The organism is Paraburkholderia xenovorans (assembly GCF_046030735.1).
GTDB lineage: Bacteria > Pseudomonadota > Gammaproteobacteria > Burkholderiales > Burkholderiaceae > Paraburkholderia > Paraburkholderia xenovorans_A.
Genome location: NZ_JAQQBV010000015.1, coordinates 1 through 178,340, shown reverse-complemented (window position 1 = coordinate 178,340; position 178,340 = coordinate 1). Strand labels below are relative to the sequence as shown.

Genomic DNA, 178,340 nt, shown 5'->3' with positions numbered 1-178,340 from the left:
CTGGGATTTATTCAACGCGTCTTTTCAATCCGGCCCGGGTCGTCGACAACCGGCGGCGACAACTCCGGGGCCGCCGCGCGAGCCGCTGACGCGCCGATCGTCCAGTCATGCAGGACGGTATAGGCAACCGCCAGTAAAGTGGGGCCGATGAAAACGCCGAGGAAACCGAAAGCAAACGCACCGCCCAGGATGCCAAGCATCACTAGGATCAGCGGCATGTCGCTGCTTTTGCCAATCAGGATCGGCTTGATGACGTTGTCAGCCATGCCCACCACCAGCACACCCCACACGATCAGGAAAATCGCCCAGCCGGTCGAGCCGCTGTGGTAAAGCCAGATCGCCGCGGGCAACCACACGAGCACCGGACCACCCGGCACGACAGACAGAAAAAAGGTCGCCAGCCCGAGCAGCGCAGGAGCCGGAACGCCTGCAATCCAGCAGCCGATCCCCTCAAGAACGCCTTGGACGAGTGCCGTGCCGAGAATCCCGTAAACCACGCCTTTTACAGTGCTGCCAGCCAGCGTCAGCAGATAATCGGCACGCTCGCCGGCAATACGACGCATACCCGCGTTCAGCCAGGCGGCCGCGCCCTCGCCCCCCGTATAAAAGAAGAACGCGAGCACGATACTCAGCGCGAGCAAGCCTAGCCCGTGCGTGACGGCAATGGCGGCCGCCAGAATCCATTTGCCCGCCGGCGCCGCCAGCGTGCGTAATTGCGCGATCAACTCCGAATTACTACTCGTGAGGCGCTCCCAGAACGCTTCAATGTTCGAACCCACCAGCGGGATTCGAGCGACCCAAGGCGGCAAGTCCGGCAAGCCGGCGTCGAATAGACGCTGCACCAGCGCCACGATCTCATGCACGTGCGCACCGAACGCGAACCCGGCATACACGAAAGGCCCGAGCACGACGATCAGAATGATGATCACGATCAACGTCGCGGCCCATTTGCGCCGACCACCGACGAACGCGGTCAGCCGTCGATACAAGCCCCACGAGCTGTAGCTGAGAATCGCTCCCCACAGCAACGCGGTCGTGAACGGCGCCAACACCAGCAAAGATCCGCCCACGAGGATGATCAACGCGAAAACGGCAGCGAGACGTTCAATGAGTTGGTCCGATTTCACAATCTTTCTCCTTTGTGCCATGCGAGACCACGGTGACGGATAGACCCACGCTTACCGGGCGCTGCCAGTATAAAAGCAGGACTCGACGCCGGAGTCGTCTTATATCATCCGGCCAGGGCGTCACGCAACGCGCCCTGAGCGCCGTTAAACGGCTGATTTTTCATGCGGAAACGTCCTAATCCATCCGGCATTGCCGGCCAAATAATATGGCGGCATAGAAAAGACTAGAATATAAGGTTCTGTGCACCCCAACTTCCGGATTTATGCGCTCGCGAATCGCCAAACGTCTCCCCCCCGATGCCGACAAACTTGTCGGTCTCTCGCTCGCGCTTTTCGCGTCGGGCAGCCGCACCGAGGATCGCTTCTGGGAAGCGAAACTCGACGCGCTGCTGACCAGAATCGTCCGCAATGCCAACCAGACTACGCTGGACGCCGCGCTCGATCATCTCCAGCAGAATCATCCCGACGCCTACGGCGCGCTCGCCGACATGGCGGAAACGCACAGCGAGTCGTTCATCGTCGAGCATGAGGGCGTGCCTTATGAAGCGCTGCTGATCGCCGCGCCGGTGCTGGCCTGGACGCGATACATGATCCCTTCGGGCCCGCTCAAAGGCGACGCGGCGGACGCGCTGCGCGCCCATCTGCAAGCGCACGTGCTCGCGGCCAATACGCGTGTGGCCATGGCGCCGTTCCTGTACAGCATCGACCAACTGCCGCGTCATCACGTCGAAACATGGCGTATCGCGCAGCAACTCGCGCAGGCGGCATTGGCCGCTGGCAACGTCAAACTCAATTTCGGCGAACTGCCTGAAACCTCGCCGATTCTGGCCGACCCGCGCTTCCTGCTGGCGGTCGTTGCCGCTCCCGTGGGCGAGCCGGTGTTTCGCTGGCAGGAAGAGGAGCACGGCAGCCGGATCGAGCGTGGCCAATGCCTCGAACAATGGGCGACCCAAGGGGGCGCCAATCTGTCGCTGGTGCTGCCCGGCTGCGAATTCGAGTGCCTCCTGCCGGATGCCTACTATTCGGCCTGCCGCGATGCCGACGAACGCGTGCGTCCCCACACGGTGCGCACCGCAGTCCGTTATCTATTCGACACAATCGGCGCGGCGCCGCAAGAGTTGCGCGCGGTCGTCGCCGGTTTTGGCGAACGCCGGATCGACGAATATCGCGTCGGCTTCACCCGTCGCGGCAGCAATGATGTGATCTACGGCGTAGTGTGGCCGCTCTACGGTCGCGAAAACGGCGAACCCGGCATCGACGAAGAGCCGCAAGAAACCGCCGCATCGGACGACCCGCTCGAAGAAATCGTCGCGTTGCTCAAGGAAAGCGGCGTGACGGACGTGCGCCGCCACGCGGGCCGCTTCGAACCGGAATATTGCGATGACTGCGGTGTGCCGCTTTATGCGGACCCGCTCGGCGAAATCGTCCACGCCGAAATGCCGGAAGACGCGGAGCCCGCCCAACCGCACTTCCACTAAGTCGTGGCACCGGCTGCCCACGGCCGCCGGCGTATCCCGAAATACCAACCCCGCCTCGCGCGGGGTTTTTTTATGGCTTTTGTCCTATGCCTTCTGGACAGGCCGTCAAATCGAAGGGAATTTGTCATCATACGGCCGGTGACGCATCGCAGCGTCCGGCACCCGCCGGTTCGTTCTGCCTCGCGCCGCCTCGCCCGATTCATCTGGAGACATGGCATGCGATTCTCAATACTCAACTCAGACGCGGAACGACGTGATGGACTCAAAGCGCTGTTGCGGCAAATCGACCGACTGGCACGCTTCAACGAGGCACTAGACTGGCGGCAGGTCGAACGCACGCTCAAGCGCCAGCGCCCCGATCTGCTGGTAATCGATTGGCAGAACTGGATGTCGATGGCAGATGTACGGCGCCTGCTCAGCCATTACCCCGATCTGCGCGTAGCGGTAATGACAGACCAGGTCTCGCCGGTCGTCGTACGAGATCTGATAGACGAAGGTGTCCTCGGCGTAGTGCCGCGCGAGACCGATCCTTGCCTGATCGTTCGCGCATTCGAGATGGTGCTGCTGGGTGGTCACTATGTGCCCGCCGGCGCGTTAGCGATCAATCCGCCGCTACCGCCGGATACCGCCATCCGGCAGTTCGACGAGAAGAACCCGCCGCCGCGCCGAGCCAGACTCACCAGCGGCCTATCGCCTCGCCAGGAGCAGATCATGCGCTGCGTGCACATGGGCAGCACCAACAAGATGATCGCGCGCACGCTCGGCATCAGCGAGGGCACGGTCAAGATCCATCTAACCAGCATATTTCAGCAACTCGGCGCAGCGAACCGCGCGGCCGCGGTCGCGCTGTACAACGGCTGGCTGTCGGCCCATTTGCAAGTGCTCTACAACGACCGTGAGGGTCCTGCCCGTCCAGTCATGGGACAAGCGAACGTGGTGCCGTTGCGACGGCGCACGCAGCAGCGCTTTCAATACCCGTTGCCTCCAAACGACACGACCGACACGTTGCCGATGGCGGCTGAATCGCAGGCGTCCTATGGCGACTCCGCGTCCGCCGATCCGGTGACGGAGCCAGCAGAAGAAGAGGACGCGTAACGTCAGCCGACGCATCCGTCGCCTATGACATGCGCATGTCCCGGCGACGTTTGCACTGGCTGGCACGGAATCCGCTCACACCTTTTCTCGTCCAACGAGTAATATGAGATACATGGGTTTCCTCTACACACCGCTTCCGTTCTGGGTCGCTGTCGGTGGCTGGACCGCCACTGCGATCGTGGTCGCGCTCGCACTGTGGAAAAATCCTTTCAAACGACTTCAGGACGGCACCCTTCAACACGTATGGCTCGCGATCATCGTCGCGGTGTCCGTGTTGTGGGCCAGCAATGCATGGCTCGACGACGGCACGGTCATGCATCTGCTCGGCGCCACGCTTGTCGTCACGCTATTCGACTGGGCACTCGCAGTCATTGCGATGGCAGTGGTGACAGGATTAGCGGCCGTTGTCTTCGACGCACCCTGGCAGGGCATCGCGCTAACGTTCCTGGTGTTCGGTGCGTTGCCTGTCGGCATCTCGACCCTGATCCAGCGCGCCAGCATCGCCTGGTTGCCGCGCAATCTTTTCATGTTCATCTTCGGGCAGGGTTTCATCTCGCCGGCCATAGCCGTATCGCTGACGGCCGCGGCGGCGCTCGGCATTCACGTCGCGCTCGCCAACGGATCCATGACCGTGGTGCCGGTCGGCTACGCGTTTAGCGTGCTTCTGCTCGCTACCGGCGAGGCCTGGTTCACGGGCATGTCGACGGCATTGATTGCGGTCTATCGTCCTGCGTGGGTCACCACTTACGACGTGCGCCGCTATCGCCTGGGCGGTCCACGTACCTGAAACGCGCACCGGTCTCGAATCCGTATCGGCCGCAATCGGTCGTCGCGATACCCAGCGTCCGAGTCCGCACACCACGACAGGACAAAATATTTGTGTCAGGATTGAACTCACCCCGCCTGTCAGGCATCTTACGTGCCTCATGTCTCATTAGCGTCTAACGAACTAGATGGATCGCACCAACGTACCGCGCCGATTGCTGCGGTTAGTCGGCCGGTTAGCAACACTCACGGCGAGTCTCTCGCTGATGTGCACTGCTCCCGCTTTCGCCGATCAACTCGAACAGCACAACGATCTCGTCAACAAATTTGTCAATGACCTGCATGCAGACCCGCTCGTCGCGGATTGCGCAGCGCATGGCAATTTTGTCGCCAGCACGTCCTCCGCCTTCGATCACGTCGAATTCCCACCCAGCTCTTTCGATAGCGCGCACGCTGCCGTCACGCCTTGGAACGATTCGTTCGATCAAGCCAAGCAACGCATCAAGGTCGATAACATCGTCACTGTCGAAGGGCTAGGTATCCGGCAAAGCGGCGACGGCGATCCTGCGGATCTCAAGTTCCGCTGCGGTTATGTCGGCGCGCAGATGCTGGCGTTCAGCTGGAACGATCCGGTGCCGCCGGCCCGGGCGCAGAGCAGCCGGTCGGCAGGCTCAAGAACGGCATCGGGCAAGCATAAGAACGTGAAGGGCAAGCATTCGGCAAGCGGCAAGAGCACCAACAAGGCAAGCGCCAAGTCTTCGAAATCGGCGTCGAATAGCAAGTCGAGTACGAAGAAAGCGCCCGCGAAAAAGACGCATTAGGCCGGCCCCGGCGGGAAGGCATAACCGCACGCATTACCGCCTGCCGCTCAAGCAGAAAAAAGAGGCGCCACCTGAAAAGTGGCGCCTCTTTTTTTAAGTGCCGCGTCTGCCGTCTGCCTTCGCTCAGCGCGTGCGGATCGATCCCCGCACGCGTTACGCAAACGTCTCCACGTGCCGCAAAATCGCCTGCAGCATCGCGGCGCCCAACGAAGCGCTGCGCTCGCCGTTCCAGCCCACGCGTTCATCCGGCAGATTGGCGTTGTCCTTGAACGGCATTTCCAGCGTCAGCGAAAGGCAACCGAACTCGTTGCCGATGTACTTCGACGCCAGCTTGAGTGCATCCTCGCGATACTTGCTCGCGGCGTAGCCAAACTTGTCCTGGAAGTCCGGACTCGCCTGCTTGAACGCCTCGATAAACGCCTTCTGCTCTTCACGTTGACGATCGGTGAAACCCGGCAGCATTTCAGAGCCGGCCACGAAAACATAAGGCAACGCCTCGTCGCCGTGAATATCGAAAAAGAGGTCGCAGCCAATGGCGTGAATGGCATCGCGCACGACCAGCACTTCGGGGCTGCGCGCGGCGTCCGGCTCCATCCACTCGCGGTTCAGGTTCGCACCCGCCGCGTTGGTCCGCAGGTTGCCGTGCATGCTGCCGTCAGGATTCATGTTCGGCACGATGTAGAACACTGCGTGATCGTAAAGCTTGCGCGCGACCGGATCACCCGCCCAGTCGCCCCAACCCGCCAGCCGTTTGACCAGACCCTCGATAAACCACTCGGCCATCGTCTCGCCCGGATGCTGGCGCGCGATCAGCCACACTTTCTTTTTAGGCGTGTCGCCGTCCTGCGGCGTACCGAGCGTCAGCAGCGACACCGGCCGTCCTTCGACCGTTGTACCCAACTCGGTCAACGTGGCCTGCGGCAACTGTTGCACCGCGCCGAGAAACTCCGCGTGGCGTTCCTCGCTATACGGTTCGAAATACGCGTAGTAAATGCGCTCGAAATCCGGCGTGTGATCGATGGTCAACACGCGACCGTCGTACGAGGTCGGCACGCGAAACCAGTTCACGCGGTCGTAGCTCGCCACCGCCTGGTAATCGCGCCAGCCCTCGGCAAACGCGCACGCGGCGGCGTTTTCGAAGGTCATCACGCAACGCTCGCCCGCCGCGCCGGACAAGCGGAAATAAAACCACTGCGCGAACTCGGCGTGAGTGTCGGGCCGCACGCGCAGCCGGATATGGCCCGCCTCTTCGCAGGACAGAACGTCGATCGCGCCCGCGTCGAAGTTGCTCGTAATCGATAACGTCATGGTGTTTGTCCGGGCTCGTGTGCGCGGCGCCTCGCTCAATCGGCGATGCGGCGGCGGAATACGTAGGTGGAATCGTTCGAGGCTTCGGCGTCGAACGCATAGCCTTCGGAGTCGAACTCCTTCAGTTGCTCAGGCGTATTGAGGCGATTTTCCACCGCATAGCGCGCCATCAGACCGCGTGCGCGTTTCGCGTGGAAGCTGATGATCTTGTAGCGGCCGCCCTTCCAGTCTTCGAATACGGGTGTGAGGACAGGCGCGTCGAGCAACTTCGGCTTGACCGACTTGAAGTACTCGCCGGACGCGCAATTGACGAGCACGCGCGAGGCCGCCGCGTTCTTCTTCAACTGCGCGTTCAATGCCTGCGTGATGCGCTCGCCCCAGAACGCGTACAGATCCTTGCCGCGCGTATTGGCGAAGCGCGTACCCATTTCGAGCCGGTACGGTTGCAGCAGATCGAGCGGACGCAGCAAGCCGTACAAGCCGGACAACACACGCACGTGATTCTGCGCATAGTCCAGATCGGCCGACGACAAGGTCTTCGCGTTGAAACCCTCATACACGTCGCCGTTGAACGCGAGCACCGCCTGCTTGGCATTGTGCGTGCCGAATTCCGGCGACCACTGCGCATAGCGTTCGAAATTGAGGTGCGCGAGCTGATCCGAAATGCTCATCAACGAGCCGATCTGCTGCGGCGACAAACGGCGCAAGCCGCCGATCAATTCGGCTGCGTCGTCGACGAAATCGGGGATCGTGTGCTTCTTGACGTGCGGCGGGGTTTCATAGTCGAGAGATTTCGCCGGCGACAGAACGATTATCATAGAGGCTTGCAGGCACGCCGTGCCTGGCGGTCAAAGACGAAAGCCAGATTGTAACGAATGCCCGGTTCCCATGCCTCACGCGGCGCTTTGCGCGTCGTTCTCGATTCCAATGTGTGGATCGATATTCTCGTGTTCGACGACCCGCACACGCGGCCGATCCGCGCCGCGCTCGAAAACGGCGCGCTCGTCGCACTGATCGACGCGCGCTGTTTCGCCGAACTCGCCTACGTGCTCGACTATCCGCAATTCGCGCATCGCCATGTCGACAAAGCGGCGGCGCTGGCCGTGGTCGAACGCCTTGCGCAACGGGTCGAACCCGCTGCTTTAGCCGAAGATGCGAGGCCTTTGCCGAAATGCAAAGACCGTGACGACCAGAAGTTTCTCGAGCTTGCGCACGGCGCCGAGGCCGACTGGCTCGTGTCGAAAGACCGCGCGGTGTTGAAGCTTGCCAAACGGATTGCGCGCGACTTCGGCTTTCAGATCGCGCAACCGGCGCCGTTTGTCGCGGCTTTCAGCACGTCGTCAGCGACAGCCACCGACGAGCCCGCGCCCGCATGATCCTGGCCGAATGGCCAACGTGGGGCCAACGGCGCGCACGCAACGCCGCGATTCCCTACAATCAGGCTTCGTCTGTTTCATCCAAAACACCTTCGCCGATTTCGCCCACTCACTCGCTCACGCTCCGGACAGCGCCATGAATGCACCGCACGACACGCCCACGAGTCCCTCGTTCCCGTCTCGCCTGCCGAACGTCGGCACGACGATTTTCACCGTGATGAGTGCGCTCGCCGCCGAAAAAGGCGCGGTGAATCTAGGCCAGGGCTTCCCCGACTTCGGCTGCGATCCGCGCATCGTCGAGTCGGTTTCGAACGCGATGCGCGACGGCCACAACCAGTACCCGCCCATGGCCGGTGCCGCGCCGCTGCGCCAGGCGATCGCGGACAAGATCGCGAACCTGTACGGCCGCCGCTACGACGCCACCACGGAAATCACGGTGACTGCGGGCGCCACGCAAGCGTTGCTGACCGCGATTCTCTGCACCGTGCACCCCGGCGACGAAGTGATCGTGATCGAGCCGACTTACGACAGCTACCTGCCGTCGATCGAACTGGCCGGCGGCAAGCCGGTCTTCGTGACGCTCGACGCGCCCGACTACAAGATTCCATTCGACAAACTCGCCGCCGCGATTACGCCGAAAACACGGCTGCTGCTGATCAACACCCCGCACAATCCGACCGGCACGGTCTGGCGCGCGGAAGACATGCGCAAGCTCGAAGACATCGTGCGCGGCACCAACGTATTGATCCTGTCTGACGAGGTGTACGAGCACATGGTGTTCGACGGTGCGCCGCACGAGAGCGTCGCGCGTTATCCGGAACTGGCGCAGCGCAGCTTCGTGGTGTCGAGTTTCGGCAAGACGTATCACGTCACGGGCTGGAAAGTCGGCTACGTGGCGGCACCGGCGGCGCTCACCGCCGAGTTTCGCAAGGTGCATCAGTTCAACGTGTTTACCGTCAACACGCCGATGCAGATCGGCATCGCGGACTACATGCAGGACCCGGCGCCGTATCTGGATCTGCCGGCGTTCTATCAGAAGAAGCGCGATTTCTTCCGCGCCGGCCTCGCAAATTCGCGCTTCAAGCTGCTGCCCTGCACCGGCACCTACTTCCAGTGCGTGGATTACTCGGCGATCAGCGATCTGCCGGAGGCGGAGTTTGCACAATGGCTGACCGGCGAGATCGGTGTGGCGGCGATCCCGGTGTCGGCCTTCTATCACGAAGCCCATGAATCCGGTGTGGTGCGCTTCTGCTTTGCCAAGCAGGAAGCCACATTGGCCCACGCGCTCGAACGCTTGGCGCGGCTTTAAGATGCCACGCGCGATGCTGCGAACGAACCCATGTTCCTCGCCATCGCGCGCAGCGGCCAAAGCGTGCGCCGCCGCTTCCAATCGGTATTTACGCCGGCAGTCGCGTCGACATCTGCATTCAGGCAGCACGCGTCGACGCGACATACGCCTTGCGATCCGCGGTGACGCGCTGCGCGGCCGGGCGGTCGTTGATCTTCTTCACGTAGCTTTTCCAGTCGATACCTGCATCGAGCAGGAAGTCGCGGCCGTAGATCGCCTGCGTTGCCATGCCCACCAGCGGCAAATTCACGTAACCCGCCGTATCGGCGACGCTAAAGCGCTCGCCGCACAAATACGGCGCGAATTTTGCGAGCCGTTTGAAGCCGGCGACGTGATGCGCCAGCAGCTTCTCGATGCGCCCTCTGGTAGCCTCGGTAATCTTGCCGCCGAAGAACGCTTCCTTGTAGAGATTGCGGGCGGTCAGTTCGAGATGCACGTCGACGAACATGATCATTTCGCGTTCTTTGGCGGCTGCCCAAGGGTCGGCCGAAAAGATCGCCTTGTCGGGATAGCGCGCCGCCAGATACTCCACAATGCATTGCGATTCACACAGATCGCCGTCTTCGGTCTGCAGAAACGGCACCTTGCCGAGCGGCGAATGCTCGAGCACGGCCTCTTCCTGGCTCGGCAGCACCGGCACTTCCTCGAACGGAATGTCGTGTTCGAGCAGCACGAACTTCACCTTGTTGTAGTAGTTGGACAGCGCGAAACCGCACAGCTTGATCATCGGGTGTCTCCTTCTTTTGGGTTGTATGAGACCGCTCGTCATCGTCAGAATGGATGCGGCGGCATTCGATCAATCATCCGGTAAATTGCACGATCGTGCTATTCTAAAAAAACCATGGAGTCGAGCATAGCAATGACCTCTCGCAATCACCGTACCGAGACTGTTGGCATTGTAGGAATGGAGACACGACAATGAGCGCCGAACTATTGACCTCGCGCCCCACCGGCAGCGAATCGACGCTGGTGCTCACGCTGTCGAACCCCGGCGCGCGTAACGCGCTGCATCCCGACATGTACGCAGCAGGCATCGAAGCGCTCGACTCGGTCGAGCGCGATCCGTCGATCCGTGCAGTCGTGATCACCGGCGCGGACAACTTCTTCTGCGCCGGCGGCAATCTGAACCGGCTGCTGGAAAACCGCGCGAAAGATCCGTCGGTGCAGGCACAGAGCATCGACCTGCTCGGCGAATGGATTTCGGCGCTGCGCCTGTCGTCGAAACCGGTGATCGCCGCTGTCGACGGCGCCGCCGCCGGTGCGGGCTTCTCGCTTGCGCTTGCCTGCGACCTGATCGTCGCCGCGGAAGACGCAAAATTCGTGATGTCGTACGCGCGTGTAGGCCTCACGCCCGATGGCGGCGGCTCGTGGTTTCTCGCGCAGGCATTGCCGCGTCAATTGACCACTGAAGTATTGATCGAAGGCAAACCGATCGGCGCGGCCCGGCTGCACGATCTCGGTGTCGTCAACAAGCTCGCAAAAACCGGCACCGTCCTCGATATCGCGGTTGCGTGGGCCGACGAACTCGGCAAGATTTCGCCGAATTCGCTGGCACGTATCAAGTCGTTGATCGGCGCGGCCGGCGCGCAACCGCTCGCCGAACATCTGGTTGCCGAGCGCGATAGCTTTGTCGCGTCGCTGCATCACCGCGACGGGCTCGAAGGCATTTCCGCATTCCTGGAAAAGCGCACGCCGGACTACAAGTAACGAAGGGTTCATGCCTCAATACCAACTCCCGAAACGCCGCCGCATTTTCCTGATGCGTCACGGCGACGTCACCTACTTCGACGATTCCGGCCGCGCGATCGATCCGGAAACCGTGCCGTTGAACGCCAACGGCCGTGAGCAGGCGAGCGCGGCGGGTCGAGTGTTTGCGGAGCAGCAGGTGCATTTCGACCGGGTAATCGTCAGCGGTTTGCCGCGCACGATCGAAACCGCACAGCGGGTGCTGGCCGAGACGCATCAACACGTCGAACTCGAAGTCGAGCCGGCATGGGAAGAAATCCGCGGCGGCAAGCTGAGCAACATTCCGCCTCGGGATATCGAAGCCGCTTTTCTCGGCGTGTTCGACGGGATCGTGCCGGAGAACACGCGCTTTCTCGATGGCGAAACAATCGGCGAGTTGTTCGACCGGGTGCTGCCCGCAATCGCAGCACTGCGTGAAGACACGTCATGGGACACCGTGCTGCTGGTACTACACGGCGGAGTGAATCGCGCGATTCTGTCGCACGCGCTAACCGCCGGTGGCCGCACTTTCTTCGGTCACCTGGCCCAGGCAACCGGCTGCATCAACGCGCTCGATGTCGGCGCCGAACCACGCGACTGGGTGCTGCGCGCGATCAACTACTCACCGCCGTCGCCATTACATCGCGACGTCCGCAACACCACGATGGAAATGCTCTACGCACAATTCATTCAATACAAGCGTAGCTGAACCGAACTGGAGGAGACACATGGTGCAAAGCACACAGAGCGGCGGAACAGACCATCAACAGGACTATTCGGCGTTCGAAGGCACGCGCCCGGTCAGCGAGCGGCAACGCTTCAACAGCGATGCGCTGGCCGCGTGGCTGACGCAACACATCGACGGATTTTCGGGACCGCTCACTCTCGAACAATTCGCCGGCGGCCAGTCCAATCCCACCTTCAAACTCGTCACGCCGTCCCGCTCGTATGTGATGCGCGCGAAGCCCGGGCCGGCGGCCAAACTGCTGCCTTCCGCGCACGCTGTCGAACGCGAATACCGTGTGATGCACGCACTTGCCGACACCGAGGTGCCCGTCGCAAAAATGCTCGCGCTGTGCGAAGACGAAAGCGTGATCGGCCGCGCGTTTTACGTGATGGAGTTTGTCGAAGGCCGCGTGCTGTGGGACCAATCGCTGCCCGGCATGTCGGGTGCGGAACGCGCGGCAATTTACGACGAAATGAATCGCGTGATCGCCGCGCTGCATAGCGTCGATGTCGCGGCTGCGGGTCTCGCCGATTACGGCAAGCCCGGCAACTATTTCACGCGCCAGATCGGCCGCTGGAGCAAGCAGTACGTTGCGTCGGAAACAGAATCGATCGAAGCGATGCATCGTCTGATCGAATGGCTGCCGCAACATATCCCCGACGAAACCGGCGCGCGCGTGTCGATCGTGCATGGCGACTACCGGCTCGACAATCTGATCTTTCACCCGAGCGAACCGCGCGTGCTCGCGGTGCTCGACTGGGAACTGTCGACGCTCGGCGATCCGCTCGCGGACTTCGCGTATCACTGCATGGCGTGGCACGTCGATCCGGCGCAATTCCGCGGCATCGCAGGTCTCGATTGGGCGGCCCTCGGCATTCCCGACGAAGCAGAATACGTCCAGCGTTATCGCAAGCGCACTGGCTTCGAGATACACGGCGACTGGAATTTCTACCTCGCCTACAACATGTTCCGCATCGCCGCGATTCTGCAAGGGATCATGAAGCGCGTCGTCGACGGCACCGCGGCCAGCGCGCAGGCGCTCGACGCCGGCAGCCGTGCGAAGCCGATGGCCGAACTCGCGTGGCGCTACGCGCAAAAGGTCAAAAAGGTCAGCTAACCGAAGCGGCGTACTGAGCTGCGCCTTCGATCAAACGTCATTCGTCATCCGCGAGGTCTTACATGAATTTCGATTACACCCCGAAGGTTCAGGCGCTGCGCGAGAAACTGCTCGCTTTCTTCGACGAACACATCTATCCGAACGAGCACGCGTTCTACGCGGAAATCGCGCGCAATCGTCAGAACGGCAATGCCTGGCTGCCGACAGAACTGATCGAGCAACTGAAACAGAAAGCGCGCGAAGCCGGCCTCTGGAATCTATTCCTGCCCGAATCCGTGCGCGGCGCCGGTTTGACGAATCTCGAATACGCGCCATTGTGCGAAATCATGGGCCGCGTACCTTGGGCGCCGGAAGTGTTCAACTGCAACGCGCCCGACACCGGCAACATGGAAACGATCGAGCGCTACGGCAGCGACGACAACAAACGCGAATGGCTCGAACCGCTGCTGCAAGGGCAGATCCGCTCCGCGTTCCTGATGACCGAGCCGGAAGTGGCTTCGTCGGATGCCACCAATATTCAGACGAGTATCGTGCGCGATGGCGATTACTACGTGATCAACGGCCACAAGTGGTGGTCGTCGGGCGCCGGCGATCCGCGTTGCAAGATCTATATCGTGATGGGCAAGACCGATCCGGATGCGCCGCGCCATCAGCAGCAATCGATGATTCTGGTGCCCGCCGACGCAACCGGCATCACCGTGCACCGCCCGCTCACCGTATTCGGTTACGACGACGCACCGCACGGCCACATGGAGATCACGCTCGAGAACGTGCGCGTGCCGGTCACCAACATGCTGCTCGGCGAGGGTCGCGGTTTCGAGATCGCGCAAGGTCGTCTTGGACCTGGCCGCATCCACCATTGCATGCGTCTGATCGGGCTCGCCGAACGCGCGCTCGAACTGATGGCGAAGCGCTCGCTACAACGCATCGCCTTCGGCAAACCCGTGGCCGCGCAAGGGGTCACGCAAGAGCGTATGGCGGAGGCCCGCTGCATGATCGAGCAGGCACGTCTGCTGACATTGAAAACCGCGTACATGATGGATACGGTCGGCAATAAGGGGGCGCGCGGAGAAATCGCGATGATCAAGGTGGTCGCGCCGAACATGGCGTGCCAGGTGATCGACTGGGCGATTCAGGCGCACGGCGGCGGCGGCGTCAGCGACGACTTCCCGCTGGCCTACGCGTATGCGTCAGCTCGCACGCTGCGTTTCGCCGACGGTCCGGATGAAGTACACCGCAATGCGATCGCCAAGCTCGAACTCGCCCGTTATCTGGATGCGGGTGCGGCGGCTCGTGTGGAAACACCCATTACGCGAGTCTGAAGCTGAACCGTGGGCTGGCTCCTGCTTGCTGGTGCATTTGGACAGCACGGACGCCAGCTCACGCTGGGCGTTAAAAAAAAGCGCGAGTTTTTCGGCTCGCGCTTTTTCTTTGCCATGCCTCTGGCTTGAACCGCTAGAAGTAGTGCCGCGTGATGAACTCCGCAACACACGCCGGACGCTCGCTGCCCTGCTGCTCCAGCGTCACATGCCACACGACCTGCGCACCTGCGTTGTCGACGTCTTCCACGAAGATCACCGCAAAACGGGCACGCAATTGCGAACCCACTAGCACCGGTGACGTGAAGCGCACGCGATTCAGTCCGTAGTTCAAACCCATGCGCTGTTCGAGCAACACCGTTTTGCCCAGCAGCGCCGGTATCAACGACAACGTCATGAACCCATGTGCGACCGGCCCACCGAACGGCGACTCGCGTCGCGCCCGTTCAGGGTCGACATGAATCCATTGGTGGTCGCCGGTTGCTTCGGCGAAACGATCGACACTCGCCTGATCTACCGTGAGCCAGTCGCTCACGAGCGGTTCGGCTCCCACCAATGCTCGCAACGCCGCTGCATCGCCGATAGTGACAGTACGCGCCGCGTTGCCCGTCATGACGCGGCTCCAGGGTTGCGCAATCCGAACAACGCCTTCGAGCGAACGGTAATCACCGTTTCACCATGCTGATTGATGCCTTCCCATTGCGTCGACACAATGCCGCGATCCGGCTTGCTCGCCGATACGCGCTTGTCGAGTACGAGGTTCATCATCGTGATCGTGTCGCCGACGCGCACCGGTTTCAACCACCGGATTTCGTCGATGCCGGGCGAGCCCATCGACGTGGAACCCGCGATCACGTTGCGCACCAGCATACCCATCATGATCGAGCAGGTATGCCAGCCGCTTGCAACGAGGCCGCCGAACGGCGATTCGGCAGCCGCCGCTTCGTCCAGATGAAACGGCTGCGGATCGTATTTTCCGGCGAACTCGACGATCTCTTCACGCGTGAATGTGTGCTTGCCGACTTCGGTACTCACGCCGACCGCCATGTCTTCGAAACTCAAACCCATCGTGACACCTCGTATGCGTGCGAAAAACTGATCAGACTTCGGCAACGACGAATCCAGGCAGCGCGGCAAAACGCGCGAGATGGTGATCGACATCGCCCAAAGTTGTTTCGATGATAGCGAGGCGCTTGAACAGATGCGCGGCCGCGACCTCGTTGGTCACGCCCATGCCGCCGTGCAATTGCACCGCCTGCTGGCCGACGAAGCGCGCGGCCTGGCCGACCCGCGCCTTTGCGGCCGACACCGCGCGACGACGTTCGTCAGCGTTTTCGCTGCCGTAGCGCATCGCCGCCAGATAGGTGACCGAGCGCGCCTGCTCCGCGTGAATCAGCATCTCGACCATGCGGTGTTGCAGTGCCTGAAAGCGTGCGATCGGCTGGCCGAATTGCTGGCGTGTTTTGGTGTAGTCGACCGTGGAGTGGTTCAGTGCGTCGAGCGCGCCGACCGCTTCCGCGCACAGCAACACCGTGCCGTAGTCGGCAATGTGTTCGAGCGCGGCCGCGCCGGAATGCTCGCCCGTCAGCCGACGCGCCGGCGTGCCGTTGAATTCGAGGGTCGCCGCGCGCTGGCCGTCGATCGTGCGGTAGTCGGTAACCTTGACGCCCACCGAATCGCGCGCGACGACAAACAGCGCGATCTCGCCTTTCAACCGGGCAGGGACGATCCAGTAATCCGCCTGCGCGCCGTACAGCACGACAGTCTTCGTGCCTGTCAGCGTCTGCTCGCCTTCACCGCTTGCGGTTGTCTCGACTTCGAACAGATCATAGCGCGCGTGCGGTTCGTGAAATGCGACCGCCAGCCTGAGTTCGCCTTGGGCGGCACGTTCGAGCAACGCCGCATCGTCGCCTTGAGCAGCGCCGGCCAGTCGCAGCGCCTCGATACCAACCGCGGTTGCCCAATACGGCTCGACCACCAACGCGCGGCCCAACTCCTGCATGACCACCAGCATGTCGATCGGGCTGCCGTTGAAACCGCCTTGCGCTTCCGGCACCGGCAATGCGGTCAGGCCGAGTTCGGTAAACGCGGCCCAGTGTGTGTCGGACACGCCCGCGTCCGATTTCACGATCGCCTGGCGCGCCTCGAAGCCGTAACTCTTGTCCAGATAGCGGCGCAGTGCGTCGGCGAATTGCTGTTGTTCGTCGTTGAAAGTGAAGTCCATGCGCCGCTCCTCAAAGACCCAGAATCATCTGCGCGATGATGTTCTTTTGAATTTCGTTCGAGCCGCCGTAAATCGACGTCTTGCGGAAGTTGAAGTAATACGCGGCCAGCGGCGCGGCGTCATCGTCGCCCGCGACGCTATGTTCGCGTTCTCCTTCGAGGAACGGCACGTCGAACGGCGCAGCCAGCGGGCCGACTGCTTCGACCATCAGCTCGGTCAACCATTGCTGCACCTCGGTGCCCTTGATCTTGAGCATCGACGCTTCCGGCCCCGGACCGCGCCCGCCCGTTTCGTTCGCGACCACGCGCTGCACGGTGACTTCTAGCGCCATCAACTCGATCTCGAGACTCGCGACTTTTGCGGCAAACACAGGATCCTGCAACAGCGGCTTGCCGTTCTTCTTCTGATTCAGCGCGAGGCGCTTGAGAAAGACCAGTTCGCGCTTGGACTGCCCGACGCGCGCAATGCCCGTACGCTCATGTCCGAGCAGATACTTCGCATAAGTCCAACCGCGATTTTCGTCACCGACCAGGTTTTCGACCGGCACCTTCACGTCTTCGAAAAAGACTTCGTTAACCTCATGATCTTCGTCTAGCGTAATGATCGGGCGCACGGTGATGCCCGGCGTTTTCATGTCGATCAGAAGAAACGAAATGCCCTCCTGTTTCTTCGCGCCGCTATCGGTACGCACGAGGCAGAACATCATGTCGGCGTATTGGCCGAGCGTGGTCCACGTTTTCTGCCCGTTGACCACGTAGTGATCGCCGACGCGCTCCGCGCGCGTGCGCAGCGAAGCCAGATCGGAACCCGAGCCAGGTTCGGAATAACCTTGGCACCACCAGTCCGTGCCGTCGAGAATGCGCGGCAGATAGTGGCGTTTCTGCGCCTCATTGCCATATTTCATCAGCACGGGCGCCACCATCGAAACGCCGAACGGCAGCACGGACGGCGCACCGACCCGCGCGCATTCTTCGTCCCAGATGTGCCGTTGCGTCGCGTCCCAACCCGGGCCGCCATATTCTTGCGGCCACGCGACCACCGACCAGCCGCGCGTGCCGAGCAGCCTGTGCCAGCTTGCGAAGTCGTCGCGATTCAGACGTTTGTGGTTGAGTACCTTGTTGCTCAGCTCGCGAGGCAGATTTGCTTCGAGCCAGATGCGGATGTCGGCGCGGAATGCGTCGTCAGCGGGGGAATAGTCCAGATTCATGCGTCGTGTCTCCTGGCCGCAACCGCCTGCTGCCAGTGAGCCACTGCGCTATTGCAGCGGTTCCTTCAGGGCAGCCGGGATCGGCAGCGGCATCACTTCGATGCCTTCTTCGACCAAGGCTCGCGCATCTTCAGGTGTCGTGACACCACGAATATTGCGTGCCGGCGCTTCGTTGTAATGAATGCGCCGTGCTTCCTCGGCGAAGCGGTCGCCCACGTTCTCGGTCTTTTCCAGCACCTCACGCAACGCACGCATGACGCGCGCCTGCATATTTCCCGCGTCCGCCGGGACTTTTGTCTCGGTTGCCCCCGAGAGATTCAAGCGGGGCGCCGACGGCAACCGGCTCACTTCATTCGCACCGCAAATCGGGCATTCGACAAGCTTGCGGGACTGCTGCGACTCAAAGTCATCAGCCGAAGCGAACCAGCCTTCGAACCGATGGCCATGCGGACACTGTAAATCGAGGACCTTCATGTGGAATCAGGGCTTGCGTGCCAGTTTAGCGCAAAACATAAATTTGTGAACGGTCGTTCGTAAATTTTTACGGACAGCGCGTTGACGCGAGCCGCAGCCGACAAATCGAACGCGGTGGGCGATTTTAACGCGTTGCCCGGCCGCCTGCCGAAGGTGAAAAAACGAGGCCGCGAGCAAGCGAAACTGACGACACGACTCGTCGCCGCGCGTGTTCCGGCCGCTCGCATCCGCACGAATACTCTGCCGCTATGCCACCAGATATTGAAGTTGACGATCGAGCCGCGGCTCGAGTTCACGCGCGTGTTTAGCCAGGTTGATCTGCTTGGTCGATTCCGCGATGTCGAGAACGCCGGGCTTGATGTCATAGCCGCCGCGTGCGGTAAGCCACGCGAGGATATCGGACAAATGCCACACTGACGCACTGCCCTCGTGTACCGGCGGTGGAAAATCGATTGCGTGGCTCAGCATCAGCTTGCGCATGTTCTGACGCGACACGCCGGCGACTTCAGCGACATCCGTGAGCCCGACAAAATCGGGCCCGGCTTCGACAAGCCGCGCGGACGGTACCGCCTGTTTAATACCTTCGAGCGCGCTGACCAGTGCTTCGAATGCAGACGCGCCTTCGCGCGTGAAAACCAGTGCAATGCGCCCCGGCTGACCGATACCGATAGTTGCGTCATCGCACCCTGCTTCTCCCAGGCGCTCCACGATCGCGTCAAGATCGCTATCTTCCGCTGCGAGGCGGTACTTCAACGTGAATACATATTCCATAGCTACTCCTGCCTTTATTCAGCTACGTTCACTACCGGCGAGCGGTGCAGTTGTCGACAATGCGCCGCAGATGCTTCGCATGGTTGCCGGGATTCTTCGGCGTACTCCAGATGCTCGATATACAGAACTCACCGCAACGACACTCAGTATCGTTATACGGACAGTACATTTTTCCCCAGGCGTGGCCTTTGCCCCCGCTTAGGATCCGCCAGCCGCGGCTTTGCGCGTATGACAGCGCGTCTTCGACTTCCTTCTTCGCATGGGTTGCGCGCACCATCGATGGCCTCCAATTTAGTACGCTCGCATTAGGTTGTCAAGTGACAACCTAATGCGAGCGATTCACGATCAAACCACCGTCGATACTAGAGTCGGCGTGCGCGTGAGGCGAGACTGTCGAATGGCATAGGACAAAAGCCCGTTTTTAGGAAGACACCCGGGCTTGGTTCACCAGTGTCGTTCCAAAGCCCAAATGCAAAAAACCCCCGTCGGTCGACGACCAACTGGGGTTTTAAGGATTTTCGACGGCGCGCAAAGGAAGCACGCCGGCATTCACGCAGCGATAACTATTGCGGCGCCGCGGTCGGCCACGCGCCCGACAAAACCTTCTCGAGCCAGAACGTGCCGATAACCGTTTTCACGTCCGTGATCTTGCCGGTACGCACCCATTCGGACACGTCGGCAACACTGGCCGTGAACAGTTCGAGGAATTCGCCTTCGTCGAGTTTGCGCTCGCCCGCGGTCAGCCCACGCGCAAGATAGATATCGATGAATTCGGTCGAGTAGGAAATGATCGGGTGAATGCGCGTCAGATAAACATACTCTCGCGCCGTATAACCCGTTTCCTCGCGCAGCTCGCGTTTTGCACAGGCGAGCGCGCCTTCATTGGCGTCGAGCTTGCCTGCCGGATATTCGACCATTACCTTACCCATCGGATAGCGGTACTGGCTTTCCAGCAGCACGCGACCGTCGTCGAATAGCGGAATCACCATCACCGCACCTGGGTGCTGAACGTATTCGCGGGTGGCGTGCTTACCGTCCGGCAAGCGGACGGTATCGCACTTGAGCGTCAGGAACGGCCCCTGGTGGATCGTCTTGCTTTCGAGACAGGTCTCGGTGAGTGCGGCGTCGTGATCGGGAAGTTCAGCCATTTGCGACCTCAGCACAGCATGGTGCGCGACGGCGAAAAGCCGTCAGCGGCGTTTGACGAGATACTGGAAAGTGAAACCGGGAAACGCGAACACGATGAACAGCGCGAACGTAATCGCGTAGAACTGCCAGCCTTGTTCGAAGCGATTACCCGCGCGTGCTTCGAGCAGGAATCCGAGCGCGCCGACCACGAAATACAACACGATCAATTCGGCGATCCGGATCCACGCACTCTTCTTCACCGCTTTCAACGGCACGGCGGCGAAGAGGCGCTGATTCAGAAACGGCAGGTTGGCGCCCACGAGCGCCAACAACACGATAAACCAACCCGCTGCGGACATCAGAGCAGCAGCGTGTGCTGGATCGCCTGCAGACAGGCTTTCAACAGCGGATCGGGCACGATACCGAGCACCAGAACCGCGACACCGTTCACTGCGAGCAATGCACGCGTGCTGGTGTCGGCGAGGATCGGCGACTTGTCTTGCGGCTCGTCGAAGTACATCAGCTTGACGATACGCAGGTAGTAGAACGCGCCGAACAGCGACGTGATCACGGCCAGCACGGTCAGCCAGGTCAGGCCCGCGTTCATCGTGGCCTGCAGCACGGCAAGCTTCGCGTAGAAGCCCACTGCCGGCGGAATGCCCGCGAGCGAGAACATCATGACCATCATCACGAACGCGAACACCGGGCTGCGTTGATTCAGCCCCTTGAAGTCTTCGAGCGTGTCAGCTTCGAAATCGCGGCGCGCCAGCAGCATGATGACGCCGAACGTGCCCATCGTCGTGATCAGGTAGACGATGCTGTAGAACATCGCCGAGCCGTACGCGTTGGCCGCGCCGGTCGTCTTGCTGTCGACCACGCCGGCCAGCAGACCCAGCAACACGAAGCCCATGTTCGAGATGGCCGAATACGCGAGCACCCGCTTGACGTTGCGTTGCACGATACCGGTGATGTTGCCGACGATCAGCGACAACGCCGCGAGGATCACCAGCATTTGCTGCCATTCGACCGCCAGCGGCAGCAGACCCATCACGAGGAAGCGCAGGCCCCACGCGAAAGCCGCGACCTTCGGGCCGCCGCCGACGATCAGCGTCATCGCCGTCGGAGCGCCCTGATACACATCAGGCACCCACATGTGGAACGGCACCGCGCCCATCTTGAACGCCACGCCCGCCACGATGAAGATCACGCCGAACAGCAGCACGCTCGGATCGTAGTGGCTCGTGCCGATCGCCTTGAACACTTCGTTCAGGTCGAGCGAACCGGTCGCGCCGTACAGCATCGAGATCCCGTACAGCAGGAAGCCGGAAGCCAGCGCGCCGAGCACGTAGTACTTCATGGCCGCTTCGTTCGACTGCGGCACTTCGCGGCGCAGCGCGATCACCGCGTACAGCGACAACGACATCAGTTCCAGACCGAGATACAGCGTCAGGAAGTTGTTGCCGGAGATCATCACGAGCTGACCGAGCAGCGAGAACATGCCGAGCAGGAAGAATTCGCCGCGGAACAGACCGCGATCTTCGAGGTAACGGCGCGAATACACGATCGACACCGCGTAACCGAGCGTCACCACCGCTTTCATCACGCTGGCGAACGAATCGACCACGTACATGTGGCCGAAGTAGTAGCGCACTTGCGGGTCGAACGCGTTCACCGCGAACCAGATGCCGGCGACGAGCGTCGACGCGAACGCGATGAAATACGTGGTGCGGCGACCGGCCTGGCCGACGAACGTGTCGTTGAGCCACGCGACGACAACGGCGAGCATCACCAGCGCGTCAGGTAACAGGGCAGTCATAGGGGCGTTTTGCATGATCTTTAAATTCCTCCGCTCTGCATTACTGTGGCAACGGCAGCTTCGACTGCGCAACGTGGGAGAGGAGGTTTTCCACGGATACGTGCATCACATCGGTAAAGGGCTTCGGATACAGGCCCATGAACAGCGTCAGTGCGGCAAGCACTGCCAGCATGAAAAATTCGCGGCGGTTGATGTCCACGAGGCTCTTCACGTGATCGTTGGTGATCGCGCCGAAGTACACCCGCTTGTACATCCACAGCGTGTAAGCGGCGCCGAGAATCAGCGTGACGGCCGCGCCGCCCGCAATCCAGAAGTTGTACTGGACCGCCGCCAGAATCACCATGAACTCGCCGACGAACCCGGAGGTACCCGGCAAGCCGCAATTGGCCATCGAGAACAGCATCACGAATGCAGCGAACTTCGGCATCACGTTGACGACACCGCCGTAATCGGCAATCTGACGCGAGTGCATGCGGTCGTACAGCACGCCGATGCTCAGGAACATCGCGCCCGACACGAAACCGTGCGAGATCATCTGCACGATCGCGCCTTCCATACCGAGCTGGTTGAAGATGAAGAAGCCGAGCGTCACGAAGCCCATGTGCGCGATCGACGAATACGCGACCAGCTTCTTCATGTCGGCCTGCACCATCGCGACCAGACCAATATAGATAACCGCGACCAGCGACAGCGTGATGACGACCGGTGCGAGGAAATGACTTGCGTCCGGCGTGATGGGCAGCGAGAAGCGCAGGAAACCGTACGCGCCGAGCTTCAGCATGATCGCCGCCAGCACCACCGAGCCGCCGGTCGGCGCTTCCACGTGGGCGTCAGGCAGCCACGTGTGAACCGGCCACATCGGCACTTTCACCGCGAAGGCCATAAAGAACGCAATGAATAGCAACACCTGTGGCGTCATGCCGATTTGCGCGTTCTGCCACGTCGCCAGATCGAACGTGCCGGTCTGGACGTACAGATAAATCAACGCGACCAGCATCAGCAGCGAACCCATCAGCGTGTACAGGAAGAACTTGAACGCCGCATACACGCGGTTCGCTCCGCCCCACACGCCGATGATGATGTACATCGGAATCAGCGTCGCTTCGAAGAACACGTAGAACAGCATGCCGTCCGCGGAACTGAACACGCCGACCATGATGCCGGAGAGAATCAGGAACGCAGCAAGGTACTGCGCGACGTTCTTCGTAATCACTTCCCACGCGGCGATCACGACGATCACCGTGATCAATGCAGTCAACACGACGAACCACATCGAAATGCCGTCCACACCGAGGTGATACGCAATGTGGAAGCGCTCGATCCAGTTCGCCTTTTCGACGAACTGGAGATCGGCCGTGCTCGAGTCAAAGCCGGTAATCAGCGGGATCGTCACGATGAAGCTGACGACCGAGCCGATCAGCGCGACCCAGCGCACCGGAGTGGGATTCTTGTCCGAACCGATAGCAAGAACCAGCAGACCTACGAGGATCGGTAACCAGATCGCGATACTGAGAATCGGATAAGCGTGCATTAGTGTCCCTCGCCTTATTTGCCGCCGAGCGTTACAAACAGGGTCAGGAGCCCCAGCATGCCGATAATCATGGCAAACGCGTAGTGGTAGATATAGCCCGACTGGAGGAAACGGATCACGCCGGCGAACCAGCCGATAAAGCGCGCGCTGCCGTTGACGATACCGTCGATCACCACGACGTCGCCTTCCTTCCAGAGACCACGGCCGATTGCCACCGCGCCTCGCGCAAACACCACCTCGTTGATCTTGTCCATGTAGTACTTGTTATCGAGCAACGTGTAGATCGGGCCGGCTGCGCGCTTGATGACAGCAGGCAGATCGGGACGAACCAGATACAGGAACCATGCGACCACGACACCGGCGAGCGCGAGCCACACCGGCAAGCCCGACACCGAGTGGAAGCCCATCGACGCCCAGCCCTGGAATTCATCGGCCATCTCATGCAGCGCCGGATGGTTTTCGCCGATGAAGATCACCTTGTCGAACGCCACGCCATGCTGGAAGAAGTCGCCGAACAACATCGGACCGATGCCGATCGCGCCGATCACGATCGACGGAATCGCCAGCAGAACCAGCGGCACCCACACCACCCACGGCGTTTCGTGCGGCTCGTGCGCGTGGTCGTCGTGACCGTGGCCGTGTGCGTCGTGGCCGTGTGCGTCATGTGCGTGCGCGGCGGCTTCGATACCCATCGGCGATTCCGGATGCTTCGGATCGCGGAAGCGCTCCTTGCCGTGGAACACCATGAAGTACATACGGAACGAATACAGCGCGGTAACGAACACGCTCGCCACCACCGCGAAGTACGCGAAACCCGAACCCGGCAGATGCGACAGCTTCACCGCGTCGATGATCGAGTCTTTCGAGTAGAAGCCCGAGAAGAACGGCGTGCCGATCAGCGCCAGTGAACCGATCAGCGACGTGATCCACGTGATCGGCATGTACTTGCGCAGGCCGCCCATGTTGCGCATGTCCTGATCGTGATGCATGCCCATGATCACGGAACCCGCGCCGAGGAACAGCAACGCCTTGAAGAACGCGTGCGTGGTGAGGTGGAACACGGCAACCGGATAAGCGGACACGCCGAGCGCGACCGTCATGTAACCGAGCTGCGACAGCGTGGAGTATGCGACCACCCGTTTGATGTCGTTCTGGACGATCCCGAGGAAGCCCATGAACAACGCGGTGATGGCGCCGATGATCGTGATGAACGACAGCGCCGTGTCCGACAGTTCGAACAGCGGCGACATGCGCGTGACCATGAAAATGCCGGCCGTCACCATGGTTGCCGCGTGAATCAGCGCAGAGATCGGCGTCGGGCCTTCCATCGAATCCGGCAGCCACACGTGCAGCGGGAATTGCGCCGACTTACCCATCGCGCCGATGAACAGGCAGATGCACGACACCGTCAGCAGACCCCAGTCCGTGCCCGGGAAGGTCAGCGCCGCGAGTTCGGTGCGCTTCGCGAACACGTCGCCGTAGTTCATCGAACCGGCGAACGCGAACAGCAGGCCGATACCGAGCAGGAACCCGAAATCGCCGATGCGGTTCACGATGAACGCCTTCATGTTCGCGTAGATCGCCGTGGGACGCGTGAAGTAGAAGCCGATCAGCAGGTACGACACCAGACCCACCGCTTCCCAGCCGAAGAACAGTTGCAGGAAGTTGTTGCTCATCACGAGCATCAACATCGAGAACGTGAACAGCGAGATGTACGAGAAGAAGCGCTGGTAGCCGTCGTCGTCGGCCATGTAGCCGATCGTGTAGACGTGCACCATCAGCGACACGAAGGTCACCACGCACATCATCATCGCCGTCAGCGAGTCGACCAGAAAGCCGATCTCGAACTTGGTCTTGCCGATCGCCATCCATTCATACACGGTCGCGTTGAAGCTCGCGCCGTTCAGCACGTCGAAAAAGACGATGGCCGAAAGAATGAAGGAAATCGCGACGCCGAGGATCGTGACCGAATGCGCGCCCGCTCGCCCTACCGCTTTTCCGAACAGCCCCGCAATCAGGGAGCCGGCCAGCGGTGCCAGCGGGATCGCCAGCAGCAGGTTTTCATTGAGTGTCGTTGACATAACCGATTTACCTGAAATTAACCTTTGAGCTGATCGAGGTCCTCGACATTGATCGTGTCGAGGCTACGGAACAGGGTCACCAGAATTGCGAGGCCGATCGCCGCTTCAGCCGCCGCTACCGTCAGCACGAAGAAAACGAAGATCTGTCCATGCACGTCGCCGAGGTAATGCGAGAACGCGACGAAATTGGTGTTCACCGCGAGCAACATCAGTTCGATCGCCATCAGGATGATGATGACGTTGCGACGGTTCAGGAAAATGCCGACGATGCTGATCGCAAACAGGATCGCACCGAGGACGAGGTAATGGGCTAGGGTCAACATGATTTCTATCTCCTGTCCGCTCAGCTGTTTTTAGCAGGTGCCGAGTCGGCCGCCGCTGCCGCCGCGGCAGCTTCTTCTGCCGCGACGGTTGCCGCGGTCTTTTCCGACGCCATCTTCACGACGCGCACACGGTCCTGAGCGCGCACCTTGACCTGGTCGCTGACCTTTTGCCGTTTGCTGTCTTTCTTGTGGCTCGTGGTCAGCGCGATCGCCGCGATGATCGCGACCAGCAGCACGAGGCCGGCCACTTCGAACGCGAAGATGTAATCCGTGTAGATGATCTTGCCGATCAGGCGCGTGTTCGACCAGTCGGCCATGCCGTTCGCGGCCGCCGTGGTGTCGCGCAGCGCCGTGGCCGTCGCGCCGTAGCCGTGCCACAGAATCAGCGCGGTTTCGATCACGATGATCGCGCCGACTACGGTAGCCATCGGCACGAAGCGTTTGAAGTCCTTGCGCAGCACGTCGATATTGATGTCCAGCATCATCACGACGAACAGGAACAGCACCATCACCGCGCCGACGTACACCAGCACCAGCAGGATCGCGAGGAACTCGGCCTGCAGCAGCATCCAGATCGCGGCCGCATTGAAGAACGCCAGCACCAGAAACAGTGCCGACGACACCGGGTTGCGCGAAGTGATCACCTTCAGCCCTGAAACCACCAGGAGCAGCGCGAAGATGTAGAACAGTACGGTCGTGAATTCCATGATTACCGGTTCATCGTTAGGCCATCGTCAGGCATTGTTCTTTGGCACGTGCGTCCGTCAAAACCGCCACACAGGTGCGCCGTGCCGCGGCGGTCAGGCCGCGGCGTCCGGCCCGACAACAGGCCGTATTTCTGCTGCATTTACCGCTTTAACGATACGGTGCGTCTGCTGCCTTGCTGGCGGCGATCTGCGGTTCGTAACGATCGCCGACGGCCAGCAACATCTCTTTCGTGAAGTACAGATCGCCACGCTTCTCGCCGTGATACTCGAGAATGTGCGTTTCCACGATCGAATCGACCGGACAGCTTTCTTCGCAGAAACCGCAGAAGATGCACTTGGTCAGGTCGATGTCGTAACGCGTGGTGCGGCGCGTATTGTCCGCGCGCGTTTCCGATTCGATCGTGATCGCGAGCGCCGGGCAGACCGCTTCGCACAGCTTGCAGGCGATGCAGCGTTCCTCGCCGTTTTCATAGCGGCGCAGCGCGTGCAGACCGCGGAAACGCGGCGAGATCGGGGTCTTCTCTTCCGGGAACTGCACGGTCACCTTGCGCTGGAACGTGTAACGTCCGGTCAGCGCGAGGCCTTTGAGCAGCTCCGTCAGGAAGAAGGTCTTGAAAAAGTTTTGGATTGCGGTCATGGGTTCATCCGCCCTTTATTTCCAGATATTCAACGGCGACATGATCCAGAAGCCGACCACCACCAGCCACACCACGCAGACCGGAATGAAAACCTTCCAGCCCAGACGCATGATCTGGTCATAGCGATAGCGCGGGAACGTGGCACGCGCCCAGATGAACACCGACAACAGGAAGAAAACCTTCAGCACGAGCCAGAAGATGCCCGGGATAAACGACAGGAAGCCGAACGGTGCGCTCCAGCCGCCGAGGAACAGCGTTGCAGCCAATGCCGAGATCACGATCATGTTGATGTACTCGGCGAGGAAGAACAGCGCGAACGCCATCCCCGAGTAATCGATCATGTGGCCCGCGACGATTTCCGACTCGCCTTCCACCACGTCGAACGGGTGACGGTTCGTTTCGGCGATGCCAGAAATGAAGTACACGACGAACATCGGCAGCAGCGGCAGCCAGTTCCACGACAGGAAGTTCAAGCCGTAGGACGCGAAGATGCCATGTTCCTGCGAATTGACGATGCCCGACAGGTTCAGCGTACCGGCGGTCATCAGCACGACGACGAGCGCGAAGCCCATCGAGATTTCGTACGAGACCATTTGCGCGGCAGCGCGCATTGCGCCAAGGAACGCGTACTTCGAGTTCGACGCCCAACCGGCCAGAATCACGCCATATACGCCGATCGACGAAATCGCCATTGCGTACAGCAGACCCGCGTTGATGTCGCCGAGCACCGCGCCCGCCTGGAACGGAATCACCGCCCAAACTGCGAAGGCCGGCACCACCACCATGATCGGCGCGATCAGGTAAATCCAGCGACTTGCCTGCGCCGGCTGAATCACTTCTTTCAGCAACAGCTTCAGCACGTCGGCGATAGGCTGCAGCAAACCTGCGGGGCCGACGCGGTTCGGACCGAGACGCACGTGCATCCAGCCGATCAGCTTACGTTCCCACAGAATCAGGTACGCCACGCACAGCAGGATCACGACGGCTACCACCAGGATGCGCACGAGCGCCCACACCGTGGGCCATGCCACACCGAGAAGCTGGGTGCCGCCCGAGTTGATCGTATCGAACAAGCTCATTTACGCCTTCTCCACCACCAGTTCACCGAACAGGCTGCCCAGCGCTGCACCGGCAGGCGTAGCCGCCGATACGCGGACGACCGTCTCCGCAAGATTTGCGTCGCGCACGGCCGGCAACTGCACCGATTGCTCGCCCTGGCGCACGCGCACTGCGTCGCCCACCTTCAACCCCAGCTTGTCGAACAGCGCGGCCGGCAGACCGACCGAGTTCGCCGCGCGCGCCGCTGCCGTCAGATGCAGCGATTCGGCGCGACGCACCAGCGCATCGGCGTGGTAGATCGGCACGTCGGCGATACGCTCGAACTTGCCTTCCGCCGCCTTCACCGACTTGCCGCGCGCCACCGTCACGCTCGTGCGGTTCGACAGACGCGACTTCAGTTCGCCGTCGCCCAACGCCGCGGTACGCACTTCTTCGGACGTATCGAATTCGAAGCCCGGCAGACCGAGCAGGCTGCCCAGCACGCGCAACACCTTCCATGCCGGACGCGTGTCGCCCAGCGGACGCACGACGCCGTTGAACGTCTGCACCGTACCTTCGGCGTTGACGAACGTGCCGGCCGTTTCCGTGAACGGCGCGATCGGCAACAGAACGTCGGCGTAGTCGGCGCCCGTCTGGAACGGCGACAGCACGACAACCATTTCTGCCTGGTTCAGTGCGGCCAAAGCCTGTGCCGGATTGGCGGTATCGAACTCGGGTTCGACGTTCAGCAGCACATAACCCTTGCGCGGTTGCTCGAACACTTCGCGAGCGTTCAGACCGCCTTCACCCGGCAATGCGTTGACCAGATGCGCGCCGACCGTATTCGCGGCTTCGGTGAGGAAGCCCAGGGTCGCGCCGGTCGCTTCGGCAATCCACTGCGCAGCGGCGTGAATCGCGGCAAAGTCCGGATGACGCACCGCGCCGTTGCCGAGCAACACCACGCGGTGTTCGCCCGTGCCGAGCGTCCGGGCGACCTGCTTGTCGGAGTCCGTAGGCTGCGTGCCCGCGAAAGCTTCCGGCAATGCAACGCCCTTCGCTTCCGAGACTGCGCCGGCGATGCCGGCCAGCGCGTCGAGCCATGCCGACGGCGCTGCAACCACACGTTGCGCTTGCGGGATCAGTGCGTCGTCGTTGGTGGCTTGCACGAGCGTGAGCTTCGTGCCGCTCTTGGCCGCCTGACGCAGACGCGCGGCGAACAGCGGATGATCGCGGCGCAGATCCGAGCCTATCACCAGCGCCGAATCGAGGTTCGACAGATCGGCGATCGACGTGCCCAGCCACGGCGCGCCTTCGACGGACGCGGAGAAATCGGACTGACGCAGACGGAAGTCGACGTTCGGCGTACCGACCGCTTGCGCCAGTTGCTTCAGCAGGAACAGTTCTTCGACGGTGCTGTGGGCGCTGCCCAGCGCGGCCAGCGCGTTCGCGCCGTGGTCGCCCTTGATGCCCTTCAGACCCTTGACCACGTATTCCAGCGCGCTTTGCCAGTCGGTCTCGACCCACTTGCCGCCTTGCTTGAGCATCGGCTGCGTCAGACGTTCCGGGCTGTTCAGGCTTTCGTACGAGAAGCGGTCCTTGTCCGAAATCCAGCATTCGTTGATGGATTCGTTTTCGAACGGCAAAACCCGCATCACGCGGTTGTTCTTCACTTGCACCACAAGGTTCGCGCCGACGGAGTCGTGCGGGCTCACCGACTTGCGGCGCGACAGTTCCCACGTGCGGGCGCTGTAGCGGAACGGCTTGCTGGTCAGCGCGCCGACCGGGCACAGATCGATCATGTTGCCCGACAGTTCCGAATCCACAGTCTTGCCGACGAACGACGTGATTTCCGAATGCTCGCCGCGGCCCAGCATGCCCAGTTCCATCACGCCGGCCACTTCCTGGCCGAAACGGACGCAACGCGTGCAGTGAATGCAACGCGACATTTCTTCCATCGAGATCAGCGGGCCGACGTTCTTGTGGAACACCACGCGCTTTTCTTCGCTATAGCGCGATGCCGACTTGCCGTAGCCCACGGCCAGATCCTGCAACTGGCACTCGCCGCCCTGGTCGCAGATCGGGCAATCCAGCGGGTGGTTGATCAGCAGGAATTCCATCACGGCTTGCTGGCCCTTCACCGCCTTCTCGGACTTGGTGCGCACGATCATGCCGGCCGACACCGGTGTCGCGCATGCGGGCACGGCCTTCGGCATCTTCTCGACATCGACCAGACACATCCGGCAGTTGGCCGCAATCGACAGCTTCTTGTGATAGCAGAAGTGAGGAATGTACGTGTCGACCTTATGCGCAGCCTGGATCACCATGCTGCCTTCAGGCACCTCTACTTTCTTGCCGTCTATTTCAAGTTCAACCATGATGGTCAATCTTCCTTAACCTGTTACCGCTCAATCGTTCGCCGGTTCATCGCCCGTTTGAGCCGATGAATCCCGCGGATGACGTGTTCTGGTGCGCGCTGCTTCGCGCGCCTCGTCGCGTACCGGTTGCTGACTTCAGGCAGCCACTGTTTCCGACGCCGCCGCCGCGCCGGCGTGACCGCCGACGAGACAATGCTTGTGTGCGACGTGATATTCGAATTCGTCCCAGTAGTGCTTGAGCATGCCGCGAACCGGCATGGCCGCCGCATCGCCGAGCGCGCAAATGGTGCGGCCCATGATGTTTTCGGCGACCGAGTTCAGCAGATCCAGATCTTCCGGACGGCCGAGCCCGTGCTCGATACGATGCACGACGCGGTACAGCCAGCCAGTACCTTCGCGACACGGCGTGCATTGACCGCACGACTCTTCGTAATAGAAATAGGACAGCCGCAGCAGCGAGCGCACCATGCAGCGCGTCTCGTCCATCACGATGACCGCGCCCGAGCCCAGCATCGAACCGGCCTTGGCGATCGAATCGTAGTCCATGTCCGTATGCATCATCATCTCGCCCGGGATCACCGGCGCGGACGAGCCGCCAGGAATCACGGCCTTGATCTTCTTGCCGCCGCGGATGCCACCGGCGAGTTCCATCAGCGTCGCGAACGGCGTGCCGAGCGGAATTTCGTAGTTGCCCGGACGCTCGACGTCGCCGGAGACCGAGAAGATCTTCGTGCCGCCGTTGTTCGGCTTGCCGATTTCGAGGTAATTCTGCGGACCGACGGCGAGCAGGAACGGCACTGCGGCGAACGTCTCGGTGTTGTTGATCGTGGTGGGCTTGCCGTACACGCCGAAGCTCGCCGGGAACGGCGGCTTGAAGCGCGGCTGGCCTTTCTTGCCTTCCAGCGATTCGAGCAACGCGGTTTCTTCGCCGCAGATATAGGCGCCGTAACCGTGGTGCGCATGCAGTTCGAACGAGAAGCCCGAACCCATGATGTTGTCGCCGAGGAACCCGGCGCGGCGAGCTTCCTCTAATGCTGCTTCAAAGCGCTTGTAGACTTCCCAGATTTCGCCGTGAATATAGTTGTAGCCGACCGTGATGCCCATCGCGTACGCACCGATCACCATGCCTTCGATCAGCGCATGCGGATTGAAACGCAGGATGTCGCGGTCTTTGAACGTGCCCGGCTCGCCTTCGTCCGAATTGCAGACCAGGTACTTCTGGCCCGGGAACTGACGCGGCATGAAGCTCCACTTCAGACCGGTCGGAAAGCCCGCACCGCCCCGGCCGCGCAGACCCGACGCCTTGACGTCGGCGATCACCTGCTCGGGAGGAATTTTCTCTTCCAGAATCCGGCGCAGTTGCGCGTAACCGCCGCGCGACACATAGTCTTCGAGATGCCAGTTGTCGCCGTTCAGGCCGGCAAGAATCAGCGGTTTGATGTGACGATCGTGTAAAGACGTCATTTCGAAAGTTCCTCGAGCAGCTGGTCGATCTTCGCGCGGCTCATGAAGCTGCACATGCGATGGTTGTTCACCAGCATCACCGGCGCATCGCCGCACGAGCCCATGCACTCACCTTCTTTCAAGGTGAATTTGCCGTCGGGCGTGGTTTCGCCGAAGTCGATGCCGAGCTTCTGCTTCAGATATTCGGCGGCGCTCTCCGAGCCGCCGTCCGGGCCGAGCTGGCAAGGCAGGTTCGTGCAGAGCGTGATCTTGTGTTTGCCGACCGGCGACGTCTCGTACATCGTGTAGAAGGTCGCAACCTCCTGCACAGCGACCGCCGGCATGCCGAGATAGTCCGCGACGAACTGCATGAGTTCGGGCGACAGCCAGCCATGCTCTTCCTGAGCAGTGGCCAACGCCGACATCACGGCGGACTGTTTCTGATCGGCGGGATACTTCGCGATCGCACGATCGATTTCTTTCAGGCCTTCAGCTGAGATCATTTTCAGACACGACTCTTTCAATTCCTACCGAACGAAAACCCGTCGCTCACATCTTGCTGCGACAGACCCGGCGTTCCTTTGCTTGACGCGCGCTTCGGTGCAGGCTGAAGACACGCGGCGATGAATACGTCCTAGCGATCTACTTCGCCGAACACGATGTCCTGCGTACCGATGATCGTCACGGCGTCGGCGATCATGTGACCGCGCGCCATTTCATCGAGCGTGGACAGGTGTGCATAGCCCGGCGCGCGAATCTTCAGGCGGTACGGTTTGTTCGCGCCGTCCGAGATCAGATAGATGCCGAACTCGCCCTTCGGATGCTCGACTGCCGCGTACGCCTCGCCTTCCGGCACGTGGAAGCCTTCGGTGAAAAGCTTGAAGTGGTGAATCAGCTCTTCCATGTTCGACTTCATGCCGACGCGCGACGGCGGCGCGACTTTGTGATTGTCGACCATGACAGGGCCCGGATTCTTACGAAGCCATTCAATGCACTGTTTCACAATCCGCGTGGATTGGCGCATTTCTTCGACGCGAACTAGATATCGGTCATAACAATCGCCATTAACGCCGACTGGAATGTCGAAATCGAGCTTGTCGTAGACTTCATACGGCTGCTTCTTGCGCAGATCCCACTCGATACCCGAGCCGCGCAGCATCGCGCCGGTCATACCGAGGTTCAACGCGCGTTCCGGGCTGACCACGCCGATGCCGACCAGACGCTGCTTCCAGATCCGGTTGTCGGTGAGCAGCGTTTCGTATTCGTCGACGCAGTTCGGAAAGCGCGTAAAGAAATCGTCGATGAAATCGAGCAGCGAACCCTGGCGGTTTTCGTTCATCCGCGACAACGCTTTCGCGTTGCGGATCTTCGAAGCCTTGTATTGCGGCATTGCATCTGGCAGATCGCGATACACGCCACCCGGACGGTAATACGCCGCGTGCATCCGTGCGCCGGACACCGCTTCATACACGTCCATCAGATCTTCGCGTTCGCGGAACGCGTAAAGAAACACCGCCATCGCGCCGACGTCGAGCGCGTGAGCGCCGATCCACATCAAGTGGTTCAGCACGCGCGTGACTTCGTCGAACATCACGCGGATGTATTGCGCGCGGATCGGCACTTCGATACCGAGCAGCTTTTCGATCGCCATCACGTAGCCGTGCTCGTTGACCATCATCGACACGTAGTCGAGACGGTCCATGTACGGCACGGACTGGATGAAGGTTTTGGTTTCCGCGAGTTTCTCGGTCGCGCGATGCAGCAGACCGATGTGCGGATCGGCGCGCTGGATGACTTCGCCGTCGAGTTCGAGCACGAGGCGCAGCACACCGTGCGCGGCCGGATGCTGAGGGCCGAAGTTGAGCGTGTAGTTTTTGATCTCTGCCATGGCGTTCTCTTAGTGTTTCAGACCGCCATAGCGATCCTCGCGGATCACGCGCGGCGTGATTTCCCGCGGCTCGATCGTCACAGGCTGATAGACGACGCGCTTCTCTTCCGGGTCGTAGCGCATTTCGACGTAACCGGAGACAGGGAAATCCTTGCGGAACGGGTGACCGATGAAACCATAATCGGTCAGGATGCGGCGCAGGTCGGGATGGCCTTCGAAGACGATGCCATAAAGGTCGAACGCTTCGCGCTCGTACCAGTTGGCCGAATTCCAGATATCGACGACCGACGGAATGATCGGCACTTCGTCGTCCGGAGCGAACACGCGCAGACGCAAACGCCAGTTGTTCTGCACCGACAACAAATGCAGAACAGCCGCAAAGCGCGGGCCGTCGTACGCGCCGTCGGCGTAGGTTTGATAGTCGACGCCGCACAGGTCGACCAACTGCTCGAAACCGAGCGAGCGATCGTCGCGCAGACGCGTTGCCACATTCAGGTAGTCGCCGGCCTTCACGACAATCGTCAGTTCACCGATTGCTTCAGTGGAACTCAGCAGGAGGCCGCCGAAGGCCGCCTCGAGGTTCGCTTTCAGGGTCTCGAGTTTGCTTGCCATATTGTGGGGGTGGCGTTGGCCTTATTGACGGGCGATAGTATTGGTGCGGCGGATCTTGGCCTGTAACTGGATCACGCCGTACACCAGCGCTTCAGCCGTTGGCGGGCAACCCGGCACGTAGACGTCGACCGGAACGATCCGATCGCAGCCGCGCACCACCGAATACGAATAGTGGTAGTAGCCACCGCCGTTCGCGCACGAGCCCATCGAAATTACCCAGCGCGGCTCGGCCATCTGATCGTAGACCTTGCGCAAAGCAGGCGCCATTTTGTTGCACAGCGTGCCGGCGACGATCATCACATCCGACTGACGCGGACTCGGACGGAACACCACGCCGAAGCGGTCGAGGTCATAACGGGCAGCGCCCGCATGCATCATCTCGACCGCGCAGCACGCAAGACCGAACGTCATCGGCCACAAAGAGCCGGTGCGCGTCCAGTTGATCAGTTTGTCTGCCGTCGTGGTGACAAACCCTTCCTTCAAGACCCCTTCGATACTCATTTGCTTTCCACTCCAGACGGGGCGGCAAGCCTTGGCCACCCACGCAAACCGGCGATTAATCCATCATTCCCAGTCGAGGCCGCCCTTCTTCCAGATGTAGGCGAAGCCCAGCAGGAATTCGAGCAGGAAAATCATCATCGCCATGAAGCCCGGCCAGCCGATGTCGCGCAGGGCCACACCCCACGGGAACAGGAACGCGGTCTCAAGGTCGAAAATGATGAAGAGAATGGCGACGAGGTAATAGCGCACGTCGAACTTCATGCGCGCATCTTCGAAAGCTTCGAAGCCGCACTCATACGGTGCGTTTTTCTCGGTATCGGGCTTATTGGGACCGAGGATCTTGCCGATACTGACCAGTGCTACGCCTAAACCGGTGCCCACAATGAGGAACAACAAGACGGGGAAGTAGGCTGCGAGGTTCAAGACTATCCTCAATCGGTTGGTTCTGAGTGCCGCCAAGAGCATAGCACTCCTGACGCGAATTCACTTCGGAACACGCATCGCAATGTAAGCGACGCAGCAGCGATCCAGAAGTGAAAATGCCAGCCGAAGCGAAGCAAGCGGCTGGCATTTAGATAACATTTGGTGCCGACGGCGAGACTCGAACTCGCACAGCTTTCGCCACTACCCCCTCAAGATAGCGTGTCTACCAATTTCACCACGTCGGCACTAATTGCAATCCGGGAAAACAACTTGTAAAACCCGCGAATCGCTTCAAGACTTAGATTGTAACTGGTTTAAACAGTTTGTTCAACGCACCAAAGGCAGTTTGAACGAAAATTTATTTCGGCACGTCAGTAGCCGGGACGGACGCAGCCGAAGCAGCCAATGCAGCCGAACCACCAGCAGGCGCCGAAGCGGCCGAGGCAGCGACCGGTGCCGTCACAGCCGTACCCAGCAAGCCTGCGGACGGTTTCGAACGATACGCGCCGAGGTACGTGAGCGTCAATGTGGTGACAAAAAACACGGCGGCGAGGACCGCCGTTGTACGTGACAAAAAGTTCGCCGAACCAGTCGCGCCGAACAGACTGCCGGACGCTCCGCTACCGAAAGCCGCGCCCATATCGGCGCCTTTGCCGTGTTGCAACAGAACGAGGCCAATGACCCCGAGTGCCGACAACAGCTGAACGACGATAATCAATGTTTTTAAATACAGCATCACACTCACCTGAGTCTTTATTTAACCGCGCCACACAAAAAGTGCCGCGCGGGATGGAGTCATCCTCGCCGAGACGCGCTGCTTAACCGGCGACGCTCGCTGCGCCCGCCGCCTTGCAGATCGCCAGAAAATCCTGGGCTTTCAACGACGCGCCGCCGATCAGGCCGCCGTCGATATCCGGTTGACGGAACAATTCTTCCGCGTTTTCCGGCTTCACACTCCCGCCATACAACAGCGGTACATCCGCGACTGCCGCACCCTTGGCCGCGAGACGCGAACGCAGGAACGCGTGCACTGCCTGCGCCTGCTCCGACGTAGCGCTCTTGCCGGTGCCGATTGCCCAGACCGGCTCATAAGCGACCACGATGCGCGCCGCTTCCACGTCCGACAATTTGACCAGCACGGCATCCAGCTGATCGCCGACTACCTGTTCGGTCGAACCCGCTTCGCGCTCTTCAAGCGTTTCACCGACGCACACAACCGGCGTCAATCCGGCTTCGAGCACACGCTGCGCCTTGACCGCCACCAGCTCAGAGCTTTCGCGATGATAGGCGCGGCGCTCGGAGTGTCCGACGATCACGAGCGATGCACCGAAGTCCACCACCATCGACGCAGCGACTTCGCCGGTATAGGCACCTTGCGTGAAAGCCGAAACGTCCTGCGCGCCCCATACCACCCGGCTACCGCTCAACAACGATTGCGCCTGAGCGAGATAGGGACCCGGCACACACACACCGACACGCACATCCGCCGACAATTCGCCCGCGCCTTGCGCCACCGCTTGCAACAGCACGGCGTTCTCCGCGAGGCGGCCGTGCATCTTCCAGTTCCCGACTACCAGTTTGGTTCGTTGTTTCGACATCGTCTCGTCTAGTCTTGGCGGCGAACCTTAGCGGCAGACGCTTGTTTGCGCCTTATTGCGCTTACAGCCCGCCTTTCGGATTCATGCGGCGTGCGCAAAACGCGCAATTTTACTGCGTGGGGTGGATCGGGTCAAACCGGCTGTGTCAAGCGTCCTGACCCCAGCTCAGTACGATCTTGCCGACGTGCGTGCTGCTTTCCATCAGCGTATGCGCGTCTGCCGCCTGCGCGGCCGGGAACACACGATGCACGACCGGCTTGATACGACCGTCTTCGAGATGCGGCCACACGCGCTCTTTGAGTTGCGCGGCAATCTTCGCCTTGAATTCGATCGGCCGCGGACGCAGCGTCGAGCCAGTCACCGTCAAACGGCGGCGCAGCACTTCGTTTAGATTCAGCTCCGCTTTCGCGCCGCCCAGCAATGCGATCAGCACGATCCGGCCGCCGTCGGCCAAAGCCGTCAATTCGCGCGGCACGTAACTGCCCGCCACCATGTCCAGAATCACGTCGACGCCGCGATCGTTCGTCAGCGATTTGATGACTTCGACGAAATCTTCGGTCTTGTAGTTAATCGCACGCTCGGCGCCGAGCGCCTCGCACGCGCGGCACTTTTCGTCCGAACCGGCGGTCGCGAACACGCGAAAACCTAAAGCGTGCGCAATCTGGATCGCCGTCACGCCGATTCCGCTCGAGCCACCTTGCACCAGCAGCGTTTCGTTCGGACTGCCCTCTCCCTTGCCGAGTTGCGCGCGGTCGAACACATTGCTCCAGACCGTGAAGAAAGTCTCCGGCAGCGAAGCCGCCTCGACATCCGACCAGCCCACCGGCGCCGGCAGGCATTGCAGCAACGGCACGGCTGCGTATTCCGCGTAACCGCCGCCCGCCAGCAACGCGCACACGCGATCGCCGATTTTCAGCCCAAATGGATTGTTCTTTTCGTCGATCGTACCGCCGACGATTTCCCCCGCCACCTCCAGCCCCGGCAGATCCGAAGCGCCCGGCGGCGGCGCATAACCGCCCTTGCGCTGGAACACGTCCGGACGATTGATGCCCGAAGCCGCCACTTTGATCAGCACCTCGCCGGCCTTCGGCTGCGGCGTGGGCCGCTCCGCCAGTTTCAGGACGTCCGGCGCTCCGAATTCGGTGATTTCGATCGCTTTCATGTGCGTCAACTCCAAGATTGGATTGGGTTGCCTACGGCTCGGAACCAGCAGAGTACCCGTTTGCAACACAATCCACCCTGCGCCCTTCATGAAAAACGGCCGGCGCGCATTCGCGCTGCCGGCCGTCGTACTGCTACGCCATTACTGCGGCGTCGGCTCGCCTTGCGGCGCGCCGTTCGCGCCTTCGTTCAGCAACGCCTTGGCCGACAAACGCACGCGGCCCTTTTCGTCCGTCTGGATGACCTTGACCTTCACTTGCTGGCCGTCCTTCAGATAGTCGTTGATGTCCTTGATACGCTCGTTGGCGATTTCGGAGATGTGCAGCAGACCATCCTTGCCCGGCAGGATATTCACGATCGCGCCGAAATCGAGCAGCTTGAGCACGGTACCTTCGTAGACCTGGCCCACTTCGACTTCCAGCGTGATGTTCTCGATACGCTTCTTCGCTTCGGCCATCCCTTCGCTGCTCGTGCTGGCGATGGTGACGACGCCGTCGTCCGAAATATCGATCGTCGTGCCGGTTTCTTCGGTCAGCGCCCGGATCACCGAACCACCCTTGCCGATCACGTCGCGGATCTTTTCCGGATTGATCTTGATGGTGATCATGCGCGGTGCGTAGTCCGACAGCACCGTGTTCGCGCCCGACACCGCCGAGGTCATCTTGCCGAGGATATGGATACGGCCTTCCTTCGCTTGCGCGAGGGCGACCTGCATGATTTCCTTCGTGATGCCCTGGATCTTGATGTCCATCTGCAGCGCGGTCACGCCGTTTTCGGTACCCGCCACCTTGAAGTCCATGTCGCCGAGGTGATCTTCGTCGCCGAGGATGTCGGTCAGCACGGCAAATTTGTTGCCTTCGAGGATCAGGCCCATCGCGATGCCGGCGACGTGCGCCTTCATCGGCACGCCGGCGTCCATCAGTGCGAGGCAGCCGCCGCACACCGAAGCCATCGACGACGAACCGTTCGATTCGGTGATTTCCGACACGACGCGAATCGAGTAGCCGAATTCGTCGGCGCTCGGCAGGCATGCAGCCAGTGCACGCTTGGCCAGACGGCCGTGACCGATTTCACGGCGCTTCGGCGAACCGACGCGGCCCGTTTCGCCGGTTGCGAACGGAGGCATGTTGTAGTGGAGCATGAAGCGCTCGCGGTACTCGCCTTCGAGCGCGTCGATGTTCTGCTCGTCGCCCTTCGTGCCCAACGTGGCGACAACCAGCGCCTGCGTTTCGCCACGCGTGAACAGTGCCGAACCGTGCGTACGCGGCAGCACGCCGGTACGGATTTCGATCGGACGCACGGTGCGCGTGTCGCGGCCGTCGATACGCGGCTCGCCGTTCAGGATCTGCGTGCGGACGATCTTCGCTTCGATGTCGAACAGCACGTTGCCGACGCTGGCCTTGTCCGCCGCCACCGTACCGGCTGCCGAGGCTTCTTCTTCCAGCTTTGCCGACGTCGCTGCGTAGACTTCCTTCAGCTTGGTCGAACGGGCTTGCTTGTCGCGAATCTGATAAGCGGCGAGCAGATCGGCTTGCGCCAGTTCCGTCACACGTGCGATCAGCGGTTCGTTCTTCGCTGCCGGCTGCCAATCCCATTCCGGCTTGCCGCCTTCGCTGACCAGGTCGTGAATCGCGTTGATCGCGATCTGCATCTGGTCATGACCGTACACGACGGCGCCGAGCATCACTTCTTCGCTCAGTTGTTGCGCTTCGGATTCGACCATCAGCACCGCGCGTTCCGTACCGGCCACGATCAGGTCGAGCGCCGATTCCTTCATTTGCGGACGCGTCGGGTTCAACACGTATTCGTTGTTGATGTAGGCCACGCGTGCTGCGCCGACCGGGCCATTGAACGGCAGACCGGAGACGGCGAGCGCCGCCGACGCGCCGATCAGCGCGGGGATGTCGGCGGGAATTTCAGGATTCAGCGACAGGACGTGGATCACGACCTGGACTTCGTTGTAGAAGCCTTCCGGGAACAGCGGGCGCAGCGGACGGTCGATCAGGCGCGAAATCAGCGTTTCGCCTTCCGACGGACGGCCTTCGCGGCGGAAGAAGCCACCCGGGATCTTGCCGGCGGCGTAGGTCTTTTCGAGGTAATCGACGGTCAGCGGGAAGAAGTCCTGACCCGGCTTCGCGGTCTTGGCGCCGACCACGGTGGCCAGCACGACGGTGTCTTCGACGTCGACGATCACCGCGCCGCTTGCCTGACGAGCGATTTCGCCCGTTTCGAGACGAACCTTATGTTGTCCCCACTGAAATTCTTTGACGATCTTATTGAACAGAGTCATTGCTTTTCCTCATCGTAATGCCGCGCGGACCAGAAGCGGCGCGGCAACGCCAGGACCGGCACTGCATGGGGAGAGTAGTGTTATGCCATTCCAGAGAACCACGCTCGACTGATGTCCGCGCGCGAACCGCTGGAATGACACAAAGCTCTGCCCTGAAGCCCGGCCCTCTTTCTCTTTTTTGCTGCGTTCCTGCTGCTTTTTTCTACTGCTGCTTTTACTGCTGTCCCGCCGGCCGCCGCATGAACCATCACGCTACCGCGGCCGCCAGGCAATGCGCATCACATGAAGCGCACCGTGCAAAAACAAAATGCCTGTATCAGTGGAACTGACACAGGCATCTTGCTGAACGACTGGCCGATTACTTACGCAGACCCAGCTTCTCGATCAGTGCGCGGTAACGATCCGCGTCCTTACCCTTCAGGTAGTCGAGCAGCTTACGACGGCGGCTCACCATGCGCAGCAGACCGCGGCGGCTGTGGTGGTCCTTCGAGTGTGCCTTGAAGTGAACGGTCAGTTCGTTGATGCGGGTCGTGAGCAGCGCGACCTGAACTTCGGGGGAGCCGGTGTCGTTAGCTGCGCGTGCGAATTGCGCAACGACTTCGGACTTGGTGCTTGTTTCAACTGCGGACATGTCGATTTCCTTGAGAACTAGACAGGCGGTCACGGAAGAAAGGCCGTGCCGTGGGTTACCCGTTGTGCGACCAGTTTATGCATATATGGCTAGCACTATGCATAGATGGCTAACAACGGGACGCGTATTGTAGCACAGCGTAATCTGGCCGCGAACCCAGCTGCGCCAAGCCGGATCCTGCGCGCCTCGCGGCACTCCCGAGCGCCTTCAGGGCCGTTTCATCTTGCAAACGGTCGGCGGCACGGTACGCTCGGACGGCAGCGCCAGCACCGTGCGGAAGCCGTAACCGGAGCCTTCGTTATCGAACTTGACGCCCGGCGTGCCGCCCTTGTCCATCTCCATCACGTAAAGGGGCTGAATCAGCTGGTGGTCGTCGGCGCGCATCCACGATGCGTGGAATCCGTTGTCGAACCTGATCGCTTCCAGCGCGCGGGCGACCGCCGTCGGGTCCGCGCTGCCGGCGCGGTTCATCGCCGCGGCGAGGGTTTCGATCATCAGCGGCATGCGCAGCACCGGGTAATCGTCCTGTGCGGCCGGGAAACGGGCGCGATAGGCGGCGTACCAGGCATCGGACGCCGCGCCGCCCGCGTTCGGGTGCCATTCCGCTACCGCCACCACGTGTTTGACGCCGGCGTCGCCCAATGCGGCCGGCGCGCCCAGACTATTGCCGTAGAACGTGTAGAAGCGTGTATCCAGTCCCTGCTCGCGGGCCGCCTTGACCAGCAGCGTCAAGTCATTGCCCCAATTGCCGGTGATCACCGCATCTGCGCCGCTCGCGCGAATCTTGGCGATGTACGGCGCAAAATCCTTCACGCGGCCGATCGGATGAAATTCATCGCCGACCACCGCGATGTCCGGCCGCTTCACCGCCAGCGCCGAGCGCGCGAGGCTGCTGACGTCGTGACCGAAGCTGTAGTCCTGATTCAGCAAATAGACCTTCTTCACCGCCTTGTCGCGTTGGATCACGTCGGCCAGCGCATCCATCCGCATGCCCGCGTGCGCGTCGAAGCGAAAGTGCCAGAAGCTGCAAGCGGCGTTGGTCAGCGCGGGATCGTCGGCGGAATAGTTGAGGAACAGTTCGCGATTGCCCGGCTCGCGGCTGTTCTGCTTGTCGATCGCGCCGAGCAGCGCCGCGGCGACCGCCGAACTGTTGCCCTGCATGATGTAGCCGATATGGCGGTCGGCGGCCGCGCGCAGTTGCACCAGCGCTTCTTCGCTGCTGCCCTTGCTGTCCAGCACGACCAGCTCCAGTGGATGCGTGCCGTCGGCGAGCTTCACGCCGCCGTGCGCGTTCACCTGCTCGATCCCGTAGCGCAGATTGCGTTCGACCATCGCGCCCGCGTTGGCGAATGGCCCGGACATGCCTTCGATCAGCGCCAGTTGGATCGGCGTGCCGGCCGGCGCCGCAGTCTGCGCGGACGCTTGCGCCGCTACCGCCACTGCCATCGCCGTCGTCATCAGCGCGGTTATCGCCGCGCGTTGCCAGTTCGCCATCGCCATCGTCATGCCCGCCTGAATCGTTCGAAGCGCGGATCATAGGCGGTGCGCAATGGAATAAGCAAGCCGACCCGGCCGTTATTCTGCTTGAGTGGGCGCGCTGCACGACGCGCGCTTCTTTTATCGCAGCGCATGTCAAAATAATGCGTCTCGATGATAAAAACCGTCATTCAAATGCCATCGGAGGAATACATGTTCAACCGCCACCACCTCACGGCGGCCTCGATCGGCGCGCCGTCCGCCGGGCGCCTGCGCCGCGCCGTCGCCGTCTGTCTGAGCGCGCTCGCGCTGGCCGGCTGCGCGCAGCCGTGGCAGCAATTCCAGCAAGGCGCGGACGAATCGACCATCGTCGCGAAACTGGGCGCGCCGCGCGAATCCTACGATCTGCCCAACGGCGGCAAACGGCTGATGTGGCCGACCCAGCCGATGGGCGAGACCACTACCGCCGCCGACATCGACGCATCCGGCAAGATCGTCAACGTGCGCCAGGTGCTCCAGCCCAACGAGTTTTACCGCGCGGAAATCGGCAAATGGACCAAGAGCGACGTGCTGGTCAATTTCGGCCGCCCGGTCGAGACCATGTATTTCCCGCTGATGAAGCGCGAGGTCTGGACCTACCGCTATCTGGAAGACAACGTCTGGTACATGATGTACAGCTTTTATTTCGACGACCAGGGCATCGTGCGGCTCACGCAAAAAACGCCGGATCCGTTACACGACCCCGATCGCCGCAGTGTGTTCTGAGCGCCCGAGCGCCTCTCGACACTCAGCACGCATAGCACCGCCAGGCCACCCCTCATCGGGTGGCTTTTTTATTTATGGTGCATAAATTTATTTACCATCCAACGTATCGGATGGATTTATTTTTCGTTAATTCCGAAGACGGTGGATTTATTTTTTGATAGAAAGTCTTTAGTAATATTTCACCGGCACCGCCATCTGCCGGGCTTGCCTACTTCCGGAGCCGCTATCGATGAACCGTCCCAAACGCCTGCTGGTCGCCAATGTTGCCTGGGCGCATGAAACCGCCGCGCGCAACCCCGAATTCTTCCGCGAACTGGCGCGCGGCCAGAATCCGCACGTGCTGTGGCTCGGCTGCTCGGACAGCCGCGTGCCCGCTGAAACGATCACCCACTGCGAGCCCGGCGATCTGTTCGTTCACCGCAACATCGCCAACCTGTTCGATCCTGACGACGACAACTCCGGCAGCGTCCTCGAATACGCGGTGCGCGTGCTGAAGGTCGGCCATGTGATCGTCTGCGGACATTACGGCTGCGGCGGCGTGCGCGCCGCGCTGCTGCCGTCGGACCCGCAACTCAAGCATGTGAATCGGCGGATCGCGCCGCTCTGCGCGCTCGCCGGGAATCATCGCGCCGAACTCGACGGGCACGCCGACGAACGCTCGCGCGTGAATCGCCTCGCCGAGTTGAACGTGCTCGAACAGGTTCGCCAGCTACGCGCGAGTCCGATCGTGCGGGACGCCGAGACGCCGCCGCTCGTGCACGGCTGGATCTTCGCGCTCGAAGACGGCCGGCTCAAGGTGCTCACGTCCGGCTACGAAGCCGACGATGCGATGACCTGCGCAGCGAGTGCGCATAGCGCGGCTTAGCCCTCCTAACGCCCGAGTGGCAAGCGTCTGTTGCCCCCATCCCCACGGCTTCGCCCCCGGCAAGCCAACCCCAACTCCCTGCACTGACACCATGAACCTTCGAGCTTTCTTCACTACGTTCCAGCGCGATCTGTTCGCGGGCACGGTCGTTTTTCTCGTGGCGCTGCCGCTATGTCTCGGCATTGCCAACGCTTCCGGCGTCGAGCCGTTTGCCGGGCTGGTGTCCGGTATCGTCGGCGGACTCGTGGTGGCCGTGCTGAGCGGCTCGCGACTGAGCGTCAGCGGTCCGGCCGCGGGTCTCGTCGTGATCGTCGTCGACGGTATCGCGCAACTAGGCAGCTTCTCCGCGTTCCTGCTTGCCGTGCTGCTGTCGGGCGCGATCCAGTTCGGCTTCGGCATGCTCAAGGCAGGGCGCTTCGCGGCCTATGTGCCGTCGCCGGTCATCAAAGGCATGCTGGCCGCGATCGGCGTGCTGCTGATCGTCAAGCAGTTCCCGCTTGCGCTCGGCATCTCCGGTTCGCCCGCGACGCAAACCGCCGCGTCGCTCACGACCCCGCTCGGCTCCATTTCACTCGCCGCCTGCGTGATCACGTTGCTGTCGCTGGCGATTCTGTTCGCGTGGGAAACGCGCGCGATGCGCCGCTTCTTCATCGTGCGTCTGGTGCCGGCGCCGCTCGCCGTGGTGCTGGTGGGCATCGGCGCGACGCTGCTGCTCGGCGTGCTGACGCCGGGCATCGCGCTGCCCGCCGAACATCGCGTCGCGCTGCCGTCGCTCGAATCGTTCGCGGCCTTGCAACTCGCGCTGGCGTGGGCCGACTTCGGGCCGCACTTCGCGCAACTGGTGAACCCCAATGTGTGGCGCGTGGCGATCACGCTGGCGATCGTCGCGAGTCTCGAGACGCTGCTCAGCCTCGAAGCGGTCGAACAGATCGACCCGCAACGCCGTGCCGCGCCAGCCGATCGCGAGTTGAAAGCGCAAGGCGTCGGCAATCTGATCGCCGGCGCGATCGGCGGACTGCCGATCACCTCCGTGATCGTGCGAAGCTCGGCGAATGTGCATGCGGGTGCGCAAAGTCGGCTGTCGGCGGTGATTCATGGCGTGCTGCTGCTCGTCAGCGTGTTCGCGCTCACCAGCGTGATCAACCTGATTCCGCTCGCCTGCCTCGCGGCGATTCTGATCTTCACCGGCTTCAAGCTCGCCAAACCGTCGTTGTTCGTCGCGCTCGCGAAGCAGGGATTCGCGCCGTTTGCGCCGTTTATCGTGACGCTGGTGGGCGTGCTCGCGACCGATCTGCTGATCGGCATCGTGCTCGGTATTCTGTGCAGCGTGTTGCTCGCGCTGTATGCGAATCTGCGCAGCCCGATCGTGCTTGCGCAGCACGGCGATCACTATCTGCTGTCGTTTCGCAAGGACGTGTCGTTTCTCGCGAAGGTGCAACTGAAGCACTATCTGCAGCAGATCCCGGACGGCGCGACGTTGATCGTCGACGCGACACGCGCCGATTTCGTCGACCACGACGTGCGTGACCTGCTCGACACGTTCGTCGACGAGGCGCCGCGCCGCGGCATCGTCGTCGAGGTCAGGCATCAGGTCGAGACGCAGACACGCGCGGCGCGGGGGTGGTCGATGCGGCGCGCGGCGGCGGAATAACGCGCGGCGGGTGGGAGCGGGCGCTGGCGCGCTCGCAAACCGCTTGCGCGAAAAAAAGCCCCGTGCATTTCGCTGCACGGGGCTTTTTTACTCGGATCGACTGGATCAGGCTTGAGAACCGCGCCTATTTACGTTCACTCCGAACGTTGCGGATTCAACTTGTCGACGTTCGAATACAGCCGGTTGAGCGCCGAGATATACGCTTTCGCGGAAGCCGCAACGATATCCGGATCCGTGCCCACGCCGTTGACGATGCGCCCGCTCTTCGACAACCGCACGGTGACTTCGCCTTGCGCCTGCGTGCCGGTGGTGATCGCGTTCACCGAATACAACAGCAACTCCGAGCCGCTGCCGACTTCCGTTTCGATCGCGTTCAGCGTGGCGTCCACCGGACCGTTGCCGCGCGCTTCGCCGGTCACTTCCTTGCCTTCGACCGAGAACACGATCTTCGCGTGCGGCTGCTCACCGGTTTCCGAATGCTGCGACAGCGACAGAAACTTGTAGTGCTCCTTCTCCTGCGCCTCGGCGGATTCTTCGGAAACGATCGAGATGATGTCTTCGTCGAAGATTTCCGACTTGCGGTCGGCCAGTTCCTTGAAGCGCGCGAATGCCGCATTCAGCTCGGCTTCGCTATCGAGCGAAACACCGAGTTCCTGCAAACGCTGTTTGAACGCATTGCGGCCCGACAGCTTGCCGAGCACGATCTTGTTCGCGCTCCAGCCCACGTCTTCGGCGCGCATGATTTCGTAGGTGTCGCGCGCTTTCAGCACGCCGTCCTGGTGAATGCCCGACGCGTGAGCGAACGCATTCGCGCCGACCACGGCCTTGTTCGGCTGCACGACGAAACCGGTGATCTGCGACACCAGCTTCGACGCCGGCACGATCTGCGTGGTATCGAGACCGAGTTCGAGGCCGAAGTAATCCTTGCGCGTTTTCACGGCCATCACGATTTCTTCGAGCGACGTATTGCCCGCGCGCTCGCCGAGACCGTTGATCGTGCATTCCACCTGACGCGCGCCGCCGATCTGCACGCCGGCGAGCGAATTCGCGACCGCCATGCCGAGGTCGTTATGGCAATGCACCGAGAACACCGCCTTGTGCGAGTTCGGAATGCGCTCGCGCAATGTTTTCACGAGCTGGCCATACAGTTCCGGCACGCCGTAACCGACCGTGTCCGCGATGTTGATGGTGGTCGCGCCTTCCGCAATCACCGCTTCCAGCACGCGGCACAGGAAATCCATGTCCGAACGGCTGCCGTCTTCGGGCGAGAACTCGACGTCGTCTGTGAATTTGCGTGCGAAGCGCACCGCCAGTTTCGCCTGCTCGAACACCTGATCCGGCGTCATGCGCAGCTTCTTTTCCATATGCAGCGGCGACGTTGCGATGAACGTGTGGATGCGGAAATGATCGGCGGGCTTGAGCGCGTCGGCAGCGCGCTGGATGTCTTTGTCGTTTGCGCGGGCGAGCGAGCAGATCGTGCTGTCCTTGATCAGGCCGGCGATCGTCTGGATCGAATCGAAGTCGCCGTTCGAGCTGGCCGCAAAGCCCGCTTCGATCACGTCTACTTTCATCCGTTCGAGTTGCTTCGCGATGCGGATTTTCTCTTCTTTCGTCATCGATGCGCCCGGCGATTGTTCGCCGTCACGCAACGTGGTGTCGAATATGATCAGTTTGTCGGACATGTCGGAGCTCCTGAGGAGTCGGTCGATTATGGGGAAGCGAATTTTTTGAATGTGGGCGTTCGCATCGCCGCGCTTGTCAGCGCTTACCTCTCCCGCTGCACCGAACGGGCCGGATTCGCCCTGCCGCGCAACGCCTGGTAGCCCCAGAACACATAGCCCGACAGACCGTACAGCACGAACAGACCGAACAGCATCAGCGGCGGATCGGACGACACCAGCACGAACGCCACCACCACCAGCAGAATCACGCCGAACGGCACACGATGCCGCACGTCGAGCGCTTTGCCGCTATAAAACGGCGCGTTCGACACCATCGTCACGCCGGCATAAATGGTGAGCACAAACGCGACCCACGGCAGCCATACGAGCTTGAGCGGCACGCGGTTGTCGGTGGCGAGCCACACGAAACCGGCGATCAATGCCGCCGCGGCCGGACTCGGCATACCCTGGAAAAAACGCTTGTCGACCACGCCGATGTTCGTGTTGAAGCGCGCGAGACGCAACGCCGCACCCGAACAGTAGACGAACGCCGCGAGCCAGCCCCAGCGGCCGAGGTCTTTCAGGATCCACTCGTACATCACGAGCGCCGGCGCCACACCGAACGACACCATGTCCGACAGACTGTCGAACTGCTCGCCGAACGCGCTCTGCGTATGCGTCATGCGGGCGACGCGGCCGTCCATGCCGTCGAGCACCATCGCCACGAAGATCGCGATCGCGGCGATCTCGAAGCGCACGTTCATGGCCTGCACGACAGCGAAGAAGCCGCAGAACAGTGCCGCGGTGGTGAACGCATTGGGCAGCAGGTAAATGCCGCGCTTTCTCAGGAACTGCTGACGCTGCGCGCGCCGGCTGTCGACTGCGGACGACTCCGCCACCATCGGCTTGTTACGGCGGAACGGACGCGGCAGCGGTCCACTGTTGCGGGGTCGACGCGGTTTGAATGCGGCCATTCGGAAAACCTCCTTGGTGCCGCTTTATAGTTCAGCGAGGATCGTGGACGATGCGGAAACCTTCTCGCCGATCGACACACGCGGACGGCTGCCGACCGGCAGATACACGTCGACGCGCGAGCCAAAACGGATGAATCCATAACGTTGACCCCGCGTGAGCGGCTCACCCGCACGAACGTAGCAAAGAATGCGCCGCGCGATCAGACCGGCAATCTGCACCGAGGTCACCGTCTGGCCGCCGGCTGTTTCGATCACCACCGCATTGCGTTCGTTCTCGGTCGAAGCCTTGTCCACCGCGGCGTTCAGATACGCGCCCGGGAAATATTCGACCTTGGAGATCGCGCCATCTACCGGCGAGCGTTGCGAGTGGACATTGAACACGTTCATGAACACGCTGATTTTCAGCGCTTCACGATTGGCATACGGATCGTGCGCGGTTTCGACCGCGACGATGCGGCCGTCGGCCGGACACAGCACCGCATTCGCCTGAGTGGGAATCGGGCGCGCCGGATCGCGGAAGAACTGTACGACGAAGATCAGGATCAGCCAGAACAGCCATGAAATGCCGAATCCCGCGAAGAAGTGAATCAGCAAAGCAACGACGGCCGCGATGGCGATGAACGGCCAGCCTTCTCGCGCGATGATCGGATGAGGGTAATTCATGGATGGCTTCTGTTTTTTTGTAAAACCGTAGGATAGCAAAAGCCGCCCAGGGTTCAGCACCCTTGGGCGGCTTTTTGCATTACCGGCGCCTGCGACGAGGCAGCGCGCCGGTCAGGATGCCGTAAAGCTGGCTTCTTAGTTCTTCGACTGATCGACCAGCTTGTTCTTCGCGATCCACGGCATCATCGCGCGCAGCTTCGAACCGACCTGTTCGATCTGGTGCTCGGCCGTCAGACGGCGGCGCGATTGCAGCGTCGGTGCGCCGGCCTTGTTTTCGATGATGAAGCTCTTCGCGTACTCACCGGTTTGAATGTCGGTCAGCACCTGCTTCATCGCCTTCTTCGTTTCAGCCGTCACGATACGCGGACCCGTCACGTACTCGCCGTATTCGGCGTTGTTCGAGATCGAGTAGTTCATGTTCGCGATGCCGCCTTCGTAGATCAGGTCGACGATCAGCTTCAGTTCGTGCAGGCATTCGAAGTACGCCATTTCCGGCGCGTAGCCCGCTTCCACCAGCGTTTCGAAGCCGGCCTTGATCAGGTCGACCGTACCGCCGCACAGCACGGCTTGCTCGCCGAACAGGTCGGTTTCCGTTTCTTCGCGGAAGTTCGTTTCGATGATGCCGGCACGGCCGCCGCCGTTCGCTGCCGCGTACGACAGCGCGATGTCACGTGCTGCGCCCGACTTGTCTTGCGCAACCGCGATCAGGTGGGGCACGCCGCCGCCTTGCGAGTACGTGCCGCGAACCGTGTGGCCCGGTGCCTTCGGCGCGATCATGATCACGTCGAGGTCGGCACGCGGAATCACTTGACCGTAGTGCACGTTGAAGCCGTGCGCGAAGGCCAGCGCCGCGCCTTGCTTGGCGTTCGCGTGAACTTCCTTCGCATAGACTTCGGCGATCTGCTCGTCCGGCAGCAGCATCATGACGACGTCCGCGCCCTTGACGGCTTCCGCCACTTCCTTGACTTGCAGGCCGGCGTTTTCAGCCTTGCTCCACGATGCGCCGCCCTTACGCAGACCGACCGTGATGTTCACGCCGCTTTCCTTCAGGTTCAGCGCGTGTGCATGGCCTTGCGAGCCATAGCCGATGATGGTGACCTGCTTACCCTTGATGAGCGAGAGGTCGGCGTCCTTGTCGTAGAAAACTTTCATGTCGGTTCCTTGGCTAAATCCGATGGGATCTGTGAGATTCAAATACTGCGAATGTTGTGTTGCTGGCCGGGCGCATGGTGCACAGCCCGGCCCTGACATAAAACAGCGGGTGACGCAGAAATATTCCTTCCAGCGTCACACTTTCAGAATCCGCTCGCCGCGACCGATGCCCGAACCGCCGGTACGGACGGTTTCGAGAATCGCGGTGGAGTCGATTCCTTCGATGAAGGCATCGAGCTTTTCGCTCGCGCCCGTCAGTTCGATCGTATAGGTCTTTTCGGTGACGTCGATGATGCGGCCGCGGAAAATATCCGACATCCGCTTCATCTCTTCACGTTCCTTACCGACCGCCCTTACCTTGATCAGCATCAGCTCTCGTTCGATGTGGGCGCCCTCGGTAAGGTCGACCACTTTCACCACCTCGATCAGGCGGTTCAGATGCTTCGTGATCTGTTCGATCACGTCGTCCGAGCCAATGGAGACGATGGTCATGCGCGACAGCGAACGGTCTTCGGTCGGAGCCACCGTCAAGGTTTCAATGTTGTAGCCGCGTGCGGAGAACAGACCCACCACGCGTGATAACGCGCCCGGTTCGTTTTCCAGCAGGACAGAAATAATGTGTCTCATGTTTCGCTTCTTCCAGATGTTTTGTCGATGTATGCGAGCGGGTTCTCGCCGCTTCGTCCGCCCGCGCCTTTTTTGAAGGCGTGCATGACGAAGCCGGCGTCAGAAGCCGTCGTTATAGATCTTCCGAACCCATGAGCATCTCGGTGATGCCCTTGCCGGCCTGGACCATCGGCCAGACGTTTTCGGTCGGATCGGTCTGGAAATCGAGAAACACCGTTCGATCTTTCAGGCGCAGCGCTTCTTTCAACGCCGGCTCGACATCGGCCGTGCGTTCGATACGCATGCCGACGTGGCCGTACGCTTCGGCGAGCTTCACGAAATCCGGCAGCGCATCCATGTACGAATGCGAATAGCGCTTGCTGTATTCGATCTGCTGCCACTGGCGCACCATGCCCAGATAGCGGTTGTTCAGCGAAATGATCTTCACCGGAGTCTCGTACTGCTTGCAGGTCGAGAGTTCCTGGATGCACATCTGGATCGAGCCTTCGCCGGTGATGCAGAGCACGTCGTCGTCCGGGTGCGCCATCTTCACGCCCATCGCCGCCGGCAGGCCGAAGCCCATCGTGCCGAGACCGCCGGAGTTGATCCAGCGACGCGGCTTGTTGAAGCGATAGAACTGCGCCGCCCACATCTGGTGCTGGCCGACGTCGGAACACACGAAGGCATTGCCGTCGGTCAGTTCCCACGCCTTTTCCACCACGTACTGCGGCTTGATGATGTCGCTCTTGCGGTCGAACTTCAGGCAGTCTTTCGCGCGCCAGGCTTCGATGTCCTTCCACCAGTCGGCGAGCGCCGCGGTGTCCGGACCGTGCTCGGCCGTTTGCAACTGTTCGATCAGCTCCTTCAGCACTTCCTTCACGTCGCCGACGATCGGAATGTCGACCTTGACGCGCTTGGAGATGGAGGACGGATCGATATCGATATGAATGATCTTGCGCGGACGCGACGCGAAGTGCACCGGGTCGCCGATCACACGGTCGTCGAAGCGCGCGCCGATCGCGATCAGCACGTCACAGTGCTGCATCGCCATGTTGGCTTCGTACGTACCGTGCATGCCGAGCATGCCGAGGAATTTCTTGTCGCTCGCGCGGTAGCCGCCCAGACCCATCAACGTGTTGGTGATCGGGTAGCCGAGCAGATCGGCGAACTGGTTCAGCTCGCGCGACGCATCCGCGAGAATGATGCCGCCGCCGGTATAGATGTAAGGACGCTTGGCCGACAGCAGCAAGGACACGGCCTTGCGGATCTGGCCGGAGTGACCTTTCGTAACCGGGTTATACGAGCGCAGCGACACCGTCTTGAGCGGTTCGTACTGGCAAGGCGTTTTCGACACGTCTTTCGGAATGTCGATCAACACCGGGCCGGGACGGCCGGTACGGGCGATATAGAACGCTTTCTTGACGGTAGCGGCGAGATCGCGCACATCTTTCACGAGGAAGTTGTGCTTCACGCAAGGACGCGTGATGCCGACCGTATCGCACTCCTGGAACGCGTCCTGGCCGATCGCGGCAGTCGGCACCTGGCCGCTGATCACAACCAGAGGGATCGAATCCATGTAGGCAGTGGCGATGCCGGTCACCGCATTGGTGACGCCGGGGCCGGAGGTCACGAGGCACACACCGACCTTGCCGGTGGAACGCGCATAAGCGTCGGCGGCGTGGACCGCAGCCTGCTCGTGACGCACGAGGACGTGCTGGAATTTGTCCTGCTTGTACAGCTCGTCGTAAATGTAGAGTACCGAGCCGCCGGGATAGCCCCACACGAACTCGACGTCTTCGTCGGCCAGTGCTTTCATGAGCACGGTGGCGCCGATAGAGTCAGCTTCGGTATGAGGAGTCGTATCCGACGTGGAGAATTCCGCGCTGGGCATATTCATTTATTCACCTTTCGAATTTTCGGCAAAAAATTGATCGGGTGCTCTCTGCCGGGCTTGTGGCTCGGGTTCAAGCGGCGCGTCCAGTTGACAGGTGAGCTTCTTGGGCCACACCTCAATTGAGACAAGTCACTTATGTTGCGAACCAGCGAAGATATCTGCAACCCTTCACGCGGTCAAGCAAATATTGCCTTCGCGCCCTGCCCCCGAATCCCTTTATTGACCGAAAGCGCGCTTTCAGAACGGAAGATGGCCGAGGTTTCGCCCCAGCGACGCAAAAGTTTGTTAGCATCCGCGAGTTTTACGACATTTTTCGACCGATTACGCGCACGCTCGCTGCGCCGACCCCCAAACGGATGGCATCAGACAAGGAACTCGCCGACTTTCTGGCGGGCGTCGAAAGGCGCGCATTCAAGCAGACGGTCTACGCCGTGCGGGACGACGACGCCTCGCTCGACATCGTGCAAGACGCGATGATCAAGCTCGCCGAAAAATACGGTGATCGTCCGGCCGCCGAACTTCCCCTCCTGTTTCAGCGTATTCTCCAGAATGCGATGCACGACTATTTCCGTCGTGCGAAAGTGCGCAATACTTGGGTCAGCCTGTTTTCGTCGCTCGGCAACGCAGACGACGACGAATTCGACCCGCTCGAAACATTCGAGGCCCAGCAAGGGTCGGCGGGCGCCGAGAGCAACGAACAGAAACTCGAACGCGAACAGGTGCTGCAGCTAATCGACGACGAAATCCAAAAGTTGCCGGCACGTCAACGGGAGGCGTTTCTCATGCGTTATTGGGAAGATATGGATGTCGCCGAGACTGCCGCCGCAATGGGCTGCTCCGAGGGTAGCGTGAAGACGCACTGCTCGCGGGCCACCCACACGCTGGCGCAAGCGCTCAAGGCTAAAGGAATCACGCTATGAGCTCCCTGGAAACCAAAGAACTCGAGTTCGCCCGCCAAGTCCGGCGCGCGCTCGACGAAAACGCCGCCAGCATTGCACCCGCCACCGTCGATCGACTCGCTGTGGCGCGCCGCGCCGCGCTGGCGCGCAAGAAACCCGAAGCGGTCAGCGCGCCGGTGCTCGTGCCGGCCTTCGCCGGCGCCGGCATGCCGCCGGTCCAGTTGCCGCGCCGCCGTTCGCCGCTGAGCCGGTTCGCGCTCGCGTGGCCGCTCGCCGCGCTGGTCGTGAGTCTCGTGGCGATCGCCTACTGGGAAGACCATCAACGCACGGCGGAACTCGCCGACATCGATGCCGCCATGCTAAGCGACGATCTGCCGCTCAATGCCTATCTCGACCACGGTTTCAACGCGTATCTTTCACGCGCCCACTGAGCGGGAGATTCTTCGGGTGAGTTACAAGCGGGGCCTCGCCGTTGTATTCGGATGCGCAATTGCGGCCCTGGTGTCGTTCGCCGCGACGTATCCGCGCTTTTACCCGAGTCCGTCGACGACCAGCGCGCCTGTCACGAATGCCACCGCGACCGCGAAAGCTCCGGCCCCGACTCTCGCCGTCGAATTACCCAGCCTGCCCGGCAGCAACAGCCCGCTCGCGTGGTCGCGCCTGAGCGCGGCCGATCACGCCGCGCTCGCGCCGTTCGCCGCGCAGTGGGATTCGTTCAGCGACGAACGCAAGCGCAAATGGCTGAAAATCGCGTCGCGTTATCCGAAGTTGTCGCCGGATGCGCAAAAGCGTCTGCATGACCGAATGGCCGAATGGGCGCACATGACGCCCGAGCAGCGCCGCGTCGCGCGCGAAAACTATCAGGTTTCGAAGGAGTTGCCGCGCGAAGCCCGTCAGAACGCGTGGAAGACCTACCAGCAATTGCCGGAAGAACAGAAAGAGCGGCTCGCCGCCAGCGAACGCAAGCGCCGGCCCAGCGTGGTCAGCGCGCCGCCGTCAGGCAAGACCGAGATCAAGGGGCTCGACCGCATCGTCAATGCGCGCGAACGTGGCGGTGCAAGCGGTGCCGCCGTGGCGAGCGCCGCAGCGGCGGCCTCGTTGCCGAGTCCGGTCGTCACGCCCGCGATTCCCGCTGCGGGCAGCTTCGTACCGGCCACGCCGGTGCCGGTTTCGCCGGCCGAGGCACCGTCGATCTTCAACGGCTCGTGATCCGGGCCCGCCTGTGTCCCAGCCGCTGAGCACCGCCACTTCCCCCGCCGCGCCATCCGGCACCGCACCCACGGTGCGCCGGCGCCTCGCCACGCTGCTTTACGAAGCGCTGATCCTGTTCGGCGTCGTATTCGTCGCCGGTTATCTGTTCAGCACGTTGACGCAGCAGCGCAACGGCCTCACCCATCACAATCTCCTCGCCGCGTGGATCGGCCTCGTGGTCGGCGTGTACTTCGTCTGGTTCTGGACCCACAGCGGCCAGACGCTGCCGATGAAAACCTGGCACCTGCGCGTCGTCGCCGCCGATGGCGCGCCGCTCTCGACCACCCGCGCGATCGTCCGCTACGTGCTCGCGTGGCTGTGGTTCCTGCCGCCGCTCGCGCTGCATCCGTTGCTGCATCTCGCGCTGCCGCAAACGCTCACGATCGCCGCGCTCTGGTTCATGCTGTGGGCCGCGACCGGCCGTTTCGATCCGCAGCGGCAATTCCTGCACGATCGCCTCGCCGGCACACGCGTGATCAGCGTCGCGCGGTAATGCGCGGCGGCGTCATCCAACGCTCTCTTCGATAAAGACGCAGTAATAAGAACTTCTCGTGACTGTCACGGCACGGTCACGCACAACTGGCGCAATACGGGCACCGCAACTCGACGCGTGAGCCATGGACCCGAAAACGTCCGCGACTTCCCTGTTCCGCCAGACCGGCCCGAGCGTCGACCCCGTCGCGTTCCGCCCGGAACCCAACTCCAGTCACGGATTCCCGTTGCCTGTGCCGCCGCTTCCGCTCGACACGCGCGCCGCCCAGCACGACGACGACCACGCCGAACCGCACCGTTATCGCACGATCTGGCTGTCCGACATCCATCTCGGTTCGAGCGGCTGTCAGGCGCCCTATCTGCTCGACTTCCTGCGTCACAACGAGTCGGAATATCTGTACCTCGTCGGCGACATCATCGACGGGTGGCAGTTGAAAAAAGGCTGGTACTGGCCGCAGGCGCACAACGATGTCGTGCAGAAAATCCTGCGCAAGGCGAGGAAAGGCACGCAGGTGGTCTACGTGCCGGGCAATCACGACGAAGCCGCGCGCCAGTTCTGCGACCTCGCATTCGGCGACATCCACGTGCGCGGCGAAGCGTTCCACACCACGCTCGCCGGCAAGCGCCTGTGGATCGTGCACGGCGATCTGTTCGACGGCGTGATCCAGCACGCGAAATGGCTCGCGTACCTCGGCGACACGCTCTATACGATGATCCTGATCCTGAACCGCTGGTTCAACCGGATCCGCAGCCGGCTCGGCTTTCCGTACTGGTCGCTGTCGCAATACCTGAAGCATCAGGTGAAGAACGCGGTGAATTTCATCTCGTCGTTCGAACGCGTGATGACCGACGAAGCGCGCCGCCGCGGCTGCGACGGCGTGGTGTGCGGGCACATCCACAAAGCCGAGATCCGCGACATCGACGGCGTGCTGTATTGCAACGACGGCGACTGGGTCGAAAGCCTCTCCGCACTCGTCGAGACCTACGAAGGCGAACTCAAAGTGATCTACTGGACCGTGATGCGCGCCCCGGAAGTCGGCGTGCAAAAGGCCCGGGCGACCGCGTAGTCCCTCCTCACTTCTATTGGGCCGAAATCGATGAAGATCATGATCGTCACCGACGCATGGGAACCGCAGGTCAACGGCGTCGTGCGTACGCTGAAAAACACCACGCGCGAGCTCGGCGTGCTCGGCCATCAAGTCGATCTGCTGACGCCGCTCGAATTCAAGACGATTCCGTGCCCGACCTATCCTGAGATTCGCCTGTCGCTGCTGCCGCGCCGCAAGCTGCACGAGCGGATCGACGCGTTCGCGCCCGATGCGCTGCATATCGCCACCGAAGGTCCGCTCGGCATGGCCGCGCGCGCTTACGCGATCAAGCACAAGCTGCCGTTCACGACCGCCTATCACACGCGCTTTCCGGAATACGTGCAGGCGCGCTTCGGCATTCCGCTCGCCGCGACGTACAAGTTTCTGCACTGGTTCCACAAGCCGTCGCTGGCTGTGATGGCGCCGACGCCGGTCGTCAAGACCGACCTCGAGAAATTCGGCTTCACGAACGTGGTGCTGTGGACGCGCGGCGTCGATCTGGACATCTTTCACCAGATGGACTCGAAAGTGCTCAACACCGCACGGCCGATCTTCCTGTACGTCGGCCGCGTGGCGGTCGAGAAAAACGTCGAGGCGTTCCTGAAGCTCGATCTGCCGGGCTCGAAGTGGGTGGCCGGCGAAGGCCCGGCGCTCGCCGAACTGAAGTCGCGCTATCCGCAGGCGAATTATCTCGGTGTGCTCACGCAGGCCGAACTCGCGAAGGTCTACGCAGCCGCCGATGTCTTCGTGTTCCCGAGCCGTACGGACACTTTCGGCCTCGTGCTGCTCGAAGCGCTCGCGTGCGGCACGCCGGTCGCCGCCTATCCGGTGACGGGCCCGATCGACGTGCTGGGCGACGGCGGTGCCGGCGCGATGCACGAGGACCTGCGCGAAGCCTGCCTCGAAGCGCTGAAGATCGATCGCGACCACGCGCGCGCGTGGGCCGAGCGCTTCTCGTGGGCGGCGGCATCCGCGCAATTTGCCGCGCATCTGAAACCGTTGCCGCGCACGTCGTATCGTGAGGAAAGCGCCGCCGCGTGACGCGGCGCGCCGAGTCGTCCATGCCAGAAAGAAACGCTAACGTGATCCGCGCGTCGAACGGCGCGCTGCGCGCCGTGAAAACGGTCGATGCCGCCGATGCGGCCAAAACCGCCGGCATCGATCCGTTCGACGACGTGGCCGAACACGTCGCGCTGAAACATGCAGATCACAGGAATGGTTTGAACAATCCGAACGCCGCGCGCGACACCCGCGGCACCCATCACGCGCACGACGCCCACGGCCCGGACGCGCACGAACCGCTCGGCCCCGACGATCCGCTCGCGCCGCTGCCGTTCAATCCGTACAAGGGCAATCGCGGCCTGACTCGCGCGTGGCACGCGATGAAAAATTCGCTGGCCGGCTTTCGCGTCGCGATCCGCGAAGAAAGCGCGTTCCGCCAGGAGCTCACGCTCGCGGCGATCCTGATTCCGTGCGGCGTGCTGGTGCCGGTCGAGCCGGTGTCGCGCGTGCTGCTGCTCGGCTCGGTGCTGCTGGTGCTGATCGTCGAGTTGCTGAATTCGAGCGTGGAAGCGGCCATCGACCGCATTTCGCTCGAACGCCACGAACTGTCGCGGCGCGCGAAGGATCTCGGCAGCGCGGCAGTGATGGTCGCGCTCGGCATGTGTCTGATGACGTGGATCCTGATTGTCGGGCCGCTCGTCGTGCAGTGGGTGAAAGCGTGGCTATGACGGGCCATAACAAACAATAAAACCGTCTGAACAATGAAAACCCTGAGTATCGGTTTGGTATAAGAACGCTCGGTTTATAATCGTCCGACAGTCTCACGGGAAAACGCTGGCGCTCCCACGTTTTTCTCCTTTCCGGGGCCTGTCGCACAACGGCAGGTAGAGAGGCGCTCAAACTATACCAACCGCGTTCGGATGGATCACGCAACAGCGGCACGCCGCCGAGTGTCCCAGCCGGGCGTCACCAGGGCCCGACGACATGGAAGCCAAACCTCCCCGCCGCACGCGCGAACGGATTCTCGAACTGTCGTTGAAACTGTTCAACGAAATCGGCGAGCCGAACGTCACGACGACGACGATCGCCGAGGAAATGGAAATCAGTCCAGGCAACCTGTACTACCACTTCCGCAACAAAGACGACATCATCAACAGCATCTTCAGCCAGTTCGAGCAGGAGATCGAAAAGCGTCTGCGTTTCCCCGACGACCACCGCGCGACCATCGACGAAATGTGGTCGTATCTGCAATACATGGTCGATTTCACGTGGCGCTATCGTTTCCTGTATCGCGATCTGAACGACCTGCTGGCGCGCAACCGCACGCTCGAAACGCACTTCAAGCAGATCATCAGCCACAAGGTGCGTTTTGCGAGCCAGTTCTGCGAGCAACTCGTGGCCGACGGCGAAATGGTCGCGACACCCGAGGAACTGCATGTGATCGCCACCAACGTCGGCGTGATCGGCACGTACTGGCTGTCGTATCAGTTCGTGATGAACCCGCGCAAATACAACGAGCAGGAAGCGATTCGCGCGGAACTGCATCAGGTGAGCGTGCAGATCGTGTCGTTGATGGCGCCTTATCTGCGCGGCCGCTCGCGGCAGATTTTCGACGACCTCGTGTCGGGCAAGCTGCCCAAGCGCGAGTTCTACGACTATCTGCCGCCCAAGGAAGGCGCCGCGCCCCGTAACGAACCCAAGGATGTTTGAGCATGAAGGCGGTGTGTGTGTATTGCGGCTCCTCTTACGGAGCCAAACCGTTGTACGCGGAAGCCGCGCGCGCTTTCGGCCGCGCGCTGGTGCAGGCCGATCTCGCGCTGGTCTACGGCGGCGGCAAGGTCGGGCTGATGGGGGTGATCGCCGACACGGTGATGGCCGAAGGCGGCCGCGCGATCGGCGTGATTCCCGAATTGCTCGTCAACAAGGAAGTCGGCCATGACGGCTTGACCGAACTGCATGTCGTGCCCGACATGCATCATCGCAAGAAAATGATGGCCGACCTGTCCGACGCGTTCGTCGCGATGCCCGGCGGCGCCGGCACGCTCGAGGAGTTGTTCGAGGTCTACACGTGGGCGCAACTCGGGTATCACCAGAAGGCGGTCGCGTTGCTGAACATCGACGGCTTTTACGATCCGTTGATCAACATGCTGCAGCACACCGTCGACGAAGGCTTCATGCGCCAGACCTATTTCGACATCCTGCAGATCGAAGCCGAACCCGTCGCATTGATCGACAAGCTGCAGCGCTATCGGCCGCCCGTCGCCGACAAGTGGGTTATCAACCGCGACGCTGTCTGATTGTTGTCGGCGGCTCGCGCTTTCAGCGCGAGCCGCACCGAAAGCGCGAGAACACCTTGACGAAAACCGTTCTGATCACCGGCGGCAGCCGCGGCATCGGCCGCGCCACCGCGCGTTTGCTCGGCGCACGCGGCTGGGCAGTCGGCGTGAACCATGCGCGCAACCTCGCGGCCGCGCAGGAAACCGCGGCCGAAGTGGAACGCGCGGGCGGTCAGGCGCTGACGATCTCCGGCGACGTGGCCAGCGAAGCCGATGTGCTCGCGATGTTCGACGCGCTCCAGCAGAAGTTCGGCCGGCTCGACGCGCTCGTCAACAATGCCGGCATCGTCGCGCCGTCGAGCCAGCTTGCCGATATGGACCTCGCGCGCCTCAAGCGCATGTTCGACGTCAACGTGCTCGGCGCGTATCTGTGCGCGCGCGAAGCCGCGCGGCGCATGTCGACGCAGCGCGGCGGCAGCGGCGGCGTGATCGTGAACGTGTCGTCGGCGGCGGCGCGGCTCGGCTCGCCGAACGAATACGTCGACTACGCGGGCTCCAAAGGCGCCGTCGATACGATGACGATCGGGCTCGCGAAGGAACTCGGTCCGCAAGGCGTGCGCGTCAATGCGGTGCGCCCCGGCCTGATCGACACCGACATCCATGCGAGCGGCGGCAAGCCGGAGCGCGCCGCCCAACTCGGCGCCACAACGCCGCTCGGGCGTCCCGGCCACGCCGATGAAGTCGCCGAATCGATCGTCTGGTTACTGAGCGATGCGGCCTCGTATGTGACCGGCGCGCTACTCGACGTCAGCGGCGGACGCTAAGGTTTCTTTCTTCTTTCCATGACGAATGCTTGCCGCCGCGACGCGGCCAGGCGCAATGCGTCTATTTGCGGGCCGCACAGCCCACATTTTTGTAACTAACCGTAATAATCCCGGGCTACAATCGCGCCGATCGCGTGCAAATGCATGCGGCGTAGCCAAAGCATCCGTCCACGGTCGATGTCGCCGCGCATGGTTGCCCCGAGATTTTCATGCAAGAACATCCTGCCGCCACGGCAACATCCGCCCGACCTGCGTCCCCGACCGCTCCATCCGAGCACGCCGCGCGCGGCGCACAGCGCCTGCGCGCGCTCGCGGCTTCCCGGCCAATCATGTGGCTGATCGCGCTGGCGATCCTGTGCGCGTGGCTCCTGCCCGGCACGTTAGGCCATGAGCCGTGGAAGCAGGACGAGACCTACACCTTCGGCATCGTCCAGCACATGCTCGACACCGGCGATCTGGTCGTGCCGACCAATGCCGGGCAGCCCTTCGTCGAAAAACCGCCGCTCTACGACTGGGTCGCCGCCGGCCTCGCATGGATGTTCGGCCGCTACCTGCCGCTGCACGACGCGGCACGCCTCGCGAGCGCGCTGTTCGCCGGCTTGACCGTCTACTACACCGCCCGGGTCACGCGCCGTGCGCTCGCTGCGTCCAGTTGGTTCGACGTGCGCGTGATCGGCACGCTCGCACTGTTCGGCGGCACGCTCGTGGTCGTCAAACACGTGCACGACATGATGACCGACGTCGCGCTGATGGCCGGCGCCGCGCTCGGTTTCTGCGGGTTGTTCGAATTGGTGCTGGTGCATCTGCGCGACGAAGCCTGCCTGCTTCCCGTCGACCAGCGCCGGCGACGCCACGCGATAGGGAGCGCGGCCGCGATGTTCGGCGCGGGCGTCGGCGTGTCGCTGCTCACGAAGGGACTGTTCGTGCCACTGGTGTTCGGCGCGACCACTGTCGCGGTCGTCGCGCTCTATCCGGCCTGCCGCAACCGCAGCTTTGCGGGCGCACTGGCGATTGCAGCACTCGTCTGCGCGCCGTTCGCGCTGATCTGGCCGATCTGTTTTTATCTGCGCTCGGAAGCGCTCTTCAAAGTCTGGCTGTGGGACAACAACATCGGGCGCTTTTTCGGCTTTTCGGTGGCCCAACTCGGCTCGGAAAACGAAAGTCGCCTGTTCGTGTTGCGCACCGTGTTGAGCGTCGGCTTTCCCGTCGTGCCGCTCGCGTTGGCCGCGCTCGCTGGCGGCGCTTGGCGTCGCTGGCGCGATCCGCGCGTCGCGTTGCCGCTGATTTTTGCCGGCACGGGTTTCGTCGTGCTGCAAAGCTCGGCGACGGTGCGCGAACTGTATATCCTGCCGTTCATCGCCCCGCTCGCGCTGCTGGCCGCGCAAGGCGTCTGGCGACTGCCGCAACGGCTGCACGTCGTGTGGGACATCGCGAGCCGCGTGCTGTTCGGCAGCGCGGTCGCGCTCGCGTGGATCATCTGGTCGATCATGAGCGATCCGGCGAACACGCATGCGTCGCTGCATCGGCTCGGCCGCTGGTTGCCGCTCGATTGGGTGATGCCGGTCAAACCCGTGCTGATCGCCGCAGCGTTGGCGATGACGCTTGCGTGGTTATGGCTGCTGCCGCTCTTCAAGCACGCCGGCAAATGGCGCGGCGCGCTGAGCTGGTGCGCGGGCGCAATCGTCGCGTGGGGATTGGTGAGCACGTTGCTGCTACCGTGGCTCGACTACGCGAAGAGCTACCGCTCCGTATTCGAAAACCTCGGCGCGCGAATGAATATCGAGTGGAACGATGGGGACTGCATGGCAAGTTCGGGCCTTGGCGAATCCGAAGCGCCGATGCTCTACTACTACACAGGCATCGAGCATCAGCCGACCGCGAACCCCGCCGCGACCGGATGCACGTGGCTGATCACGCAGAGCCGGCGCAGCAACGCACGCGCGCCGGCTGGCGATTGGCGACTGTTCTGGTCGGGCGCGCGTCCGGGCGACAACGACGAGTTGTTGCGCGTGTTCGTGCGAACGCCGGCCACGAACTCCAACGACGACTAGAAACCCGCGCGCTTAAAACGACGAACCGGGTTCTTTCAGGAAAGCGGTTTCTTCGGCGGTGGACGTCCGTCCGAGAATCGCATTGCGATGCGGAAAGCGCCCGAAGCGCTCGATAACCCTCGCATGCCGAAGCGCCGACGAGTAATACGACGCGCCGCCCGGTTCAGCCTTCATCTGTCCGAACAGCCGCACCGATTCCTGCTGACTCGCGAGCGTTTCGTCGTGCTCGAACGGCAGATACGCGAACGCACGGTGATGCACGCCCGGCAATGCCAGATCGGCGCCGCTTGCCACCATCTGCCGCGCCGCGTGCAACGCTTTCCGATCGGCGGCGTAAGCACGCGGCGTATTGCGGTGGCAATTGCGCGAGAACTGATCCAGCACGACGATGAGCGCCAACGCACCCAACGGCGTGCGCGCCCATTCGTCGAGATCGCCTTCACGCGCGGTGTCGATGAGCATACCGAAGCGTTCCCGCAACGCCGTGTCGAACAGCGCGTCGCGGGAAAACCAGAACTTGCGCGCGTGACCGTATTCGAACGAACCCGGTTCGCCGAACCAGCAGTCGAGTACTGCGAGAGCACGCGAATCGAGCATGTCAACGCGCCGCGACATTGTCGTCGTGCTGATCGAATCGAGGCGCGGCTTCACCCGTATGTTGGACTCGCGCATGTATTTCCTTATTTTGCGCAATCGCCCTCGCACTGAGCGGATAGTTGATGGGCTTGCCGATCGGAACAATTCCGTCATGGCGCGCCTGCTTAAGTTCCTGCGTCACTTGCGCTCGCGTCTTGCCGGTCGCGGGCGTGTTCTGCGCGAATACGGACGTCCAGACGCACATCGCGACAAACACAGCTAAAAGTTTGCTGATACTCATGATCGTCTCTCCTGGCGGATAGCTGCAACGGCAAGCAGGACCCCGGTTCGCGCCCGGCCTACCGCGTAAGAATGATGAACGGATCGCAACGACGCCGCCGATCAACGCGCCGCAGCCGTGTCGTGATGATCCATCGCGGGCGATTTCTCGTTGCCGTGCGTGGTGATCGCGTGTAACTCCTGATTACGCTGGATGGTCTGGTCGTCGGCTGGGTAGCGGGTTTTGGGCGTGGGAATCACGCCGTCATGCTGCGCCTGCACCAGTTCCTGGCGTACGTCGGCACGTGACTTGCCGGTTGCGGGCGCTTGCTGCGCCAATGCGGAAGCGGACAGCGATACGGCAACGATCATAAGCGAATAGCGAACAAAGGCGTGCATGGTGAACTCTCCGTTGACGGATTCGCCGGAAGGGCGAAACCACGGACTCCAGCATGCCTGGCCGACGGCATACCACCATGATCAGGACATGATAAAAATCTCATGAACGCGCGCTGCGAAATCACCTTGGCTTTCGCTCATGTGATTCGTCATCCGAATCATTCCGGGCGGATTGTCGATTGACGAGTAGGTGAAGCGCCCGGCATGCGCGCCTCATTCCGGAAACACAATGCGCTCGTACGACGGCGTACGCTCAACCGGGCCGGTTGCGCATCCAGTCCGCAGTCTCGAAGAACGAGGTGAGCAGACGCTCCCTCAACGGCTCGGACAAGCCGACCTCTTCCATCGCCCACGCCATACAGCGCAGCCATTGATCCCGCTCGCTGGACGCGATCGGAAACGGCATATGCCGCGCTCTCAGGCGCGGATGACCGAACCGGCTGATGTAGTGATCCGGGCCGCCCATCCAGCCGCACAGAAACCAGAAGAATTTATCGCGCGAGCCGTCGAGCGACTCCGGATGCAAGGCCCGAATCCCGGCAAACTCCGCTTCGAGATCCATCAGGTCGTAAAAACGGTCGACCAGTTCGCGCACGCGCGCTTCGCCGCCCACCAGTTCGAAGGCTGTCGGCTGTGCCGCGGACACTTCGTTGTCGATATCGTTCATACCCAGTCACGCAGAACAGAAAAGAAGAAGGCCGCCGGCATCGCTCGTCACGCGCATTCGTCACGCATCACGCAGCGACTGCAAGGCCGGCCGTGCCAGCACGTGCCGCAAGCTCAGCCAGCCGCCGACGCCCGCGCACGCCACACCGGCCGCGATGCCCGCCGGCAGCAGCCACGGATTGAAGCCCAGATAAAACTCGAACACCCGCGTGGCCAGCACCCAGCCGATCACTTGCGCGCCCACGGCAGCCATCAAACCAGCCAGCGCGCCGACCGCGACGAACTCGGCCACCTGCACCGCCCGCACCTGTCGATGCGACGCCCCCAGCGCGCGCAGCAGCGCGGATTCTCGCATACGCTCATCGCGGGTGCCGGCCAGCGCCGCGTACAGCACCAGCACGCCGGCCGCGAGCGTGAACGCAAACAGGAACTGCACCGCACCGATCACCTGCTGCAACACGCGCTGCACCTGCGCGAGAATCGGCCCGGTATCGATCGCGGTGAGATTCGGATAAGCGGAGATCAAACCGTCGATCGTCGACTGTTTTTCCTGCGGCAAATGGAAGCTCGTGATGAAGGTTGCCGGGAAATCCTGCAACGCGGCCGGCGGCATCAGCACGAAAAAGTTGACCTTGAACGACCCCCAGTCGAGCTTGCGCACACTCGTGACCGGCGCGTCGATCTGCATGCCGGTCACGTCGAAGCGCAGCGTGTCGCCGGGCTTCACGTTGATCAGCTTCGCGAGCCCCTGCTCGATCGAGATCTGCGGCGTTGTCGATTCGCCGTACCAGCTACCGGCGGAAAGGCGATTGTCGTCGGGCAGTTCGGTCGTGTACGACAGATTGAATTCGCGGTCGACGAGACGCTTGGCGTCGTCGCCCTTGAACGAGTCCGGGTTGACTGGCTTGCCGTTGATCGCGATCAGCCGGCCTCGCACCATCGGCGCGAGCACCGTGTCGGGCACGCCGTGCGTGTTCAGATACTGCGTGACCGCCTCGCGCTGGTCAGGCTGGATATCGATGATGAATTCGTTCGGCGCATCGGGCGGCGTCGATTTGCGCCAGCCGGCCACGAGGTCGTTACGCGTCATCGCGATCAGCAGCAGGCACATCAGGCCGATGCCGAGCGCGGTGATCTGCAACGCACTCGCGCTGCTGCGCCGTTCGAGCGACGCCAGCGCATAACGCCAGCCGATCCCCGCGTTCACGCGCTCACTGCGCACGAAGCGCGCCGCGCCCCATAGCGCGAGCCGCGCGATGCACGCGAACACCAGCAAGCCACCGGCAAATCCGCCCGCGACGATACCGCCGAGCTTCCACTCGCCCGCCGCCAGAATCAGCAACGCGGCGAACAGCACGATCCCGAGCGCGTACGCCGCCCACGCGGTTCTGCCCGCCTCGCCCCATTCGCGCCGCAACACACGGACCGGCGGCACGCGCGTCAACGGCAACAGCGGCGGCAGCGCGAAACCGAGCAGCAGCACGAGGCCCGCAGCAATCCCTTGAAGCGCCGGCCATGCCGTCGGGTACGGCAGCACGACGTCGATCAGACTGCCGAGCCATGTCAGTAACGCAAGATGTCCGAGGTAGCCGAGCGCCACGCCGAACGCGCCGCCGATCAAACCCAGCCCGACGAATTCGAGCGTGAACAGCGCGCGCAACGTGGTCTGGCTGACGCCGAGGCAGCGCATCGCCGCGCAGCCATCGAGGTGCCGGCGCATGTAGCGATGCGCGGCCATCGCGATCGCCACCGCGGCGAGCAGCGCGGTCAGCAGAGACACGAGCGTGAGGAAGTGGCTCGCGCGGTCGAGCGTCTGACGCACTTGCGGCTGGCCGTCCTGCAAAGATTCGAGCGCGACGCCGCGCATCTTGCCGCCGTCGACCTTGTCGTGTGCGAACTGCGCGAAGCGCGCGACGGCTGCGTCCGTGCCGGCCACCAGCAAGCGGTACGTCACGCGGCTACCGAAAGTGATGAGGCCGGTCGACTGGAGTTCGTCGGCGCGCAACATCAGGCGCGGCGAAAAATTGACGAACGAGAAGCCGCGATCCAGTTCGCGCGTGATCACCGCGCCGATTCTGAAATTGCGATTGCCGACCTTCACGCTATCGCCGACATGCAGCTTCAAAGCATCGAGCAACGCCTGGTCGACCCATACGGTGCCAGGCGGCGGAATCGCCTGCGTCGCATGATCCGGTGCGCCCGGCGCCGCGGCGATCTGCAACGCGCCGCGCAGCGGATAACCGGGCGACACGGCCTTGACCGCGGCAAGCCGCGACACGGGCTGCGCGCCGGTCGAATTGATCATGCTGGGGAAGATCGCCGTGCTGGCCGTATTCAGGCCGAGGGCTTGCGCTTGCTGCGCGAACTGCGGATCGACGGGATGATCGGCGCGGACGATGAAGTCGGCGGCGATCATCCGCCGCGCGTCGCGCTCGAGTCCTTGATGCAAGCGATCGGCGAGAAAGCCGACACTCGACAACGCCGCGACGGCCAGCACCAGCGCCAGCAACAGCATCGTCAACTCGCCCGCGCGCCAGTCGCGCGCCGTCATGCGGATGGCCTGGCGCAGCACGCCGATGCCGCCCAGGCCGCGCGTCGACTTTGCGTCAGTGCGCGCCGTGGAACTCCTTACCGTATCGCTCAATCGTGCCTGCTCCTGGCAAAGCGCGACACCATATGGGTCGCCATCCCGCGAAAACCGCCCTGCACGCCGCGCCAAAGCCGCGGCAACGCCCAGCCGGCCAGCATCAGGAAACCCACCATCAGCACCAGAAACAACAGCGGCACGAACAGCGCCAGCAACATGCCGCCGAACACGAGACCATCCTCGGCAGTGGACGTGACGACGTTCGACACCGGTTCCGGCGACAGGTTGATCAAGGCCCGCGTGCCCGCTTTCGCGAGATGCGCGGTGCCGGCCAGCGTGCCGCCCGCCAGCGCGGCAACGGTCAGCAGCGCCGGATCGGCATGGCCGAGCGCGCCGGCGGCCAGCACGGCGCCGGCCGGAATGCGGATGAAGGTATGAATGGCGTCCCACAGCGAATCGAACGCGGGGATCTTGTCGGCGAGAAATTCGGTGAGCGTCAGCACGGCCGCGACGCCGATGACCCACGGCGACGACAGCGCGGACAGCGTATCGGGAAGATGGATGAAGCCGAGGCGTTCGAACACGCCGGCCAGCAGGACCGTCAGATAGAGGCGCAGGCCGCTGCCCCATGAGAGGCCCGCAGCGAGCGAAAGTGATTCAAGCATGGCCGCCTCCAGGCGCGCTGTGCGTGCCGGGCGCTTCGACGGGCAAGACGGCGGAAGCCACCGCATCGAAGTCGTCAGACCCGCGCCAAGCCGGCCGCGCCGAGTAGGCCGCGGGCAATGTCAGGTTGGATTCCATCTCATTATAGCCACGTTAATTCGCAGAACGCAGAGTGGCTGACAAATGGCGGACTCTAACAGGTACGGGCCGAAGGCGGCGGAATGGGCGAAGCGCCCCGGCATCGCGCGGCGATCAGTGCCCCGACGACAACTTCAGCCCGATCAGACCGATCACGATCAGCGCCGCACTGGCCACGCGAGCCACCGTCAACGCCTCGCCCATCATGACAATGCCGAAGATGAACGCGCCGACCGCGCCGATCCCCGTCCACACCGCGTACGCGGTGCCGAGCGGCAGCTGGCGCATTGCCATGGCGAGCAACACGAAGCTGCCGAGCGCGGTCACGACCGTGAAAACGGACGGCCACAAGCGGGTGAAACCTTCGGAGGTTTTGAGGCCGGCCGCCCACGCGACTTCGAGCAAACCGGCAATCAGCAGAAGAATCCAGGACATGAGACAGCTCCATGGTCAGATGGGGCCGTCCCCGTTCGTAGCAGATGCGTAAGGCCGTCCTTACGATTCGTAATTATATCAAGACAGGCGGCGAGTCCGTTGTGGCGGGGCACCACGAGCGTCTCCGCACTCGTTCAACAGCGGCTCATGACGTTGTCAAACCGCCCCGACCAGCCGATAACCGACGCCCGTTTCCGTGATGATGTGCTCCGGCTGCGCCGGGTCGCGCTCCAGCTTGCCGCGTAGATGCGCCATATAGATGCGCAGGTAGTGATGGCTCTCGACGTGCGACGGCCCCCACACATCCTTCAGCAATTGCCGGTGGGTAAGCACCCGGCCGGCGTGACGCACCAGCGTGGCGAGCAGGCGGTACTCGATCGGCGTCAGATGGATCGCGACGCCGTCGCGACTCACCTGCCGCAGCGCCAGATCCACCGCCACAGCGCCGAAGCGCACCAGCGGCGATTCGCTCGCGCCGCCCTGATTGCGTCGCCGCATATGCGCGCGAATCCGCGCCAGCAATTCGGATACGCCGAACGGCTTGGTCAGGTAATCGTCCGCGCCGGCATCGAGTGCGGCGACTTTCTCGCTTTCCTGGGTGCGCGCCGACAGCACGATCACCGGCAGCTCGCTCCAGCCGCGCAATTCGCGGATCACGTCGAGGCCGTCGGTGTCCGGCAGGCCGAGATCGACGATCACCAGATCGGGCTTGCGCGTCGCGGCTTCGACGAGACCCTGCTTACCGGTTTCAGCGTCGTGCACGACGATGCCTTCGCCTTCCAGCGCGGTGCGCACGAAGCGGCGGATCTGCTTTTCGTCTTCGATCAGAACGACGGTGATGCTTGGGTCACTCATGGGCAGGCTTCGTCAGCAGGTTAGGCGGTGATGGGAGTTCGAGCGGTGTTCCGGACAGCGGATCGGGCGGCAAATCGGGCTGCAAATCGGGCTGCAACGCGTCCAGTCCTTCTTCTTCCAGCGCTTCGGGCGCTTCCGGCGGCGTTTCCACCGGCAGCGTGAACCAGAAGCGCGCGCCTTCGATGCGGCCGTCCGACGCCGTCCGGTTGAGCGCGCCGATTGTACCGCCGTGCGCTTCCACGATCGCGCGGCAGATCGCGAGGCCGAGACCGATACCGGGCTTAGCCGACTCTTTCTCGCCGCGCGTGAACTTCTCGAACACGCGCGCTTCCATGCCGACCGGCAGGCCCGGACCGGTATCGTCGACGGCCACGCGTACGAACGACTTGCCGTCCGCGTCGAGCGGTTGCGCGCTGATTGTCAGCGGCGTGTCGGGCGCCGTGTATTTGGCTGCGTTCTCGAACAGGTTCGAGAACAGCCGCTCCATCAGTACCGCGTCGAGTTGCAACAGCGGCAGATCGGCAGGCAGCTTCACCTGCACCGGATGCCTGGCCAGCACGCGCCGGCACGCGCGCAGCGCAGCGCCCACGGTTTCTTCGAGCAACGTCCATTGCCGATTCAATTGCAGACTGCCCGCCTGCAAGCGCGCCATGTCGAGCAGATTCGTGACGATGCCGGTCATGCGCAACGCCTCTTCATGGATCGCTTCGACGAGATCGTCGCCGGGTTGAGCCTCGGCGTGCGCATCGCGCGATTGAGCGAGCATCGACGAGAAGCCGACGATCGTCGTCAACGGTGTGCGCAAGTCGTGCGAGATCGCCGACAGCAATGAATTGCGCAAGCGCTCCGATTCCATATTGACGAGCGCATCGCGAGCGATGTCGACGTAATGCACGCGCTCCAGCGCAAGCGCGATCTGCGCAGCAAACGCATCGAGCATGCGCTGCTGCTCGGGCACGTCGAGTTCACGCTCGTCGCGCATCACCACCGCGAGCACGCCGCGCGTGCGCATCGGCGCCTTCAGCGGCAGATAAAGCGCGGCGGCGGCCGGCAGCGTATCGGTGCCGTGGCCGGCCGGCTTCTGCTGATCGTAAACCCATTGGCCGACGTCGCTGTCGAGCATCTCGCCTTCGAGCGTGATCGCCGCGTCCGGGTCTTCGATTTTCTGCTTCACCTGATCGACGCTGTCCGGCAACAGAATCGCGACGCGCGCGCCGAACACTTCGCTCACGTGGCGACTGCCGATGCCGACGATCTGCTCGGTGGTGAGCGCCGCGGCCAGCTCGCGCGCCATCGCGTACATCGCACCGGTGCGCTGCTCGCGGCGGCGCGCGACACTTGCTTCGCGGCGCAGGCTCGACGTCAGGTGACTGATCACGAGCGAGGTCAGCAGCATGCCGATAAAGGTCAGCAAATACTGCGTATCGGACACCGACAACGACATGCGTGGCGGCACGAAGAAGAAATCGAACGCGGCCACGCTGAGAAACGACAGCACGACACCCGGCCCGCGCCCCAGCTTCACCGCGGTGAAAATCACGCCGAGCAGATACAGCATCACGAGATTGGCCAGATCGATATGGTCGATCAACTGGCTCGCGAGCGCGGTGATCGCCGCGCAGATCGCCACGGCCAACCCATAGGCGCGCGGCGGCGAGCGGCGCTCGCGCGCCGTGCTCAATGCGTCGCGCCACGCGTTCGCGGTGGTGTTCAACAAGTGCCGATGCTCGCCGCCGTCGCGTTCGGCCGACGCGCGGATCAGCGTGAGATCGAGGTCGCCCGCGCTTTCGGCGATGCGCTCACCGAGCGGCCGGCGCAACCAGCGCTTGAGGCCGGTGCGCGCCGAAGCGCCCGCCACCAGCTTCGACACGTTGCGCGCCTGCGCATAGCCGACCAACGCGGCGACCGCATCGGCGCCGGCCAGCGTCGCGGTTTCGGCGCCGAGTTCGGCGGCCAGCTTCAACGCGTTCAGCGTGCGTTCGCGGCGTGCATCGGGCAAGCGCTGCAACGCGGGCGTTTCCACATACACCGCAATCCAGTCGGCCTTCAGGCTGGCGGCGAGCCGCGCCGCCGCGCGCACCAGCATCGGCGCTTCCGGGCCCGGCCCGACGCACACCAGCAGGCGTTCGCGTGCCTGCCAGATGCGCTGGATCGAACGGTCGGCGCGGTACTCGCGCATCTGCGCATCGACGCGATCGGCGGTGCGGCGCAACGCCAGCTCGCGCAGCGCGATCAGATTGCCCTTGCGAAAGAAGTTGCGCACCGCGCGCTCGGCCTGCTGCGCCATGTACACCTTGCCGTCGCGCATCCGGTCGAGCAGTTCCTCGGCCGGCAGATCGACCAGCGTGACTTCGTCGGCGCGGTCGAACACGCGGTCCGGCACCGTCTCCCACACGCGAATGCCGGTGATCTGGCCGATCACGTCGTTCAGGCTTTCAAGGTGCTGGACGTTGACCGTTGTATAGACGTCGATGCCCGCGTCGAGCAGTTCGTAGACGTCCTGCCAGCGTTTCAGATGCCGCGCGCCCTGCACGTTCGAATGCGCGAGTTCGTCGACGAGGATCAGTTGCGGCTTGCGCGTCAATGCGGCGTCGAGATCGAATTCGCCGAGCTTGCGGCCGCGATACTCGATATGCGCGAGCGGCAGCACGTCGAGATCGGCGAGCAGCGCGGCGGTTTCACTACGGCCATGCGTTTCGACGATGCCGACCAGCACGTCCGTGCCTTCATCGTGACGGCGGCGCGCGGCCTGCAGCATCGCGAAGGTCTTGCCGACGCCTGCCGACGCGCCGAAAAAAATCTTCAGCCTGCCGCGCTGACGCTTTTCTTCGTCGCGTTGCAGCTTGTCGAGCAACTGGTCAGGATCGGGGCGGTTCATGCTCATTGGTTTTCATAGTGAGGCGAGCGGCGGTGTGCGCATGGTGGCACGGCGGCGGCCGGTCCGCAAATCGCGGACATGGGCGATGACGCAATCGCGAAGCGTCGCCGCGGCAACGACAGCCGCGCAAAAGGCAAAGGCGGCGTCCCACGGACGCCGCCTTTGCCGACCAGCGCGTTCAACCCTGTTTCAGTTGATCCAGTGCGAGATTCAATTGCAGCACGTTCACACGCGGTTCACCGAGAACGCCGAACTGGCGGCCGGTCGTATAACGATCGACCAGCGCCTGCACGTCGTTTGCCGCGAGCTTGCGCGCTTTAGCGACACGCTCGATCTGATACGCGGCCGCTGCCGGGCTGATCTCCGGATCGAGACCGCTACCCGACGAAGTGACCAGATCGACCGGCACCGGCTTCGACATATCGGTACCGGCCGCCTTCAACGCGTCGATGCGGCCTTTGACTTCATCGAGCAACGCCGAGTTGGTCGGGCCGAGGTTCGAACCACCCGACGACTGCGGGTTGTACGGCATCGGGCTGGTTGCCGACAGACGGCCCCAGAAATACTGCGGCGCGTCGAACTGCTGGCCGATCAGTTTCGAACCGACCGCCTTGCCGTTCTGCTCGAGCATGCTGCCGTTGGCCTGATCGTGGAAGGCCGCCTGACCGACCGCGGTCATCACGGCGGGATAAGCGAGACCGGTGACCGCGGTCAACACCGCGAAGATCACGATCAGCGGACGGAACAGATTTTTCATGATGAGTGATTCCTCTTCTTAACTTCCGTAACTTGCGTTACTTCCGGACCGGCGGCTCAAACCCAGCCGAACGCGGCCAGCACCATATCGATCAGCTTGATGCCGATGAACGGCACGATGATCCCGCCCAACCCGTAGATCAACAGATTGCGGCGCAGCAGGACCGCGGCACCGAGCGCCCGATAACGCACGCCCTTGAGCGCCAGCGGAATCAGCAGCACGATGATCAGTGCGTTGAAGATCACCGCGGACATGATCGCGGACGCCGGCGTGGCCAGATGCATCACGTTCAATGCGTTCAGCGCCGGATAGGTGGTGGCGAACGCGGCCGGGATGATCGCGAAGTACTTGGCCACGTCGTTCGCAATCGAGAACGTGGTGAGCGAGCCGCGCGTCATCAGCATCTGCTTGCCGATCTCGACGATCTCGATCAGCTTGGTCGGGTTCGAATCGAGGTCGACCATGTTGCCGGCTTCCTTCGCCGCCTGCGTGCCGGTGTTCATCGCCACCGCGACGTCGGCCTGCGCGAGCGCCGGGGCGTCGTTGGTGCCGTCGCCGGTCATCGCGACCAGACGGCCTTCGGACTGATGCGCGCGGATCGTCGCGAGCTTGGCTTCCGGCGTGGCTTCGGCGAGGAAGTCGTCGACGCCTGCTTCGGCCGCGATCGCTGCTGCGGTCAAACGATTATCGCCCGTCACCATGATGGTCTTGATGCCCATCTTGCGCAGTTCGGCGAAGCGTTCCTTGATGCCGCCCTTCACCACGTCCTTCAGTTCGATCACGCCGAGCACGCGCGCGCCCTGCTCGCCCTTCTCGGCGACCACCAGCGGCGTGCTGCCGCGGCGTGCGACTTCCGCGACCGCGTTGCTGACTTCGTTCGGGAAACGACCGCCGTGCGCTTCGACATAGTTCTTCACTGCGTCGGCCGCGCCCTTGCGAATTTCGCGGCCCGGCAGATCGACGCCGCTCATCCGCGTTTGTGCGGTGAACGCGAGGAACACTGCGTGCAGCGACGCCATATCGCGCTGACGGATGTTGAAACGTTGCTTGGCCAGCACGACGATGCTGCGGCCTTCCGGCGTTTCGTCGGCGAGCGACGAAAGTTGGGCGGCGTCCGCAAGCGCTTCTTCGTTCACACCGGGAGCCGGCACGAACTGCGATGCCTGACGATTACCGAGCGTGATCGTGCCGGTCTTGTCGAGCAGCAGCACGTCGACGTCGCCGGCGGCTTCCACTGCACGGCCCGACGTGGCGATCACGTTGGCCTGCATCATGCGGCTCATCCCGGCCACACCGATCGCGGACAACAAGCCGCCGATGGTGGTCGGAATCAGACACACCAGCAGCGCGACCAGCGCCGTGATCGTGACCACGTGACCCGCTTTCGCGGCTTCGACGGAGAAGATCGAGAACGGCAGCAGCGTGGCCGTAGCCAGCAGCATCACGATCGTCAATGCGACCAGCAGAATCGTCAGCGCGATTTCATTCGGCGTCTTTTGACGCTTCGCGCCTTCCACCATCGCAATCATGCGGTCGAGGAACGCCTCGCCCGGATTGGCCGTCACCCGCACGACGATCCAGTCCGACAGCACGCGCGTGCCGCCCGTCACCGACGAAAAGTCGCCGCCCGACTCGCGGATCACCGGCGCGGATTCGCCCGTAATCGCCGATTCGTCGACCGACGCGACACCGTCGATCACTTCGCCGTCGGCCGGAATCACGTCGCCGGTTTCCACCAGCACGACGTCGCCTTTACGCAGATCGGACGCCGTCAGAATGCGGATCGGCGACTTCGGATGCGGCTCGTTGAGCTTCTTCGCCATCACGTCTTTCTTCGCGCTGCGCAGCGACGCGGCCTGGGCCTTCGAGCGGCCCTCGGCGAGCGCCTCGGCGAAGTTGGCGAACAGCACCGTGAACCACAGCCACAAGGTGACCGCGAGAATGAAACCCGCGGGCGCCTCGGCCTGGCCGCCGAGTGCGGCGATCCAGAGAATGGTCGTCAGAATGCTGCCGACGTACACGCAGAACATCACCGGATTGCGGAACTGCGTGCGCGGCGTGAGCTTTTTGAAGGAGTCCACGATCGCCGGGCGCAGCAGCGCCGGATCGAACATGGACCTCGTTGCATTATGTTCAGTCATTGAAACCTCGAATATCCCGTTATCGCGTGACTTGAGTCAGTTCGGTCGCTGGTTTGACGAGCGGCCTCAATGGGCGCCCATCATGATCAGATGTTCGACACCAGGACCCAGCGCGAGCGCAGGCACATAAGTCAGCGCGCCGACCAGCAGCACCGTGCCGAGCAGCAGCACGACGAACAGCGGGCCATGCGTGGGCAGCGTGCCGCCGGTCACACCGATACGCTTTTTCGCAGCGAGCGAGCCGGCAATCGCGAGCACCGGAATGATCGTGCCGAAGCGGCCGAACCACATTGCGATACCCGTGAGCCAGTTGTAGAACGGCGTGCTCACTGTCAGGCCGGCAAAGGCGCTACCGTTGTTGTTGGCCGCCGAGCTGAACGCGTACAGGATTTCGGAGAAGCCGTGCGCGCCGGGGTTGGCGATGCCGGCTTTGCCCGCATCGGTCAGCACCGCGATCGACGTACCCACCAGCACCAGCAGCGGCGTGAGCAGCACGACGATCGACACCATCTTCATTTCGTACGCTTCGATCTTCTTGCCGACATATTCAGGCGTACGACCGATCATCAGGCCCGCCACGAACACAGCCAGCAACGCGAACACGAGCATCCCGTACATACCGGAACCCACGCCGCCGAAGATCACTTCGCCCAGTTGAATCAACAGCATCGGATAGAGGCCGCCGATCGGCGTCAGCGAATCGTGCGTATTGTTCACCGCGCCGCACGAGGCCGCCGTGGTCGCTATCGTGAAGATGCCCGACTGTGCGATACCGAAGCGCGTTTCCTTGCCTTCCGCGTTGCCGCCCGATTGCAATGCATTTGCCGATTGATCGATATTCAATGCGGTAAACGCCGGGTTGCCCGATTGCTCCGCACTGATTTCGCCGAACACGCAGACGCCGAACGCGATCGTCATTGCCGCGAGCACGGCCACGCCCTGCTTGCGATCCATGATCATCCGGCCGAACACCAAAGCCAGCGACGCCGGAATGAGCAGCATCGCGAAGATCTGCAGGAAGTTCGAGAACGGTGTCGGGTTTTCGTACGGATGCGCCGAGTTGCCGTTAAAGAAGCCGCCGCCGTTGGTGCCGAGCATCTTGATCGCTTCCTGCGAGGCGACCGGACCCATCGCGAGGGTCTGCGTCTTGACCGGCGTATCGACCGTCACCGGATTGCCCTTCGCGTCCTTCACCGGATTGCCTTGTGCGTCGAGCTTAGGCGCGGCATAGGTGGTGGTTTGCAGCGTCGGTACGTCTTCGTACGCCTTGAAGTTCTGGATCACGCCCTGGCTCATCAGCAGCGCAGCGAGGATCACCGACAGCGGCAGCAACACGTACAGCGTCACGCGTGTCAGGTCGACCCAGAAGTTGCCGATGGTTTGTGCCGTGTGACGCGCGAAACCGCGAATCAGCGCGATCACCACCACGATACCGGTGGCGGCCGACAGGAAGTTCTGCACGGTCAGGCCGAGCATCTGCGTCAGATAGCCGACGGTCGATTCAGGCGTGTAGTCTTGCCAGTTCGTGTTCGTCACGAAGCTGACGGCCGTATTGAACGCGCCGTCGACCGTCATCGGGCCGAACTGCTGCGGATTGCCGGGCAGCCAGCCTTGCACGCGCAACAACACGTACAGGAACAGCGTACCGAGCGCGTTGAACGCGATCGTGGCGATGGCGTAGTGCTTCCAGCTCATTTCCGCCGACGAATCGACACCCGCGATGCGATACAACAGGCGCTCCACGGGACCGCCGAAACGGACCACGCGAGAGGTGCCGTCCATCACGCCGCTGATATAGCGAGCCATCGGCACCGCGCCAATCAGCAGTACGACGATGAAAAGTCCCGCTTGAAGGACATTGTTCGAGTTCATTCAATGTCCTCCGCGCGCAGCAGCGCATAGACCAGGTACACGAACAGCAGCGCGGTAGCCGCGCCCGACAACCAGAGGATCCAGTTCATGAGCGCGCTCCCTGACCGCGACGGAACTGCATCAACTTCTCGCAGCCCGCAATCAAACCAAAGGTCAGCGCGAAAAACAGCACCAGCCCCCCGACATACAGCACATCCATTTTTGTTCTCCATACACGGACTTTGGATAGGTCGAACGTTATGCCGATCCGCGTAAAGGGCTGGTCAAAGATGGAGAGGGGGGTGTAAAAATCGCGTAAACGGAAAAGGCCGTTTCCTTGTCTGAAGAAACGGCCTTTGACTGTGAGGCTTGGGCTTGCGCCCCTGGCGACGCGCTGCGCGTTACGGTATCAGAATCGTCGAACCGGTGGTGCGGCGCGCTTCGAGTTCGGTGTGCGCGTTGCTGACGTCGGCGAGCGCGTAACGCTGATTGATGCTCGTCTTCACCTTGCCCGACACCAGCACGTCGAACAGCTCCGCCGACATCGCCTCGTAATCGGCGCGTTTGCCGATATAGGTGAAAAGTGTGGGGCGCGTAAAGAACAGCGAACCGCGTCCGGCGAATTCCGACGAATCGATCGGCGGCAACGGGCCCGATGCATTGCCGAAGCTCACGAACATGCCGAGCGGCGCGAGACAATCGAGCGAAGCCGCAAACGTGTCTTTGCCGATCGAGTCGTACACCACCGGCACACCCGCGCCATTCGTGATCTCGCGCACGCGCTTCGTGAAGTTCTCACGCGTGTAGACGATCGCGTGGTCGCAGCCGTGCGCCTTTGCGATCTCGGCTTTTTCGTCGGAGCCGACCGTGCCGATCACCGTCGCGCCCAACGCCTTCGCCCATTGGCACACCAGCAAACCGACGCCGCCTGCCGCCGCCTGGATCAAAATCGTGTCGCCGGCCTTCACCGGATACGTGCGGCGTAGCAGATATTGCGCGGTCAGGCCTTGCAGCATCACCGAGGCCGCCTGCTCGTCGCTCAGCGCGTCCGGCACCTTGACCGCCTGCGCGGCCGGCAGCACCCGCTCCTGCGTGTAGGCGCCAGGCGGACGCGCCACATACGCCACGCGGTCGCCGGCCTTCAGATCCGCGACGCCCGAACCCACTGCGGTCACGACGCCTGCTGCTTCCATCCCAAGACCGCCGGGCAACGGCAGCGGATACAGGCCCGTGCGGAAATACACGTCGATGTAGTTGAGTCCGACTGCCGTCTGCCGGATGCGGATTTCGCCCGCGCCCGGATCGCCTACTTCGACGTCGACCCATTTCATCACTTCCGGGCCACCGGTTTTATCGAATCGGATTGCTTTGACCATCATGCCTCCTTGATGTGTGATCCTGCTTGATCGTAAAGCGCGCTTGCGCTTGCGTTCGCCTTCATTCAGACCTGTTGCGTCAGGCGCAAGGTCAGCACGTCCAGAATCATGCGCGCGGTCGAGATGTTGGTCGCGCACGGAATGTTGTGCACGTCGCACGCGCGCACCAGCGCGTTGATGTCCGGTTCGTGCGGCTGCGGCGTCATCGGGTCGCGCAGAAAAATCACCATGTCCACGCGCCCTTCCGCGAGTTGCGCGCCGATCTGCAAGTCGCCGCCATGCGGGCCCGACAACATGCGCTCGACCGTAAGACCATGCGCGTCGCCGATCCGCGTGCCGGTCGTGCCGGTCGCGACGATTTCGCAGCGCCGCAGCGTCTCGACGTATTCGCCGGCCAGTTTGACGATGTCGTCTTTCTTGTGATCGTGCGCGATCAGCGCAATGCGGGTGGTCATGACGTTAAGACTCCTGAAACCGTTGTGATTGTCGTTGTTGTGGTGCTTGTGGTGCCTGCGGTGCCTGCGGTGCCGATCACGCGTTCGCTGTCGACGAACCGACGGGAAAAGCGCCCGCTCAGAAAGTGCCCGGATAGGCGCCGCCGTCGATCAGCCAGTTCTGCCCCGTGATGTAGCCGGCATGCACGCTGCACAGGAACGCGCACGCGCGGCCGAATTCGTCGCGATTGCCGAAGCGGCCCGCGGGGATGGTTTTCATGCGCTGCTTGCGTGCTTCGTCGACGGAGATGTTTTGCGCTTTGGCTTGCGCGTTGAAGGTGGTGGCGATGCGATCGGTGTCGAACAGGCCGGGCAGCAGATTGTTGACCGTGACGCCAGTGGACGCGACATTGCGCGCGAGCCCCGCCACGAAGCCGGTCAGCCCCGAGCGCGCGCCGTTCGACAAGCCCAGCACGTCGATCGGCGCCTTGACCGCCGAGCTCGTGATATTGACGATGCGGCCGTAGCCGCGTGCGCTCATCGAATCGATGGTCGCGCGAATCAGTTCGATCGGCGTGAGCATGTTGCTTTCGAGCGCGCGGATCCAGTCTTCGTGCGTGAAGTTGCGGAAGTCGCCCGGCGGCGGACCGCCCGCATTGTTCACGAGGATGTCCGGCTGCGGGCAGGCCGCGAGTGCGGCTGCGCGGCCTGCCGGCGTGGTGATGTCGCAGGCGACCGTTTTCACTTCCACGCCGCTCTGCTTGCGAATCTCGGCGGCGGTCGCCTCCAGCGTTTCGGCGGTGCGCGCGACGATTGTCAGGTTGACGCCTTCGGCCGCGAGCGCTTCCGCGCAACCGCGCCCCAAGCCTTTGCTGGCTGCGCAAACCAGCGCAGTGCGTCCTGCGATTCCCATGTCCATGTTTGCATTTCCCTGGCCGGATGCGGCCTGAAGGTGGTTCGAATCGGGTCCGAATGCGCGCGGCAGCGGCGCTTGCCGGCTACCCGAGCGTCCTTGAGTTTCCCCCGATTCTAGAAGAATCGGGGGCGGACTGCCCTGGGCTGCTGCAATCTCCGGTATCTTCCGGCGGCACTCTTTCGGTAAACTTGCGCCGTGGCGCGCCGCGCCGGCTTTTTTCCAGCCGGCTCCGGCCGCCGATCCGATACCGGAGCCGATCCCTTTTTCCGCCGCTTGCGCCCTCGCCATGACTCAGGACAGCCGTTTTCCCAATCTCTTCATCCTCGATCACCCGCTGATCCAGCACAAGCTGTCGCATATGCGCGACCGGGACACGTCGACCCGCACGTTCCGCGAACTGCTGCGCGAAATCACGCTGCTGATGGGCTACGAAATCACCCGCAACCTGCCGATGACCACGCGCCGCATCACCACGCCGCTCGTCGACATCGACGCGCCGGTGATCGCCGGCAAGAAGCTCGCGATCGTGCCGGTGCTGCGCGCCGGCATCGGCATGTCGGACGGCTTGCTGGAGCTGGTGCCGTCGGCGCGCGTGGGCCACATCGGCGTGTATCGCGCCGACGACCACCGCCCGGTCGAATACCTGGTACGCCTGCCGGATCTGGAAGACCGCGTGTTCATCCTGTGCGACCCGATGGTCGCGACCGGCTATTCGGCAGTGCACGCGGTCGACGTGCTGAAGCGCCGCAACGTGGCGGGCGAGAACATCCTGTTCCTCGCGCTGGTGGCCGCGCCCGAAGGCGTGCAGGTGTTCCAGGATGCGCATCCGGACGTCAAGCTGTACGTGGCGTCGCTCGATTCGCATCTGAACGAGCACGCGTACATCGTGCCGGGTCTCGGCGACGCGGGCGACCGGTTGTTTGGGACGAAGAATTGATGAGGGGATAGAAACCGCTGCGGCAGCGCGCCGGAAAGGCGGCCGCCGGGCGAGTTTTTTCGAATTACGCCGGCACGATTGACAGCTCGAGCCGCATGCCGAGCGCGGCCAGCGCGCTTGCGATCGTGTCGATCTTGGTCGCGTGACCGAGGTTGATCACCCGCTGGATATCCTGCGCACGCGTATGCAGGCGCCGCGCCAATTCGGAAGGCGTCACCTTTTGCGCGAGCATCTCGTTGAGCAGCAGCACCTTGGCCGCGAGGCTCGCCGGCAGCTCGATCAACGCTTCGCCGCGGCGCGGCTTTGACGGCAACGGCACCGGCCGTTTGTCCTCAAAGTAGAAATCCATCGCCGTGGCCAGTGCGTCGGCCGCCATTTCGCGTGCTTCTTCAAGCGTCTCGCCGGAAGTCAGCGCCTCCGGGATATCGCGAAAGAAAACAGTAAAGCCGGCTTCATCAGGTTCGATGCGGGCGGGATAGCGAAACATAAGTAACTCTCCGTGGTCCCTTGCAGGGAAAAACGGGGGCGCTGGTGAAGCCCCTTGCGGGGCTTGCCCCTCTATTTGCAGTTCAGTTGTTTAAGAATTGCTTTGCGAAGCGGCTCCGAAATCTCGTGAGCGGGATGCCTCGGCAGTGTGGTCTGCCGACCGTTCAGATACACCTTCAAATGTTTGCTGCCCTGTTCGAAAGTCGCTCCCTGGTCAGCGAGCCAACGTCTGAACTCGCTTTGCTTCACCGGCCCTCCTGTGTTCATGAACACAAGCGAAAATATAAACAAAAATGTTTACATTCGCAAGAGACGCAACGATACGCATAAGCATGCGTCTGGGTCGGAAAGCGGCCCGAAATAAGCGCCCACCGCCCATTTTCGCGTTATCCGGTGTCTGCCGCCCCCCTGCGGCATGATAAAATTCGAATCCGCTCAAAGAGCGGCTCAACTTGCACAACCGTCCGGCGCATCGCGCCTTCGCGCGGGGCCTGCCGGGACCGGCGCCGTGTTGGCGGTCACGCTGGCCGCATCGCCCGCCCTAACCGCGCTGCCGACCTTCGGTCCCGCTAGCCGGGACGGCCGGGCGTGATCAAGCTGAAAACGCTCTGACACCGAGCTGTTTGACATCGAGGCGCAAGCGCCCGACATCGCAACGACAATTGCACTATGCGTGCGCCCCGCTGGCGCGCGCGACGGAGAAAGGTATGGCGGGTCATTCGAAATGGGCCAACATCAAGCATAAGAAAGCAGCGGCCGATGCCAAGCGCGGCAAGGTCTGGACGCGGCTCATCAAGGAAATCCAGGTCGCGGCCCGCATGGGCGGCGGCGACATCGACTCGAATCCGCGTCTGCGGCTCGCCGTCGAAAAGGCGTACGACGCCAACATGCCGAAAGATAACGTCAACCGCGCGATCCAACGCGGCGTGGGCGGCGTGGACGGCGCAAACTACGAAGAAATCCGCTACGAAGGCTACGGCATCGGCGGCGCGGCGGTGATCGTCGACACGATGACCGACAACCGCACCCGTACGGTGGCGGACGTGCGTCACGCGTTCTCGAAGAACGGCGGCAACATGGGCACGGACGGCTCGGTGTCGTTCATGTTCGATCACGTCGGCCAGTTCCTGTTCGCGCCCGGCACGGCGGAAGACAAGCTGATGGAAGCCGCGCTCGAAGCCGGCGCCGACGACGTCGTCACGAATGACGACGGCAGTATCGAAGTGTTGTGCCCGCCGAACGATTTCCCGAAGGTGAAAACCGCGCTCGAAGCTGCGGGCTTCAAGGCCGAGCTGGCCGAGGTCACGATGAAACCTCAGACGGAAGTCGAATTCACCGGCGAGGACGCCGTGAAGATGCAAAAGCTGCTCGACGCGCTGGAAAGTCTGGACGACGTGCAGGAAGTCTATACAAACGCCGCGATCGCCGACGAATGAGCGTGCCCCGGCGGGCAGGGCATGGCGGGCAGCGACCCGTCCTCATGCCCGACCGCCGGCGCGGCCCTCGCGTCGCTGCTGAGCCGGCTGTTTGCGATCTTTCGGCATCGCCGTCCGTAGCGCCCATTGGGTGTGCATGCGGGCTCGCAAGGTGGTTTGCACCACCGCCGGTGTACTCGCCCGGCGGCGCCACGGCTGGCGGACCTTGCTGCAATTTTCACGGCTGAGCGTGCTGCTTCAGCCGTTTATGGTTTTTAAGTCTCGGGGATTCACATGAAGTTACTCGTCGTCGGTTCCGGCGGTCGCGAACATGCGCTCGCATGGAAGCTCGCGCAATCGCCGCGGGTCCAGCTCGTCTACGTGGCTCCTGGCAACGGCGGCACCGCCCAGGACGAGCGTCTGCGCAACATCGACATCACCGATCCGGCCGCGCTCGCCGATTTCGTCGAGAAAGAGCAGATCGCGTTCACGCTGGTCGGTCCGGAAGGCCCGCTCGCGGCCGGTATCGTCAACCTGTTCCGCTCGCGCGGTCTGAAGATTTTTGGGCCGAGCAAGGAAGCCGCGCAGCTCGAAAGCTCGAAGGATTTCGCCAAGGCGTTCATGAAGCGCCACGCGATCCCGACGGCCGAATACGAAACCTTCGCCGACGTCGCCGCCGCGCATGCGTATCTCGACGCGAAGGGCGCGCCGATCGTCATCAAGGCCGACGGTCTCGCGGCGGGCAAGGGTGTCGTGGTCGCGCAAACGCTGGAAGAAGCGCACGCCGCGGTCGACATGATGCTGTCGGATAACAAGCTCGGCGATGCCGGCGCGCGTGTCGTGATCGAGGAATTCCTCTCCGGCGAAGAAGCGAGCTTCATCGTGATGGTGGACGGCAAACACGTGTTGCCGCTCGCGTCGAGCCAGGACCACAAGCGTCTGCTCGACGACGACCAGGGTCCGAACACGGGCGGCATGGGCGCCTACTCGCCCGCGCCGATCGTCACACCGCAACTGCACGCTCGGGTGATGCGCGAAATCATCCTGCCGACGGTGCGCGGCATGGAAAAAGAAGGTGTCCGCTTCACCGGCTTCCTGTACGCCGGCCTGATGATCGACGCACAAAGCAACCCGAAAACGCTCGAATTCAATTGCCGCATGGGCGATCCGGAAACGCAGCCGATCATGGCGCGTCTGAAGGGCGACTTCTCGAAGGTGGTCGAGCAGGCCATTGCCGGCACGCTGGATACGATCGAGCTGGAATGGGACCGCCGTACCGCGCTCGGCGTAGTGCTGGCCGCGCACAACTATCCGGACACGCCGAGAAAGGGCGACCGGATCAGCGACATCCCGGCGGAAACCGCGGACTCGGTCACGTTCCACGCGGGCACCACGCTCAAGGACGGCAAGCTGACCACCTCGGGCGGCCGCGTGCTGTGCGTGGTCGGTCTGGCGGATTCGGTGCGCAGCGCGCAATCGGTCGCGTACGAAACGATCAACCAGATCTCGTTCGACGGCATGCAATATCGCCGTGACATCGGCTTCCGCGCGTTGAACCGCAAGCACGACCCCAAGACCGAAGGCAAGCATTAAGCCGCCTTCGCTGCCCGCAGTGTCGCGCCATCGGCGCTACACTGCGGGTTTTCGCAGCCGATCCGGCATCGGCCGCAGGCAGCGCGCCACGCAAGGTTTGCGGCGCGAACCACCGTACCACGGGCCATCGCGGCAACGCTGCCGAAGGTCCGGTCGTCCTCCTTACATAGAACTGGCGGCACCGCGCACGTGCCGCTCCCGGCATCCGCATTCATGACTGATTCGAGCTACGACGCACAGGCCGTGCGCAGCTGGCTGCAAGGCCTGCAAACGCAGATCGCGGACACGCTCGGCGCGTTCGACGGCAAACCCTTCGCGACCGACGCATGGCAGCGCGCGCCCGGCGAAAAGCTGCGCGGCGGCGGCTGCACGCGGATTCTCGAAGGCGGCAACTTTTTCGAGCGCGCCGGCATCGGCTTCTCCGACGTAGCCGGCGACACGCTGCCGGGCTCGGCGAGCGCGGCGCGCCCGCAACTGGCCGGCCGCGGTTTCGAGGCGATGGGTGTGTCGCTCGTGCTGCACCCGCACAATCCGCACTGCCCGACCGTGCACATGAACGTGCGCTTGCTGATCGCGACCAAGGCGAATGAAGAGCCGGTGTTCTGGTTCGGCGGCGGCATGGATCTGACGCCGATCTACGGCTACGAGGAAGATGCGCAGCACTTCCACCGCACCTGCCGCGACGCGCTGCAACCTTATGGCGCGGAGCTCTACCCCGCGTTCAAGCGCTGGTGCGACGAGTATTTCTACATCCCGCATCGTGACGAACCGCGCGGCGTCGGCGGCATTTTCTTCGACGATTTTTCGGCGCCGGGCTTCGAGCGTTCGTTCTCGATGATCCGCGACGTCGGCGAGGCGTTCCTCAAAGCGTATCTGCCGATCATCGAAAAGCGCCGCAACATTCCGTACGGCGAGGCGGAGCGCGATTTCCAGGCTTACCGGCGCGGACGCTACGTCGAGTTCAATCTGGTCTGCGACCGTGGCACACTGTTCGGGCTGCAGAGCGGCGGACGCACGGAGTCGATCCTGATGTCGATGCCGCCTCGCGCGAACTGGCGCTACGACTGGCAGCCCGAGCCGGGCACGCCGGAAGCGCGTCTTTACAGCGATTTTCTCGTGCAGCGCGAGTGGCTGTGAGGCTTCGGCCCACACGCCGCGCGCGACCGTCACGACAAAGGATCTTCACCTGAAGCCGAACGCTCACCCTGTCGCCCTGCCTCGCCGGATCGGTTTGCTCGGCGGCACTTTCGATCCGATCCACGACGGCCACCTCGCGCTCGCGCGGCGTTTCGCCGATGTGTTGCAACTGACCGAACTGGTGTTGCTGCCGGCCGGCCAGCCCTGGCAGAAAGCGGACGTGTCGCCGGCCGTGCATCGGCTTGCAATGACACGCGCGGCGGCCAGCGAACTGGTGTTGCCGGGCGTCAAGGTCAGCGTCGCGACCGACGAGATCGATCACGACGGCCCCACGTACACGGTCGACACGCTGCAACGCTGGCGTGAACGCGAAGGTCAGGATGCGTCGATCGCGCTTCTGATGGGCGCGGATCAACTGGTGCATCTCGACACGTGGCGCGACTGGCGGCGTCTGTTCGAGTTTGCGCATATTGCCGCGGCCACGCGGCCCGGTTTCGACCTTGCGTCGATTCCGCCTGTGGTCGCAAAAGAAATCGACGCGCGCCGTGCCCGCGCCGACGTTCTGCAAGCCACCCCCTGCGGCCACTTGCTGATCGATACGACGCTTGCGTTCAACGTCTCGGCCACCGACATTCGCGCGCATCTGCGCGAACAGGTGAGCCGGCGACTCGCCCACGTGGGCGACGAACCGCAAGACCAGGCCGCGAGCCATGTCCCCGCTGCGGTGTGGGACTATATTCTTCAACATCATCTGTACCACCGGTAACCCCATGGATATTCGCAAACTGCAACGCGTGATCGTCGACGCTCTCGAAGACGTCAAGGCGCAAGACATCAAGGTGTTCAACACCAGCCACCTGACCGCGCTGTTCGACCGCGTGATCGTCGCGAGCGGCACCTCTAACCGCCAGACCAAGGCGCTCGCGTCGAGCGTGCGCGAGAGCGTCAAGGAAAACGGCGGCGACGTGATCAGCACCGAAGGCGAGGACATCGGCGAATGGGTGCTGGTCGATTGCGGCGACGCGATCGTGCACATCCTGCAACCGGCGCTGCGCCAGTACTACAACCTCGAAGAGATCTGGGGCGACAAGCCGGTGCGCATCAAACTGTCGACGCCCGATCCGTTCGGCGGCGCGCGCTCGAGCGAGCCCGACGAAGAGGAAGAAGACGAAGAAGCGCCGGTCGCGAAACCCGCGCGCAAGACGCCGGCACGCCGCAAGTAAGCGCGCCTTGTCCGCTTTACCCGCGTTGCCGCCCAGTCCACGATTGCTTGCGCGCGTGTTTGTCTGCCTGAATCCGCGCCGCCACCCGTCATGAAACTGCACATCCTCGCCGTCGGCCACAAGATGCCGGACTGGATCGCCACCGGCTTCGACGAATACGCGAAGCGCATGCCGCCCGAGTTGCGCATCGAACTGCGCGAGATCAAACCCGAGCAGCGTTCGTCGGGACGGCCTGCGGAAAGCGTGATGGCCGCCGAGCGGCAAAAGATCGAAGCCGCGTTGCCGAAGAACGCGCGCATCGTCGCGCTCGACGAACGCGGCAAGGACTGGACCACGATGCAGCTTGCCGGCGCGCTGCCCGGCTGGCAGCAGGACGGCCGCGACGTGGCGTTTCTGATCGGCGGCGCCGACGGGCTCGATCCCGATCTGAAGGCGCGCGCCGACATGCTGTTGCGCGTGTCGAGCCTGACCCTGCCGCACGCGATGGTCCGCGTGCTGCTCGCCGAACAGCTTTACCGCGCGTGGACCATCACGCAAAATCACCCCTACCACCGCGTATGAGCGGACGAGGCCGGCGGCAGTTCGCGCGCCGATAGTCTCCGTTCCCGCTGCGCTCATCGAAGCGCGCACGATGTCTGATCGAAGGCACGGCGCGCGCTCATGCAATCCGCTTCGTCGAGATCTGTTCATGCCAACGCCCGTTGCTTCGCTGCATCCGTTCGTCTACCTCGCTTCTCAAAGTCCGCGCCGCCAGGAGTTGCTTCAACAGCTCGGCGTGCGCTTCGAACTGCTGCTGCCGCGCCCCGATGAAGACGCCGAAGCGCTCGAAGTCGAACTGCCCGGCGAGCGCGCGCGCGACTACGTGCAGCGCGTGTGCATCGCCAAGGCGCAGGCCGCGCACGCGCGGCTCGTTGCGGGCGCGCATAGCGCGCGGCCGATCCTGGTGGCCGACACCACCGTCACGATCGACGACGCGATTCTCGGCAAACCCATCGACGCCGACGATGCCGTCGCGATGCTCACGCGCCTCGCCGGCCGTGCGCATGAAGTGCTGACCGCCGTGGCCGTGGTCGACGCAGAGGGCGCGTTGCTGCCTGCTGCTTTATCGGTGTCGAAGGTGCGTTTTGCTGCACTGCACGCCGACGCGATCCGCGCTTACGTGTCGAGCGGCGAGCCGCTCGGCAAGGCGGGCGCCTACGGCGTGCAGGGACGCGCCGCGGAGTTTATCGAGCATATCGACGGGTCCTATTCAGGTATCATGGGTTTGCCGCTTTTTGAAACCGCTGCCCTCCTGCGTGCAGCGCGCATCGACTTCTAAAACAACACTATGAATGAAGAAATCCTGATCAATGTCACGCCGCAGGAAACGCGAGTTGCGCTCGTCCAGCAAGGCGCCGTCCAGGAACTTCACGTCGAACGAACGCTGTCGCGCGGGCGCGTCGGGAATGTGTATCTCGGCAAGGTCGTCCGCGTGTTGCCGGGCATGCAATCCGCCTTCATCGACATCGGTCTGGAACGCGCCGCGTTTCTGCACGTAGCCGACATCTGGCATCCGCGCATTGCGGGCGAACCGCAGCATCAAACACCGCATCAGCCGATCGAGAAGATCGTGTTCGAAGGCCAGACGCTGATGGTGCAGGTCGTGAAGGATCCGATCGGCACCAAGGGCGCGCGGCTTTCCACGCAAGTGAGCATCGCCGGGCGCACGCTGGTGTATCTGCCGCAGGAGCCGCATATCGGCATCTCGCAGAAGATCGAGAGCGAAGCCGAACGCGAGGCCGTGCGCGCCCGTTTGACCGCCGTGTTGCCTGCCGATGAAAAAGGCGGCTACATCGTGCGCACGATCGCGGAAGATGCAACCAGTGAAGAGCTGGCGGGCGACGTCGCGTATCTGCGCAAGACGTGGGCGACGATCATTTCGCAAAGCCAGCGCATGCCGCCCACGAGCCTGCTTTATCAGGATCTGAATCTTGCGCAACGTGTGCTGCGCGATTTCGTCAACGACGAAACCTCGCGCATCCAGGTCGACTCGCGCGAGACGCATCAGATGCTGGCCGATTTCGCGGCGGAGTTCACGCCGGCGGTGTCGTCGAAGCTGCATCACTACACCGGCGAACGGCCGCTCTTCGATCTGTACAACATCGAGGCGGAGATTCAACGCGCGTTGTCGCGCCGGGTCGATCTGAAGTCGGGCGGCTATCTGGTGATCGACCAGACCGAAGCGATGACCACCATCGACGTGAACACCGGCGGCTATGTCGGCGCGCGCAACTTCGACGATACGATCTTCAAGACCAACCTCGAGGCCGCGCATACGATTGCGCGGCAGTTGCGTCTGCGTAATCTGGGCGGCGTGATCATCATCGACTTCATCGATATGGAAAATCTCGAGCACCGCGATCAGGTGCTGGGCGAGTTGAAGAAGGCGTTGTCGAGGGATCGCACGCGCGTGACGGTGAATGGGTTCTCGCAGCTTGGGCTAGTTGAGATGACGCGCAAGCGTACGCGTGAGTCTCTGGCGCATGTGCTTTGCGAGCCTTGCCCGGTGTGTCAGGGGAAGGGTCAGGTCAAGACGTCGCGCACGGTGTGCTACGACGTGCTGCGCGAGATTCTGCGCGAGTCGCGGCAGTTCAATCCGCGCGAGTTCCGGGTGGTGGCGTCGCAGCAGGTCATTGATCTGTTTCTCGAGGAAGAGTCGCAACACCTGGCGATGTTGATTGATTTTATTGGGAAGCCGGTGTCGCTGCAGGTGGAGTCGAATTTGAGTCAGGAGCAGTACGATATTGTGCTGATGTAGTCCATCACCCTCTTATCGCATAAGGCTTTCAAAGTTTCACCCTCACAGAAAACCATCTAGCTACTCATCTAACGCTTTCATACAAAACAAGGCCCGCTCGGAATACTCCGGCGGGCCTTGTTTTGTATGCAGCGAAGTCCGCCAGGAAAGCATTGCGTTCCTGAAATGAGGCTCAACCTGCGGCCCCGTAAAGCACCGCTGGGCAATAGACATGAGCGCATACAACGAGCCCATACCCACGCATTCCCCCATAAGCACTGCAGCACGCCCGTTCTAACCATAGCGAAATTCGTTAGTTTCACGCACGGGACGTTGTTCATTAAAGTCGCCGGGATCGCCCCTGTTGCCCTTCCCATTCTTTCGACGACATGACACGTCTCAATCAAACTCTTCGAACGCTAACAGCAGCGTTACTGACGATTTCCGCTACCGCCTTTTTCTCCGCAGCTCACGCACAGAGCGATGCGACAACTGGCGACACCGCAGTGCCGTCGTTGAAAGGCAAGCGCATCGGCATCACCGCGATCGGCACCGATCACTATTGGGATCTGAAAGCGTACCAGGGGGCCGTTGATGAAGTGAAGCGTTTGGGCGGCACGCCGATCGCGCTCGACGCCGGACGCAACGACAACCGGCAAATTGCGCAGATCCAGACGCTGATCGCGCAAAAGCCGGATGCCATCATCGAACAGTTAGGCACCGTGACGGTGCTGGAGCCGTGGTTGCAGAAAATCCGCCAGGCTGGCATCCCCCTCTTCACGATCGACACCGCGTCGCCATCTAGCCTCAACGACACGACCTCGGATAACTTCTTTATCGGTGAACAGCTCGCGCTAAAGCTCGTCAACGACATTCACGGCGAAGGCAATATTCTCGTTTTCAACGGCTTTTATGGTGTGCCGGTCTGCGCAATACGTTACGACCAGTTGAAGGCCGTGCTGAAGTACTACCCGAAGGTGCACATCATCCAGCCGGAACTGCGCGATGTCTCTTCAAACACCGTGCAAAGCGCGTATGCGCAGATTAGCCAATTGCTTTCGAAATATCCGAAGGGGCAGATTGCCGCGATCTGGTCGGCCTGGGACGTGCCGCAAGTCGGCGCGACGCAGGCAGTCGATGCCGCCAATCGCACTGAGATCGGCACCTATGCGGTGGACGGCAGTCCGGACATCGTCAACCTCATCAAGGACCCCAAATCGAGCGCGGCGGCAGTCGTGGCGCAGCAGCCTGCGCTGATCGGCAAGACCGCAGTCGACAATGCCGCGCGTTATCTGGCGGGCGACCACACGCTGTCGCCGTACACCTACGTACCGTCGATCCTGGTCACCAAGAAGAACGCCGGCACGATCCAGCAGACGCTCGGTCAGGTCAACACAAAATGAGCACGGCGGGCCGCCCCGCCGCGCTCGAGCTGCGCGATATCGTCAAACAGTTCGACGGGGTGCCGGCACTGCGGCGCGCGTCGCTTGAAGTCGCCCGCGGCAGCGTGCACGGCCTGATCGGACAGAACGGAGCCGGCAAGTCCACGCTCATCAAGATTCTCGCCGGCATCTACGCAGCCGACAGCGGCACGATCGCCATTAACGGCGTCGCGCAAACACTGTCGGCCGCGTCAAGCCGCGCTCCCGCCGGACTCGAATTCATCCATCAGGAGCGCTTGCTGCCGCCGACGTTCACGGTCGCCGAGGCGCTGCTGCTCGGCAACGAACCGGCGCTCGGCGCGCGTGCTGCCGGCCCGCTGCGGCTGCTGAACGGGCGTCGCATGCAGCGGGAGGCGCGCGAAGCGCTGCTGACTCATTTCGACATCGAACTGCCCCCTAACCGGTTGATCGCCGAACTCAGCGTCGCCGAGCAGCAGATCGTGCAGATCACGCGTGCGCTCATTCGCGAACCCGCCATTCTCGTCTTCGACGAACCCACCGCCGCACTCGTGAGCCGCGAAGTCGACCGCCTGTTGCAGACCATCGACCGCCTCCGGCAACGCGGACTGACGATCCTCTACGTGTCCCACTACCTGAACGAGATCAGCGCAATCTGCGATCGCGTGACCGTTTTGCGCGACGGCGCCGATGTCGCGCATGTCGATGCGCGCGGCACGCCCACGGAAACGCTCGTCGCCGCGATGATCGGCACGGACGCGGCATCGCGAACGCCGCTCTCGACGCGCGCGCCTGGCAAGCCGATTCTGAAGGTCCGCAACCTGACCGCGCACGGGCGCTTCGACGACGTTTCGTTCGACCTGCGTCGAGGCGAGATAGTCGGCGTGACGGGATTGCTCGGCTCGGGGGGCAAACAGGTCGTGCGCAGCCTGTTCGGTCTGGAACGCGGCGTGCAGGGCGACATCGAAATCGACGGCAACGCGCTACGCGTGCGCCGCCCGGTTGACGCGGTGCGTCGCGGCATCGCGTTCGTGCCGGAAGATCGTCGCGCGCACGGCGTCGCACTTTCGTTGTCCGTGCGGGAGAACATGACGCTCGCCAGCCTGACGCGCTTCAGCCGTTTGGGCCTGCTCGCGCGCCACCGCGAGCGCGATGCTGTGCAAAGGCTGATCGAAACACTGGGCATCCGCACGCCGGGGATGGAGGCGCCGGTGCGGCATCTGTCCGGCGGCAATCAGCAGAAGGTGGTGCTGGCGAAATGGTTGAGCCGTGGACCCGCTCAAGCGTCGCCGGTTTATCTGCTCGATGAGCCCACCGTTGGCGTCGATATCGGAGCGAAGACTGAAATCTATCGGCTGCTCGACCAACTCGCGCATGACGGCGCCGCTATTCTGCTGTTTTCCAGCGATCTGATCGAGTTGCTGGACGTGACGGACCGCGTGCTCGTGATGGCGCGCGGCAGGATCGTTCAGGAACTCGTGTCACGCGAAGCTGATCGTCAGGATCTGCTCGCGTGGGCAACCGGCGCACGCGGACTCGCTCAGCAGCAGGAGTTCGTCGCATGAGCAAAGTCATCCGTGGCAGCACACGGCGCTGGGCGAGAATCGAATTGCCGCAGAACGGGTTCGGGGCGCAGTACGGATTGCGTTACGGCGCGGGGTTCGCTTTTGCGGCGGTGTTTGTGGTGTTTGCCGTCAGCTCTCCGCTATTCCTCACCGTCGCGAATCTCGCGAACGTCCTGCAGCAATCCGTCGTGGTCGGGATTCTCGGCTTTGGCTTGACGCTGGTGTTGATCGGCGGCGGGCCGGATCCGATCAAGGGTGGTCTCGATCTATCGATCGCTGCCAACATGGGCCTTTGCGCAGCGGTCTACGCAGTCGTACTCGGCCGAGGCGCGCCGCAAAGCGTGGCGATCGCGCTGACGATCGCCTCGGGGGCCGCCGTCGGTGCGCTCAATGCTTTTGCCGTGATCGGGTTGCGCATTTTTCCACTGCTCGCCACGTTGACGACCATGAACATCTGCGGCGGACTTGAACTCGTCCTCACGCAGAATACGTCGGTCCCGGTATCGGCGCCGGTACTCACTTTCCTGCTCGATAGCGGGCCGTTCGGCGTGCCCCACCTCGCGTACGCGTTGCTGATCGTCGCGGCGTTCTTCTCCGTGCTGATTCACTGCACACCGTTCGGTTTGCGGCTGCGTGCGGCCGGCGCGCACCGCGACGCGGCGCGAGCGGCCGGTGTGCGCGTCAATGCCTATGCCGCGGCCGGTTATATCCTGAGTGGCGTCACAGCGGCGCTCGCCGCCTTCGCGTCTACCGCGCTATTGAGCGGAAGCTCGCCAGGCGCCGGGGACAATCTGCTTGCCGTCGTCGCCACGGCGTTGCTGGGCGTGGTGTTTTCACGGCGCCTCGTGCCGACCATTTTTGGCACGCTGCTAGCGGTGCTTTTCATCGGCATCGTCACCAATGGTTTTCAGCTCGACAACGTGTCGAGCTACTGGGTCAATGGCGTCGAAGGCGCGTTGATCCTGTTCGTGGTCGCGACAACGGCCGTGATTCGTCGCCGGTATTCAGGAAACCACGCCCATGATTGAATGGATTGCAGGCCTGCAGCGCTTTGCGCTGGTGGGCGCGTTGCTTGCCGTGATCGCGTTCTTCGCGGTATTCGCGCCCGGCTTCGCCCGTCCCGCCAATCTTGCCGACGTCCTGCTGAACAACTTTGCGTTGCTCGCCATCGCGGCGCTCGGCATGACGCTCGCTTTATCGATTGGGGCCATCGACTTGTCGCTCGCCACCTCAGTCGATCTGGCGAGCCTCGTATTCGTGCTGCTGAGCGCACATCACGTCGGGGTGTTGCCCGCGTTGCTCGGGGGGCTTGGCGCGGCACTGCTGGTCGGCGCGTTCAACAGCGCGCTGATTGCCGGGCTTGGCATCGCGCCGTTTCTCGCGACGCTCGGCACGCTGTTCATCGGCCAGACCGTCCAGCAACTCGCCACGGATGGCGGACAGCCGGTTTATCTGCTCAATATCGCGTTGCCCCCGCTATTCAGCCAATTGGCTCATGGCACACTGGCCGGCTTACCCGTGCCGCTGTGGATTGTTGCCGTGCTGGCCTGTGCCGTGCACGTGACGCTCGCGCGGTCGGTATTCGGACGGCACAGCGTCGCGCTCGGCGCGCAACCCGGCGTAGCACGCTACTCGGGGCTGCCTGTCGCCGCAATCACAACCATCACGTTGATCGCCAGTGCGCTGATTTATGGCGTGGTGGGTCTGTTGCTGTCGTCGACGGTCAAAGCCTTTGTGCCTCAGGCCGGCAACGGCTATTTGCTGAATGCGATCGGCGCGACCTTCATCGGCACGACGCTGTCGCCCGCGCGCCGGCCCGGCGTGATCGGCACGCTGCTCGGCGTGTTGCTGATGAGCCTCGTCGCAAACGGCTTGCTGTTGATCGGCTGGAATTTCTACTGGCAGCAAGTCGCAACCGGCGTGCTGATTTTTGCCGTGCTCGCGCTCAGCTTCGTGCAGCGACGAGGACGCTACGCGTGAACGGACTCCGGTGCCAACCGGAAGCACCATACCCATATCGCGGCTCGTCATACCCTGATCTCGAGCCGTAGCTACGCGACGTCCGTCAAAGTCTTAGCCGTCGCGCCGTCATTCCGCCCTCAATTTCCTCGTTGACCCTTCCCCATCCGAAAGCGTATAACCATCCCATTGGATGTTATTTGGATGGCTAACGGATGTCCTCCGGAAGGTAAAACAGCGAAATGCCCAAACTCAACCTGATCGACACCTCGCGCCCCAAAGGCGGCGAAACCGAAAAAATCACCATCAATCTGGGTCCGGTCGACCTCGGCCAGATCGATTTACTCGTCGAAGAAGGCTTTTACTCGAACCGCACCGACCTGATCCGCACCGCGATCCGCAACCAGCTCGCGACGCATGCACAGATCGTCACGGAAACGGTAACGCGCCGCGCGATGGTGCTCGGCCTGCAGCACTTCTCGCGACGCGATCTCGAAGCGGCGCAAGCCGCCAACGAGCAGCTCGACATTCACGTGCTCGGCCTCGCCAGCATCGCCGCCGATGTGCCGCCGGAACTCGCGGCGGCCACGATCGCATCGGTGGTGGTGCTGGGCGCGTTTCACGCGTCGCCGCAGGTCAAGGCGGCGCTCGCCGGCCGCATCAGCTAGACACTTCCGCGTGATGGCCCAGCGACTTGTCGCCCGGGTCAATCACAGCTAACGCATGTCAACGCAACCGACTACGATCATGAAGATGAACGAAGACTTCCTGAAGTCCATGAAAGACGCTTTCGAACTCCTGCAAACCAAGGGGCCGAAGGAAGCGACAGAAGCAGTGCAACGCGCACTCGCCGGCGGCATGGCAAAAGCGGCCAACACGCAGACGCCGCCCGCATCGCCGCACAGTGCGCTCGACTGGGTACAAGCATGGGACAACGTCCGAACCCACGGCGCCGCATCCACCCCGCACACCGTCGACGCCGACTCGCCCGGCACCTTCAGCACGCACAGCTTCAGCAATAGCGCAGGTCAACGCCAGTACAAGCTCTACGTGCCGGCCGTCTACCAGAACAAACCCGTGCCGCTGATCGTGATGCTGCACGGTTGCACGCAAAACGCCGACGATTTCGCCGCCGGTACACGCATGAATGAAATGGCCGAGCGGCACGGCTTCATCGTCGTGTATCCGAATCAGTCGCAGACGGCCAATCATTCGACATGCTGGAACTGGTTCAATCCGGCCGATCAGCAACGCGACCACGGCGAGCCGTCGTTGATCGCGGGTATCACGCGCGACGTGATGGCGCGCTATTGCATCGATCCGGCGCGGGTTTATGTGGCGGGTCTTTCGGCAGGCGGCGCGATGGCGGACATCATGCTCAAGACTTCGCCTGATCTGTACGCAGCAGCGGGTGTGCACTCGGGACTTGCGTACGGCAGCGCGAAAGATCTGCCTTCGGCGCTCGCCGCGATGAAGGGCGGCAAGGGGCAGCGCAACCGGTCAAACGTTGCAACGCAGAGACCGCTGATCGTGTTTCAGGGCGATGCGGACAAAACCGTGCATCCGTCGAATGCAGCCGCGTTACTGCAAGGCTTCGAAGTCGACGCGACGACGGCACGCACGGCAAACGCCGCAAGCAGCCAGCGCAACAGCACCGTACAGCGACTGCGAGCTCCGAATGGCGCCGAAGCCGAATCCTGGTCGATCCACGGTGCGGGCCACGCGTGGGCCGGTGGCAATCAGCGCGGTTCGTACACCGACCCAGCGGGGCCCGACGCAAGCGCCGAAATGTTGCGCTTCTTTCTCGCCCATCCGATGCCGCACGCGGCCTGAGCGACGATCACGCGTCAGCCACACGCCCGCCAAACTACGCGGCGACCGGGCAGCCTGCCTGTTCGAGCGCGGATTGCGCGTGGTCGTGCAGGTCGTCGCTTGCGAGCGCCGCGTCCGGCGAGCGCACCCACGCGGCGATACGCAGCGTCGCGCCGCCGTGCTCCGGATAGTCCGCCACGGTGATCACCGGCGCGAGCGTCGTGCCGCTCAGCACGCGCGGTTCGTCGGCGACCACTTTCTTCAGTTCGCCGATCGCCGCATCCACATCCTTGCGCTGCGCGAGTCCCACTTCGACCTCGATACGCTGCGTGCCGCCGCTGCTGTAGTTGATGACCGGATTGCTCCAGATCTGGCTATTCGGCACGAACACCGCGTTGCCGTCGCCACGTTCGATGCGTGTGGTGAACAGTCCCACTTCGCGCACGATGCCCGCGGCCGCGCCGCTGCCCTCGATCACGTCGCCGACGCGAAACGGCCGCAGCATCAAGAGCATCATGCCGGCGGCGATATTCTGCAGCGTGCCTTGCAGCGCGAGGCCAATGGCAAGGCCCGCCGCGCCGAGCACCGCGAGCACGCTCGCGGTCGCAATGCCGACTTCGCTCAAAGCCGCGACGAAGACCAACACGCGCACGGCCCACGTGCCCATCGCGGCGAGCATCGGTGCGAGCGTGGGGTCCGCGTGCGTGCGCGCGAGCCCTCTCGCGAACAGCGCACCCACCCGGTTCGACAACCACCAGCCAGCCATGAGAATCAGGACGGCCAGCACGATATGAAGGACGTCGTGCGTCAGCGTGACGAGCAGCGACGGCTGGAAATGCAGTAGACGGGCAAGCAGATCGTTCATCGTTCGTATCCGTTCCGTTGCGGTTCATGTTCTGTCGATGCGATAAAGCAGGATACGTTCCCGCCTTTTGCGTCGATGGGAGGAAGGCACGCCGCTTGCTGCTCCTTCAGATCACGGCTCGATGCAATCGCGCAGAGTGCCGCCAGCAAACACTGGGCGCGCCGTTTCAGGCGCGTGTCGAAATCGGAGCCACGCGTATGAGCACGTCATTCAAAACCGGCGATCGCGTCAGTTGGAACACGCCGCAAGGACTCACGCATGGCAAGGTGGTGCGTGTCATTTCTACGAATACGACGGTGGACGGTAGAACGGTCGATGCATCGAAATCGGAACCGCACTACGAAGTGGCAAGCGAGAAAAGCGGCAAGCACGCGGTTCATCGCGGCGACGCGCTGCATGTGTTGAAGGATTGAAGCGCGCTTGTTAGAACACGCGTTAGCACACGCGTCAACCAGCGCCCAAAGGCTTCAGCAGATTTCGCAACGCCGCCGCGGTAACCGGCCGCGAGAACCAGAATCCCTGTGCTTCGTCGCAGCCGAGCGCTTCCAGTTGTGCGGCCTGTTCGGCCGTTTCCACGCCTTCGGCGGTCACGCGCAACTTCAACGCATGGGCCATCGCGATGATCGCGCCGACGAGCGCCGCGCATTGCGGATCGGTGCTCATACGCATCACAAACGAGCGATCGATTTTCAGGCGATTCAACGGAAAACGCGTGAGATAAGCGAGGCTCGAATAGCCGGTGCCGAAGTCGTCTACCGCGACTTCCACGCCGAGATCACGCAACGCGTGCAGCGTTTGCAATGCCTGTTCCGTGTCGCCGAGCAGCACACCTTCGGTGATTTCGACTTCGAGGTAAGAAGGGTCGAGCGCGGCGTCTTCAAGCGCGCTGCGTATCGTGTCGAACAGGTTGTGCCGCTGGAACTGCTGCGGCGATACGTTTACCGCCACGCGCGGCAAGTTGCCGGTAAGCCGCAGCAGCTTGCCGGCGTCGCGACACGCGGTACGAATCACCCACTCGCCGATCTGTTCGATCAGACCCGCTTCCTCCGCGACCGGCACGAACTCCACCGGACTGATCAGCCCGCGCTGCGGATGATTCCAGCGCAGCAGCGTCTCCACCTGCGCGATGCGTCCATTGGCGAGCGTCACCTGCGGTTGATACACGAGATGCAACTGCTGGCGTTCGAGCGCTTCGCGCAGCATCGTCTCGAGTTCGAAGCGCCGCGCGGCCTGCCCTTCGAGCGCGGTGGAAAAGCGCCGCACCGCGTTGCCGCTCACTGCCGACGCCGCCGACAACGCCACGCCCGCACGGCGCATCAACGTCGGCGCGTCGGCGCCGTCCGCCGGATACGTGACGATGCCGATACTCGCCGTGATGGTCAGCGCAGTGCCCGCAAGGTCGATCGATTCGGCGATGCGAGCCAGCGCTTCGGCCGCGAACGCGTCGGCGGCCGCCCCGCTTTCGTTGATCAGCAGCGCGAACTGTGTGCCGCCGATCGACGCGATCGTACCGTCGTTGGGAAACAGGCCGCGCAGCCGTTCGCCGACGATCTGCAGAACCAGTTCGGCCGCGTGCAGACCGAGCGCATCGCGCAATTTGCGCAAGTGATCGAGCTCGGCGATCAGCACGGTAAAACCTGTGCCGCTGCGCTGGCAGCGCGCGATCGTCAGTTCGAGTCGTTCGGTGAAGAGTGTCTGATTAGGCAGACGCGTGATGCCGTCGTGATGCGACACGTACCAGAGACGGGCCTCGGATTGCGCATAGCGCGTCATGTCGATCACGATGCCGACATAGCGCGGGCTGTCGGCCTTCGCGCTGCCGGTTTGCAACGACTCGGGCGCGAGCGGAGCCAACGCGAACAAGATGCGAATCGGCGTGTTGTTGCGCCTCACATACGTCCATTCGCCTTCGTAACGCGACGTGACCTCGGCCAGCACCGGCAAGTCGCCGCGACGCTTGGCCAGTTCAGCCGGATCGATCAGCGATTCGAAGCTGCGCTGGCCGACCAGTTCGTCAGCGGTGAAGCCGGTCAGTTTCTCGAACGTGACGTTGACGACGTCGAACTTGCCGTCCGCGTTGCAGATGAACATGCCGTACGGCGCCGCGGCCAGTGCGGCGTCCGGGACTTGCGCGTCGGCGTAGGAGAAATCGTGCATCGCGCCGGCCTTTTTTTGCTGGATGTCGAGGTGAGCGGTGGTGGGTGGCGGTGGGCGTTTTATTGTGTTCCTGACGCGAACGACCCAAACCCCAAGCCGACAGGTTCGTCCGATGTTTGGAGCGACCGTCCGTATGATAGCGGCTTTCCCGCGCGCGCCAAATCGTCGCGACGACGCGCTGGGGAAATCCTTATTGACGATGGTTGAGTAGCGCTTATTGCAGCGCTAAAGCGTGCTCAGGACGCGGACGCCGCGCGCGGCAACGCCGCCTCGATGAACACCGCGCACAGCGCTTCCATGCCCTTCGCGTCTTCCGCGTCGAAACGCGCGACGACCGGGCTGTCGACATCCCACACGCCGATCAGCGTGCCGTCGGGCGCGACGAGCGGCACAACGATTTCCGATTGCGAGGCCGAGTCGCAGGCGATATGGCCGGGGAATTCGTGCACGTCGTGCACCACTTGCGTTTGCCGGGTTTGCGCGGCCGTCCCGCAGACACCCTTGCCGAGCGGAATGCGCACGCACGCGGGTTTGCCCTGGAACGGTCCGACCACCAGTTCCTGGCCGTCGTGAAAGTAGAAGCCGGCCCAGTTCAGATCGCTCAGCGAATGAAAGACGAACGAGGAAAAATTCGCGGCGTTGGCGATCCAGTCGGTTTCGCCGGCGAGCAGCGAACGCGCCTGGGCGACCAGTTCTTCGTAGTGCGCGGCCTTGGGGAGATGCGAGGCGGAGGAAACTTCGAACATGACGGCGTCCGTGGATGAAAAAGAGAGCAACGAGGCGAGCAGTTTAAAGCAAGCGGCCGATTCGCTCAGCGCACCGGCCGGTGCCGTACATGCTGTCTGCTTTCCACGCTTTCCTTGCTTTCCCTGATTTCGCCGCCCGACCCGATGCCGTGGCCGAGCCAGCGGCGAACGCCGCGCATCGATCAGTCCACGCCGATGATCACGCTCGATGCCTTGAAGATCGCCGTCGCCGCTTTGCCGCTCGCGAGGCCCAGTCGATCGACGCTTTCGTTGGTGATGATCGCGGCGATCTGCGCGCCGCCCGCGTCGATGGTGACTTCCGAATTCACTGCGCCCTTCGTCACCGCCGACACGCTGCCCGCGATGCAATTGCGCGCCGACACCTGGCTCTTCGCCACGTCGACCATCACGATCACCGACGAAGCCTTGACCAGCGCGAAGGCCTTCTTGCCCGCAGCGAGACCGAGCGAGGTCGCGCTGCCGTGTGTGATGACCGCGACGATCTCGAGGCCGTTCTGGGTGCGCAGCGTGACTTCGTCGTTGACGGCGCCGTGTTTGACTTCGGTCACTTCGCCGGAAAAATGATTGCGTGCGCTGGTTTTCATGGGTTCTCCTTTTGCAACGATTGAGGATTCGAACCGCCATCAAAACATAAAAGCGCTGTGTATATGCATGCATAACGTTGCAGTCACACCACCGCCCTCCCGGTTGCACGACCACGTATCATCGTGCCCTTGGCACTTTCACCGTCGAACTCCATGCCTGTCGCCGTCCTGTCACGCTTCGCAATCGCATCGTCCACCGCCCGTCGCGCCGCCGCGCTGTGCATCGCCGTGTCGGCTGTCGCCACGCTCGCGGCCTGCGGCAATCCGACGCCGCCGCGCGACAATCGTCCGAACGTCGACACGGTCTCGCTGTTCCCGATCGCCAATTACGACCAGAATGTCGACCACTGGCTCGAACCGGACAGTCGCGGCTACGACCAGCCGTTCCTGAGCCCCGCCGACCAGCAGGCACACTTCCGGGCCTTGTATGCGCGCTACTTCGGCACCGGCACGAACGCGCCTTCGCCATGGAATCCGGCGTATGTGACGATGCGCGTCTATCGGCAGCAAGGCGCGGATATTGCCGCGTTGCAGCAGCGCCGCATCGCGCGGTTCGACAACACCGGCAAGAGCGGCAGCGCGATCGGCTACGGCGAGAACTTCCGGCCGCACGACAAGACGTGGATCGACACGATCGCGCAAAACATGAACGCCGGTCAGTTCCAGCAGACGAGCGCCTACCGGCCCGAGCGTCGCGCGATCGCCACCGGCAATCTGCTGGTGCGCGAGCTGCCGACCATGGATCCGTCGTACTTCGATCATCGTCTGGCTGGCGAAGGCTATCCGTTCGACAACCTGCAGATCTCGGCTGTACGGCCGGGCACGCCGCTGTATGTGCTGGGCACGAGCGTCGACGGCGCGTGGCGTTATGTGCAGACGCCCGACGTGCAAGGCTGGGTGCGCAGCGAAGGCGTCGGCACGACCGATGAGCGCTTTATCGACAACTGGCGCGCCGCGGCCGCGAAGTCGCTCGGCGCGGTGACGGTGGCGTCGGCGCCGGTACGCGACAGCCGCGGCGTGTTCCGCTTCGAGGCGCCGGCCGGCACGTTGCTGCCGCTGGTTGGTGGAACGCCTTCCGGGCCTGCGACGGTTCCTGCCGCCGCCAGCGAGGCGCACGCCGATTCCGCGCTCCGTGAACTGCTGATCCCCGCTCGCGATATCGACGGCCAGGCGCTCATCCGCACCGCCCGACTCGACGACGCGCAAATCGCGCCGATGCCGCTCGCGGCCACCCCGCGCCATCTGGCGATGCTGCTGAAGACGCTGATCGGCCGGCCGTACGGCTGGGGCAATAGCGGCTTCTACAACGACTGTTCGTCGGAATTGCAGAGCATCTTCGCGACCTTCGGCGTGTGGCTGCCGCGCCATTCGTCGACGCAGATGAGCGCCGGGCGCACGGTCGATCTGTCCGCGTCCACGCCGGCGCAGCGGCTCGACTATCTCGCGCAGCACGGCGAAGCGTTCCGCACGCTGATCTATATCGGCGGCCACGTGATGCTGTATATCGGCAACACGACCCGCAACGGCGTCGCGGTGCCCGTCGTCTATCAGGACGTGTGGGGCTTGCGGCCCGCCGACAACAGCCGTCGCGCGGTGATCGGCGGCTCGGTGATCCTGCCGCTTTTCGAACACATTCCTGAAGATGCCGCGCTGCAATCGCTCGCGGGCACGCCGACGTTCCAGATCAGCATCCTCGGGGGAACGGCCGCGGACACCGCAACGCCGACGGACGACGACAGCCCGGCCGGCTGAAGCGCGGCTCACCACGCTCTGCGTGCAGGAACCCGAAGCCGCACGTCTGTGCGGAAAAATATTTTTTACGGAGTGTCGATATCACGCCGACCCGGTCGTCGTAACGTTGAAGGCCTGGCTGATGAAACCACTCAGCGGCACAGGGTGCAGCGCGTCATGCAGCCGGTCTTCCAACTCACGAACCTGTTACTTCAAGGAGTCGCCGTCATGTCCAGCCCCGCTGTCAAACCGATCCCGGACGGGATGCATTCGCTGACGCCGTATCTGATCTGCGCCAACGCCGCCGAAGCGATCGCGTTCTACGCCAAAGCCTTCAACGCCGTCGAACAGTTCCGCCTGCCCGGCCCCGGCGGCAAGGTGATGCACGCGTGCCTGAAGATCGGCGACTCGATGCTGATGCTGACCGACGAGTGGCCCGAGCATCAGGCGCTCAGCCCCAATTCGCTGAAGGGCACGCCGGTCACGATCCATCACTACGTCGAAGATGTCGACGCCAGTTTCAAGCAGGCCGTCGACGCGGGCGCCACCGTCGCGATGCCCGTCACCGACATGTTCTGGGGCGACCGCTACGGCCAGTTGAAGGACCCGTTCGGCCATAGCTGGTCGCTGGCCACGCACAAGCGCGACTTGAGCGTCGAAGAGATCCAGCAAAACATGCGTGACATGGAGTGCGGCGGCTAATGACGGACCGCTGACACACCGCTTCGATCGGTCAGAAACAAGGAGGCTCTATGCAAAGGATTGCGCCATGCCTGTGGTTCGACGGTAACGCGGAAGAAGCCGCCCGCTTCTATACGGGCGTTTTCAGCGGCTCGCGCATCGCCACGACGATGCACTACTCCGACGCCGGACCGGGACCGAAAGGCAACGTGCTGGCCATCACGTTCGAGCTCGAGGGCCAGGAATTCATGGCGTTGAACGGCGGCCCGGATTTCCCGTTTACGCCGGCTATTTCGCTGTTCGTGCATTGCAGCTCGCAACGCGAGATCGACGACTACTGGGCGAAGTTTTCCGACGGCGGCACACCGTGGCAATGCGGCTGGATCAAGGACCGGTTCGGCGTGTGCTGGCAGATCGTGCCCGATACGCTGGGCGACATGCTGCGCGACCCCGACGATGCGAAAGCCAGCCGCGTGATGCGAGCAATGATGAAGATGGTCAAGCTCGATGTCGCGCAACTCGAGCAGGCTTATCGGGGTGAATAAACCGGGCGGCTAATACAAAGGCCGACGCATTGCGTTCGATGCGTCGGGACCTTTCATCGCCTTAAACCGTCGCTTTACGCAGGCGGATTCGAATTTGACTCGCTCAAGTGAATTGGCACTGAAAATATCAATTCAATCTGCATAATAAGATTGCTCAATACTCTTAAGTGATGATCCGAGCAATTCGCAGAATTAGGAAAAAATACCTGAATTAGGTAGTTTCCCCGATCTTTCGGCCAGAACAAAATTCACGAATTACCGTTTCAAACACAGTCACGACACGGCTGACCGGCCAGTCTGCACAACTTTTCAATCGCCCCCATTTGTAGGATCGAGAAACTCTGGTGTAGACTCGTTTCAACAAAAAACGCGACGGTCCGGCGAATAATTCCATTGGCATAAATAGCCAAAGCGAAATAGCCGGCGAATGGATTTTCGTCATCGGGCGAAAGCGAATCGACAATCCGCGCAATCTGAAAATCCGCGAGCCGTCGGACTGAGAGGGTTTCATGATGAAACGAAAACTGCTGTCGTCGAGTCTTATTGTCGCAATGATGTTCGGTGCGCCTTTGCAACTCGCGCATGCCGCTGTTTATTCGAACGGGACGGCCACCAACACGTTCACCGTCACTCTCACGCTTACCGCCAACTGCTCGATCAGCGCCAACCCGCTGAACTTCGGCAGCAACGGCGTGCTGGCCACCGCGGTCAACCAGCAGACCACGGTCGCCGTCACCTGCACCAACACCACGCCGTACAACGTCGGGCTCGACGCCGGCTCGGTCAGCGGCTCCACGGTGACGAACCGTCTGATGGCCGGTACGGCCACCGGCAATACCAGCACTACCGTCGGCTTCAATCTGTATCAGGATGCCGGCCATACCGTTACGTGGGGCAATACGCAGGGCACCAATACCGTCAGCGGCACCGGCACCGGTTCGTCGCAGTCGATCGTCGTGTACGGTCAGGTGCCGACGCAAACCACGCCTCGACCCGATACCTATCAGACCACCATCACCGCCACGGTCTACTTTTGATCCGGCGGGGATACGTCGGGCGTGCCTTGGCCCGGCATGCACACGTGCTGCGTGACAGCGTGGCGTCTGCATCGCAGCGATACGCGAGCGCCACACGCGCTGCCAGGCGGTTACTAGCTGCCGCCTGCATGGCGAGCGCTTTGCTCGCGCCGCACGCTCACGCGGCGACGTTGCAGATCTCGCCAGTGATGGTCGACATGCAGGCCGACGCCAACGCCACCGGCATCACGCTGAAGAACCCCGGCGAGAAGCCGCTGTTCGGTCAGGTGCGTGTGTTTCGCTGGGACCAGGCCAACGACGACGATACGCTCACGCCCACCCAGGACCTCGTTGCGAGTCCGCCGCTGATCCAGATCGCCGGACACGCCGAACAACTGGTGCGGCTGGTACGCACGAATCCCGCGCCGTCCGCTGCCGAGCAGGGCTATCGCGTGCTGATCGACGAGTTGCCCGAGCCGGATGCCGCCCCCACCAGCGGCGTGACGATCCGTTTGCGTTACTCGGTGCCGGTGTTCGTCGAACCGGCTAGCGACATCGGTCAGCCGAAGCTAGCGTGGCATCTGTCGCGCAGTGAGCAAAGCTGGCTGCTGCGGGTCGTCAACACCGGCAAGAAGCGCGCGCAGATCGCCGCGGTGGAATTGGTCGACAAGGCCGGCAACACCTACCTGATCAACAAGGGACTGCTCGGCTACGCGCTGGCCGGCCGCGAGCGGCACTGGCCGGTCACGCTGCCGGATAGCGCCGCCCAGAACGGTCCGCTGAAAGTGCGCGCCGCGGTCAATTCGCTGCCGGCCGAAGCCGTGGTGAGCGTCGACTAGCGCCGCACGATGCTCGCAGCCAGACCGACCGTGAGCGCAAGCGGGTCACCGGGAACAGACACGATGCACCGCCACGCAATCAATGAGAATGACACGACGGCGAATACGTCATGGATGGAATCCGCATGCCATCGCGCTCGCGGCCACGCTGGCCATGTTGACTCTGAATGTCGCTGCGAGCGCCGACGCCAATGCTGCTGCAAGCGCTCCCTCCGGTGCCGCCGCAGCGCGCGACCTGTATCTGGAAGTGATGCTCAACGGCCAGCGCACGTCGCTGATCGTGCGCTTTCGCGAAATAGGCGGCCGTCTCAGCGCACTCGGCGAGGATCTGGGCGAGATCGGCGTAGCCATCGACAGACTCGGCGCCACCGGCACCACGTTGCTCGAACTCGACCGCATCCCCGGCCTGCACTACCACTACGACGCGGCGCGCCAGAGCATCGACCTGCAAGTCCCCGACGCGATCCGCAAGCCCTACACGTTCGACACGCGCGAACTGACGCAAACGCCGAACGCGGCGGCGTCGCGCGGCTTTCTGATCAACTACGACGCGTTCGCGCAAACCGACACCAACGCGCAGCTCGCGCTGTGGACTGAAGAGCGCTACTTCGACCCGAACGGCGTGCTGAGCAATACCGGCATCGCGTACCTGTATCGCGACCTGCATCGCTACGTGCGCTACGACACGTCGTGGAGCAAGTCGAATCCCGCGACGCTCACCACCACGCAGTTCGGCGACACGATTTCGTCGTCGCTCGACTGGAGCCGCTCGATCCGCCTCGGCGGCTTCCAGTGGCGCAGCAACTTCGCGCTGCGTCCGGATCTCGTGACGTTTCCGGTGCCGGCGTTGTCGGGCACGGCGGTGGTGCCGTCGGCGGTGGATCTGTACATCAACAACGTGCGGCAATTCAGCGGCAACGTGCCAAGCGGGCCGTTCATCGTCAACAACGTGCCGGGCATCACCGGCGCGGGCCAGGCGACGCTGATCACGCACGACGCGCTCGGCCGCTCGATCTCGACTTCGCTGCCGCTCTATGTCGATACGCGGATGCTCGCGGCCGGCCTGTCGAGCTATTCGTTCGAAGCCGGTTTCCTGCGACGCGCCTACGGGATCGATTCGTTTTCCTACGATTCGCGGCCCGCGCTCAGCGCTTCCGCGCGCCGTGGCGTGAGCGATGCGCTGACGCTCGAAGCCCATACTGAAGCGACACCCGGCCTCGCCAACGCAGGCGCCGGCGCGCTGCTGCGCATGGGCATGGCGGGCGTGGTCAACGGCTCGCTGTCGGCGAGCGTCGGCAAGCTGAGCGGCACGCAACTCGGCGCCGGTTATCAACTGATCGAACCGCGCTTTTCGATCGACGCGCAAACGCTGCGCGCGTACGGCAACTATGGCGACCTCGCTGCGCGCGACGGCACGCCCGTACCCACCGCCACCGATCGCGTCACGCTCGCATTCCCGTTCTTCAGCCGCCAGACGTTGTCGCTCAGCTATATCGGTTATCGCTTCCCGAGTGTGCCCGCATCGCGGATCGGCTCGCTGTCGTACACGCTGAACCTGGGCAACCTCGCATCGCTGACGGTCAGCGGCTACAAGGACTTCCTGCAGCACGACACGCAAGGCGTGTTCGTGAGCGCGAGCTTCGGGCTCGGCAACAACACGTCGGTCAGCGCGAGCGTCGGCCGGCAGAACGGCCAGTCCACCTACAACGTCAACGCGCAGCGCGCGCCCGATTACGCGGGCGGTTGGGGCTGGGGCGTGCAGGCCGGCGGTTCGGGCGCCGTGCCGTACCGGCAGGCGCAGGCGCAATATCTGGGCAAATATGGCGAGGTGACGGCGGTCGCGCAGGACATCGACCGGCGCGCGAGCGGCTCGCTCGACGTCACCGGCTCAATCGTGCTGATGGACCGCAGCGTGCTGCCGGCGCGCCGCATCGACGACGGCTTCGCGCTGGTGTCTACCGACGGCGTCGCGGGCGTGCCGGTGCTGCACGAGAACCGCGTGATCGGCACGACCGATCGCAACGGCCACCTGCTGATCCCCGATCTGAACGCGTACCAGCACAACCAGGTCGCGATCGACAGCATGAGGCTGCCTGCCGACGCGCGCATCGCGACCACCTCGATGGATCTGGTGCCGAAGTCGCATTCAGGTGTGCTGGCGAGCTTTCGCGTGACGCGCTACAGCGCCGCATCGCTGATTCTGAAAAGCGCCGACGGCAAGCTGCTGCCGCCGGGCACGCGAGTGCACCACGTCGAGAGCGGCGGCGACACGATCGTCGGGTATGACGGCCTGACCTTCATCGAAAATCTGCAACGCGACAACCATCTGGAGATCGAGAACGGCGCGCAGCGTTGCAGCGTCGAGTTCAGCTACGAGCGCCCGGCCGACGGCTCTTTGCCGACGCTCGGCCCGCTGACCTGCGGCAACTCCGCCGCAAACCCGACGGCGGCGCGATGAGACGGCCGCGCGTGCTCCTGTTGCTGATTCTGCTGTGCGTGCTGCTCGGCGCGTTGCCACAGCGCGCGAGCGCGCAGACCTGCACGGCGACACCGTCTGCGCTGAACTTCGGCAACGTCAGTCCGATCGCCCTCGGCGCGGTGGGAGCAACCGGCACGATCGCCGTTTCCTGCACGTGGACGTTGATCTCGCTCGCGCCGAACGCGCAGGTCTGCCTGAACATGGGCGGCACGACACCGCGCTATCTGACGAGCGGCACCAACCAGATGCAATACGGCCTGTACCAGGACGCCGCGTATTCGGTGCCGTGGGGTTCGACCGCGCTCGGTGGCACGCCGATCTCGGTCATACTCAGCAAGCCTTTGTTGGGAACGACCGCATCGGCATCAGTGACGTTCTACGGCCAGATCGCCGCCAACCAGCCGACCGTGCCGACCACCGGCAACGAGAGCACGGTGTATTCGCAGCTCCTGAGCCAGACCTCGCTCAACTACGGTTATTACCTGCTGGGTCCGCCGGGTTGCGCCGCGTTGACGACGAGCGACGGCAGCTTCGGCTTCACGGCGAGCGCGACCGTGGTGAACAACTGCCTGATCAGCGCAACCAATATCGCGTTCGCGGCAACGGGCGTGCTGAACTCCGCACTGACCGCGAGCGGTGCGATCACCGCGCGCTGCACCAACGGCGACGCGTACCGTATCGCGCTGAACGGCGGCACGAGCGGCAACGTCGCGGCGCGCCAGATGCAGCGCACGGGCGGCGGCGGCGCGGTGAACTATCAGTTGTACCTGGACTCGGGCTACGCGAGCGCATGGGGCGACGGCACGTCGGGCACGACGATGGTCACAGGCACGGGCACCGGCAACGCGACGTCGATCAACGTGTATGGACGCGTGCCGGCACAGACCACGCCGATGCCCGGCAACTACATCGACACGATTACCGCGACGATCAGCTTCTGATTTTCCGATCGCGGCGGGTGTGATTACGTGGCGACGAATGTCGCGTTAGAAGTTGACGGTCCAGACGGTGGTTTGCTTGCCGGTGGGCACAAACGTCAATTCCAGCGGCGCGCTGGGGGTCTCGTCGGCCCGCGCGACGGGGTCGAGGCCGGCCTGACTGATCTGGAACGGTGCGCCATGCAGACAGGAAACGGCCGGCTGATTGGCCACGGTGATAGCGGCTTCAGTGGATTGAATGATGCAGGTTTCCTGCACGGTCAGGCTGACGGAGATCGAGGCCAGCTCGGTCGGCTTCGCCTGCGATCCCGACGACGCAAACAAAACAGCCACAACCGTGGCGAAGGTGACGCAGCGCATATGACTTGATCCTGGAGATTTTTGCGCGGTCGGCGCGAGGTGACTCTTTTTTCGGCATCGGCAGTCAAAACTTTAGGCCATTTTTGCTTCCGCCGAAGGGGCAAAACCCCTATATCGCCTCGCATACTACGTCGAATTTCACCAGTTCAGTCGGCCCGAATGCATTGCTGATCGCGACATCGGCCGCGTCGCGGCCTCGCGCCATCAAGACCCGGCCGGTACGTGGCACGTTGTTGCGCGGATCGAAGGTCTGCCAGCAACCGCCGACGTACGCCTCGAACCACGCTGCGAAATCCATCGTCGCATAGGGCGGCGGCGTGCCGACGTCGCTGATATAGCCGGTGCAATAGCGCGCCGGGATATTCATCGCGCGGCACAACGCAACCGCCAGATGCGCGAAATCGCGGCACACGCCCTTGCTTTCCTGCCACGCCTGCCACGCGGTCTTGGTGGGCCGCGCGAAGTCGTAGCCGAACACGATGTGGCCGTGCACGTAGTCGCAAATCGCGTCGACACGCCCACGTCCTAACGGCAGCTTGCCGAACATCTGCCACGCGAATTCGGATAGCAGATCGGTTTCGCAATAACGGCTGCCGAGCAGAAACACCAGCGTATCGTCGGGCAACGCCTCGACCGGATGCTGTTCGAAGAACGGCGGGCGCCGCTCCGGCTCCGACGACACCTCGAGCACCGCGCTCGTCGACAGCGACAGCCGGCCCTGCGGCGCGACGATCCGGCTGCACAGATTGCCGAAACCATCGCGATACTGACTGATCGGCACCCGCGGATCGACCTTCAGCAGATCCGGACTCAGCACCTCCTTTGCGTGGGTATAGTGCGTGTTCAGCATCAACATCATCGGCGTCGGTTGCACGCACTCATAGACCAGCTCGTAGCCAACGCGCAATTTCATCGCAGCGCCCTCTTCAGTTGAAACGTTCAGTCGACGCGCGTGGGCGAGGCGTCTGATCGACGCCATCCGTTTGACACGCTCTTGATTTGAGCAAGCGGCGCACCCGCTGCGTTACTTGCCTTCAGTCACGCTCACATCGACCTGCAGGCCGCGAAACGAATGCGGCGCGCCATGCCATGTGCCCCACAACGGCAATGCCTGGTAGTAATTCCACGCGACCGCCACGCGAATCAGATGACGATTGCCGACGATGCTATTGGTCGGATCAAAGTCAACCCAGCCGGCGCCCGGCAGGTAAATCTGCAGCCATGCATGGGTCGAGCCCCCGCCTTGCGTGGCATCGTGCTCCGGCACGAAGATGTAGCCGCTCACGAAACGCGCGGCGAGACCGAGCGAGCGCACCGCGTCCATCATCAGCACCGCAAAATCGCGGCAACTGCCGCTGCGGCTGCGCAACGTGTCGCCGGGACGGTTCACGCCTTTTTCCGTGCGACGCACGTAGAAAAACGTGCTTTTGATGTCGAGCGTCATCGCGCGCAGGAGCGCCATCGTGCCGCTTTTTGCGCCTGCGCTGCTGCCCGGCGTCGGGATGAAGGCGCGCGCCCAGGTGTCCACGTCGCCGTCGGGATACTGGCGGCTGCGCGCGTTCACCAGATCGGACGCCTCCTCATTCGTGTACGCAAACGGCCAGCTCATCGCATAGGGTTCGAGCGCGTAATCGGGCAATGGTGTTTCGACATGTTCGAGCGTGACCTCGCTGTCGAAGCGCAACTCGCTGGCCTTGCCGTTAAAACTCGCGACCGCTACCGAGTTGTCGAACACGTCGTGCAGCCAGTGCAGTCGCTCCGGTGTTGGCGTAATCACCAGACGATCCGTGACGAGACGCAAATCGTGGCTGGCGCGCGGGCGGAACATCATCCGGTGTTCGCCGAAGCGCACCGGCTCCGAATAGCGGTAGACACTGACGTGGCGCACCGTGAAGCGTTGCGGCTCAGTCATCGGCCAGCCCGATGGAGTCGTGGGGATTCGAACGGGCCATCGCTTGCACGCCGGTAAAGCTGCTTCCGCGGCAGGCGCTACGCGCCCGGCACGGTTTGATCCTGAATGAGCCGCGCAAGGGGGCGGCGCGGTTGGAGGGCCTCAAGGGCTTAATGCCTCAATGGCGAGGTTTGGCGTCGAGCATACACCCGCCATATTGATTTAGAGGGCATTTGATGAGATGCCGTTTAGAGCAGACTTGAAATGAGGCTGCATCCGCAGGCGGAGCGATGGCCGTGTCGTGCGATCGGAGTGCCCTGGTCTTTCAACTTCGGGTCGCCCTCGATGATGACGTTTGGGCTAGTGTCTGGATGACGCTCGCATTTCACGTGGTCCCCTACGCGAGCGACGGCAATTCCCCGAAACTTCATCCGCTGCGAAGCTGTTACTACCTCGCCGCCGCTTTTTGTGGTCCGTCAACTTCCTTGCCGTTTTTTTCTTACCGTGATCACATCGATACATCACTTCCGAATATCTCGCACAGCGAAATACAAAAATTTCGTTGTTGTATCCAATAGATACCCGCCGTGTACACTTTGAAAATCTCCACTTCGCCCCACTCCGTCAAAATTGAAACTCACGCAGAGGTACCTCTTATAATACTCCCTCACAATACTCCAATTTGCCAGCATTGGATTAAATCCGCCAGATTTTATTCCATGATTGTCTCCCAGAGGTATAGCCCTGGATAACCGGTATAACTTCCCCGAATAGATCAATGCCTGATCATTTTCACTTTCGGCATAACCTATTTCGGAACCACGATACTCAAACATATAAGTTGCATCGAAACCATCGGCGTATTTTTCCTCTTGCGAAATCTCATCTGCGTCAAAATTTTTAATAGAAACGAAGGGGACTACAGCTTCCACTTGCAGGCAACTTTTCACTAGATTTTCATCTGGCTGAGCAGCACAGGCCATGCAAGACGCGGCGAGACTCGCCAACAAAACGAGGGCGAGTTTTTTCATTTATATTCCTTCGCACGTGTGGTTTCCAAGTATTGCCGGTCGAATTTCCAGAAAATCGTTCCGCCTATTCCCGCTGTTGAGTCATACACGTGATCGTAGCGCCCAATTTCGTCTTTCTTTATCGTAACCTTCCCCGTTTTCCTGTTTTTTATTTTCGTAGTCTTATACAAAATTACGAGGTGAGTCGAACTTTTTATATCGTAGATGTTGTGACCAGAATCTGTAATCTGAATGCCCAGTCTTACCTTAGGATGCTTCGTATAATTTGTTTTGATGTCCGCGCCGTCCCAGAAATAAGCGCCATTCGATTTGTCCGGACCACCAGCCAGCGCGTTGCGTGCCGCACTGATCGCAGCCAGCATCGCCGGATTCCTGGCGATTCTGTCATTCGTCGATCTCATCAGCGCGCCGTAGCGCGCGTTACCATCACTGACCACGAACGAAAATGACGGCTCGTTATCTACAAACGTAGCCATGTCGGAATAACCACGGGCGTCACGTTGTCGCACAAGCACACTGGCAATTGCCATCATTTCATCGGCATTGTCTTGCAGAGAAGCTTCTCCATAAGCCATCGCTGCAAGTTGCCTTGTCTCGGCATCGATTGGTTGTGCCGCAGCGGACCCCGTTGCGGGCGTCGCAGAAACCGCTGGTTGTGGCGTACTCGATTGATTGGAATCGTTCATGCATCTTTCCCCGCCGAGTCTCGCGCGATCCACGTCACAAGCTTCAGCGGCGATTGCCCCAGAAATTTAACCGTTTCACCATCAGAAAATTTCCCTTTGTGTGTATGGAGATCATCCCCATCGCTGTAAAGGTCGTAATGGTATCCATCCACGGGCGTCACCCCGTCTCGCAGTAAGCTGAAGCTTTGTTCGATAACCTCCTCATCAGAACGAGGCAAAAATGGCATGGGCGCCAGCTTGGCATCAGGTCCCGGCGCATCCCATGACGCGCCCTTCTCCAGAATCGGCCCCGGCGAACCGTTGGTGATGCCGCCGCCGTTGATCTGGATATATGAGCCACCCGCACCGATCCATACTTCCTTCGATGCCGTGATGAAGATTTTTCCGTCCGTGCTGCTGATCGTAAGATCCTTCAGCGCCGCCAGCGCCATCTCGTCGCCTTGCGCCTGAATCTCAACCCGGCCTCTCGCCGCGTAGAACTTCATGCCATCCTGATACGCAAACAACGAGATCGAGCCTCGCACCGAGGCGTGGTAGGAGCGCCCTGCCGACAGGCTATAGTCCCGGCCTACCGTCACCGCATGATCGTTCAGACTCGCTTGATGCGTGCTATCAGTGGCACTCGTCGCAATGCCCGCCGCGCTTGCCAGCAAAAGGTCCGGGCGCGTCATCTCGGGCGACGGATCGTCATGGGCTTTCACGCTCCCCCTAACGGCATCATTCTGCGTCTTGATGGCCTGCGTGGCCTCGCGCTGACTCGCCCGCGCATCCTGGGCCCGGTGCTGCCGCGCAAGTTGCGCCAGGTCCTCATGCTGCTCGCACGCCTGCGTCAGCCGCAGCAGCGTTTCGTCCATATCCTTCACCGGGGCCATGGCGCCGGCTCGCGTCTCAGTAGTAACCAGCACGCCCTTATTGGCCCGCACTACGCCCCACGCGTCTGTCGCCAGTTCGAAACCCTCGCCCCTTGGCGTGCTGCGCCCCGCGTGCCCGTCGATGCGAGTGTTGTACCCGAGCACGAGTCGCGACTGCGCCTGGTCGCTTGCCACCTGCACCTGAAGCTTGCCCGGCGTGTCGTCAGTCATCACGCTGTTGGCTGCGTTGCTCCGGCCGCCGAGGTCCTGGCTGCGCCAACCCGACAGTGCCTGGTTATCGGGTAACTTCCACGGCGGCTCGTGGAACTCATTGGTCAACCGGCCCACAACAAATGGTTTGTCAGGATCGTTATCGTGATAACCGATTTCAACCTCATGCCCTACGCGCGGAATCCAGATCGCGCCGTAACCGGCTCCCTGCCACGGCGAGGACACCCGCAGCCAGCAACTGGTGTAGTGCTCTTTCCTATCCTTCGTGCGTTCCCAGACAAAGCGCACCAGTACCCGGCCATATCTGTCCGTCCACAGCGGATATTTTTCAGGCGCGGTGACCACCGCAATCTCGCCATACGAGCGCGGCTTCTTCGCTTTCTGCGGCGTACGGAAAAAGGTGTTCGCGGGCTGCGCCGTGAACCTCGTCTCCACGCTGTACTGTGGGTTCAGCACACCTCGGTTTGTCACCGTATCGTTGTTGACGATCTCAATCTTCGTTGAAGTGACCAGATATTCGCCGTCGCCTGGCACGAGCGGATAACCTTCCAGGTGAAACGTATAGCCCGTCATCAGCCCGCGCAGGTTGCCCTTGCCTCGCGCGCGCAGGCTCTTCGCGCGGTGTGCTTCAAGCCGCACGCGCGCCAGGTGTTCGGCCTCGAACCGCACATCGTTCGGATCACCCGACAGACCCATCGACCCGGCCAGCGGCTGTGCGTAATCGCCCCAGCCGTATTCCTCCGCGTTGTCATTGGCCCGCTCGCGGCGATCGCTGTCGTTCACAGCGAGCTTCGCCAGTGAGCGCGTGTAGTCGTAATCGGTGAGCGTGACCTTGCCCGTCGTCAGCGAGCGCGCCACCTCGAACTGGTGGACGTGTTCCTCGTCGATACGCTGGCCGCCGCGCTCCAGGTAGCGCAGCCTCTCGTAGGCCGGCCCGTGCTTTCTGTGCGCACCCGGCGAATCACACAGAATCAATCTGCCGCTTTCGTAGTAAAACGTAATGCCCCATTCCTGCCAGAGTCTGTCCAGAAACTGCCAGTCGGATTCCCAGAACTGCCGCTGGTAATCGCGTCGGGGATACTGCCGTCCGAAGCCGGGCCCCGCGAGGCGTGTCTCATAGACGTATGGGTACGCGTTCAGAATTGTTTCGGAAATCTCGACCACCGTGCAGTCCTGGAAGATACGGCTGTCACGGGTGAGGGTCGCCAGCCATAACCACGGGCGCAGCCTCAGACGATAGAACGCACGGCGCTCATCCGCGCCCACACACTGCGCCTCGCTCACGACCGACGTCAGCTTGCGGACGCCCGCGCCCTGGTTCGATGCACTGGCAATGCCCGCCATACCCGCAGCGTAGGTGCCGCTCCCTTCGATCGCTATGCTGAGCGTCACTTCCGTGCCGACGAGATGGTCGATCTGCACAAGCGCTTGCACTTCACGGACGTACAACCCGGGAATCTCGACGGTGGCCAGCTCCACGGTGTAGTCATACAGCCTGCCGAGCTTCTCCACTCCCGACAGACGCGAGACGGTGAACAACGGCATGCCCCGCCATGCCGGCAGCGCTGCACCGGCGATATCGAGCGTGCGGGGCTGTGTGAGCCATGACATAAAAAACTCCGTGATCAGGAAAGTGTGCCGAGGCTCAGGCCACACCGCGTGTGCCGGATCGCGGCGGCCAGCTCGCGATGCGTCCCCGCTGCTTCGAATGCAGTACGGTTGTGGTGAACGAATGCATCGAGACATGCCGCGCGACGTAATGCTCCAGCACGACCGCAAGGGTGTAAGGACTCAGGCCATCGAAGCCGTCTTCATCGAAAGTCAGCTCGCATTCGATGCCGCGGCCGAACGGGATCGGCCCGTTACCCGGCAGCTTGCGGTGGACCGGCGTGGCCGTTGCCCCGACGAGACTTTCGACCTGCCGCTCAAACGCACGCGCTTCGGACGTGACGAACAGGCGCAGCAGGCGACGCAGCCCCTCGCCGGCTGAAGGCGCGTTGTGGCGGTCGTCGAAGATCCGGTAGTCGAGAGTCAGTTGGCCGGCCAGTTGCCAGGCCAGATCGCCATGTGCGAGTGGCGCTATCGGTATGCCAGGCGCGCGTACGAATCCGACGCCCGCTACTGGCACGGAGTCCATCACGTCCAGATCATCGATCCCGTTATGCACGATCGTGCACGGCAGGTCCCGATTGGTCAGCCATGCGTCGAGCGTCAAGTGGCGGATACCACCGCTATACGGCCGTCGTTCGGCGTCCATCAGCGAGATATACGTCTGCGTTTCAGTGAAGAGACGGCGCGTGCCGTACTGCCGTTGCCGATTCGCCGGGTGGTTCGGTTGTCGCCGCAGGGTGAAATAGCGGGCATGCGGGTTAAGGTCGTCGACGAGTGTCCGGTACATAGGCTCGAACCGCACCTCGGCTGCGCCTTCGGCGACTTGCCCCTGTGCGAGGTCGACAGAATGCACCTCGAAGTCAAACGGCGCATCGGCCACCGGCACGAGTCGATGCTCGGAACGCTCCGGCTCGACTTCGAGCCGCCTCGTGCGCTGCGGAAACAAATTGACGACAGGCGTGCAAAACAGTGCGAAATCCGAGGCATCTACCGCATCTATGAGCCCACCTGGCGGTCGGTCGAGCAGAACGATAATCTCAACCTCATTGCCGGGAATAGCGGCGAGCCCCTTCCGAAGTCCCGTCAGCGCGAAAAACCAGAAACGCGCCGGACACGCGAAATACTCGTGCACCAGGTTGTGCCCATGGAACTTGCCCGGTACGGCCGGAAGCACGCTTTGGCTGGGCTCCAGTCCCTCGTGAACCACCGCATCGCACGTGACCGCATGAAGCCGCCCATGCGCGAAACGGTCAGGTTCCGCCACGACCGACGCCACGCCTGCGGAGAGGATCAACTCAAACAGATGCGACGCAGTGCGTTCGTCGCCCGCAAGATACACCGGTAGCCGGTCCAGTCCCTCGAGGCTCGCGATAGAAGCGCCATTGGTGGTGCGCAGCCTCAAACGCAACGCGCCGCGTACCGTCTGACCGTGCGAAACATACCGGCCCAGCGACGGAATGTCAGGTGGAATGCCGGTGAGCCTCGCCTGCATGATTTCGAGCGGATAGACAGTCACGTCCTGGCTGCTGCGAAATTCGCAAGTGGTGTTCTCGCCCACCTGCGCTCGCGAACTGAATGCACAACCTCGCGGCATCAGGAAGCCCTTGCCGAGGTGTCCGCTTGCATGACCGGGATATACACGGGCGACAGCGATCGACGGCGTCGGGCGGACATAATTCGGGTAAAGCGTTTCCAGCAGCGGCTGCATCAATTGCGGGAACGCGTCTTGGATACGCATCTCCATATGTGCGGTCACCAGGGCCGACGACTGGAGCAGACGTTCTACGTAGGGATCGCCAATTTCACCCGCCTGCATGCCGAGCCGGCGCGCAATTTTTGGATGAGCACCGGCGAATTCCATTGCAAGCTCACGGATGTAGAGCAGTTCGCGGCTATAGTAATCGAGCAGTCGTGGGTCCATTCGGCGCAGCGCGTTCCATTCCTGTTCCTAAAACAGCAACTCAAACGCGTATTTCCATTGCGCCGCGGCTAGCGCTGTCTCCTAGCCGACTCGCATGATTATTAAAAATGCCGCTGGATGTTGTCTATCAGACAGCTGTCATTTTTTGTCAAGATTGACACATTGATTCAACTAGCATTGCGAATCAATATCGAGATAGTCGAATCGGATTTTCAGGGGATAAGTGGGAAGCCGCAAGCGGCGGAATCCAGAAAGAACGGAGGTTGACAGGACTTATCCATCGCCCGCTAACTTTTATCCACAGAAATTGTTTGCAAGCCTGTGGACAACCTTCCAACAAGCGCGCCAAGTGCTTGATGTATTTATATTTACGCGCGCTGCATTTCGGCGCAACCGGCTTCGCGGTTGCGCCAAGGTGCATCAGAGATAAGCCGACTTCACCGCCGGACGCTTCGCGGCCCCCAGCAATTGACTGCGTTCCACCATCCCACCGAACAGCAGCCCGATGGTCGTCCACATGATCACCTGCATGCCGAGCGCCGAAATCCGGAACTTCCACAACAGCACAGCCGGGAACGCGGCCGGCACTTCGTTGATCGTCGGCATCGACAGTTGCACGGCCGCAATGATCGCGACAAACACCCCCCCCGCCACGATCGACCCGTTCCACGCGCCCAGCTTCAGCGCCGCACGCCGGCGCACCTTCAGCGAAAACACCAACGCGGCGAGCGAAATCGCGATCATCAGAAAGAACAGGCCGGTGCGCATCCCGATCGTCTCGGGATCTCCCACCGACGGTGGATTCGCCGGATACTTGATGTTCGGCACGATCACCAGCGCGATGAACGCACCGAGCGCCAGCCACGCCGACAAAGCACGCACGCTCAGCGAACCGGCCCGGCCATACGCATACGCAAACACCAGCGAGAACAATCCGCCGAACGCGGCGCCATACGTCACGACCCCGGTCAACAATCCCAAACCGGCTTGCGTCTCGCGGCTCACCAGTTCGGGCTCGGGCGCTTCACCTTTGGCCGCGTCCGCTTTTTCTTCGAAGGAAATCGCCTGATCCACCTGCGGCTCGCCCACTACCCGCGCGAAGCCGAACGTGAGCAATCCCGCGGCGATGCCGGCGAGCATCCCGCGTACCAACAATTTACCGACCATGTTCGACTCCGTTAGTGGCAGGGAAAGCCGAGCAGATGGCGGCCGTCGTGCACGAACTCATGCACGTACATGCCGGGAACCAGCGACGTAGCGCCCTCTTCCGCACCGACGAAATACAACGCGAGCAGGAACAGCAAACCGCCGAACACCACCCAGGGCAGCAATTCACGCAGCGGAATCGGCGTGGGCTGCGCGGCGGGCTGGGCAGCGGGATCGAGAACAGTGTGGGCCATGACGAACATCTCCTGGGGGTAACGCGCCCCGATAGTCGATTGAAAAGGAATGGTGCGAAGTTCAGGTCTGGCTTTCGGCTTGCGACTGCCGATTACAGTGGCGCGACCGCGCCGGGCTCTCACCGGCTTCCGCGCTTCGCAATCCCGCTATTCTACGCGCTAAACTTTGGCCCTCGACGACGAGAAGCGGCCTTGCCGCGCCGCGCTCCGAACCGGCATCTGTGGAAAGGGAACGACTCGAATGAACACACGGCTGCTGCTGATCAGCCATGCCGCGACCGCCGCGATGCGCGCCGGCCGCTTCCCCGCCGACGATCCGCTCGACGCGCGCGGCGTCGCCGAAACGCAGGCGGCGGCCGCGCGCATGCATCTGTCGATTGCGGAAGACGCGACCGCGTTCACGAGCCCAGCCAGTTGCGCACGCGAGACGGCGACAACCCTAAGCCTGAAGGCCACCGTCGAAAGCCGGCTAGCCGATATCGACTACGGCGAGTGGCACGGCAAGCGCCTCGCCGATCTCGCCGCCGAGGCGCCGCAAGACCTCGCCGCATGGACGCGCGATCCCGACGCCGCCGCACACGGCGGCGAGTCGTTCAGTCAACTGGTGAAGCGAGTGGGAACGTGGCTTGATGCGTTGAGCGCGCCAGAAGAAATCGTCGGCATCACGCACGCGACGGTGTTACGCGCAGCGATAATCCACGCGCTCGGCGCGTCGCCTGCGGTGTTTGCTCACATCGAAATCGCGCCGCTTTCGCTTGTCGAGTTGCGACGTTCGGTGCGTGGCGGCGAATGGGTTTGGCGTCCAGCGTATTAGCCACGCCAAGTGAGTCGAGGCCGCGCGAAATTACTTGCCTGACACCACCAAACGCAGCTTGTTCGACCCAAACCGCGTCAACGTGACATCCGTGCGTTTCGCTCGTGTGCCCAGATAAAAGTGCTGACGTCCCGGCGAATTCTGATCGTGCGTCGCTTCCGGCAGACAGGCCGCGATATCGGCTGCAACACCTTGCAGCGCATCCGCGCTCGACCCTGCATCGCGATGCGGCGTCCACACGCATTGATAGCTGCCGTGACCGGCCGAACATTGCGCGTCGTCGCCGTAGGGTTGAGCGACATCCATGCCGTCTTCCGGCTTCAGCGAGGCGAGCCCGTCGGGCGCCGCCGCGACGATGCGCTTGAGCGAGCCGCAGGGACTCGGCGCGTCGTCGGCATTCGCGTTGATCGGCAGCAAAGCGCTCAACCCTACGGCAGCAAGCGCGGCAGTCAGCATCCTGATCGGTTTCATGTCGGCGCAATCCTTCAAGTGGGGACGCTAGCGCCGCAGCACGGTTTGTGCCCGTGACGACTCCATCACCAGGTGCATCACGATGCGTCGCCGAACAACGCAGTCAACCCCGCTGCCGACGCAAATATCCCCTTCGCGTCATGACCGACGCCGTCGATCACAAACGTGCGGTGCGTCGGCAATCCCTGCGGATGCCGCGACGCCAGATAGCGCTCGTAGTTAAGCCCTCGCCCGAGGCGATGCGCGCCCTGCGTCTGCGCCGCGCAAGAGATATCGAGCGCCGGATGTTGCGGATCGCAGTCCGCGCCGCCGAGCAATACGGTGACGTCGCGTCGCGCATAGGACGCCTCAAGCGCTTTGGCATCAACCGCAACGCGGCCGCCATTTACGCCCCGAGCATAAGCAGGCAGATTCTCGAGCCCATACTTCCAGCGATTGAACGACGGACATGCCGCCGCATCGAAAGCGGCAAATTCGCCGGACGCCGTAGGCCGGCTCGCATCGAAGTAAACATACGACGAAGGATTCGCCACCACATAGCGCAGCGCGATGCCGCGCGCGGTCAACGACGCTTCGCCTCGCGTCACCACCGCATAGCGTTGCACGACCTGGCCACCGCCGGAGTGCCCGGCGATCACCACCTCGCGCAACGACGCGAATCGCTCGTGCGAAGCCAGCGTCTGCAGAATCGCGTCGAGCACATCGAACGAACTGAGCGGCGCGGGACCTTCTGCGTTCTCGCCGCCCATCCAGCTGGTCCAGTCCCAATGCAACGTCGACGGCGGCAACGGATGCGTGTCGAGATCGGCGCTTGCGAGAAACTGCGGCACGATCAGCAGCGTTCTTGCAGCGACGACCTCGCCGGCCAGCGCGCCGACACGCCGCGCGAGATTGAAGTAGGTATCCGCGTTACGCAGGCGTCCGTGAATCAGGATCACGGCGCGTTCGAAGTCGACAGCCGGCGCAAGCCAGTCGCCGTTCGCGTAGACCGGCACGGTACCGCTGCCGGCGTGCGTCGTGACACGAAGGTGCTGGCTCGCGACGGCGGCAACGGCGCGCTCGTTGGGCGCGCGTTCGTCGTCGGTGATCAAAGGCTGGGTCATGCAATCTGCTCGTGGTGAATACAGTGAATCGTGTGGCTCAAGTCGCGCGCGCCGCTAACGGCTCGCGCCCGGACCGCGTGAAGTACACCATCGCGAGCGACACGAAGCCGGCAAAAATCAGGTAAAACGCGGGCGTCAGACTGCTGCCCGTCAGATGCGTCAATCCGGTGATGGTGAGCGGCGCCATCCCGCCGAACAACGTTACGGCGATGTTGTACGAGAGCGCCACGCCTGCCGACCGGCTGCGCACCGGAAACAGCGTCGCGAGCATGCCGGGGTGCGAGCCGGACATCGCGGCGAGAAACACGGTCGCGACCATTTGCGCGATGAACAGGTGACCGGGCGTCGGGTTGGTCACCACGAAGTGATACAGCGGGTACACGCACACCATCCACGCAATCACGATCGGATAGAACAGCCGGTACGCGCCATAGCGATCGGCGAGCTTGCCCGACAGCGGAAACAGAAACAGATTCAGCACACCGGACACGAACGCGCCGAGCAACGCAGTCGACAAAGGCAGATGCAATTGCCGCTCGACGTATACGGACAAATACGAGTGCCACACGTAATTGGTCGCGGCGCCGACGATGATCACGCCCATCGCACAGATTGCCGCGTCGCCGTTGTCGCGGAAAAATTGGCGCACGGTCACACGCGGCGGCTTGTCGCCCTGCTCGCGCAACTGCTCGAACTCGGGTGACTCGGCCACGCGATGCCGGATATAAAAACCGAACGGCCCCGCCAACGCGCCGAACAGGAACGGCAAACGCCAGCCCCATGCCACCAGTTGTTCATGAGTGAGCTGCGTGGTCAGCAGATAGCCGACGCCTGACGAAAGCAGCAGCGCAAACGCCTGTGCGGACATATTGAAGCTGCCATAAAACATCTTCTTGTTCGGTGGCGCGTACTCGACCAGCATCGCCGAGGCGGTTGCGAACTGCCCGCCCACCGAGAGGCCTTGCAACAGCCGCGCGAGCACCACCAGCAGCGGCGCCGCAATGCCGATGCTCGCATAGCTCGGTGTCAGCCCCATCAACAGCGTGCTCGCCGCCATCGATATGATCAGCAGCGACAGCGCCTTGCGGCGGCCGGCCCGGTCCGCGTAAATGCCGAGCAGAATGCCGCCGAGCGGCCGCACGATGAAGCCGACCGCGAACGTGGCGAGCGTCAGCATGATCGACACGAAACCGCCGCCGCCCGGAAAGAACACTTGCGCGATGATCTTCGCGAAGTAGCCGTAGATCAGAAAGTCGAACCACTCGAGCCCGTTGCCGAGCACCGACGCGAAGATCGCGCGGCGCACCATCGACGGACTCAGCGCGCTCGCGGCATTCGCCGCGGGCCGCGCGCCGTCATGTGATGTCAAGGTCGCCTCGCTCATGGTTCGCATCCCTGCGTGCCGAACATGGCCGCCAGCGCGCAAACCGATGTGAGCATGCGCGCGCCGTTATGACCGACGCCCGGCACCACGTGAAAACTCTGCGGGAGCCCGTCGGGATGGCGCAACTTCATATAACGATAGTAAGCCTCGGCGCGCGCCACACGCTGCGGTCCTTGCGCTTCGGCGGCACAGGATCTGTCGAGCGCGCTTTGCTGCGGATCGTCGTCCGCGCCGCCGACCAGGTAGTCGATCCGGCGTGCCGCGTACGTCGCTTCGAGTTGCGCGGGCGTGCGGTCGTCGAGATACGGCGGACGGTTGTCCATCCCGTACTTCCATTGATTGAAGCCGGCGCATTGCGCGGCGTCGTATGGCGCCGGCTCGCCTTGTGCATTCGGCCGCTGCGCGTCGAAATACGCGTACGTGGACGGGCTCGCCACCACATAGCGCACGTCGATGCCTGCATCGGTCAGCACGGAGATGTTATGCGCGGCAACCGCGTAGCGCTGCACGACCTGGCCGCCGCCGGAATGCCCGGCGAACACCACGTGCTTCAGGTTCGGAAACAGCTTGCGATCGGCGAGCCGCGCGACGATCGCGTCGAGCACCGAGTAGGAGCTGATCGGCAACGGCGCGCGCGCCGCTTCGCCGCCCATCCAGGCGTCCCCGCTCCAGCGCAGCAGGTCGGCGGGTTCGTCGTGTACGCGCAGGTCGAGCGTGGCGAGAAATTGCGGCGCGATCAGCAGCGTGCTGTCCGGGTCCGCATGCGCGGCGTCTTGTGCGTTTTGCGCAGTGCGGTAGTACACGTCCGCGTTACGCAGTTTGCCGTGAATCACGATCACCGCACGCGTGACCTGCGGCTGCGCGACGCTCCAATCCTTCGACAGATACAACGGAAATTGCGCATGCCCTTGCGGCGTATCGACCGTGAAGCGCGTATCCGAGATCGTCGCGACCGGTTTCAGGTGTGGTTCGTACGTATGCACCGCGAACGCCGGCTGTGCGAGCAGCGCAAGCATTGCAACGCTTGCGACCGCGCACCGCGCGATGAGACGACGTGAGAGATTGACAATCATCCAGCTTGCTCCTGATAACCGTGTACTGTCTTTAACGCACTTCATGGGTCAACCCGTCGCTCGATCCGGGCGTCACGGGTTCGAAAATTCAGAACCGGTGGCGAATGCCGAGCGTCACGCCGGTCTGATTCGGCCCGAACGCCGTGTCGCTCGTCAAACCGACCGGCGTGTACTGGTCGTTCGCGTAGTGGGTCGCCGCGGCATACGCGACCGTTGCATACACATCGGTTCGCTTCGACAGAATATAGTCCCCGCTCAGCACGCCCATCAACGAATTCGATACGTTCGCCGTCTTGTTGCTCTGATAGTAAGCCGCCGCAGTGACGCGGAAATCAGGCTTGACCAGATAACGAACGCCGCCGAACCACAACGCCGCCGACACCGACTTGCCTTTGGTCGGGTCGTACAGATAATGCTCGTAGCCGCCCATGATCGACACGTCGCCGATCTGTTCGCGCGCCGAGGCGCTCCAGTTGCGCGACTTGGTCCACATGCCGGTGGAATTGATCGCGCCGTTCCGGTAGTCGTAAGCCACGGCCGCGCTGAAGCTGCCGAGATCGTAGTCGAGCGCGCCGCCATACGCCGCGCTGCTCTGGAACGAGTCGGCCGAGCCGCCGAAGCTGTACACGCCCGTCGCCGTCAAGCCGCCGAAGTGGCCCACGTACTTGACCGAATTGTTCACGCGCGCCTTGAACGAAAAGCTGTCGACGGAACCGGTGGTCGGCATCCACGTGTACTGCTGGCCGAACACCATCGGGTCGTATTTGATCAACGTGTCGTACATGGCGGTGTACTGCAAGCCCGCCGACAACGCGCCATATGCATCGTTCGCTACCCCGACCGCCGCGGTGCGGTTGAACAGCACGCCGGCGCTTGCATTGGTGCCGTCGTTGCCGTTGAAGCCGGCTTCGAGAATGAAGAATGCCTTGTTGCCGCCTCCCAGATCTTCAGTGCCGCGAAAGCCGAAACGCGAGTTGCTCAGACCACCGGAATTTTCGCGGACCAGAGAGCCCCCGCTCGCGCCGGCATGATTGAGGAATTCGAGGTTGGTGTCGATCACGCCATATAACGTCACCGACGACTGGGCATGCGCGCTCGCGCAACTCACCACGGCCAACGCGGCCACCGCACACTGTTTTTTCACTGACGTCTCCTGTCGATTTTGTTTTATCTCGCGATGCGTTCGGGCCTCATTGCCGGTGTGGCATGGGCGTCGATCGATGCGATGGACGAGATCGTAGGAGCGGCGGTGATAAATGTAAAATACCTGTTTTACGCACCATCCATATTTATAGAATATGGCAATGGCAGCACGTGAAACGCTGCCGGAGGAGACGGACAACGATGGAGCTTCGCCACTTACGCTACTTTCTGGCGGTCGCCGAGGAAGGGCAATTCACACGCGCCGCCGAACGGCTCGCCATGCAGCAGCCGCCGCTGTCGCAGCAGATCCGGATGCTGGAGGAAGAGGTCGGCTTCGAGCTTTTCGTGCGGATGCCGCGCGGCGTGACCTTGACACCCGCAGGCCACGCATTCGCCGAAGACGCGCAACGGCTACTGCAAAACCTGCAGCAATCGGTGGACCGCGCGAGCCGCATCGCGCGCGGCGAGCTCGGCACGATCTCGATCGGGCTGACGAGTTCGGCGGCATTCCATCCGTTCACGACCGAGGCGATCCGCGCGTTTCGCGCGGTGTGTCCCGAGGTTGCCGTGGAGCTGGCCGAACTGAACGCAGCGGAGATCATCGAGCGGCTGGCTGAAGGCCAGATTCAGGCGGCCTTTCTGCGCAAGCCCGTCGATGCACGCGAGGGCGTGGCCTTCGAGTTACTGCTCGACGAGCCGATGGTGGTGGTGTTGCCGGTAGGACATCCGCTGCTGAAAGGCGCGGGAAAGAAGCGGCCGCAAGTGTCGTTGAAAGCACTGGCGCAGGAAGATTTCATTCTCGTGCGGCGCCCCGGCGCACCCGGCATGTACGCGGACATTCTGGCCGCATGCAGGCAGGCGGGTTTCGTACCGAGGATCGCGCGCGAGGTGCCGCGCATGGTGTCGGGCATCAACCTCGTGGCGGCGGGGCTGGGGGTCACGCTAGTGCCGGCGTCGATGCAACGCTACGACCAGGTGGGCACGGTGTATTGCACGCTGGCGAACCCGTCGAGGCTCAGTGCGCCGCTTCATCTGGCCTACCCCAGCGCGCTTCATAACAGCGCTGCAACGCGCTTCATTCAAATGGTCATGGAGCGCGTTCGCGGCTAGCTCGCCGCCCTCTGCGTCGCTACCGGACAGATTTCGTCGATAGGCACACAAATTGCATTTCCGGCTCACCGTACACGCAATGACAAATCCTTTCGACCATGCCTACCCAACCCGCTGCCGGCGCTAATGCTCGCCTATCCTCCGGAATCGACGGAATCGACAATGTTCTGGGAGGCGGCCTCACTCCCGAGCGCATGTACCTTGTGGAGGGCGCGCCGGGCACGGGCAAAACTACCTTGGCCTTGCAATTTTTACTCAAGGGCGTCGAACAAGGTCAGGGAGGCCTCTACATCACGCTGTCCGAGACGCGCGACGAACTGATCTCCGTCGCGCAGAGTCATGGCTGGGACATCAGCGGTTTCACCATTCTCGAACTGCTGTCCGACGAGGGCCTCGATCCGCAATACGAGCAGACCGTGCTGCATCCGGCCGAAGTGGAACTCGGCGAAACGGTCCGCAACGTGATCCAGCGGGTCGACGAACTGAAGCCCGTGCGCATCGTGCTGGACAGTCTCTCCGAATTGCGGCTGCTGTCGCAGAACCCGCTGCGTTACCGCCGGCAGATTCTCGCGCTCAAACGCTATTTCGCCACCCGCGAATGCACGGTGCTTCTGCTCGACGACAACTCGTCCGATCCCGGCGACGTGCAACTGCACAGCATCGCCCACGGCGTGATCACGCTCGACAACCTCGCGCACGACTACGGCGGCAACCGGCGCCGCGCGCGCATCGCCAAAATGCGCGGCATCAAGTTTCGCGAGGGCTATCACGACTTCACGCTGGATACGGGCGGCATCCACGTGTACCCGCGTCTCGTCGCGGCCGAACATCACGCCGAATTCGACGCCAAAGCTGTGAGCACCGGCACGAGAGGACTCGACGCGCTGCTCGGCGGCGGCCTGATCCCCGGCACCAATGCGTTGATGATCGGCCCGTCGGGCGTCGGCAAGACCACGACCGTGGTGTCGTGTCTGATGGCCGCGCTCGAACGCGGCGAGCGCTGCGTCTACTACGTGTTCGACGAAACGCTGGTCACGCTGCTGATTCGCTGCGCGACCCTCGGCATGCATCTGAAGCCGCACGTCGAAAGCGGCTTGCTGACGCTGCGCCAGATCGATCCGGCGGAAATCTCGCCGGGCGAATTCGCGAGCAGCGTGCGCGATTCGGTCGAGAAACAAGGCGTGAAGTACGTCGCCATCGACAGTCTGAATGCCTATCTGCAAGCGATGCCCGGCGAGCGCTATCTGCTGCTGCAAATGCACGAACTGCTCGGCTATCTCAACCAGCAGGGCGTCATCACGATGCTGGTGCTCGGCCAGCACGGGATCATCGGCGAAGTGCAGAACGACATCGACATCAGTTATCTCAGCGACGTGGTCGTGCTGTTCCGCTATTTCGAGCATCACGGCGAAGTATTGACGGCCGTAACCGCCGTGAAGAGCCGCGCGAATGCGCACGAGCGCTCGATCCGCCAGTTCCGGCTCGGCACCGAGGGCGTGGAAGTCGGCGAAGCGCTGCGCGATTTCGAAGGCGTGCTGTCGGGCCTGCCGTCCTATCGCGGCAGCACCGCGCTGCTCGGCGCAACAGATCGCGTCATCGATACTTCCCGGTCGTAATGTTATGGAGCAACGCGTCCTTATTCTGGCGCCGTTTGGCCGCGACGCCGATGTCATTGCCGAAGTCCTGAAGAAAGACGACCGCTGGTGCGTCGCCTGCCGCGACGCCGACGCCCTCACCGACGCGCTCGATGCCGGCGCGGGCGCGGCGCTGATCGCCGAAGAAGCGCTCGCCAACGGTCACGCGTCGCGCCTGTTCGGCTGGCTCGAACAGCAGCACGCGTGGTCCGATTTCCCGATCATCCTGCTGGCGGGCAACCGTGTCGGGCGCCGTTCCGAACGCGGCCTCGATGTGCTCGAGCGGCTCGGCAACGTGGTCGTGCTGGAACGTCCGCTGAACTCGGAGACGCTGCGGCGCGCGGTGGCATCGTCGCTGCGGGCGCGGGCGCGGCAATACGAATCGCGCCGCCATCTGGCCGAACGGATCGAAGCGCAGGAAGCGCTGGTGCAGCTCAACGATTCGCTCGAAAGCCGGATCGCCGAACGCACGCAGGAACTCGCCTCCGCCAACAACCGGCTGATGATGGAGATTCACGAGCGCGCCAAAGTACAGGCGGTGCTGGTGCAGTCGCAGAAGATGGAAGCGCTGGGCCAGCTCACCGGCGGCATCGCGCACGACTTCAACAATCTGCTGAACGTGATCATGGTCAACGCGGAGCTGATCGCACGGGTGGGTAGCGACGAACGCATCCGCGCGATGGCCGCCACCGTCAAACGCGCGACCGAACGCGGCGCGAAGCTGACCGGCCAGTTGCTCACGTTCTCGCGCAACAGCAATCTCGACTTGAAAGCGGTGGACGTGGTCGCTTTGCTGCAAGGCATGCGCGACATCATCACGGTGTCGCTCGGATCGACCATCCGCTACACGAACGAATTCGACCGCGAAGAGATGTGGACCCAGGCCGACGCGAATCAGCTCGAACTGGCGGTGCTCAATCTCGCGATCAACGCACGCGACGCGATGCCGAACGGCGGACAACTCGTTGTCCACGTAAAAGAGCGCGTGGCGCCGGACGAGACGCTGGAGGATGGCCACTACGTGGTGCTCGAAGTCGCCGATACCGGTTCGGGTATCGCGCCCAATGTGGTGTCGCGCGTGTTCGATCCGTTTTTTACGACCAAGCCGATCGGCAAAGGCACGGGTCTCGGTTTGAGCCAGGTGTACGGCATCGCGCGGCAGGCAGGCGGCACCGCGCGGCTGTTCAGCGAGGAAGGCGTCGGCACGACCGTCGAAATCTGGCTGCCGCTGCGCCAGCGCGCCGTGCAGCAAACTGAGACGGTGTCGGACGTCGAACAGAACGCGGTCGGCGAAAAACGCGTGCTGGTGGTCGAAGACGACAACGAGGTGCGCGCAATGCTGGTCGAGTGTCTGAAAATGCTCGGCTACACGGTGACCGAAGCGGCGGACGGACGCACCGGTCTGAATCGTTTGAAGGCCGACAACCCCGACCTGCTGATGGTCGACTTCGCGATGCCGGGAATGAACGGCATCGACGTGATCGCGGAAGCGCGCAAGATGCGCGAGGACTTGCCGGTGATCCTCGCGACCGGTTACGCGGACGTGGATATCTCGGGCCTCGCTGTAAAACGCTGCACGATTCTGCGCAAACCGTTCCAGCTCGACGACCTCGCGCGTACCGTGCGGCTCGGCCTCGTGACCTGACGCACGGAGCCGGTTGCTCAACCCCTGCCGCAGCTCCAGCGCCCCGGTATGCGCTGGAGCTACCGCCCGGCCGCCGCCCAGCCAGCGCAGGCACGCCGATTTTTGCCCCAAAAAACCAATTCAATAGTTTCCTAACGAATATTTAGCCCCTACAATGGCGGCCATGTCGAAAAATCTCGATACCTTGCGCCGCACCGTCAGCAGCACGCTCATCGTCGCCGCCAGAAAATGGCGTCGTACGAGCCACGGCGTGCTCGCGGCCTTCAACGTTTCGGAGGCGTGCGCCACGCCGCTGCTCACCGCTGGTCGTCTCGGCGAGGCCGTACGCCAGGTCACGCTGGCCGATCACATCGGCATCGAAGGGCCGTCGCTGGTGCGCCTGCTCGATCAGTTATGCGCCGCCGGCCTGATGCGCCGCGACGAAGACCCCGAAGACCGGCGCGCCAAAACCGTCACGCTCACCGACGAAGGCCGCGCGGTCACCGCGAAAATGGAAGAAGAACTGGTGACGCTGCGCGCGCAAGTGTTGAAAGGCATTTCGCGCAGCGATCTCGAAGCGACCTTGCGCGTGCTGGCCGCTTTCAATGCCGAATTCAACGCGGACAACGGCGCCGAACGCAGGGCAGGCGCAACGGCATCCCACGGCGCGAAGGACCGGGCGTAACGGTTTATGGTCTACCCCACCCTGCGCGACTGGCTGTTCTCCGTCAAGACTTTCGCCGCGGCGATGATCGCGCTCTACATCGGTCTCGCGCTCGAATTGCCGCGGCCGTACTGGGCGATGGCAACGGTCTACATCGTGTCGAATCCGTTTGTCGGCGCGACCCGCTCCAAGGCGCTGTATCGCGCGCTCGGCACCGCGCTCGGCGCGTCGGCCGCGGTGCTGCTGGTGCCGCCGTTCGTCGAGTCGCCGTATCTGTTCAGCGTGGTCGTCGCGCTGTGGACGGGTACGCTGCTGTATCTCGCGGTGGCCGATCGCACCGCGCGCAGCTACGTGTTCATGCTCGCGGCCTATACGATGCCGATCATCGCGTTGCCTTCGGTGACCAATCCCGACGGCGTGTTCGATCTCGCGATCAGCCGTACCGAGGAAATCACGCTCGGCATCGTGTGCGCGAGCATCGTCGGCAGTGCGCTGTTTCCGAGCCGGCTCGCGCCGACCATCATCGAGCGCACCGACGCCTGGTTTCGCGACGCCGCGTTCTACGCGAGCGAAACGCTGTCGGGCCGCATCGCCGGCACCGCGATTTCCAGCGCCCGTCAGCGGATCGCCGCGACAGTCAACGGTCTGGAACTGCTGCTGAGCCAGCTTTCCTACGACCATACGCGGCCCGACGTGCTCGCACGCACGTACGAATTGCGCGGACGCATGCAATTGCTGCTGCCGATCATGTCGTCGCTGGCCGACCCGCTGGTCGCGCTCTACAACAGCGGCCGGCATAGCTGGCCGGAAGGACTCGTCGCATTGCTCGACGACGTGATCAAGTGGTTCAAGGAGCCGCTGCCGACCGCGAGCAAGGGCAGCCAGTCCGATCTCGTCGCCGACGCGTTGCGTGCCCGCATCGCCGCCATGCAGCCGCCGCCGGCCGCGCTCGCCAGTTGGGAAGGCGCGTTGCTGTCGAACGCGCTGTGGCGGCTGCGCCAGGTGATCGACGTCTGGCAGGATTGCCGAACGCTGCGCGTCATCATCACACGCGAAGAAGGCGCATGGCGGCCGCGCTTTCGCCATTGGCGGCTGGGCGGCACCGAACGTTTTTTCGACCGCGGCATCATGCTGTTCTCGACGGTCTCGGCCGGCACCGCGGTGGTGCTCGCGTGCGCGTTGTGGATCAGCTCGGGCTGGGCCGACGGCGCCAGCGCGGTGACGCTGGCGGCCGTTGCCTGCTGCTTTTTCGCCGCCCTCGACGAGCCCGCGCCCTTCGTCTTCAAGTTCTTCCTTGCGACGGCCGTCGCGGTGGTGGCCGCCGGCGTCTACCTGTTCGCCGTGCTGCCGCACGTGCACGATTTCCCGATGCTGGTGGTGTTGTTCGCCGCGCCGTTCATCCTGGTCGGCACACTGATTCCACGGCCGCAGTTCAACATGGTGACCGTGCTGGTCGCCGTGAACACCGCGACCTTCATCAGTATTCAGGACGCGTACTCCGCCGACTTCCTGATCTTCCTGAACAGCAATCTCGCCGGTCTCGCGGGGCTGCTGTACGCATATCTGTGGACCCGCGTGACGCGGCCGTTCGGCGCCGAACTCGCGGCGTCCCGGCTACTGCGCTCGAGTTGGGCCGACGTGGCGCTGACCGCCTCCACACAGCCGATCGAAGACCCGCGCAATCTCGCCGCGCGCATGCTCGACCGTCTGATGCAACTAATTCCGCGTCTGGGCGCCACGGACGATCATCGCCATCCGTCGATCGAAAGCTTTCGCGATCTGCGCATCGCGTTCAACGCGCTCGATCTGCGCCGCCTGACCCGCAAGCTCAGCGGCGAAGCGCCGGCCGCGATCGATCACGTACTCGACGGCGTGCGTCAGTACTTCGAAAGCTGCGTCGACCGGCGCGCGCGCCAGCCGGTGCCGGACAGCCTGATGTCGTCGATCGATGCCGCGGTGGCGCGGGTCGCCGCGCAAGGGCTCGCGAATGCCAATGCCGGTGGCAACCCCGATGCCAATGCCGACGGCCGCGCGACCGACGCAACCGGCGCGGCTTCGCCGACTACTTCGGCACGCCAGTTACGCGACGCGCTGCACGCGCTGGTCGGCTTGCGTCTTTCGCTGTTTCCGGCCACGCTGACGACACCGACGCCGCCCGAACCGGAGGCCGCTGCCTGATGCCGTCTTCTACGCAACCGCTGCACAACCGTATCCCTCCACTTGCCCACTTCCCGCGATGATCGGTGAAATCGATATTTTCGGCGTGTTCGTGCCGGCCGTGCTCGTGCTGATGTTGATCGCGTATCTGATCAACCTCGCGATCCGCACGGTGCTCGGACGCGTCGGCTTTTACCGCTTCGTCTGGCACCGTTCCATTTTCGATCTCGGCATTTATGTGCTGGTGCTGGGCCTTGTCGTCGTCGTTTCGCACAGACTAATAACGTGAAAAAAACCTGGTTCTCCGTCGCTCAGATTCTGCTGACCCTGATCGTCGTCGTGATCGCGGCCTTCGTGCTGTGGAAACTGGTCGGCTACTACATGTTCGCGCCGTGGACCCGCGACGGCCACGTGCGCGCCGACATCATCCAGGTGGCGCCGGATGTCTCGGGGCTGATTTCATCGGTCGACGTGGCGGACAACCAGCAGGTCAAGCAAGGCCAGGTGCTGTTCAAAATCGACGAAGCACGCTACGAACTCGCACTGCGTCAGGCACAGGCCACCGCGCAGCAACGCCGCGCGACGCTCGACCAGGCACGCCGCGAAGACGCGCGCAATCGCAAGCTCGGCAACCTGGTGGCGGCGGAAGTCGCCGAAGAAAGCCGCTCGCGCGTCGAACAGGGCGAAGCCGCGCTCGCCGATGCGAGCGTCGCGATCGATACCGCACGGCTCAACCTGCAACGCTCGACGATAAAAAGCCCCGTCGACGGCTATCTGAACGACCGTGCGCCACGCGTCGGCGAATTCGCGTCGGCCGGGCGCGCGGTGCTCGCGGTGGTCGATCTGCATTCGTTCCGCGTGGACGGTTATTTCGAGGAGACCAAGCTGCGCGGCATCGATATCGGCCAGCAGGTCGATATCAAGGTGATGGGCGAGCCGGGCCTGTTGCGCGGTCATGTGCAGAGCATCGTCGCTGCAATCGAGGACCGCGACCGCACGCAGGGCACGAACCTGCTGCCGAATGTGAATCCGGCGTTCAGCTGGGTGCGTCTCGCGCAACGGATTCCGGTGCGCGTCGCGCTCGACGAAATTCCCGTCGACTTCCGCATGATCGCGGGACGAACCGCGACCGTGTCGGTGCGCGATATTTCGCCGACCGGCAAGCCGCGCGCGGCAGCGGGTGTTTCCGGTGCTTCGGGTGCTGTAGAGCCGGTGGCGCCGACCGCGCCGCTGGGGTCCGTCGCCCAACCGGCGCCTGCAGCATCCGCGGCATCTGCGGCGGTTATTTCGGGCGCCTCGCAATGAAGCTGTCGCGCGCTCTGCCCTTATCGCCGTGGCTGCCGTTATTGCCGCTGGCCGTCGCGCTCGGCGGCTGCATGAACGTCGGCCCGAATTACTCGCTGCCGCAGCAGGCGCTGATCAACGCGCCGCTCGCGAATGCGCCGATCGAAGGCGCAGACGCCACGCTGACGTCGCGGCAGAACGTGCCCGCTGTCTGGTGGAAGCTGTATGACGATCCGGTGCTGAACGGTCTCGTCGACGAAGCGCTGCAGTCGAATACCGACTTGCGGGTCGCCGCGGCGAACCTCGCGCGTTCGCGCGAAGCGCTCGGCGTCGCGCAGGCACAAGGCGGTTTCTCCGGCAAGACTTCAGTGGCGCTCGAACGCGCGCAGGAATCGGCCGAGCAATACCTGTTGTTCAACAAGCTGCCGGTGACCAACGAAGGCGACATCGGCATCAGCATCTCGTACGAAATCGATCTGTTCGGCAAACTGCGACGCGGCGTGGAAGCCGCGCAGGCGGACACCGAGGCCGTTCAGGCCGCCGGCGACCTCGCGCGCATCTCCGTGGTGGCGGACGTGGTGCGCTCTTACGTCGAGCAATGCTCGGCCGCCGAAGAACTCACCATCGCGCAGCAGTCGCTCGCGTTACAGAAGCAGCGCGTGGACGTGTCGCGCCGTTTGCGCGACGCGGGCCGCGGCAATCAACCGGACGTGACGCGCGGACAGACACAAGTCGATACGTTGTCCGCGGATATTCCGCGTTACACCGCGCGCCGCAAGATCGCGCAATACCGGCTCGCGGCGCTGCTCGCGCGCGCGCCGTCCGATCTGCCGCCCGCCGTGCTCGCGTGCAACAAGCTGCCGCAAATCCGTCAGCCGATTCCAGTCGGCGACGGCGCCGCACTACTCAAGCGGCGCCCTGACGTGCGCGAGGCCGAGCGGCAACTGGCGGCATCGACGGCGCGCATCGGCGTGGCCACCGGCGCGCTATATCCGACGGTGAGCATCGGTGCATCGACGGGCTTGACCGGGATTCTCGAAGACCTCGGCACGTCACCTACCGCGCGCTGGGCGTTCGGTCCGCTGATCAGTTGGACCTTTCCGGCGAACGGCGCGCGTGGCCGCGTGCGCGAAGCGGCGGCCTCGAGTCAGGTCGCCCTGGCGAAGTTCGACGGCGTGGTGCTGACCGCATTGCGCGAAACCGAAACGAACCTCGCGACCTATTCGTCGGACTATGCGCGCGCCGATGCTTTGCGCGCGGCGTTGAAGTCGGCCACGCAGTCGGCGGATGAAACGCATCGGCTGTATCAGGCCGGACGCGAGTCGTTCATTTCGGATCTGGATGCGACGCGCACGCTGACGTCGGCGAAATCTCAATTGGCCGCGGCGGAAGGCCAGGTGGCGATCGACCAGGTCAATCTGTTCCTCGCACTGGGCGGTGGTTGGGAGATGGATCAGCAGGCAGCAGGGACGGCTCCTGCTGCAACGGGCAATGCGGCCACGGCTGTGGTCACGCCGAATGGCGCGGTTATGCCGACGGGGGCTGGCAAAGCGCCGTGACGTAATGGCTCGGGCGTGTTCTATTAACGCAAGCGCGGCTCCGCAAACCCGCGCTCGCAGGTCCGTACATTCCGCACTTCGGCCCGCAAATCCGCAGCGATTTGCGCGGCCGCCTCTTCAGGCCGAGCTTTGCCGCACATGAAAATATCGAGCGCGGCAAAACGATGTTCTGGCCACGTGTGGATAGTGATGTGCGACTCCGCGAGCAACACCACGCCCGTCACACCATGCTCGCCGCCGAAGTGATGAAATTGCGCGGACAGCACGCGCGCGCCCGCAGCCTTCGCCGCGTTCACCAGAATCGCTTCGAGCGCGACGGTATTGCGCAGCAAGGCCGGCGAGATCCCGCCCAGATCGGCCAGCACATGCGAGCCACAGGCTTCTCGCGGCGTCGGCGCTGAAGTGATGTGCCCGGCACTCACTTGTGCGACCCGTACGACGAGTAACCGCTGCGCGCGGAAGTACTGCCGTATCCTCCACCGCCGCTGCCGCTGCCGCCGCTTCCGGAACTCATCGACGTGCAACTGAACATCAGCACTACGATGGCCGCGTAAAGCGCATAGAGAACCTGTCTCACGCTTACCTCTTGCTGCGCGACGCGCCGTCGCGCGACGTGTTGGGTTGGCCATGGAACGAGCGCCAGATCCACTCGGGCACCCACAAAGCGATCAGACCGACGATCACCAATACCGTCGAACTATCGAAATCGAACAGCTTGTTGAAGTTGATGAAAACCATCAGCCCGGTCGCGATCCACGGCCACGGACCAAATCCGCGCGACAGATACCACTTGTCATCCGAAGCGGCGCCTGCGGTTTCATTCACACGACGGCTCGCGTTGTCGGTTGCCAGCTCCGGCACGCCGAATCGTTCCGCAACCTTGCTGTTGCTCAACGGCTTCGCCCGCGACCAGACGATTTCGTCAGCGGTGGCTTCGCGCGTCATCTTGAAGTCACGCCACGTGAAATCGGTAATCGACGTCTTGTCGCCGACCTGCACGCGCCAGTTGAACGCGCCGGCAACGTACATCACTTCCGCGTCATAGCGCTCGTTCTCACGGTAGGTCTTGCCGGCGTCGAGCACGTGGCCCTCCCGACTCATCATCGGCCAGCGGTTCAATACGTCGACGCGTTCCCAGCTTCCCGCGCTATGCACGAGCCAAAGGAAGCCACGCTCGAGGTTGTGCAGCAGGTATTCGTCCCAGCTGTATTGCGCGTCCGACGTACGACAGCGCATCAAACCGAGCACCGTGTATTTCGCACCGTCGAACGTGGCGCTAGCGCTCAGCTGCAATGCGGTTTCGACAGCTTCGACGCTGCGCCTTTTCGAAAACAGCGTGGCCTGTTCCGCGCTGCAATCGACACCCGCATGGCAAGATCCGCAAATCACGTAGTTCGCGACACCAGCCGGACAATCGAGTGACGCGCCGCAACTCGGGCACGTAAACGCCGCAAGCTCGCCGCGATAACGACCGGCGGACTCGCGAATCTGCGCTTCGTCGCGCAGCCCCTGGCAAGCCAGCGCCGCCAGTTCCACCGACTCGCCTTCATACACCACTGGTTTGCCGTCTGGCGAATCCGCGTCGGAATAGTCGAGTGTGATGAACCGGTCTTCGTAGCGGAAATCGGCGACGCGCGCCTGCCAGCCGTCGCCTAAGCGAAACGGCAGTTCGCCCTCGCCACCCACGCATTGCGCGATGCGAATATCCGCGGCGAGATAGCGCTTGCCGCGAAAATCGAAGGGCACGCCGGGACTCAGCGAATCGAACCGCGGGAGCGCGCTATCCTGCGCTTCGAGTTCCTTTTGCGTGGTGATTGCGTATTGTCCCGACGCATCGGAGAGCCAGGCAAATGCGCCGTCGTCGAACTCAGCGTACCACTCGGTCCAGTAGCCCACGTCGTAACGCAACTGAATGCGCCCGAGCAGCGTGAACGAGCCGTTCTCGTGATGACCGGTAGCGCCGAGTTGCAACGGCGAATAGTCTTCGAATACCGAAGCCATTTCGCCGATCCGTTCGACCGCCTCGCCGCGCTTGAGCAAGGTGCTGCGGCACGACTCGCAAACCGCTATCACCGCCGCGGCGGAGCGGAATTCGAGCGGCGCGCCGCACTGGGGACACGAAGTACTGAACATCGAGTGCGCTTATTTCGTCAGCCTGGCGAGGATCTCGGCTTTCGCCTTCGCGTAGTCGTCTTCGGTGACGAGGCCTTTGTCCAGTAGCGTCTTGAGTTGCTGCAAACGCTCGACGTAATCGTTCGACGCTGTAGAAGCCGGCGTTTCCGCATGTGCTTGCGCAGGCTGATTGAGCGCATCGATCATGCTCTTGCCGATCGCCGCGCCCGCCGCGATACCCGCGCCCACGCCGGCGATCCCGCTTTCGTTCTGCGCAGCCAATGGAATCGATTGCGCCGCTTGATACTGCGCGAACTTGTTCAGGTCACCGCTCACCCCGACGCTAATGCGCGCGTCGAGCGCTTTTTGCAACGCGTCGGGCAGCGACACGCTTTGCACAGTGAACGAATCGAGCGCGACACCGTAACGCGCAAAGACCGGCGCGAGCGCATGGCCGATGCGCTGCGACAACAACTCCTGGTTCGCGGCCATATCGACGAAAGCGACGTCTGCCGATCCGAACGCGACGCTCATCGCGGTCACCACCAGATTGCGCAATTGCTGCTCGAGATCGTCGACCGTGTAGATTTCGCGCGTGCCGCTGATCTCACGATGAAACGCGGGCACGTCGACCACGCGATACGAATAGATGCCGAAAGCGCGAACCTGCACGAGCCCGAATTCGCTATCGCGAATGGTGACGGGCTGCGGCGTGCCCCAACGGCGGCCGAGCTGCAAACGCGTACTGAAGAAGTACACGTCGGATTTGAAAGGCGACTGGAACAGCTTGTCCCAATTGCGCAAGCTGGTCAGCACCGGCAGTGTGCGGGTGGTCAACGTGTAAAGGCCGGGACCGAATACGTCGGCGATCCGCCCCTCGTTGATGAATAGCGCCATTTGCGATTCGCGCACGGTCAATTGGCCGCCGTACTGGATTTCCTGGTCTTGCATCGGATAACGCCACGCCAGTATGCCGTCACGCTCTTCCGTCCACTGGAGAACGTCGACGAATTGCTTGCGAATAAACGAAACGAAACTCATTGTGCACTCCTCGCGCGAGGCGCTCGCCTATCAGGCAACGATTTCAACTTTGTTAGACGGCAATCAGGTCAGACAGGCCGCATTGATAATGCCGACCACCAGCGAAGCGGTGCCCATCAAACCGCCCATTGCGGTATTACGTGTTTCGATCGCATGGTTCATACCGGGCAGGATCCGCGTCAACAATGCATACGTGACGACCTGCACGACCATTGCGCCGATTGCCCAGATCAGCACCAGCCACAGCGTGGAGTTATGGGCGATGCTCGAGGCCAGCGTCAGGCAGAAACCGACCAGTGCGCCGGCAAAGGAAAGGAGTGCCGCGACATTGCCTTCGCGTATCAGAGCCAGTTCGTCGAAAGGCGTGACCTTGAGGTAAACTGCCGCGAATCCGAGGATCAGCGCAAAAGCCGACAGTAAATGAATCCCATAAGAAAAGGCGTCACCCATTTATTCCCCCGGATTTTGCATGCCGCGCATGCCGTTTTTCCCCGCCGCGACTATGGCGGCCACACCGGGCTACGGTTCGCGGAAATCGCCGCCAGTATATCCAGATCGGACCGGGGTGCCCAGCACGATGAATAAACATAATCGCACGCTGATTCTGTCCGTACTGGTACTCGCCTCATGCGGACTGGGTTATGAACTGATCAGCAGCACGTTATCAAGTTACTTGCTGGGCGACTCGGTGCTGCAATTTTCTTCGGTGATCGGCTGTTATCTGTTTGCGATGGGCGTGGGCTCGTGGCTCGCCAAATTCGTCGACGATGACGACGTGCTCGACCGCTTCGTCGATATCGAATTGCTGGTGGGTTTGCTCGGCGGTTTGTCTGCGGCGCTGCTGTTCGGCGTGTTCGCGTGGCTCTCGGCGCCGTTTCGCGCGGCGCTCTATGCGATGGTGCTGGTGCTCGGCGCATTGATCGGGATGGAGATTCCGCTCGTGATGCGCGCATTCCAGCAGCGCCGGCAGGCGTTTCGCCATACCGTCAGCGACGTGCTGAGCTTCGATTATCTCGGCTCGCTCGCCGTCTCGCTGCTGTTCCCGCTCGTGCTGGCGCCACGTCTCGGTTTGCTGCGCACCGGGTTTCTGTTCGGCATCCTGAACGCGCTCGTTGCGTTGTGGACCACGCATACGTTCCGTGGCGAAATTAGCAACGTCCCCGCGAAACTGGCGCGCGCCGCGCTCGTGATCAGTTTGCTCGGCGCCGGTTTCGTGCTGTCCGAGCGCCTCACGCATTGGGCCGAACACGGGCTTTACGGCGACGAGACGATTTTCTCCGAAACCACGCCATATCAGCGCATCGTGCTCACGCAATGGCACGACGACATGCGTCTGTACCTGAACGGCAACCTGCAATTCTCGTCGCGCGACGAACATCGTTATCACGAAGCGCTGATTCATCCGACACTCGAAGCGCTGCCGTGGGCAAAACACGTGCTGGTGCTCGGCGGCGGCGACGGCCTCGCGGTGCGCGAGATTCTCAAACATCGCAACATCGAAAGCGTGACGCTGGTCGATCTCGATCCGGCGATGACGCGGCTGTTTTCGACCTCCGCGCCGCTCGTCAAACTGAACCGTGGTTCGCTCAAAGACCCACGCGTTCATGTGATCAACGACGACGCCGTACGCTGGCTCGAATCGAATGCCGAAGTATTCGACGCCATCGTGGTGGATTTTCCCGATCCCACCAACTTTGGACTCGGCCGCTTGTATTCGGTGCCGGTGTACCGGATGCTCGCGCGACATTTGTCCGAAAACGGCTATGCGGTGATTCAGTCGACGTCGCCGTATTTCGCGCCGCACGCGTACTGGACGATCGTCGATACGTTGCGTGAAGCCGGCCTCAACACGTGGCCGTATCACTGCTACGTGCCTTCGTTCGGCGACTGGGGGTTCGTGATCGCGAGCAAACGTCGCGACTACACGATCCCCACGCATTATTCGGTACCCACGCGCTGGCTCGACGCGCAAACGGCTGTCGACATGTTCCACTTTCCCGCCGATATGCCGGCCTTGCCGATGGCGCCCAATCAGTTGAACGACCAGCCGCTCGTCCGCCTGTTCGACGACGACTGGAAGCACGTGCTGCGCTGATGGACCGCCGCACTTTTCTGTTCGCAGGCGCCGCGGCCGCGCTTTCCGGTTGCGGCCGCAACGGCTGGATCGAGACGACACCGGTGATCGACAGTCCCGGCATGCGCGAGGGCCATGCGCTGCGCGACCATCGCAGCTTGCCGCCGCCGTCGGGCACGATCGAAACCGACATCGCGATTCTCGGCGCGGGCGCCGCGGGTTTGTCGTGCGCGTGGCAACTCGCGCGCGCCGGCCACAAGGATTTCGTCGTGCTGGCAGGACCCGAGTTCGGCGGCAATGCCGCAGGCGGCCGGTATGGCGATCTCGGCTATCCGAAGGGCGCGCATTATCTGCCTTTGCCTTCGATGGAATCGACCCATTTGCGCGATATGCTCGCTGACCTCGGTGTGATCGAAGCCGATCCGTTTACGGCCCGACCGGTATTCGACGAACGTGTTCTGGTGCACGCTCCCGACGAGCGCCTGTTGATCGACGGACAGTGGCAGGACGGGCTCGTGCCGACCATCGGCGTGAGTCAAACGGAACTCGCGCAGCAGCAGCGCTTTTTTGCATATACCGACGCGTTGCGCACGGCCGTCGGCAGCGACCGCCGCAAGGTGTTCTGCATTCCGCTCGCGCAGTCGTCGCAGGATGCGCGGTGGCGCGCGCTGGACAAACGTTCGTTCCGCCAATGGCTGCTCGAAGAAGGCTATACCGCGCCTTCGCTGCACTGGTATCTGAACTATGCGTGCCGCGACGATTTTGGCGCGGGTTACGAACGTGTGTCGGCATGGGCAGGTCTGCATTACTTTTCGGCGCGCGGCGGACATGCGCGAAACGCGGAAGACGGCGCGGTGCTAACGTGGCCGGATGGCCTGCATAGCATGGTTGCGAAACTGAACTCGTCGATTGCGAAGCGAGTGGGTGGGTCTGCATGGTCGCTGCCGGGCTTTGCGGCGCACGTGGAGGAAAAAGGGGGCGGCGTTGAAGCGCTTTGCGTGCGCATCGACAGTAACGACGTGCCTACGACGTTCGTGCTGAAGGCGCGTCGCGTGGTGTGCGCGATGCCGCTTTTCGTCGCCCAACATGTGATGCCGCAATTGCATACATATGGTTTTGACGCGGCACGCGATCTGCCGCCGCGCGCGCCGTGGCTGGTATCCAACTTTCTGATGGACGGCATGCCGCGCGAAGCGCAAGGCGTGCCGCTCGCGTGGGACAACGTCGTGTATCGCGGCGACGGACTTGGCTATGTCGTGTCGACACACCAATTGATCCGCTTGTCGCCACCGCAGCGCTCGGTGTTTTCGGCGTATCAGGCGTTGAATCTTCAGGCACCCGACGAGACTCGCCGCTGGCTCGCCGCCGCACGTCCCGAGGAGTTGCGGGCCCAGGCCGCGGTCGATCTGGTGCCGGCTTACGGCCGCGAATTGTGGCGCCACGCGGCCGCGCTGGAGATCACCGTGCGCGGTCATGCGATGGCGACGCCCGATGTGGGCTTCCTGAGCCGCCCCGGTCTGCTCGCCCTACGCGACGCGGATGGTCCGATCCTGTTTGCACATGCCGATCTGTCGGGGATGTCGTTGTTCGAGGAAGCGTCGTATTGGGGCGTGCTCGCGGCGCATCGGGCGTTGGTCTGACGAATGGTGGGTCGGCTTGCCTCGAGGCGCGTCCGGGTAAATCACTATTATTGACAAGCTTTCTTTTAGCTTTCACTTCGGGTTAAATACGAGCCTCAACTACACGTTACGGGGTCACGTATGTCGCAATTCATGAAAAGTGCCGCCACGCTCGGCGGGTGTATCGGCGTGTTTACGGTGGTGGTCGCGGTGGTGGAGATGTTGGCGAATTGAGGGGGAGGCTTAGCGCACTTTGAGTTCCGCGCGGGCCACCGCCAAGTGGCCGCTTGACGAATCGCGCCCCTGCTTCGGCGGGTGCAGTCGCCGTACACAAAATCAGTCAACGCGGCGTCAATACTAGCGTCACGCTCATATCGCCCCCACAAACCTAGACTCATCAGACGCGATTCCTTTTTTCCGGACGACACATCAGTTCAGCTTGAGAGCCGTCCGCCTCCCGCAATCGATCGCACACACTGCGTAACCCGCGCGAAACCGCACGTTGGGCCGGAACGGCATTTGCGCGCGCCCCTCAAGCGCATCTCGGTCAACGACGTCGTTTCTTGACAAAGATCAAGTGGAATCGGTACCTGATTGCCGCGAACACATCTCGAAAATGACAATCGCGACTCCCCGGCTACGCCGATTTTTCACACATACAAATTTTTGTATAATCCCCGAATTCGCGACATAAACGGCGCATTCCGGATTGTCTATCTTGCGAAATTTGAAGACGCCGTTTATGTGCTTCACTGCTTTCAGAAGAAAACTCAGAAAACCAGCAACGCAGATCTGGAACTCGCCAGCGCGCGTTACCGCGAATTGAAAGGGGTCAAGGCATGAGCAATCAAACTTTTTCGAGCGTCTCGGACGCTATTGAAGACACCCCCGAACAGGCCCAAAACATGAAGCTTCGGTCCGTTTTGATGATGGCGATCAAAGACCAGATCACGCGAAGCGGAATGAGTCAGGCAGAAGCCGCCAGGTTTTTTTGCGTGACCCAGCCGCGTATATCTGACCTCATGCGCGGAAAGATCAATCTGTTTGCGCTCGACGCTCTCGTCAACATGGCGGTCGCCTCAGGGATGCGTGTCGAGATGCAGGTGTCTGCCGCGCCGGCAAAACGCGGCGTCAGCACCACCAGCGCCAAAACGGCTGCGGGCAAGAAGCCTGCGACTGCGACTCCGAAAAAAACGTCCACACGCAAGCCCGCAACCAAGGCATCCACGAGGCCCAGCAAGGAACGCGGTACCGCAGCGAGCTATTCCCGCTAGGCGCCCCCCTGCTCCCGAATCATCTCAATCAACCCCCTCAGCCCCGCCGGCACATGTCGGCGCCCCGGGTAATAAAGACACAAGCCGTCGAACGAAGGCGTCCAGTCCGCCAGCACGCGCCGCAGCGTGCCTGCCTTCAGATCGGCCGCCACGTTCCATTCCGTCATATACGCGAGCCCAAATCCTTCGCGCGCAGCTTCCATCACCAGCAACGGTTCATCGAGCGTCAAAATACCTTGCACGTCCACACTGATCGCTTCGCCGCGACGCTCGAACTCCCAATGGTAGATGCGCCCGCTCGGCATGCGCAGCCGTATACAACGGTGCGCCTTCAAATCGTCAGGCACGCGCGGTTTCGGATTTTTAGCGAAATAAGCCGGGCTCCCAACTACCGCAAAACGCTGCGGCCGATTGAACGGCACGGCGATCATCTCCTGCGGCAAGCTTTCGGCCAGCCGGATGCCGGCGTCGAACCCCTCTTCCACGATATCGATCATGCGCCCCTCCGTGACGAGGTCGAGTTTCATCTCCGGATAGCGGCGCAGATACGCGAGCAGAACAGGCATGACCTGGCGCGCCGCACCGGTCGACGCATTGATGCGCAGCGTGCCCGCAGGCGTATCGCGATAGCTGCCGGCCTGCTCGATGGCCACACGAATGGTCGACAACGCGGGCGCGACGCTATCGACGAATTGCGTGCCGGCCTCCGATAACGACACACTGCGCGTCGTGCGATTGAAAAGCCGCACACCGATACGTGCCTCGAGCGCGGCCACCGCATGACTGAGTGCCGACGTCGACACGCCCAACTCCGTCGCCGCCGCACGAAAGCTGCGATGGCGCGCCACCGCCAGAACACCTTCCAGCTCGCTCAAACCGGGCGTTTTCATTATTCCATCCTGCTCAACGAATCATCCTTGATTATATGGCTAGTCAGTTCAATCGCTTGAGCCTATCTTCGACGTGATCCCGAATTCACGTGTAGGAGCAATCATGGAACACATCGACAAGATCTATATCGACGGCGCATTCGTCACGCCACACGGCGAAGAATGGTTCGAGCTTTTCAATCCGGCGACTGAAGCAGTGATCGGCAAAGTCCGGCTAGCCGATGCGGAAGACGCGCGCCGCGCGATTGCCGCGGCCAGGCGCGCGTTCGCATCGTTTTCGCTCACCAGCAAGGAAGAGCGAATCGCGCTGCTCGAACGCATGCACGACGCGGTCGCGGCGCGCGAGGACGAGTTGTTCGAAGCCATCGTCGACGAATACGGCGCGCCGACTTCCCGTGCGCGCTGGATGGCAAAGTACGCGGCCGGCACGATCGCCGAAGCCGCCAAAGTTCTGCGCGCCTATGATTTCACACGCCGCGCCGGCACCGCCGAAGTCGTTATGCAAGCACTCGGCGTCGCCGGCTTGATCACGCCCTGGAACAGCAACGGCGGCTTCATCTGCGGCAAACTGGCCGCGGCCATCGCGGCCGGTTGCACGGCCGTGATCAAGCCGAGCGAGATGAGCGCGATTCAAACGCGGATCGTCACCGAGGCATTGCACGAAGCCGGTTTGCCCGCCGGGGTGTTCAATATCGTCACGGGTCGCGGCGAAACGGTCGGCGCGGAAATCAGCGCGCATCCGGATGTGGCGAAAATTTCTTTCACTGGATCGACCGCGGTCGGCAAGACGATCCTGCGTACCGGCGCTGAAACCTTGAAGCGTGTGACGCTGGAGTTGGGCGGCAAATCGCCGATGCTCATACTCGACGACGCCGATTTCGCCGAGGCCGTTCCGCTCGCGCTGCAGGCTGGCTTCATGAACAGCGGCCAGGCGTGCATTGCGGGCACACGCATCCTGGTGCCGCAAAGCCGCGTCGCCGAATTCGAGGACCGTGTGCGCGACGAAATCGTGCGCATGCCTGCGGGCGATCCGCGCGATCCGCTCACGCAGATCGGCCCGATGGTCAGCCGAAAGCAGTGGGAGCGCGTGCAGCGCTACATACGTATCGGCATCGACGAAGGCGCTCGTCTGATCGCGGGCGGCGAAGGGCGTCCGGACAATGCGCAGCGCGGCTGGTTTGTGAAGCCCACGGTTTTCAGCGATGTCCGCAACGACATGACGATTGCGCGCGAGGAAATCTTCGGACCGGTGTTGTCGATCATCGCGTATCGCGATACTGAAGAGGCGCTCGCCATTGCCAACGACACAAGCTACGGGCTACAAGCGTACGTGGTATCCGCCGATGCCGCACGCGCCCGCTCTGTCGCTGCGCGTATCGACGCCGGACGTGTGCTCGTGAATACGCTCGCGCACGAACCCGCTGCGCCATTCGGCGGCTTCAAGCAGTCAGGAATCGGACGGGAACATGGAACGTTCGGACTGGAAGCATTCATGGAACCGAAGTCGCTGCTCGGCGTGAATTGACGCACGTCGTTGTTCTCATCGTCATCGGATCCGAACGATGGCGTCGACGCTCATATGAACGCCGCGCCATCGTACAAGTGCTTCAACGCCGGTTCGAACCCGACACCACGTCGATCCAGACGGCGAGCACGAGAATGCTGCCCTTCACGATCATCTGCCAGTACGCGTCGACGTCGAGCATCGACATGCCGTTATCGAGGCTCGCCATCACCAGCGCGCCGATCAACGCGCCGTACACCGTGCCGGAGCCGCCGCGCATCGACGTGCCGCCGATAAAGCACGCGGCGATCGCATCGAGTTCGCCCATCGAGCCCGCCGACGGCGAACCCGCCGCCAGCCGCGCGGTATTGACGATCCCGCCGAACGCGCACATCAAGCCCATCAGCGCGAAGATCGCAAGCTTCACGCGATTGGTGTTCACGCCCGAGAGCCGGGTCGCTTCGAGATTCGAGCCCACCGCATAAATGCGGCGGCCGAACACGGTCTGCGTCGCGATCCACGTGAAGATGCCGAGCAATGCCAGCAGCAACAACACCGGTACCGGAATGCCGCCGTAGCGGTCGAGCGTCGTGACGAACGCCGCGAGAATCACACCGGCGCCGATCACCTTCGCGACATCCTGCCAGACGGGCACCACCGGCAACTGGTAGCGCTCACGATTGCGCCGCTGCCGCAGCGTCAGAAACGCCAGCACCAGAAACAGCACCACCGCGAGCGTGTCGCCAGCGACACGCGGCAGATAGCCTTGCCCGACGAACACGAAACCATCCGACACCGGCGCAATCGTGGAGCCTCCGGTCACGCCGAGCAGAATGCCGCGATACGCGAGCATGCCGCCCAAACCGACAATGAACGACGGCACACGGCGATAGGTCGACCACCAGCCGTTGAACATGCCGACCAGCACGCCGAGCAGCATCACCACTGGAACGGTGACGCCGATAGGCCAATGCCGGTTGACGTCGAGTATCGCCGCCACGCCGCCGAGCAGGCCGAGCAGCGAGCCGACAGAAAGATCGATCTCGCCGGCGATGATCACGAACACCATCCCGCACGCGAGCATCCCGGTAATCGACATCTGCCGCAGCAGATTCGACAGATTGCGCGGCGTAACAAACGCGCCATGCGTGAGCACGGAAAAGAAAATCCAGATCGCGGCCACGGCGATCAGCAGCGCGAGAATCTTGTAGCGCGCGAACAGTTGCTGGATACGCTGCGGACCGCCGAATGCGCCGCGCGTCGAAGCGCCTTCTGCCGGTTGTGTGGTGACGTCGGGAGTCATGCGGCACTCGCTGCGGTTGGGTTCGGGGAGCGCGGCACGGCGCGGATCGCAGCGCTGAGAATATCTTCCTGCGTCAGACCGTCGTTGACGAAATCGCCGCGCAATTCGCCTTCGCCGATCACCAGCACGCGATCGCTGATGCCAAGTACTTCAGGCAATTCGGACGACACCATCACGATCGACATGCCGCGCTGTGCCAGTTGGAAAATCAGCTTGTAGATTTCGAATTTCGCACCGACGTCGACGCCGCGTGTGGGTTCATCGAGGATCAGTACTTTCGGGTGGGTCAACAACATGCGTGTCAGCACGGCCTTTTGCTGATTGCCGCCGGACAGGCTCGCAATCGAGAGCATCGGATGCGCGGCGCGCACCGAAAGCCGCTTCATTTCCGTGTGGATCGTGTCGAGTTCCGCCGCGGAATCGATACGGCCACCCGACGCAAAACGCTGCAACACGGCAAGCGTGATGTTGTGACCGACGCTCAACCCCGGCACGATGCCGTGGCGCTTGCGATCTTCCGGCACCATGCCGATGCCCGCATGGATCGCGTCGACGGGCGCGCGGATTTTCAGCGGCTTGCCTTCCATCACCACGGTCGCTTCGCTCACGCCCGGATACGCGCCGAAAATCGCCTGCATCAGTTCGGTACGCCCCGCGCCGACCAGACCGGCAACGCCGAGAATTTCGCCTCGTCGCAGCGAAAAGGAGACGTTGTCGACCCGCTTGCGGCGTGGATTCGTCACGTCGAAACAGGTCACATGACGCGCCTCGAAAATCACGTCGCCGATCGGATGCGGTACGCGCGGAAACAGATTCTTGATCTCGCGGCCGACCATCAGCGAAATGATGCGGTCCGTGGTGAGCGAGCGCATCGGTTCCGTCGCGACATGACGGCCGTCGCGAATCACGCTGATCGTGTCGCAAACAGCTTCTACTTCATCGAGCTTGTGCGAGATGTACACGCATGCCACGCCGCGGCGCTTCAGGTCGCGCACGATATCGAGCAGAATCCGTATCTCGGACGCAGTCAGCGACGACGACGGTTCATCCAGAATCAGCAGCTTTGCGCGCTTGTTCAGCGCCTTCGCGATCTCGATCAATTGCTGATGGCCGCCGCCGTAGTTCATCACCGGCTGCGCGGCATTGATTCCGCCAATGCCGAGTTCGCGCAGCAACTCGTCGGCGCGCTGATACATCGCGGCGTAGTTCATCCGCCCGCCTGGCAGCGTGATCTCGTTACCGAGAAAGATGTTCTCCGCTACCGACAACTCCGGCACCAGCATCAACTCCTGGTGAATGATGATGATGCCGGCGCGCTCGGTATCGCGCACGGTTGCGGCTTTGAGCGGTTCGCCTTCCCACGTGATCTCGCCGTCCCACGTGCCGTACGGATAGACACCGGACAACACTTTCATCAGCGTCGATTTGCCTGCGCCGTTCTCGCCGCACAAGCCGACGCACTCGCCCGGCGCGACGGTGAGGTCGATGCCGTCGAGCGCTTTCACGCCGGAAAACGCTTTGACGATGCCGCGCATCGTCAGTAAGGATTGCGTCATGCGCTATGCCTCGCTGCAAGGCGCGCGATTCCAGCCGTATGTCCAGTCTGCGCTGGATGCATCGGCTGGAACCGCGCGCACGTTACGCTCATTGGCTCGCGAGCTGGGCCTGGGTGTAGAAGCCGTCCTTGACGACCACATCGACATTGCTCTTCGTGAGCAGCGTCGGTTGCAGGAGCACCGTGTCGACTTTCTTTCTGCCGTTGTCGTACTGCGCGTTATAGGCCGGCTTATCGCCCTTCGCAAGCGCCACCGACAGTTTCGCCGCTTCGCTTGCGATCAGCTTCAGCGGCTTGTACACGGTCATGGTCTGCGTGCCGGCGATCACGCGCTTCACCGCGGCGAGGTCCGCGTCCTGACCCGAAACCGGCACCTTGCCCGCCATATGCTGCGCTGCGAGCGCCTGAATCGCACCGCCGGCGGTGCCATCGTTCGACGCGACGATGGCGTCGATCTTGTTGTTGTTCGCGGTCAGCGCATCCTCGACGATGCGTAGCGCGGTCGATGCACTCCACTCCGGCACCCACTGTTGCCCGACTACCTTGATGTCGCCTTTGTCGATCGCGGGCTTGAGTATCTTGAGCTGGCCTTCACGCAGCATCTTGGCGTTGTTGTCGGTCGGCGCGCCACCGAGCAGGAAGTAGTTACCCTTCGGTTGCGCATTGAAAACACCTTGCGCCTGCAATTCGCCGACCTTTTCATTATCGAACGAGATATACGCGTCCACGTCGGCGTCGAGAATCAGGCGGTCATACGACACCACCTTGATGCCGGCCTTCTTCGCTTCGGCCACCACATTGCCGAGCGTCTTCGAATTGAACGGCACAATGACGATCACATCGACACCCCGCGAGATCAGATTTTCTATCTGCGAGATCTGGCGTTCTTCGCTAGCATCGGCAGATTGCACCGACACTTTCGCGCCGAGCTTTTCCGCCGCAGCGACGAAATAGTCGCGATCGCGCGACCACCGTTCGACACGCAGATCGTCGATGCAGAAGCCGATTTCAGGATGATCCTTGCTTGCATGCGCGAGCGGCGCGACAAGCGACAGACTGGCGAGCACCGCTGCGCATACGAGCGAGCTCAAAACGGTACGGCGAGTTGCGAACTTCATGTCTCTCTCCTTCTTCTGATAGCCGGAATACCGGATTGGACGGTCTGCGCTGCGAGCCGCATGACCGGACAAGCGACAACCCAAAGCTTCTTTTATGTTCGCGCGGTCAGCGTGGCCGCGCGATTCTTTTTAATGCTGCTTATTTTTGCTGCTTATTTGCTTCCTTGGTTCCGCTGCAATTCGCGCACGCTTCTCAGCGTCCGCTGTATATCGCCTGATTGACGATGTTTTCCATCCGCTCCTGCTGGCCGCTTGCATGCTGCGGATTGACACCGCGCGCAATCGCGTCCGATGCGAGCGTCGACAGCGAGTAATCTCCCGCGAGAATCTTGCGGCCAAGCTCCGCATCCCAGCCGGCATAGCGCTGGCGTTTGAATTGTTCGAGACGGTCGTTCTCGATCAGCACCGCCGCACGCTCGACCGCAAGCGCGAGGTTGTCGATCGCGCCGATGTGGCCGTAAAACAGATCTTCCGGATCGACGCTTTGGCGCCGCACTTTCGAATCGAAGTTCATGCCGCCCGTCGTCAAGCCGCCATGCTTGAGAATTTCATAAAAGGCCAACGTCAGTTCTTCGACGCTATTCGGAAACTGGTCGGTATCCCAGCCGTTTTGCGGATCGCCGCGATTTGCATCGACACTGCCGAAAATACCCAGCGCATAGGCAGTGGCGATCTCGTGATGAAACGAGTGACCGGCGAGCGTCGCGTGATTGGCCTCGATGTTGACGCGAATCTCCTTCTCCAGTCCGTATTGCAGCAGAAACCCGTGCACGCTCGCGACATCGTAATCGTATTGATGCTTGGTCGGCTCCTGCGGTTTCGGCTCGATCAGCAAAGCGCCCTTGAAGCCGATCTTGTGCGCATGGTCGACCACCATATGCAGAAAGCGCGCGAGCTGATCGCGTTCACGCACGAGGTCGGTATTGAGCAGTGTGTCATAACCTTCGCGGCCGCCCCACAATACATAGTTCTCACCGCCAAGCCGATGCGTCGCATCGAGCGCATGACGGACCTGCGTGGCGGCAAACGCGAACACGTCCGGATCGGGACTGGTCGCCGCGCCCGCCGCATAACGCGGATGCGAAAACAGATTGGCCGTGCCCCACAGCAGTTTGATGCCCGTATCCTGCTGCTTGCGCGCGAGGTAGTCCGCGATACGCGTGAAGTTCTCGCTGTACTCCTTCAGGTTCGTACCTTCCGGCGCGACATCGGTATCGTGGAACGTGTAGTACGGTGTGCCGAGCTTGGTGAAAAACTCGAACGCGGCATCGGCTTTTTGTTGCGCCCGCTCCATTGCGTCGCCGGCTTGTTGCCAGGGACGCCGGAATGTCCCTTGCCCGAAGATATCCACGCCGGGCCACACGAAGGTATGCCAATAGCAGACCGCGATACGCAGATGTTCTTCGAGTGTCTTGCCGAGTACGCGCCTGCTTTTATCGTAATGGCGATACGCAAGCGGGTTATCCGATTGCGGGCCTTCATAGCGGATCTCGGGAATGTGTTCGAAGTAGGACATCAGCGTCTCCTGTTTATGTTGCATTGCAACCGTGCGATAGCGCCGCACCGTTCGACAAGGTGACGCCATGCTGCCGCTTGCCGCATGCATCGGCAATTGCGAAATTGCGCAGCGTGCTTGATGTTTCTTACCGCCCGCCCATTTGTTTAACACCGCCGCGAGAATCGCGGCCTAGAATAACCGGACGCTTAAAAAACGGCGCCGAGTCAGATGCGCACCAACCGGAGACGAAAGCGGCACGAGTCAGCACGATCCGCCCGCTGCCCACACCCATGACCCGCCCGCAATCACCACAAACGCCCCACCGGATCGCGTTGCTGTTCAATGCGAACAAGGTGTACGACCGCGAGATCATCACCGGGATCGGCAACTATCTGCTGTCGACACGTGTGGCATGGGATCTTTTCCTCGAAGAAGATTTCCGCTGCCGGCTGACGGGCATCGAGCGTTTCGACGGCGACGGCATCATCGCGGATTTCGACGACCCCGCAGTAGGCGAAGCGTTGCGCGATTGTTCATTGCCGGTGGTGGCCGTGGGTTCGTCGTTTGAAGATCCGGCGCACTATCCTCCGGATTTACCCTATATCGCAACCGATAACGCGAAGCTCGTCTCGCTCGCCTACACGCATCTGATCGGCGCAGGGCTTGAGCATTTCGCGTTGTACAGTCTTCCGCAAGCGCAGGAGAATCGCTGGGCGCAACAACGCGAACTTGCGTTCACCCATTTACGCGAAGCGGACGGTCGCAGCGCAGAGGAAATCGGCAGCGAGATTTATCGCGGACTGTCGACCAGCGCGCCGTCGTGGAATCAGGCAACCGAACAGCTCACTGCATGGTTGCGTCAATTGCCGAAGCCGGTGGGGATCATCGCGGTAACGGACGCTCGCGCGCGGCATTTGCTGCAAGCCTGTCTGATCGCGGGTATTCCCGTACCGGAAGAAGTCGCGATCATCGGCATCGACAACGATCCACTCACACGCACGCTGACTCGTATTCCGCTTTCCTCGGTGATTCAGGGCACCGAAGAAATGGGCCGTACCGCGGCGCACCTGTTGCACCAGATGCTGCACGGCGCGCGGTTTCCAGGGCGGCGCATTCTCGTGCCGCCAGTCGGCATCAATGTGCTTGAATCGACCCGCCATCAACCGCTTGCGAGTCCCTATGTGATGCGTGCGCGGCACTTCATCCGCCAATACGCTTGCCAGGGTATTCGCACCGAGCAGGTCGCCGATTATGTGGGCGTGTCGCGCTCGTCGCTCGAAGAGTACTTCAGACGCGAACGGCAATGTACTGTTCATCAGGAAATCCTGCGCCACAAACTCGATGTCGCCAAAGCACTGCTGGCGAAGCGCGACGCGTCGAGTGCCGAAGTCGCGATCCGTTGCGGCTTCACGTCGCTGCAATACATGTACGCGGTGTTTCGCCGTGAACTCGGCTGCACGCCACGCGAATATCAGGAACGCGCGAATTCGACGGCCACGCCGGATTAAGCACGTCTTTATTCTTTTTCTCCACCCACGACATGATCAGCATCGCACCGCTTTCTTCCGAACCATGGGGCAAGCTGCCCGGTGGAGACCCCGTCCGGCTCTTCATGCTGCGCAATGCGCACGGCATGAAAGTCGCCATCAGCGACCTCGGCGCGACGCTCGTGTCGTGGCACGCACCGGACCGCGCCGGACGTCTCGGCGACGTTCTGCTCGGCCACGACACGCCCGCCGAATATGTTGCGGCCACAACCTACATGGGCGCGCTGGTCGGACGCTGGGCGAATCGCATTGCCGATGCGCGCTTTACACTCGACGGCATCGACTACACGCTCGACCGCAACGAAGGGAAAAATCTGCTGCACGGCGGCACGGTGGGCTTTCATCGCGCGCTGTGGGATGCGAGCGAAGACAACGGCGCACTCGTCATGCGGCTGGAATCGCCCGAAGGCGACGCCGGTTTTCCCGGCAACGTGACCACGCAAGTGCGCTACACGCTCGACGACGACGGCACGCTGACGATCGACTACGAAGCGATTACCGACGCCACGACACCGCTCAATCTGACGAGCCATCCGTACTTCAATCTCACTGGGCAAGCAGGCACGGACATTCGCGGCCACGTGCTTTCCATCGACGCAGACCGCTTCTTCGAAGTCGACGCGGCAATGATTCCATGCAATCTCGCGGAGGTCGCGGGCAATGCGTTCGACTTTCGCCAGAGCGCGCCGATCGGCGCGCGGCTCGACTGGCCGCATGCGCAACTGGCAACGGCCGGCGGTTTCGACCATTGCTACATGTTGCGCGAAACGGCCGGCGACGGCTCGGCGCTGCGTCGCGTCGCATGCGCGTACGACCCCGGCAGCGGACGTGAACTCACCGTCTCCACCGATCAACGCGGCTTACAGTTCTATAGCGGCAACTTTCTGAAAGGCGACACGGGTCGTAATGGCATCACGTATCAGGCGCATGCGGGCTTATGTCTCGAAGCGGGTGGCTTTCCCAACGAGGTGAATATGGCTGATCCGGACCCGGTCATCGTGCGAGCCGGCGGCGCTTACCGGCAGATCACGCAATACCGGATCGGCGTACGCAGCGGGGTTTGAGTCGATTTATCAGACGTGAGCGCAGGTGTCCTTACAATTCCGACTTACTGTTTTCCACAAGACTGAATTCCGACGTTAGGGGTTTCCCCTGGATGATCCACTTCCTAGAATCAGTGCACTGGCGGCCGATTAGATATCGGCGCCTTACAAAATATTCCCGGAGGAATCGTCATGAAATCAGTCATTCAGGCATTGGCGCTCGCCGTCGTTCTCGCTGCTCCCGTTGCGTCGTTCGCGCAATCGGAGCAACCGCTCACGCGTGCCGAGGTTAAAGATCAATTGCGTCAGCTCGAAGCGGTAGGCTACAACCCCGCGGTCGCCACCGACTCCACCTACCCCGCCGATATTCAGGCCGCCGAAGCTCGCGTCGCCGCGCGCAACAGCGCAACCGCGCAAAACGACTCCACCGGCTACGGTTCTTCGGCAAACGGCTCGTCGCAAACCGGCGCGAATGCGCCTGCCGCGAATCAGTAGTCGCGCGTTGTTCCTGCTTCGCACGCACGGCGCGATGGAGAACGCGCCGTGTCAGAAAATCCTTTGCCGAAAATAATGGCTCATATATCCTGCTGCGACACTTTTGTAGTCTTCGCATTCAAGACATTATGAGCATTCAGAACATCGTAGATTTTGCGCAACCCGCCAAAGAAACCGTCGAGTACATGCCGAAGGCCGAGGCCGTTCTGGCCGGCGATCCGGCGCAGATCGTCCACACGCATTTTGCGAGTCCGTGCGGGCAATTAGCCGCCGGTATCTGGGAAGGTGCGCGTGGTGAATGGGCGGTCAATTTCACCGAGAACGAGTACTGCGAGATTCTCGAAGGTGTGTCGGTGATTCGCGACGCACACGGCACGGCGAAGACCGTGCGCGCCGGGGATCGCTTTCTGATTCCCGCAGGATTCAAAGGCACATGGGAAGTACTGGAGCCGTGCCGGAAGATCTTCGTTTCAGCAGAATTCAAAGCTTAGAACTCTGCCGGCACATTCCGCGCGCTTCTCAATACTCCGATCTGGAAGCCTCGGCCAGGTGCGATCGAAACATTTCAAGGGCCAACGCTTCGCCATCGTGCGATAGCTGCGTTGCCGCCGCTTCCGCTGCACCATGAGCGGATTCGACCGTACGCGCGAACATCAGCGTTTCGAATTCGCTTACCGCCTCGGTCCAACGTTCGCGCTCGACCAGCAACCGGGCTAATTCGGCTGCATCCAGCATCGCATTGTTCACACCGTCGCCACCGAACGGCGACATGACGTGCGCGGCGTCACCGAGTAACGTGAGGCCTCGGCGATGAGTCCAGCAATGCCCCACAGGCAACGCGTAAATCGGCCGCACCGCGAAATGATCGTTGCTCGCGCCAATCAGATCGATAAAATCTTTTGCGAAACCGTGGAATTGCCGTTTGAGCGCCTCACGTATTGCGCTGGGTGTACTCAGGTCGAAGCGTTTTTCGACCCAGTCGGTCGGAACGCGGAAGATCGCATAACCACGAATGTGCGCGTTGCCGTTGCGTTGAGCAATGATCGCCTTACCATCGGCTTCGACCGACATCTTGCCGTGACCGACCAGCTTCGCCAATGCGGAATGCCGGCGGTCGACGTCGTCTAATCCGAACTCGACGAAAGTGAGTCCGCTGTATTGCGGCGCATACGGCGAGAGTAACGGCCGGATGCGCGACCAGGTACCGTCCGCGCCGACGACCAGATCGAAGGGACCCTCCACCCCATGGTCGAAGCGAAGATGCCAGGCGCCGTCGCTCGTCTCAAACGCTTCGCGCACCGTGCAACCCCAACGCACCGCACCGTCCGGCAACGAGGCCAACAGCACCGCCCGTAACTCCGTGCGATCGACTTCGGGACGGTTGCCGTCTTCATCGAGGTCCTCGAATAGCAGCTCGCCAGCTTTGTTCAATAGACGCGTGCCCTGATCGTCGTAACGGGCCACCGCCGTGATTTCCGCCGTCAATCCCGCGCGCTCCATGGCAAGCAGTCCGGAACCTTCGTGAAGATCGAGCGTGCCACCTTGCGGACGTTCGTCCGGATCCGCGTCACGCTCGAAGACCGCGGCTTGAATACCTGAAACATGCAGAATGCGGGCGAGTGTGAGACCCGCGGGGCCGCCGCCGACTATGGCAATACGAGGGATTCTGGTCATGGATTACGAGTCTTCATATATAATAGGTACCTATATATAAACATAGGCACCTATTCAAGTCAACATGAACGAGAAAGACTTGCAGAACCCTCTGCGACTCATCGGCCGCACGAATCGTCTATTCGCTCGGGTCGTCGAGGCGCCGTTGCGCGAACTGGGCTTTGCGATAAGCCAGATACCCGTGCTCGTGACATTGAGAAAAGCAGGCGCGCTCTCTCAAGCGGAATTGGCTCGTCTGTCGGAAGTCGAGCAATCCAGCATGGCGCAGTTGCTGAACCGGATGGAACGCGACGGCCTGGTCGAACGCGTCGCCGATCCGAGCGACCGGCGTAGCCGTCTGATTTCATTGACCCCGGCCGCCAGCGAGCAATTGTCCGCCGGCAAAGCGGTCATGGATGCAGCAAGCCGGCGCGCGTTGGCAGGCTTCAGCGCCGAAGAGAAAGAGCAGCTAGGTTCCTTGCTGTTGCGTGTGAACGCGAACCTGGAATCCGATTGAGCCGGGCGATTCGATTTCGGGCCTTTGAGCGCTACATCGCTACAATGGCCGCACATCTCCCGACCACCCGCATCGAATGTCCGACACCCTGACCTCCTGTTTCTGGAGCGGCGACACTCTACGCAGTCGGCGCGTGAGCGACATCGTGCTGTCGGACACGGTCGATATACCCGAACCGCCGGCGCGTCTGCTTGCCGATTGGGGCAGGGAAATAGCGTCGCGCATGGTGCTGGAACCTGGCGACGTCGAAACAATGCCTCTGGCGCGAGCCAGAATGCGCTGGCCGGACTACGGCCGCTGCGTGCAGGCAATGTCCGACTGGGCAAGCGCGCTCGGACTACCCGGCGTGCTTGCCGGCGCCGATGTAGCGCTGATGGCCTGTCGCGGCGCGAGATATCACCACGACGGCGCGCAGTATGGCAACGCGGCCTTCTGCAATCTCTTCCTGAGCGAAGACCGAGGCCTGGATCTGCACTTCCCGTCCATCGATCGTCGCATTCCGCTAAAGCGCGGAACGGCGGTGATCTTCGATACTGGCCAGCCTCATGGCGTCATTCGGCGCGACAGCGGCGGGTTCGATGCGACGCAGTTTCCCGACAACCAGGACTTCGTTCAGATCTTCCTGACCTGGGAGCTTCCGATCGAAGATCAACGCGTTGCCAGCGCTCTCGAGATCGCGTTCGACGTGATTGCTTCGGCTGCGTTGCCAGTGGATGAAGAGCAACTTTGGGTGAACGGCGCACCGGCAATCTTGTGCCCGGATTCCGGCCGTTGGCGAGAGGCCGGCTGACGGCCGCGCCGCCTGTATGATGGCGGACTGGCGCAACGTGTCGCCAATGCATTCATTCACGATGATCTAGAGGAAGACCGCCATGACGGCCACAACGCAATTCGATCAGGTTTCAGTTGTCAAACGAGCCAACGTCTACTTCGACGGCAAGTGCGTATCGCACACCGTTCTGTTCGCCGACGGCACGCGCAAAACTCTCGGCGTGATCCTGCCCGGCACGCTCAATTTCGGCACCGACGCACCGGAACTGATGGAAGTGCAAGCCGGCCAATGCCGCATTCGCCTCGACGGCACCGACGAATGGAAGACGTATAGCGCGGGCGAATCGTTCTCGGTGCCCGGCAAGAGCCGCTTCGATATCGACGTGGTCGAAACGCTCGACTACGTTTGCAGCTACCTGTAGCTTCGTTGAGCGGGTAACGGATACGGTTGCCGTCGCGCAGCCGTTCGCCGATCAAAAACCGGTTGCAACCGCGTGGCGTTTCCTATGCGAAAGGCAGGCCAAGGCGCTGCGAGCATGTCCTGCCAGATCGCCCGCAAGGCCCTCCACGCTCAAATGTTATTATCGGAAACACCGATCGCCTGAAAATGGCGTGCATTTGAAGCAGCAAACCCCATGGACACCCATCTCACCAAACCCGCCGATCCGTCCACCACCGACCTCGGCCGCCGTGTGCGCGCCGCGCGCCAGGCGCAGGATCTGACGCTCGAAACGGCCAGCCGTCTATGCGGCGTGTCGCGCTCCACGCTCTCGAAGGTGGAAAACGGCCTGATGTCCCCCACATTCGATGTTCTGCAGAAAATCGTCCTTGGACTGAAGATCGAAATCGGCGAGCTGTTCGGCTCGACACCGAAAGTGAGCGCCAGCGGCCGCCGCGCGTTGACCCGCAAAAACGAAGGTCAACGCCACGCGTATCGCGGCTACCAGATGGAATTACTCGCGACCGATCTGGCGCACAAAACGATGCTGCCGTTTCGCATTCGCATCTCGGCGCACACGCTAGACGCTTTCGACGACTGGGGTCGCCACGAAGGCGAAGAATTCCTGTACGTGATCAGCGGCAGCGTGTGTCTGTATTCCGAGCTATACGCGCCCACGCATCTGAATGCCGGCGACAGCCTCTATTTCGACAGCCGCACAGGCCACGCCGCAGTATCGACCAGCGAGGAAGACGCCGAAGTACTGTGGATGGCAACCAGCGTCGACCTCGCGCAAGTCACGCAGCCCGATACGCCGAAGAAATAACGCCAACGCAATTTAACGCGCGGCCAAAGCGCGCTGCGCGAGTTGCGCGATATGCATCGCGTGACGGCCGGTTCCCTGTTCGATCTGCTCGCGGCAACTGAAACCATTGGTGAGCACGATCGTTTCGGCATTCGCCGCGGTCGCGTCGCGCACCGCTGGAAACAACGTGTCTTCGCCGATCTTCTCCGACAACGCGTGATGCTCCGCATTGAAGCCGAACGATCCCGCCATCCCGCAGCATCCGGTGTCGAGCAGTTTCCATTTCACGCCGAGTTTCGTCAGTAACGCGGTATCGCCTTGCATGCCGAACAGCGCTTTCTGATGACAGTGTCCATGCACGACCACATCGGCGGCCAATGCCGGCCATTCGAATGGCTGACGCGCGACGAAATCGGAAAACAGAAAAGTTTGCGCCGACAGCTTCCGGGCCAAAGGATGATCGGGGCGCTGTTTCAGCAGTTCGTCCTTGAACACCGATAAGCAACCCGGCTCCAGTCCGACCAGCGGCACGCCGGCCGCGATATCGTCGGCGAGGTCGTCGAGAATCCGGTCGAGCAGTTCGCGTGCGCGTTCGAGCAGGCCGAAGTCATACAGCGGACGTCCGCAACACAACCGGCTCTTCGGCAGCACGACGTGCCAGCCCATTTGCGTGAGAACATCGGCCGCGGCCTGCGCGATCTCCGGCGTGAAGTGGTCGTTGAATGTATCGACCCACAGGATGACTTTCTTCTCTGCACGAGAGCCCGTATTACGCAGCGCCTCTGACGCTATCTGCCGGTACGTCCGCGTCGCGAACTTCGGCAACGCCCGCGCTTGCGCGACACCCGCCGCCCACTTGCCGACCGAACTGAGCCCCGGCGCCGACGTCATGAAGTTCGTCAAGCGCGGAAAACGCGCCGCCCACGGCGCCCATTCGCCGATCCGCCCCATGAACAACGCCTGACGCGGACGACGCTTCGTCTCGTAGTAATGCGAGAGAAATTCCGCTTTGTACGACGCCATATCCGTATGCGTCGGACAATCGGATTTGCAGCCTTTGCACGCGAGGCAGGTATCGAGCGCCTCTTTCACTTCACGGCTTTGCCAGCCGTCGGCGATCACATCGCCTTGCAGCATTTCCCAGAACAGATGCGCGCGGCCACGCGTCGAATACTTCTCTTCACGCGTTGCGCGATAACTCGGGCACATCGTGCCGCCTTCGAGCGAACGGCACTTACCCATGCCGATGCATCGCTCGATCTCGCGCTGAAAACCTTCGCCTTCCTGGCTCGCGAAATTGAGTCGGGTTTGCAGCGTCACCGGCTTGTAGGCCGGACCCATGCGCAGATTTTCGTCGGCGCGATACGCATGCACGACCTTGCCAGGGTTCAGCCGATTCGCCGGGTCCCAGATCGCCTTGAACTGCTCCATCGCGTGCATCAGTTCCGGTCCGTACATGATCGGCAGGAACTCGGCTTTAGCCTGGCCGTCGCCGTGTTCGCCCGAAAGCGAGCCGCCGAATTCGACCACCAGTTCCGCCGCTTCACGCAGAAACTCGCGCCACGTCGCGACACCCGCCGCGCTGCGCAGATCGAAGGTAATGCGCGCATGCACGCAGCCGTCGCCGAAATGGCCGTACAGGCTCGTCTCGTAGCCATGGCGGTCCACCAGCGCCTGGAACGCGCGCAGGTAGTCGCCAAGACGCAGCGGATCGACCGCCGCATCTTCCCAACCGACTATCGGATCAGGTGTGCCCGCATCGACCGATAACGCCACCGCCGACGCGCCCGTCTCGCGAATCGACCACACCTTCGCCTGCAACGCGCGATCTTCGACGAGCATCGCCGACACGTTCGGCCCAGCTTCACCCGACGAAAAATAACGGGCCGCGCTTTGCGCCTGCCGCACCGCATCGTCTTGCGTGTCACCGCCGAATTCGAGGACGACCCACGCATCGCCGGCGGGCAGCAACGCGATTTCATCTTTCTTCAAACCACGCGCCTGCAGGCCGCGAATGATCGCGCGGTCCAGACCTTCGATCGCGATCGGCCCGCAGCGCATGAAATGCGGCACGGCGTCCGCGGCGGTATAGATGTCCGTAAAGCCGACCACGACGATCACGCGTTTGGCCGGGCTCTTCACGAGCCGCACTTTCGCCTGCAACGTGACCGCGCAGGTGCCCTCGGTGCCGACCAGCGCCCGCGCGACGTTGAAGCCATTCTCAGGCAGCAATTGATCGAGATTGAAGCCCGACACGCGCCGCTTGATCTGCGGGAATCTCGCGCGAATCTGTTCGGCGTAGGTGTCGCGCAGTTGCTTGAGCGCCGCGTAGATTTCGCCCTGGCGGCCGCCCGCCGCGATGATGCGTTCGAGTTCGTCGTCCGTTGTCGGGCCGACCCAGAAACGTGCGCCGTCGAAGGTCGCGACTTCCAGCGCCTCGACGTTCTCCACCGTCTTGCCCGCCATCACCGAATGCGCGCCGCACGAATTGTTCGCGATCATGCCGCCGAGCGTGCAGCGGCTATGCGTCGCCGGATCGGGTGCGAACGTGAGGCCGTGCTGTTCCGCCGCGTCGCGCAATGTGTCGCACACCACGCCGGGTTCGACGATCGCCACGCGCGCGGCCGGATCGACCGAGACCACACGGTTCACATACTTGCTCGCATCGGCCACGACCGCGACGTTCACGCATTGGCCGTTCTGCGACGTACCGCCGCCACGCGCGAGAAACGGCACGTCGTTGCGACGGCAAGCGGCGAGCGTTTCCAGCAGATCGTCGACATCCGCGGGCACGACGACGGCTAACGGCACCTGCCGATAGTTAGATGCATCCGACGCGTACAACGCTTTGGAGCCCTGATCGAAACGCACTTCGCCGCGCACGTGGCCGCGCAAATCGGCTTCGAGCGATTGCATGAGCGCGGCGGTTCCCGCAAACGGCTTCGCGACGCGCGCTTCTTTCGACACCTCACGTACCGTGCTTTTCACTGCGCTCGCGCGTTGCGCTTCATCGAACGATGTTCCCACTGTGCCTCTCATGTCAGAAATGCGGCGCCTGCGCCAACGCAAGCGATACGAAGCCTCACGCGGCCTGGGTCGCGGTCATTTTGAAGATGCCCTGCGCGTTGCCCGCGTCGAAGCGCAGATCGGTTTCCCAGCGGCGCGCGTCCTGATCGAAAGTACGCTTGCGCGTGATGAACTCGTAGAACGAGCCCGGCACGTCGCGCGTGACGATCCCGCCGTCCGCCGCACGAAACTCGCGGCGCACGATATCCGCACGATACGCGGTCTGGAACACGCGGCCCGAACGCGAACGCTCGACTTCCGGCTTCATCGGACGCCCCTTCGCTTTTTCGTCGTCGGAAAGCTGGAAGACGTCCGCCACGCGATCGGTGGCGTGATTGAACGCATTGCCCTCGGTCGCGATCCACGCCATTTCCGCCGACTCCTTCAACAATACTTCGTAATCGGCTTCGCGCGGCGTCTCATGCTGCCGGGCGAACGCACCGACGATCGCCGGCAGCAACGCGTGTGCCGCGTCGATCGGCAACACGCCCTCGCGTTCGAGCTCCCACAGTTGGCCGAGCGCCTGCGACGTTAGCGGATCGCGCGACCCGCCGATCACGTGGGTCACCGCCTGCTGGAATTCAGCCGAGAAACGCTCCGGGTGCAATTCGCTGACGAAGAACTGCGCGATCTCGTCGGGCGCGTCGTCATGCGCCCATGCGCGGCCGGTCATGCCAAGACGGTCGAGCGGATAACGGCCGTTGATGCTGAAACCGAGCGGCCGCAGAATGCGCGCGAAGGCGGCCTCGCCCGGCGGCAGCGCGCCGCTGTGCGGCCAGCGCACCGTGCGCAACGCGCCGTGGTCGAAGTAGACGCTGCCGCCGGCGGCGATCGTTTCCTCCGTGTACTGACGCCCGTTCGCCGAGCGCGCGAGCAGGTCTTCGAAGAGCGCCATGTTCATTGCTTGCGCGAGTTCCGCTCGCGTCACCGTGCCGTCTTCCCATTCGTCGAGGATGCGCGGATGGTTCAGCGTGGCGAACAGCCGCGCGGTTTTGTCGGCGCCGAGCAGTTTAACCAGCAGTTGTTCGACATTCGCATTCTTGATGTTTCGCATGACGGTTCCGGGCAAGGTGCGGTGAGCAGGCGCTCACATACGTGAGAGTGGCGGGCCGGCGTGGACAGAAGAGGCACGCGCAGCATCGTCGGATGAGAGATTATTCAAATCCCCGACGCCGCCGTAAAGCGAGATAAAATCGCCACTTGATGCGTTTTTGGAATCAACGTGCGAAAGTTCAAGATCCCCAACATGGGTGCGCTGCTCGCTTTCGAAGCCGCCGCACGGCACGAGAGCTTCACGCATGCGGCACGCGAGCTGTTCCTCACGGAAAGCGCGGTGTCCCGGCAAATCAATACGCTGGAAAGCAATCTCGGCGTGCGGCTGTTCGTGCGCGTCAAACAGCGGGTGGTGCTGACGAAAGCGGGCAAGGTCTATAGCGCCCAGGTGCGGCGCTCGCTGGAACAACTCGACCGCGATACGTTGTCGATCATCGCGCATGGCAGCGGCGGCGGCTATCTGGAACTGGCGGTGCTGCCGACCTTCGCGTCGCAATGGCTGATTCCGCGGCTCGCGGCTTTCAACGCGCAGTATCCCGACGTGCGAGTCAATATGGGCGTGCGCACCGGGACCTTCCCATTCGCCGACACGCATTTCGAAGCCGCGATTCATTACGGCAAACCGACATGGCCGGGTACGTCGGCAGATTTTCTGTTCAGTGAGGAAGTCGTGCCGGTGTGCGCGGCGAGTTTGCTGACGCGGCCAGTCGAATCAGCCGCCGATCTGCTGGACTATCCGCTGCTGCATTCCACCACGCGCCCGGACGGCTGGGCGACGTGGTTCGCCAACCTGGGTGTCGACGACAACCGCACGATGCAAGGCGTGCGCTACGAACTCCACACGATGCTGATCAGCGCCGCCGCGGCCGGTCTGGGTATCGCGCTGGTGCCGAGGTTTTTCGTCGATACGCAACTCGATCAGCTTGGACTCGTGATGCCGCTCGACGCCCCCGCAGTCGCGGACTCGGCGTATTACCTCGTCTATCCGACCGAGCTGAGCCACGGCAAGCCGCTCGCCAGCTTCCGCGAATGGTTGCTGCGGGAAGCGGCGGCGTACAGCGCGGTGAATCCCGAGTTGGCCGGCCAATCCGCAGCCGGGTGAAGCGGCAAAGCAGCAAAGCGGCACTGAGCTTGTGCTGAAGCGTCGCCGACAGCCGCAAATCACGCGCCGGTCGTTCCGCGCGCCAGCGCCAACGCGGCCAGGTTGCCTTCGCCGAAACCGTGGTGACCTTGCCGCTGAACGATCTCGAAGAAAATCTCGCCCGCGCGACGGCGCACGAAGGTCTGAAAAAACAGCTGCGGCACACCGTCCGCGCCGATTTCGCCGTCCACCAGAATGTGTGTGCGTTTGAGACGTTCGACGTCCAACCCGTGCGCTGGCAAGCGCGCATCGAGTTGCTCGTAATAACGCGGCGGCGGCTCGACGAACTCGACGCCGTTCGCCAGCAGTCGCTCGACGCACGCGAAGATATCGTCGGTGGCCAGCGCGATGTGCTGCACGCCTTCGCCCGGATGGTCCGGCAGATAGTCGTGCATCAGGTTCGTGCGCCGCGTGCCTTCCTCATACAAAGGAATACGGATCGCGCCGCACGGCGACACCATCACGCGCGATTCCGCCGCCACATGCCAGTTCGCGTGCAACTCGTGAATCTCGCGGAAGTTGAGCAGATCGCGATAGAAGTCCAGCCATTCCTGCATACGGCCCTCGCCGACCGTTTGGGTCAGATGGTCCACCGCGACGAGGCCGATGCCCGCATGGCTCAGGTCGGCGTGCGCGGTGTCGATCTCGATCGGCCGGAAATCGATGTCGAAGATCGAGATGTCGCCGAGGCCGCCGCGCTGGCCGCCGCGGCCGCGCCAACGGTCGACGAAATAGATGTGCGAATCGCCGATTCCCTGAATTGCAGGGATAAGCAGTTCGCCCGCGCCGATCCGCTCGCCTTCGAACGCCCACGCGCCGAGTTCGATCGCGCGGTCGAATGCGCGTTGTGCGTCGGCGACGCGGATGCCGATCGCGCAGATGCCCGCGCCGTATTCCTCGGCATAGCGCGCGGCGAACGAGTCGGGCTCCGCGTTGAGCAGAAATTGCATCTCGCCCTGGCGATACAGCGTGACGTCTTTGCTGATGTGGCGTGCGATCGCCTTGAAGCCCAGCTTCGTGAAGGTGTCGCCGAGCACTTGCGGCTCGCGCGCCGCGAATTCCACGAACTCGAGGCCGGCGGTGCCGAGCGGATTGTGCTCAGGAACCGACACGGCGCGTAGCGCGGCGTCTGAAGTGGGCAAGTCGCTTGGCATGGCAATCTCCTGATGCTTCGTGTTTGTACACCGGGTGGCAAGACGTTCGCAACCTTCATTTTGTACTGAATGGTTCACTTTCGGCTAGCCGGCCTGTCATTGCGAGGTCACGCACTGTGTGCGGCAAGGCCGGGGCTCAGGTGTTTGGCGCTCTGACACGGCCGCGTTTCGATGCGTCTTTATTCGCGCCCGAAATCGCGCGTTTAGCCGTAGTCGTAGCCTTATTAGCCTTAGGCGCGCCCTTGCGCACCACCTTGCGAGCCACCTTGCCCGCAGCCGCAGCCGCCTCCATCCGCTGCCGCGCAACTTCGCGCACCGCGTCGATCAGCGCACGCGCGACCGGCGACGGTTGCGTGTCCGAGCGCCGGATCAGCCCGACCGGCTCGTCGGTGCCCGCGAACGGCAACGGCAGCCGCACCAGCATCCCATGCGCCAGTTCATACTCGACAGCGCTCAGCGGGACGAACCACACCGCGCCGTTTTCGAGCGCCAACGCACGCCCGGTCGACACCGACAGCACTTCGACAAAGCCGGACAACGGCGCCGCGCCCCACGCGCTCAACAGGCTCTCGGCCGATTGCCGGATCAGCGTGCCGAACGGCGGCAGCACCACCGGAAAATCTTCCAGCGATGTCGCCGGCAAACCGGGCCCCAGTGCCAGCGGATGCCCAGTGCGCACGACGGCGATCAACGGCTCGCTGAACAACTGCTCGAAGCTCAGCCCGACCATACGCTCGGGGTCCGCCAGCCGTCCGATCGCAAATTCGATCGTGCCAGCCTTCAGACGCTCCAGCAATTCGGGATTCGCGCCGGTCGCGAGCCGCACGATCACGCGCGGCCATTGCGTGGCGAACAGCTTCAACACAGGCGGGATCAGCGCGCCGGCGACGGTCGGCAACACGCCGATTTCCAACGTCGCCGCCGGCGCGCCGTCCGCTCGCGCCAGCAAATCGACGCCCTGACGCAGCGCGCTCACACAGGCGCTCGCATGAGGCATGAAGAGCTGGCCCTCGCGGGTCGGCACCGCGCCGTGGCGGCCACGCTCGAACAGCTTCACGCCGAGGATCGCCTCGAGCTCCGCGACCGTCTTGGAGACCGCGGGCTGGGTGATCGACAGACTTTCGGCGGCCCGCTGCACGCCACCGAACTGGGCGACGGCCAGAAAGCACTGGAGATGACGAAATTTGACGCGGCTGTCCGCGAGACTGCGTTGCATAACGGCAGGTTATACGAAAAGGGCTAAAACGTCATTTTGCATAACCGCTCAGGTTAGATAAAGTCGCTCCACAAACCCTATCCCACAATTCCCAAGGAGACACTGATGGACGATTCCTTTCTCTCCGCGCGCGATTTCGCGTCCCATCCGGCCTACGTGTACCCCGGTTACGGCTCATCGGTGAAGCGCGGCCCCACATTGCCGCTGATTCCGCTGAAGGAAAAGCTGCGCGACCAGCGCGTACCGGTGTACGGCACCGACGATCTCGGCGCACTCGACCACGACCTGACGCGCAATGCGGTGCGCAACGGCGAACCGCTCGGCGAGCGCATCATCGTGACAGGCCGCGTGCTCGACGAAGGCGGCCGCCCGGTGCGCAATACGCTGGTCGAGATCTGGCAGGCGAACGCAGCCGGCCGTTATGTGCACAAGGCCGACCAGCACGACGCGCCGCTCGACCCGAACTTCCTCGGCGCGGGCCGCTGCATCACCGACAACGAAGGCCGTTACCGCTTCCTGACGATCAAGCCGGGCGCCTATCCGTGGGGCAATCACCCGAATGCATGGCGTCCGAACCATATTCACTTCTCGTTGTTCGGCGACCACTTCGGCTCACGCCTCGTCACGCAGATGTATTTCCCCGGCGACCCGCTGCTGGCCTTCGACCCGATCTTCCAGGGCACGCCGGAACACGCGCGGGACCGCCTGATCGCGAACTTCTCGCTCGACACCACGCAAGAGGCCTACGCGCTCGGCTACGACTTCGACATCGTGCTGCGCGGCCGCAACGAAACCCCGATGGAGCGCTAAGCCATGACGACTCTCAAGCCTCTCAAGCAAACGCCTTCGCAAACGGTCGGGCCGTACTTCGCGTACGGCCTGTGCCCGCAGCAATACGATTTCGACTTCAAGAGCCTGTTCACGCCGGTTCTGGCCGACCGTGAAGCGGCCGGCGAGCACATCACGATCGTCGGTCAGGTATTCGACGGCGACGGCAATGTGATCGGCGACGCGATGCTCGAAATGTCGCAGGTGGACGCGAACGGCCACTATCCGGCCTCGCGCGAAGAAATCCTGAAGAGCGGGTTCCGCGGCTTTGCGCGGGTCGGCACGGGAACGGACCCGCACAAGCGCTTTGTGGTGGAAACGGTGAAGCCGGGCCGCGCGAACCCGGACGAAGCGCCGCATCTGAACGTGGTCGTGACGATGCGCGGCATGTTGCTGCACACGTTCACACGCGTGTATTTCGAGGACGAAGCCGACGCGAACGCGCAGGACCCCGTGCTGGCTGCGGTGCCGGCGGAGCGCCGCGACACGCTGATCGCCCGTCGCGAGGCGGGTACGGTCAACGTCTACCGCTTCGATATCCACATGCAAGGCGACAAGGAAACCGTGTTTTTCGACGTCTGACGCAGATTTTATATACTTTCAGTTTGCTTTCATTTACACTGGAGGCGATCCGTTTGCGACTGGATCGTGAAGCTCCGAATTTGGGCCCGCCTTGTGCGGGCTTTTTTTTGCGGCTTTTTTGCGGCTTTTGAACAGGGCTTACGTTGGGGCGCATGCGTTGCGTAGTGAATGCCTTCGGGCAAAACGTCTTACTGCAACGAACAGCGCAGCCAGCGGCTGATTCTCGTCACGTCGGCAATGTGATCTCGCGCGCCGGGCGCGCCCAGCACGACGATATCGATCGGCCGGCCATGCACCATCATTCGCACGACGACACAATGCCCGGCTTCGTTGATGAAGCCCGTTTTCTGCAGCACGATCGAACGATCGCCGCCCCTCACGAGCGCATTTGAGTTGTGATAACCGAGCAGGGCGCGACCGCCGCCTGGTGCGACCACCTGCGCGCGATCGGTCGAATAGGCGTTGATCAGCGGATAGCGGCTCGCAGCCGCGACCAGTAACGACAAATCCCGCGCCGTCGAAACGTTCTGCGGCGACAAACCCGTGCCATTGACGAACCACGTGTGCCGCATCCCGAGCGCGCGCGCCTTCGCGTTCATCGCGGCAACAAAAGCGGGACGTCCGCCTGCGTAATCGCGACTGAGCGCCGCCGCGGCCCGATTCTCCGACGACATCAACGCGATATGCAGCATGTCGTGACGCGACAACGTGGAACCGACACTCAAACGAGAGCCTGTGAACTTGTCGAAATCCTGGTCCTGAGCGGTCACCTTGAGCGGCGTGTTCATCGCATGCTTCGTGTCGAGAGAAACGACCGCGGTCATCAGTTTGGATACCGAAGCGATCGGCATGATGCGATCGGCCTGCTTTTCGGTAAGCACCGTACGTGTTCTTTCGTCGACAACGTAGACCGCTTTTGCGCGCAGCAATGCACGCGACCTCGCCGTGTACCCGCAACGCGCCAACAGACGAAGCGACGATCGCGCTGAAGCATCCGCCGACGCCACGTGCTGCTTCGGCGACTCAGCAGCTCGCCGCGCCCCACGCGGCTCCCGCACAGCGCGAGCGGCCTGTCTCCGATGCTTCGGCGCAACCTTGCTGACATGCATAGGCCTGTCCGTGCGCTCGATATGCTTGCGCTTGTGCACCGCACGACGCTGCGACTTCGTGGCAGTGACGGACTTTTTCACTTTAGTTCGGTGTTTCGCTTTCGCCTTCGACAGGTGTCGTACGGGCGGCGCCACATGCCGGCTCACACGTACGGACGGATGCCGCACGGGCTCGTGAGGCGCGCCGAGCGACGAACCGATGTTCAGCCACAACAGGCCGAGCACCGCCGCGCAGCGCAACCACGCAGGAAAACGATAAGCAGGGAATTCAGATGAAGATCGACGACCGTACGGCATGCAGCTTCCAGTTCTGTGCCGCGTGCACCCTGTTTGATCGGGCACGGCGCCGGCAACGACCCGCACGATCTTAAGTCAGATCGCGCACACGATCAACGGCGAATCCGCATGCGCGCGGGTGGGGAGCCCAACGCGAATTGCAAACGCTATTAGCAGCGGAAGTGATCGATGCTCTGCCCAGCGTAGATCGCACGCGCCAGCCAGTCCGGCTTTTCGCCTTGACCGTTCCAGCTATTGCCGAACGCGTCGCGATACTTGATCGCGCGGGCCTCGGCAGCGTCGGCTTCGAGCGCTTCGCCCAGCGCTTCCATCGAAATGCCGTATTCGTCCATGCGACGGCGGATCCAGACGATCAGGCGCTCACGGGCATTGCCGTCGAAGTCGAGTTGCCCTTGTTCTTGTTGCTCTTTCATAACGTACCGGTTTCGCGGCAGATAATGCGCGCGTCAGAAAAAACAAAAGCTTCGCTAAACAACGCGAAGCCTGTGTGTCAATCCAATGGGGAAAACGCAATTCCAACTCGCGACGACTGTCCCGATGCGTGGCTACTCGCATTCGGAAAAGATGCCCAACCAATGCGAAATTCCAGGGGAGTCTTCGGCAAACGGTTTGAATTGCGCCCGTGTCTCGCCTCGTTGCTGCGAGGCTGCTTCAGCGTATGGAAAGTCATTCTAGCATTCAACTTCCGCCGCTTGCAGCAAGCGCTCGTCTGCAAGTTGCGTCAGACTTTCGCATTCATTTTTCCGTAGTTTACGCCGCGCTGTTATCGACACATGAACAAAAGGCGCAAAATAGCGCAACGCCGTGTATGCCGACCGCACCGCACGTTCGCATGCTGCGCGTCAGTGATCAATTACGTTCGCGCATAGGAGACCAGACAATGCCCGCCTCAACCGCCATTCTCACCATCCTGGCCGCGCTGCTGCTCGGCGCGATGAGTCCCGGACCCAGCTTCGTGATCGTCGCCCGCAATGCAATCGGACTCTCGCGCACCGACGGTCTCGCCACCGCGATGGGCATGGGCATCGGCGGCGTGTTCTTTAGCGGCATCGCATTGCTCGGGCTCTATACGCTGCTCGCAACCGTCGAGTGGTTGTATATCGGTCTGAAAGTGGCCGGCGGCCTCTACCTGATTTATCTCGCGTCGAAGATCTGGCGCGGCGCAGCCCAACCGCTCGCTTTCGAGGCTGCGCAAACGGCCGCCACCAATGTTCGCCGATCGTTCTGGATCGGCTTGAGCACGCAACTCAGCAATCCGAAAACCGCCGTCTACTACGGCAGTATTTTCGCGGCCTTGCTTCCGCAGCATCCGCCGTTGTGGTGTTACTTCGCGTTGCCGCCGGCAATCTTCGCGATCGAAGCCGGCTGGTACACCGTCGTCGCCGTGTGCTTTTCGAGCAGACGTCCGCGCGAAATCTATCTGACGTGGAAAGCGTGGATCGACCGGGTTGCGGCCGGCGCCGTTGCCGCTCTCGGTCTGCGCCTTGTGCTGACCGCACATAAAGTGGGCATCTGAAATAGCACTGCATAGCGGACGCCATGCCACGCTCAGCATGGCGCGCCGCGTGGAGTCGACACCGCCGCACGATGCCGAATACACGCCCGCGACAAAACAGTTACAAGTTAAGTGTTGACGCTGCCCTACGCGGACGGTTACTGTGGCGTCCGAAGTTCAAGAAGTTCGATTGCTGTTCATCAATGTCTCGCTCCCTCAGCGGTATTCGTTGTCCTCTCCCTCCTTGATGCTTCACGCGCTCCTCAACCGAGCAACTATTTCTATTTTTACCTCAAGGATTCTTCATGGATACCGGTACCGTTAAGTGGTTCAACGACAGCAAAGGCTTTGGCTTCATCACCCCGGACAAGGGCGGCGACGACCTGTTCGCGCACTTCTCCGAAATCAGCGGCGACGGCTTCAAGACGCTGGCTGAAAATCAGAAGGTGAGCTTCGAAACGAAGCAAGGCCCGAAGGGTCTGCAAGCGGCTAACATCAAGCCGATGTAAGTTTGAAGGGCTCGGTGTCCGGCAACGGACATCGGGCTGCAGCGACATCCTCGCGGAGCTTTGTCTCCCACAGTTGGCGCGATCGCTTTTTAGCTGCGGCTCTAATCGCCATGCAGCTAGCTCAAGCGCCAAACGCCTCGTTGCACCTCATTCGCCCCTCCGGCTTTATAGCCTTATTTCGCTTTCCGACTGCGCCCAGATTCGCCTCGCAATGGCTTGAATCAGCTCGTCCGCACGACCCTACCAGGCTTCGCGCAGCAGGCACGCACTCGAACATTATTAAAAACATAAAATGCAAAACAAACACATTCATCATTACAACGGCTATGCCGTTCAACCCTCGGCGCATCGTTTGCCCGACGGTAGCTTTTCATCCAACCTGTTGCTCGAACGCGCCGACAGCGCGCGTGCCGAAGGGCGCTACCAGTTCTACTCGCTCGATTACTTCACGAACGAAGAACAGGCGTTGCAGCACTCGGCGCGCTGGGCACGTAATTGGGTCGATACGCGCGGCTAAGCGCGCATCGCCTCGCCGGACGCGCCGCATTCGCGTGGCGCACCGGTAGTTCGCGCGCAGTCGATCTATTCGGCCGTTTCCGCCTTGATCCGCGCGCGCAACTCGAACTTCTGGATCTTTCCCGTCGACGTCTTCGGCAATTCGCAGAAGCGCACGGCTTTCGGCAGCTTGTACCCCGCAAGAAACAGCCGGCAGTGCGCAATGATCTCTTCCACGCTCACCTGAGCGCCTTCCTTGAGTTCGACGAACGCGCACGGTACCTCGCCCCACTTCGCATCCGGCATCGCCACCACGGCGGCCACCGCGACGGCGGGATGACGGTACAACGTGTCTTCGACCTCGATGCTCGAAATGTTCTCGCCGCCTGAAATGATGATGTCCTTGCTACGGTCACGAATGCGAATGTAGCCGTCGGGCATGCGCACGCCGAGATCGCCGGTATGGAACCAGCCGCCGCGGAAAGTCGCTTCCGTGGCGCGTTCGTTCTTCAGGTAGCCCTTCATGCAGATGTTGCCGCGAAACATGATCTCGCCGATCGTCTCGCCGTCATTCGGCACGGGCTCGAGCGTGTCCGGATCGACTACGCTGACCGCCGCTTGCAGGTGATAGCGAACGCCTTGCCGCGCGTTCATTTCGGCGCGTCCGCTATCGTCGAGTTGATCCCATGCGTGCTGTTTCGCACACACTGCGGCCGGGCCGTAGGTTTCAGTGAGTCCATATACGTGTGTCAACTCGAAGCCGATTTCCTTCATCTTCGCGATCACCGCGGGTGCCGGCGCCGCGCCCGCCACCATCGTCGACACGCGATGCCCGATGCCTTCGCGCCACTCGGCCGGCGCATTCGCGAGCGCACTCTGCACGATCGGCGCGCCGCAATAATGCGTGATGCGTTCGCTGCGTATCAGATCGAACACCGTCTTCGCATCGAATTTGCGCAAGCAGACGTTGACGCCCGCGCGCGCGGCGACCGTCCACGGAAAGCACCAGCCGTTGCAGTGAAAGAGCGGCAAGGTCCACAGATACACCGCGTGTTTCGGCATATCCCATTCGAGGATATTGCTGAGTGCATTCAGATACGCGCCACGATGGTGATAGACCACGCCCTTTGGATCTCCGGTTGTGCCCGACGTGTAGTTAAGCGCGATGGCGTCCCATTCGTCGGCGGGAAGCGTCCACGCGAATTCGGGGTCGCCGGATTGCAGGAATGCTTCGTAATCGGTGGCGCGGATGAATTGGTCGGCATTGGCGGGCAGCACATCGGCCACGCTGATGATGCGCAAATCGGGAAACTCCAGCGCGGCGCGATGCGCGAGCTCGCCATATTCCGTATCGACGATCAGCGCTTTTGCCTCGCCATGGCGCAGCATGAATAGCAACGACGGCACGTCGAGTCGTGTATTCAGCGTATTCAGCACGGCGCCGGCCATCGGCACGCCGAAATGCGCCTCTATCATCGGAGGAATATTCGGCAACAACGCGGCCACCGTGTCGCCGCGTTCGATACCCGCCTGCCGCAGCGCGCTCGCGAGACGCCGCGTGCGCTGATAGGTCTCGCGCCAGTTACGGCGAATCTCGCCATGGACGACCGCCAACTGATCGCCGTAGACTTCCGCGGCGCGCACGATGAAATCGATCGGCGTCAGCGGGACATAATTGGCCTCGCGGCGCTCCAGACCTTCTTCGAACCGGTGTTTCATCGCATTGTCTCCAGGGCGCGAGCCGCGCCGTCGATTATTTTGATTGCTTGTTGAACCAGCCTAGCAATTTTCATGGTGAACTGTCTGTCATTCAAATGACAGAGTGGCGCGCCCTGGGGCGCGTCGCCTCGCCGGTTCCGTTCCGATCAACCGCTCCCGCTGCTTATGGACCACGCTTCGTTCGCCCCTGCCTCAGACGACCGCCACCACCGCCCGCTGCGAGTCGCGCGTGCGGATTTGCCTCGGCTCTTTGCCGGTTGCGCGTGGTTCCGGTCGCTCGCTAGCGAACATCAGTCGATGGTCCTTGCTAGCGCACATGCGGAATACCTCGACGGCGGTGCGTGGATCGCGCGTCGCCAGGAACCGTCGGATTACTGGATCGGCGTTCACTCCGGCCTGATCAAGCTCGCGATCTACAACGCGTCCGGACGCAGTTGCACGCTCTCCGGCGTTCCGCCCGGCGGCTGGTTCGGCGAAGGCAGCGTAATCAAGCGCGAATTGCGCAAGTACGACGTGGCCACGATCCAGGCGTCGCTGGTGATGTTCGTGCCGTCCGCAACCTTTCATGCGCTGCTCGAATCGAGCCTGCCGTTCACCGGCTTCGTGATCCGCCAGTTGAACAACCGGATGGGCGAATTCATCGCGTCGATCCAGAACAGCCGTTTGCTCGATGTCGACGCGCGCGTCGCACAATCGCTCGCACAGTTGTTCAATCCCGACCTCTATCCCGACACGGGCCGCACGCTGGTGATTTCGCAGGAAGAAGTCGGCCTGTTGGCCGGCGTGTCGCGGCAACGTATCAATCTGGCGCTGCAAAACCTCGAGAAACTCGGCATCGTGCGTCTCTCGTATAACCAGATCGACGTGCTCGATCTGGAGAGTCTCGCCGCGTTCGGTCGCGAACAAATCTAGCGCGACAGGGCAGCGCCGCTTTTCTCTGGCCTTCGCCGCTCTTCGCGGCTTTTTCGTCACTTTTACCTGTTTTTCGCGTTCGCCGTCGACCGCTGTTTGCGCGCGCCCATACGCGTCTCAGCCTGAATTTTGCGCAGTCGGATCAAGAAACCAGAGCGCGCGCCGTTATGCCGATTAGGCAACTCAGATTGCAACCTTCCCCCTCCCGAGCTCAATGTACCGTCCAGACCCCCTATGAATCGCCTGACACTTAGACAGAAATTGTGGGTACCCATGCTGCTGTGCTGGGCGGCGCTCCTGATCGTGACCGTCGTGAACGCGTTCGAAGCGCGTAACGCGCAAATGGAGTCGCGTCGCGCGGATCTGGCGGACGTGACCGATATGGCGGCCTCGCTGATCGCCGATTACGCGAAGCTGGCCGACGCCGGCAAAATCTCCGTCGACGATGCCAAACAGCAGGCGATCGCCCGCGTCAACGCGCAACGCTACGGCGCGTCCGGCTACATTTCGATCGTGCGCAGCGATTCGGTGATGGTCGCGCATCCGATGAGTCCGAAGCTGAACGGCAAGGACATGAGCGGTTTCCGTGATGCCAAGGGCAACGCGTTGTATCACGACATCGCACAAGCCGGCGGCTCGCCGGGTGGCTCAGGCTATCTACGCTACTGGTGGCCAAAGCCTGGCGAGACGACGCCGAGCGAGAAAATCGGCTATGTGAAGCGCTTCGGCCCGTGGAACTGGGACCTCATCGCCGGCGCCTACATGGACGACATTCAGGCGCAGTTCTACAGCACGCTTGTCCGTTCGGCAGGCATGCTGGTGGTGCTGGGCGTGCTGGTGTCGTTTGTCGCGTCGCGCGTGGTGCGCAGCGTCTCGCGTTCGATCGGCGGCGAGCCTTCCCGCGCGGCGGAGATTGCGATGCAGATCGCCCGCGGCGATCTCGCCACCCACATCGACTTGCGACGCGACGACACGTCGAGCTTGCTGTTCTCGCTGCGCGAGATGCGCAATCAGCTTGCGGCCACGGTTGGACGCATCAAGACTTCAGCGGAGACGATCACGGTCGCTTCGAAGGAAATCGCCGCGGGCAATCTGGATCTGTCGAGCCGAACCGAGGAACAGGCAGCTTCGTTGCAGCAAACTGCCGCGACAATGGACGAACTCACCAAGACCGTCACGCAGAACGCTGACAACGCGGCAACGGCGTCCGAGCTCGCCACGGATGCGTCGACGATCGCCGAACGCGGCGGTCAGGTCGTCAACGACGTGGTCGAGAAAATGGCCGGCATTACCGATAGTTCGCGCAAGATCGGCGAGATCATCAACGTGATCGAGGGCATTGCGTTCCAGACCAATATTCTTGCGCTCAACGCCGCGGTGGAAGCCGCGCGTGCCGGCGAGGAAGGCCGCGGTTTTGCGGTGGTCGCGGGCGAAGTGCGCAATCTCGCGCAGCGCAGTGCGACGGCCGCCAAGGAGATCAAGGTGTTGATCGACCAGTCGGTCGCGCAAGTCGGCGAAGGTTCGACGCTGGCCGGCAGGGCCGGCAGCACGATCGGCGAGGTAGTCGGCGCGGTGCGCCGTGTCACCGCGATCGTCAACGAGATTTCGGCGGCGTCGAAGGAACAGAGTTCCGGCATTGGCGAAGTCAATCTCGCGATCCGCCAGATGGACGATGTAACGCAGCGCAATGCCGCGCTGGTGGAACAGGCGGCCGCCGCAGCCGGCTCGCTCGACGAACAGACCGAGCGCTTGCGTAATGCGGTCGCGGTGTTCAGGGTTGATGCGTAGGCGTGGTTGCGCGGCTCAACATCGTATCGGTGCCGAACAGCGTCATGACAATGTTGGCCAGCACACCTGATTTCTTCCAGCGCAGATAGTAGCGATGCGCGGTTTGATAAGCCGCGTACCGCTCCGGCAACGCACTCCACGGCTTGCCGGTACGCAGCACCCAGAGCACGCTATCCACAACGAAACGGACGTCGACACCCGGACGGCCGCGCCGCGGCGCATGACGCTCCATTTCAGGCAGCAACGGGACGATGCGACGCCATTGCTCGTCGGAGAGATCCTGAGCGGGCGACGGGTTTGAAGCAAGAATATCCATACCGTGAGAACTCGAGTGCGCCGCCTGCGTGCATGCCTACGTGCGTCGCCGCGAAAGATGATGTCGTTGGATTGATGGACTCAGCGTAACCGACGCGCGCTTGCACGAAAGTTAATTCTTGTCAGGCACGTGGACGCGGGCGTCGAAGATCGACATGCATCAGATGCGCGGTCAAATATAGCGCCCATAAAAAAAGGTGCCGCGAACGGCACCTTTTTCACTACGACCAGCTTCTGTTGATGCTTAGAAGCGGTGACGCAGACCGACGGTAGCAGCCGTCTGGTTCTTCGACGAAGACGGCAGTTGCGTGTTGTCGCCGCTGTAGATCGAAGCAACACCGCCGTCACCCATTGCGTGTTGGTACACGGCTTGAGCGTAGACGTCCGTACGACGCGACAGCGAGTAGTCGGCTTGCAGGCCGATCTGGTGGTAGCGCACCGACGCCGAACCACCGTTTGCATTGACGCCGTAGCCCGTGCCGTCCGTGAACGTGTACGCCACGCCCAGGCCGAGAGCCGGGGTCAGGTTGTACTTGCCGTTGACTTCGTAGTTGTTAGCGCGCAGCGATTGACGTGCGCCCGTGACGTTGTCGAGACGCGATTGCGTCCATGCCAGACCGACGGTAGCCGGGCCGAACGAGTACGAACCTGCTGCACCGAATTCGCGTTGACGGAAGTTGCCGCCGAGGCCCAGAACCGAACCGTCCGAAGCGCCGCCGTTGCTTGCCGTACCTGCTGCGTTCGTTGCGCCCGGGTTGTTCTGCTGTGCGTAAGCAGCGCCCAAACGCAGACCTTGCCACTGGTATGCAGCACCGACGCTGTATTCGCGGTTGTTCGCGAATGCGCCAGCCTGGTTCGAGAAGCCGTACGTGCCGCCGAACGAGAAGCCAGCGTAGTTAGCGCTTTGGTACTTGACCGAGTTGTTGACAGCGTAGCCGCCGTTCGTGCTCAGGTTGTCGTTGTTGAACGGGTGAGCGAAGTACGTACCGCCCCAGCTGCCCGTTGCGGTCAGCGGTGCCAGGTAGTCTTGTGCTGCGTCATATTGACGACCCAGCGTGACCGTACCGAATTGCGCGCTCGACAGACCGACGAACGATTGACGGTTGAACATGCCGTTGTTGTTAGCGAACTTACCGTTGCCGATGTTGAAGCCGCTTTCCAACGTGAAAATTGCCTTCAGGCCGCCGCCCAGATCTTCCGAACCACGCAGACCGAACATGCTTTGGTTGATGCCGCCGTTGCCAGCCGACCATTGCGAACCATGGTTCACGTTGCTGGTGTAGGTCAGGCCTGCGTCCAGCAGACCGTACAACGTCACGCTGCTTTGTGCATGAGCGGCGACGGATGCGAACGATGCAGCAACCGCTGCGACGATGAGACTCTTCTTCATGTGGGACTCCTGTTCGAAAAATTTACGCGGGGAGCGGAACCTGGCTCAGCAGTGCGTGCCTCGCTCGCACCACCGCCCAGATCCGCCGGACCGCTTTCGGCCCGGCTGGGCACCCTTGTAACGAAGCGTGAGTGTAGGGGGACACCCTAGTAGCAACGTGAGCGTTTTCCACAACAGGATTTTTCCGAATTCGCAACAATCATGAGGGACTTTCGATTAAGTCATTGATTTTTAGGCATTTATTGCGAAATAAACAGGTCGGATCTTATGCGTCATCCTTATGACAATTGCAATATCTCAATATTAGAAGTTGCACATATGCAACAGCCTTTAATATCGATGTAGTAATCGGGTCGGAACAATTAAAACTGATCGTAAGCATATTGCTTAAAAATAAGGCATTTATCTCGACGTCGATTCAAGGAAGTAAATTTATTCCCGGATGCGGGAACTTAATTACGTCACGTAGATCGATCACCCTTACACAAGACGATTATTGCGTATTTTAATATTTACGATCAAATATTTAATTTTCTGTAGGGAACTCTATGGGGATTTGAATCTACGCTTTTAAATCCCTTTCCCCGATGCGGGTCTTTCGCATGCCCGATACCCAAGCCCAGCGGGATTTAGCGTCTTGCGACAATTGCGCGCAGTTGCATGACAACTTTCCAAAGCGACGCCATTAAAACCGCCGGACGGCGGTATCGTTCATTGGGCGTTCTTTTTCGATGGATTTGAGGACACGCCAAGAACTTTGCTGCTGAAGACGATGAAACCTTCAGCACGGGCGTTGCCCGGAGGTGAACTGCGGCGCCGACCGCCGCGTGACAAAACCCGTGCTGAAAGCGGATGGCAAATATTCAAAAGCCTTCCGTATTCTTTTAACGGCGCAGCTCCCCTCTTTTTTACACGGAGTTTCCCTACTTCCTCATTGTCCGCTGCGGTGGATTCATCGACGAGTTCCGGAGCGCGTTCTCGCCCTCAGACGAAGAACTCGGCGCTAGAAGGCCAGGTTCCTGCGGAACATCTGGCAAAGAACGCGGCTGGTCACCGGGTTCGTCGATTGGCTGATTGGCGGGATCGGCGACGGGGCCGATGGCCAGATCGGTTTGCATGTAGAAATTGCGCTAGAGCATCACGAATTTTTCAAGCGCTCGTCTGCTCTGCAATGTTCGGCCAACTTTCAGCGTCCGTCGACTCCCGTACGTCTCGGCTCGTTCGCCACTCCTGTCAGAAACGGCTCGAGTCCGAATAGCCAAGCGAAGCAAAACGTGGCGCGGGTGAAAGCGCTTGCGCGTCGCGGTGGCTCGCTCTCGTCGAGAGCGTCCATTGGCGTCGCGAGCAGCGATGAATGAGAGGCGAAATCGGTAGCGGTGTGGTCAGGTCGCATAGTGGTTCTCGTTTTTGATATATAGCGTGGAACCGACCCTACGCAATCGCCGTGCCACGGACGCTCGACTGTCAATAAAGTGGGAGCATTACGAAAGTCCGGAAGT

At 62.3% G+C, this 178,340-nt stretch carries 173 protein-coding genes, 1 tRNA gene and 2 pseudogenes; 77 read left to right on the top strand and 99 right to left on the bottom strand.

Features of this window, described 5'->3' with window-relative positions; all coding sequences use genetic code 11:
* Positions 1-11: 11 nt before the first annotated feature.
* Positions 12-1,127, bottom strand: coding sequence for an AI-2E family transporter (locus PQQ51_RS17260; RefSeq protein ID WP_408498017.1), 1,116 nt, complete (start codon positions 1,125-1,127; stop codon positions 12-14).
* A gap of 263 nt (positions 1,128-1,390) precedes the next feature.
* Between PQQ51_RS17260 and PQQ51_RS17255 the strand changes: the two genes are divergently transcribed.
* From PQQ51_RS17255 to PQQ51_RS17240, 4 genes are all read left to right on the top strand, one after another.
* Complete coding sequence (locus tag PQQ51_RS17255; RefSeq protein WP_408498016.1) at positions 1,391-2,605, top strand: DUF2863 family protein; 1,215 nt, start codon at positions 1,391-1,393, stop codon at positions 2,603-2,605.
* A gap of 216 nt (positions 2,606-2,821) precedes the next feature.
* Complete coding sequence (locus tag PQQ51_RS17250) at positions 2,822-3,700, top strand: LuxR C-terminal-related transcriptional regulator (RefSeq protein WP_408498026.1); 879 nt, start codon at positions 2,822-2,824, stop codon at positions 3,698-3,700.
* A 112-nt stretch (positions 3,701-3,812) separates the two neighbouring features.
* Positions 3,813-4,487 (top strand): energy-coupling factor ABC transporter permease, encoded by a 675-nt coding sequence (locus PQQ51_RS17245; RefSeq protein WP_408498025.1) that lies wholly within the window; start codon positions 3,813-3,815, stop codon positions 4,485-4,487.
* 166 nt (positions 4,488-4,653) lie between these two features.
* Positions 4,654-5,286, top strand: a complete 633-nt coding sequence (locus tag PQQ51_RS17240; protein WP_408498015.1) for a BspC domain-containing protein — start codon at positions 4,654-4,656, stop codon at positions 5,284-5,286.
* A 153-nt stretch (positions 5,287-5,439) separates the two neighbouring features.
* Here PQQ51_RS17240 and PQQ51_RS17235 read toward each other — a convergent pair whose 3' ends face one another.
* Positions 5,440-6,594, bottom strand: a complete 1,155-nt coding sequence (locus tag PQQ51_RS17235; RefSeq protein WP_408498013.1) for a M14 family metallopeptidase — start codon at positions 6,592-6,594, stop codon at positions 5,440-5,442.
* Positions 6,595-6,629: 35 nt separating this feature from the next.
* Complete coding sequence (gene yaaA, locus PQQ51_RS17230) at positions 6,630-7,412, bottom strand: peroxide stress protein YaaA (protein WP_408498012.1); 783 nt, start codon at positions 7,410-7,412, stop codon at positions 6,630-6,632.
* 57 nt (positions 7,413-7,469) lie between these two features.
* Between yaaA and PQQ51_RS17225 the strand changes: the two genes are divergently transcribed.
* The gene (locus tag PQQ51_RS17225; RefSeq protein WP_408498011.1) at positions 7,470-7,970 is read left to right on the top strand and encodes a putative toxin-antitoxin system toxin component, PIN family; all 501 of its coding nucleotides are present in this window, start codon (positions 7,470-7,472) and stop codon (positions 7,968-7,970) included.
* A 136-nt stretch (positions 7,971-8,106) separates the two neighbouring features.
* Positions 8,107-9,279, top strand: a complete 1,173-nt coding sequence (locus PQQ51_RS17220) for a pyridoxal phosphate-dependent aminotransferase (protein WP_408498009.1) — start codon at positions 8,107-8,109, stop codon at positions 9,277-9,279.
* A 118-nt stretch (positions 9,280-9,397) separates the two neighbouring features.
* On the opposite strand, the gene PQQ51_RS17215 is transcribed toward PQQ51_RS17220, so the two are convergent.
* Positions 9,398-10,045, bottom strand: a complete 648-nt coding sequence (locus PQQ51_RS17215; protein WP_408498008.1) for a glutathione S-transferase family protein — start codon at positions 10,043-10,045, stop codon at positions 9,398-9,400.
* Between the two features lie 191 nt (positions 10,046-10,236).
* Here PQQ51_RS17215 and PQQ51_RS17210 point away from each other — a divergent pair, with 191 nt between their 5' ends.
* The 4 genes from PQQ51_RS17210 (at position 10,237) to PQQ51_RS17195 (ending at position 14,209) form a co-directional block, all read left to right on the top strand.
* Entirely contained in the window at positions 10,237-11,025 is a 789-nt protein-coding gene (locus tag PQQ51_RS17210) for an oxepin-CoA hydrolase, alternative type (protein ID WP_408498007.1), read from the top strand.
* Between the two features lie 10 nt (positions 11,026-11,035).
* Entirely contained in the window at positions 11,036-11,752 is a 717-nt protein-coding gene (locus PQQ51_RS17205; protein WP_408498006.1) for a histidine phosphatase family protein, read from the top strand.
* Between the two features lie 19 nt (positions 11,753-11,771).
* Positions 11,772-12,887 (top strand): phosphotransferase, encoded by a 1,116-nt coding sequence (locus PQQ51_RS17200; protein ID WP_408498005.1) that lies wholly within the window; start codon positions 11,772-11,774, stop codon positions 12,885-12,887.
* Positions 12,888-12,949: 62 nt separating this feature from the next.
* Positions 12,950-14,209 (top strand): acyl-CoA dehydrogenase family protein, encoded by a 1,260-nt coding sequence (locus PQQ51_RS17195; protein WP_408498004.1) that lies wholly within the window; start codon positions 12,950-12,952, stop codon positions 14,207-14,209.
* A 133-nt stretch (positions 14,210-14,342) separates the two neighbouring features.
* Here the strand turns inward: PQQ51_RS17195 and PQQ51_RS17190 are convergent, their stop codons facing one another.
* The 31 genes from PQQ51_RS17190 to PQQ51_RS17040 all read right to left on the bottom strand — a co-directional run bounded on the left by PQQ51_RS17190 (position 14,343) and on the right by PQQ51_RS17040 (position 42,733).
* Positions 14,343-14,819 (bottom strand): MaoC family dehydratase, encoded by a 477-nt coding sequence (locus PQQ51_RS17190; protein WP_408498003.1) that lies wholly within the window; start codon positions 14,817-14,819, stop codon positions 14,343-14,345.
* A complete protein-coding gene (locus PQQ51_RS17185; protein WP_408498002.1) occupies positions 14,816-15,274 on the bottom strand; it encodes a MaoC family dehydratase in 459 nt (152 codons plus the stop codon). Before PQQ51_RS17185 ends, PQQ51_RS17190 begins: the two co-directional genes overlap by 4 nt.
* 31 nt (positions 15,275-15,305) lie before the next feature.
* Complete coding sequence (locus PQQ51_RS17180) at positions 15,306-16,430, bottom strand: acyl-CoA dehydrogenase family protein (protein ID WP_408498001.1); 1,125 nt, start codon at positions 16,428-16,430, stop codon at positions 15,306-15,308.
* 10 nt (positions 16,431-16,440) lie between these two features.
* Positions 16,441-17,637, bottom strand: coding sequence for an acyl-CoA dehydrogenase family protein (locus PQQ51_RS17175; RefSeq protein ID WP_408497999.1), 1,197 nt, complete (start codon positions 17,635-17,637; stop codon positions 16,441-16,443).
* Between the two features lie 48 nt (positions 17,638-17,685).
* Complete coding sequence (locus PQQ51_RS17170) at positions 17,686-18,111, bottom strand: DUF1178 family protein (RefSeq protein WP_408497998.1); 426 nt, start codon at positions 18,109-18,111, stop codon at positions 17,686-17,688.
* A 246-nt stretch (positions 18,112-18,357) separates the two neighbouring features.
* Positions 18,358-18,882, bottom strand: coding sequence for a helix-turn-helix transcriptional regulator (locus tag PQQ51_RS17165; protein ID WP_408497997.1), 525 nt, complete (start codon positions 18,880-18,882; stop codon positions 18,358-18,360).
* A gap of 31 nt (positions 18,883-18,913) precedes the next feature.
* Entirely contained in the window at positions 18,914-19,159 is a 246-nt protein-coding gene (locus tag PQQ51_RS17160; protein WP_408497996.1) for a hypothetical protein, read from the bottom strand.
* Between the two features lie 286 nt (positions 19,160-19,445).
* Positions 19,446-20,030 carry an NUDIX domain-containing protein gene (locus PQQ51_RS17155; protein ID WP_408497995.1) on the bottom strand — a complete coding sequence of 195 codons (585 nt, stop codon included), beginning with the start codon at positions 20,028-20,030 and terminating at the stop codon, positions 19,446-19,448.
* A gap of 42 nt (positions 20,031-20,072) precedes the next feature.
* Positions 20,073-20,369 carry a DUF2818 family protein gene (locus PQQ51_RS17150; protein ID WP_035551749.1) on the bottom strand — a complete coding sequence of 99 codons (297 nt, stop codon included), beginning with the start codon at positions 20,367-20,369 and terminating at the stop codon, positions 20,073-20,075.
* A complete protein-coding gene (gene nuoN, locus PQQ51_RS17145; protein ID WP_408497994.1) occupies positions 20,369-21,841 on the bottom strand; it encodes an NADH-quinone oxidoreductase subunit NuoN in 1,473 nt (490 codons plus the stop codon). The genes PQQ51_RS17150 and nuoN overlap by 1 nt, the downstream gene beginning before the upstream one ends.
* A 25-nt stretch (positions 21,842-21,866) precedes the next feature.
* Positions 21,867-23,357, bottom strand: a complete 1,491-nt coding sequence (locus PQQ51_RS17140) for an NADH-quinone oxidoreductase subunit M (protein WP_408497992.1) — start codon at positions 23,355-23,357, stop codon at positions 21,867-21,869.
* Between the two features lie 14 nt (positions 23,358-23,371).
* A complete protein-coding gene (gene nuoL, locus PQQ51_RS17135) occupies positions 23,372-25,438 on the bottom strand; it encodes an NADH-quinone oxidoreductase subunit L (protein ID WP_408497991.1) in 2,067 nt (688 codons plus the stop codon).
* Between the two features lie 17 nt (positions 25,439-25,455).
* On the bottom strand, positions 25,456-25,761 hold the full coding sequence (nuoK, locus tag PQQ51_RS17130; RefSeq protein ID WP_006052894.1) for an NADH-quinone oxidoreductase subunit NuoK: 306 nt from the start codon (positions 25,759-25,761) through the stop codon (positions 25,456-25,458).
* A gap of 20 nt (positions 25,762-25,781) precedes the next feature.
* The gene (locus tag PQQ51_RS17125; RefSeq protein WP_408497990.1) at positions 25,782-26,468 is read right to left on the bottom strand and encodes an NADH-quinone oxidoreductase subunit J; all 687 of its coding nucleotides are present in this window, start codon (positions 26,466-26,468) and stop codon (positions 25,782-25,784) included.
* 148 nt (positions 26,469-26,616) lie between these two features.
* Positions 26,617-27,105 carry an NADH-quinone oxidoreductase subunit NuoI gene (nuoI, locus tag PQQ51_RS17120; protein WP_408497989.1) on the bottom strand — a complete coding sequence of 163 codons (489 nt, stop codon included), beginning with the start codon at positions 27,103-27,105 and terminating at the stop codon, positions 26,617-26,619.
* Between the two features lie 15 nt (positions 27,106-27,120).
* Positions 27,121-28,185, bottom strand: coding sequence for an NADH-quinone oxidoreductase subunit NuoH (gene nuoH, locus PQQ51_RS17115; RefSeq protein WP_408497988.1), 1,065 nt, complete (start codon positions 28,183-28,185; stop codon positions 27,121-27,123).
* Positions 28,186-30,519: an NADH-quinone oxidoreductase subunit NuoG gene (gene nuoG, locus PQQ51_RS17110; RefSeq protein WP_408497987.1), complete on the bottom strand. Its 2,334-nt coding sequence runs from the start codon at positions 30,517-30,519 to the stop codon at positions 28,186-28,188.
* 135 nt (positions 30,520-30,654) lie between these two features.
* Complete coding sequence (gene nuoF, locus PQQ51_RS17105) at positions 30,655-31,983, bottom strand: NADH-quinone oxidoreductase subunit NuoF (RefSeq protein WP_408497986.1); 1,329 nt, start codon at positions 31,981-31,983, stop codon at positions 30,655-30,657.
* Entirely contained in the window at positions 31,980-32,465 is a 486-nt protein-coding gene (gene nuoE / locus PQQ51_RS17100; RefSeq protein WP_085484667.1) for an NADH-quinone oxidoreductase subunit NuoE, read from the bottom strand. Before nuoE ends, nuoF begins: the two co-directional genes overlap by 4 nt.
* Positions 32,466-32,596: 131 nt before the next feature.
* Entirely contained in the window at positions 32,597-33,850 is a 1,254-nt protein-coding gene (locus PQQ51_RS17095) for an NADH-quinone oxidoreductase subunit D (protein ID WP_408497985.1), read from the bottom strand.
* 9 nt (positions 33,851-33,859) lie between these two features.
* Complete coding sequence (locus PQQ51_RS17090; protein ID WP_408497984.1) at positions 33,860-34,462, bottom strand: NADH-quinone oxidoreductase subunit C; 603 nt, start codon at positions 34,460-34,462, stop codon at positions 33,860-33,862.
* Between the two features lie 21 nt (positions 34,463-34,483).
* Positions 34,484-34,963, bottom strand: a complete 480-nt coding sequence (gene nuoB / locus PQQ51_RS17085) for a NuoB/complex I 20 kDa subunit family protein (RefSeq protein WP_006052903.1) — start codon at positions 34,961-34,963, stop codon at positions 34,484-34,486.
* A 63-nt stretch (positions 34,964-35,026) separates the two neighbouring features.
* Entirely contained in the window at positions 35,027-35,386 is a 360-nt protein-coding gene (locus PQQ51_RS17080) for an NADH-quinone oxidoreductase subunit A (RefSeq protein ID WP_007175615.1), read from the bottom strand.
* 160 nt (positions 35,387-35,546) lie between these two features.
* Positions 35,547-35,631 (bottom strand) — tRNA-Leu (locus PQQ51_RS17075).
* Between the two features lie 113 nt (positions 35,632-35,744).
* Positions 35,745-36,122, bottom strand: a complete 378-nt coding sequence (gene secG, locus PQQ51_RS17070) for a preprotein translocase subunit SecG (protein ID WP_408498024.1) — start codon at positions 36,120-36,122, stop codon at positions 35,745-35,747.
* Positions 36,123-36,204: 82 nt separating this feature from the next.
* Positions 36,205-36,984, bottom strand: coding sequence for a triose-phosphate isomerase (gene tpiA / locus PQQ51_RS17065; protein ID WP_408497983.1), 780 nt, complete (start codon positions 36,982-36,984; stop codon positions 36,205-36,207).
* A gap of 145 nt (positions 36,985-37,129) precedes the next feature.
* Positions 37,130-38,146 carry an NAD(P)H-quinone oxidoreductase gene (locus tag PQQ51_RS17060; protein ID WP_408497982.1) on the bottom strand — a complete coding sequence of 339 codons (1,017 nt, stop codon included), beginning with the start codon at positions 38,144-38,146 and terminating at the stop codon, positions 37,130-37,132.
* A 141-nt stretch (positions 38,147-38,287) separates the two neighbouring features.
* The gene (pnp, locus tag PQQ51_RS17055) at positions 38,288-40,435 is read right to left on the bottom strand and encodes a polyribonucleotide nucleotidyltransferase (RefSeq protein WP_408497981.1); all 2,148 of its coding nucleotides are present in this window, start codon (positions 40,433-40,435) and stop codon (positions 38,288-38,290) included.
* A 358-nt stretch (positions 40,436-40,793) separates the two neighbouring features.
* Positions 40,794-41,066: a 30S ribosomal protein S15 gene (gene rpsO / locus PQQ51_RS17050; RefSeq protein ID WP_408497980.1), complete on the bottom strand. Its 273-nt coding sequence runs from the start codon at positions 41,064-41,066 to the stop codon at positions 40,794-40,796.
* A gap of 207 nt (positions 41,067-41,273) precedes the next feature.
* Positions 41,274-42,566, bottom strand: a complete 1,293-nt coding sequence (locus PQQ51_RS17045) for a branched-chain amino acid ABC transporter substrate-binding protein (RefSeq protein WP_408498023.1) — start codon at positions 42,564-42,566, stop codon at positions 41,274-41,276.
* Between the two features lie 2 nt (positions 42,567-42,568).
* Positions 42,569-42,733: a hypothetical protein gene (locus tag PQQ51_RS17040; RefSeq protein WP_408497979.1), complete on the bottom strand. Its 165-nt coding sequence runs from the start codon at positions 42,731-42,733 to the stop codon at positions 42,569-42,571.
* Positions 42,734-42,755: 22 nt separating this feature from the next.
* On the opposite strand from PQQ51_RS17040, the gene PQQ51_RS17035 reads away from it, so the two are divergent.
* From PQQ51_RS17035 to PQQ51_RS17025, 3 genes are all read left to right on the top strand, one after another.
* Complete coding sequence (locus tag PQQ51_RS17035; RefSeq protein ID WP_408497978.1) at positions 42,756-43,307, top strand: hypothetical protein; 552 nt, start codon at positions 42,756-42,758, stop codon at positions 43,305-43,307.
* Between the two features lie 229 nt (positions 43,308-43,536).
* Positions 43,537-44,172, top strand: a complete 636-nt coding sequence (locus PQQ51_RS17030) for a carbonic anhydrase (protein ID WP_408497977.1) — start codon at positions 43,537-43,539, stop codon at positions 44,170-44,172.
* A gap of 91 nt (positions 44,173-44,263) precedes the next feature.
* Entirely contained in the window at positions 44,264-45,823 is a 1,560-nt protein-coding gene (locus tag PQQ51_RS17025; RefSeq protein WP_408497976.1) for a SulP family inorganic anion transporter, read from the top strand.
* A gap of 134 nt (positions 45,824-45,957) precedes the next feature.
* On the opposite strand, the gene PQQ51_RS17020 is transcribed toward PQQ51_RS17025, so the two are convergent.
* The 6 genes from PQQ51_RS17020 to PQQ51_RS16995 form a co-directional block, all read right to left on the bottom strand.
* On the bottom strand, positions 45,958-47,505 hold the full coding sequence (locus PQQ51_RS17020) for a 2-isopropylmalate synthase (RefSeq protein WP_408497975.1): 1,548 nt from the start codon (positions 47,503-47,505) through the stop codon (positions 45,958-45,960).
* Between the two features lie 83 nt (positions 47,506-47,588).
* Positions 47,589-48,458, bottom strand: a complete 870-nt coding sequence (pssA, locus tag PQQ51_RS17015) for a CDP-diacylglycerol--serine O-phosphatidyltransferase (RefSeq protein WP_408497974.1) — start codon at positions 48,456-48,458, stop codon at positions 47,589-47,591.
* A 24-nt stretch (positions 48,459-48,482) separates the two neighbouring features.
* The gene (locus PQQ51_RS17010) at positions 48,483-49,121 is read right to left on the bottom strand and encodes a phosphatidylserine decarboxylase (protein ID WP_408497973.1); all 639 of its coding nucleotides are present in this window, start codon (positions 49,119-49,121) and stop codon (positions 48,483-48,485) included.
* A gap of 135 nt (positions 49,122-49,256) precedes the next feature.
* Complete coding sequence (ilvC, locus tag PQQ51_RS17005) at positions 49,257-50,273, bottom strand: ketol-acid reductoisomerase (RefSeq protein WP_408497972.1); 1,017 nt, start codon at positions 50,271-50,273, stop codon at positions 49,257-49,259.
* Between the two features lie 135 nt (positions 50,274-50,408).
* Positions 50,409-50,900 carry an acetolactate synthase small subunit gene (gene ilvN / locus PQQ51_RS17000; RefSeq protein ID WP_035551805.1) on the bottom strand — a complete coding sequence of 164 codons (492 nt, stop codon included), beginning with the start codon at positions 50,898-50,900 and terminating at the stop codon, positions 50,409-50,411.
* Positions 50,901-51,012: 112 nt separating this feature from the next.
* Positions 51,013-52,776 (bottom strand): acetolactate synthase 3 catalytic subunit, encoded by a 1,764-nt coding sequence (locus PQQ51_RS16995; RefSeq protein ID WP_408497971.1) that lies wholly within the window; start codon positions 52,774-52,776, stop codon positions 51,013-51,015.
* A 353-nt stretch (positions 52,777-53,129) separates the two neighbouring features.
* Here PQQ51_RS16995 and PQQ51_RS16990 point away from each other — a divergent pair, with 353 nt between their 5' ends.
* From PQQ51_RS16990 to PQQ51_RS16940, 11 genes are all read left to right on the top strand, one after another.
* Positions 53,130-53,693 (top strand): RNA polymerase sigma factor, encoded by a 564-nt coding sequence (locus tag PQQ51_RS16990; protein ID WP_011487480.1) that lies wholly within the window; start codon positions 53,130-53,132, stop codon positions 53,691-53,693.
* The gene (locus PQQ51_RS16985) at positions 53,690-54,103 is read left to right on the top strand and encodes a DUF3619 family protein (protein WP_408497970.1); all 414 of its coding nucleotides are present in this window, start codon (positions 53,690-53,692) and stop codon (positions 54,101-54,103) included. Before PQQ51_RS16990 ends, PQQ51_RS16985 begins: the two co-directional genes overlap by 4 nt.
* A 16-nt stretch (positions 54,104-54,119) precedes the next feature.
* Entirely contained in the window at positions 54,120-54,881 is a 762-nt protein-coding gene (locus PQQ51_RS16980; protein ID WP_408497969.1) for a DUF3106 domain-containing protein, read from the top strand.
* 13 nt (positions 54,882-54,894) lie between these two features.
* Positions 54,895-55,416 carry an RDD family protein gene (locus PQQ51_RS16975; RefSeq protein WP_408497968.1) on the top strand — a complete coding sequence of 174 codons (522 nt, stop codon included), beginning with the start codon at positions 54,895-54,897 and terminating at the stop codon, positions 55,414-55,416.
* 124 nt (positions 55,417-55,540) lie between these two features.
* Positions 55,541-56,482: a UDP-2,3-diacylglucosamine diphosphatase gene (locus PQQ51_RS16970; RefSeq protein ID WP_408497966.1), complete on the top strand. Its 942-nt coding sequence runs from the start codon at positions 55,541-55,543 to the stop codon at positions 56,480-56,482.
* Between the two features lie 30 nt (positions 56,483-56,512).
* On the top strand, positions 56,513-57,544 hold the full coding sequence (locus PQQ51_RS16965; RefSeq protein WP_408497965.1) for a glycosyltransferase family 4 protein: 1,032 nt from the start codon (positions 56,513-56,515) through the stop codon (positions 57,542-57,544).
* 20 nt (positions 57,545-57,564) lie between these two features.
* Positions 57,565-58,233 carry a diacylglycerol kinase gene (locus PQQ51_RS16960; protein WP_408497964.1) on the top strand — a complete coding sequence of 223 codons (669 nt, stop codon included), beginning with the start codon at positions 57,565-57,567 and terminating at the stop codon, positions 58,231-58,233.
* A 256-nt stretch (positions 58,234-58,489) separates the two neighbouring features.
* The gene (locus tag PQQ51_RS16955) at positions 58,490-59,215 is read left to right on the top strand and encodes a TetR/AcrR family transcriptional regulator (RefSeq protein ID WP_408497963.1); all 726 of its coding nucleotides are present in this window, start codon (positions 58,490-58,492) and stop codon (positions 59,213-59,215) included.
* Between the two features lie 2 nt (positions 59,216-59,217).
* On the top strand, positions 59,218-59,802 hold the full coding sequence (locus PQQ51_RS16950; protein WP_408497962.1) for an LOG family protein: 585 nt from the start codon (positions 59,218-59,220) through the stop codon (positions 59,800-59,802).
* Positions 59,803-59,858: 56 nt separating this feature from the next.
* Positions 59,859-60,605 (top strand): SDR family oxidoreductase, encoded by a 747-nt coding sequence (locus tag PQQ51_RS16945; RefSeq protein ID WP_408497961.1) that lies wholly within the window; start codon positions 59,859-59,861, stop codon positions 60,603-60,605.
* Between the two features lie 209 nt (positions 60,606-60,814).
* Positions 60,815-62,656: an ArnT family glycosyltransferase gene (locus PQQ51_RS16940; protein WP_408497960.1), complete on the top strand. Its 1,842-nt coding sequence runs from the start codon at positions 60,815-60,817 to the stop codon at positions 62,654-62,656.
* Positions 62,657-62,668: 12 nt separating this feature from the next.
* On the opposite strand, the gene PQQ51_RS16935 is transcribed toward PQQ51_RS16940, so the two are convergent.
* The 17 genes from PQQ51_RS16935 to PQQ51_RS16855 form a co-directional block, all read right to left on the bottom strand.
* On the bottom strand, positions 62,669-63,253 hold the full coding sequence (locus PQQ51_RS16935) for a DUF924 family protein (protein ID WP_408497959.1): 585 nt from the start codon (positions 63,251-63,253) through the stop codon (positions 62,669-62,671).
* A gap of 1 nt (position 63,254) precedes the next feature.
* The gene (locus PQQ51_RS16930; protein WP_408497958.1) at positions 63,255-63,533 is read right to left on the bottom strand and encodes a DUF4148 domain-containing protein; all 279 of its coding nucleotides are present in this window, start codon (positions 63,531-63,533) and stop codon (positions 63,255-63,257) included.
* A 101-nt stretch (positions 63,534-63,634) separates the two neighbouring features.
* Complete coding sequence (locus PQQ51_RS16925; RefSeq protein ID WP_408497957.1) at positions 63,635-63,910, bottom strand: DUF4148 domain-containing protein; 276 nt, start codon at positions 63,908-63,910, stop codon at positions 63,635-63,637.
* 253 nt (positions 63,911-64,163) lie between these two features.
* Positions 64,164-64,577 (bottom strand): group II truncated hemoglobin, encoded by a 414-nt coding sequence (locus PQQ51_RS16920; RefSeq protein ID WP_408497956.1) that lies wholly within the window; start codon positions 64,575-64,577, stop codon positions 64,164-64,166.
* A 60-nt stretch (positions 64,578-64,637) separates the two neighbouring features.
* Positions 64,638-67,295: an ABC transporter permease gene (locus PQQ51_RS16915; protein ID WP_507028542.1), complete on the bottom strand. Its 2,658-nt coding sequence runs from the start codon at positions 67,293-67,295 to the stop codon at positions 64,638-64,640.
* Positions 67,217-67,828, bottom strand: a complete 612-nt coding sequence (locus tag PQQ51_RS16910; RefSeq protein WP_408497954.1) for a DUF4126 domain-containing protein — start codon at positions 67,826-67,828, stop codon at positions 67,217-67,219. The genes PQQ51_RS16915 and PQQ51_RS16910 overlap by 79 nt, the downstream gene beginning before the upstream one ends.
* Before the next feature lie 250 nt (positions 67,829-68,078).
* Positions 68,079-68,399: a quaternary ammonium compound efflux SMR transporter SugE gene (gene sugE / locus PQQ51_RS16905; protein WP_028196924.1), complete on the bottom strand. Its 321-nt coding sequence runs from the start codon at positions 68,397-68,399 to the stop codon at positions 68,079-68,081.
* Positions 68,400-68,555: 156 nt separating this feature from the next.
* On the bottom strand, positions 68,556-69,254 hold the full coding sequence (gene kdpE, locus PQQ51_RS16900) for a two-component system response regulator KdpE (protein ID WP_408497952.1): 699 nt from the start codon (positions 69,252-69,254) through the stop codon (positions 68,556-68,558).
* A complete protein-coding gene (locus PQQ51_RS16895; protein WP_408498022.1) occupies positions 69,247-72,132 on the bottom strand; it encodes a DUF4118 domain-containing protein in 2,886 nt (961 codons plus the stop codon). Before PQQ51_RS16895 ends, kdpE begins: the two co-directional genes overlap by 8 nt.
* Positions 72,133-72,310: 178 nt before the next feature.
* Positions 72,311-72,889: a potassium-transporting ATPase subunit KdpC gene (kdpC, locus tag PQQ51_RS16890; RefSeq protein ID WP_408497951.1), complete on the bottom strand. Its 579-nt coding sequence runs from the start codon at positions 72,887-72,889 to the stop codon at positions 72,311-72,313.
* 56 nt (positions 72,890-72,945) lie between these two features.
* On the bottom strand, positions 72,946-75,030 hold the full coding sequence (gene kdpB / locus PQQ51_RS16885; protein WP_408497950.1) for a potassium-transporting ATPase subunit KdpB: 2,085 nt from the start codon (positions 75,028-75,030) through the stop codon (positions 72,946-72,948).
* A gap of 66 nt (positions 75,031-75,096) precedes the next feature.
* Positions 75,097-76,902: a potassium-transporting ATPase subunit KdpA gene (gene kdpA, locus PQQ51_RS16880; RefSeq protein ID WP_408497949.1), complete on the bottom strand. Its 1,806-nt coding sequence runs from the start codon at positions 76,900-76,902 to the stop codon at positions 75,097-75,099.
* Positions 76,899-76,991, bottom strand: a complete 93-nt coding sequence (gene kdpF, locus PQQ51_RS16875) for a K(+)-transporting ATPase subunit F (protein WP_011487462.1) — start codon at positions 76,989-76,991, stop codon at positions 76,899-76,901. Before kdpF ends, kdpA begins: the two co-directional genes overlap by 4 nt.
* On the bottom strand, positions 76,988-77,101 hold the full coding sequence (locus PQQ51_RS16870) for a potassium ABC transporter ATPase (RefSeq protein ID WP_408497947.1): 114 nt from the start codon (positions 77,099-77,101) through the stop codon (positions 76,988-76,990). The genes kdpF and PQQ51_RS16870 overlap by 4 nt, the downstream gene beginning before the upstream one ends.
* Before the next feature lie 181 nt (positions 77,102-77,282).
* Entirely contained in the window at positions 77,283-78,257 is a 975-nt protein-coding gene (locus PQQ51_RS16865) for a quinone oxidoreductase family protein (protein ID WP_408497946.1), read from the bottom strand.
* A 65-nt stretch (positions 78,258-78,322) separates the two neighbouring features.
* Positions 78,323-78,712, bottom strand: coding sequence for a methylglyoxal synthase (locus PQQ51_RS16860; protein WP_408497945.1), 390 nt, complete (start codon positions 78,710-78,712; stop codon positions 78,323-78,325).
* Between the two features lie 118 nt (positions 78,713-78,830).
* Positions 78,831-79,610 carry an SDR family oxidoreductase gene (locus PQQ51_RS16855; protein ID WP_408497944.1) on the bottom strand — a complete coding sequence of 260 codons (780 nt, stop codon included), beginning with the start codon at positions 79,608-79,610 and terminating at the stop codon, positions 78,831-78,833.
* Positions 79,611-79,893: 283 nt separating this feature from the next.
* Between PQQ51_RS16855 and upp the strand changes: the two genes are divergently transcribed.
* On the top strand, positions 79,894-80,544 hold the full coding sequence (gene upp, locus PQQ51_RS16850; RefSeq protein WP_408497943.1) for a uracil phosphoribosyltransferase: 651 nt from the start codon (positions 79,894-79,896) through the stop codon (positions 80,542-80,544).
* Positions 80,545-80,608: 64 nt separating this feature from the next.
* On the opposite strand, the gene PQQ51_RS16845 is transcribed toward upp, so the two are convergent.
* Positions 80,609-81,031: a type II toxin-antitoxin system HicB family antitoxin gene (locus PQQ51_RS16845; RefSeq protein WP_408497942.1), complete on the bottom strand. Its 423-nt coding sequence runs from the start codon at positions 81,029-81,031 to the stop codon at positions 80,609-80,611.
* A gap of 71 nt (positions 81,032-81,102) precedes the next feature.
* A complete protein-coding gene (locus tag PQQ51_RS16840; protein WP_408497941.1) occupies positions 81,103-81,297 on the bottom strand; it encodes a type II toxin-antitoxin system HicA family toxin in 195 nt (64 codons plus the stop codon).
* A 440-nt stretch (positions 81,298-81,737) separates the two neighbouring features.
* Between PQQ51_RS16840 and PQQ51_RS16835 the strand changes: the two genes are divergently transcribed.
* From PQQ51_RS16835 to PQQ51_RS16770, 14 genes are all read left to right on the top strand, one after another.
* A complete protein-coding gene (locus tag PQQ51_RS16835) occupies positions 81,738-82,466 on the top strand; it encodes a YebC/PmpR family DNA-binding transcriptional regulator (protein WP_408497940.1) in 729 nt (242 codons plus the stop codon).
* Between the two features lie 273 nt (positions 82,467-82,739).
* Positions 82,740-84,038 carry a phosphoribosylamine--glycine ligase gene (gene purD, locus PQQ51_RS16830; protein ID WP_408497939.1) on the top strand — a complete coding sequence of 433 codons (1,299 nt, stop codon included), beginning with the start codon at positions 82,740-82,742 and terminating at the stop codon, positions 84,036-84,038.
* Positions 84,039-84,251: 213 nt separating this feature from the next.
* A complete protein-coding gene (gene hemF, locus PQQ51_RS16825; protein ID WP_408497938.1) occupies positions 84,252-85,175 on the top strand; it encodes an oxygen-dependent coproporphyrinogen oxidase in 924 nt (307 codons plus the stop codon).
* Positions 85,176-85,224: 49 nt separating this feature from the next.
* A complete protein-coding gene (locus PQQ51_RS16820) occupies positions 85,225-85,941 on the top strand; it encodes a nicotinate-nucleotide adenylyltransferase (RefSeq protein WP_408498021.1) in 717 nt (238 codons plus the stop codon).
* Positions 85,942-85,945: 4 nt separating this feature from the next.
* Entirely contained in the window at positions 85,946-86,398 is a 453-nt protein-coding gene (gene rsfS / locus PQQ51_RS16815; RefSeq protein ID WP_408497937.1) for a ribosome silencing factor, read from the top strand.
* Positions 86,399-86,488: 90 nt separating this feature from the next.
* Complete coding sequence (rlmH, locus tag PQQ51_RS16810) at positions 86,489-86,959, top strand: 23S rRNA (pseudouridine(1915)-N(3))-methyltransferase RlmH (RefSeq protein ID WP_093639533.1); 471 nt, start codon at positions 86,489-86,491, stop codon at positions 86,957-86,959.
* 127 nt (positions 86,960-87,086) lie between these two features.
* Positions 87,087-87,716, top strand: coding sequence for a Maf family protein (locus tag PQQ51_RS16805; protein WP_408497936.1), 630 nt, complete (start codon positions 87,087-87,089; stop codon positions 87,714-87,716).
* Between the two features lie 9 nt (positions 87,717-87,725).
* Entirely contained in the window at positions 87,726-89,195 is a 1,470-nt protein-coding gene (rng, locus tag PQQ51_RS16800; protein WP_408497935.1) for a ribonuclease G, read from the top strand.
* Positions 89,196-89,563: 368 nt separating this feature from the next.
* Positions 89,564-90,577, top strand: a complete 1,014-nt coding sequence (locus PQQ51_RS16795) for a sugar ABC transporter substrate-binding protein (protein WP_408497933.1) — start codon at positions 89,564-89,566, stop codon at positions 90,575-90,577.
* Positions 90,574-92,139 (top strand): sugar ABC transporter ATP-binding protein, encoded by a 1,566-nt coding sequence (locus PQQ51_RS16790; RefSeq protein WP_408497931.1) that lies wholly within the window; start codon positions 90,574-90,576, stop codon positions 92,137-92,139. Before PQQ51_RS16795 ends, PQQ51_RS16790 begins: the two co-directional genes overlap by 4 nt.
* Entirely contained in the window at positions 92,136-93,167 is a 1,032-nt protein-coding gene (locus PQQ51_RS16785; protein WP_408497930.1) for an ABC transporter permease, read from the top strand. Before PQQ51_RS16790 ends, PQQ51_RS16785 begins: the two co-directional genes overlap by 4 nt.
* The gene (locus PQQ51_RS16780; RefSeq protein WP_408497929.1) at positions 93,160-94,119 is read left to right on the top strand and encodes an ABC transporter permease; all 960 of its coding nucleotides are present in this window, start codon (positions 93,160-93,162) and stop codon (positions 94,117-94,119) included. The genes PQQ51_RS16785 and PQQ51_RS16780 overlap by 8 nt, the downstream gene beginning before the upstream one ends.
* 221 nt (positions 94,120-94,340) lie before the next feature.
* Positions 94,341-94,766 (top strand): ribbon-helix-helix domain-containing protein, encoded by a 426-nt coding sequence (locus PQQ51_RS16775; protein WP_408497928.1) that lies wholly within the window; start codon positions 94,341-94,343, stop codon positions 94,764-94,766.
* 79 nt (positions 94,767-94,845) lie between these two features.
* Positions 94,846-95,931, top strand: coding sequence for an extracellular catalytic domain type 1 short-chain-length polyhydroxyalkanoate depolymerase (locus PQQ51_RS16770; RefSeq protein ID WP_408497927.1), 1,086 nt, complete (start codon positions 94,846-94,848; stop codon positions 95,929-95,931).
* Between the two features lie 34 nt (positions 95,932-95,965).
* Here PQQ51_RS16770 and PQQ51_RS16765 read toward each other — a convergent pair whose 3' ends face one another.
* Entirely contained in the window at positions 95,966-96,775 is an 810-nt protein-coding gene (locus tag PQQ51_RS16765; RefSeq protein WP_408497926.1) for a mechanosensitive ion channel family protein, read from the bottom strand.
* Positions 96,776-96,972: 197 nt separating this feature from the next.
* Here PQQ51_RS16765 and PQQ51_RS16760 point away from each other — a divergent pair, with 197 nt between their 5' ends.
* Positions 96,973-97,188 carry a hypervirulence associated TUDOR domain-containing protein gene (locus tag PQQ51_RS16760; protein ID WP_408497925.1) on the top strand — a complete coding sequence of 72 codons (216 nt, stop codon included), beginning with the start codon at positions 96,973-96,975 and terminating at the stop codon, positions 97,186-97,188.
* Between the two features lie 34 nt (positions 97,189-97,222).
* Here PQQ51_RS16760 and PQQ51_RS16755 read toward each other — a convergent pair whose 3' ends face one another.
* From PQQ51_RS16755 to PQQ51_RS16745, 3 genes are all read right to left on the bottom strand, one after another.
* The gene (locus PQQ51_RS16755) at positions 97,223-98,932 is read right to left on the bottom strand and encodes a putative bifunctional diguanylate cyclase/phosphodiesterase (protein ID WP_408497924.1); all 1,710 of its coding nucleotides are present in this window, start codon (positions 98,930-98,932) and stop codon (positions 97,223-97,225) included.
* Between the two features lie 236 nt (positions 98,933-99,168).
* Complete coding sequence (gene msrC / locus PQQ51_RS16750; RefSeq protein WP_408497923.1) at positions 99,169-99,678, bottom strand: free L-methionine (R)-S-oxide reductase MsrC; 510 nt, start codon at positions 99,676-99,678, stop codon at positions 99,169-99,171.
* Positions 99,679-99,860: 182 nt separating this feature from the next.
* Positions 99,861-100,283, bottom strand: coding sequence for a TOBE domain-containing protein (locus PQQ51_RS16745; protein ID WP_408497922.1), 423 nt, complete (start codon positions 100,281-100,283; stop codon positions 99,861-99,863).
* A 153-nt stretch (positions 100,284-100,436) separates the two neighbouring features.
* On the opposite strand from PQQ51_RS16745, the gene PQQ51_RS16740 reads away from it, so the two are divergent.
* From PQQ51_RS16740 to PQQ51_RS16710, 7 genes are all read left to right on the top strand, one after another.
* Positions 100,437-102,035, top strand: a complete 1,599-nt coding sequence (locus PQQ51_RS16740; protein ID WP_408497921.1) for an SH3 domain-containing protein — start codon at positions 100,437-100,439, stop codon at positions 102,033-102,035.
* Between the two features lie 207 nt (positions 102,036-102,242).
* Positions 102,243-102,716 carry a VOC family protein gene (locus tag PQQ51_RS16735; RefSeq protein ID WP_408497920.1) on the top strand — a complete coding sequence of 158 codons (474 nt, stop codon included), beginning with the start codon at positions 102,243-102,245 and terminating at the stop codon, positions 102,714-102,716.
* Positions 102,717-102,766: 50 nt separating this feature from the next.
* Entirely contained in the window at positions 102,767-103,240 is a 474-nt protein-coding gene (locus PQQ51_RS16730) for a VOC family protein (RefSeq protein ID WP_408497919.1), read from the top strand.
* Between the two features lie 512 nt (positions 103,241-103,752).
* Complete coding sequence (locus PQQ51_RS16725) at positions 103,753-104,277, top strand: Csu type fimbrial protein (RefSeq protein ID WP_459252347.1); 525 nt, start codon at positions 103,753-103,755, stop codon at positions 104,275-104,277.
* 128 nt (positions 104,278-104,405) lie between these two features.
* The gene (locus tag PQQ51_RS16720) at positions 104,406-105,095 is read left to right on the top strand and encodes a fimbrial biogenesis chaperone (RefSeq protein ID WP_408497918.1); all 690 of its coding nucleotides are present in this window, start codon (positions 104,406-104,408) and stop codon (positions 105,093-105,095) included.
* Positions 105,096-105,183: 88 nt separating this feature from the next.
* Positions 105,184-107,553 carry a fimbria/pilus outer membrane usher protein gene (locus PQQ51_RS16715; RefSeq protein WP_408497917.1) on the top strand — a complete coding sequence of 790 codons (2,370 nt, stop codon included), beginning with the start codon at positions 105,184-105,186 and terminating at the stop codon, positions 107,551-107,553.
* Entirely contained in the window at positions 107,550-108,515 is a 966-nt protein-coding gene (locus PQQ51_RS16710; protein WP_408497916.1) for a Csu type fimbrial protein, read from the top strand. Before PQQ51_RS16715 ends, PQQ51_RS16710 begins: the two co-directional genes overlap by 4 nt.
* A 45-nt stretch (positions 108,516-108,560) precedes the next feature.
* Here PQQ51_RS16710 and PQQ51_RS16705 read toward each other — a convergent pair whose 3' ends face one another.
* The 10 genes and pseudogenes from PQQ51_RS16705 to PQQ51_RS16660 form a co-directional block, all read right to left on the bottom strand.
* Entirely contained in the window at positions 108,561-108,872 is a 312-nt protein-coding gene (locus PQQ51_RS16705) for a hypothetical protein (RefSeq protein WP_408497915.1), read from the bottom strand.
* Positions 108,873-108,981: 109 nt separating this feature from the next.
* Complete coding sequence (locus tag PQQ51_RS16700) at positions 108,982-109,785, bottom strand: transglutaminase-like domain-containing protein (protein WP_408497914.1); 804 nt, start codon at positions 109,783-109,785, stop codon at positions 108,982-108,984.
* A gap of 111 nt (positions 109,786-109,896) precedes the next feature.
* The gene (locus PQQ51_RS16695) at positions 109,897-110,784 is read right to left on the bottom strand and encodes a transglutaminase family protein (protein WP_408497913.1); all 888 of its coding nucleotides are present in this window, start codon (positions 110,782-110,784) and stop codon (positions 109,897-109,899) included.
* 227 nt (positions 110,785-111,011) lie between these two features.
* Positions 111,012-111,224: pseudogene (locus PQQ51_RS16690) on the bottom strand (PAAR domain-containing protein); the annotation flags it as partial.
* Positions 111,225-111,284: 60 nt separating this feature from the next.
* A complete protein-coding gene (locus PQQ51_RS16685) occupies positions 111,285-111,794 on the bottom strand; it encodes a hypothetical protein (RefSeq protein WP_408497912.1) in 510 nt (169 codons plus the stop codon).
* Positions 111,791-112,480, bottom strand: a complete 690-nt coding sequence (locus PQQ51_RS16680) for a hypothetical protein (RefSeq protein ID WP_408497911.1) — start codon at positions 112,478-112,480, stop codon at positions 111,791-111,793. Before PQQ51_RS16680 ends, PQQ51_RS16685 begins: the two co-directional genes overlap by 4 nt.
* The gene (tssI, locus tag PQQ51_RS16675) at positions 112,477-115,173 is read right to left on the bottom strand and encodes a type VI secretion system Vgr family protein (protein ID WP_408497910.1); all 2,697 of its coding nucleotides are present in this window, start codon (positions 115,171-115,173) and stop codon (positions 112,477-112,479) included. Before tssI ends, PQQ51_RS16680 begins: the two co-directional genes overlap by 4 nt.
* A gap of 34 nt (positions 115,174-115,207) precedes the next feature.
* Positions 115,208-117,094 (bottom strand): type VI secretion system baseplate subunit TssF, encoded by a 1,887-nt coding sequence (gene tssF / locus PQQ51_RS16670; protein ID WP_408497909.1) that lies wholly within the window; start codon positions 117,092-117,094, stop codon positions 115,208-115,210.
* A 420-nt stretch (positions 117,095-117,514) separates the two neighbouring features.
* Positions 117,515-118,261 (bottom strand): CbtA family protein, encoded by a 747-nt coding sequence (locus tag PQQ51_RS16665; protein ID WP_408497908.1) that lies wholly within the window; start codon positions 118,259-118,261, stop codon positions 117,515-117,517.
* 11 nt (positions 118,262-118,272) lie between these two features.
* Positions 118,273-118,494 carry a CbtB domain-containing protein gene (locus PQQ51_RS16660; protein WP_408497907.1) on the bottom strand — a complete coding sequence of 74 codons (222 nt, stop codon included), beginning with the start codon at positions 118,492-118,494 and terminating at the stop codon, positions 118,273-118,275.
* Positions 118,495-118,735: 241 nt separating this feature from the next.
* Here PQQ51_RS16660 and PQQ51_RS16655 point away from each other — a divergent pair, with 241 nt between their 5' ends.
* Positions 118,736-119,308: a histidine phosphatase family protein gene (locus PQQ51_RS16655; protein WP_408497906.1), complete on the top strand. Its 573-nt coding sequence runs from the start codon at positions 118,736-118,738 to the stop codon at positions 119,306-119,308.
* 30 nt (positions 119,309-119,338) lie between these two features.
* On the opposite strand, the gene PQQ51_RS16650 is transcribed toward PQQ51_RS16655, so the two are convergent.
* The 5 genes from PQQ51_RS16650 to PQQ51_RS16630 all read right to left on the bottom strand — a co-directional run bounded on the left by PQQ51_RS16650 (position 119,339) and on the right by PQQ51_RS16630 (position 124,483).
* Entirely contained in the window at positions 119,339-119,779 is a 441-nt protein-coding gene (locus tag PQQ51_RS16650) for a hypothetical protein (protein ID WP_408497905.1), read from the bottom strand.
* Between the two features lie 77 nt (positions 119,780-119,856).
* Positions 119,857-120,882, bottom strand: coding sequence for an alpha/beta hydrolase (locus PQQ51_RS16645; RefSeq protein WP_408497904.1), 1,026 nt, complete (start codon positions 120,880-120,882; stop codon positions 119,857-119,859).
* A 37-nt stretch (positions 120,883-120,919) separates the two neighbouring features.
* The gene (locus tag PQQ51_RS16640; protein WP_408497903.1) at positions 120,920-122,266 is read right to left on the bottom strand and encodes an MFS transporter; all 1,347 of its coding nucleotides are present in this window, start codon (positions 122,264-122,266) and stop codon (positions 120,920-120,922) included.
* Positions 122,263-123,339, bottom strand: coding sequence for an alpha/beta hydrolase (locus PQQ51_RS16635; protein ID WP_408497902.1), 1,077 nt, complete (start codon positions 123,337-123,339; stop codon positions 122,263-122,265). Before PQQ51_RS16635 ends, PQQ51_RS16640 begins: the two co-directional genes overlap by 4 nt.
* 88 nt (positions 123,340-123,427) lie before the next feature.
* Positions 123,428-124,483, bottom strand: a complete 1,056-nt coding sequence (locus PQQ51_RS16630) for a porin (protein WP_408497901.1) — start codon at positions 124,481-124,483, stop codon at positions 123,428-123,430.
* 200 nt (positions 124,484-124,683) lie between these two features.
* Between PQQ51_RS16630 and PQQ51_RS16625 the strand changes: the two genes are divergently transcribed.
* From PQQ51_RS16625 to PQQ51_RS16590, 8 genes are all read left to right on the top strand, one after another.
* On the top strand, positions 124,684-125,592 hold the full coding sequence (locus PQQ51_RS16625) for a LysR family transcriptional regulator (RefSeq protein WP_408497900.1): 909 nt from the start codon (positions 124,684-124,686) through the stop codon (positions 125,590-125,592).
* Positions 125,593-125,690: 98 nt separating this feature from the next.
* Positions 125,691-127,208, top strand: a complete 1,518-nt coding sequence (locus PQQ51_RS16620; protein WP_408497899.1) for an ATPase domain-containing protein — start codon at positions 125,691-125,693, stop codon at positions 127,206-127,208.
* 4 nt (positions 127,209-127,212) lie between these two features.
* Positions 127,213-128,871: an ATP-binding protein gene (locus tag PQQ51_RS16615; protein ID WP_408497898.1), complete on the top strand. Its 1,659-nt coding sequence runs from the start codon at positions 127,213-127,215 to the stop codon at positions 128,869-128,871.
* 163 nt (positions 128,872-129,034) lie between these two features.
* The gene (locus PQQ51_RS16610) at positions 129,035-129,535 is read left to right on the top strand and encodes a MarR family winged helix-turn-helix transcriptional regulator (protein WP_408497897.1); all 501 of its coding nucleotides are present in this window, start codon (positions 129,035-129,037) and stop codon (positions 129,533-129,535) included.
* Between the two features lie 6 nt (positions 129,536-129,541).
* On the top strand, positions 129,542-131,692 hold the full coding sequence (locus PQQ51_RS16605; protein ID WP_408497896.1) for an FUSC family protein: 2,151 nt from the start codon (positions 129,542-129,544) through the stop codon (positions 131,690-131,692).
* Between the two features lie 58 nt (positions 131,693-131,750).
* Complete coding sequence (locus PQQ51_RS16600; protein ID WP_408497895.1) at positions 131,751-131,960, top strand: DUF1656 domain-containing protein; 210 nt, start codon at positions 131,751-131,753, stop codon at positions 131,958-131,960.
* Positions 131,957-132,976 carry an efflux RND transporter periplasmic adaptor subunit gene (locus PQQ51_RS16595; RefSeq protein ID WP_408497894.1) on the top strand — a complete coding sequence of 340 codons (1,020 nt, stop codon included), beginning with the start codon at positions 131,957-131,959 and terminating at the stop codon, positions 132,974-132,976. Before PQQ51_RS16600 ends, PQQ51_RS16595 begins: the two co-directional genes overlap by 4 nt.
* Entirely contained in the window at positions 132,973-134,514 is a 1,542-nt protein-coding gene (locus PQQ51_RS16590; RefSeq protein WP_408497893.1) for an efflux transporter outer membrane subunit, read from the top strand. Before PQQ51_RS16595 ends, PQQ51_RS16590 begins: the two co-directional genes overlap by 4 nt.
* A gap of 23 nt (positions 134,515-134,537) precedes the next feature.
* Here PQQ51_RS16590 and speD read toward each other — a convergent pair whose 3' ends face one another.
* The 5 genes from speD to PQQ51_RS16565 all read right to left on the bottom strand — a co-directional run bounded on the left by speD (position 134,538) and on the right by PQQ51_RS16565 (position 138,117).
* Positions 134,538-134,936, bottom strand: a complete 399-nt coding sequence (speD, locus tag PQQ51_RS16585; RefSeq protein WP_408497892.1) for an adenosylmethionine decarboxylase — start codon at positions 134,934-134,936, stop codon at positions 134,538-134,540.
* Positions 134,933-135,091, bottom strand: coding sequence for a hypothetical protein (locus PQQ51_RS16580; RefSeq protein ID WP_408497891.1), 159 nt, complete (start codon positions 135,089-135,091; stop codon positions 134,933-134,935). Before PQQ51_RS16580 ends, speD begins: the two co-directional genes overlap by 4 nt.
* Positions 135,092-135,093: 2 nt before the next feature.
* Complete coding sequence (locus PQQ51_RS16575) at positions 135,094-136,647, bottom strand: DUF4178 domain-containing protein (RefSeq protein WP_408497890.1); 1,554 nt, start codon at positions 136,645-136,647, stop codon at positions 135,094-135,096.
* A gap of 9 nt (positions 136,648-136,656) precedes the next feature.
* A complete protein-coding gene (locus PQQ51_RS16570) occupies positions 136,657-137,667 on the bottom strand; it encodes an SPFH domain-containing protein (RefSeq protein ID WP_408497889.1) in 1,011 nt (336 codons plus the stop codon).
* 63 nt (positions 137,668-137,730) lie between these two features.
* The gene (locus PQQ51_RS16565) at positions 137,731-138,117 is read right to left on the bottom strand and encodes a DUF350 domain-containing protein (protein ID WP_408497888.1); all 387 of its coding nucleotides are present in this window, start codon (positions 138,115-138,117) and stop codon (positions 137,731-137,733) included.
* Positions 138,118-138,244: 127 nt separating this feature from the next.
* Here PQQ51_RS16565 and PQQ51_RS16560 point away from each other — a divergent pair, with 127 nt between their 5' ends.
* The 4 genes and pseudogenes from PQQ51_RS16560 to PQQ51_RS16545 form a co-directional block, all read left to right on the top strand.
* Positions 138,245-139,762, top strand: a complete 1,518-nt coding sequence (locus PQQ51_RS16560; protein WP_408497887.1) for a polyamine aminopropyltransferase — start codon at positions 138,245-138,247, stop codon at positions 139,760-139,762.
* Positions 139,762-141,381: an FAD-dependent oxidoreductase gene (locus PQQ51_RS16555; protein ID WP_408497886.1), complete on the top strand. Its 1,620-nt coding sequence runs from the start codon at positions 139,762-139,764 to the stop codon at positions 141,379-141,381. Before PQQ51_RS16560 ends, PQQ51_RS16555 begins: the two co-directional genes overlap by 1 nt.
* 624 nt (positions 141,382-142,005) lie before the next feature.
* Complete coding sequence (locus PQQ51_RS16550) at positions 142,006-142,203, top strand: type II toxin-antitoxin system RelE/ParE family toxin (RefSeq protein WP_408498019.1); 198 nt, start codon at positions 142,006-142,008, stop codon at positions 142,201-142,203.
* Positions 142,200-142,466: pseudogene (locus PQQ51_RS16545) on the top strand (helix-turn-helix domain-containing protein); the annotation flags it as partial. The gene PQQ51_RS16550 and the pseudogene PQQ51_RS16545, both read left to right, overlap by 4 nt.
* Positions 142,467-142,630: 164 nt before the next feature.
* Here the strand turns inward: PQQ51_RS16545 and PQQ51_RS16540 are convergent.
* Positions 142,631-143,524: a LysR family transcriptional regulator gene (locus tag PQQ51_RS16540; protein WP_408497885.1), complete on the bottom strand. Its 894-nt coding sequence runs from the start codon at positions 143,522-143,524 to the stop codon at positions 142,631-142,633.
* Positions 143,525-143,627: 103 nt separating this feature from the next.
* On the opposite strand from PQQ51_RS16540, the gene PQQ51_RS16535 reads away from it, so the two are divergent.
* On the top strand, positions 143,628-145,049 hold the full coding sequence (locus tag PQQ51_RS16535; RefSeq protein WP_408497884.1) for an aldehyde dehydrogenase family protein: 1,422 nt from the start codon (positions 143,628-143,630) through the stop codon (positions 145,047-145,049).
* Between the two features lie 82 nt (positions 145,050-145,131).
* On the opposite strand, the gene PQQ51_RS16530 is transcribed toward PQQ51_RS16535, so the two are convergent.
* The 4 genes from PQQ51_RS16530 to xylA form a co-directional block, all read right to left on the bottom strand.
* Positions 145,132-146,331, bottom strand: coding sequence for a sugar ABC transporter permease (locus tag PQQ51_RS16530; RefSeq protein ID WP_408497883.1), 1,200 nt, complete (start codon positions 146,329-146,331; stop codon positions 145,132-145,134).
* Positions 146,328-147,887 (bottom strand): D-xylose ABC transporter ATP-binding protein, encoded by a 1,560-nt coding sequence (gene xylG / locus PQQ51_RS16525; RefSeq protein WP_408497882.1) that lies wholly within the window; start codon positions 147,885-147,887, stop codon positions 146,328-146,330. The genes PQQ51_RS16530 and xylG overlap by 4 nt, the downstream gene beginning before the upstream one ends.
* Before the next feature lie 88 nt (positions 147,888-147,975).
* Positions 147,976-149,004 carry a D-xylose ABC transporter substrate-binding protein gene (xylF, locus tag PQQ51_RS16520; protein ID WP_408497880.1) on the bottom strand — a complete coding sequence of 343 codons (1,029 nt, stop codon included), beginning with the start codon at positions 149,002-149,004 and terminating at the stop codon, positions 147,976-147,978.
* A gap of 193 nt (positions 149,005-149,197) precedes the next feature.
* A complete protein-coding gene (gene xylA / locus PQQ51_RS16515; protein ID WP_408497879.1) occupies positions 149,198-150,520 on the bottom strand; it encodes a xylose isomerase in 1,323 nt (440 codons plus the stop codon).
* 272 nt (positions 150,521-150,792) lie between these two features.
* Between xylA and PQQ51_RS16510 the strand changes: the two genes are divergently transcribed.
* The 4 genes from PQQ51_RS16510 (at position 150,793) to PQQ51_RS16495 (ending at position 154,078) form a co-directional block, all read left to right on the top strand.
* On the top strand, positions 150,793-152,010 hold the full coding sequence (locus PQQ51_RS16510) for a XylR family transcriptional regulator (RefSeq protein WP_408497878.1): 1,218 nt from the start codon (positions 150,793-150,795) through the stop codon (positions 152,008-152,010).
* Between the two features lie 32 nt (positions 152,011-152,042).
* Entirely contained in the window at positions 152,043-153,113 is a 1,071-nt protein-coding gene (locus tag PQQ51_RS16505) for an aldose epimerase family protein (RefSeq protein WP_408497877.1), read from the top strand.
* Between the two features lie 171 nt (positions 153,114-153,284).
* Positions 153,285-153,587 carry a DUF4148 domain-containing protein gene (locus PQQ51_RS16500; RefSeq protein ID WP_408497876.1) on the top strand — a complete coding sequence of 101 codons (303 nt, stop codon included), beginning with the start codon at positions 153,285-153,287 and terminating at the stop codon, positions 153,585-153,587.
* Between the two features lie 128 nt (positions 153,588-153,715).
* The gene (locus PQQ51_RS16495; protein ID WP_408497875.1) at positions 153,716-154,078 is read left to right on the top strand and encodes a cupin domain-containing protein; all 363 of its coding nucleotides are present in this window, start codon (positions 153,716-153,718) and stop codon (positions 154,076-154,078) included.
* A gap of 28 nt (positions 154,079-154,106) precedes the next feature.
* On the opposite strand, the gene PQQ51_RS16490 is transcribed toward PQQ51_RS16495, so the two are convergent.
* Positions 154,107-155,261 (bottom strand): FAD-dependent oxidoreductase, encoded by a 1,155-nt coding sequence (locus tag PQQ51_RS16490; RefSeq protein ID WP_408497874.1) that lies wholly within the window; start codon positions 155,259-155,261, stop codon positions 154,107-154,109.
* Between the two features lie 145 nt (positions 155,262-155,406).
* Here PQQ51_RS16490 and PQQ51_RS16485 point away from each other — a divergent pair, with 145 nt between their 5' ends.
* The 4 genes from PQQ51_RS16485 (at position 155,407) to PQQ51_RS16470 (ending at position 157,793) form a co-directional block, all read left to right on the top strand.
* Positions 155,407-155,757 (top strand): MarR family winged helix-turn-helix transcriptional regulator, encoded by a 351-nt coding sequence (locus PQQ51_RS16485; RefSeq protein ID WP_408497873.1) that lies wholly within the window; start codon positions 155,407-155,409, stop codon positions 155,755-155,757.
* 76 nt (positions 155,758-155,833) lie between these two features.
* Positions 155,834-156,547 carry a hypothetical protein gene (locus tag PQQ51_RS16480; protein WP_408497872.1) on the top strand — a complete coding sequence of 238 codons (714 nt, stop codon included), beginning with the start codon at positions 155,834-155,836 and terminating at the stop codon, positions 156,545-156,547.
* An 82-nt stretch (positions 156,548-156,629) separates the two neighbouring features.
* On the top strand, positions 156,630-156,950 hold the full coding sequence (ppnP, locus tag PQQ51_RS16475) for a pyrimidine/purine nucleoside phosphorylase (RefSeq protein ID WP_408497870.1): 321 nt from the start codon (positions 156,630-156,632) through the stop codon (positions 156,948-156,950).
* 213 nt (positions 156,951-157,163) lie between these two features.
* Entirely contained in the window at positions 157,164-157,793 is a 630-nt protein-coding gene (locus tag PQQ51_RS16470) for a helix-turn-helix domain-containing protein (protein ID WP_408497869.1), read from the top strand.
* Between the two features lie 12 nt (positions 157,794-157,805).
* On the opposite strand, the gene PQQ51_RS16465 is transcribed toward PQQ51_RS16470, so the two are convergent.
* Both PQQ51_RS16465 and PQQ51_RS16460 read right to left on the bottom strand, forming a co-directional pair.
* The gene (locus PQQ51_RS16465) at positions 157,806-160,799 is read right to left on the bottom strand and encodes an FAD-binding and (Fe-S)-binding domain-containing protein (RefSeq protein ID WP_408498018.1); all 2,994 of its coding nucleotides are present in this window, start codon (positions 160,797-160,799) and stop codon (positions 157,806-157,808) included.
* A 55-nt stretch (positions 160,800-160,854) separates the two neighbouring features.
* On the bottom strand, positions 160,855-161,892 hold the full coding sequence (locus tag PQQ51_RS16460) for a DUF1338 domain-containing protein (RefSeq protein ID WP_408497868.1): 1,038 nt from the start codon (positions 161,890-161,892) through the stop codon (positions 160,855-160,857).
* Between the two features lie 168 nt (positions 161,893-162,060).
* Here PQQ51_RS16460 and PQQ51_RS16455 point away from each other — a divergent pair, with 168 nt between their 5' ends.
* Entirely contained in the window at positions 162,061-162,993 is a 933-nt protein-coding gene (locus tag PQQ51_RS16455; RefSeq protein ID WP_408497867.1) for a LysR substrate-binding domain-containing protein, read from the top strand.
* A gap of 59 nt (positions 162,994-163,052) precedes the next feature.
* On the opposite strand, the gene PQQ51_RS16450 is transcribed toward PQQ51_RS16455, so the two are convergent.
* A complete protein-coding gene (locus tag PQQ51_RS16450) occupies positions 163,053-164,186 on the bottom strand; it encodes a 4-hydroxyphenylpyruvate dioxygenase family protein (RefSeq protein WP_408497866.1) in 1,134 nt (377 codons plus the stop codon).
* Between the two features lie 136 nt (positions 164,187-164,322).
* Entirely contained in the window at positions 164,323-165,402 is a 1,080-nt protein-coding gene (gene pcaQ, locus PQQ51_RS16445; protein WP_408497865.1) for a pca operon transcription factor PcaQ, read from the bottom strand.
* A gap of 105 nt (positions 165,403-165,507) precedes the next feature.
* Here pcaQ and pcaH point away from each other — a divergent pair, with 105 nt between their 5' ends.
* Positions 165,508-166,212, top strand: a complete 705-nt coding sequence (gene pcaH, locus PQQ51_RS16440; RefSeq protein WP_408497864.1) for a protocatechuate 3,4-dioxygenase subunit beta — start codon at positions 165,508-165,510, stop codon at positions 166,210-166,212.
* Positions 166,213-166,215: 3 nt separating this feature from the next.
* Positions 166,216-166,812: a protocatechuate 3,4-dioxygenase subunit alpha gene (gene pcaG / locus PQQ51_RS16435; RefSeq protein WP_408497863.1), complete on the top strand. Its 597-nt coding sequence runs from the start codon at positions 166,216-166,218 to the stop codon at positions 166,810-166,812.
* Between the two features lie 188 nt (positions 166,813-167,000).
* On the opposite strand, the gene PQQ51_RS16430 is transcribed toward pcaG, so the two are convergent.
* Positions 167,001-168,218 (bottom strand): serine hydrolase, encoded by a 1,218-nt coding sequence (locus PQQ51_RS16430; protein ID WP_408497862.1) that lies wholly within the window; start codon positions 168,216-168,218, stop codon positions 167,001-167,003.
* A 149-nt stretch (positions 168,219-168,367) separates the two neighbouring features.
* Complete coding sequence (locus PQQ51_RS16425) at positions 168,368-168,631, bottom strand: H-NS family nucleoid-associated regulatory protein (protein WP_408497861.1); 264 nt, start codon at positions 168,629-168,631, stop codon at positions 168,368-168,370.
* Between the two features lie 467 nt (positions 168,632-169,098).
* Here PQQ51_RS16425 and PQQ51_RS16420 point away from each other — a divergent pair, with 467 nt between their 5' ends.
* The 3 genes from PQQ51_RS16420 (at position 169,099) to PQQ51_RS16410 (ending at position 170,739) form a co-directional block, all read left to right on the top strand.
* Positions 169,099-169,734: a LysE family translocator gene (locus PQQ51_RS16420; protein WP_408497859.1), complete on the top strand. Its 636-nt coding sequence runs from the start codon at positions 169,099-169,101 to the stop codon at positions 169,732-169,734.
* Positions 169,735-170,018: 284 nt separating this feature from the next.
* The gene (locus tag PQQ51_RS16415) at positions 170,019-170,222 is read left to right on the top strand and encodes a cold-shock protein (RefSeq protein WP_007178877.1); all 204 of its coding nucleotides are present in this window, start codon (positions 170,019-170,021) and stop codon (positions 170,220-170,222) included.
* A gap of 292 nt (positions 170,223-170,514) precedes the next feature.
* Positions 170,515-170,739 (top strand): hypothetical protein, encoded by a 225-nt coding sequence (locus PQQ51_RS16410; protein WP_408497858.1) that lies wholly within the window; start codon positions 170,515-170,517, stop codon positions 170,737-170,739.
* A gap of 65 nt (positions 170,740-170,804) precedes the next feature.
* Here the strand turns inward: PQQ51_RS16410 and PQQ51_RS16405 are convergent, their stop codons facing one another.
* Positions 170,805-172,436, bottom strand: coding sequence for an acyl-CoA synthetase (locus PQQ51_RS16405; protein ID WP_408497857.1), 1,632 nt, complete (start codon positions 172,434-172,436; stop codon positions 170,805-170,807).
* Between the two features lie 165 nt (positions 172,437-172,601).
* Between PQQ51_RS16405 and PQQ51_RS16400 the strand changes: the two genes are divergently transcribed.
* Both PQQ51_RS16400 and PQQ51_RS16395 read left to right on the top strand, forming a co-directional pair.
* Entirely contained in the window at positions 172,602-173,348 is a 747-nt protein-coding gene (locus tag PQQ51_RS16400; protein ID WP_408497856.1) for a Crp/Fnr family transcriptional regulator, read from the top strand.
* A 234-nt stretch (positions 173,349-173,582) separates the two neighbouring features.
* The gene (locus PQQ51_RS16395; RefSeq protein WP_408497855.1) at positions 173,583-175,136 is read left to right on the top strand and encodes a methyl-accepting chemotaxis protein; all 1,554 of its coding nucleotides are present in this window, start codon (positions 173,583-173,585) and stop codon (positions 175,134-175,136) included.
* On the opposite strand, the gene PQQ51_RS16390 is transcribed toward PQQ51_RS16395, so the two are convergent.
* Both PQQ51_RS16390 and PQQ51_RS16385 read right to left on the bottom strand, forming a co-directional pair.
* The gene (locus PQQ51_RS16390; protein ID WP_408497854.1) at positions 175,120-175,452 is read right to left on the bottom strand and encodes a transposase; all 333 of its coding nucleotides are present in this window, start codon (positions 175,450-175,452) and stop codon (positions 175,120-175,122) included. The two genes, PQQ51_RS16395 and PQQ51_RS16390, sit on opposite strands and share 17 nt — an antisense overlap.
* A gap of 243 nt (positions 175,453-175,695) precedes the next feature.
* On the bottom strand, positions 175,696-176,841 hold the full coding sequence (locus PQQ51_RS16385; RefSeq protein WP_408497853.1) for a porin: 1,146 nt from the start codon (positions 176,839-176,841) through the stop codon (positions 175,696-175,698).
* Between the last annotated feature and the right edge of the window lie 1,499 nt (positions 176,842-178,340).

Coding starts and splice junctions, on each gene's coding strand:
- PQQ51_RS16500 (WP_408497876.1), top strand. CDS start 153,285: ATGAAATCAGTCATTCAGGCATTGGCGCTCGCCGTCGTTCTCGCTGCT.
- purD (WP_408497939.1), top strand. CDS start 82,740: ATGAAGTTACTCGTCGTCGGTTCCGGCGGTCGCGAACATGCGCTCGCA.
- PQQ51_RS17020 (WP_408497975.1), bottom strand. CDS start 47,505: ATGTCCGACAAACTGATCATATTCGACACCACGTTGCGTGACGGCGAA.
- PQQ51_RS16405 (WP_408497857.1), bottom strand. CDS start 172,436: ATGAAACACCGGTTCGAAGAAGGTCTGGAGCGCCGCGAGGCCAATTAT.
- PQQ51_RS16920 (WP_408497956.1), bottom strand. CDS start 64,577: ATGAACGATATCGACAACGAAGTGTCCGCGGCACAGCCGACAGCCTTC.
- PQQ51_RS16655 (WP_408497906.1), top strand. CDS start 118,736: ATGAACACACGGCTGCTGCTGATCAGCCATGCCGCGACCGCCGCGATG.
- PQQ51_RS17090 (WP_408497984.1), bottom strand. CDS start 34,462: ATGGCAAGCAAACTCGAGACCCTGAAAGCGAACCTCGAGGCGGCCTTC.
- upp (WP_408497943.1), top strand. CDS start 79,894: ATGACTCAGGACAGCCGTTTTCCCAATCTCTTCATCCTCGATCACCCG.
- PQQ51_RS16450 (WP_408497866.1), bottom strand. CDS start 164,186: ATGCCAAGCGACTTGCCCACTTCAGACGCCGCGCTACGCGCCGTGTCG.
- PQQ51_RS16635 (WP_408497902.1), bottom strand. CDS start 123,339: ATGATTGTCAATCTCTCACGTCGTCTCATCGCGCGGTGCGCGGTCGCA.
- PQQ51_RS17195 (WP_408498004.1), top strand. CDS start 12,950: ATGAATTTCGATTACACCCCGAAGGTTCAGGCGCTGCGCGAGAAACTG.
- PQQ51_RS16720 (WP_408497918.1), top strand. CDS start 104,406: ATGGCGAGCGCTTTGCTCGCGCCGCACGCTCACGCGGCGACGTTGCAG.
- PQQ51_RS16460 (WP_408497868.1), bottom strand. CDS start 161,892: ATGCGAAACATCAAGAATGCGAATGTCGAACAACTGCTGGTTAAACTG.
- PQQ51_RS16680 (WP_408497911.1), bottom strand. CDS start 112,480: ATGAACGATTCCAATCAATCGAGTACGCCACAACCAGCGGTTTCTGCG.
- PQQ51_RS17245 (WP_408498025.1), top strand. CDS start 3,813: ATGGGTTTCCTCTACACACCGCTTCCGTTCTGGGTCGCTGTCGGTGGC.
- PQQ51_RS16695 (WP_408497913.1), bottom strand. CDS start 110,784: ATGACTGAGCCGCAACGCTTCACGGTGCGCCACGTCAGTGTCTACCGC.
- PQQ51_RS16385 (WP_408497853.1), bottom strand. CDS start 176,841: ATGAAGAAGAGTCTCATCGTCGCAGCGGTTGCTGCATCGTTCGCATCC.
- PQQ51_RS16990 (WP_011487480.1), top strand. CDS start 53,130: ATGGCATCAGACAAGGAACTCGCCGACTTTCTGGCGGGCGTCGAAAGG.
- PQQ51_RS17190 (WP_408498003.1), bottom strand. CDS start 14,819: ATGACGGGCAACGCGGCGCGTACTGTCACTATCGGCGATGCAGCGGCG.
- PQQ51_RS17035 (WP_408497978.1), top strand. CDS start 42,756: ATGTTCAACCGCCACCACCTCACGGCGGCCTCGATCGGCGCGCCGTCC.
- PQQ51_RS16770 (WP_408497927.1), top strand. CDS start 94,846: ATGAAGATGAACGAAGACTTCCTGAAGTCCATGAAAGACGCTTTCGAA.
- ilvC (WP_408497972.1), bottom strand. CDS start 50,273: ATGAAAGTTTTCTACGACAAGGACGCCGACCTCTCGCTCATCAAGGGT.
- PQQ51_RS16425 (WP_408497861.1), bottom strand. CDS start 168,631: ATGAAAGAGCAACAAGAACAAGGGCAACTCGACTTCGACGGCAATGCC.
- PQQ51_RS16925 (WP_408497957.1), bottom strand. CDS start 63,910: ATGCACGCCTTTGTTCGCTATTCGCTTATGATCGTTGCCGTATCGCTG.
- PQQ51_RS16715 (WP_408497917.1), top strand. CDS start 105,184: ATGACACGACGGCGAATACGTCATGGATGGAATCCGCATGCCATCGCG.
- PQQ51_RS16400 (WP_408497856.1), top strand. CDS start 172,602: ATGGACCACGCTTCGTTCGCCCCTGCCTCAGACGACCGCCACCACCGC.
- PQQ51_RS16395 (WP_408497855.1), top strand. CDS start 173,583: ATGAATCGCCTGACACTTAGACAGAAATTGTGGGTACCCATGCTGCTG.
- PQQ51_RS17170 (WP_408497998.1), bottom strand. CDS start 18,111: ATGAAGGTCCTCGATTTACAGTGTCCGCATGGCCATCGGTTCGAAGGC.
- secG (WP_408498024.1), bottom strand. CDS start 36,122: ATGCTGTATTTAAAAACATTGATTATCGTCGTTCAGCTGTTGTCGGCA.
- PQQ51_RS16665 (WP_408497908.1), bottom strand. CDS start 118,261: ATGGTCGGTAAATTGTTGGTACGCGGGATGCTCGCCGGCATCGCCGCG.
- PQQ51_RS17010 (WP_408497973.1), bottom strand. CDS start 49,121: ATGAATTACCCTCATCCGATCATCGCGCGAGAAGGCTGGCCGTTCATC.
- nuoE (WP_085484667.1), bottom strand. CDS start 32,465: ATGATCTCAGCTGAAGGCCTGAAAGAAATCGATCGTGCGATCGCGAAG.
- PQQ51_RS16490 (WP_408497874.1), bottom strand. CDS start 155,261: ATGACCAGAATCCCTCGTATTGCCATAGTCGGCGGCGGCCCCGCGGGT.
- PQQ51_RS16565 (WP_408497888.1), bottom strand. CDS start 138,117: ATGGGTGACGCCTTTTCTTATGGGATTCATTTACTGTCGGCTTTTGCG.
- PQQ51_RS16685 (WP_408497912.1), bottom strand. CDS start 111,794: ATGAAAAAACTCGCCCTCGTTTTGTTGGCGAGTCTCGCCGCGTCTTGC.
- PQQ51_RS16865 (WP_408497946.1), bottom strand. CDS start 78,257: ATGGTCAAAGCAATCCGATTCGATAAAACCGGTGGCCCGGAAGTGATG.
- PQQ51_RS17225 (WP_408498011.1), top strand. CDS start 7,470: ATGCCCGGTTCCCATGCCTCACGCGGCGCTTTGCGCGTCGTTCTCGAT.
- PQQ51_RS16765 (WP_408497926.1), bottom strand. CDS start 96,775: ATGAACGATCTGCTTGCCCGTCTACTGCATTTCCAGCCGTCGCTGCTC.
- PQQ51_RS16985 (WP_408497970.1), top strand. CDS start 53,690: ATGAGCTCCCTGGAAACCAAAGAACTCGAGTTCGCCCGCCAAGTCCGG.
- PQQ51_RS17220 (WP_408498009.1), top strand. CDS start 8,107: ATGAATGCACCGCACGACACGCCCACGAGTCCCTCGTTCCCGTCTCGC.
- PQQ51_RS16780 (WP_408497929.1), top strand. CDS start 93,160: ATGATTGAATGGATTGCAGGCCTGCAGCGCTTTGCGCTGGTGGGCGCG.
- PQQ51_RS17250 (WP_408498026.1), top strand. CDS start 2,822: ATGCGATTCTCAATACTCAACTCAGACGCGGAACGACGTGATGGACTC.
- PQQ51_RS17215 (WP_408498008.1), bottom strand. CDS start 10,045: ATGATCAAGCTGTGCGGTTTCGCGCTGTCCAACTACTACAACAAGGTG.
- nuoG (WP_408497987.1), bottom strand. CDS start 30,519: ATGGTTGAACTTGAAATAGACGGCAAGAAAGTAGAGGTGCCTGAAGGC.
- PQQ51_RS16570 (WP_408497889.1), bottom strand. CDS start 137,667: ATGAGTTTCGTTTCGTTTATTCGCAAGCAATTCGTCGACGTTCTCCAG.
- PQQ51_RS17200 (WP_408498005.1), top strand. CDS start 11,772: ATGGTGCAAAGCACACAGAGCGGCGGAACAGACCATCAACAGGACTAT.
- PQQ51_RS16960 (WP_408497964.1), top strand. CDS start 57,565: ATGCCAGAAAGAAACGCTAACGTGATCCGCGCGTCGAACGGCGCGCTG.
- PQQ51_RS16725 (WP_459252347.1), top strand. CDS start 103,753: ATGAAACGAAAACTGCTGTCGTCGAGTCTTATTGTCGCAATGATGTTC.
- rlmH (WP_093639533.1), top strand. CDS start 86,489: ATGAAACTGCACATCCTCGCCGTCGGCCACAAGATGCCGGACTGGATC.
- tssI (WP_408497910.1), bottom strand. CDS start 115,173: ATGTCATGGCTCACACAGCCCCGCACGCTCGATATCGCCGGTGCAGCG.
- PQQ51_RS17210 (WP_408498007.1), top strand. CDS start 10,237: ATGAGCGCCGAACTATTGACCTCGCGCCCCACCGGCAGCGAATCGACG.
- PQQ51_RS17140 (WP_408497992.1), bottom strand. CDS start 23,357: ATGCACGCTTATCCGATTCTCAGTATCGCGATCTGGTTACCGATCCTC.
- rpsO (WP_408497980.1), bottom strand. CDS start 41,066: ATGTCCGCAGTTGAAACAAGCACCAAGTCCGAAGTCGTTGCGCAATTC.
- ppnP (WP_408497870.1), top strand. CDS start 156,630: ATGACGGCCACAACGCAATTCGATCAGGTTTCAGTTGTCAAACGAGCC.
- sugE (WP_028196924.1), bottom strand. CDS start 68,399: ATGTCCTGGATTCTTCTGCTGATTGCCGGTTTGCTCGAAGTCGCGTGG.
- PQQ51_RS16615 (WP_408497898.1), top strand. CDS start 127,213: ATGGAGCAACGCGTCCTTATTCTGGCGCCGTTTGGCCGCGACGCCGAT.
- PQQ51_RS16710 (WP_408497916.1), top strand. CDS start 107,550: ATGAGACGGCCGCGCGTGCTCCTGTTGCTGATTCTGCTGTGCGTGCTG.
- PQQ51_RS17030 (WP_408497977.1), top strand. CDS start 43,537: ATGAACCGTCCCAAACGCCTGCTGGTCGCCAATGTTGCCTGGGCGCAT.
- PQQ51_RS17060 (WP_408497982.1), bottom strand. CDS start 38,146: ATGAAAGCGATCGAAATCACCGAATTCGGAGCGCCGGACGTCCTGAAA.
- PQQ51_RS16995 (WP_408497971.1), bottom strand. CDS start 52,776: ATGAATATGCCCAGCGCGGAATTCTCCACGTCGGATACGACTCCTCAT.
- PQQ51_RS16845 (WP_408497942.1), bottom strand. CDS start 81,031: ATGTTTCGCTATCCCGCCCGCATCGAACCTGATGAAGCCGGCTTTACT.
- PQQ51_RS16540 (WP_408497885.1), bottom strand. CDS start 143,524: ATGAAAACGCCCGGTTTGAGCGAGCTGGAAGGTGTTCTGGCGGTGGCG.
- PQQ51_RS16610 (WP_408497897.1), top strand. CDS start 129,035: ATGTCGAAAAATCTCGATACCTTGCGCCGCACCGTCAGCAGCACGCTC.
- PQQ51_RS16640 (WP_408497903.1), bottom strand. CDS start 122,266: ATGAGCGAGGCGACCTTGACATCACATGACGGCGCGCGGCCCGCGGCG.
- PQQ51_RS17125 (WP_408497990.1), bottom strand. CDS start 26,468: ATGGAATTCACGACCGTACTGTTCTACATCTTCGCGCTGCTCCTGGTG.
- nuoL (WP_408497991.1), bottom strand. CDS start 25,438: ATGTCAACGACACTCAATGAAAACCTGCTGCTGGCGATCCCGCTGGCA.
- PQQ51_RS16390 (WP_408497854.1), bottom strand. CDS start 175,452: ATGGATATTCTTGCTTCAAACCCGTCGCCCGCTCAGGATCTCTCCGAC.
- tssF (WP_408497909.1), bottom strand. CDS start 117,094: ATGGACCCACGACTGCTCGATTACTATAGCCGCGAACTGCTCTACATC.
- PQQ51_RS16470 (WP_408497869.1), top strand. CDS start 157,164: ATGGACACCCATCTCACCAAACCCGCCGATCCGTCCACCACCGACCTC.
- PQQ51_RS16910 (WP_408497954.1), bottom strand. CDS start 67,828: ATGCTTGAATCACTTTCGCTCGCTGCGGGCCTCTCATGGGGCAGCGGC.
- PQQ51_RS16870 (WP_408497947.1), bottom strand. CDS start 77,101: ATGGATGTGCTGTATGTCGGGGGGCTGGTGCTGTTTTTCGCGCTGACC.
- PQQ51_RS16805 (WP_408497936.1), top strand. CDS start 87,087: ATGCCAACGCCCGTTGCTTCGCTGCATCCGTTCGTCTACCTCGCTTCT.
- kdpF (WP_011487462.1), bottom strand. CDS start 76,991: ATGAACTGGATCCTCTGGTTGTCGGGCGCGGCTACCGCGCTGCTGTTC.
- pssA (WP_408497974.1), bottom strand. CDS start 48,458: ATGGCCGCATTCAAACCGCGTCGACCCCGCAACAGTGGACCGCTGCCG.
- PQQ51_RS16510 (WP_408497878.1), top strand. CDS start 150,793: ATGACCCGCCCGCAATCACCACAAACGCCCCACCGGATCGCGTTGCTG.
- PQQ51_RS17240 (WP_408498015.1), top strand. CDS start 4,654: ATGGATCGCACCAACGTACCGCGCCGATTGCTGCGGTTAGTCGGCCGG.
- PQQ51_RS16840 (WP_408497941.1), bottom strand. CDS start 81,297: ATGAACACAGGAGGGCCGGTGAAGCAAAGCGAGTTCAGACGTTGGCTC.
- PQQ51_RS16860 (WP_408497945.1), bottom strand. CDS start 78,712: ATGACCACCCGCATTGCGCTGATCGCGCACGATCACAAGAAAGACGAC.
- PQQ51_RS16645 (WP_408497904.1), bottom strand. CDS start 120,882: ATGACCCAGCCTTTGATCACCGACGACGAACGCGCGCCCAACGAGCGC.
- nuoB (WP_006052903.1), bottom strand. CDS start 34,963: ATGAGTATCGAAGGGGTCTTGAAGGAAGGGTTTGTCACCACGACGGCA.
- xylF (WP_408497880.1), bottom strand. CDS start 149,004: ATGAAGTTCGCAACTCGCCGTACCGTTTTGAGCTCGCTCGTATGCGCA.
- PQQ51_RS17045 (WP_408498023.1), bottom strand. CDS start 42,566: ATGGCGATGGCGAACTGGCAACGCGCGGCGATAACCGCGCTGATGACG.
- pcaQ (WP_408497865.1), bottom strand. CDS start 165,402: ATGCAACGCAGTCTCGCGGACAGCCGCGTCAAATTTCGTCATCTCCAG.
- PQQ51_RS17255 (WP_408498016.1), top strand. CDS start 1,391: ATGCGCTCGCGAATCGCCAAACGTCTCCCCCCCGATGCCGACAAACTT.
- PQQ51_RS17160 (WP_408497996.1), bottom strand. CDS start 19,159: ATGGTGCGCGCAACCCATGCGAAGAAGGAAGTCGAAGACGCGCTGTCA.
- PQQ51_RS16605 (WP_408497896.1), top strand. CDS start 129,542: ATGGTCTACCCCACCCTGCGCGACTGGCTGTTCTCCGTCAAGACTTTC.
- rng (WP_408497935.1), top strand. CDS start 87,726: ATGAATGAAGAAATCCTGATCAATGTCACGCCGCAGGAAACGCGAGTT.
- PQQ51_RS16530 (WP_408497883.1), bottom strand. CDS start 146,331: ATGACTCCCGACGTCACCACACAACCGGCAGAAGGCGCTTCGACGCGC.
- PQQ51_RS16855 (WP_408497944.1), bottom strand. CDS start 79,610: ATGGACATGGGAATCGCAGGACGCACTGCGCTGGTTTGCGCAGCCAGC.
- PQQ51_RS16835 (WP_408497940.1), top strand. CDS start 81,738: ATGGCGGGTCATTCGAAATGGGCCAACATCAAGCATAAGAAAGCAGCG.
- xylG (WP_408497882.1), bottom strand. CDS start 147,887: ATGACGCAATCCTTACTGACGATGCGCGGCATCGTCAAAGCGTTTTCC.
- PQQ51_RS17025 (WP_408497976.1), top strand. CDS start 44,264: ATGAACCTTCGAGCTTTCTTCACTACGTTCCAGCGCGATCTGTTCGCG.
- nuoK (WP_006052894.1), bottom strand. CDS start 25,761: ATGTTGACCCTAGCCCATTACCTCGTCCTCGGTGCGATCCTGTTTGCG.
- pcaH (WP_408497864.1), top strand. CDS start 165,508: ATGGACGATTCCTTTCTCTCCGCGCGCGATTTCGCGTCCCATCCGGCC.
- PQQ51_RS16700 (WP_408497914.1), bottom strand. CDS start 109,785: ATGAAATTGCGCGTTGGCTACGAGCTGGTCTATGAGTGCGTGCAACCG.
- PQQ51_RS16660 (WP_408497907.1), bottom strand. CDS start 118,494: ATGGCCCACACTGTTCTCGATCCCGCTGCCCAGCCCGCCGCGCAGCCC.
- PQQ51_RS17150 (WP_035551749.1), bottom strand. CDS start 20,369: ATGTCCGCAGCGGGTTGGTTTATCGTGTTGTTGGCGCTCGTGGGCGCC.
- PQQ51_RS16420 (WP_408497859.1), top strand. CDS start 169,099: ATGCCCGCCTCAACCGCCATTCTCACCATCCTGGCCGCGCTGCTGCTC.
- nuoF (WP_408497986.1), bottom strand. CDS start 31,983: ATGACGTCTTTACACGATCGTCACATCAAACCGCTGATTCTTGCCGGC.
- nuoI (WP_408497989.1), bottom strand. CDS start 27,105: ATGACCGCAATCCAAAACTTTTTCAAGACCTTCTTCCTGACGGAGCTG.
- PQQ51_RS16775 (WP_408497928.1), top strand. CDS start 94,341: ATGCCCAAACTCAACCTGATCGACACCTCGCGCCCCAAAGGCGGCGAA.
- PQQ51_RS16790 (WP_408497931.1), top strand. CDS start 90,574: ATGAGCACGGCGGGCCGCCCCGCCGCGCTCGAGCTGCGCGATATCGTC.
- PQQ51_RS16650 (WP_408497905.1), bottom strand. CDS start 119,779: ATGAAACCGATCAGGATGCTGACTGCCGCGCTTGCTGCCGTAGGGTTG.
- PQQ51_RS17155 (WP_408497995.1), bottom strand. CDS start 20,030: ATGGCTGAACTTCCCGATCACGACGCCGCACTCACCGAGACCTGTCTC.
- PQQ51_RS17165 (WP_408497997.1), bottom strand. CDS start 18,882: ATGGAATATGTATTCACGTTGAAGTACCGCCTCGCAGCGGAAGATAGC.
- PQQ51_RS16970 (WP_408497966.1), top strand. CDS start 55,541: ATGGACCCGAAAACGTCCGCGACTTCCCTGTTCCGCCAGACCGGCCCG.
- PQQ51_RS16740 (WP_408497921.1), top strand. CDS start 100,437: ATGCCTGTCGCCGTCCTGTCACGCTTCGCAATCGCATCGTCCACCGCC.
- PQQ51_RS16930 (WP_408497958.1), bottom strand. CDS start 63,533: ATGAGTATCAGCAAACTTTTAGCTGTGTTTGTCGCGATGTGCGTCTGG.
- PQQ51_RS16895 (WP_408498022.1), bottom strand. CDS start 72,132: ATGAACCGCCCCGATCCTGACCAGTTGCTCGACAAGCTGCAACGCGAC.
- PQQ51_RS17040 (WP_408497979.1), bottom strand. CDS start 42,733: ATGACGGTTTTTATCATCGAGACGCATTATTTTGACATGCGCTGCGAT.
- PQQ51_RS16430 (WP_408497862.1), bottom strand. CDS start 168,218: ATGCCGTACGGTCGTCGATCTTCATCTGAATTCCCTGCTTATCGTTTT.
- PQQ51_RS16785 (WP_408497930.1), top strand. CDS start 92,136: ATGAGCAAAGTCATCCGTGGCAGCACACGGCGCTGGGCGAGAATCGAA.
- PQQ51_RS16535 (WP_408497884.1), top strand. CDS start 143,628: ATGGAACACATCGACAAGATCTATATCGACGGCGCATTCGTCACGCCA.
- PQQ51_RS16760 (WP_408497925.1), top strand. CDS start 96,973: ATGAGCACGTCATTCAAAACCGGCGATCGCGTCAGTTGGAACACGCCG.
- PQQ51_RS16505 (WP_408497877.1), top strand. CDS start 152,043: ATGATCAGCATCGCACCGCTTTCTTCCGAACCATGGGGCAAGCTGCCC.
- PQQ51_RS16735 (WP_408497920.1), top strand. CDS start 102,243: ATGTCCAGCCCCGCTGTCAAACCGATCCCGGACGGGATGCATTCGCTG.
- pcaG (WP_408497863.1), top strand. CDS start 166,216: ATGACGACTCTCAAGCCTCTCAAGCAAACGCCTTCGCAAACGGTCGGG.
- kdpB (WP_408497950.1), bottom strand. CDS start 75,030: ATGACTGAACATAATGCAACGAGGTCCATGTTCGATCCGGCGCTGCTG.
- PQQ51_RS16755 (WP_408497924.1), bottom strand. CDS start 98,932: ATGCACGATTTCTCCTACGCCGACGCGCAAGTCCCGGACGCCGCACTG.
- PQQ51_RS16745 (WP_408497922.1), bottom strand. CDS start 100,283: ATGAAAACCAGCGCACGCAATCATTTTTCCGGCGAAGTGACCGAAGTC.
- PQQ51_RS17185 (WP_408498002.1), bottom strand. CDS start 15,274: ATGGGTTTGAGTTTCGAAGACATGGCGGTCGGCGTGAGTACCGAAGTC.
- PQQ51_RS16560 (WP_408497887.1), top strand. CDS start 138,245: ATGAATAAACATAATCGCACGCTGATTCTGTCCGTACTGGTACTCGCC.
- PQQ51_RS16965 (WP_408497965.1), top strand. CDS start 56,513: ATGAAGATCATGATCGTCACCGACGCATGGGAACCGCAGGTCAACGGC.
- PQQ51_RS16795 (WP_408497933.1), top strand. CDS start 89,564: ATGACACGTCTCAATCAAACTCTTCGAACGCTAACAGCAGCGTTACTG.
- PQQ51_RS17095 (WP_408497985.1), bottom strand. CDS start 33,850: ATGGCAGAGATCAAAAACTACACGCTCAACTTCGGCCCTCAGCATCCG.
- PQQ51_RS16955 (WP_408497963.1), top strand. CDS start 58,490: ATGGAAGCCAAACCTCCCCGCCGCACGCGCGAACGGATTCTCGAACTG.
- xylA (WP_408497879.1), bottom strand. CDS start 150,520: ATGTCCTACTTCGAACACATTCCCGAGATCCGCTATGAAGGCCCGCAA.
- kdpC (WP_408497951.1), bottom strand. CDS start 72,889: ATGAAAAATCTGTTCCGTCCGCTGATCGTGATCTTCGCGGTGTTGACC.
- kdpA (WP_408497949.1), bottom strand. CDS start 76,902: ATGAACTCGAACAATGTCCTTCAAGCGGGACTTTTCATCGTCGTACTG.
- PQQ51_RS16590 (WP_408497893.1), top strand. CDS start 132,973: ATGAAGCTGTCGCGCGCTCTGCCCTTATCGCCGTGGCTGCCGTTATTG.
- nuoH (WP_408497988.1), bottom strand. CDS start 28,185: ATGAGCTTGTTCGATACGATCAACTCGGGCGGCACCCAGCTTCTCGGT.
- PQQ51_RS16950 (WP_408497962.1), top strand. CDS start 59,218: ATGAAGGCGGTGTGTGTGTATTGCGGCTCCTCTTACGGAGCCAAACCG.
- PQQ51_RS17175 (WP_408497999.1), bottom strand. CDS start 17,637: ATGAATCTGGACTATTCCCCCGCTGACGACGCATTCCGCGCCGACATC.
- tpiA (WP_408497983.1), bottom strand. CDS start 36,984: ATGTCGAAACAACGAACCAAACTGGTAGTCGGGAACTGGAAGATGCAC.
- PQQ51_RS16935 (WP_408497959.1), bottom strand. CDS start 63,253: ATGCTCGATTCGCGTGCTCTCGCAGTACTCGACTGCTGGTTCGGCGAA.
- PQQ51_RS16480 (WP_408497872.1), top strand. CDS start 155,834: ATGTCCGACACCCTGACCTCCTGTTTCTGGAGCGGCGACACTCTACGC.
- PQQ51_RS16600 (WP_408497895.1), top strand. CDS start 131,751: ATGATCGGTGAAATCGATATTTTCGGCGTGTTCGTGCCGGCCGTGCTC.
- pnp (WP_408497981.1), bottom strand. CDS start 40,435: ATGACTCTGTTCAATAAGATCGTCAAAGAATTTCAGTGGGGACAACAT.
- PQQ51_RS17235 (WP_408498013.1), bottom strand. CDS start 6,594: ATGACGTTATCGATTACGAGCAACTTCGACGCGGGCGCGATCGACGTT.
- PQQ51_RS16625 (WP_408497900.1), top strand. CDS start 124,684: ATGGAGCTTCGCCACTTACGCTACTTTCTGGCGGTCGCCGAGGAAGGG.
- PQQ51_RS16415 (WP_007178877.1), top strand. CDS start 170,019: ATGGATACCGGTACCGTTAAGTGGTTCAACGACAGCAAAGGCTTTGGC.
- kdpE (WP_408497952.1), bottom strand. CDS start 69,254: ATGAGTGACCCAAGCATCACCGTCGTTCTGATCGAAGACGAAAAGCAG.
- nuoN (WP_408497994.1), bottom strand. CDS start 21,841: ATGCAAAACGCCCCTATGACTGCCCTGTTACCTGACGCGCTGGTGATG.
- rsfS (WP_408497937.1), top strand. CDS start 85,946: ATGGATATTCGCAAACTGCAACGCGTGATCGTCGACGCTCTCGAAGAC.
- yaaA (WP_408498012.1), bottom strand. CDS start 7,412: ATGATAATCGTTCTGTCGCCGGCGAAATCTCTCGACTATGAAACCCCG.
- msrC (WP_408497923.1), bottom strand. CDS start 99,678: ATGTTCGAAGTTTCCTCCGCCTCGCATCTCCCCAAGGCCGCGCACTAC.
- PQQ51_RS16575 (WP_408497890.1), bottom strand. CDS start 136,647: ATGTTCAGTACTTCGTGTCCCCAGTGCGGCGCGCCGCTCGAATTCCGC.
- PQQ51_RS17205 (WP_408498006.1), top strand. CDS start 11,036: ATGCCTCAATACCAACTCCCGAAACGCCGCCGCATTTTCCTGATGCGT.
- PQQ51_RS17180 (WP_408498001.1), bottom strand. CDS start 16,430: ATGGACTTCACTTTCAACGACGAACAACAGCAATTCGCCGACGCACTG.
- PQQ51_RS16495 (WP_408497875.1), top strand. CDS start 153,716: ATGAGCATTCAGAACATCGTAGATTTTGCGCAACCCGCCAAAGAAACC.
- PQQ51_RS16620 (WP_408497899.1), top strand. CDS start 125,691: ATGCCTACCCAACCCGCTGCCGGCGCTAATGCTCGCCTATCCTCCGGA.
- ilvN (WP_035551805.1), bottom strand. CDS start 50,900: ATGAGACACATTATTTCTGTCCTGCTGGAAAACGAACCGGGCGCGTTA.
- PQQ51_RS16555 (WP_408497886.1), top strand. CDS start 139,762: ATGGACCGCCGCACTTTTCTGTTCGCAGGCGCCGCGGCCGCGCTTTCC.
- PQQ51_RS16730 (WP_408497919.1), top strand. CDS start 102,767: ATGCAAAGGATTGCGCCATGCCTGTGGTTCGACGGTAACGCGGAAGAA.
- hemF (WP_408497938.1), top strand. CDS start 84,252: ATGACTGATTCGAGCTACGACGCACAGGCCGTGCGCAGCTGGCTGCAA.
- PQQ51_RS16410 (WP_408497858.1), top strand. CDS start 170,515: ATGCAAAACAAACACATTCATCATTACAACGGCTATGCCGTTCAACCC.
- PQQ51_RS16940 (WP_408497960.1), top strand. CDS start 60,815: ATGCAAGAACATCCTGCCGCCACGGCAACATCCGCCCGACCTGCGTCC.
- PQQ51_RS16705 (WP_408497915.1), bottom strand. CDS start 108,872: ATGCGCTGCGTCACCTTCGCCACGGTTGTGGCTGTTTTGTTTGCGTCG.